The organism is Acidovorax sp. AC410, assembly GCF_979253235.1.
This window is the reverse complement of sequence record NZ_CEEDCG010000001.1, coordinates 1,604,236-1,831,277: the sequence shown is the minus strand read 5'-3', so window position 1 is coordinate 1,831,277 and position 227,042 is coordinate 1,604,236. Positions and strand designations below refer to the sequence as shown.

Here is a 227,042-nt window from a genome sequence, read left to right as displayed (position 1 = left end):
TGGAACTCGTCGTCCGTCATTTCTGAGCTCCAATCACGCCCGTCACCTCGCTTGCCGATACAGCGAAGGGCCCCATATCTGCGAGGCAGATCGAGTAGGCGACGTCCTTGACGCCGGCAGGAACATGTTCTGTGGTCATCCGAGGAAACCCATCGCGGACCTCATAGTCGCCAACTGACGTCGCCGCATAAGACATCGCGCGATACTCCGGCAGGTCAACGTATCTCATAGTCAACAGCCTGTCCTCGAAGGACTCTGCCGCTGCGTGGCTTGAGGCGAGGAGTCGCCGCAGTTCATCCACAAGGTCTGGCAGGTTCAGGCTATTGTCTTGGCGGACAAGGCAGACCAAGTGCAGGAAGAGGGGCACTCCGCCAGACGTCAGCTGCTCAGCAGACGTGATGCGAACGGAAGGGTCGGAACCCGCAGCGAACGTCTTCACCTCGACCAGTCTCCCGTCGAACACAAAGTCCTGCGGGAGGCCCAGCGGTCCCTGCCAGCACTCGACGGCCGCGGTGCCGACCATCGACACCAAGTAGTCTCGAAGGAACAGCAGTTCGCCGATGAGGCCGCGGACCTCGCGCTCATCGAGCAGCTTCCCGGTTCCCTTGCTCAGGAACTTTTGCCAGCGCAACAGCCTCGACACTAAAAGCTGCAATCCAGTGGCTTCATCACTGCCCCCATCGGCTGCGGACAGCAGGTCCAGACACAGGGCATGGAACATCTCCCAGTCGCCGGTGGGCTCAAGCACAAGCTGAAGCCGACGGTCAGCAGCAACGACCAAGAGTTCGATGCCCCTCACGGTAGGCAGTTCCAGCGGGACATCCTCGACTTGGTGAAGCGCTATGAGCAGCGCCAGCCGGCCGTCCGGCTTCCGTCCCCAGAACGCTTCAATCCTCGCCAAGCCTGGAACCCGAAGCACCGAAAGGGTTCCAGGCGTGCCGGGAGGCAGGCCTTTCCAAGGGCTCTCACGCATCGGCCTGCTCCGACTCTTCCGCCGCCTCCTCCAAGTCCTCCTGGAAGTTGCTCTTCCACCACGTCGTGTTAACCACGTATTCGACCTGCTGTTCGGGGCGGTCTGTTGCCTTGAAGCTAATGCCCCAGGCAAGCGCACCCCGCTCTTCCCGGGCCTGCTGGTCCTTCGGTGGGCTGCTCTCCCGCAAGAGGAGCAGATGAAGCATCAGTAGGGGCCGTGTCCGCGCCAACCGATAGGCTTTGTCTGAGATGCTCTTGCCTTCGTTGCCGGAGATTTCAAAAAAGTCGTCACGGGCTGTCTTCGCCTCGTCGTCGGTAAGACCTACCCGCTCCTGCCCACGAGAAGCGACGCGTGATGACTTGCCATTGATGCGGAAGTACCCGATGCCGTCATCGGCCGTGTCCCAGCTTGAGCTTCGCTCCTGCAATTGCACTAGTCTGTCCCCGAGCGGAAAGGAGCCAGCGTCGGCCTTTGCGGGGCTGAAAAGGCAGACATCCCATTCGGGCATCTCGTCGCCCTCGCGTGCCTGGATGTAGGCATTCACAGGCTCCGCCTGAGTCTTTATGCAGAGGTCGTCGTAGTTGCGGAAACGGCCGACAAAATCGCGCACCTCGGCGGCGGTCACGCCGGACCACAGCCAACCGGCGTCCGAAGCCACGAGCCGGGAACCATGCTGTCGGTCCAGCGAGGCGACGAACTCCTCCGCCAGCTTGAGGTTCTGTTCGAGCGCATTCTTCCTAAGGGAAGTGGTTTCGATCAGCGTGCCGCCGAGCGAAATGCTGTGTCGAACAGGCTTGCCCGTCCGCATCTTGTTGCGGGCAGTGATAATGAGCGACTCGGGGTCGGATCGCACCCGCAGGCCGAACTGCAACGGCGTTCGGTTGGCGCGCTCCATGCGCTTGAATTCATCGCGCAATTCGTCGATGGCCTCGGAGATGTGCGAGTACCAGCCAATTGCATCGTCGGTCATGTAGACGCGGCAGACATCCGCGTATCCATCCCGATACCCGAACCACCGCCCCATCTGCAGCAGCGTGTCGTACATCATCGAGCTGCGTAGGAAGTAGCTCACGGTGAGCCCCTCCAACGTGAACCCCCTGGACAGCACGAAACCCCCAACAGCGATGACGTGAAGCCCAGTTTCTTCGTTGCGCTTGTAGTCCAGCGTGTCGGGTGACTTGCCGTTGATCTTCCGCACGTCTACCGGGCCAACGGCCTCGCGAAGTCGTCGCTGAACGTCTGACCAAGTCTCCGTCATCTTCCCCGCGAACTGGGCGTCCCATACGCGGCGCAGCTCGGCGAGCGCCGGGTCACGCAGTGCCTGAGCCTCGGGGAGGGCCGCATGCCCCTGGCATGCTTCGAGGTACCTGACCAACTCGTTCTTCACCAAACCCGTGACTTGCGTCTGGACGTCATTGAAGCGCGAGACGTTGATGAGCATCGATGAGTGGTTGGTGCCGTTTCCACGGCAGCAACGGATAGCTCTGGCCAGCAGGAAGGTGGCGACTGCCTCCTTGAGCGAATGAGGGAGTGCGGAAACCTTCCAGCTGATCTTGTGCTTCTCCGGCAGGCTGGCCTCGTGATCCTCGACTTCGATGAGAGAGCCGCCGAGGTCCCCGTCGACCCCGAACAGGCGCGCCGCGCTGACATAGTTCGTTGGAGCATCCAGCGACACGATGAAGTCGCGGGGGAACAGGTCCTCCCGCGCCATCGCGTCTACCGACTCCGGGTCGATGAAGATGTTGGCGAACGGGGTCGCGGTATATCCCAGATAGACGTTCTTGTCGAACAGTGACAAGAGCTCGCGTATGCGCCCGTTGATGCTGGTGGGGCTGTCGGCGTTTGCCGAGGTGTTGACCGATGCATTGTCAGCTTCGTCGTCGATAAGTAGCATCGGGGTGCCAGAAATACGGCCCGAAGGGTCCTTGTTCTTCGTCTTCAGCCACTCGACCAAGTTGCCGAGCACCCTCGCGTTCTTCTTCATCACGAGGATCAGCGGCTCCTTCAGCGACTGGATCGGCATAGTCAGCCTCGCGTGCATGACTTTGAAATCATCCGCCCGACTGGTCAGCGTAGAGGGCCTCCGGTCTAGCCCGAGCCGACCGACACCAACGATAGGGTCCTTAGCCTCCTTGTCGGAGTTGCTACCGATAAAGCTCTCTTCGACCCGCTCCTGCGTTTGCGCGCGCAGGTCTTCTTGGATGCCGGCGAGGACGACGATGAACTTGTAGCCGTAGTCGGCGGCCTTGCTGATGACGCCGGAATAGTTCGCGGTCTTGCCGGACTGGACGTGTCCGACGACCAGACCTCGGCGTGCCCAGGGCTTGGCCAAGAGGGGGTCACCCAGCAACCCCACAATCTTATCGGTGTCCTTGTCCAGGACACCCAGAACCGGCGAGACGAATCCCTTTTGGCTCAGCCAGCGACGGTAGCGTGGGTAGTAGAAATGTCCGTCGACCTCCGCCCGGCGCTGCGGCAGCCAGGGCTTGAATTCGCCGTCGAACTTGATGGAGGACGAATCGTTCACGCGCACAAACAACTTGGTCTCGATGCGCTGCGCGCAGAGTTCGAGCTGCTCTGCGGATGTCTGCGCCTTGAGGTCCGGGCTGAGCATCAGCAGCGTCGTCAGCGCCATCCGGACAGACTCGGGCGTACGCTCCTGCATGGTGGCGAGGACACCTATGGCATTGTTTTCGAGGTCATTCAAGGTCACGTTGTTCTCCCTTCATGTTCTGCCCTACAGCGCGTCACGCGCCACCTTGTCGAGTTCCTTGGGCCAAGCGGCGAACGGCTCGATGTCGCGGAGGAGATCCGTCAACCCCTTCTGGTCTATTCCAGGATTTGCCACAGCGATAAGGCGCGCAAGGGTCACCAAGGCATCCATATTGCAGGTAGCAGGCTCTAGTGCGCGCGGATTCGTCGCGTAGTCGCTGAAGAATATCGCTGCGGGAAATGCCTCGCCCACCATACGCAGCACAGCGTCGAGCCGGGTTCGGATATCGTTGTCCAAGTCCGCACGAAGGTCTGCGACTAGAGGGTGCTCGGGGTTGACTTCATATCTGACGACGTCGTTAAACGCGCGCCTCTGCCAAACGGCGGCAGTCGGCCCGGACGACACCGGCGTGCCCCGGTGCGTGTACGGCCGCTTGGCCGAGGAACGGATGCGCTCGACAATCTGCTTCATCCGTGCACGGACAGCGGCTGGGGGCCGTGCACGCGACTTCCTGACGTCGATGGCCCAGCTCGCATCTTGGGTGTTCGGGATGTCGACCTTGACTCGCGCGAGCTTGGTCAGCTCCTCCTGCGGCGCCAAGCGGAACCAAGTTCCCCAGACGATGAGCCTGCGGTTCCGGTAGACATAGAACCCCTGATTCCGGAGATAGCCCTCGGTGCCGGCCAAGCGCTGGTATTCGGCTTGGGTCACCTTGGAATGATGCGGCAGCACGTAGGCTTGCATTCGCACGTCACCCGCCTTGATAACTACGCGCTCTTCCTGGAGCACCTGCGTCGCTGTGCTCTTTTCATTGAAGGGATCGAACGGCGGGATCTCCGCCATGTTCAGCCGCATGACCAGTTTGGCGTATCCTCGCTCCCCGCCAATGAAGCGATGAAAGATTCGGGCGACGTGCTCCCTGACTACGGCCATCTGTTCGTTGAACTGCTGGTGGCCCTGCTCCTCGCGACCATCCAACTCGAGCCGGTCGATGTTTTCCCACATCACCAAAGTGCCCTGCGGACCCAGTTCGCTGAAGCACGGCATCAGTGCCAGTTCATCGGCAGCCGGGCGCTGCAGGGTCCACTTGTCGGTCTCAGCGACGTAGTCGAGGTCCCACCTCGCCGCTGACTCAATGCTGTTGTGGCGGGTTAGGACGGTGAGGCGGCGGCACTGGGAGAACGAGGCAGTCTTCAAGCCGAGACCGAAGCGCCCGAGGTCATCCTTGCTTCGCGACTCGAGCGGATTCCGCGTGCCAGGCCTCATGGCCTCCCTAAGAACAGAAGGCGGCATGCCTTCGCCGTCGTCGATGATGCCGATCCAAGCTCTGCCCTCGTGCCAGCCAAAGCGCATATCCACGGCGCTCGCGCGGGCGGTGATGCTGTTGTCGATGATATCCGCGACCGCCGACTCCAGCGAGTAGCCGATGTCACGCATCGCCTCGATCATGGCTGAGGCCCTGGGCGGGAGCTCCTCTACTCCTTGCATGTCGGCTGCCTCCGGTGCATCGAGTTGGTCCCTTTCGGTACTCATTCTGTTCCCAGATACATGGCAGGGAGCTCTATGCATGCCTCTTATGGATACGTCACTAGAAATAGTTTTCGCGTCCTGGACCTCGCCCTACCGCATCACACGTCGATATTGCCCGCGCGCAGCGCATTCGTCTCGATGAAATCGCGGCGCGGCTCCACCTCGTCGCCCATCAGCATGGTGAACACGCGGTCGGCCTCGATGGCGTCGTCGATCTGCACGCGCAGCAGGCGGCGCACGTTGGGGTCCATCGTTGTTTCCCACAGCTGCTCGGGGTTCATCTCGCCCAGGCCCTTGTAGCGCTGGCGGCTGGTGCTGCGCTCGGCTTCGCTGATCAGCCACTTCATGGCCTGGCGGAAGTCGCCCACTTTTTCTTCCTTGCGCTTTTCGCCTTCGCCGCGCAGGGCCTTGGCGCCCTCGCCCAGCAGGCCGCGGAAGGTCTCTGCGGCTTCGGCCAGGGCCTGGTAGTCGGCTCCGTGCACAAAGTCCTGCGTGATCACGCTGCTCTTGATGTTGCCGTGGTGGCGGCGGCTGATGCGCAAGATGGGTTTGTCGGTGCGGGCGTCGAATTCGCCGGCAACTTCAGCGGGCGCGCCGGTGGTGTTCAGCTCGCGCAGCTTGGCCTGCAGGGCCACGGCGCTGGCTTCGGCTTCGGCCACGCTGTCCAGGTTCAGGGTCACGCTGTCGGCAATGGCGCGCAGGGCTTCGGTGTCCATGAAGTTGCCCAGGCGGCCAATCACACTCTCGGCCACCTGGTGCTTGCGCGCCAGTTCGCCCAGGGTCTCGCCGGTCAGCACCTGCGGGTTGGCACCGCCGGTGCTCACACTGGCGTGGTTCAGCGCAATGCGCAGCAAGAAGCCGTCGAGCGCGGGCGCGTCCTTCAGGTACAGCTCTTCCTTGCCGGCCTTCACCTTGTACAGCGGTGGCTGGGCAATGTAGATGTGGCCGCGCTCCACCAGTTCGGGCATCTGGCGGTAGAAGAAGGTCAGCAGCAGGGTGCGGATGTGGGCGCCGTCAACGTCAGCATCGGTCATGATGATGATGCGGTGGTAGCGCAGCTTGGCCACGTCAAAATCATCGCCACCCGTGGTGCCGCCGGCCTTGCCGATGCCGGTGCCCAGGGCGGTGATCAGCGTCAAGATTTCGTTGCTGGTCAGCAGCTTTTCGTAGCGGGCTTTTTCCACGTTCAAGATCTTGCCGCGCAGCGGCAAGATCGCCTGGAACTTGCGGTCGCGCCCCTGCTTGGCAGACCCACCGGCGGAGTCACCCTCCACAATGTAGATCTCGCACAGCGAGGGGTCTTTTTCCTGGCAGTCGGCCAGCTTGCCGGGCAGGCCCATGCCGTCGAGCACGCCCTTGCGGCGGGTCATTTCGCGGGCCTTGCGGGCGGCTTCGCGGGCACGGGCTGCCTCCACGATCTTGCCGCAGATGATTTTGGCGTCGGCCGGGCGCTCCTGCAGGTAGTCGGTGAGCAGCTTGCCCACAATGTCTTCCACGGGCGCGCGCACTTCGCTCGACACCAGCTTGTCCTTGGTCTGGCTGCTGAACTTGGGCTCGGGCACCTTCACGCTCAGCACGCAGCACAGGCCTTCGCGCATGTCGTCGCCGGTCACCTCGACCTTGGCCTTCTTGGCAAACTCGTGCTCTTCGATGTACTTGTTGATGACGCGGGTCATCGCGGCGCGCAGGCCGGTCAGGTGGGTGCCGCCGTCCCGCTGGGGGATGTTGTTGGTAAAGCACAGCACCTGCTCGCTGTAGGCGCTGTTCCACTGCATGGCCACTTCCACGCCGATGTGCGTGCCGGGGATGCCGCCGTAGGTTTCGGCCGGGCGCTCGCCTGCGGCGTAGAACGAGTTGGGGTGCAGTACCGTCTTGCCCTTGTTGATGAACTCGACAAAACCGCGCACGCCGCCGGCGCCCGAGAAGTCGTCTTCCTTGCCGCTGCGCTCGTCCTTGAGGCGAATGCGCACGCCGTTGTTCAGGAACGAGAGTTCGCGCAGGCGCTTGGCCAGAATCTCGTAGTGGTAGTCGCTGTTCTCTTTGAAGATCTCGGTGTCGGGCAGAAAGTGCACCTCGGTGCCGCGCTTTTCGGTCTCGCCGGTCACCTTCATGGGGCTCACTTCGAAGCCGTCCACGGTGTCGAGCAAACGGTCTTGCACAAAGCCGCGCGCAAACTCGATCTGGTGCACCTTGCCTTCGCGGCGCACGGTCAGGCGCAGCCACTTGGAGAGCGCGTTCACGCAGCTCACGCCCACGCCGTGCAGGCCGCCCGACACCTTGTAGCTGTTCTGGTTGAACTTGCCGCCGGCGTGCAGCTCGGTCAGCGCAATCTCGGCGGCACTGCGCTTGGGCTCGTGCTTGTCGTCCATCTTCACGCCGGTGGGGATGCCGCGGCCGTTGTCCGTCACGCTGATGGAGTTGTCGGAGTGGATGGTGACGACGATGTCGTCGCAGTGGCCGGCCAGGGCCTCGTCGATGGAGTTGTCCACCACCTCGAACACCAGGTGGTGCAAGCCGGTACCGTCGGACGTATCGCCGATGTACATGCCGGGGCGCTTGCGCACGGCCTCCAGGCCTTCCAGGATGGTGATGGAGCCTTCGCCATAGCTTTCGCTGGCGCCGGCCTGGTTGGTGTCGATCTTGTGCGGAACGGGCTCACCAGTGCCGGTAGGTTCTTCTTGCTCGGGCAGGTTGTTGTCAGCGGTCATGGTGGGCCTTGGGATCCGGGGAAGCCGGGGTGGGCTTCCAATGTGTCTGTCGAAAAAGGTTCAAATAGGGCTCTGATCCCCATCATATGAGGGCGAGCAGCTATCAAATCAATAGCTCATGCGGTGTGCCCGGCGCGCAAGGCGGGGGCACGGCGCACGGCTAGATGCGCATGGGCATCACCACGTACTTGAAGCTTTCGTTGTCGGGGATGGTCAGCAGCGCGGAGCTGTTGCCGTCCGAGAGCTCCACCTTCACCATGTCCTGGCCCATGTTGGCCAGGGCGTCGATCAGGTAGGTCACGTTGAAGCCGATCTCGATGGTGTCGCCACCGTAGTCGATGTCGAGCTCGTCCACGGCCTCTTCCTGCTCGGCGTTGTTGGACGCCACGCGCAGGGTGCCGGGCTCCAGGTTCAGGCGCACGCCCTTGAACTTGTCGCTGGTCATGATGGCCGTGCGCTGCAGGCTGGCCAGCAGCGGGGCACGGCCCAGGGTGATGCTGTTCTTGTGGTTCTTGGGGATGACGCGGTTGTAGTCGGGGAACTTGCCCTCGACCAGCTTGGTCACGAACTCCATGCCGCCAAAGGTGAACTTGGCCTGGTTGTTCGCAAACTGCATCTCGATGTGGGGCTGGTTCTCGCCGCCCGCGTCGGACAGCAGGCGCTGCAGCTCGATCACGGTCTTGCGCGGCAAGATCACTTCCTGCTTGGGCACCTCCACGTCCAGCGTGGCGCTGGCAAAGGCCAGGCGGTGGCCGTCGGTGGCCACCAGGGAGAGCTGCTTGCCCTCGGCCACGAACAAAATGCCGTTGAGGTAGTAGCGGATGTCCTGCACCGCCATGGCAAACGACACCTGGCCCAGCAGGTCCTTCAACGTCTTTTGCGGCACGGCGAACACGGGGCCGAAGGCGGCCGATTCCTGCACCAGCGGGAAGTCCTCGGCCGGCAGGCTTTGCAGGGTGAAGCGGCTCTTGCCGCCCTTCAAGATCAGCTTGGACTGGGCGGATTCGAGGCTCACCGTCTGGTCGCTGGGCATGGTGCGCAGGATGTCGATGAGCTTGCGCGCACCCACGGTGGTGGTGAAGTCGCCCGTGTCGCCACCGAGTTCGGCCGTGGTGCGGATCTGGATCTCGAGGTCGCTGGTCGTCAGCTGCAGCGCGTTGCCGGTCTTGCGGATCAACACGTTGGCCAGGATGGGCAAGGTGTGGCGGCGCTCCACGATGCCAGCCACCGATTGCAGAACCGCGAGTACCTTGTCTTGTGTTGCCTTCAGGACGATCATGTCATCAACCCCTTGCTTGTGGATCTTTTTTGGAACGGTGCGGGCAGCGGCACGGGTTGTGCCCCCCTGCTGCCCATAAACCCCCCATTTTGCCTTGTGTGAACCTGTTTACGCCCTATCCGTGGCCGCGTTGTGACGCAATCGGGATGAGTGGATGCTTCGGGTGCGCCGCATGGGCTCATGCCCATGCAAGCAGCCGGGGTGTCCAATCGCCCGATTTCGTCCCAACCCTTCGGGCAAGTGCCTTGCCGGGCGGTCTGCGGCGTTGCGGCGCTTGTTGATAGCTGGGCTATCAACTGCGCACCGCGCCTAGCATCCCATCCCGGCAATGCACTTGCGCGGCCTCGGATAGGGCGTAAACAGGTTCCAACCTGTTTTCTGCGACGGTGTAGCGCCGAACAGGTTCTTACAAAAACGGCCTGGGAATAACGCACGGTGGCTCAGCCCTTCAACGTCTGTTCCAGCACGTGCAGCTGCTGGTTCAGTTCGGTCAGCTGTTGGCGCTCGCCCGAAATCTTGCGCACCGCGTGCAGCACCGTGGTGTGGTCGCGGCCGCCGAAGAGTTCGCCGATCTCGGGCAGGCTCTTTTGCGTCAGTTCCTTGGCCAGGTACATGGCAATCTGGCGCGGGCGGGCAATGCTGGCCGGGCGCTTCTTGCTGTACATGTCCGCCACCTTGATCTTGTAGTAGTCGGCAACGGTCTTCTGGATGTTCTCGACCGAGATCTGGCGGTTCTGGATGGACAGCAGGTCGCGCAGCGCCTCGCGGGCCAGCTGGATGGAAATCTCTTTCTGGTTGAAGCGCGAGTAGGCCAGGATCTTGCGCAGGGCGCCTTCGAGCTCGCGCACGTTGGAGCGCACGTTCTTGGCCACGAAGAAGGCGACTTCCTCGGGCATTTCGGTGCCTTCCACGCGCGCCTTGTTGATCAAGATGGCCACGCGCATCTCGAGCTCGGGCGGCTCGATGGCGACCGTGAGGCCCGAGTCAAAGCGCGAAACCAGCCGCTCGTGGATGTTGGCCAGGCCCTTGGGGTAGGTGTCGCTGGTCATCACGATGTGGCTCTTCTTGGCCAGCAGGGCTTCGAAGGCGTTGAAGAATTCTTCCTGCGTGCGGTCCTTGTTGGCAAAGAACTGCACGTCGTCGATGAGCAGCAGGTCCAGCGAGTGGTAGCGCTCCTTGAATTCGTCAAAGGTGCGGCGCTGGTAGGCCTTAACCACATCCGACACGAATTGCTCGGCATGGATGTAGAGAACTTTGGCGTCGGTCTTGTCGGCCAGCAGGCGGTTGCCCACAGCGTGTACCAGGTGGGTCTTGCCCAGGCCCACGCCGCCGTAGATGAACAGCGGGTTGTACAGGTGGCCGGGCATGCCCGCGACGTGCATGGCGGCCGAGCGCGCCATGCGGTTGGCCGTGCCCTCGACCAGGGTTTCGAAGGTGAGACCGGCGTTCAGGCGGTTGCGGAAGGCGCCGGCCGATTCGTCGGGGGTGCTGCTGCCGCTGTTGCCGTTGCCGGAGTGGTTGTTGTGGCTGTTGCCCTGCCCCTGACCCTGCTGGTCATTGTGGGACACCGGGGTTTGTGTGCCGGCCGCATTGGGGCGCACGTAAGTACGGGTAACCGCTTCGCGCTGAGCGAGCGCTAACTCCAACGTGACGGGCTGGCCATACAGGTCTTCGAGCAGCAGCGAGATGCGCTTGGCGTACTGGGCCCGGATCCAGTCGAGCTTGAAGCGGTTGGCGACGAACAGCGTCACCTTGGAGAAGTCTTCGGTCACCTGCGCCACCAGGGGCTTGATCCAGGTGTTGAACTGCTGCTCTGGCAAGTCTTGCGCCAGTTGTTCTAGGCAGGCCTGCCACAGGCCCTGGCCTGCGTCGGCCCCGGGGTTGGATGCGGAGCTGCTGGAGGGTTCCTCGGTCATTTATCGGGTGATTCTTTTTGTGGATAGGAGGAACGGTGCTGGGCCGGGCATTGTAGCTTGTCAAGGAGTTATCCACAATTTGAAAGGCCGGTTTCTCCAATGGGCTCGGACCCCTGGCGGTGGGGTCGGAAATGGCATTTTGAACCCCTGATTCCAGCGCGCCACAGGGTCTTCCCTGCCGCGGGCATTGCCAGCGGGCCACAAGCCTGCGATAATTTTGGGTTTCCCTGAATGTGTTCAGGGCGATTTGACCGGGCGTGCCGTTATTTCTGCGCAGCAGTCCGGAACTGAACCTCAAGGAATAGAGCACCATGAAACGTACTTACCAGCCCTCCAAGACCCGCCGCGCCCGCACCCACGGTTTCCTCGTCCGCATGAAGACCCGCGGTGGCCGTGCCGTCATCAACGCACGCCGCGCCAAGGGCCGCAAGCGCCTGGCCGTCTAAGGCCGGCTCGGTCCTGGGCCTGCACCCCGGTTTGCACCGTCAGGTACCAAACGGGGGCGCTTGCATGCAACGGCTGAAAACCCGTCCGCAGTTCCAGGCCACCATGGCGGGGGGCACCGTGTCCCGTACCGCCCATTTTGCGCTGCACCGCCTGGTGTTGGGCGCTGATGGCACTGCCACGACTGGCGGTGCCGTTGTTGCGTCTGGCGCCAGCGCCACGGCAGAGCCAGCCGCATCGGCATCCCCCGCAGGGCCCGGCGTTTCGCCGCAGGCCCTGTTTGCCGTTTCCGACGAGGTCTGGCTGGGTGCCATGGTGCCCAAGCGCTGGGCGCGCCGTGCGGTCACGCGCAACACCATCAAGCGGCAGATCTACACGGTGGGCGCCACATTCGAGGCGCGCCTGCCCCAGGCCGCCCACGTGGTGCGCCTGCGCAGCACCTTCGATCGCAAGCAGTTCATCAGCGCCACGTCCGAGCAGCTCAAAGAGGCGGTGCGGGCCGAGCTGCAGCAGCTGTTCGGCTACGCCGCCAAGCGTTCGGGCCCTGGCCAGGGCACCGGTGGCGGGGCTGGCAAAGGCCTGGGCGGTAGCAGAAGCGACAAAAGCCCCAGCGCGCCGCGGGTGTCGGCGGTTGCGCCATGATGCGTGCGCTGCTCATCGGGGTGGTCAAGGGCTACCGCCTGTTCCTGAGCCCCTGGCTGGGCTCGGCCTGCCGCTTCGAGCCGACCTGCTCCGTCTATTCGCTGCAGGCGCTGGAGCAGCATGGCGCGGCGGCCGGCAGTTATCTCACGGTGCGCAGGCTGGTACGCTGCCACCCCTGGTGTGACGGGGGCCATGACCCGGTCCCGCAGGAGCTGCCGCGCAGCATGCGGCTTTTTTCGCGCTTCACTGCGTCGTCGTCCACCACTCCAACATCCTCACCAAAGAAGTCTTCATGAACGACATTCGCCGCACCATACTGTGGGTGATTTTTGGCTTTTCCATGGTTCTGCTGTGGGACAAGTGGCAGTTGCACAATGGCAACAAGGCCACCTTCTTCCCCACCGCAGCCCCCGTGGCCGCGCCTGCGCCTGCGGGCACCGCCTCGGCTTCGGCCGGCGCGGCGAGCGTGCCTTCCGCGACTGGCGCCCCTGTGGCCGCCGCCGCGAGCCAGGGCGCAGCGGCCGTGCCTGGCCAGCCGGCTCCCACGGCAGCGCCTGCCACGCGTGAGCGCGTGCAGGTGACGACCGACGTCTACCGCCTCACCTTCGACAGCGAAGGCGGCTCGCTGACGCATGCCGAACTGCTCAAGCACGCCGACATCGGCGACAAGAGCGGCAAGAACTTCCTGCTGCTGGACGAGAGCGCCAACCGCGTGTACGTGGCACAGACCGGCCTGATCGGCGGCGCCTTCCCCACGCACAAGACGCTGATGACGGCCGTGGCCGGCCCGCGCGAGCTCAAGGACGGGCAGGACGAGCTGTCCATCCGCTTCGAGTCGCCCGAGCAGGGCGGCGTGAAGCTGGTCAAGACCTGGACCGTCAAGCGCGGCACCTACGACATCGCCGTGAAGCATGAAGTGGTGAACACCGGCACCGCCCCCGTGTCGCCCGAGCTGTACCTGCAGCTGGTGCGCGACGGCAACAAGCCGCCGGGCGAGTCGTCGTTCTACTCCACCTTCACCGGCCCGGCGGTCTACACCGAGGCCAAGAAGTACCAGAAGGTCGAGTTTAAGGACATCGAGGCCGGCAAGATCGACATCCAGAAGGATGCGACCAACGGCTACGTGGCCATGGTGCAGCACTACTTCGCCACGGCCTGGCTGCTGGCCGATGGCGTGCCGCGCAACCTGTTCATGCGCAAGGTGGACACCAACCTGTACTCGGTGGGCATGATCACCCAGCTGGGCGCCATCGCCCCCGGCGCCAGCAAGACGCTGGACGCGCGCCTGTTCGCCGGCCCCCAGGTCGAGAAGACCCTGGAAACCCTGAGCCCCGGCCTGGAACTGGTCAAGGACTACGGTTGGCTGACCATCCTGTCCAAGCCGCTGTACTGGCTGCTGGACCAGCTGCACAAGATCCTCGGCAACTGGGGCTGGGCTATCGTGGCGCTGGTGCTGCTGCTCAAGATCGCCTTCTACTGGCTCAACGCCAAGGCCTATTCGAGCATGGCCAAGATGAAGGCCATCAACCCCAAGATCATGGAGATGCGCGAGCGCCTGAAGGACAAGCCGCAGCAGATGCAGCAGGAGATGATGCGCATCTACCGCGAGGAGAAGGTCAACCCCATGGGGGGCTGCTTCCCCATCATGATCCAGATCCCGGTGTTCATCGCCCTGTACTGGGTGCTGCTGTCCAGCGTGGAAATGCGCAACGCGCCCTGGGTCTTGTGGATCCACGACCTGTCGGCACCGGACCCGTTCTTCATCCTGCCCCTGTTGATGACGGTCAGCTCGCTGCTGCAGACGGCCCTGAACCCCGCGCCACCGGACCCGCTGCAGGCCAAGATGATGTGGTTCATGCCGCTGATCTTCAGCGTGATGTTCTTCTTCTTCCCGGCCGGCCTGGTGCTGTACTGGCTGACGAACAACATTCTGTCCATCGCGCAGCAGTGGATCATCAACACCCGCATGGGCGTGCCGCCGCAGTTCAACCTGCCCAAGTTCAAGTGATCACCGCCTGATCGCTGACTGACCCCGAAAGGCCGCGCAAGCGGCCTTTTTCATTGAACGCCCTACCCTGTAAAGTCACGCCCACCATGCTTGCCCGCCACGCCGATCCCATCGTTGCCATTGCCACTGCCCCGGGGCGCGGCGCCGTGGGCATCGTGCGTGTGTCGGGCAAGGGCATTGCGCCGCTGGTGCAGGCCCTGTGTGGGCGCGACCTGCGCCCGCGCGAGGCGCACTACCTGCCGTTTCGCGATGCGGACGGCCAGGCCATCGACCAGGGGCTGGCGCTGTACTTTCCGGCGCCGCATTCGTACACCGGCGAAGACGTGCTGGAGCTGCAGGCCCACGGCGGCCCGGTGGTGCTGCAGCTCCTGGTGGCGCGCTGCCTGGAGGCGGCGGCGGGCATGCAGGCCGAGGGCGGCCCTGCCGTGCTGGCCGGCCTGCGCGTGGCCGAGCCCGGGGAGTTCACCGAGCGCGCCTTCCTCAACGACAAGATCGACCTGGCGCAGGCCGAGGCGATTGCCGACTTGATCGACGCCTCCACCGCGGCGGCGGCGCGCAGTGCGAGCCGCTCGCTCACGGGGGCGTTCTCGAACGAGATCCACGCGCTGCGCGATGCGCTGGTCCACCTGCGCATGCTGGTGGAGGCGACGCTGGACTTTCCCGAGGAGGACATCGACTTCTTGAAGCAGGCCGACGCCCAGGGCCAGCTCGACCGGCTGCAGCAGACCCTGGCGCGCGTGCGCCAGCGCGCGCAGCAGGGCGCACTGCTGCGCGAGGGCATCAAGGTGGTGATCGCCGGCCAGCCCAACGCGGGCAAGAGCTCGCTGCTCAACGCGCTGGCGGGGGCGGAGCTGGCCATCGTGACCCCGATTGCCGGCACCACGCGCGACAAGGTGCAGCAGACCATCCAGATCGAGGGCGTGCCGCTGCACGTGATCGACACCGCGGGCCTGCGCGACAGCGAGGACGAGGTGGAGCGCATTGGCATCGCGCGCGCCTGGGACGAAATCGCCGGGGCCGATGCGGTGCTGTTTTTGCACGACCTGTCGCGTGCCCACACGGCCGCCTATGCCGAGAGCGATGCCGCCATCGATGCCGACATGGCGCTGCGCCTGCCGGCCTCGGTGCCGGTGATCGACGTCTGGAACAAGATCGACTGCGTGGACGAGGGCGCGGCCGCTCTGGCGCAGGGCGCCGGGCGCTCCGTGCAGCTGTCGGCCCGCACGGGCGCGGGGCTGGACGTGCTGCGCCGCACGCTCTTGGAGGTGGCCGGCTGGCAGTCGGCGCCCGAGGGCGTGTACATCGCCCGCGCGCGCCATGTGCAGGCGCTGCAGGCCGTGGCCGCGCACCTCGATGAAGCGCACATGCAGTTACAGGCGCGGGCCCCGGCCCTTGACATCCTGGCCGAAGAATTGCGCTTGGCGCAGAACGCGCTGGGGGCGATTACGGGTGAGTTCACTTCCGATGACCTGCTGGGCGTGATTTTTTCGAGCTTTTGCATCGGCAAGTAGTTTGAAGCGGGTTCCTGCGCGCGTTCTTTTGTTGTAAACGGACGTAAACAGCGCTTGTGCGCAACCTGTAACAGGGTTACTTTAAGAACAACCATGAACGTCCTATCCCCCGCTGCCACCAAAGCCGATCTGCAGGGCCTGATCGATGCCATCGCCCAGGCCAGTGCCGACGACAGCATGACCAACCCGCTCACGCCCGCGCAGTGGGATACCGTCGCTTCTTACCTTCTGCCCTGCATCCTGCCCACGGGGCATGTGCTGTTCACCCAGGGCACGAGCGACCGCACCTTGTACTTCGTGGAAAGCGGCAGCCTGAGCGTGCATTTCCAGGACGAGAAGGAGCGCTTGCGCCTGGCCATCGTGGGCCCGGGCTCGGTGCTCGGCGAGGGGGCGTTCTTTTCGCACCGGGCGCGCAGCGCCACGGTGCAGGCCACCGGGCCTTGCAAGCTGTGGAGCCTGACGGCCATCCGTTTTACCGAGTTGACCAACCGGCAGCCCGCGATTGCCCTGGGTCTGGCCATGGCGGCTGGTTCGGTACTGGCCAAGCGCCTGGGCAATCGCCGTCGGCGCGTTGCGGCGACCTGACACCCCTGTCAGCCGGCAGCCCTTTCGGGACCGGTGGCTTCGTTGGCGGTGCAGGGCTCGCGGTACACTTGAATCGGACAACCCACTGCAGGCGCACCCCGAGGAAAGCAAGCCATGTCACTGTTCAGCTGGTTCAGCCGCAAACCGGCACCGCCCAAGCCCCGGCCCAATGCGGCGTCGGAGCCTTCGGGCCTGCTCAACGCCGATGCCACGGTGCCCCTGGCTGCGGGCCGCCAGGGCAAGCCCCTGCTCGATACCCTGCCGCCCGAGCACGCCGCCAACCGCAAGAACGAGCGCATGGAGCGCCGCGAGCTGCTGTACACCGTGGTGCGCGACGCCATGGTGCGTGCCGGCGTGCTCTCGGCCAGCTACAAGTTCAAGGTGCTCTCGCTGGACCAGCGGGGCCGCCAGTTCCTGGTGATGATGGACCTGGCGCGCGAATACGGCGGCGAGACCGTGCGCCTGTCCGAGATTGAGGCCTTGATCGCCCAGACCGCCAAGACGCGTTACGACATCCTGGTGACCGCCGTGTACTGGCGCATCAATGACCATGTGGCGGTGGGCATTCCGCAAAAGGGCATCGCCCCCTTGGGTGCGGCCCTGCCTGTGGGCACGCAGGCCCCCGCGGCGGCGGCCGCTGTGCGCCGCCCGCTGCCACCGGTGTCGGCCCCTGCGCCGCTGACGGCCACGCCATCTGCCCCCATCTCGCGCCCGGCACCGCTGCGCGCCGCAGCGCCCGTGGCCACAGCCCCGGCCCCGCTGACGGGCACGGCACCGCGCTCCCCTGCGCCGGTGGACTACGAAGCCACCCGCCCGGTGCCGCGCTTCGAGCCCATCGAGGCCGACGAAGTGGCTGCCTTCAAGCGCGCCCTGGCCGATGCTGCAGGCACCAACCCCGTGCCGGTCACCCCGGCACGCCCCGGCGGCGCCCCGGTGCGCTCGGGCCCCATCCGCCCCCGGCCGCCCAATGCAACGGGCTTCGAGGACACGGAAATGCCCGGCGCCGAAGAGCGCGGCCCGGACCTGAGCAGCACGCAGTACGGCGAGTTGCGCTAGAGCGCACGGCGCCAAAAAACAAAGGCGGCCCGAGGGCCGCCTTTTTCATTTCTGCTATCCGGGACGCCGCGCATGAAACTGGCGCGGCCCAAGCCAGTGCCCCCGCGCAAGGGCCGCCGAGCTGCGCATGCGGCGCTTCGCTGGCGTGCGCTGGGGGCGTCCCCCTCCCGACTCGCGCAGCGGGTCGAGAGAGGGGTGAAGGCGCGAAGCGACTCAGGGAGTGATTAAGCCTTCACGTCGAGCAGCGAGCCCATCATCTGGTCCTGGGTCTTTACCACCTGCAGATTGGCCTTGAAGGCGTAGGTGGCCGAGATCTGCTCGACGGCCTCCTTCTCCAGCGCCACGCCTTCTTCCTGGCTTCGGCGCACGGAGCCGGTGACGCCGGCACCGCCGGGCGTGGCTTCCTGCTCCACCACCTGGCGCTGGTAGCGCGGCGTGTTCATGTTGGCCACGTTGTTGGCCGAGGCATCCAGGCGCAACTGGGCGGCCTGCATGCCGGAAGCGCCGATCGAGGAAATGGAGGCCATGGTGGAGTGCTCGCGGTGGCGGGGGATGGCCGGATTATCCCGTGCCCCCGGATTTCGCGCGATACCACCCATCCTGCCGGAATGGTCACTGGCCCCAGAAGCGGTCTTCCTGCGCCGGGTCGCTGGAGAAGAGAAACACCTCGGCGACCTGGCCGTCCGCGATGCGCAGCAGGTCCACGCCCGCTTGCTCCAGGCGGGCGCCCTCGCGTTCGCCGCCAAAGCGGATGCTGACGGCGACCCAGTCGCCGTTCTCCATGTAGTGGCTGGCCTCGGTGATGGCAAAGCTCCCCTGGGACACTTCCATCATGCCCCCGATCATCGCCCCCACGGCGGCCAGTCCCCGGTGCGTGCCCGAGAAGCGGTTGGCGCCGGGCTGGTGCCAGACGACGGAGGGCGACACGGTGCTGGCCAGCAGGGCCTGGTCGCCGGTCTGGGCGGCGCGGATGTAGTTTTTGGCGATATCGATGGCGGACATGGGGCTCTTTGCAGGTGTTGAAGATGGGCAATTATTGGACTGGGGGTGCGGGAAAGCACGGTATCCCCAAGCCAAAGAAAGACACTTATCGGACAAAATGCGAGCAGCACTGCAACCCAGGGAAAGTGATGGCCGCGAAGAAAACATGGAGCGCCGCCGACATCGAACGCTTCGACTACCGCCCGCCCGGGGCCTACGGGCTGGACCTGGAAGTCTTCCCGATGTCCGACCTGCGCCAACGCGGCCCCGAGGGCGAGGTTCTGCGCACCCACCGCTACGCCTTCCACATGCTGGTGCTGGTCACCCAAGGAAGCTGCACGCAAGTGATCGACTTCGAGCCCATGCCCTGCGCGCCCGGATCGTTGCTGGCCATCCGGCCCGGGCAGGCCCACCACTTCGGGCCGGCGCAGGATTGGGACGGGTGGGTCATGCTGCTGCGCCCGGAATTCCTGCTCGCGGCCGGTGCTGCGCCGGCCAGTGACCTGCGCCTGGTGGTCGGGCTGGAGCGGTTTCCCGTGCACCTGGCGCTGGGCGACGGCGAGGCCCGCACGGTGGCGGATGCGATCGTGCAGATGCGCGTGGACGCGGCGGCCGATGCGCCGGCGCAGGACCTGCACGCGCTGCTGCGCTACCAGCTGTATGCCCTGCTCGCGCGGCTGGCCATCGCCCACGGCCAGCGCAGCCAGCGCGCCCAGCGCGAGCCCGCGAACCACCGTGCGCTGCAGCGCTTCGAGCGCTTTCGGCAATTGCTGGAGCAGCGCTTTGCCCAGTGGCACCAGGTCGCGGACTACGCCGGCCCGCTGGGCTGCACGGAAAAAAGCCTGGCGCGTGCCGCCAGCGCCGCGGCCGGCACCAGCGCCAAGGCCTTCATCGCCGCGCGCATCTGCCTGGAGGCCAAGCGCCTGCTGCTGCATACCGGAGTGCCGGTAACGCACATCGCCGAGCGCCTGGGCTTCGACGAGGCGACCCATTTCAGCAAGTTCTTCCGGCGGGAGGCGGGCTGCACCCCGGCCGAGTTCCGCCGCCAGCAATTGCCTGCGCTCGGCGGTTGAACTGTCAGCCCACCCCGTGGGCCTGCGCCAGGCACTGCTGGAAGGCCTGGGCCGCGCGCGAGGGCTCGGGCGAGCGCCGCAGCAGGCCGACGAACTGGCAGCTGTAGCGCAGCAGCGCGGGCTGCACGGCCTGCATCAGGCCGCGCCGCTCGTAGACCTCGGCATAGTGGTCGGGCAGAAAACCGAGGTAGCGGCCCGAAAGGATGAGCGTGGCGATCGACTCCTGGTCGAAGCCCGTGGCGGTGCGCGACAGGCGTGCCTGGTGGCTCAGCTCCATGTTGGGCGAGTGGTAGCCCAGGCCGGCGAAGGGCTGGTGGCGCAGCGCCTCCCAGTCGAGCGAGGGATCGTGGACCCCGAACAGCGGGTGGCCCGCACCGCAGTACAGCAGCATGGTCTCGGTGAACAGGTCGGTGTACAGCAGGCTCTGCGAGGCGCGGTGCGCCGGGATGATGCCGACCTGGAAGGTGCCGTCGATCACCCCGCGCTCGATGGCGTTGATGGTGCCCACGTGCATCTGCAGATGCACATCGGGCGCCTGCTCGGCAAAGGCGGCGATGGCCTGGCCGATGCGCGCGGCGGGGTTGGTGGCGGTCTTGTCGAACACGGCCACCGCCAGCTGCCCGCCCATGCGCGCATGGATGTCGTCCACCGCATTGCGAAAGCCCTGCACCGAGGCCAGCAGGCGCAGGGTTTCGTCGTAGACGCGCTGGCCCTCGGGCGTGAGGGCGAAGCCCGCCCGGCCGCGCCGGCACAGGGTCAGGCCCAGGCGGGTCTCCAGGTCCTTGACGTGGCGGCTCACGGTGCTGGTGCCGATATTCAGCTCCAGCTCGGCGGCCGACATGCCCCCGCACTCGGCCACGGCCTTGAACACCTGCAACAGGCGCAGGTCCATGTCGCTGAGCTGGCCGAGCACGGCACGGTTCTTGGTGTTCATGGCGGTCTGGGTGTTGCTTGCATAAACGCGCAAGTAAACATTGATATTGCACTATTTGAGAGATTAACACCGGGGACAACAATCCGCCTGAAACCTGCTTTTCGCCCGGCCCTGCGCGGCTGCCTTGCACTGGAGATTCCCATGAGCTTCGTCAACATCGAAAAACCCGCTTCCGACGCTGGCGGCGACCGCCTGGGCGCCGCCTGGCTCGACGCCCACTGGATGCCCTACACCGCCAACCGCCAGTTCAAGGCGGCTCCGCGCATGATCGTGGAGGGCAGCGGCGCCTATTACACCGATTCGGACGGCCGCAAGATCTTCGACGGCCTGTCGGGCCTGTGGTGCACCGGCCTGGGCCACGGCCGCCGCGAGATCGCCGAGGCCATTGGCAAGCAGGCAATGAAGCTCGACTACGCGCCGGCCTTCCAGTTCGGCCACCCGCTCTCGTTCGAGCTGGCCAACCGCATCAAGGCCATCACGCCCGACGGCCTCGATTACGTGTTCTTCACGGGCTCGGGCTCGGAAGCGGCCGACACCTCGCTCAAGATGGCGCGCGCCTACTGGCGCGCCAAGGGCCAGGCCAGCAAGACGCGCCTGATCGGCCGCGAAAAGGGCTACCATGGCGTGAACTTCGGCGGCATCTCGGTGGGCGGCATCGCGGCCAACCGCAAGCTCTTCGGCCAGGGCGTCGAAGCCGACCACCTGCCCCACACCCAGCCGGCCGCCGGCTCCTTCCACAAGGGCATGCCGCCCACCGGCAAGGAACTGGCCGACCGCCTGCTGGACGTGATCGCGCTGCACGATGCCTCGAACATCGCGGCCGTGATCGTCGAGCCCTTCTCGGGCTCGGCCGGCGTGGTGATCCCGCCCGTGGGCTACCTGCAGCGCCTGCGCGAGATCTGCACGCAGAACAACATCCTGCTGATCTTCGACGAGGTGATCACCGCCTTCGGCCGCTCGGGCGCCTGGACCGGTGCCGAGGCCTTCGGCGTGACGCCGGACATCCTGAACTTCGCCAAGCAGGTCACCAATGGCGCGCAGCCCCTGGGCGGCGTGGTGGCCAGCAAGGACATCTACGACACCTTCATGGCCGCGGGCGGCCCCGAGTACATGCTCGAGTTCCCGCACGGCTACACCTACTCGGCCCACCCCGTGGCCTGTGCCGCCGGCATCGCCGCGCTGGACCTGCTGCAGAGCGAAGACGCCATCGGCCGTGTGAACGCGCTGACCCCGCACTTCGAGCAGGCCGTACACAGCCTCAAGGGCAGCAAGCATGTGCTCGACATCCGCAACTACGGCCTGGCCGCGGGCATCACCATCGCCGCGCTGCCCGGCGAGCCGGCACGCCGCCCCTACGAGATCGCGATGAACTGCTGGAAGAAGGGCTTTTACGTGCGCTACGGTGGCGACACCATCCAGCTGGCGCCCCCCTTCATCAGCGAGAAGGCCGAGATCGACCGCCTCGTGAACGCCCTGGGCGACGCCCTGGCGGAAACCGCCTGAGTTCCATTTTTTAGCCATTCCTTTGCCATGAACCACGACAAGAGCGTCACCACCACCGTCGGCCACCTGATCGACGGCCAGATCATTGCCGATACCGAGCGCACGCAGCCGGTCTTCAACCCGGCCACGGGCCAGTCCACCACCAACGTCGCCCTGGCCAGCAAGGCCACGGTGGAGCGCGCCATCGCCTCGGCCGAGGCCGCCTTCCCGGCCTGGCGCAACACGCCGCCGCTCAAGCGTGCCCGCGTCATGGGCAAGCTCAAGGTGCTGCTCGAAGAGAACGCCGACAAGATCGCCGCCATGATCACGGCCGAGCACGGCAAGGTGCTCAGCGATGCGCACGGCGAGCTGCAGCGCGGCATCGAGAACGTGGAGTACGCGAGCTATGCGCCCGAGCTGCTCAAGGGCGAGCACAGCCGCAATGTCGGCCCCGGCATCGACTCGTGGAGCGAGTTCCAGGCGCTGGGTGTGGCGGCGGGCATCACGCCCTTCAACTTCCCGGCCATGGTGCCGCTGTGGATGTGGCCCATGGCCGTCGCCTGCGGCAACACCTTCGTGCTCAAGCCCTCCGAGCGCGATCCGAGCAGCACGCTGTTCATCGCCCAGCTGGCGCTGGAAGCCGGCCTGCCACCGGGCGTGCTCAACGTCGTCAATGGTGACAAGCTGGCCGTGGACACGCTGCTGCAGGACGCGCGCGTCAAGGCCGTGAGCTTCGTCGGCTCCACCCCCATCGCCGAGTACATCTACGCCGAAGGCTGCAAGAACGGCAAGCGCGTGCAGGCCCTGGGCGGCGCCAAGAACCACGCCATCGTGATGCCCGACGCCGACATCGGCAATGCCGTGAGCGCGCTCATGGGCGCGGCCTATGGCAGCTGCGGCGAGCGCTGCATGGCCATCCCGCTGGTGGTGGCCGTGGGTGACGAGGCCGGTGATGCCGTTGTGGCAGGCCTCAAGGTCGAGATCGCCAAGATGAAGGTCGGCCCCGGCACCGACAACGGCAACGACATGGGTCCGCTGGTGACCAAACCCCACTTCGAGAAGGTCAAGTCCTATGTGGACAGCGGCGTGGCCGAGGGTGCCACGCTGGTGGTCGACGGCCGCGGCGTGACGGTGCCCGGCCATGAGGACGGCTACTTCCTGGGTGCCTGCCTGTTCGACAACGTCAAGCCCGGCATGAAGATCTACCAGGAGGAAATCTTCGGCCCCGTGCTCGGCGTGGTGCGCGTGAAGACGCTGCAGGAAGCCATGAAGCTGATCGACGAGCACGAGTACGGCAACGGCACCTGCATCTTCACGCGCGACGGCGAGGCCGCGCGCTACTTCACCGACCACATCCAGGTTGGCATGGTGGGCGTGAACGTGCCCCTGCCCGTGCCGGTGGCCTACCACTCCTTCGGCGGCTGGAAGCGCAGCCTGTTCGGCGACCTGCACGCCTACGGCCCCGATGCCGTGCGCTTCTACACCAAGCGCAAGACCATCACCCAGCGCTGGCCCTCGGCCGGCGTGCGCGAAGGCGCGGTGTTCAGCTTCCCGAGCAGCCGCTGATTCGACGGCGTCCCACAAGACAAACGGCCCCGCGGGGCCGTTTTTTCATGGCCGGGCCCGTGTCAGCAGGCGGCGCGGCAGCGGCGGCCGTCAGTCCAGGTCGCGCCTTCGAGCTGTGCGGCGTCCAGGTCCACATTGACCATCTTCGCGCCCGAGAGGTTGGCGCCGCGCAGGTCGGCCTGCTCCAGGCTCACGTTGACGAACTCGGCGCCGCGCAGGTCGGCGCCCGAGAGGTTGGCGCGCGACAGGTCCACATTGGTGAACTTGCGGCCGGCCAGCTGGGCCCCCGCGAAATTGCGGCCCGAAAGGTCGCTGTTCACGTAGTCACCGCTTTTGCCACCCTTGCCAGCCGGGGCGGGCTTGGTGTTGCCGGAGTTGGTCACCGTGACCGACGAGCCCTGCACCACCACGCGGTTGGCGCCGCCGCCCACCGTGGTCTCCACGCGGGCATTGCCGTCGGTGGCGGTGATCACCTGCTGGCCGTTGACGACCACCGAGGCGTTGTTGTCCCCGGCGATCACCGTGCCGGAGCCGTTGGAGGCGAGGTTGCGCTGGGCATGGGCCAGCGGCATGCAGGCTGCGACGGCCGTGAGGGCGATCAGGGTGGTGGCAAGGGGGTGCTTCTTCATCTCTGGATTTCCTTGGTCATTCGTCAATCGGCAGGCCCTCGGCCGGAGCGCGGGCTGGACTGTAAGGGGAGACAGCGGGTTCGGCGGTAACAGGCGGTGTCCAACGTAAGCTGGTGAGATTCCACAGCGCGTCCTCGCTGCGCCGCGGGCGGTCGGAGAGCATGTCCCGGCCCTCCTTGCCGGCGTCGGTGCGGGCATTGATGCGCGTGGCCAGTTCCTCCATCCAGGCGGCATCCACGCCGCGCGCCGGGTTGTCGCGCGCGGAGCGGCTGAAGACCAGCGCCAGGAATTCGCGCGCGCTGCGCGAACCGCTGTCGGCCGCGCGCCGGTACAGCTGGATGGCCTGGGCGAAGTCACGCTGCACGCCGCCCTTGCCCTGGTGGTAGAGCTGGGCCAATTGCAGGGTGGCGTCGGCGTTGCCGTCGTCCGACAGGGTGCGCAGCCGGGCCAGCGTGGCCGATTCGCTGGAGCGGTTCTGGCGCTCCAGCCGCAGGTAGTTGGCGCGGGCAATGCCGTAGCCCTGGGCCGCGGCCAGCACGTACATCTCGCGTGCCCGCTCCAGGCTGCCATCGAGCTCCCAGGCCACGGCCAGGTCGTTCATGGCCAGGGGGTCGCCGTCCTGGGCGGCCTGCTCCAGCAGGCGGCGGGCGTCGCGCAGCTTGCGCGGGCCGGTGATCTGGCCTTCGAGCAGTGACTCGATGTAGGTGGCGCGCACCAGGCCGGCGGCACGGGCTTTCTGCAGCCATTCACGGGCAGCGGACAGGTCGCGCATGCCGCCGGCATTGTCCACGCCCAACAGGTAGCCGAAGCCGGCCATGCCGCGCACGTCGCCGGCATCGGCGGCGCGACCCCACCAGCGGCGGGCCGTGGCCGCGGCCTGGGGCAGGCCGGGGTTGGCGTGGTAGTACATGCCCACTTGCACCATGGCGTCGGCATCACCGGCGTTGGCCGCCTCGATCAGGCCGTCGAGCACCTGCCCGGTATTGGCCGAGGGCAGGCGCAGCGAACTGCCCGGTGCCTGGGGGGCGCGGGCCGCACCGCCTTGCGGGGCCGATGCCGGTTGCGCCGAGGGCAGCTGGATCACCGCCTGGGCGGCGCCCGCGGCGGCCACGCAGCAGGCGGCCAGGGACCAGCGCAGGGCCGCCCTGCGTGCCCGGTCGGCGGGCGTGCCCGGGGGGGCAGGCGGGCCGTGCTCATTTGGCAGGCCGGTTGGGGTTGCTGCGGACGCGGCCGGCGGCCGGTGCGGGCTCGGGGGCCTGCACGTTCCAGTCGAGCGAGGTGCTCATCACGCCGACGCCGGCCTGCTCGAAGGCGCCCTGCACCTGGGCCAGGCTGGTCACGCTCTTGATCGGCTCCAGGTTGGCACTGGTCAGGGCGGCAGGGACCTGGCCCTTGAGCGGCTGGGCCGTCATGGCGCAGAACATGTTCTCGGTACCGCCGCGCGCCGTCTCGATCAGGAAGGAGTTGGGCTTGCTGATGTCGGGGATCAGCACGCTGGTGCGGCCCTGCACCGTGGCCGAGGGCTGCATCGGGTTCGGGTAGACCTGGCTGATGGAGCCGCCCGCGTCCTGGTAGTAGCAGTACAGGTAGCCGGTGCGCGGCGGCACCACGCGCACCACGATGGATTCGCCGACCTTGAGGTCGCGGTCCTTGCGGCCGACCATGCTCAGGGCAATGCTGCGCGGATCGGGCTCGTTGGCCGGCAGGCCGCTGGGGCGCGCCACCAGCTTGTCGTCGGCGTATTCGGGCTTGCGCAGCTTGCCCTCGGCCGACATGCCCACGAAGCTGCGCATCAGCCGGGTGTAGGTCTCGAAGTTGACCACGCCCACGGGCGTCAGGTCCTGCGAGGCCTGGTACTGGGTGACGGCCTTGCGGAAGGCAGGCGAATCCGTGCCCTCGACCGTGCCGCTCCAGATGCCGTGCGTCTGCAGCACGCGCTGTGCCAGGGTCCAGCGCTCGGCAACGCTGGCCTCGTCGAACCAGGCGCGCATCTGGCGCATGAACTCGGGGTGGTTCTGTTCGTAGTCGATGCAGTCCCAGTACGGCACCTTGGCCCACTTGCCCACCAGCTCGATGGCGGCCAGGTCCACCAGCAGGCGGATGGCGGCACCGGCGCCCTGGTTGTTGTCGGCCGCCACCTCGTACTGCACGCCCACGCGGTAGATGTGCTTGGGCAGGCCAGTGGCCTTGGCACCGATCTCCACCGCCTTGCCGCCGGTGGCGACGATGAGCTCGTTGGCCGATTCGATGCCCGAGTACAGCGTGCGCGTGTTCATGTCCCCCAGGTGCAGGTCCAGCCCCACGGCGCTGCCCAGCACGTCCCAGCTGTAGCCGGTGTCGGTGGCGGCGGTGGAGATGCCCAGGCTCTGGCGCTTGGAGACCACGGTCTTGTCGCCGAAGCTGATGGCGCCCGAGATGTACATCTGCGGCTTGCGCAGCTCCATCTGGTTGTTGTTGAGCAGCAGGCTGGTGAGGGTCTGCACCGTGTCCTGGCGCAGCGCGTCCACCTCGTAGTCCACCACGCGGAAGGCCTGGCTGGTGCGCGACATGCGCGACAGCGCGGTGATCAGCATCTCCTTGGTGCCGGTGCTGAACAGGCCCGAGGGGTCGGGGATGGATTTGACGGCGATCAGCGTGGTGGGCGTGTTCTCGGCGGCCAGCATGCGGTCCATGCAGGCCAGGCCTTCGCGCAGCACGGAGCCGGACTTGCTCGGCGTGACCAGGGGCGCCTGCTCCACGGTGCCCTGTTCGATGATGTTCACGCGGTCGCTCACGCTGGGCTGGATCGCGCAGCCGGACATCAGGAGCGCCAGGGAGGACAGGGCCAGGAGGTGGCGCGGGCGGCGCGGGTGTTGGGTGCTGTTGTTGTTCTTCATGCTCGGAACCGGTGGTGGTGAGGTTGTTATTTGCAGAGATTGATCACGGGGCCCTGCACCACGATGACCTGGTCGTTGTTGGCGGTGCCGAAGCGGTTGCCGATGCCGCTGTCGCCCTCGGGCACCTTGGGCGCGCCGATGTTGGTGGCGCAGCTGCTGCCGCTGGGGCCGGTGACGAGCTTGCGGTCCACCGTGGCCAGCGTGTCCTCGGCATCGATGCGGGTGCGCGAGAGCACGTTGGTGACCTTGGTGCGCGAGGCGGGGTCGAGCCCGCTGCGCCCGGCCGGGGGCTTCTGAACGGGCGTCTGGGCCAGAACGGACGAAGACGCGGCGGCGGCGCAGACGCCGGCCAGGCACAGCGCGGCGAGACGGTGGGGTTTCATGGGTGCTTCTCCTCTTTAGAACCTGTTCAAAGCCTTCTGCCGGATGGATCCACAAAAGGTTTTGGACAGGTACGCCAGGGCGCGCAGCAGCGCTACTGCACGCCTTGTTCTTCTGCCTTGAAGGGTCAGGGCGCAGAACGCGCCGCTGAATTACTTGCCGTCGTTGGAGGCAAGGTTCTGCTCGGCCTTGGAAGCACCGAAGGCCATGTTGGCGACGGCGCCGTTCTTCACGGAAACTTCCTGGTTGTTGTTGCCGCCGATCTTGACGTTGCCCTTGTTGGACGCCAGGTTCTGCTTGGCAGTGGAGGCACCGAAGGCCATGTTGGCCACGGCGCCGTTTTGCACGGTCACCTTCTGGTTGTTATTGCCGCCGATTTTCACTTCTGCGTGGGCAGCGCCAGCGACGAGGACCAGAGCGGAAATAGCCAGTGCGAAAGTCTTTTGCATAATGAACTCCATTGATAACGATAGAAGAAAGGCGCCAAATAGATAATGGCTGCCACGGGGGAATCCGGTTGATTTTCAATAACCGACCGGAGATTTTGGCGAAATTATCTTCCGCCAATATTCACGACACTTTTCACGCCTTTGCCAGTGGCCTGGTTGACGACCGGGCCCTGGACCGATATGACCTGACTGCCCGAGCCGGCACCGGGCCCCGTGCGGGAGGCGATATTCAATTCGCTGTGGGCGCCAAAGGTCGCGGCATTCAGCACGGTGCCGCGCACCACCACCTGCTGCGAATTGCCGCTGATGACCTGAGCGCCCTGGGTGGACGAGATATTCATCACCGCGGTGCCGCCCGTGGCGGCCACATTGACGGCGCCGCCGGACAGCTCGACCGTCTGCTGGTTGCCCGCGCCGTGGGCCCACGCCGGAGCCAGCGCCACCAGGGCCACCCAGGGAAATGGGGAGTTCTTCATTTCAAATTCCAGTCCATGTTCGTCATACCCAATGGGTGGCTTGTCCTGCTGCATCCATGCAATGGATGGATATTCTTGACCCATTACTGCCGTGTCTTTGAACCCCTTGAACCAAGGCTGCCGAGGATCCTTCGAAATATTTCAGACCCAACGGCAGTTTCAATCCGCTTCATGACAGATTCATTAAATTGAAGCGGCTGGAACGTAAGTCGCCCCAATTGCGTAAAACTTCTCAAAATGCCGAATTTCGGTCACTCATATTGAAATATACGCAACCGGAAGCAACAAACCAGGGGGTAAGTTAATGGCCCATGTACTTATGGAAACACCAATGCCAAATGAATACACATGTGACAGGGGCGCTGACGACCCGCGGTAGCGCCTTGCGCGGGGATGTTGTATGCAGATACGGGAGTTGGGCCGGGGTGGCGTCGGCGCTGGCGGTGGCCCTGCTGCCCGTCGCAAGGGTCCGAGGGCCTTCGTCGCTTGCCTGCCGCAGTCCGCCGGCGCAAGAGCTTGCCGGACCGGGCCGGCATGGGTTCAGACGGGGCTTCGCGCGCGCCGCAACTGCTCCAGCCGCTGGTAGAGCCGATGGGCCTCGCCCAGGTGTTCGGGCGTGGGGGGCAGGGGCTTGGCGTGCGTTGGCACCGGGTCGCCTTCGAAGCGGTCGTGCGAGTGCTTGGAGTGAAAACCCGCGCGTGCCTGCAGCGCGGCCAGTTCGGTGGGGCTGCACTCCATGCCCAGGGTGTCCTGCAGCCCCTGCCAGATCACCGTGGGAAGCTGCCCATAGTCCATCAGCACCAGGTCCGATGTGGTCGCCGCCTCGAGCCCGCAGCGGTACAGGCTTTCGAGCACCCGGATGGCATGGCCGTCCAGGTCTCCGGGGGCCAGTTCCGGGGCACCGGGCCGGCGCAGCATGTCCGCCAGCCGCGACAGGTCGATCAAACCCGGCACCATCTGCCGGCCGCGCTGGCGGCGGTGGGAGGCCAGCACTTCGCGGGGTTCGCGGTACAGGAACACGATGGGGGTGCCCGGAAACGCGGCCTGCACGAACGGAATCCAGGGCAGGTGCCAGCAGTCGAACTTGATCACCAGGTGCCGTTCCGCAGGGCTGCGCCGCTGCCCCAGGGCGGCCACCAGCCGCTGCAAGGTCCGGGCGCCGCCGCTGTGCTCCGGGTGCCGATGGTGCAGCCGGAAGAAGGCGTTGAGCGCCGGGGGCTCCGACATCACGATGCACTGCGGCGAGGTGGCCAGCGCCTGCGTGAGCAGCGTGGAGCCGCAGCGCGAGACATGGAAGATGAAGGCCGCGGGGGGCACGCTGTCGGGCAGGTCCTCCAGTGCGGACAGGGGGGTGCTGCAGACCCGGCGGTCCGGCGCTGCCTGCCAGGCCAGGCTGTCATCGAAGAAGGGGGCGGTGAAGCGCTGCTCGCCCATGAAGCGCCACCAGACCGTGGCCGGGTCGTGCTGCAGGCTCACCGGGAACCAGCCGTGCAGCGATTGCCGCTCGGCCGGGCCCACCTCACGGCCGCGCAGCAGTGCCTGTTCTTCGAGCATGGGTTTCCTGCAATCGGGTGGCCAGCTGCGCTGCGCTGGCATGGCCGCCGGCGCGCAGTGCGGCAATGACCTGCAGCACGTTGCCGTCGTGGATGGAGGCATCGCCATAGGGCGGGCCTTCGCGCAGCACCCCGCCGGCGGACAGGAACAGCTGTTCCAGCCACGGGTTGGTGACGCAGTCGATCATCAGGTGGATGCGGGCCCGCGGGCTGCGGTTGTGGGCGCCGTGCAGGCAACTGGCATTGAGGTACCAGGCATCGCCGGCCGAGAAATGGACCTCTTCGCCCTCGATGCGGTAGGTGGCCAGCGGCGAGGTCTGCACGGGAATGTGCAGGCGGGTCAGGCCGTCTTCCAGTGCGCCGCCCTGGTCCCGGTGCTCGTGGATCACCCCTGCGGCCTCCAGCCCCATCAGGCGGATGGAGGTTTTCTCGCATTGGAACTGGTCGATGGCATGCTGGAAGTAGGGGCAGCGCGCGAGGATGGGGGTGTCCTCGAAGCGGCCGCCATGCACCGGCATGATGTGGTCCGCACGGCCATCGACCGAGCGCAAGGGCACGCATCCCCAGCCTTTTTCGTAGGCAGCGGTGTTGAAGTGGCCGATCCATTCCGAAGGGGCCACGCGCTGCAGGTCTTCCTGCAGGCGGGCCAGGTCGAAGGCCATGGGCAGCCTCAGGTAGGGGGTGGGTGCGATGCTGGGGTTCATGCGCGCTCCCCCCGCCAGACCATCTGCGCGTGGGTTCCGTCCTCGGACGTGGTGGCGAATCCCAGCTTGCGGTACAGGCTGTGCGCTGCGTGGTTGCCATGGGCCACGGCCAGGCACAGCGGCAGCCCGTGCGCCAGGGCATGGGCCTGCAGCGCCTCCAGCACGGCGGTGGCGGCGCCCCTGCGGCGGGACTCGGGGACGATGGCGACGTCCACCACACGCAGGTCTTGCGCTGCGGCGTCCACCACCACACGGCCAATGGGCAGGCCTGAGCGCAGCAGGAGCCACTGGCGGGCCTTTGGGAACTGGTGGCGGAACCCGGCTTCCTGCGCGTTCTGCTGCATGGCCAGCAGGGGCAGCAACTGCGCGGGATCCGGCAGGGCCTGCCGCAGGTCCTCACGGGTGGAGCCATACAGCGCCCGCACAAAGGCCTGGTCGGCATCGGTCCGGTCCCGCAGGGCAAAGGGTTCTGGCAATGGGTACACAGTGGTTAACCGGCGGTAAGTTGTGTGGTCAGATCGTGGAAACCTGCCCATTCTGGCAAAGGGAACGGCCTTCCTCCAACGATTGGATCACTCTCCTGCGGATGCAAGCGGTGGGTATCCCGTTCGAAACGCTCAAGGCCGTACTCGGCAGTCGCTGCGTCGCACGCTCCCGGCATGGCCCCGTTCCGCGCCATGGGGCGCTGTTTGGCGAGACGGTGCCGCCCTGCGGGGGAGGGTGCGTCCTGCCTTGTCCCAACGGTGCGCAGGGATTTGGCGCAGCCGCTAGCCTGCCGCTTTCCAACCCGGACAGCAAAACTGTCCCACCCAACTAAGCAGATTCGCTTACTAGGGTTTTTACCGAACGCGGCCTACAATCCCTTCCCCCGGAACGTGTAAGCATGTTCCTACAAGAGCTGACTGACGCCTTGCGCACACCCCAAGCTGGAGACAATTGAATGCCCGAGAACACCACGGCCGAGAACAACAACAACCATCCTGACAAGCGCGCCCAGTTGCGCCGCGCCGCTCTCGAGTACCACGAGTTTCCCAAGCCCGGCAAGATCGCCATCGCGGCGACCAAGCAGATGATCAACCAGCACGACCTCGCGCTGGCTTATTCGCCCGGCGTGGCTGCGCCTTGTGAAGAGATCGTCAAGGACCCCAACGCCGCCTTCAAGTACACCGCGCGCGGCAACCTGGTCGGTGTGGTGACCAACGGCACGGCCGTGCTGGGCCTGGGTGACATCGGCCCGCTGGCGGGCAAGCCCGTCATGGAAGGCAAGGGCGTGCTGTTCAAGAAGTTCTCGGGCATCGACGTGTTCGACATCGAGATCAACGAGAAGGACCCCGAGAAGCTGGTCGAGATCATCGCCAGCCTGGAGCCCACCTTCGGCGGCATCAACCTCGAGGACATCAAGGCGCCCGACTGCTTCTACATCGAGCGCAAGCTGCGCGAGCGCATGAAGATCCCGGTCTTCCACGACGACCAGCATGGCACGGCCATCGTGGTTGGCGCCGCCATCCTCAACGGCCTGAAGGTGGCGGGCAAGAATCCAGAGGACGTCAAGCTCGTGACCTCGGGTGCCGGCGCGGCCGCCCTGGCCTGCCTGGGCCTGCTGGTCAAGCTGGGCATCCGGCGCGAAAACATCTGGGTGACCGACCTGGCCGGCGTGGTCTACGAAGGCCGCACCGAACTCATGGACGAGGACAAGATCCAGTTCGTGCAGAAGACTTCGGCGCGCACGCTCAGCGAAGTGATCGAGGGTGCCGACGTGTTCCTGGGCCTGTCCGCCGGTGGCGTGCTCAAGCAGGACATGGTGCGCAAGATGGCGCCACGTCCGCTGATCTTCGCGCTGGCCAACCCCAACCCCGAGATCCAGCCCGAAGACGTGAAGGCCGTGCGCGACGACGCCATCATGGCCACCGGCCGCACGGACTACCCCAACCAGGTCAACAACGTCCTGTGCTTCCCCTACATCTTCCGCGGGGCGCTGGACAGTGGTGCGACCACCATCACGCTGGAGATGGAGATCGCTGCGGTGCATGCCATCGCCCAACTGGCCCAGGCCGAGCAGAGCGAGGTGGTGGCCGCTGCCTACGTGGGTGAGCAACTGGCCTTCGGCCCCGAGTACCTGATCCCCAAGCCCTTCGATCCGCGGCTGATGATGATGATCGCCCCGGCCGTGGCCCAGGCCGCCGCCGACAGCGGCGTGGCCCTGCGCCCCATCACCGACATGGATGCCTACCGTGACCAGCTGCAAAGCTTCGTCTACGCCTCGGGCACCATGATGAAGCCCATCTTCGCCGCCGCCAAGGCCGCCAGCAAGAAGCGCGTGGCCTATGCCGAAGGCGAGGAAGAGCGCGTGCTGCGCGCCGCCCAGATCGTGGTCGATGAGCGCATCGCACGCCCCACGCTGATCGGCCGCCCCGCCGTGATCGCCGAGCGCATCCAGAAGTTCGGCCTGCGCCTGCGCGAGGGTGTGGACTACGACATCGTCAACGTCGAGCAGGACCACCGCTACCGCGATTTCTGGCAGACCTACCACCGCATGACCGAGCGCAAGGGCGTGACGGTGCAGATCGCCAAGATCGAGATGCGCCGCCGCCTGGCCCTGATCGGCTCCATGCTGCTGCACAAGGGCGAGGTCGATGGCCTGATCGTGGGTACCTGGGGCCACACCGCCCTGCACCTGAACTACATCGACCAGGTGATCGGCAAGCGCGCGGGCGTGTGTACCTATGCCTGCATGAACGGCCTGTTGCTGCCCGACCGCCAGGTGTTCCTGGTGGACACGCACGTCAACTACGATCCCACGGCCGAGCAACTGGCCGAGATCACCGTGATGGCGGCCGAGGAGATGATGCGCTTTGGCATCAAGCCGCGCGCCGCCCTGCTCTCGCACTCCAACTTCGGCAGCAGCAACCAGCCCAGCGCGGTGAAGATGCGCCAGACCCTGGAACTGCTGCGCGTGCAGGCCCCCTGGCTGGAGGTGGATGGCGAGATGCACGGCGACGTGGCCCTGGACGGCAAGGCGCGCGCGGCCATCATGCCGCACAGCGATCTCATCGGCGACGCCAACCTGCTGGTGCTGCCCAATATTGACGCCGCCAATATTTCCTACAACCTGCTCAAGACGGCGGCCGGCGGCAATATCGCGATCGGCCCCGTGCTGCTGGGTGCTGCGCAGCCGGTGCATATCCTGACGGCGAGTGCCACGGTGCGCCGCATCGTCAACATGACAGCCCTCACCGTGGCCGATGCGAACGCATCGCGATAAGCTACCGAACGATAGCAAGCACTAACTTATATTGCTTGCAACACCCCCCAGCGCCTGCCCAATCTTTGTGCAGGCGCTTGCTTTTTGGGGACCATTGAGTCACACTACGGGCTCGAAATTTCGGGTTAACCCGTAGTTTCTGAAAGGTGTTGTTGATGCTGAAGGCTGTAGCCACCCGGGCGCGCAAAGCAGGGTTTTTGTGTGTGGTGGGTGTTGCGTTTGCTCTTTCCCCGATGGTGGGGCAGGCCCGCCAATCCCCCTCCACCCACGGTTCCACCACCCCTATCGCACTGGCCGAGTTGCCGCCCCAGGGGCGTGCAACGTATGCGCTGATCCGTGAAGGAGGCCCGTTTCCGTACGACAAGGACGGATCGGTTTTCGGCAATCGAGAGCGGCTGTTGCCCGCCTACAAGCGCGGCTACTACCGTGAATACACCGTCAGAACACCAGGTTCGCGCGACCGGGGAGCCCGGCGTATCGTGTGTGGCGGCAAGCCCCGGGTACCGGACGCCTGCTACTACACCAGCGACCACTACGCCAGTTTTCGCGAAATCATCGAAAAATGACGCCCGATGCACCACGCAACGGCCGGTTTTCCGGCCGTGAATGGTGCGCGCTCTTGAATCCCCCAACCGGCAGTCGGCCCCCGTGGACTGGCGGATACCCGAAGTTTTTGGACTTTATAAAGAAAGAGTAGCGGAGATGCAGACGCCACTTCGTAAAGACCTGGAAACGCCACTTCGTGGCGTGCGCACCAACATCGTGCAGTCCATCCGCGCCTTCCGCGTGCAGGACCTGCAGGATGCTGCCACTTCCCTGGGCCAACATTTCCTGTACGCCAATCTGGCCCACGCGCAGTCCAAGCAGGACGTGCTGGACCTGATCGCCGGGCAGTTCACCTTTCCGTCGCACTTCGGCAAGAATTTCGACGCGCTGTACGACTGCATGACGGATCCCTTGCACAAATCGGGCCCGCAGCCCGGTTTCATCGTGGTGCTCGAACAGATCCCGGCCACGGGCAAGTTCGACAAGGAAGCGCGTGAGCAACTGCTCGATATCTTCCGCGATGCGGCCGACTACTGGAGCGACCGCAAGATCCCGTTCCGCTGTTTCTATTCTTTTCTGTAGCCCGTTCTGCATCCACCAGCCAAGCAGAACGGGCGAACGAGGCTAACGAAGCACAGACCAAGGTCCAGGGCATCGAGATCCCCGCCGACCCCGCCGAAAAGATGCCCACTGACAAGTTGGTGGACGTGTCCCCCCTGGCGTTGCGCATGAGCAGCCCTTTCAACGCCGGCTACTGGCTCAGCGCGGCATAACTCGGTACATCCCCCTGAGGCGCGTACGCGCCTTCACCCCTTCTCTCGAATTGCTAGCGCAATTCGGGAAGGGGGACGCAGCCAGTGCGGCGGGGCGGCCCTTGCACGGCTGCCCTGGCTTGGGCTGCGCGCGTTCAACCACCGCACGCTTGGTGGAAACTCAGGATTTCTGACTTAGCGTGGCCGCCAGGGCCACGTATTCGTCCACGGGCACTTCCTCGGCGCGGCGCTGGGTATCGAAGGTGCCGGGGTAGGCCTTGGCTTCGAGCCAGCGGCCCAGGGTGTGGCGCAGCAGCTTGCGGCGCTGGCTGAAGGCCACCTGCACCAGTTCTTCCAGCAAGCGCTCGTTCAGGGCGACCGGTGCCTCCCGGGGCACCATGCGCACCACGGCGCTGTCCACGCGTGGGGGCGGGTCGAAGCTCTCGGGCGGCACGAACAGCACGTTCTCCATCGCATAGCGCCATTGCAGCATCACCGACAGGCGGCCATAGTCCGAGGTGGAGGGGTTGGCGACCATGCGGTCGATGACTTCCTTTTGCAGCATGAAATGCTGGTCTTCGATCACCGCCACATGCGCGAGCAGGTGGAACAGGATGGGCGTGGAGATGTTGTAGGGCAGGTTGCCCACCACCCTGAGCTTCAGTGCCGGCTGCTCCACGCGCGCACGCCAGTCCTGGGCGAGCTGCGTGAAATCCACCTTGAGCACGTCCGACTCGATGACTTCGAGCTGTCCATGCAGGCGCAGCCGCAGCGCCAGGTCGCGGTCCAGCTCGATCACCGTCAGACGCCCCAGCCGCTCCACCAGCGGCTGCGTCAGCGCCGCCAGCCCCGGCCCGATCTCCACCATGGGCTGGCCCGCCTGCGGCGCGATGGCATCCACGATGCCATCGATGATGCCCTTGTCGGACAGAAAATGCTGGCCGAAGCGCTTGCGGGGAATGTGTTTCATGTCAATTGCATGTGCGTATGGCCTGCCGGCCCGCGTGGGGAAAGAAGCAAAGTGCCCGGATGCCGGGCCCGTTCGGCGAATGATGCACCATCGGCTGGCGCAGGGCTACTGAGCTGGCGACCCCGAAACCCCACCCTTTGCGGAGCTCACCTGATCGATCACCCGCAGTGCGTGGTGCGAGGGCGGGCCGGCCGCAGCGCCGGGCCGCCCCAAGCAAGGCCAGCCCCCTCGGGGGGCAGCGAACCACACGCAGTGGGGAGCGTGGGGGCCCTCACCTTGCGCCGGGCCGCCCCAAGCAAGGTGCGGCCCCCTCGGGGGGCAGGGAGCGACACGCAGTGCGCGACCGTGGGGGCCATATTTATTGCGGTGGTTCCCGGTACTCGACATAGGCGCGGCCGCGCAACTCCTGCGCCCAGGTGGCGTAGGCTTCCTCGACCTTCTTCTCGCGCACGGCGTCTCGCACCATGTCACGCTGCTCGCGCTGCGTGAGCTTGGCCTCGCGGCGTTCCATGAGCTGGATCAGGTGCACGCCAAAGCGCGAGACCAGGGGTTCGCTGATGTCGCCGGGCTTGAGCGTGCTGAGCGCCTGCTCGAACTCGGGCACATAGCGGCCGGGGCTGGCCCAGCCCAGGTCGCCGCCCTGCTTGGCACTGCCATCCACCGAATGTTCGCGCGCCAGGGCCGCGAAATCGGCCTGCCCGGCCAGGATGCGGCGGCGGTAGTCGGCCAGCCGCGCGGCGGCTGCGGCTTCGGTCAGTTGCGCGCTGGTGCGCAGCAGGATGTGCCGCGTGTGGTTCTGTACCACGGTGGACGGCAGGCCGGCCACATTGCGCTCCACCACCTTCAGGACGTGAAAGCCTGCGGGCGAGCGCACAGGACCGACGATGCCGCCCACGGGTTGGCCCTGCACGGAGTTGACGAACAGGTCGGGATAGCGGTCGGCCGGGCGCAGGCCCAGCAGGCCCCCGGCGCGCTTGCCTTCGGGCGCATCGGAGAACTCGGCCGCCACGGCGGCAAAGTCACTGCCTGCGGCACGTGCCTTGTCGGCCGCGCTTTGCGCGCGGGCCTGCAGCTGCGCTACCTGGGTGGGCGTGGCGTTCTCGGGCACCAGCACCAGCACGTGGCCGAGGTTGATCTCCATGGACGAGGCGTCAGCGCCCGACTGCTGCTCGCGCAGGAACTGGTCGATGTCCTGGTCATTGACCCGGACCTTGGCGTCCACATCGCGCTCGCGCAGGCGCTGTATCAGCAACTGGCTGCGCAGCTCCTCGCGAAAGCGCTCCTTGCTGGTGCCATCGCGGGCCAGGCGCCGGTGCATGTCGTCCAGCGTCATCCCGTTCTGCTGGGCAATGCCTTGCTCGGCCTGGTTGAGGGCGAATTCCTCGACCTTCACGCCGCTTTCTTTGGCCAGCTGCATCTGGGCCTTTTCCAGAATCAGGCGTTCGAGCACCTCGCGCGCCAGCAGGTCGCGCGGGGGGCGGTTGGCGCCCTGCTGCTGCGCCAGCTGCTGCTCGGCCCGGGCCAGGCGCGCGCGCACTTCGTTGTTGGTGACGGGCTCGGAGTTGACCACCGCCACGATGAAGTCGGCCGATTGCGGGCCCTGGTTCGCAGCCGGCACGGGCAGGCTCAGTGCCGGGGCAGCAGCGGCCGGGCGGCCGGTATTGCCCTGGATGCGCAGGCCTTGCGCGAATGCGCCCCCGGAGGCGAGGGCGGCCAGGCAGGCAAGTGCCAGTGCGGAAACACGGTGGTTCATGGCGGTGTCAGTCAGTCGTAGTTGCTGAAGCGGCTGGGCGAGCCAACCTGGTCGCGCAGGTTCTGGTAGCGCGGCACATTCTGCTTGAAGGTGTCGAGGGGGCTGGAGCCCAGGCTGAGGCGGGAGAACCCGACGAACTCGATCTGGAACAACAGGCGGGTGTTGGAGGTGGAGACGCTGTTCTGCAGGCGCTCCAGCACCACGCGGCCGATCCAGCAGCAGCCGTCGTATTCGAGGCCGACCACGCTGTCCACCAGCTTGCGGTCCTGCATGCTGAAGTTCAGGCGGCCGATGGTGTACCAGCGGCCGGGGCCCTGGCCACGGCCGGGTCCCAGGTCCTGGCCCTTGTCACCCCACAGGTCGTTGAGTGGCCACTGCCAGCCGATGTCGATCTGCTCGCTGGTGCCGCGCTGGAAGCGGTAGGCGGCACTCACCGTGCGGTAGTTGCCCGGGCTGTAGCGCGCACCGACGGTCGAACGGATGGAGCGCCGCGTCTTGGGGTTGTACTGCACCGTGGAGTCGTAGGCCCAGTTCTTCGTCCAGTTGATGCCTGCGCCCACCAGGATGTCCGACAGCCGCTCGCTCACCGGGGCGGCACCCGGCAGCGTCACCTGCTGGTCCGAGAAGCGTACGCGCTGCGCCACGCCGAAGCGCGCCGCCTCGGCGCCCGAGTCGGGGTCGATCAGGCGCGTGGTCACGCCCATGGTCAGCAGGTTGTTGTCCGCCAGCCGGTCGTTGCCGCCGAACGAGTTCTCGGTGTAGATCGTGGCGAAGTTGAAGTCGTTGAGCGCCGTGTCGTACAGCGGCAGCTTGCTCTGGTCGCGGTAGGGCGTATAGGTATAGAACGCCCGGGGCTCCAGGGTCTGCAGGAAGGAGCGGCCGAAGAAGCTGGCATCGCGCTCGAACACCAGGCCGCTGTCCAGGCTGAAGGTCGGCAGCGAGCGGTTGGCCGAGCGCGAGCCATCGCTGAGCGGGCCATCGAACTGGTACTGCGTGGTGTGCAGCTGCAGGCGCGGCGTGATGAAGCCGGCTGGCGCAAGGAACGGCCGGCTGATCTGCGCCACCGCAAACGAGCGGTTGGCATCGGGTTGCTTGGTCAGGAAGCGGTCGGCCTGGAAGCGCGTGGTGTCCAGCTCGACGCTGGCGTCGAAGCCGCCGGGCAGCATCGTCGGCTCGTAGCGCCAGACCAGCTGTGGCATGCGGTCATACGGCGGCACGATGGGCGCCGACACGTCCTGTAGCGTTTGCCACTTGAGGGCGCGTGCCCGCACCGACATGTCGCCGGCGCCCCAGGTCAGCGTGGCATCGCCGGGCAAGAGGCGCTGGCGCAGCGGCTCGGAGACCCGGCCGAAGTCGCGCCAGTAGTTGTCGTCGCTCACCCGGTTGAGGTTCAGGCTCAGGTTCAGCCCGCCCACGGGCGAGGCGATCAGGGCGTCGTGCTTGCCCGTGAAGCCCCAGCGGTCGCGGTCGCGCAGGCGGTCCGAGGGCATGTAGTCGCCGCTGATCTCGCCCTTGTAGGTGGGCTCCAGGTAGCGGAACTCGCCACCCAGGTTGGCGCCGCGCTTGGACAGCAGGGCCGCGCGCAGCGTGGCATCGCGGTTCGGGGCGATGTTCCAGTAGTAGGGCTGCGAGTAGGCCACGCCGTCGCGGCTGTCCAGCCCGAAGGAGGGGGGCAGCAGGCCCGACTTGCGCTTGTCGGACAGCGGGAAGGTGATGCGCGGGATTGGTAGCAGCGGGATGCCCTTGAACTCCAGCACCGCGTTCTCGGCCGTGCCCACTTCTTCCTCGCGGTCGATGCGGATGGTCTTGGCGCGCAGCACCCAGTCGGGCTGCCAGGAGGCCTCGTCGCCCTTCTGGCAGGTGGTGTAGGTGGCGTCGTGGACGATGGAGCGCTGGCGGTCGATGAAGTCCACGCGCGTGGCGTCCCCATGGGCCTGGGTGGCCAGGAAGCGGTAGCGCGCGTCGTTGAAGAAGCCCTCGAAGGCCTCCACCCGGAGGTCGAGCGCCGTGCCCTCGTAGACATTGCCGGCGCGGTTGATGCGCACCGAGCCGCGCGCCTTGGCCAGGTCCTCGGGTACGTCGTAGTCCAGGCGGTCGGCGCGGATCACCGTGTCACCCCGGCGCAGCTCGGCGTTGCCCTCGATCGTGGCGTTCAGGTCGGTCTGGCCGCTGATGTGGTCGCCGGTGACGAAGATCGGCAGCTTGGGGCGCACCGCCTCGGGAATGTTTTCCTGCAGCAGCGGCGAGCTGCGCAGGGCGGGCGGCGCGTCCCAGGCACTGGGCGCAGCGGGGCTGCTGTCCTGCGCCAGGGCTGCCAGCGGCAGGCCGCACCAGGCCAGCGCCACGCCATAGGCCAGTGCGCGCGGCACCGGCGGGCGCAGCCGCGCTCCGGGTGCCGTGGCGGGCCGGGTCCGGGAGGAAGGGGTCTGCACGGTGGGGGGCTTGCGGCGTGGCACGTGGGACGGTAGGGGCTGGATCAGAAGAAGGGAACCCGCTCCAGGGAACGGGTTTGTAAAATCGGATTATCCATGAGCCACCCTTTCCCCCACCTTCCTCCCCCCACCCACCGGTGCAGGGCTGGCAACGCCCTCTTCCTCCACCGTCACCTGGCCCGATGCGGCACGCCACGGCGCCTTCGACGCTTGGCTGGCGCCCCTGGTGGGCGGCCACCAGTTGAAGCCCGAAACGCTGCGCCCGGCGTCGGCCGACGCGAGCTTTCGGCGCTACCTGCGCATCGACACCACGCTGGGCACCAGCTGCATCGTGATGGACGCCCCGCCTGACAAGGAGAACTGCCGCCCCTTCGTGCAGGTGCAGCGGCTGCTGGCCGATGCCGGCCTGAACGTGCCGCAGATCCTGGCCTGGGACGAGGTCGGCGGTTTCATGCTGCTGTCCGACCTGGGGCACCAGACCCTGATCGAGCGGCTCGACCCCGAAAAGCCCCGCGATGCCTATGCCTGGTACCAGCAGGCCACCGACGTGCTGCTGCAGTGGCAACTGGCCTCGAAGCCCGGCGTGCTGCCCGCCTACGACGAAGCGCTGCTGCGCCGCGAGCTGGCGCTGTTCCCCGACTGGTACCTGGCAAAGCACCGCGGCGTCACCCTGGACGCCGGGCAGCAGGCCACGCTCTCGGGCGCGTTCGACGCCATCGTGGCGCACAACCTCGCGGCCCCGCAGGTCTATGTGCACCGCGACTTCATGACGCGCAACCTCATGGTGCCGGTGCAGGAGGGGGCGCCGCTCGGCGTGCTCGATTTTCAGGACGCGGTCTACGGACCCATCACCTACGACATCGCCAGCCTGATGCGCGACGCCTTCATCAGCTGGGAAGAGGAATTTGTCATCGACATTACCGTGCGTTACTGGGAGAAGGCGCGCAAGGCCGGCCTGCTGGGCGCCAACAGCGCCAGCGGTTTTGGCGACGACTTCGGCGAGTTCTACCGCAGCGTGGAATGGATGGGCCTGCAGCGGCACTTCAAGGTGGCCGGCATCTTCGCCCGCCTGACCCTGCGCGACGGCAAGCCCAGGTACCTGGCCGATGCGCCACGCTTCCTGCACTACATCCGCGCCACGACCAACCGCTACCGCCAGCTGGGCCCGCTGCTCAAGATGCTCGACGAGATCGAAGGCACCGAGGCGCCCATGGGCTATGCCTTCGGTCGCGTCTGAGTTGCTACTAAAAAGATAGCGCACATGCCCCGCTTCCATTGCCCCGTGGATCTCGCGCCCGGCGCCGAGATCGAACTGCCCCCGGGCGCCGCCCGCCATGTGCAGGTGCTGCGCCTGCAGCCCGGCGACACCATCACCCTGTTCCACGGCAGCCAGGACGGCCCCGGCGGCGAATTCGACGCCACCGTGCTGCGCATGGGCCGCAGCGAGGTGCGCGTGCAGGTCGGCGCGCACCACGCCATCGAGCGCGAGGCGCCGCGCGCCGTGCACCTGCTCGCCGGCATCACCGCCAACGAGCGCATGGACTGGCTCGTGGAGAAGGCCGCCGAACTCGGCGTGGCCAGCATCACCCCGCTGGTGGCCGAGCGCAGCGTGCTCAAGCTCAAGGGCGAGCGCGCCGACAAGAAGCTGGCCCACTGGCAGGCCGTGGCCGTGGCCGCCTGCGAGCAGTGCGGGCGCAACCGCGTGCCCGTGGTGCATGGCGCCGTGGACCTGGCCGCCTGGGTGCGCGCGCAGGCCCAGCCGCCGGGCACCCCCGGTGCGGTGCAGCGCCTGCTGCTGTCGCTGCGGGCGGGCACCGCGCCGCTGCACTCGGCGGCGGCAGGCGATGGGCCCTTGGTGTTTCTCTCGGGTCCGGAAGGTGGCCTGAGCGCGGCCGAGGAGGACCTGGCGCTGCAGCACGGCTTTGCGCCTGTCACCCTGGGCGCACGCGTGCTGCGGGCCGAAACCGCACCCCTGGCGGCCCTGGCCGCACTCACGGTCGCTTGACCCAGGCACGGACGCGACACAAAAACCCCCCACGCAGGAAGGCCCGCCCGTAAAATCCCGGCCAGCGCCGCTGGCCCAGTGCGCCCAACCCGGGCGACGTGCCCCTGGCAGGAGAGGCAGGCCACCTTGCACAAACCCACCCACTGGCGGCGGCTGGTGGGCTCCATCCTTCCCACTGACCGTCGGCAGCGCACGATAGGCAGCATGGCCTTGCTCGCGCTGCTGCTCATGATCGGCAGCTCGGGTGTGATGCTGATGCTCGCGCATGCCGGCATGACCGCCCACGAGGAGGCGGTCCAGTGGTGGGCCGCCATTTCGGTGGGCGGCCTCATGGTGATGACGGTCATGGTCTTCAGCGGCTGGTCGGCTCGGCTGCCCGATCCCTCGCTCACCATGGCCCAGATGGCCTGGACCATCACCAGTGGCGCCGTGGCCTACGTGCTCGCGGGCGACGCGCGCGGGGTGGTGCCCGCCGTGCTGGCCATGATCCTGTTCTTCGGTACCTTCGGCCTGACGCTGGCGCAGGTCGTGGGCATCGGCGCCTATGCCCTGCTGACCTTTCTCGTGGCCGTGGCGGCCGCGGCGCGGTTCAATGCCGGCACCTACGGCGTGGTGGATACTGCCTATGCACTCATGGTGCTGCTCGTGCTGGGGGGCTCGATCGCGCTGAACCTGCGCATCCAGAGCATCCGCCAGAGGCTGCGCCTGCAGCGCGAGGCCCTGGCCCAGGCGCTGGCCGAGAACCGCGAGCTGGCCATGCGCGACGAACTCACGGGCCTGCTCAACCGCCGCGCCATGGTGGACCTCATGCTGCTGGAGCAGCGGCGCAGCCTGCGCAGCGGCCGCCCCCTGCTGCTGGCGCTGCTGGACATCGACCATTTCAAGCCCATCAACGACCTGCATGGCCACTCCACGGGCGACCGGGCCCTGCAGGCCTTCACCGCCGTCGTGCGCGCCAGCGTGCGCGATACCGACGTGCTGGCCCGCTGGGGCGGCGAGGAGTTTGTGCTCATGCTCTGCGATACCCGGCTGGACGATGGGCACGAGTTGCTGGAGCGCGTGCGCGCCGCGGTGGCGGGGCTGCAGGTGCTGCATGTGCCCGAGGCGGTGCATTTCACCGTGTCGGCCGGGCTGGCCCAGCACCTGCCCGACGAGACCATCGAGCACACGCTGGAGCGCGCCGACCAGGCGCTCTACACCGCCAAGGCCCTGGGCCGCAACCGGGTGGCGGTGGCGCCAGGCCCCCGGCAGGCGACAGCTTCGACAGGGCACGCGCGCTCGTGAGCCCCGGCGCTGGGCAGCCTTGGGGTCGCTGGGGATGCACGCACGGGTACCATCGCCGCATGAGTACCTACTACGAAACCTTGCAGAACGCCAGCGCCTACCCCGAATCCTTCGGCGTGGAGTCACCCGCCGTGCTGGGCGAGCGGCATCTGTGGCCGCGCAAGAACGGCTTTTTCATCCGCGCTGCTGCAGAGGCGGTCGACGAGGTTGCTCCGGTGGTCGCAGACGACGGACTGGCTGAAGCCCCCGCGAGCCGCGCCGCGCGGCGCCGCGAACTGGTGCCCGCGCAGTGGGGCCTGGTGCCGCATTGGGTCAAGTCGGCGTCCGACGGCAAGCTGCGTGCGCCCAAGCTGGCCCATGCCAAGTCCGACACGGCTTCCACCGGCACGGCCTTTCGCGACGCCTGGCTCAATGGCCAGCGCTGCATCGTGCCCATGGCCGCCTTCTACGAGGACGACTTTCGCCCCGGCAAGGCCGTTCCCACCCGCATCACGCGGGTGGATGGCAGGCCCATGGGCGTGGCGGGCCTGTGGGCGCGCTGGCAGGGGCCGGATGGCGAAGTGCTGCTGAGCTATGCGTTGCTCACGGTGAATGCCAACAACCATGCCCTCATGCACCGCTACCAGCAGCCGGGCAGCGAAAAGAGCATGCCCGCCATCCTCAACGAAGGCGCCTACGACGCCTGGCTCGGCGCGCGGCAGGAAAAGGCCAAGGAATTCATGCGCCAGTACCCGGCCCAGTGGCTCACAGCCAACCCGCTGGAAAAGAAGGCCGACAAGGTGCCCAAGGGCTGGCTGGAGTGATCGGCCCACGGGCCTGTGCTGCATGAACAAGAACCTCTGGCTGCTGGCCCTGTGCCAGGGCCTTTTCCTCACCAACAACGTCGTCTTCATCGCCATCAACGGCCTCGTCGGCCTGCAACTGGCGCCCTATGGCTGGATGGCCACGCTGCCGGTGATGGGCTACGTGGTGGGCGGCGCACTGTCCACCGCGCTGGTGGCGGCCACGCAGGCACGCTGGGGGCGCAAGGTGTCGTTCCAGATCGGCCTGGCCGTGGCCGTGCTGTCGGCGGCGCTGTGCGCCTGGGCCGCATTCAGCGCGCAGTTCTGGCTGCTGTGCGCGGCCACCGTGGTGGCCGGCTACTACAGCGCCAACGGCCAGCTCTACCGCTTTGCCGCCGCCGAACTGGCCGTGCCGGCCTACCGCGAGAAGGCCGTGTCCCTGGTGCTGGCGGGTGGCCTGCTGGGCGCCGTGGCCGGCCCCAACCTGGCCAGTGCCACGCGCACGCTGTTCGCCGTGCCGTTTGCCGGCGCCTACCTTGCGCTCATGGGCGTGGCACTGCTGGCCATGGCCGCCATGTCGGCCATCCGCTTCGAGCAGCTGCCCGTGGTGCTGAATGCAGCAGGCCAGCCCCAGACCGGCCGGCCGCTGGCCGAGCTGATGCGCCAGCCAGCCTTCGTGGTGGCCATCCTGGGCGCCGCGCTGGGCTATGGGGTGATGAACCTGCTGATGGCGGCCACGCCGCTGGCCATGCAGGTCTGCGGCTTCGCCTTCGACCAGGCGGCGCTGGTGCTGGAGTGGCATGTGATCGGCATGTTCGCGCCGGGCTTCTTCACCGGCCACCTGATCAAGCGCCTGGGCGTGCTGCCCGTGATGGGCACCGGCGTGCTGCTCAATTTCGCCTGTGTGGCCGTGGCGCTTTCGGGGGTGGAGCTGCACCACTTCGGCATTGCGCTGTTCATGCTGGGTGTGGGCTGGAACTTTCTGTTCACGGGCGCCACCACGCTGGCCATGACCGCCTACCGCCCGGAAGAGAAGGACCGTGCCCAGGCGGCGATCAACTTCTGTGTGTTCGCCACGCTGGCGGTGAGCGCGTTTTCGTCGGGCGTGCTGGTCACCACCCAGGGCTGGACGCTGCTCAACGCGGGGTCGCTGGTGCCCATCGTGGTCACGGGTGCGGGCCTGGCGTGGCTGGCGGTGCAGCGCCGCAGAACCTGAGCCTCAGGGTGCCGTGACGGGCACCTGCGCAGCCACGGCCTGCGTGAGCCAGCGCACGAAGGCGGCGATGGCGCGTTCCTGCCCCCGTTCGCGCGCAACGAACAGGCTGTAGCCGCGCAGACCGCTGTCGACGAAGGGATGGGCCAGCACCAGTTCGCCCGACTGCAGCTCGCGCTGCACGAAGTACTGCGGCACCAGGCCCACCCCCAGGTCCGCGCGCACGGCTTCCACGAGCATCGAGAACAGGTCGAACCGGTGCCCGCCCAGGCTGTGCGCTGGCATGTGGGCGATGCCCGCATGGACGAACCAGTCGTCCCAGGCCCCCAGGCGCGAACTGAGCTGCAGCAGCGGCACGGCGCTGAAGTCGCCACGCGCCATGGCGCGCCGGTGGCGCGAGCCGGGCGCGCAGACGGCGACACAGGTCTCGCGCAGCAGCGGTTGCTGCAGGGCACCGGGCCAGGCTGCATCGTCGTACTGCACGGCCACATCGAACGGAATCTCGGCCATGTAGGTCTGCGTGGGGTAGACCTGCAGGTGTACGCTGCAGGCCGGCTCCTCGGCCAGGAACGCGGGCAGGCGCGGCAGCAGCCAGCGCTCGGCGAACACCGGCACGCAGCCCACCTGCAGGCTGGTGCCGTCGGCGCGCTGGGCCATGGCCTCGCGCGTGTGGTTCTGCAGGCGCAGCAGGTCGCCCGTGATCTGCGCGTGGTAGCGCCGGCCCACCTCGGTCAGCTCGGTGCCGCGCGCGCTGCGCTGCACCAGCTGCAGGCCGAGCTGGCCTTCGAGCTGGCGCAACTGCTGGCTCACGGCGCTATGGGTCAGGAACAACTCCTGGGCGGCCTTGCCCACACCATGGTGGCGTGCCACGGCGTCGAAGATCAGCAGGGCGCGGGTGCTGGGGATGTGGCGGTGCATGTAAGAAAAACTGACGGGTGGCCAGATTAAAGCAGAGCGGAAATCCCCCTTGCGGTCCAACAATTGCTCCGTCACCAGGGTGGCACGGCTTTGGTGCCATGCACCCGCTCTGCATTCCGATTGTCAATTTTCCTTTCACCATGACCCCATTCTCTGCCCCCCGTTTCGCCTTCGCCACCAGCGCCGTGTCGCTGTCCGTCGCCGCCCTGTTCGCCGGCGCGGCCCATGCCCAGGCCGTCGCCCCCACGCAACTGCGCCCTGCCGTGCACCAGGCCTACACCCAGCTCATGGCGGCGCCGCAGATCCAGAAGCTGCTCGATGCCGTCAAGGCCGACCATGAGCGCTCGATCGGCGACCTGAAGATGCTCACCGAGATCGAGGCGCCGCCGTTCAAGGAGCAAAAGCGTGCCGAAGCCTTCCTGGCGCGCATGAAGGCGCTGGGCCTGTCCAGTGCCGCCATCGACGCCGAAGGCAACGTGGTCGGCGTGCGCAAGGGCACGGGCCAGGGGCCCAAGCTGGTGATTTCGGCCCACATGGACACCGTGTTCCCGGCCGGTACCGACGTGAAGGTCAAGGAGCGCGACGGCCGCCTGTACGCGCCCGGCATCTCCGACAACACGCGCGGCCTGGCCGTGCTGCTGTCCTGGCTCAAGGTGCTCAACGACCACCGCATCGCCACCGTGGGCGACCTGGTGTTCGTGGGCAACGTGGGCGAGGAGGAACTCGGTAACCTGCGCGGCATGAAGCACCTGTTCGCTGAGCACCTGGACATCGACGGCATGGTGGCCCTGGAACCTGCGCCCGATGGCACCGTGCTGATGCAGGGCACGGGCAGCCACCGCCACGAGGTCACCTTCAAGGGGCCGGGCGGCCACAGCTTTGCGGCCTTCGGCCAGGTGCCGAGCGCCATCCATGGCATGGGCCGGGCCATCGCCAAGATCTCCGAGATCCGCACGCCGACCACGCCCAAGACCACCTTCACCGTGGGCACGGTGGGCGGCGGCACCTCGGTGAACACCATCGCGCCCGACGCGCGCATGGCCGTGGACATCCGCTCCGACGCGATGGAGCCGCTGCTGGCCACCGAAAAGCAGGTGCTGGCCGCCGTGGACGAAGCCGTGGCCGAGGAAAACAAGCGCTGGGGTGTGGACACGCTGAGCGCATCCAGCAAGCTCATCGGCGACCGCCCGGGTGGTCGCACGGCGGTGGACACGGTCCTGGTCGAGGCCGCGGTGCGCTCCAACACCGCGTTCGGCCACAAGACGGTGCTCAGCGGCGCCAGCACCGACGCCAATGTGCCCATGTCCCTGGGCATCCCGGCCATCGTGATCGGCGGCGGCGGCAAGACCGGCGGCTTCCATGCCCTGTCGGAATGGATCGACCTGACCGACGCCTGGAAGGGTGCGCAGAACTCGCTGGTCACCGTGCTCGGCCTGGTCGGCGTGCAGGGCATCAGCCAGCCCTTGCTCGAAAAGCGCCCCGCGCGCAGCAAATGAGGCCGCAGGGGTACCGGTCTCCTATCGACCGGTCACCCGCGGTAGAACAATTCACCATTGTTGACGCCAGGGCCTGTCCTGGCCTGCGTACCATCGCCGGGTGGCGGGCCGCTTCGGCCCTGCCCTGACCTTTTTCAGGAGATCACCATGGGTTTGCTCGATTCAGTGCTGGGCGCTGTCATTCAGAACGCGTCGCAGGGCCATGGCGGTGCTTCGGCCGCGCAAGGCGGGGGTGGCCTGGGTGGACTGGTGGCGCTGGCCGCGCAGAACCCGCAGCTCATCCAGGCGGTGCTGTCCCTGGTGAGCAATGACGGTCCGGTGGGCGGCCTGCCGGGCCTGATGGCCAAATTCCAGCAGGCCGGGCTGGGCGACATGATCGCCTCGTGGCTGGGCAGCGGGGCCAACCAGGCCATTTCGGGCGACCAGCTCTCGCGCGTGCTCGGTTCCGGCCCGCTGTCGCAGGTGGCATCGCAATTGGGCGTGGGCCAGTCGGACGCGGCGAACCAGCTGGCGCAGGTGCTGCCCGGCCTGCTCGACCAGCTCACGCCCCAGGGCCATGCGCCGCAGGGCGGCCTGGGCCAGAGCAGTGACCTGTTCGGCATGCTGGGCGGCTTGCTCAGCAAGTAGGGGCCCTGCGGGATCCGCCAGGGCCTGGCGGATCGGAATCAGGCGACGGATGCGATCCGGTCGCGTGCCGGTGGGCGTTCGGCGCGTGCCGGGCAGCGCATGTCCAGCCACTGGCGCAAGGCCTCGAACACGGGCGCTGCCAGGTCGGAGCGCTCGTTGAACAGCTCGTGGTACAGCGGCTCGAAGCAGCGCGACTGCACCTGGGCGCTGGGCGCTGCGGCCGCGAACGCGCGGCTGCCGGCGGGGTTCACCAGTTTGTCGCTGCCGGCCCACATCAGCAGGGTCGGTACCTTCCATTGCCCGGCTACCGCCACGGTGGCCGGGCCGCCGTCGGCAATGAAGCGTGCCAGGCGCGCGCTGATGCGGTCATGGCACAGCGGGTCTGCCAGGTAGGCGGTGGGCACGGCGCTGTCGTGCGAGAGGTACTGCGCATCCAGGCCGTTGCCCACGCGCAGGTTGGGGGCCAGGCGCGGCAGGGTGGCCAGGAGCAGCTTCTGCACCGCCCCCAGGCCGGGGTCCAGCGCAGGCGAGGAGAGCACCAGCGCATCCACAGGCCGCAATCCGAGCGCAACGAAGCGCGAGGCCACCAGCCCGCCCATGCTGTGGCCCAGCAGGACCAGCGGCAGCCCCTGGGGGGCGCGCGCGCGCACGGCGTCCACCATGTCGGCCAGGTCGTCGAGCAGCCGGCTGTCGGAGGTGAGGCCGCCGCGCGGCCCGCTCGATTCGCCATGGCCGTACTGGTCGTAGCCGCGCACGGCAAAGCCCCAGACGCCGAGTTGCCGCGCCAGCGCGTCGTAGCGGCCCACATGCTCCCCCAGGCCATGCACCAGCAGCACGGTACCGCGCTGGGCCTGGCCCGGCGCCAGCGGCCAGTCCTGGACGGCCAGGTTTTCACCGTCGCTGGCGGTGAAGGTGGTCAAGGTGGAGGCAACGGGTTCGGTCATCGGACAAGGCGGCAGAAGTGGGCGGCGTAGCGCTGGGGCGGACAGGAAGGGTTCACGGCGGCGGCCATCTGCCGCATGCAGGCATCGTGACGGGGCCGTGCAGCGCCGTCAATGGATTTCATGCAGGGCCAGGCCCTGGCAGGTCCGGACCATGGCGAGTACCCAACGGTCCAGGGTCTGTTAACTTAACAGGCCTAGTTCAGCGAGATCCAGAGGTCGTCCCAGTCGGTGGGCTGGAAACTGCCCTCGCGCCGCAGCACCTGCTGGTGCTGGCGGTTGAGCACGTAGTGCGTGGGCCTGCGCGTGATGGCGCCGAAGCTGTCCTGGTGGCCCGGGGCGTTGCGCCAGGCGATGGGAAAACGCTGCTCTGCCGGCACAGACACCTTGAGCAGGTCGATGTACTGCATGAAATCCGCGCTCTTGTCGTCCAGGTTCACGCCCAGCAGCACGAAGTCGCGCTGGCGGTTGTTGGTGTAGAACTCGCGCATCAGGCGCAGCTCGTTCACGCACAGGGCGCAGCCCGCGGTGAAAAAGCTCACCAGGCAGACCTTGCCCTTGAAGTCGGACAGCATGACCGGGTTGCCATCGCTGCCGGTGCCGGACAACTGGTGCTGCGTACCCTTTGCCGGCACGGGAGCGGGTGCGGGCTGGGCCCAGGCACCGACCTGGGTGGATGCCAGGGCCGATGCGGCGAAGGTCTGCAAAAAAGCGCGTTTGTCCATCTTCGGGGCCCGCAACAGGAAATGGCAGACCGGCGCCGTGAACGGCATGGCGCCGGACGAAAGGTCAGACCGCTGGGGCCGGTGCCGCCTGCTCGGCCGCCATGGCCGCGATCACGTGCGCCACCGAGGCCGTGAGGCGCTTGGCGTAGGGCACATGCAGGAACTCGTTGGGGCCGTGGGCATTGCTCTTGGGGCCGAGCACGCCGCAGACCATCATCTGCGCCTTGGGGAAGCCCTCGCTGAGCATGTTCATGAGCGGGATGGTACCGCCCTGGCCGATGTAGCCACAGGGCGCGCCGAAGTGCGCCTGCGATGCCTCGTTGAGCGCCTGCTCGAACCAGGGCGTGGTGGCCGGGGCGTTCCAGCCCGTGGCGCCGCCGCCGTGGTCGAAGGTGACCTTGGCCTGGTAGGGCGCGTTGTCCTCCAGCAGCGCCTTGAGCTCCTGCACGGCCTGGGCCGCGTCCACCAGCGGGGGCAGGCGCAGGCTGAGCTTGAAGGCGGTGTAGGGGCGCAGCACGTTGCCCGCATCCTGCAGCGCCGGGAAGCCCTCGGCACCGGTCACGCTGAGCGTGGGCGTCCAGGTGCGGTTGAGCAGGGCCTGCAGCGGGTCGGTGGTGGTGGGCAGCGCGAAGGCCGTGGATCCGCCGCAGTCGTAGTGCGCCCAGGGGAAGCGCTTGTACACCTCCTCGCCCAGGATGGCGGCGGTGGCGCGGGCCTGGGCCAGGCGGTCGGCCGGCACCTCGCAGTGGAAGCTGGCGGGCAGCAGGCGGCCGGTGGCGCTGTCTTCCAGGCGGTCGAGCACCTGGCGCATGATGCGGAACGACGAGGGCACCAGGCCCGAGGCGTCGCCCGAGTGGATGCCTTCGGTGAGGACTTCGACCTTGAGCGTGCCGCTGGCCATGCCGCGCAGGCTGGTGGTCAGCCACAGCTGGTCGTAGTTGCCGGCGCCCGAGTCCATGCAGACCACCAGCGCCACGTCGCCCATGCGGCTCTTCAAGGCGTTGATGTAGGGCAGCAGGTCGCCCGAGCCGCTTTCCTCGCAGGTCTCGATCAGGCCCACGATGCGCGGATGCGGCACGTTCTGGCGCTTGAGCTCCTGCACTGCGGCAACGCTGGCGTACACCGCGTAGCCGTCGTCGGCACCGCCGCGGCCATAGAGCTTGCCGTCCTCGTACTTGGGCGTCCAGGGGCCCAGGTCGTTGCGCCAGCCCGAGAACTCGGGTTGCTTGTCCAGGTGGCCGTACATCAGCACGGTCTGCGTCGAGGTGGGCGCGGTGGCGTCGATCTCGAAGAACAGCACGGGGGTGCGGCCTGCCAGGCGCACGATCTCCAGGCGCAGGCCGGGCACCTTCTGGGCTTCGACCCAGGTGGCGGCGTTGCGCACCACGGTGTCGAGCAGGCCCAGCTCGGCCCAGTCGGGGGCGAAACCGGGCGACTTGGCGGGGATGGCAATGTAGTCGGTGAGCTGGCGCAGGATGTCGGTGTCCCACGCCTGGCTCACCCGCTCGAGCGCCTGTGCGGGTTGCAGGGCGTGGGAGGGGACGCGGGCGTTCATGGTGGTGTTCCTCTGGCGGGATGAAACCAGCATTCCAACACAACGCGCGCGGTCGCGCCACCGCCTGCAAACTGCCCTTGTCCCGCAATGGGATGGGGCTCAATACCCGGAGGCTGGCAGGGTCTCGGGGTTGCTGTCCAGCGACGAGGGTGACGAGGGTGGGTGCAGCGCCAGTGCCGCCTCCACCCGGTTGCGCCCCAGCTCCTTGGCGCGGTACAGGGCCCGGTCGGCGGCGGAGATCAGCATGTCCCAGCTGTCGCCCGGCTCCAGCCGTCCGCCAAAGACGCCGATGCTCACCGTCACGGTGATCTCCTTGCCTTCGTGCCGGTAGCGCGCGCCGGACACGGATTCGCACAGCTGGCGCGCCAGCTGGTGGGCGCCGATCAGGTCGGTGTCGGGCAGCACCACGAGGAATTCCTCGCCCCCGTAGCGGCTCACCAGGTCCTGGGAGCGTATGCGGTCGCGCAGCACGTTCACCACGTGGCACAGCACTTGGTCGCCCACGGGGTGGCCGTACTGGTCGTTGACGCGCTTGAAGTGGTCGATGTCCACCATCATCACGGCGATGGATTCGCGCGTGCGCACCGCGCGCGCCACGTCGCGGTCCAGCGCTGCGATGGCTGCGCGGCGGTTGGCCACGCCGGTCAGGGGGTCGAGCGCCGCCAGGCGGCGGTTGTTCTCGTCGGCCCGGTCCCGGGCCATGAAGATGAAGCCCATGGTGGCCACCATCAGCTCGATGAAGGTGGTGCTGAAGGTCAGCGTCTGCACGCCGCTGGACTGCATGATGCCGGTGGCCGGCTGGTCGCTGCCACCGATCACGAGCACGCGCACCAGGAACACCAGCGCCTGCAGGGCCAGCACCGCCATGACCAGCCAGGCGCCCCGGCCGGGTGTGGACCCACGGCGCGAGAACAGGATCCACAGGGCCCACAGGTTCAGCGCCCCCAGCAGCAGCCCGGCCACCACCACGCGCGCGGCGTAGTCGTCGATGAACCAGGCCATGCCCGCAGCCATGAGCACCGGCGCGACCGCCATGGCGGGCCAGGGCAGCGGCCGGCCCTGGAACTGCAGCAGGGCCGCGCCCATGCAGGTGAACATGCAGCACAGCAGCACATTGCCCAGCACGATGGACAGCAGGCCATGGATGTGGCCGCGCGAGGCGAACAGGGCATAGGCCATGGCATTGAGCAGCAGGCCCAGGGCCCACAGCTCCACCCCTTCGCGGCGCTTGCCCCAGGTCACGACCGCCATGGCCAAGGCCGCGGCCAGCGATGACAGGATGATCATCACCAGCATGGTGGGCACATCGGCAGTGAAGGGAACCATGGCGCGTAGTCGGGACGGGCGGCAAAGGCCGCAGGGAGTCCAGGATAAACGATGGCGCCGGGCACTCCCGTCAGAAAAAGTGCCAGCTCAGAGCGCAGGCACCTCCGCTGCCGACAGGCCCAGCGCCGGCGTGCCCGAGAGCTTGAACACCTGCACGGCGCTGGCCAGGCGGGTGGCCTGCTCGCGCAGGCTGTGGGCGGCGGCGGCCGATTCCTCGACCAGGGCGGCGTTCTGTTGCGTCATCTGGTCGAGCTGGTTCACAGCGGTGTTGACCTGGCCGATGCCGTCCGACTGCTCGCCCGAGGCCGCCGTGATCTCGCCGATGATGTGGCCCACGCGCTGTACCGAGCCGACGATCTCGTCCATGGTGGTGCCGGCGTTGTGTACCAGGCGTGCGCCGGATTCGACGCGCTCCACCGAGGCGTTGATCAGCTGCTTGATCTCCTTGGCCGCATCCGCGCTGCGCCCGGCCAGGCTGCGCACCTCGCTGGCCACCACGGCAAAGCCCCGGCCCTGCTCGCCGGCCCGGGCGGCTTCCACCGCCGCGTTGAGCGCCAGGATGTTGGTCTGGAAGGCAATCGAGTCGATCACACCGATGATGTCGGCGATCTTGCGCGAACTCTGGTTGATTTCGCCCATGGTGGTCACCACCTCGCCCACCACCTGCCCGCCGCGCGCGGCCACCTCGGCGGCGCTGCTGGCCAGCTGGTTGGCCTGGCGTGCCGCGTCTGCCGACTGGCGCACGGTGGCGGTGAGCTGGTCCATGCTCTGGGCCGTCTGCGCCAGGCTGCTGGCCGTGGCCTCGGTGCGCGCCGACAGGTCCTGGTTGCCGCTGGCGATCTCGGCGCTGGCGGTGCCGATGCTGTCCACGGCGGTGCGCACCTGCTGCAGCATCTGCGTGTAGCGCTGGCGCATGCCCTCGACCTCCTGCACCAGCGCACCGATCTCGTCGCGCCGCGTGGTGCGGAAGGCCTGCGTCAGGTCGCCCTGGGCCACCAGGGTGATGGCCTGGGTCAGGTCGCGCAGCGGGCGGCTCACGCCGCGGCGCAGCATCAAAAACAGGCCCACGGCCAGCAACGCCACGGCCACCGCCATCAGCGCCCACACGGCCAGGGTCACGCGGCGCTGGCCGGCCATGGCCTCGCCGTAGGGCACCTCGGCCACCACCCACCAGCCGCCAGCGGTCTTGCGCACCAGGGCGAAGGGGTCTTCGGCGCCCTGCCCCAGCAGCGGCGCGGCCTCGCGCACGAAGCCGTCCTGCGAGGCGGCCAGCGCCGCCAGAAACGGGCCGGCCTGGGGATAGGCTTCCAGCACGCGCTTGCCGCCGGCGCTCGGGTGGTAGACGAAATTCGCCTTGTCGAGCCCGGCGCCAGGGTTCACCACGTAGGTGCCGCCATGCTCGAAGAAGCGCGTCTGCGCAACCTGCTTTTGCAGCATGGTGTGGAACACGCTGATGTCGTTGCCGATGAACAGCACCGCCGTGGTCTTGCCCGCGCCGTCCTTGGTGGGCAGGTAGTGGCCCATGTAGGGTTTGCCATTGACCACCGTGACGCCGGTGTAGGGCTCGCCCTTGCTCACCGCGGCAAAGGCCGGGTCGGTGCGCGCCAGCGGCGTGCCCTGCTGGCGCTCGCCCTTGTCGTTCTTGACCGAGGTGGTGATGCGCATGAAATCCTCACCCTTGCGCGCGAACACGGTGGCGATGCCGCCGGTTTCGTTGGCGAACTTGTCCACCGAGCCATAGTCCTCGTTGACCAGCGCGCCGTAGCTGCGCAGTTCGCCCGTGGCCTCGTCCAGGTGCATGGCCGCGTCGAAGTAGCGCTGAAAGCCCTTCATCGTGAGCTGCACCAGTTCGCGGTTGGTGTTGTCGGCCGCGTCCAGCGACTGGGCCACGCTCTGCACGGTGTCGCCCACGCTGGAGATCAGCTGCGAACGGGTGTTGCGCTCGGTCAGCACGGCGATGGCCAGGCCGACGAGCACCATGACCAGCGCCACCAGGGCAATGGCCATGAGCGTGACCTGGCGCGCGACGGAACGGTTGTTGGCAAGGGGGGCTGACACGGGGCTTGTCTCCTGGAAGTGAATGCGCACTGCTGCCGGCTGTGCCGGTCTGCGTTCACTCTAAGCCCGAGTGGCTGTTACATTTATTCACGCATTCCCTTACGCAGAGCTGCGTACCGCGCTGGTGGCCGGGACGTCAGTGACCCGACTGCGTGCGCTCCAGCCACCCCAGGCCCTCGGAGGTGCCGGCGGCCGGGCGGTACTCGCAGCCCACCCAGCCGGCGTAGCCCAGGCTGTCGATCAGGTCGAACAGATAGGGGTAGTGCAGCTCCCCCCGGTCGGGCTCCTGGCGCTCGGGCACACCCGCTACCTGCAGGTGCGACACGCGGCCCGTGGGCAGGTAGCGGCGCAGCTTGCTGGCCACATCGCCCTCCACGATCTGGCAGTGGTACAGGTCCATCTGCACCTTGAGGTTGTCCATCTGCGCGGCGTCGAGCAGCTCGTGGGCGTGGTCCTGGCGGTTCAGGAAGTAGCGCGGCATGTCGCGCAGGTTGATCGGCTCGATCAGGATCTCGCGCCTGCTCTTCGCAGCCTCGGCCGCGGCCCAGCGCAGGTTGTCCACGCACAGGCCCTTGAGCGACTCGCGCTCCACCCCGGCCGGTACCATGCCTGAAAGCACGTGGATGCGCGTGCAATCGAGGGCGTCTGCATATTCCAGCGCTTCCTGCACGCCGCGGCGGAACTCCGCTTCACGGCCGGGCAGCGCGGCCGTGCCACGCGCCTGCTGCTCCCAGGCCGTGGCCATGCTGGCGCGGTCGGTGCCGCTGGGCGGTGCGTTGAACAACACCATGGCCAGGCCGTTGTCGGCCAGCCGCGCCGCCAGCTCGGCCGGGGCGAAGGCATAGGGGAACTGGCATTCCACCGCGGCAAAGCCGTCGCGCGCGGCGGCGGCAAAGCGTTCCAGGAAGGGCAGCTCGGTGTACATCAGGCTCAGGTTGGCGGCGAACTGGGGCATGGTGGTAGGCAATAAGGTGGAAGGCCAGGACCTGCGTAGGCTACTATTTTGCGGATGGAGCCCTCCCCTCCACTGCCCACCCCCTTCAGGAACCGCCCCCATGCGCATCGGAGAACTTGCCCAACGCACCGGCACCACGCCCAAGGCCATCCGCCTGTACGAGGCCCGCGGACTGCTGGGCACGGTGGCGCGCGACGGCAGCTACCGCCACTATGGCGAGGGGGACGTGGCGCGCGTGCAGCTGATCCGCCAGGCCCAGGGCCTGGGGTTCAGCCTGGCGCAGCTCGATGGGCTGCCTGATCTGCACAGCAGCGCTGGTTGGGCGCGCATGGCCGGTCTGCTGGCACAGCGGCGCGTGGCGCTGGCGCAGGAGCAAGCGCGTCTGGCGGTGCTCGACGGACAACTGGCCGCACTGGAGGCCGAACTGTACGCCTGCGATGCCATGGCGGCCCCCGCCACGCCGCAGGCCTGCGCTGCACCGGATGCGCCCATGGGCCCATTGCGCCAGTTGGTCCCCGTGGGCCACGCCACTGCCTGACGCCGTTTCTTGTCCCGGAAAGCCTGATCCCGCTGCTTGACTCTGCCCCGTGGGGCAAGGTGAGCATGGGGAACTCAATACTTTTCGGGAGTTCTCGTGGCGCAACGCATCCTGGTCATCCTTGGCCACCCTGCCCCCAACAGCCTGTGCGCAGGCATGGCGACCGCCTATGCCGAGGGCGCGCAGGCCGCCGGCGCCGAGGTGCGGCGCCTGGACCTGTCTACCCTGCACTTCGATCCCCTGCTGCATGCCGGCCACTATGGCGAACAGCCGCTGGAACCCGACTTGCTGGCCGCGCAGGCCGACATTCGCTGGGCCGAGCACCTGGTCTGGGTCTACCCCATCTGGTGGGGCGCCATGCCAGCGCTGTTGAAGGGCTTCATCGACCGGGTGCTGCTGCCTGGCTATGCCTTCAAGTACCGCCCGGGCTCCTCGCTGTGGGACCGGCTGCTGGCCGGCCGCTCGGCCGAGCTGCTGGTGACTATGGATTCGCCGCCCTGGTACTTCCGCTGGGTCACGCGCATGCCGGGCCACCAGCAGATGAAGAAGGCCATCCTGGAGTTCTGCGGCATCCGGCCCGTGAAAGTGCGCAGTTTCGGGCCGGTGCGCACGGCCGATGCGAAGCGCCTGGGCGCATGGGTGGCGCAGGCGCGTGCGCTGGGCGCGCGGCACGGCGGTCGTGCCCCGGCGGCTGCGACGGCCTCCTGACTACTTCTTGCCGAATGCCTGCACGGCGGCGCGGCCCACGGCCGAGTCGTCGGTGAAGAAGCCGTCCACCCCTGCGCGCAGGTAGGCCGTGATCTCGGCGATGCTGTCGCCGCGCGCCGTGGCATCGCTGGCCGGGGCCTTGCGCAGGCTGGCGGGCAAAAAGCTGTTCTCGGGCCGCAGCGTCCAGATGTGTACCGACAGGCCGGCCGCGCGGGCGTTGGCCACGAGCGCGGTGGGCTCGCCGAGGACCCCGTCCTTCACCGGGACCACCAGGGTCTTGAAGGGGCCGACGGCGTTGGCGTAGGTCGCTACCTGCTTGAGCCCTTCGGCCGTGACCAGGTCGGCATAGCTGCGCGTGTTGGCTGCGCCCTGGGCCACGAAGTCGTAGGGCCGACCCGAGGGCGCGACCAGCTGCACCAGGCGCACCGTGCTCAGCTTGCGGATGGCCTGCAGGTTGGCCACCTCGAAGGACTGCACGAACACCGGCGCGCCCTGGTGGTTCCAGCCGTTCTTCTCGAGCACGGCGAGCAGCGGTGCCTCCAGCGGCATGCCGATGGACTGGAAGTAGGTCGGGTGCTTGGTCTCGGGGTAGATGCCGATGGTGCGGCCGAGCTTGGCGCTCTGGGCCCGGGCCAGGTCGATCACCTCCTGCAGCGTCGGGATCTCGAACTGGCCGTTGTAGGCCACATTGGCCGGGCGCTGCGCCGGGATGCGCTCGCGCGCGCGCAGGGTCTTGAGCTCGGCCAGGGTGAAGTCTTCGGTGAACCAGCCGGTGATGGCCTGGCCGTCGATGCTGCGCGTGGCCTTGCGCGCGGCGAACTCGGGGCGGTCCACCACGTCGGTGGTGGCCTCTTTCACCGAGCCGTCGGGGTTGAGGATGGCGATGGCGTTCTCGTGCCGGGCCACCAGCACCCCGTCCTTGGTGATCACCAGGTCCGGCTCGATGATGTCGGCACCGTCGTCGATGGCCTTCTGGTAGGCCGCCAGCGTGTGCTCGGGGCGCAGCGCCGAGGCGCCGCGGTGCGCGATCACCGTGGGGGTGGGCGGCCAGGCCTGCTGGGCGGTGGCGCCCAGGGCAAGGGTGCAAAGGATGGCGGCGGCAAGAGCGGATTTCAGGGGCAGAAGGCGCATGGTGTTCTCCGGGACGGTTATCTCCAGCCTTCCACCATAAACCGGTTGCGTGACGCGCGCATGGCGCACGCCTGCGAACGCTCAGGCGTGCTCGAAGTGGAACACCGCCGTGCCGGCCATCACGTTGGGCAGAAAGCGCACTTCCCTGCCGTCCTGCAGGCCGAAGGACTCGAGCACGCGCAGCTCGTTCTTGTGCGCCAGCACCTCGAAATCCTTGTAGGTGCCCACGCGGATGTTGGGCGTGTCGTACCACTGGTAGGGCAGGCGCCGGGTCACCGGCATGCGCCCGCGCAGGATGGACAGGCGGTTGGGCCAGTGCGCGAAGTTGGGGAAGGCGACGATGCCGGTGCGGCCCACGCGGGCCGTCTCGCGCAGCATCACCTCGGCGTTGCGCAGGTGCTGCAGTGTGTCGATCTGCAGCACCACGTCGAAGCTGTTGTCGCCGAACATGGCCAGGCCCTCGTCGAGGTTGAGCTGGATCACGTCCACCCCGCGGCGCACGCAGGCCAGCACGTTGGCGTCAGCGATCTCGATGCCGTAGCCGCTGCAGCCGCGCTCGCGCTGCAGGTAGGACAGCATGGCGCCATCGCCGCACCCCAGGTCGAGCACGCGCGAGCCCTGGGGGACCAGACGCGCCAGCGCCTCCATCGTGGCTTTTTCGGTCATGCGTGGTGCTCCTGGGCGATGCTGTCGAAATAAGAGCGCATGGTGTCCATGTAGCGCGGGTCGTCGAGCAGGAAGGCGTCGTGCCCGTGCGGCGCATCGATCTCGGCGTAGCTCACGCGGCGGCGGTTGTCGAGCAGGGCCTTGACGATCTCGCGGCTGCGCTGGGGCGAAAAGCGCCAGTCGGTGGTGAAGCTGATGAGCAAAAACTTCGCCGTGGCCCGGGCCAGCGCCTGGGTCAGGCTGCCGCCGTGCTGCAGAGCCGGGTCGAAGTAGTCGAGCGCGCGCGTGATCAAGAGGTAGGTGTTGGCGTCGAAGTACTCGCTGAACTTGTCGCCCTGGTAGCGCAGGTAGCTCTCGATCTGGAACTCGATGTCCTGGGTACTGTATTTGGGCGTGAGGCCCTCGCGCAGCTGGCGCCCGAACTTCTCGTTCATCACGTCGTCGCTGAGGTAGGTGATGTGGCCGATCATGCGCGCGATGCGCAGGCCGCGCTGGGGGATCACGCCATGGCGGTAGAAGTGGCCGCCGTGGAAGTCCGGGTCGGTGACGATGGCGCGGCGCGCCACCTCGTTGAAGGCGATGTTCTCTGCCGTGAGGTTGGGGGCGCTGGCCACGACCACGGCATGGCGCATGCGCTCGGGGTACTGCAGCGTCCAACCCAGGGCCTGCATGCCGCCCAGGCTGCCGCCCAGCACGGCGGCCAACTGGGTGATGCCCAGCCGGTCGAGCAGGCGGGCCTGGGCGTTCACCCAGTCTTCCACCGTCACCACCGGGAAGTCGGCACCATAGACCTCGCCCGTGTCGGGGTGGGTGTGCATGGGGCCGGTGGAGCCGAAGCACGAACCCAGGTTGTTCACGCCGATCACGAAGAAGCGGTTGGTGTCCACCGGCTTGCCCGGGCCGATCATGTTGTCCCACCAGCCCTCGCTGCGCGGCTGGCCTTCGTAGACGCCGGCCACATGGTGCGAGGCATTGAGGGCATGGCAGACCAGCACGGCGTTGGAGCGCTCGGCATTGAGCGTGCCGTAGGTCTCGTAGGCCAGCACGTAGTCGCGGATGGAGGCACCACTCTGCAGTGGCAGCGCTTCCTCGAAATGCATGGACTGGGGTGTGGCAATGAACGACATAAAAAAACCCGGCATCGCTAAAAACGAGGCCGGGGTTTGGGTGTCGGTCGGGTCTTTAGCAGAATTTATAAAGCGCCCGCAAGCTATGGCAAATCGGCGCAGGCACGACTATACCAAAGCCGGGCGCTGGCCGCACCCCGGTGACCAACGGGCCTGCGCGCCGCACGCAGGCCGTGGGCACTGGCATGCCTCATGCCAGTTCCACCGTGGAACTGGCTTTGCCAGGCCACGGGTGGCGTCCCCCTATGGGCGAAGGCGCGAAGCGACTCAAGGAGGAGTCAGTTCACCGGCGCGAACAGCGCGATGCCGCCGAGCACCAGGAAGATCCCGGCAGACACCAGATGCACCGCGCGAATGGGCACGCGCCGCGTGATGCGCTCGCCCAGCCACACCACGGGCGCGTTGGCCAGCATCATCCCGAGCGTGGTGCCTGCCACCACCCACAGGTAGGCGTTGTACTGGGCTGCGAGCATGACCGTGGCAATCTGGGTCTTGTCACCCATCTCGGCCAGGAAGAAGGCGATCAGCGTGGTGCCGAAGACGCCCCAGCGCGGGGCTCCCCCGGTCTCTTCTTCGTCGAGCTTGTCGGGGATCAGCATCCAGATGGCCATGGCGATGAACGAGGCGCCCAGGATCCAGCGCAACAGCTGCGGGCCCAGCACCGTCGTGACCCAGGCGCCCACGGCGCCGGCCAGGCCGTGGTTGGCCAGCGTGGCGACCAGGATGCCGAGGACGATGGGCCAGGGTTTGCGGAAACGGGCGGCGAGTACCAGCGCCAGCAGTTGGGTCTTGTCGCCCATCTCGGCAAGGGCGACGAGGGCGGTCGAAACGAAGAAGGCTTCCATGGGGGTGGGGTCAATCCGGCCGGATTGTTATGAGACGCACATTGACTGCACCCCGACTCCGGCCATTGGATCGGCATGCAGTCAATGGTCTCGCCCAGCTAAAAAGCCGCATGCGCCATAGGTTTCAAGGAACCCAAGTGTGTTGACGCATGCCCCCGGCGCATGCGCGACGGACGGGCTACTCCCCAAAGACGCCGCAATTGTATGCGAATGTTGGGAAATCTAGGGAGAAACCCGATGCTGCGCTCGGTTGATCACAGGCAGTTCGGGTTTGCCCTTGCTGAAATAAAAACCCACAAGCCACACAAAGTGATTGATAATAACTTCGCCTTTCTGCCCAGCAGCAAGGCAGATGGTTAGCGGTGAATGGTCAGTTTCGCGTCTTTGAAGTCGTCACAGGTTTGTTGATTGCGTCGGGCTCCATCGCGTTTTCATGTTTTTTCAGGAGTCCTTTCATGGGCAACAAACTTTACGTGGGCAACCTGCCCTACAGCTTCCGCGACGAAGACCTGCAGCAAACCTTCAGCCAGTACGGCTCGGTTGGCAGCGCCAAGGTCATGATGGAGCGTGACACCGGCCGTTCCAAGGGTTTCGGCTTTGTCGAAATGGGCAGCGATGCCGAAGCACAAGCCGCCATCCAAGGCGTGCATGGCCAGAATTTTGGCGGCCGTGACCTCGTGGTCAACGAAGCCCGTCCCATGGAGCCCCGCGCTCCCCGTAGCGGTGGCTTCGGTGGCGGCGGCGGTGGTGGCGGCGGCTACGGTGGTGGTGGCGGCGGCGGTTACGGCGGCGGTGGCGGCCGTAGCGGCGGCGGCGGTGGTGGTTACGGCGGTGGCCGTAGCAGCTACTAAGCAGCGCATACCCGTCCCGGCAGGCCTGGCCTGCTGACGACAAAAACAAGGAGCCTTCGGGCTCCTTTTTTCATGCCCATGCGGCGCGCGTATGCACCCATTTCTTGCGTCGCCGTGGCATTTGTCACCATGCCACCACACCGTAACCCGCCAGACCATGAGGCTTGCTTTTTTGGGAAATTTGTGGCGCATAATGGCTTGGCGGGCCTTGCCCGTCTCAAGTTTGCGGTGATCCGTCAGTTTCGCGCTGAGAGCGTCATTGAGATTAGCTGGCTGCGGTATCGGGACTCCATCGCTTTATCCATGTGTTTTTGAGGAGTCCCTCGATGGGCAACAAACTGTACGTTGGCAATTTGCCGTACTCGGTGCGCGACAGCGATCTGGAGCAGGCCTTTGGCCAATTTGGCGCAGTGACCAGTGCCAAGGTGATGATGGAGCGCGACACCGGCCGCTCCAAGGGTTTCGGCTTCGTCGAGATGGGCAGCGATCCGGAAGCGCAGGCCGCCATCAATGGCATGAACGGCCAGCCTCTGGGTGGCCGCAGCATCGTCGTGAATGAAGCACGCCCCATGGAACCCCGCCCACCGCGCAGCGGCGGCTTTGGCGGCGGCGGTGGTGGCGGTTATGGCGGCGGTGGTGGTGGTGGCCGCAGCGGCGGCGGTGGCGGCTATGGTGGTGGCGGCGGCCGTGAAGGCGGTGGCGGCGGCTACGGTGGTGGTGGCGGCCGTGACGGCGGTGGTGGCGGTTACGGCGGCGGAGGCCGTGGTGACGGCGGCGGCGGTGGCTACGGTGGTGGCGGCCGCAGCGAAGGCGGTTTTCGCAGCCCCTACGGCTCCGGTTCGCGCAACGGCGGTGGTGGCGGTGGCCGCAGTGGTGGTGGCGGCGGTTACGGCGGTGGCGGCAACGGCGGCTACTAAGCCCCACGCTCCCCAGCAACAAAGCCCCTTCGGGGGCTTTTTTCACGTCTGAAGCATGCGAAGGGCCTGCCTTTCATGCTCCATGGCGCAAATCGCTACCAGCAGAAAATCAAAACGCGCTGGGCCTGAAGGCAGTGCCCCGCGCAAGGGCCGCCCCGCCGCGCTGGGGGACGGCGCAAAGCGACTCAGGGGGCTACTCGTCCATTCTGCGCTTGCGCGGCCGCCCCGCCAGCGCCTTGTCGAACACCGCATTGGGCAGCAGGCGCATGAGCTTGGCGACCACCCCCATCTGCCAGGGGATCACACGGTAGGTGGCGCCTGCGCTGATGGCCCGGAATGCCCGCTCTGCAAAATCCTCGGCCTTCATGAGGAAGGGCATGCCGTAGCGGTTGTGCTGGGTCAGCGGGGTGTCGATGTAGCCGGGCGAGATGGTCACCACGCGCACGCCATGCGGCCGCATCTCGCCGCGCAGGCTCTCGCAGTAGCTGATGACGGCCGCCTTGCTGCCGCAGTAGGCCCCGTGCCCGGGCAGCCCGCGGATGCCGGCCACGCTGCCGATGCCCACGAACGTGCCGCTTTGGCGCTGCACCATGGCCTCGACGAAGGGGTGGAAGGTGGCGGCCATGCCGATGTTGTTGGTGGCGAAGGTGCGGGCCATCACGTCGATGTCGCCGCGCACCGCCGTGTCCATGCCCACGCTGATGCCGGCGTTGGCGATCACCACGTCGGGCGTGCCCTGGCGTACCAGGCAGTCGCGCCCGGCGGCAACGATGCTGTCCACCACCGAGACGTCGGCGCCGTAGATCTCGTAGTCCGCGGGGTCGAAGCCTTGTGCGATCGCCCAGGCCTTGACCTCCTCGGTGCGGCGCGCCACCAGCGCCAGGCGGTAGCCCGCCTGGTGAAAGCGCAGGGCCAGGGCCTGGCCGATGCCGCTGGAGGCGCCGGTGATGAAGGCCAGTGAGGGTCGCTGCTGCAGGGTCATGGGGGCCTTGGTGGTGGAGTGGAATGCGCCGGCCGGCGCTGGGTGCTTCTTCTTTTACCTAGCGGCGCCGGGCACGAGCACGCCCTTGACCCGGCCGCGCAGTTGCAGCACCTGGTCGAGGTGGTCGTAGTCCATGCCGTCGGCCGTGAAGCGGTCGTTGCCCCGGGTCAGGACCACCGGCTTGTCCGAACGCACGCGCTCGGTCTGGGTGTAGGCATGCAGGAATTCGCTGCGGAACTCCATGCGCGGCTGGGCGGCCACGCCGGGGCGGGCGGGCAGTGGCTCGCGCGTGACGATGGCATTGCCGAACAGCTGCACTTCGCTGCCGTCGGCATTGCTCAGGGCCCGGTTGGCCGTGGCCAGGGTCAGGCGCCCGTCCAGTGCCACCGAGCGCATGCGCGCGTGGTCGATCTCCAGCGTGTCCGTGTCCGGAAAATGGCGCGCCAGGTCGCCCTGCACCTCGCTTTGCAGCCGGCCTTTGACATCGAAGCTCTTGACCGAAAACGCCTTCATCGCATAGTCGGGCTGGTTGCTGCGGGCCTTTTCGGTGGCGGGGGCCAGCGGCATGGGCGCATTGCGCACCAGCCACCAGGTGCCCAGGGCCAGCAGGCCCATGATCAGCACCGGCAGGTACAGGGTGATGCGCTCCCAGCTCTGGCGCAGCATCTGGCGCCGGCTCATGGGCGGTCTCCGGCGCGCAGGTCGGTGGCGGCAGCGGGCAAGAAGAAAAGCGGGGCGGTGGTCGTCATGCGGTGTAGTCTGCCAGCAGGCGCGCATAGTGGCCGGTGGCCACCAGCAGCAGGTCGCACAGTTCGCGGGCAGCGCCGTCGCCGCCCCGGGCGGCGGTCACGTAGTGCGCGTTCTGGCGCACCTCGATCTGCGCATTCGCTGGTGCGCAGGCGAAGGCGCTGCGGCGCATCACCGGCAGGTCGGGCCAGTCGTCGCCCATGGCGGCGGCCTGCGTCCAGGACAGGCCCAGGCCGGCCAGGATGCCCTCGGCCGCGGGGCGCTTGTCCTCGGTGCCGAAGACCGCATGCTCCACGCCCAGGGCTTTCAGGCGCACGCGCAGCGGGGCCGAGTCGCGCCCGGTGATCACGGCCGGGGTGATGCCGGCCTTCTGCAGCAGCTTGAGGCCGTGGCCGTCCAGGGTGTTGAAGCGCTTGATGGTTTCACCGGCGTCGGTGAACAGCAGGCTGCCGTCGGTGAGCACGCCGTCCACGTCGAAGAACGCCACGCGCACGCCCTGGGCGCGCAGCAGCAGCTCGGGTGCGAAGTTCAGGGCCGGCTGTTGCACGGAAAGGGGGCTGGCCATGGCTCAGATCACCTTGGCGCGCATCAGGTCGCCGATATGCACCACGCCGACCAGCGCACCGGCGGCGTCCACCACCAGCACGCTGGTGATGCTGTGGGCCTCCATGAGCTCGGCGGCATCCACGGCCAGGGCGTCGGGGGCAATGCGCCGGGGCGAGGGGTGCATGACCTCGGCGGCACTGGCGGAGCGCAGGTCGGCACCGGCCTCGATGCGCCGGCGCAAGTCGCCGTCGGTGAAGATGCCCAGGATCTGGCCGGCCGGGTCCACGATGGCCGATGCGCCCAGGCCCTTGGCGCTCATCTCGCGCATCAGCTCGCTGAACGAGGCCCCGGGCGCCACGCGCGGCACGTCGCTGCCCGAGCGCATCACGTCGCTCACGTGCGTGAGCAGCTTGCGCCCCAGCGCCCCACCGGGGTGCGAGCGCGCGAAGTCCTCGGGCCGGAAACCCCGGGCATCGAGCAGGGCCACGGCCAGCGCGTCGCCCATGGCCAGCTGGGCCGTGGTGCTGGCGGTGGGAGCCAGGTTCAGCGGGCAGGCCTCGCGGTCCACGCTGCAGTCGAGCACCAGGTCGGCATGGCGCGCCAGGGTGGAGTCCAGGCCGCCGGTCAGTGCCAGCAGCGGAACCCCGAGGCGCTTGAGCACCGGCAGGATGGCCGTGAGCTCGCCGCTCTCGCCGCTGTTGGAGATGGCCAGCACCATGTCGTGCTCGGTCACCATGCCCAGGTCGCCATGGCTGGCCTCGCCCGGGTGCACGAAAAACGCCGGGGTGCCGGTGGAGGCCAGGGTGGCCGCGATCTTGCGGCCCACATGGCCGCTCTTGCCCATGCCCATCACCACCACGCGGCCGCGGATGGACAGCGCCATCTGCACCGCCTGCGCAAAGCGTGCATCCACGCGGGCGGCCAGGGCGTTCAGGGCGGCGGCCTCAATGTCGAAGGTCTCGCGGGCCAGGCGGAGGGCCTGTTCGGCATCGAAGGGGGGGAGCACGGGGGCAGCGGGGGTCATCCCACGATTCTATCGACCGGCCTGCCCTGGCTCGGATAGCATCAGCCTATGTCCTCACTCGCCCTCACCCTGCTTTACCTGCTGGCCGCAGTGCTGGGCGTGGTGGTCTGCCGCAGCCTGAAACTGCCGCCCATGCTGGGCTACCTGGCCGCCGGCGTGCTGATCGGCCCGCATGCGCTGGCGCTGGCCCAGAACTCCGAGGGGGTGCGGCACCTGGGTGAATTCGGCGTGGTGTTCCTGATGTTCGCCATCGGGCTGGAGTTCAGCCTGCCCAAGCTGCGCGCCATGCGCCGCCAGGTGTTCGGCCTGGGGTTGATGCAGGTGGCGGTGACCATGACCCTGGCGGCCGGTGGCTCGCTGGCCCTTTCGCTCCTGGTGGGCGGGATCTGGGAGATGGGCTGGCAGACGGCGCTGGCCCTGTCGGGCGTGATGGCCATGAGCAGCACGGCCATCGTGGTCAAGCTCATGGCCGAGCGCGCCGAGCTCGAAAGCGAGCATGGCCGCAACGTCATGGGCATCCTGCTGTTCCAGGACCTGGCCGTGGTGCCGCTGCTGGTGCTGATCCCGGCGCTGGGCTCCTCGCCCGACAAGCTGCTGGTGGCGCTGGGCTGGGCCTTGCTCAAGGCCACGGTGCTGGTGGGCCTGCTGCTCACCGGCGGCCAGCGCGTGATGCGCTGGTGGCTGACCCTGGTGGCACGGCGCAAGAGTGAAGAGCTGTTCATGCTCAACCTGCTGCTCATCACCCTGGGCCTGTCCTGGCTGACCGAGGTGGCCGGCCTGAGCCTGGCGCTCGGCGCCTTCATCGCCGGCGTGCTGGTGTCGGAGACCGAATACAGCCACCAGGTGGGCACCGACATCCGCCCCTTCCACGACGTGCTGCTTGGGTTGTTCTTCATCACCATTGGCATGATGCTGGACTGGCACATCCTGGTCGACCGCTGGGGCCTGGTGCTGGTGCTGCTGGTGGTGCCGATCACGCTCAAGCTGGTGGTCATCCTGGTGCTGGCGCGCGGCATGGGGGCCACCACGGGGGTTTCGCTGCGCACCGGGCTGTACCTGGCGCAGGCCGGCGAGTTCGGCTTCGTGCTGCTGTCGCTGGCCCAGAACAACAACCTGGTGCAGCCCGCGCTCATGAACCCGATCCTCGCGGCCATGGTGCTGTCGATGCTGGCCACGCCCTTCCTGATCATGTACGCCAACCGCATCGTGATGAAGCTGGTGGCCAGTGACTGGCTGCAGCAATCGCTGCAGATGACGACCATCGCGCGCAAGTCCATCAATTCGAGCAAGCACGTGATCATCTGCGGCTACGGCCGTTCGGGCCAGAACCTGGCACGCATGCTGGAGCACGAGGGCATCCCGTACATGGCGCTCGACCTGGATCCGGACCGCGTGCGCCAGGCCGCCGCTGCCGGCGACTCCGTGGTCTATGGGGACGCCACGCGCCTGCAGGCGCTCATGGCCGCCGGCCTGGTGCGTGCCAGCGCCGTGGCCGTGACCTACATCGACGTGCCGGCCGCGCTCAAGGTGCTGGCCAATACCCGCTCCCATGCACCGCAGGTGCCGGTGGTGGTGCGCACCCAGGACGACCTGCATCTGGACAAGCTGCGGGAGGCCGGAGCCACCGAGGTCGTGCCCGAGGCCATCGAGGGTTCGCTGATGCTCGCCAGCCATGCCCTGGCCCTGGTCGGCGTGCCCATGCGCCGCGTGCTGCGCCTGGTGCAGGACCAGCGCGACGCGCGCTACAACCTGCTGCGCGGCTACTTCCACGGAGCCGACGACGACACCGTCAACGAGCGCGACCAGGAGCGCCTGGCCACCGTTACCCTGCCCTCGGGCGCCAAGACCCTGGGCCAGGCGCTGGGCGACCTGGCCCTGCCGGCCATGGGCGTGCGTGTGGTCAACCTGCGCCGCGCCAATGGCCATGTGAGTGCGGCGGTGGACGATGCGGCGCTGGCCGAGGGCGACACGCTGGTGCTCTCGGGGCATCCGACCTCGCTGAGCCTGGCCGAAGCCAGGCTGCTGAAAGGCTGATAGACCGGATCAGCCGGGCTGCAGCGCCTCTGCGGGGCCGGGCCGTCCGAACAGATAGCCCTGGAACTGCTGGCAGCCGTTGCGCAGCAGGAAGTCGTGCTGGCCCTCGGTCTCCACGCCTTCGGCCACCACGTCCAGGCCCAGGCTGTGCGCCAGCGCGACGATGGTGCAGGCAATGGCCGCATCGTTGGGGTCGGTGAGCACGTCGCGCACGAAGCTCTGGTCGATCTTGAGCTGGTCCAGCGGCAGGCGCTTGAGGTAGGCGAGCGATGAATAGCCGGTGCCGAAATCGTCCAGCGAGAAGCCCACCCCCAGGTTGCGCAGCACCTGCATCTTGACGATGCTCTCTTCCACGTCCGAGAGCAGCAGGCTTTCGGTCAGCTCCAGCTTGAGCCGCCCGGGGTTGGCGCCCGTGGTGTACAGCGCCTGCAGCACCTGGGGCACGAATTCGGTGTGGCGGAACTCCTGCGCGCTCACATTCACGGCCACCGTCCAGGCCTGCGTGGCGGGTTCCCGGTTCCAGCGCGCCAGCTGCTCGCAGGCCAGGTGCAGCACGCGCTGGCCCAGGGGCAGGATCAGCCCGGTCTGCTCGGCCAGCGGAATGAACTGCCCGGGCGGCACCATGCCGCGCTGCGGATGCTGCCAGCGCACCAGGGCCTCGGCGCCCAGGGTCTGGCCCGTGGCGTTGACCACGGGCTGGTAGTGCAGCAGAAACTCGTTGCGCTGGATGCCCTGGCGGATGTCGCCCTCCAGCGCCGAGCGCGCCGTGGCTGCCGCCTGCATGGCGGGGTCGAAGAAGCACAGCGTGTTGCGCCCCTGGGCCTTGGCCTGGTACATCGCCAGGTCGGCCCGCTTGAGCAGTTCGTTGACGGGCTGCTCGCGGTCGTGGAACAGCGCAATGCCGATGCTGGGCGTGCTGTGCAGCTCGCTGCCATCCATCTCATAGGGCTCGTTCAGGGCCTGCAGCACCTTCTGGGCCACGGCTTCGGCTTCCACGGCAGCGCCGGTCTCCTCACTGCTCAGGCCCTGCAGTACCACGACGAATTCATCGCCGCCCAGGCGGGCCACGGTGTCGGTGGCGCGCACGCTGGCGCGCAGGCGCTCGCCCACCTGCACCAGCAGGCGGTCGCCCCATTCGTGGCCCATGGTGTCGTTGATGCCCTTGAAGTTGTCCAGGTCCAGGAACAGCAGGGCGCCATGCTGGCCGTCGCGCTCGCAGGCCGTCGCCACGCGCTCCAGGCGGTCGAGCAGCAGGCGCCGGTTGGGCAGCCGGGTCAGTTCGTCGTAGAAGGCAAGGCGCTGGATCTCGGCCTCGGCACGCTTGCGCTCCGTGATGTCGCGGGCCAGCCCGCGGTAGCCGGTGAACTCGCCTTCGGCGTTGAAGATCGGCTCGCCGCTGATGGAAACCCACAGCGGCTCCCCTTGCGCCGACATGCGCTGGATCTCGAAATTGCGGAACACCTGGCGCTGCGCGAGCTGCTCGCGGTGTGCACGCCATTGGCCGTCGTCCGCAAAGGTGTTCGGCAGCTCCCAGCGCGTGAGGCCGAACAGTTGCTCGTCGGGCAGGTCCATCTTGTTCTGCGGGCTGCCCTCGATGCGCACGAAGCGGAATTCGGCATCCTGCTCCCAATACCAGTCGGAGGACAGCTGCGTGAGGCTGCGCCAGCGCGCCTCGCTCTCGCGCAGGGCCTCCAGCGCACCCAGGTAGTCGGTCACGTCGGTGAAGGTGCGCACGCGGCCGCCGCCTTCCAGCGGGCGTGTGCGCACCTCGATGAAGCGGCCGGCCACCGTGCGGCGGATGTAGCTGTCCGGCATGGTCAGCTTGCCGCCGTGCGCCGCATACTCGCTGCCCACATAGTCCCTGGCCTTGGACTCGATCAGCTGGAAACCGGTGCCGAAGTCCCCGCGCTCGGTCTGGAAGCGCACCACCTCCTCCACCCGGGGCTCGCCCGCGAGCAGTTCCTCGGGCAGGTCCAGGAGTTCCAGGTAGCGCTGGTTGTAGACGCGGATGCGGCCCTCGCCATCGACCTTGGTGATGCCCTGCGACACGCTGGCCAGCGTGCTCTGCAGTGCGCGGGTCTTTTCGGCCAACAGGTCGCTGGTGCGCGCCAGCTCCTCCTCCACCTGCCGGCGTGCCAGTTCGGCGCGGCGCGCCAGCTCCAGCTGGCCCACGGTGCTCAAGAGCGGCTGCAGGAACTGCACGTCGGCTGCGGAGTAGCCCTCGGGCCGGTTGGCCAGCCCCACCACGGCGACCAGTTCGCCCGAGGCCAGGATCGGCAGGCCCAGGTAGGACACCACCGGTGCGTGGCCGGGCGGCATGCCGGCGCTGCGGGGGTCGCCTTCTGCGTTGTGGATGATCACCGGCTTTTCGGTCTGCATCGCCTGGCCGGGAAGGGAGTCGAGGTCATCGAAGACCCGGCCCTCCTCCGCGTCCCGGGTGTAGCGCGCGCGCGTGGCCTCGTCCCATTCCACGTCGGTCATGGAGTGCATGCGCAGAAAGGGCTGGCCTTCGGCCGTGCGCTGCACCTGCCCGACCAGCCCGAACCGGCTGCCGGTCAGCTCCATGAGCTCGTGCAGCAGCGCATCGAACGCGGCGCGCGGCGCCGAGCTGGCAATGAACACGGCCTGTGCGCGCGAGATCGCCTGCAGCAGCCGGTGCTGGCGCGCCAGCATGGCCTCGGCGGCGCGCCGGGCGCGCACGCTGCTGCTGCGCTCGAGCACGGCCTCGATCTGCGCGGGCAGGGCCAGCAGGTAGTTGCAGCCGGGGTCGCGGATGGTGAAGTCGGCAAAGCCGTGGCGCATGGCGTGCGCTGCCTGGGCATCGGCCCCGGCGTCCACGATGATCAAGGCCGGGATGCGGCCCATGCGCTCAAGCACGTCGTAGGCCGAGCCGTCTTCGAAATGCTGGCAGACCAGCAGGATGTCAGGGCTGTGGTTCTCCAGCCACGCCTGCGCCTGCGCCAGCGAGGGCGCCACCTCCACCCGCCAGCCCAGCCAGGGGTCCACCAATGCCTCGACGAGCGCCCGTGCGTGCTCCCGGTCGTCTTCGATCAACAGGACGGAGATGGGCATGGCCGATCTGGTTTTTCAAGGCAATGGGAAGCAGCCTGCAACACCGCAGGTGTAACGATGGCCCATTATGGGTCAGCATTTGGCGCTTGCGACCCGCCAGGGCCCTGGGCTGCGTGTTTACACTCGCACCCTTTGTGCCATCCACCCCACACCCCATGCAGCCCCTCAGCGTCAACCAGTACCTGCGCCAGCACATCCGCACCGTGCCCGACTGGCCGGCACCCGGCGTGCAGTTCCGCGACATCACGCCGCTGCTGCAGGACCCCAAGGTCTTTCGCGTGCTGATCGATGCCTTCGTGCACCGCTACATGGACAAGGCCCTGCGCCCCGACGTGGTGGCCGGGCTCGATGCGCGCGGCTTCATCCTGGGGGCTGTCGTGGCCTATGAGCTCAACGTGGGGTTCGTGCCGATCCGCAAGAAGGGCAAGCTGCCCTTCACCACGGTGGAGGAGACCTACGAGCTCGAATACGGCAGCGCCACGGTGGAGCTGCACACTGATGCCGTCAAACCCGGCGACCGCGTGCTGCTGATCGACGACCTGATCGCCACCGGCGGCACCATGATGGCCGGCCGGCGCTTGCTGGAAAAGCTCGGCGCCACGGTGACCGAGGGCGCGGCCATCGTCGACCTGCCCGAGCTGGGTGGCTCGCAACGCCTCAAGGAATCAGGCCTGCCGCTCTACACCCTGGTCGATTTCGAAGGGCACTGAACGCCACAGCCGGCGTTCACCGGGACTGCGCATAGGCCGCCAGCGTGGGCAGCAGCCAGGCCACAAAGCGCTGGTGCATGGCTTCAAGCACCTGCGGGGAGGGCATCGCCGGCCTCGGCCGCGCGGCGGCGTGCCGCACGGTCCCAGGCCTTTTCATGGAAGAAGAAGGCCACGGCCTGCACCGTGGGTTCGAGCAGGCTCAGCGTGAGCGAAGCCCAGAGGTTGCCCGTGACGGCATAGGCCACCATGGCCGCCACGCTGATGTGGATCAGGTAGTAGCTGCCGGTCTTCATGAGCATGGTCTGGTTCTGGCGGGCGAGTTGGCGAATGCGGGCCATCGTGGATTCCTTTTCGTTCAGCGCCTGCGCAAGGGAGGGACAGGCATGGAGAAATGGTAGGCATTCTCAATAGCAATTGCCAATTGAACGCAGCTAAATGCGTCATTGAAACTATCAAGCGCGCGGCGGCGAAAGTCTGCGGCCTCCCGCGTTAATTCCGTCACGCAGTGGGGACACAAAATGCCCTTGGCGGCGCCAACCCCGTTGCTATGATGGACATCTTTTCAACTGCGGCAACGCACTAGGGAGCAGACATGGCCCTCATGGACTTCATCAAGAAACAGTTCATCGACGTCCTCCAGTGGACCGAGGACGGCGACGGCACGCTCGCCTGGCGCTTCCCGATGAGCGGCATGGAAATCCAGAACGGCGGCACGCTGGTGGTGCGCGAGTCGCAGATGGCGGTGTTCGTCAATGAAGGCAAGGTGGCCGACGTCTTCGGCCCCGGCACCTACAAGCTCACCACGCAGACGCTGCCGGTGCTGACCTATCTCAAGAACTGGGACAAGCTCTTCGAGTCGCCCTTCAAGAGCGATGTCTACTTCTTCAGCACGCGCCAGCAGATCGACCAGAAGTGGGGCACGCCCCAGCCCATCACCATCCGCGACAAGGACTTCGGTGCGGTGCGCCTGCGCGCCTTCGGCAACTACGCCTTCCGCATTGCTGACCCCAAGCTGTTCCACACTGAAATCTCGGGCACGCGCGAGTCCTACCCTGTGGGCGACCTCGAAGGCCAACTGCGCGGCCTGGTGCTGCAGAACATCAGCAACGCCATTGCCGGCAGCGGTTTGCCGTTCCTGGACTTGGCGGCCAATCAGGTGATGTTCGCCGATGCGCTGACCAAGGAGCTGGCACCGATCTTCGCCAAGCTCGGCCTCCTGATCGAGAACCTCACGGTGCAGAACGTCTCGCTGCCCGAAGAGCTGCAGAAGATCCTCGACCAGAAGATCGGCATGGGCATGGTCGGCAACGACATGGCCAAGTTCATGCAGTACCAGACGGCCCAGGCCATCCCCAAGTTCGCCGAGAACAGTGGTGGCGGCAGCGGCATCGCGGGCGATGCCATGGGCCTGGGGGCCGGCGTGGCACTGGGCCAGGTGATGGCGCAGAACCTGCAGCAGGGCCTGCAGGGTGGCGGCAATGCGGCCCCAGCGGCTGCGGCCGTGGCAGCAGCCGCCTCCGGTGTGAAGCCCGAGGACGTGATGGCCACGCTGGAGAAGTTGGGCGAGCTCAAGTCCAAGGGCATCCTCACGCAGGAGGAGTTCGACGCCAAGAAGTCCGAACTGCTCAAGAAGCTGATCTGAGGCCGGCGCAACCTACCTTCGCTACCGGCGCCTGGCGTGCGGGCAGCAGCGGGCTGATGGGCCCCTGCATGGCCGCACCCGGCTGCCGAGTGCAACGCCCGAATGGCCACTGACCCCACACAGCGTTCCTACCGCGCGCCCTGCCCGGGCTGCGGCGCGCCGGTTGAATTCCGCAGCGCGCAGTCCACCCACGCCGTCTGCGGCTACTGCCAGAGCACCGTGGTGCGCAGCGGCGACGTGCTGCAGCGCGTGGGCAAGATGGCTGAGCTGTTCGACGACCACAGCCCGCTGCAGCTCATGGCCAGCGGGCGCATCGAGCTCGATGGCAAGGACACCCCGTTCACGCTCATCGGCCGGCTGCAGTACAAGACCGAGGCTGGCGTCTGGACCGAATGGGCCGCCTTCCTGCAGGACGGCACCCTGGCCAGCCTGGGCGAGGACAACGGTGCCTACGTCTTCACGCAGCCCATGGAGGCCGGGCGCGAGCTACCCGAAGCCAGCCGCTTTCGCATCGGCGCCACCACGGCCATCGGCGGCAAGTCGTATTCCGTCGCCTTCAGCGGCAGCGCTTCACTGATCTCGGCCCAGGGCGAACTGCCCAAGCTGCCGCCGCTGGGCCAGCCCTTCGACATGGTCGAACTGCGCAGCGCCGATGGCGAGGTGCTCAGCATCGACTACGGCCACACGCCGCCGCACCTGGAGCGCGGCCGCGCCGTACTGCTCGAGGACCTCAAGCTCACCGGCCTCAAGGACGAATCGGCCAAGGACGAGAAAGGCCGCCAGTTCAGCTGCCCGCACTGCGGTGCGCCGGTGCAGGTGCAGCTGTCCACCACCAAGAGCGTCACCTGCGGGTCGTGCGCGAGCATCATCTCGCTGGACAGCGGCGTGGGCGGCGAGCTGCAATCGACCGAGCAGGACGAGCCCGTGCGCCCCATCATCCCGCTGGGCAGCAAGGGCCAGCTGCAAGGGGTGCATTGGCAGGTGGTGGGCTTCCAGCACCGCATGGGCGTGGAGCCCGGTGACGACGAGCACTTTGGCTGGAGCGAGTACCTGCTGTACAACCAGAAGCGCGGCTTCGCCTTCCTGGTGGACGCCGAAGACGGCTGGAGCATGGTGCGCCCCACCACCGGTGCGCCGCAGATGGCCGCCAGCGGCCGCAGCGCCACCTACCTGGGCACCACCTACCAGCTGAAATACAGCTACGAGGCCGAGACCACCTACGTGCTGGGGGAGTTCTACTGGCAGGTCACGCGCGGCCAGAAGACATCGAACCGCGACTTCGCCAGCGCCAAGGGTCTGCTGTCGATGGAGCAGACGCAGAGCGAGCTGACCTGGTCCTCGGGCGACAAGCTGGCCAGCGACACCGTGGTCAAGGCCTTCAAGCTCGAAGACAAGAAGGATGTGCTGCAGCGCGACGACCCGGGTCCCTTCGTGGCCAAATCGGGCCTGGGTTGCGGCACCATCATCATCATCGCGATCGTCATCATCATCCTGCTGATCCTGCTGAGCAACTGTTCCGGGTCGTCCGGCAGCGGCTACCGCAGCTCGGGCGGCTCGTTCGGCGGCTATTCCAGCGGCGGCGGGCACAAGTAATTTATCAAGGAGCTTCCACCATGATGGGAATCGAATGGCTCAAGCCCGCGGCGTTCCTCGGGTCCATCCTGTACGCGCTGATCGGCGTCCTGATCTTCTGGCTGTGCTTTGTCATCGTCGACAAGATCACCCCCTACGACCTGTGGGGCGAGATCGTCGAGAAGCAGAACGTGGCGTTGGGCGTCGTGGTGGCTGCCATGTGCCTGGGCATCAGCATCATCGTCGCCGCCGCCATCCATTGAGGCAGGGGTGGCGGATTCCAACGGGCTTTCACGGGCCCTGCGCGCGTTTGTCCCTTGGCGTGCAAAGAATTGAATAAGAATAATTATCGTTTGTATTAAAATGTGTACTTCGTGTGAGCGGTAGCAGCCGGAGGGGGCTGCACGTTCGAATATCTGGAGTACCCATGGCACACAAGCACCCTGCGGGCAGCAACAAGGCTGCCCGTTTTCATTGGACCCCCACCACCGCAGCAGCCAGCCTGTTGGCCGTACTGGGCACGGCGCAGCAGGCCTGGGCCCAGGCCGATGCCGAACTGCCCGCCGTGCAGGTCACGGGCTCGCAGTACGACGCCGACGACGTGCGCCCCGAGGGCGTGACCACGGCCACCAAGACCTATATGGCGCCGCGCGACATCCCGCAGACCATCGACACGCTCGAAGTCAACAAGTACAAGAGCTACGGCATCAACGACCTGGCGGTGATGCTCGACGGCGTGCCCGGCGTGAACACCAAGTACGACATGCGCGGCGAGGGCGTGATGATCCGCGGCTTCAACGCCGACTCGGGCGACATCTACCGCGACGGCGTGCGCGAATCTGGCCAGGTGCGCCGCAGCACCGCCAACGTGGAGCGCATCGAAATCTTGAAGGGCCCGGCCTCGGTGCTGTACGGCCGCAGCAGCGGCGGCGGCATCGTCAACCTGGTGAGCAAGCAGGCCCGCTTCGATGCCAAGAGCAGCGTCACCCTGCGCGGCGGTTCGTGGGACAACTACGGCGGCACGCTCGATATCAACAAGGTCATCAACCACCACGTGGCCGTGCGCCTGACGGCCGACCGCGAGCAGGCCGACAGCTTTCGCAGCGGTATCCGCAACAGGAACGAGATGGTCTCGCCCAGCATTCTGGTGGACACCCGCACCGGCTTGCGCTGGACGGGCCAGTACACCTACGACAACATCTGGCGCGTGCCGGACCGGGGGCCGGTGTACGACCAGCTACCTGCCGGTGTCTCCATCCGCAAGGGCTTTGCCCACCCGGGCGACCATGTGGAAGACCGCCTGCGCGTGCTGCGCTCGGACCTGTCGTACGATTTCAACAGCGCCTGGAGCGTGCGCTGGGTGGCCAGCAAGCGCGAGGCCAGCCAGGACTTTGACCACTACTTCGCCGGCACCTACTGCAACACGGCGGGCCAGACCTCCGCAGGGGCGGCCTGCACCTGGCGCGGCCAGGTGCGGCCGAACTACGCCTGGCAGCAGACGGCCAACGAGACCCTGTCCAACACCGTCGACCTGACGGGCAAGTTCAGCACTGGCGGCATCCAGCACGAGGTGCTGGTCGGCGTCGAAGCCAGCGAGGAAAAGCGCCACCCGCGCATCGGCCAGCCGGCATCCACCTTCAGCTACGACCCGCTGCAGCCCATCGCCTGGGGCGCCAAGCCGGCGCAGGGCAGCCCGACCCAGCACAACCTGCACAAGGCCGAGGGCCAGGCCCTGTACGTGCAGGACCTGGTCAGCCTCACGCCCGAATGGAAGTTGCTGGCCGGCCTGCGCTATGACCGCTTCGACTTCAACAGCACCAACCTGCTGACCAATGTGGGCCGTGGCTACGACGGAGATTCGGTGAGCCCGCGCCTGGGCGTGGTCTGGCAGCCGGTGCGCGAGCACAGCCTGTACGCCTCGTGGAACAAGAGCTACTCGCCCTACGGCGGGCGCGGCATGATCAGCGTGGACGTTGCGCCCACCGCCGTCTACGACGACGAGCCCCAGCACTCGCGCCAGGTCGAGGTGGGCGTCAAGAGCGACTGGCTGAACGGCGCGCTCTCGACCCAGCTGTCGGTGTACCAGCTCGAGCACGCCAACATCCGCTACCGCCCCGACGCGGTCAACGATCCCTTCACCTGGGCCGTGCGCGGCAAGGAGCGCTCGCGCGGCATCGAGTTCAGCGCGGCGGGCCGCGTGGCGTCGTCGTGGTACGTGCGCGGCGGCGTGGGCGTGACCAGCGCCAAGGTCACCGAGGACAAGCTGCAGCCGGCGCTCGTGGGCAAGTACCTGGTGGACACCGCCCTGCGCAACGGCAACTTCTTCGTGCGCTACGCGCCGCAAGGGCCGTGGTACGCGGAGATCGGCGCCACGCACACCAGCGCGCGCTGGCTCAATGCCGCCAACACCTCGCGCGTGCCTGGCTATACCCGCTGGGATGCGCTGGTGGGCTGGCGCCAGGGCGTATGGACGGCCACGGCCGCCATCTCCAACCTGCTGGACAAGGAATACTGGCGCGCCGACGCCATGCCGGGCGCCCCGCGCAGCCTGCTGGTCAGCGTGAACTACCAGTTTTGATGGCCATTGCGGCGGGCAACATGCCAGGGATTCACTGGGGCCAATGCCCCCTGGCGCAGACTGGCCGGATGATGGATCGGACTGCACGCGCTCGCTGCCCTGGCCCTCGCTGGCGAGGCCCGGTGGCGGGAGCCCTTGCAGTGGCTGTGGTCGCACTGACCCTCGCGTGGCATGGGTGGAGGCCGCAGGCGCCCGTGGCGGGTCGTGTGGCCCCCGCCATGCCGCCAGCGGGCGTTGCCGACGCCCGGAACGCCGATTTCCCCTGGCACCTGGGCGTGGCCCCGGCAGCGGAGCCGGTCAGGGCCGGCACCACCGCGGCGGGATCCGATGCCCCGAGCGACAGGCGTTTCAGCACGGCCCTATCGGCCGGATTTCTCACACCCCCGGCGCGCCCGGTGTGGGAAATGCTGCGCGGCTATCCCGGCCCCTCGGTGGCAGGCATTGCGCCCGACATGGAATTGCTGGCCGCGCTGACTTTCTGCGAAGGCAGCCTTGCATTGCCGCGCACGCTGTGGGAAGGCCGTTCGCAGGGCACGATGCCACCCGAGCAGCTGCAGCAGCTGGACGCCCGGCACACCCAAGCGGCCTCCTTGTGCGCCCGCCTTTCACACCAGGACTACACACGGCGCCTGGACATCCTGAGACTGCACGCCGAGGCGGGCAACAGCGATGCACAAATCAACTTCCAGTATGTGGGCCCCACGGGCCGCCTGGGCTTTGGCGAGTCTGGAGAGCCTCCTTTGAGCGAGGCCCAACTGGCCGCCTGGGGCCAGGAGGTGCTGGCCCACGCCCGGGGGGCGCTGCTGACCGAAACGCTCAGGGCGGTGAGCACACTGGCTTGGCTGCATGACGCGGGCCCGCCCGTCCCGCCCAATCCCGCGTTCGAGGCATTTCGCGATCCCGTCGAGGGCCATGCCTACCGCATCCTGCTGACCCGGATGGCGCGCAACCCACATAGCCTGGGTGATTTTATGCAGCGCGAGGTCGCGCGCCTGCCGCCCGCGCAGGTGGCCCAGGGACAGGCCCGGGCCGAAGCCATCGCGCAGGGCCTGGCGGCACAGCTCGCAGCCCAGGGCAAGGACCTTCCCAGGGGACTGCTGGGCCCGGCGATGGCCCCAACCACCGCAGCGCCCCGCCAGCCGCCGGTGCCCTCGCCGTTCGCAGCACAATAGCGGCTTGTCCTCGAACCCTACCTCCCTTCCTTCGGCCTCCGCCGTCCCGGGCGCTCGCCCCATCGACGTGGCGCTGCTGGCCAGCGTGTTCGTCGTCGCCGCCTGTGGCCTGCTCTACGAGCTGGCGGCCGGCGCGCTCGCGTCCTATGTGCTGGGCGACTCGGTGCTGCAGTTCTCCACCATCATCGGCACTTACCTGTTCGCCATGGGCGTGGGCTCGTGGCTGTCGCGCTACTTCGAGCGCCAACTGCCGGCGCATTTCCTGCGCATCGAACTGCTGGTGGCGCTGATCGGCGGCGCCCTGCCTGCCACGCTGTTCCTGGCCAATGCCTACGCGCCGGGGGCCTTCCGGCTGCTGCTGTACGGCATGGTGTTCATGGTCGGCACGCTGGTGGGGCTGGAGATTCCGCTGGTCATGCGTATCTTGAAGCGCAACGTGGCGCTCAAGGACCTGGTCTCGCAGGTGCTGACCTTCGACTACCTGGGCGCGCTGGCCGTGTCCATGGCCTTTCCGCTGCTGCTGGTGCCGCACCTGGGGCTGATCCGCACAGGCCTGCTGTTCGGGCTCATGAACGCTGCGGTGGCACTGTGGGCGGTGTGGCTGTTCCGCGATGAGCTGCGCCGCCTGCGCGCGCATGCGCTGGCCTGCATCGCCGTGCTGGGGCTGTTGTTCGCGGGCCTGCTCGGTGCGGACCACATCACCAGCTTTGCCGAGGACAAGTTCTACCAGGACCGCATCGTCTTCAGCACCGCATCGCCCTACCAGCGCATCGTCGTCACCAACGGCAAGCTGGGCCACCGGCTGTACCTCAACGGCAACCTGCAGTTCGCCGAGCGCGACGAGTACCGCTACCACGAGGCGCTGGTCCACCCCGCGATGGCGGCGCACGGCGCGCCCCGGCGCGTGGCCGTGCTCGGCGGCGGCGACGGCATGGCCGTGCGCGAGGTCCTCAAGTACCCCTCGGTCGAGTCCGTCACCCTGGTGGAGCTGGACCCGGCCATGACGCACCTGTTCACCGACAACCCGACGCTCGCCCGGCTCAATGGCGAGGCACTGCGCTCGCCCAAGGTGCAGGTGGTCAACACCGATGCCTTCCGGTGGCTGCAGCAATGCAAGGCCCCTGGATGCGACGCGGCGGAAGATGTCTTCGACGTGATCGTGGTGGATTTCCCCGACCCGACCAATTTTTCCATCGGCAAGCTCTACACCAACAGCTTCTACGCGCTGCTGGACAAGCGCCTGGCGGCGAGCGGCTACGCCGTGGTGCAGACCACGTCGCCCCTGGTGGCGCGCCAGAGCTACTGGACGGTGGTGCAGACCATGGAGTCGGTGGGCCTGCAGACGGCGCCCTACCACGCGCATGTGCCGAGCTTCGGCGAATGGGGCTTCGTGGTGGCCAGCCGCAGGCCCTGGCGCATGCCCGAGGCGCTGCCGCCGAACCTGCGCTTCCTGAGCGCGGGCACGCTGCCCCTGCTGTTCGACTTTCCGCTCGACATGGCGCGCCTGCCGGCCGAGGTGAACCGCCTGTCCAACCAGGCCCTGGTGCATACCTACGAGCGCGAGTGGGGCAAGGTGGTCGGGCACTGAATTCGGAACAACCCCCTGAGGCGCTGCGCGCCTGGGCACCGCCGCCACAGGCGTCGGTTCTTCGGGCACGTCCAAGCCTGCGCAGGCAGGCTTGGAGCCGCGGCTCTCAGCCCCTTCTCTCGAATTGCTGCGCAATTCGGGAAGGGGGACGCAGCCAGTGCGGCGGGGCGGCCCTTGCATGGCTGCTCTGGCATGGGTCGTGCCAGTTTCGCAGACCGGAGGTCCGCACCACATCGGCATTTTTGCCGGGGCGCTGAAGGCCCATGCTGTTGCATCCATGCCGCGCGGATGTAACAAATCCGGGAGTTGCGGGGGTTACCGGCCACGTGGGTAAATCGCTCACGGGGTTGCCGGCAGAATGGAAACCAACGCTTACATTTGTCTGCTCCGATGCTCGAGAGATTCTTCGTTGTCGGCGCACAGCGGGATCCCCAGAATCTTCTGGGGACATGACCCCTGGCTCGTGGCCCTGTCGGTCGCGCTGGCGATCGCCTCCTCCCTCATGGCGCTGCACCTGGCCGCGCTGGCGCAGCGCGCGCCGGACCGGCTGCGCCGCAACCTGACCGTCGCGTCCGGCTCGCTGGCGCTGGGCGGCGGGGTCTGGTCCATGCACTTCGTGGGCATGCTGGCCTTCGACCTGTGCGCGCACGGCCACTTCGAGCCCTCGGTCACGGCGCTGTCCTTCCTGCCCAGCCTGGTGGCGTCGTGGATCGCGCTGCACGTGCTGACGCAAAGGCAGCCCACGGGCCTGTCCATCGCCTGGGGTGGTGCCCTGGTGGGCGCGGGCATCGGCGTCATGCACTATGCCGGCATGTCGGCCTCCGACATGGCGCCGATGATCCGCTATGACGTGGGCGGGTTTGCGGCCTCTCTCGTGTTCGCGGTGGGCATGGCCATCCTGGCGCTGTGGCTGCGCTTCGGCATGCAGCGCGCCTGGACGCGCCGACCCTGGGTGAGCACGCTGCTGGGAGGGCTGGTGCTGGGCCTGGCGATCGCCGGCATGCACTACATCAGCATCGCCGCCGTGCGCGTGTCCGGCAATGTGCCGGACCTGGGGCCGGTGCCAGAACAGGCCCGGTACATGGCACTGGCCATCGCCCTGATGGCCGTGCTGGTGGGCTTGGTGGTCACCACCGTGAACATCGGCCTCAGGGTGCGCTGGCTGCTGCGCAGGTCCGAGCAGAGCGAATCGCGCCTGCGTTCCGTGGTGGAGACGGCCATGGACGCCATCATCATGGCCGATGCGGATGGCACCATCCGCTCCTTCAATGGCGCTGCACAGCGCATGCTCGGTTGGACCGCGGAGGAAGCCGTGGGCCAGCCCGTGCGCATGCTCGTGGACCCCGCCTATGCCAACACGCCGCACAGCTACCTGCCGCGCGACCTGTCCCGCGGCGAGGCGCGCCAGGTGGGCAAGGACAAGGACATCCACGTGGTGCGCAAGGATGGCAGCCTGGTGCCCGTGCGCCTGGTGGTCGGCCGTGTGGACCTGCCGGGCCCGCCGGTCCTGGTCGGCTTCCTGACCGATCTGACCGAGCGCCGGACCATGGAACAGGAGCGCCGGCGCGGCGAGGAGCAGCTGCGCTCGCTGGTGCGCAACATCCCGGGCGTGGCGTTTCGCTGCCGCTACGACGCCGACTGGTCCATGCTGTTCATCAGCGATGCGGTCGAAGCCCTGACCGGCTGGCCGGCCGAGGATTTCCTGCGCGGCAGTATTTCCTTTGGCCGCATCATCCACGAGGACGATGCCGCGCGCATCGGGGACCAGGTGGCGCGCGCCCTGGAAGCGGGTGCGTCGTATGTGCTGGAGTACCGGCTGCACACGCGCGATGGGGGCATCCGCTGGGTGTCCGAAACGGGCCGCGGTGTCGCGGGGCCGCAGGGTGCCGTGCGCTGGATCGACGGCGTGATCACCGACATGACGGCTTCCAAGGCGCAGAACGCCGAGTTCGTGGGCACGGTCACAGCCATCGGCCGCTCCCAGGCGGTGATCGAGTTCGATCTCAAGGGCCGGGTGCTCACCGCCAACCGCAATTTCCTGGACCTCATGGGCTACACGCTCGCCGAGATCGAGGGCCAGCACCACCGCATCTTCTGCACGCCGGAGTACGCCGGCAGCCAGGCCTACCAGGCCTTCTGGGCGCGCCTGGGCCAGGGCGAGTTCAATGCGGGGGAGTACCTGCGCCTGGGCCGGGGTGGGCGCGAGGTCTGGATCCAGGCCACCTACAACCCCATCTTCGACGCGCAGGGGCGGGCCTTCAAGATCGTCAAGTTCGCCACCGACCTGACCGTGCGCCGGCGCATGGAGACGGACCTGCGCGCGGCCAAGGAGCAGGCCGAGCACGCGGCAGCGGCGCGCAGCACCTTCCTGGCGAACATGAGCCACGAGATCCGCACGCCCATGAACGCCATCATCGGCTTCACCGAGGCGCTGCTCGATACGCCGCTCGAAAGCACCCAGCGCCGCCACCTGGGCACGGTGCACCATGCGGCGCGCTCCATGCTGCGCCTGCTCAACGACATCCTGGACACCGCCAAGCTCGAAAAGGGCGCGGTGGAACTCGAAGTGGCCGACTTCAGCCTGCGCGAGCTGTGCGACCAGATCCTGGCCTCGCTGCGCATCAACGCTGCCAAGAAGGGGCTGGACGTCGTGCTCGACTATCCCGAAGGCGTGCCGGTCCACTGGCAGGGCGATGCGTTCCGCATCCAGCAGGTGCTGCTCAACCTGATGGGCAACGCCATCAAGTTCACGCACGAAGGCCGCGTCACGCTGCGCGTGGCCGGCGCCGATGCGCAGCTCGTGCTGCAGGTGGAGGACACCGGCATCGGCATCGACGCCGCCGGCGTGGAGCGCATCTTCGACCCCTTCGCGCAGGCCGATGCCTCGACCACGCGCCGCTACGGCGGCACGGGCCTGGGCACGACCATCGCCCGCCAGCTGGCCGAATTGATGGGTGGTTCCATCGCGGTGGCCAGCCAGGTGGGCCAGGGCAGCACCTTCACCGTGCGCCTGCCGCTGCGCACCGGTCAGGCGCCAGTGGACGCCGGCCCCTCGACGACCCGCGACTGGCTGCGCGCCCCCCTGCCCACGCTGCGCGTGTTGGCCGTGGATGATGTGCCCGCCAACCTGGAGCTGCTGCAGATCACGCTGCAGCGCGGCGGCCACAAGCTCACGGCCGTGGGCAGCGGTGCCCTGGCGCTCGAGGCCTTCGCGCAGGAGCGCTTCGACGTGGTGCTGATGGACCTGCAGATGCCCGACATGGACGGTCTGGAGGCCACGCGCCACCTGCGCAGCTTCGAGCAGGCGCGCCGGCGCAAGCCGACCCCCATCGTGGCCCTGTCGGCCAGCGTGCTCGAACAGGACCGCCGCAACGCCCGTGCTGCCGGCATGGATGGCTTTGCCAGCAAGCCGGTGGAGCCCGTGCGGCTCATGGCCGAGATCGCGCGCGTGATCGGCGTGCGCGAAGACGGCGGTGATCCGGTGTTTGCCGTGGCCAGCATCTTTGGCGCGCTGCCTCCCGGCGAGACGCTGCGGGTGCCGCCCGACCGGGCACCGGCAACGGCCCCCGCGGCGCCGGCCATCGAATGGGAACGGGGCGTGCAGCTGTGGACGCAGGCGCGCTACCTGCGCGAGGCCATTGAGCGCTTCATGCAGGAGAGCGGCGTGGCGCTGGCCGGCCTGCTGTCCGCGCACCAGGCCGATGAATGGGACAGCCTGGTGGCGCGCGCCCACCGCCTGCGCGGTGCGGCCGGCAACCTGGCGCTGCCTGCAGTACAACAAGCCTCCGGCCAGATCGAGCAGGCCGCCCGCGAGCGCGATGCCGGCGCGGTGCAGGTGGCCCTGCTGGCCCTGGCCACGGCACTCGATGCCGTGGGCGGTGCCCTGCTCAGCCCGCAGGCGCCCGATGCGCAGCGCCAAGGTTCGGCGCCGGCACCGGCGCCGCTGCAGCAGGCCCAGCGCGAGCGCGTGCTGGCCGCCATTGCGGCCCTTGCCGCCGCCCTGGCGCAGGGAGAGCTGGCCGATGCGCCGCTGGCGGTGCTCGAGGGCGAGTTGCCCGCGGTCACGCTCAACAGCCTGCACGAGGCGCTCGACCGTTTCGACTTCGACGAGGCACGCGCCTGCCTGCAGGCCCTGCAGCGCCATCTGCAGGCGCCGCTGCATCCGGGGGAAGCACATGCCTGAGAATCGCACACCTTGCCCCCGGCACCCGAAGGAAGCCCCATGACGGCCGTCCATGAAGACCACCGCCCGCGTCTGCTGCTGGTGGACGATGAACCCACCAACCTGCAGGTGCTGCGCCACATCCTGCAGGAGGACTTCCGCCTGCTGTTCGCCACCGACGGCGCGCGCGCACTGCAGATCGCCGCGCAGCAGCGGCCCGACCTGGTGCTGCTCGACGTGATGATGCCGCAGATGGATGGTTACGGCGTGTGCCAGGCCCTCAAGGCCGAGCGCGCCACCGCGAACATCCCGGTGATCTTCGTCACCGCGCTCACCGAGGTGCAGGACGAGGCGCGCGGTTTCGACGTGGGTGGTGTGGACTACATCACCAAGCCCGTGAGCGCCCCCGTGGTGCGCGCCCGCGTGCGCACCCACCTGTCGCTGGTGCGCACCGAGGAGCTGCGCGAGACGCGGCTGCAGATCGTGCAGCGCCTGGGCCGCGCGGCCGAGTACAAGGACAACGAGACCGGCATGCACGTCATCCGCATGAGCCACTTCGCCCATGTGCTGGCGCTGGCGCTGGGCCACTCGCCGGCCTGGGCCGAAGACCTGCTCAATGCTGCGCCCATGCACGACGTGGGCAAGATCGGCATCCCCGACGCCGTGCTGCGCAAGCCCGGCCCGCTCGATGCCGGCGAGTGGGAGACCATGCGCCGCCACCCGCAGATCGGCGCCGAGATCATTGGCGAGCACCCCGGCGGCGTGCTGCGCCTGGCCCATGCCATCGCGCTCACACACCACGAGAAGTGGGACGGCAGTGGCTACCCGCAGGGACTGGCGGGCGAGGCGATCCCGGTGGAGTCGCGCATCGTCGCCCTGGCGGACGTGTTCGACGCGCTCACCGCGCGCAGGCCCTACAAGGAGCCCTGGAGCACCGAGGACACGGTGGCCCACCTGCGCGCGCAATCGGGCAAGCACTTCGACCCGGGCATGGTCGAAATCTTCATCGCCCAGTTGCCCCAACTGCTGGAAATCCAGGCACGCTGGGCCGACTGACCCTCTTTTGCCGGGGGTGGGTTGCGGGTGACGTAGAGTACGGCCCCATGTCCCTCGCGCCCCCATCTCTCCCGCCAACCCCGCGCCGCCGGCAGCTGCTGCAGGCCGGCGCCCTGCTGGCCGCGGGGGCCGTGCTGCCCGGCTGTGAGAAGTCGCCGCGCACGCTCGAAGGCGGCTTTGCCGGTATCGACATGCAGCGTGGCCATGCACTGCGCGAGATGCTGCAAAAGGGCCGCCTCCCCGAGCCCGCCGTGGTGCGGCGCGCGCAGGTCATCATCGCCGGCGGCGGCGTGGCGGGCCTGGCGGCGGCGCGCGCGCTGCGCCTGGCCGGGGTGGAGGACTTCGCGCTGCTGGAGCTCGAAGACCAGGCCGGCGGCAACAGCCGCGGCGGCATGGTCGGCGGCATCGCCTGCCCCATGGGCGCGCACTACCTGCCCGTGCCCGGCGACGATGCCAGCGAGGTGCAGGACCTGCTCGAGGAACTGGGCCTGCGCCAGCGCGTGGCCGGCCGCTGGCGCTACGACGAGCGCCACCTGTGCCACAGCCCGCAGGAGCGGCTGTACTTCGAGGGCGAATGGCAGGAAGGTCTGCTGCCGGTGCAGGGCGTGGGCGAGGCCACGCTGGCCCAGTACCGCCGTTTTTCCGAGCGGGTGGATGCCCTGTCCAAGGCGGCGCGCTTCACCATGCCCATGCTCAAGGCCTTCGATGGCAAGCGGCCCCTGCCGCCCACGCTCCAGGCGCTCGATGCCCTCTCCTTCGACGCCTGGCTCACGCAGGAGGGCCTGGACGATGCGCACCTGCGCTGGTACCTGGGCTACTGCTGCCGCGACGACTACGGCGCGGGCACGGCGCGCGTGTCGGCCTGGGCCGGCATCCACTACTTTGCCAGCCGCCATGGCTTCCATGCGCCGGGCGATGCGGGCAGCGACGACCGCGAGGGCGTGCTCACCTGGCCCGAGGGCAATGGCTGGCTCACGCAGCGCCTGGCGCTGCCGCTGCGGGGCGGCGGGCAACTGGCCACGGGCACCAGCGTGCTGCGCATCACCGAGGGGCGCCATGGCGTGGAGGTGGATGCGCTCAACCATGCCTCGGGCAATGTCGAGCGCTGGCAGGCACCGCGCTGCGTGGTGGCGCTGCCCGTGTTCCTGGCCGCGCGCGTGGTGCGCAATCCGCCGGCCTTCCTCACCGAGACGGCGCAGCGCCTGTCCTGGGCGCCCTGGCTGGTGGCCAACATCCACATCGATGCGCCGCTGACCGACCGTGCAGGCGCCGCACCCGCGTGGGACAACGTGCTGTATGCCGATGCCAACCCCGGCGGCCTGGGCTACGTGGACGCCGGCCACCAGCGCCTGGACCCGCGCCCCGGGGCCACGGTGCTCACCTACTACCAGGCCCTGGGCGACCTGCCCGATGGCCGCCAGCAACTGGCCACCCAGCCCTGGGCCCACTGGGCGCAGGCGGCCATGCAGTCACTGGCCGGCCCGCACCCCGACCTGGCCGAGCGCGCCACGCGCATGGACATCACACGCTACGGCCATGCCATGTCCATCCCCACGCCGGGGCTGCTGGGCTGGCTGCACCAGCCGGGCCGCTACCGCGCACCGGACAAGCGCGTGCGCCTGGTGGGCGGCGAGCGCGTGGCCGTGCTGCCTACGCCGGCCACGGCGCGCCTGGCGTTCGCGCACAGCGACTGGTCGGGCTATTCGGTGTTCGAGGAAGCCTTCACGCGCGGCCATGCGGCCGGGCTGACAGCCGCCGCTTGAGGGCGCTGACCGCGCTGTCCACCGTGGTCAGCACCGGCAGGCCGGTGGCCGCCTCGCACAGCCTGCGCGCGCGGGCCATGCTGAACTGCGCCAGCGCGATCACCTCGCAGCCCTCGCGCTGCAGGCGCTGGGCCTGCGCGGCGACCAGGCTGTCGTGCAGGTCGCCGTTGCCCGCGTTCAGGGCCGCCATCGCGCCCTCGGCCAGGGCCAGCTGCAGCGGCGTGCCAGGCGGGAACTCCGGCGGCATGGACTGCAGGGTGGGCGCAAAGCTGGCGATCAGGCCGATGCGCCGGCCCGTGGCCACGGCCTCTTCGACCATGCCCTGGTTGGGCTTGAGCACCGGGATCTGCGCGTGCCGCTCCACCACGCGCTCGATGCAGGGCCCGAAGGCCGAGCAGGTGAACAGGATGCCATCGGCCCCCGTGCCCACGGCATAGTCCGCCAGGGCCTCGAAGCGTGCCTGCATGGCCGCGTCCAGCCCCTGGCCTTCGCGCGCCAGGTCGGCCGAGAGGCTGTCGTCCAGCAGGTTCATGCGCACGGCCCCGGGCCAGTCGTGTGCCAAGGCGTCGTTGATGGGCGCCACCGAATGGGCCAGTGCGTGGATGAGGGCGATGCGGGTCATGGTGTGGAAGGCGGCGGGGCTCAGATGCCCTTGGAGCTGGGGTTGGCGAAGGCGTCGCGGGTCTCGGCGTTGAGGGGGTAGTTGATCACCACGTTCTTGGGCGGTATGGGCTGCATGAACCACCTGTTGTACAGCTTTTCCATCTCGCCGGACTTCATCATGCCCGTGACCACGCGGTCCACCAGCGCCTTGAACTCCGGGTCGTCCTTGCGGAACATCAGCGACTGGTTCTCGGTGCGCAGGCCCTCGCCGACGATGGCAAAGTCCTTGGGGCTGCGGTGGGTGGCGATGAGCCCCGCGAGCAGGATGTCGTCGAGCACGAAGGCGGCGGCGCGCCCCGTCTCGACCATGAGGAAGGAGTCGGTGTGGTCCTTGCCCGCCAGCTGCGTGATCTCCAGGTTCTTGCCCTTGTCGGCCTCGCGCAGCAGGCGCAGCGAGGTCGTGCCGCTGGTGGCCACCACCGACTTGCCCTGCAGGTCGGCCACGCTCTTGATGCCCGAGTCCGCGCGCACGGCCATGCGCACGTTGTAGCGGAAGATGTCGGGCGAGAAGGCCACCATCTGCTGGCGTTCGACCAGGTTGGTGGTGGAGCCGCACTCGATGTCCACCGTGCCGTTGGTGACCAGGGGAATGCGGTTCTGCGAGGTCACGTTCTGGTACTTCACGGCGATCTGCGGCAGCTGGAGCTCGGCCTTGATCGCCTCCAGGATGCGGTTGCAGATGTCGATGCTGTAGCCCACCGGCTTGCCGCCCCCGTCCAGGTACGAGAAGCCGAACGAGGCCTCGCGGTGGCCGTAGGTGATGGAGCCGCTGTCGCGGATCTTCTTGAGCGTGCCGCCCGCCGGGCTCTGGGCCTGGGCGGTTCCACAGGCCAGCAGCATGGCCAGCGCCAGGGTGGCGGGGAGCAGCGTCTTCGTCAGGGTCTTCATCGGCATGGGAGCACCTTTCAGGTCAGGTCAGGGGAGGAGCAGGGAGGGTTCGGGGGATGGAGTTCAGCAGGGGCTGGGCTGGCGCGGCAGCGCGGCGCTCAGGGTCACGGCGTCGATGGCCTGGGCCAGCAGCGCGGCGATGGACGCGAGGTGCTCGCGCGAGGCGATGTAGGGCGGGGCCAGCAGCACGTGGTCGCCCACGTTGCCGTCCACCGTGCCGCCGAAGGGGTAGCACAGCAGGCCCAGGTCCATGGCCTTCTTCTTGATGCGCGAGTGCACCTTCTGCGCGGGGTCGAACGGAGCCTTGCTCGCCCGGTCGGCTACCAGTTCCACGCCCCAGAAGAAGCCGCGCCCACGGATGTCGCCCACGTGCGGGTGCTGGCCCAGCGCATCGCGCAGTGCCTGGCACAGGAAAATGCCGTCCTCGCGCACCTTGGCCAGCAGGCCGTCGCGCTCTATCACCTGCTGCACCGCCAGCGCCGCCGCGCAGGCCACGGGGTGACCCAGGTAGGTGTGGCCGTGCTGGAAGAAGCCGCTGCCCTGCGACATGGCGTCCACGATGCGCTGTTGCGCCAGCACCGCGCCGATGGGCTGGTAGCCGCCGCCCAGGCCCTTGGCCACAGTGATGAGATCGGGCACCACGCCCTCCTGCTCGCAGGCATGCAGGGTGCCGGTGCGCCCCATGCCGCACATCACCTCGTCCAGGATCAGCAGCACGCCATGGCGGTCGCAGACCTCGCGCACGGCCTTGAAGTATCCGGGCACGGGGGTCAGCACCCCGGCCGTGGCGCCACCCACCGTCTCGGCGACGAAGGCCAGCACCGTGCGCGGGCCGTGCGCGAGGATGGCCTCCTCCAGCTCGCGCGCCAGGCGCAGGCCATAGGCCTCGGGTGTCTCGCCGGCATGCTGCTCGCGGTAGGGGTAGCAGGGTGCCACGTGTGTGGCCTCCACCAGCAGGGGCGCGAATGGCGCGCGCCGCCAGGCATTGCCGCCCACGGCCAGCGCGCCCAGGGTGTTGCCGTGGTAGCTCTGGCGCCGGGCGATGAAGTGCGTGCGCTCGGGCTGGCCGATCTCCACGAAGTATTGGCGCGCCATCTTGAGCGCGGCCTCCACCGCCTCGGACCCACCGCTCACGAAGTAGGCGTGGCTGGTGCCCGCCGGCGCGGTGCGCACCAGCTGTTCGGCCAGCTGCTCGGCCACCTCGGTGGTGAAGAAGCTGGTGTGTGCGTAGGCCAGGCGGTCGATCTGCGCGTGCATGGCGGCCAGCACCTCGGGGTGGGCATGGCCCAGTGACGAGACGGCCGCGCCGCCCGAGGCGTCGAGGTATTCGCGCCCCGCGGCATCGCGCAGGAACATGCCCTGCCCGCCCACCGCGACGGGCGGGGCGTGCTGCAGATGGCGGTGAAAAACGTGGGTCATGCCGAGGTCTCCGGAACAGGTGCGAACAGTGATGGAACAAATGTACCGTAAAAACAAATTGAATGGAACATATGTTTTGAAATTGGGGCAAGGCGGAACACTTGCACCACGGAGCGATCCGCTACAGTGCTGCGACCACCACTCCTGCACATGCACCCCCACCCGCCATGGGCCTGAAAGACACCCTCCGTGCCCGGTTCGACGGCATGACCGCCACGCAGCAGAAGGCCGCGCGCTTCGTGCTGGAGCACCCCAACGACGTGGTGACGGCCTCCATGCGCACCGTGAGCGCGCGCGTGGAGATACCGCCCGCCACCCTGGTGCGCTTTGCGCAGCTGCTGGGCTTCGACGGCTGGCCCGAGCTCAAGGCGGCGCTGGTGCAGGACATGGGCCTCGGGTCCGAGCCCTATGCGCACAAGGCGCGCAGCCTGGTCGATCGCGCGCGCGATGGCAGCGGGCTGGCCGGCGAGATCTTCGCGGTGCACCACCAGAACCTGGACGCCACCGAGCACGCCAACGGCGACGCCCTGCCGCGCGCCGCCGCGCTGCTGGAGAAGGCGCGCGCCGTGCACGTGGCCGGCTTTCGCGCCTGCCACCCGGTGGCCTATTCGCTGATGTACGTGTACCGCCTGTTCCGCGACAGCGTGCACCTGCTCGACGGGCTGGGCGGCTCGCTGGAGATGCAGCTGCGCGCCCTGCACAAGGGCGATGCGGTGGTGGTCATCAGCTTCAGCCCCTATTCGCGCGAGGCCATCGCGGTGGCGCGCCAGGCGCGCGAGGCCGGCTGCCAGGTGCTGGCGCTGACCGATTCGCCCGCCTCCCCGCTGGCCCTGCTGGCGCACGAGGTGCTGCTGTTCTCCACGCAGAGCCCGTCGTTCTTTCCCTCCATCGCAGGCGCGCAGGCCCTGTCGGAGGCGCTGCTGGGCCTGCTGGTCAGCAGCGCCGGCAAGCCCGGCATCGCCCGCCTCGAGAGCGCCGAGACCCAGCTCTTCGCCACCGGGGCCTACCTGCCACCTGCTCCATCGCCATGACGCAGGCAGGGTCCGGCGGCATGCACCTGCACATCAGCGTGCCGCGCCAGCAGCTGGATCTGTACGCGGGCGATGCCCTGGTGCGCAGCTATGCCGTGTCCACGGCGCTGCAGGGCGTCGGCGAGATGAACGGCAGCGGCTGCACGCCGCGCGGCCTGCACCGCGTGCGCGCCAAGGTGGGCGCGGGCTGCGATGCCGCCACCGTGTTCGTGGGGCGCCGGCCCACGGGCGAGCAGTATTCGCCGGGGCTCGCTGCCGAGCACCCGGGGCGCGACTGGATCCTGTGCCGCCTCCTGTGGCTCGCGGGTTGCGAGCCAGGCTTCAACCGGGGTGGCGCGGTGGATACGCTGCGCCGCTTCATCTACATCCACGGCTGTCCCGATGGCACGCCCCTGGGCGTGCCGGCATCGCACGGCTGCGTGCGCATGGCCAACGCCGACGTGATGGACCTGTTCGAGCGGGTGGTGGTGGGAACGCCGGTGCGCATCGAGGCATAGCGCTGCCCCGCTCCCGGGCTGGGTGTCACGCGCCCGTCATGCGCGGCGGGCATCGTCGCCGTCTTATCTCCATTTGCCCCGAGCGACCATGTCCCGACTTTCCACCATTGCCGCCTGCGCCCTGCTGGCGTGCGCCGCTGCTGTTTCCCTCACCGCCCAGGCCCAGCAAGCCTACCCCGCCACGCTCGCAGGCCATGCCGTGATGCCCGCCATGAGCCTGGTGCCCGCACCCAAGGACGCACCGCAGGACCTGCAGGTCAGCGGCAAGTTCACCACCGGCAAGCGCGTGGAGGCCCTGGGCTCGGTCGAAGGCCTGTCGGGCGGCCGCCCCACCGGCATCTCGCTGCCCTTCGCCGGCCAGCCGCTGCAGGGCCACTCGGGCATCAAGCGCATGGCCGACGGTTCGTTCTGGATCCTCACCGACAACGGCGCCGGTGCCAAGGCCAACTCGCCCGACTTCATGCTGCACCTGAGCCACTACCAGGTGGACTTCAAGGCCGGCCAGTTCAAGCGCCAGGCCACGGTGTTCCTGCACGACCCGGACAAGAAGGTGCCGTTCCGCATCGTCCATGAAGGCACGGACAAGCGCTACCTCACGGGCGCCGACTTCGACCCCGAGAGCTTCCAGTTCGCCGGCGGCGCGCTGTGGATCGGCGAGGAATTCGGGCCCTACCTGATCAAGGCCGACCTGTCGGGCCGCGTGCTCGCGGTGTTCGAGACCCTGGTGGACGGCAAGCCCGTGCGCTCGCCCGACCACCCGGCCATCACCACGGCCGGCGCGCCCGACGCCAAGGCCCCGGCCTTCGAGGTCAAGCGCTCCAAGGGCTATGAAGGCATGGCCTCGTCCAAGGACGGCAGCAAGCTCTACGCCCTGCTCGAAGGCCCGCTGTGGAACGAGGCTGGCAAGGCCTACGAGGCCGTGGACGGCAAGCAGTACCTGCGCGTGCTGGAGTTCGACGTGAAGGCCGAGCAATGGACCGGCCGCCACTGGAAGTACGTGCTCGAAGCCAACCACCACGCCATCGGCGACTTCAACATGATCGACGGCACCACCGGCCTGATCATCGAGCGCGACAACGGCGAAGGCACGGCCGACAAGGCCTGCCCCGAAGGGCAAAAGCGGACCGACTGCTTCCACGACCCGGCCAAATTCAAACGCGTCTACAAGATCGAACTGACCGACGCCAACGTCGGCGGCCCGCTGCGCAAGGTGGGCTACATCGACCTGATGTCCATCCAGGACCCCAAGGGCCTGGCCCGAAAGCCGCTGAACAAGGGCGTGCTGACCTTCCCGTTCTTCACCATCGAGAACGTGGACGTGGTGGACGGCACGCACATCGTGGTTGGCAACGACAACAACCTGCCCTTCAGCTCCAGCCGCGAGCCCAACAAGGCCGACGACAACGAGTTGGTGCTGCTCGAAGTGGGCGAGCTTCTGCGCGCGAAGTAAGCGCTGCGGTCCCTGTGCAAAAGGGCTGCCCCGAAGGCAGCCCTTTTGCATGGCGGGCAGCGCGTTGCGGGGCCGGGTGGCAAAATCGGCGGCCACACCCTGAAAGCCGCGCCACCATGTTCACAGGCATCGTTCAAGCCACGGCAGGCATTGCCGCCATCCATGACCGCGCAGGCCTGCGCACCTTCACGCTCGATTTTCCCGAAGGCTTCTGCCAGGACCTGGCCATTGGTGCCAGTGTGTCCACCGATGGCGTGTGCCTCACGGTGACCGAGATCCTCTCGCCGACACAGGCCAACTTCGACGTGATGCAGCAGAGCCTGAACATCACCACGCTGGGCAGCTACGGCCAGGGCGACCGCGTGAACGTGGAGCGCGCAGCCAAGGACGGTGCCGAGATCGGCGGGCACCCGCTGTCGGGCCACATCGATTTTTCGGGCACGCTGGCCAGCGTGCGCGAGTTCGACAACAACCTGGTGTGGCGCGTGGCCGTGCCGCCCGAGTTCCGCAAGTACGTCTTCGCCAAGGGCTACATCGCCATCCATGGCGCCAGCCTCACGGTGGCCGAGGTGAACCGCGCCGAGGGCTGGTTCGAGGTCTGGCTGATCCCCGAGACGCGCCGCGCCACGGTGTTCGGGGACAAGAAGGCCGGCGACCAGCTCAACATCGAGATCGAGCGCAGCACCCAGGTGGTGGTCGACACCGTGCGCGAGGCCGTGCAGGAAAGCCTGGGCCGGCTGCAGCCCGTGCTCGAAGCCCTGCTCAAGGAAAAAGGCCTGTCGCTGGAGGATTTCGTCCAGCCCCCAGTGCTTCCCCGCTGAGGCTCATTCGGCGACGTAGTCGAGGAAGCCCGTGACCCGGCGCAGGCGCCCGTCGGCGTCCACCTCGGCCACGTCAGTGCCACGCGCCACGGGTGCGGCCCCCGGGGCCGCGAGCGCCCAGGAAAAGCGCACCACGCTGTGGTGGCCCTCGGGTGTGCCCAGCAGCGCAAAGCGGTAGCCGGCAAAGCGCTGCTGTGCGCCCGCGATCAGCGCGGCCAGGCCGTCATGGCCGTGGCCTTCCATCATCGGGTCGAGGTAGTGAACGTCGGCACTGAAGGTGCCGCGCACCAGGCGCTCGCGTTCGCCCGTGTCGGTGGCATTCCACGCGGCAATGTAGCGCGCGGCGATATCGGGTGCGGCGCTGGCGGCGGTCGGTGCAGTGGATTCAACGGTGTTCATGGCAACTCCTGAAGGCAAGGGGTGAAGCAAGGGTTGTCGGATGCACGGGCATCCCACGCAGGCCATTCTTCGCGGCAGTCCCGCCCGCGTCGATGACCCGGCGGGTCATGCGCCGTGGGCCGCAGCGGGATAATCCGGGCCCTGCATGCCGAATTCTTCGCTTCCCCCTTCCCCCGTACCCGGTGCACCGCGCGCGCTGCAGCTGCACGATCTGCCCGGCCTGTTGCAGGTGCAGTTGGCCTGCTATGGCGAAGGCTTCGTCGAAAGCGGCGAGGTGTTTGCGCGCCGGCTCGCCAGCCCGGTGAACTGCTCGCTGGTGCTCGAGCGCGCCGGCCAGGTCTGCGCCTACCTCGCGGCCTACCGCTCGGTGCAGGGCAAGGTCACGCCACTGCATGGCGACTTCGAGGGCCCGCCCGGCGCGCCCGACACGCTGTACCTGCACGACATGGCGGTGCTGCCGGCCTGCGCGGGCCAGGGCCTCGCGCAGGCGCTGCTGGCACCGCTGTGGGCCCAAGGCGCCGCCTGGGGCCTGCGCCATACGGCCCTGGTCTCGGTGCAGGGCTCGCAGGGCTACTGGGAGCGCCACGGCTACGCCGTGCAGCCGCTGGCCGACGCGCTGCAGCGTGAGCGGCTGGCGAGCTACGGCGAGGGGGCCGTGTACATGGTGCGAACGCTGGCGCCCTAGCCAGTGCCTTGCGTACGCCATTGGGCCTGTTTGAACGGCGCCACGGGCCGGGCATCCGTCGCAGGCCGTGGTCATAATGGCTGGCATGCCGAACCGCTGGAAACCCAATGTCACCGTGGCTGCCGTGATCGAACGCGATGGCCGCTTCCTGCTGGTGGAGGAAGAAACCACCGATGGCCTCAAGCTGAACAACCCGGCCGGCCACCTCGACCCCGGTGAGTCGCCCGCCAGTGCCTGCGCACGCGAGGTGCTTGAGGAAACGGCGTTCGACTTCGAGCCCACGCACCTGATCGGGGTCTACCTCAACCGTTTCACCAAGACGCGCACGGGCGACGACCTCACCTACCTGCGCTTCGCCTTTGCCGGCACGCTGGGCACGCACCACGCCTGGCGCACGCTCGACGAAGGCATCGTGCGCACGGTGTGGATGACGGCCGACGAAATCCGCGCCTGCCCCGAGCGCCACCGCAGCCCCTTGCTGCTGCAGTGCCTGGCCGACTACCTGGCGGGCCAGCGCTACCCGGTGTCGCTGGTACACACCGACATCTCGGTGACCCAGACTTCGGGCTGACGGGGAATGCGCCGCAAATATTTGTGGCGCCGCATGTAACCCGCGCAGTGGGCGGAGCGAAGTAACAGGCAGAGAGCGTGGCGCCGCGCGATCTGAACACCCTGTTTCGACCCCTCCCTCACCTTACGGAGTCTTCCACCATGCTGTCCACATCGAATCCCTCCGCTGCTTCCCTCGCCCTGGCCGCCGCGCTGCTGGCCTTGTCCTCCGGTGCCTTTGCCGCCGACGCCCCCAAGGGTTCCAAGGGCGGAGCGGTTGCCGCCAACGACAAGGTGCACTGCTACAACGTGCACGACTGCAAGGGCAACAGCGACTGCTCCACCGCCGAGCACAGCTGCAAGGGCCAGAACGCCTGCAAGGGCCATGGCTTCAAGGCCAAGACCGCTGCCCAGTGCCTGAGTGAAAAAGGCGTCATTGGTGACATCAAGGGGTGATGCCCCTGGCGGTTGCGCCACGGCGCAGCCGCCTGCGCACCATGGCACACGACCCCATCGCCGTGCGCGGCACCGGCTTCGGCCTGGGCCTGCGCACCGCCCACTACGCGGATTTTCTGGCCGACCCGCAGCCGCTGGATTGGCTGGAGATCATCACCGACAACTACCTCATCGACGGCGGTAAGCCGCTGGCGGTGCTCGACACGCTGCGCCGCGACTACCCCATGGCCATGCACGGCGTGGCCATGTCCATCGGTGCGGCGCAGGGCGTGGACCTGGCCTACCTGCGCCAGGTCAAGGCGCTGGCCGAGCGCATCGAGCCGCTGTGGGTGTCCGACCACCTGTGCTGGATCGGCCCCAGTCCTGACAAGCAACTGCACGACCTGTACCCGCTGCCCTACACCGATGCCTCGGCACGCCATGTGATCGCGCAGGTCCGCCGCGCGCAGGACGTGCTGGGCCGCCGGCTGGTGTTGGAGAACGTCTCCAGCTACATCCGCTATGCCGGCGACAGCGCAAGCGAATGGCAGTTCCTGGCGCACATCGCGCAGGAGGCCGACTGCCTGCTGCTGGTCGATGTGAACAACATCTACGTGAGCAGCGTGAACCACGGCTTCGACCCGATCACCTACCTTGATGCGCTGCCCGCGCACCGCGTACAGCAGATCCACCTGGCCGGCCATTCGGACCAGGGCGACCACATCATCGACACCCACGACCACCCCGTGGCCCCGCCCGTGTGGGACCTGTATGCGCAGGCCTGCGAACGCTTCGGCGCCGTGGCCACCATGGTCGAGCGCGACGACCGCATTCCGCCGCTGGCCGAGCTGCTGGACGAGATGGCCGTGGCGCGGCGCATTGCTGCCCTGCATCTGCCGCAAGCCAGCGCAAAGAGCCATGCGCCACTGTCCTGGCCAGGCGCCACGCCCATGCCTGCCCGGCAGCTGGAGGTGCAGCAGCAGGACCTGGCGGACCGCATCCTGGCCGAGCCGCTGCAGGCCCTGGACGCCGATGCCCCGGTCACGGGCCGCCTGGGCATCTACCACCATGCCTACCGCGCGCGGCTGGCCGAGGTGCTGGCCGACACCTATGCCAAGACCTGTATGTACATGGGGTCGGACACCTTTGAGGCCCATGCACGCACCTATGCGGTGGCGCACCCGCCCACGGCGCGCAGCCTCAACCGCTATGGCGAAGGCTTCACGGATACCCTGCGCATGCTCTACCCCGACAACCCCGAGCTGCACGAACTGGCCCAACTGGACTGGGACCTGCGCACGCGCTTCGACGGGGCGGACGTGCCGGCGCTGGACGCGGCCACGGCTGCTTGCGCCGACCCCTGGCTGGCACGCGCCGGGGTGCTGCACCCCAGTGCATTGCTGCGCACGCTGGCCACCAACGCCGTCGCGCTGTGGAATGCCATTCACGCCGACGAAGACGTGCCCGAGGCGGTGGCGTTGCCAGCGCCTGTCACCTTGCTGGTGTGGCGCAAGGGCCACCAGCCGCACTTTCGCTCGCTGGGCGCCCAGGAGGCGGTCTTCATCCACCTGCTGCAGGCGGGGGCCTCGGTGGAGCAGGCCTGCGCCCGCCTGCAGGCGCTCGGAGCGATGCCGGGCACGGAACTGCTCGCACAGTGGCTGGCAGGCCTGCTGCAGGAGGGCCTGGTGGGGCTGGGCGCAGCACGCGGCAGCCAATGCGCCGGGCAGGCGCCCGCTGTGCAGCGCGCGAACGCGGGCTGATGCACCCGGGGCGGTGTAGGGTCACACCCCTTTGGGCAGCAGCGCGGCCAGGGCCTCGCGCATCCAGCGGGCAATCAGCTGCTGGCGCTCGCGCGGCATGCGGTCCAGCGTCGATGCGACGCTGATGGCGGCCACCGGTGCGCCATCGGCATTGCGCACGGCCATGCCGGCGGCCAGCACGCCCTGGGTGGCGTGGTTGCCCACCACCGACCAACCGCGCTCGCGCGTGGCGCGCACCAGGATGGCCAGGCGCTCGGGCGTCATGCCGCCATAGTGCGGCAAGGCCTGTGCATTGGCCTCTATGCAGGTGGCCACCTCCTCGTCGGGCAGCGCCGCCAGTAGCGCCAGGCCGGCCGCACCCACGCCCAGGGGCTGGCGCGTGCCCACCTGGATCACCAGGATCTGCACCGGGTGCGTGCCCACATGGCGTGCGATGCAGTGCGATGCGGCGCCCTCGCGCACGATGGCGAAGGCCGCATCGCCGCAGGCCCGGCTCACGCGCTCCAGTACGGGTGCCAAACGCATGGCCATGTTGGGCAGGGCGGCGGGCGCGGCCATGGCGGCCATGCGGGGCCCGGCCACGTAGCGAAAACGCCCGCGCTGGGCCACATGGCCGCCCTCCAGCAGCGTGGCCAGCAGGCGGTAGACGGTGGCGCGCTCCAGCCCCACCGTGCGGCACAGGTCGACCACGCGCAGGCCCTCGCGGCCGCTGGCGAGCACGGCGTCCAGCACCTGCAGGCCGCGGCGCAGCGTGCGGCTGCCGGGGTCCTCGGTGGCGTCTGCCGTGGGCGGGGCGAAGGGTAAATCGTCCGGCAGGCGGACGTTTCGATTCGCGGGTCGGGAAGGCATGGGAAAGAATTTGTCCGTCGATGCAACCAGCATGCAGTGTGCCGCAGAGCCACACCGCCGGGGCGCCAAGACGGGATTTTCAGACACACCAGGAGACAAGACATGACCTCGCACACCCCTGCCACCACCGCGCCGCGCCGGCGCCTTCTGGCTTTGGCCGCCGCTGCCATCGCCTGCACCGCCGCACTGCCCCTGCAGGCACAGACCACCCACTGGCCTACCAAGCCCGTGAAGTTCGTCGTGGGCTATGCGGCCGGCGGCGCCACCGACGTCATCGCGCGCCTGGTCGCCGTCAAGCTCGGCGACCAGCTCGGCCAGCCCGTGGTGGTGGACAACCGCGCGGGCGCCAACAGCAACGTGGGTGCCGAGAACGTGGCGCGCGCCCCGGCCGACGGCTACACGCTCTACGTCTACACCATCGCCAACACCATCAACGCCACGCTGTACCCCAAGCTCGGCTACGACCCGGTCAAGGACTTCGAGCCCATCGGCATGATCGCCAAGATCCCGAACATCCTCGTGGTCAACCCCAAGCTGCCGGTGAAGAGCCTGGCCGAGTACGTGCGCTACGCCAAGGAGTCCAAGGACGGCATCACCTTCGCATCCTCGGGCAGCGGCTCGTCCATCCACCTCTCGGGCGAGATGTTCAAGATGCAAAGCCAGCTCAAGATGCTGCACGTGCCCTACCGCGGCAGCGCCCCCGCCGTCACCGACCTGCTCGGCGGCCAGGTGGATTCGATGTTCGACAACACGCCCTCGGCCCTGCCGCACGTGCAGGCCGGCAAGCTGCGCGCCATTGCCATCACCAGCGCCCAGCGCTCGCCGCTGCTGCCGGACGTGCCCACGCTGGCCGAGTCGGGCTACGCCGGCTTCGACGTGCAGTCGTGGTTCGCGCTGGCCGCGCCTGCGGGCACCCCGCGCCCTGTGGTCGAGCAGCTCAACACCGCCCTCAACAAGGTGCTGGCCCTGCCCGAGGTGCGCAACCGCCTGCAGGAGCTGGCCGCCACGCCCGACTCCGGCACGCCCGACAAGATGCGCAGCTTTGCCGCGGCCGAGATCAAGCGCTGGCGAGAAGTCGTCAAGGCCTCCGGCGCCACCGCGGAGTAGGCGACGGGAAAAGCCCTCCCGGCGTCGTTGTTCCGTCTTGTCGTACTGACCGTACTGCCTGCGACGAAACGCCTAGCCAGGACCGCTTCGCTGGGCTTTGCCCGCCGCTTGTGACGCCTTTCATCGAATCGCAACCCTGGAATACCTGCCCTCCATGTTCCCCATCGATTTCTTCTGGCGCGCCGCCCAGCGCTGGCCCGACCGCATCGCCATCGACGCGCCCGAGGGCGCCATCCGCTACGACGCGCTGGCCGTCCGCGTGGCCGCCCTGGCGGCAGGCCTCACGGCGCTCGACCCGGCACCGCAAAGCCGCGTCGGCATCTGCGCGGGCAACAGCGCCGACCACATCGCCGCGCTGCTGGCGGTGCTGGCCTGCGGCAAGGTCTGGGTGCCGCTCAACCCCAAGAGCACCCGGCACGAAATCCGCCGCATCATCGACGCGACCGAGCCCTCCATCCTGGTGCTCGACACGGCCTGCGCCGACCTGCTCGAAGGCGCACCGGGTGCCCGGGTGCCGACCGCAGGGCTTGCGGATCTGGCCGCCGTGCATGCGGGCGCGCAGCGCCCGGTGATCGACCTGCCGGACGACGCCACCCAGGCGATCAAGTTCACGGGCGGCACCACGGGCGCGCCCAAGGGCGTGATGCAGCCCTACCGCGCATGGATGGCCAACATTACCAACCAGATCCACGCCTGGGGTTTCGACGAGCATGAGCGCTACATCGTCGCCGCACCCATCACGCACGGCACTTCCACCTACCTGCTGCCCATCCTGGCGCAGGGCGGCTGCCACGTGGTGCTGGGCGGCGCGGGCGCCGAGGCGGTGCGCGCGGCCTTCCGTGAGCGCGGCGGCACGGTGTGTTTCATGCCGCCCACGCTGGTCTACATGCTGATGGCGCTGCCCGGCGCCTCGCGTGCCGATTTCCCGCGCCTGCGCCGGCTGATCTACGGCGGCGCCCCCATGCCGCCCGAGAAGATCCGCCAGGTGCGCGACTTCTTCGGCCCGGTGCTGGGTACCACCTACGGCCAGACCGAGGCGCCGCAGATCCTCACGGTGATGCAGCCCGCGGACTTCGAGGACCCGGCCAACTGGGCCGCCGTGGGCCGCACCACCTGGTTCAGCGACGTGGCCATCATGGCGCCCGACGGTCGACTGCTGCCCACGGGCGAGGTGGGCGAGGTGGTGGCGCGCGGTGACCTGCTCATGACTGGCTACTGGCGCCTGCCCGAGAAGACCGCCGAGACCCTGGTGGACGGCTGGCTGCACACCGGCGACCGGGGCCTGATTGACGAGCGTGGCTACCTCTACCTCAAGGACCGGCTCAAGGACATGGTGATCACCGGCGGCTTCAACGTCTACCCCGTGGACGTGGAGAACGCGCTGGGCCAGCACCCGGCCGTGCACGAATGCGCCGTGTTCGGCCTGCCCGACGACAAGTGGGGCGAGACCGTGCAGGCCGCCGTGCAGCTGCGCCCCGGCGAGCGGGCCAGCGAGGCCGAGCTGATCGCCTTCGTGCGCGAACGCCTGGGGCCGGTGCAGACGCCCAAGCACATCCATTTCCACGAGAGCCTGCCGCGTTCGCCCGTGGGCAAGGTGCTCAAGTCCGCCGTGCGCGATGCCGCGTTGGCCGCAACCGCCTGAAGGAACCCACTCCATGACCGCCCCATCCGCCAAGACCCCCGTCACCAGCCTGTGTACCCACACCCTCACCAGCCTGCATTACCGCGATGCGAACCTGGTGGAGGACCTGATGGGGAAGAAGACTTTCACCGAGGTGATGCTCATGCAGATCCTGGGCCGCGCGCCGCGCGGCGTGGACCTGCGCATCACCGACGTGGTGCTCATCGTGCTCATGGAGCACGGCCTCACGCCCAGCGCCATCGCCACACGGCTGATCTACATGAGCGCGCCCGAGAACCTGCAGGGCGCCGTCTCGGCCGGCCTGCTGGCCGTGGGCAGCTCCTTCGTGGGCACCATGGAGAACTGCGCCGGCCTGCTCGACCGCATCGCCGCCGCAGCCGACCCCGCTGCCGAGGCGCTGGCCATCGCGCGCCACTACAAGGGGCTCAAGTCGCCTGTACCCGGCTTCGGCCACCACCTGCACAAGCCGGTGGACCCGCGTGCCTACAAGCTGCTGGAGATGGGCCGTGCCGAGGCCGAACTCAAGGGCGACAAGATCCGCGCGCTGGAGACCCTGTCCCAGGCCGTCGACGAAGTGGCCGGCCGTGCCATCACCATCAATGCCACGGGCGCGGTGGCCGCGCTGCTCGGCGAGATCGGCGTGCCCACGGCAGTGATGCGCGGCTTTGCCGTGATCTCGCGCGCGGCTGGCCTGGTGGCGCACATCGTCGAGGAGCAGAACAGCCCCTCGGGCCGCTTCATCTGGGACACCATCGAGCACGCGATTCCCTTCGTCGGCGGCAAGGACGGCCAGGCATGAGCAGCGGCCAGGAAGGCACGGTGCTCGTCACCGGCGCCAGCCGCGGCATCGGCCGCGCCGTGGCCACGCGGTTGATGGCCGACGGCCTGCATGTCGTGAACTTCGACATCGCCGCGCCCGAGGCCCTTGCGCAGCGCGAGACCTTCGTGCAGGTAGACCTGGCCGACGAGGCCGCCCTGCGCGACGCGCTGGCACGCACCGTGGCCGCGCGACCCATCACCCGCCTGGTGAACAACGCGGGCATCGTGCGCCCGGCCGGCATCGACACCGCCACCAGCGCCGACCTGCAGGCCGTGATGGCCGTCAACCTGGCGGCGGCCATCGCGTGCGTGCAGGCGCTGCTGCCCGCCATGCGCGCGGCGCGCTTTGGCCGCATCGTCAACATCTCCAGCCGCGCTGCGCTGGGAAAGGGCGAGCGCATTGCCTATGCGGCGAGCAAGGCAGCAGTGCACGGCTTCACGCGCACCCTGGCGCTGGAGTTGGGCGCCGACGGCATCACCGCCAATGCCATCGGCCCCGGGCCGATTGCCACCGAACTCTTCGAGCGCGTGAACCCGCCCGGCGCGCCGGCCACGCAGCGCATCCTGGACACCATCCCCGTGCGCCGCATGGGCCAGCCCGAGGAGGTGGCACACCTCGTGGCATCGCTGCTCGATGCGCGCGCGGGCTTCACCACGGGCCAGGTGGTCTACGTGTGCGGAGGCATGACCGTGGGGCTGGCACCATGAACGCGCCGAAGACCATTCCACCCGCCCTGCCGCTGGACCTGTCGGGCCGCGTGGTGTTCGTGGCCGGCGGCGGATCGGCCGGACCGGGCTGGAGCATCGGCCGCGCGGCCTGCGTGACCTATGCGCGCCTGGGCGCCAGCGTCTGCGTGGCCGACCGCGACGCGGCCTCGGCCGAGGAGACCACGGCACTGATCGAGGCCGAGGGCGGCACGGCCGCCACCTTCGTGGGCGACGTGGCCGAGGCAGCGGACGTGAAGCGCCTCTTCGCCGAGTCGCGCGAGCGCTTCGGCGGCGCCATCGACGTGCTGCACCACAACGTGGGCATCGGCAAGACCGGTGGCCCGCTGGAGACCAGTGCCGAAGATTTCGACCGCATCCACGGCGTGAACGTGGGCAGCCTGCTGCTGGCCTGCCAGGAGGTGCTGCCCGGCATGGTGGGGCGTGGGCGCGGCTCCATCATCACCATCTCGTCCATTGCGGGCATGCGCTACCTGGGCTACCCGCACCTGGCCTACGGCGTCACCAAGGCCGCGGTCACGCACTTCACGCGCATGGTGGCGCAGCAGTACGCGGGCCAGGGTGTGCGCGCCAACACCGTGGTGCCGGGCCTGATCGACACGCCGCGCATCGCGACCACGGTGGCGAAGATGTTCTCGGACACCAGCCTCGACGAGGCGCGCGCCGCGCGCGCCCGCCAGGTGCCCATGGGCCGCATGGGCACGGCCTGGGACGTGGCCCATGCCTGCGCTTTCCTGGCCAGCGATGCATCGGCCTACGTGACTGGTACGGAGCTGGTGGTGGATGGCGGCATCACGGGCAAGTTCGTTTAGCGGCTTCAAAAGCTGTGCATGACCCCCGCAGAGGCGCCGGTGGCCACGCGCTTGTTGGCTGCACCCTGGAAGCCATTGCGCCAGCGCGTGTGGTCCAGCTCGGCGTAGATCCGCGTGCGGCGCGACAGTTTGTATTCGGCAAAGGCCACCAGGCGGCCATAGCCGTCGTCGGCTGCGGCGGTGCGCGTGCGGTCCACCTTGTAATAGGCGGCGGTCAGGTCCAGCAGCGGCAAGGCCGCCCAGGTGGCCCCGCCCGAGAGCACGCGCTGTTCCGTGTGCGTGGCCGCGCCGGTCTGCGCCTTGCTGCGCCCGGCATTGGCCGCCACGCGCAGGCTGCCCCACTGGTACGCAGCGCCCAGCGTGGCTGCATCCAGCGGGCGCAGGTTGACGTCCTTGAAGGTCTGCCATGCACCGGACACGGTGAATCCGCCATCCGCATACGCCAGGCCCAGGCCGTGCGAGGACAGGGCCGAGGTCTGCAATGCCACCTCGCCCACCCCCAGCATGGCCCGCGCCGTGAGGCCGCCAAAGCGGCCGCTGAGCTTGATGGAGTTGTCCAGCCGGTAGGAGCCGGTGTTGGCGCCCGCGCTGCCGTACTCAATGCCCAGGCCGTGCTGGCTCAGCGCCGTGACGCCGATGTTGGGGTTGAAGCTGGCGAAGCGCATGGAGAGCGGGTCCACGGGCGAGATCGCATCGGCCAGCAGCGTGGTCTGGCGGCCGAGCGCCACGGTGGCCCAGCCCGCCTGCAGGCCCACCCACGAGGCGCGGTCGAAGTATTTGGCGCTGTTGGCGGGCGCACCGGTATCGGCGTTGAGGCCGCTTTCCAGGTTGAACAGCGCACGCGCGCCGCCGCCCAGGTCTTCGCTGCCGCGCACGCCCCAGCGGCTGGTGGTGTGGATGCCGCTGCCCAGGCTGTGGTGCGAACCGGGCGCGGGCGCGTTGGCGGCCGTGAGCCCGCTGGCGTGGCGCAAGCCCAGGTCCACCACGCCGTAGAGCGTGAGGGCGGAGGACGGGGTGGATGCGGCGGTCTGGGCGAAAGCCGGCGCGCAGGCCAGCAGGGCGCAGATGGCGCCGCTTGTCTTCTTCATGCTGTCTCCTCGGATGGAATGTTCTTGTGGGCGGGATCAATCCGCCGTCAACTGGGCCTTCTGCACCACGCCGCGCCACTTGGCCAGTTCCTGGCGCACGGTCTGGGCCAGGGCCTCGGGCGTGCTGCTGTCCACCACGGCGCCCTGCTCTTCGATACGGCGCGCCACGTCCTTGTCGGCCAGCGCGCTGTTGAGCACCTTGTTGAGCTGGTCCACCACGGCCTTCGGCGTCTTGCCGGGGGCGAACAGCGCGTACCACTGGGTGATCTCCACGCCCTTGATGCCGGCCTCTTCGAGCGTGGGCACGTCGGGCATCAGCGAGGAGCGCTTGGGCCCGGCCAGCGCCAGGGCGCGCAGCTTGCCATTCTTCACATGCGACGAGGCCGAGAACAGGCTGGGGAACATCACCTGCGTCTGGTTGGCCATGGTGTCGTTCATTGCCGGAGCCGAGCCGCGGTAGGGCACATGCGCCATCTGCGCGCCGCTCTCGAGCTTGAACATCTCGGCCGAGAAATGCGGCGCCGTGCCGTTGCCGGCCGAGGCGTAGTTGTAGGACGTGGGCTGGGCCTTGGTCAACGCCACGAACTCGGCCACGGTCTTCGCGGGCACCTTGGGGTTGATGACCATCAGCGTGGGCGAGTAGCAGACCATGCCGATGGGCTCGAACTGGGTGATGGGGTCGTAGCGCAGCTTCTGCAGCGCCGGGCTCATGCCGTGCGTGCCGATGTAGCCGAACAGGATGGTGTGGCCGTCGGGCGTGGCGCGCGCCACGTACTCGGCGGCAATGGCGCCGTTGGCGCCGGCCTTGTTTTCGACGATCACCGATTGGCCCAGCAGCTGCGACATCTTTTGCGCCACCACGCGCGCCATGCCGTCGTTGCCGCCACCGGCGGCCGTGGGTACCACCAGGGTGATGGAGCGCTCGGGAAAGGCGGCGTGCGCCACCAGAGGTGCGCCGGCCAGCGTGGCGAGGGCCAGTGCGGCGGCCAGGGTGCGGCGGCGCGATGGGAAAGAGTGGGTCATCATGGTCTTGTCTCCTGTCATGTCGTTGTGGGTGGATGAGAAAAGGAAGTCAGACCTGTTGTGCCGCGGCCTCGGCGACGAACAAGGTGCCTTCCAGGATCTTTCGGGCCGTGCGCACCAGCGCGGCCTGCACCAGCGTGCATTGGCCGTCCACCAGGGCGAGTTCGACATCCACATGGATGCGGCCGGCCGGGTGCAGTACCTCCACGCGGCGCGTGCCAGCGCCGGGCGCGGTGCGCGCGTCGCTGGCCACGGTGCCGGGCAGCACCAGGGCAGCCGCCACGCCGATGGCGCCGGTCACGGCATGCGAGCGGTGGCAGCGCCGGGGCGTGAAGTAGCGCGAGACGATGCTGCCGGGCGCGGGACCGTCGGAGACGATCACCGGCTTGGGCAGCACGCTGCCCGAGACGTCGCCCATGCCCATGCGCAGCCCGGCCTCGCAGCGCAAGGCTTCGAGCCGGGCCAGCAAGGCCGTGTCGGCATCGAGCTCGGCAGGGCTCTCGTCGCCGCGCAGGCCCAGGTCGGCGGCGCGCACCAGCACCATCACCTGGGCGGCGTCGATGCAGGTGACTTGCAGGCCGTGAATGGTGTCGATGCGCTGGCCGGTTGGAAAGATCTGGCCGGTGACGGCGCCCCAGGCGTCAAGGAAGTTCATCAGCACCGGGGCGGCCGTGCCCTGCACGCCGTCGATGTGCACGTCGCCCTCGTAGTGCACGCGGCCGCCTCGGGTCTGCACCTGCACGTCGATGCGCGAGCGGGTGTTCACGTTGTAGACCCGCACCCGCGTCACGTCGCCGGTGCGGCTGGCCGGCACCAGGCCCTGCTCGATCGCAAAGGGCCCCACGCCGGCCAGCATGTTGCCGCAGTTGGGCCGCGTGTCCACGCGGGCCTCGTCCACGCTGACCTGGGCGAAGAGGTAGTCCACGTCGCAGCCGGCATGGGCCGAGCGCGAGACGATGGCGACTTTGCTGGTCAGCGAGTTGCCGCCGCCCAGGCCGTCGATCTGCAGCTCGTGCGGCGAGCCCAGGGCAGCGATCAGCGTGCGGTCACGCTCTGCCGTGTCTTGCGGCAGCCAGTCGGCCAGGAAGAAGGGGCCCCGGGAGGTGCCGCCGCGCATCAGGACGCAAGGTAGGTGGTAGCTCATGGGACCGCATGGTGCGGCGCCGCCGATTGTTTGTGAATTGCATTGTTGGCAACGATTGATGCATGCGGCGCAATAGATGCCAAGCGCTTGTACGTGATGAAATGGCGCCTGTGAATTGCAATGTTGCGAAGCATTGATGCACCGCACGCAATGCACGCCACCCACTCCCCTTGGTCCCTTTCACCGGGCTTGCGCCATGCACACCAAATTCGATCTGGCCGACATCCAGGCCTTCGCCGCCGTGGCCGAGCTGCAGAGCTTTCGCGCCGCGGCCGAATCCATCCACCTGTCGCAGCCGGCCTTCAGCCGCCGCATCGACAAGCTCGAGGAGGCGCTGGGCGTGCGCCTGCTCGACCGCACCACGCGCCGCGTGACGCTCACGGCCGTGGGTCGCGACTTTGCGCGCAAGACGCGGTTGTGGCTCGACGACCTGGACGGCATGCTCATGGGCCTGGGCGACGTGGCGGCGCGGCGCATGGGCGAGGTGACGATTGCCTGCGTGCCCTCGGCCGTGTATTACTTTTTGCCGCAGGTGGTCAAGCGCTACCACGAGCGGTTTCCGAAGATCCGCGTCAAGGTGCATGACGCCAGCGCCAACGAGGTGCTGGTGGCCGTGGCGCAGGGCGATGCGGACTTTGGCCTGAATTTCATCGGCAGCCAGGAGGCCGAGATCGAGTTCAAGCCGGTGCTGGCCGAGCGCTTTGTGGCCGCCTGCCGGCGCGACCATGTGCTGGCGCGGCGCAAGAAGGTCACCTGGGCGGAGCTGGGCCAGCACGACTTCATGTCGGTGGGCAAGACCTCGGGCAACCGCTTGCTGATGGACCTGGCGCTGGCCAATGTGCCCGACCGCCCGCAGTGCCTGTACGAGGCCAAGCACGTGACCACCCTGCTCGGCCTGGTGGAGGCCGGACTGGGCGTGGCCGCCGTGCCGCGCCTGGCCATGCCGGGCAAGGACCACCCCACGCTGGTCAGCATTCCCCTGGTGGACCCGGTGGTCACGCGGCAGATGGGGCTCATCAAGCGCCGCGGGCGCTCCCTGTCGCCCGCGGCCCAGCAGCTGTATGACCTGCTGGTGGCTACGCGTTCTTCGCGGCCGCGCAGCGTGCCCGCAGCATAAAAAATACAATCTGGGCAATGACAGCACCAACCAAGCACCGCGTCGTCGTCGGCCTATCGGGCGGCGTGGACTCGGCCGTCACTGCCCACCTGCTCAAAGAGCAGGGCCACGAGGTGGTCGGCATCTTCATGAAGAACTGGGAAGACGATGACGACAGCGAGTTCTGCTCGTCCAACATCGACTTCGTGGACGCGGCCGCCGTGGCCGACGTGATCGGCATCGAGATCGAGCATGTGAACTTTGCGGCCGACTACAAGGACCGCGTGTTCGCAGAGTTCCTGCGCGAGTACCAGGCCGGCCGCACGCCCAACCCCGACGTGCTGTGCAATGCCGAGATCAAGTTCAAGGCCTTCCTCGACCATGCCATGCGCCTGGGCGCCGAGAAGATCGCCACGGGGCACTACGCACGGGTTCGCCAGAACCCGGCTTCGGGCCTGTTCGAATTGCTCAAGGGGCTGGACCCGTCCAAGGACCAGAGCTACTTTTTGCACCGCCTGAACCAGGCGCAGCTGTCCAAGACCCTGTTCCCCGTGGGCGAGCTGCACAAGACCGAGGTGCGCCGCATCGCCGAGGAGATCGGCCTGCCCAACGCCAAGAAGAAGGATTCCACCGGCATCTGCTTCATTGGCGAACGGCCGTTCCGCGAGTTCCTGAACCGCTACATCAGCCATGCGCCCGGCCCCATCCAGGACGACCGCGGCCGCACCCTGGGCAAGCACGTGGGCCTGAGTTTCTACACCCTGGGCCAGCGCCAGGGCCTGGGCATCGGCGGCATCAAGGAAAAGGGCGCGCAGCGCGGTGGTGGCGAACACGAGCCCTGGTTCGTGGCACGCAAGGACCTGGCAAAGAACACGCTGCGCGTGGTGCAGGGGCATGACCACCCCTGGTTGCTGTCGCACGCTCTGACCGCGCAGGACGTGAGCTGGACGGCCGGCCATGCGCCCGCACCGGGCGCCTACGGTTCCAAGACGCGATATCGCCAGCCGGATGCGCCCTGCACGGTCGTGTCGGCCGATGGCGCAAGCCTGAGCCTGCAGTTCCCGGACGCCCAGTGGGCCGTCACGCCCGGCCAGTCGGCCGTGCTGTATGACGGCGACGTCTGCCTGGGCGGCGGCGTGATCTTCAGCGCGTCGGAGTAACAGGTCCGGGCTCAGCGGATCCAGTGCTGCAGACCGTCGCGCTGCAGGCTGGCTTCGAGCAAGGCCTGCAGGCGCAGGCCGGCGTGCAGGTCCTCCTCGGTGGTTTCGTAGTGCATGCCGGCGAGCGACGCGGCGGTGGCCTCGTCCGTGCCGTGCAGCTGCGCCACCTGGGCGGCCAGGTCCGCCGTTTCCTGCGGGCGCAGACCGGTGAAGGCCTGGCGCAGGTCCGGCAGATGGGCCACAAAGGCCGCGTCGTCCCACTGGCGCACCAGCGTGTCCAGCCCCTGCAGCAGGGCCGGCAGGCGCAGCAGCAGCTCGGGCGCGGCGGTCATCATGCCGCTCAGGAACTGCACCGCCTCCTGCGGCTGGGCGCCGGGGCCGAAGCGCTGGCGCACCACTGCGTCCAGCGCCGCATCGTCCCAGTGGCCGTCGAGGTAGAGCAGCGCGGTGGCGGCGCCGGCCACGCCCGGTGCAACGCCGGCGCCGGTGGCAAAGCGCTCCAGGTGCTCCGTGAGCAGGCTGGCATCGATGGCATTGGCGTCTTCTTCTTCTCCCTCCAGGCTGGCGAGCAGGCGCCCCAGCTCGCGCAGCGAGAGCAGCAGGCGCACGGCCTGCTCCTGCCCATCCGCGGGCGTTTGCGCCAGCGGCGGCAGCAGGTACAGGGCGGCGGGCCACACGCGCTGCAGCAGGCCGGCGAGCTGCGGGTTCTGCTGCACGCCCAGCGGCTCGCGCGCACGCCACAGCGTGACCAGGCGGTGTCCGCATTCCACGACAGAGCCGAGCGAGGCATCCTCGTCGAGGTGGGCCGAGAGCATGGCCAGCAGCTGCGGCAGCCGCGCGTGCAAGCCCACCAGGCAGGCGCGCTGCAGCAGGGCCACGGCGGCACTGGCGCTGCGCCCGCGGCCCTGGTCGGACAGGGCCGCTTCTTCGCGCATGAGGCGCGCCAGGCACACGGCCTCCACACTGGCGCCGTCGCTGGCCAACGCGATCAGGCGCGCCTCGACCAGGGGCGACCAGGCGGCGCGCCATTCCTCGAACAGCATGTTCAGCCGGCTGCCGGCGATGAAATCGGGCCCGGCCACCCACTGTGCCAGGCCCGCATCGAGGTAGGCCATGGCGTGAAAGAAGCGGCTGCGCTCGCAGTGCGAGGGCTTGCGGTACAGGTCCAGCCGCACCGTGCGCGAGGCGCTGTCGTCCAGGCGCACGCCGGCGGCGCGGGCCAGGCGGCGCGCATCCTCGATCAGCGGCGGCGAGCCGGCCGAGGGCGGCACGTCTCCGATGCGCGTGCCGCCCAGGAAGGCGCGCAGGTCGGCCGTGAAGCCGCGCGTGCCCTCGTCCATCGCTCCCTTGACGAAGCACGAGCGGATCGCATCCAGCAGGTCCTGGCGGCCCGGCCCGGCGTTGCCGCGCAGTTCGGCCAGGCGCACGGCCTGCAGCGCGGCGGCCTGCACCAGCGCGGTGGAGACGGCATCCGTCTGGTCCTGCGCGCGGGTCTGCTGGGCGAAGCAGGCCAGCAGGTCCAGCGCCACCACCGTGAGGGGGTGGACCGCCGTGGCCGCGGGGGTGGAGGCGCGCAGGTCCTGGGCCTCCAGGGCTTCCCAGGTGCGCTGGTAGTAGCCCGGTGAGGGCATGCCCGCGCCATAGCCGTTGAGCGCATCGAGCTGCTCGAAGCTGTAGCGGATCAGCCAGGCATCGGGTTCGGTCGCCTTGGGGTTCTTTTTGGCGCTGGCGTTCAGGGGCTTGGCGGCTTTCCAGCTGCGCAGCAGCTCGGCAGTGTGAAAGCCCCCCGTCACCACCACGATGGGGCCCTTCACCTCGCTGCGCCAGCGGCGGATGTGCGCGGCCATGTGGCGCTCGCGCGGCAGGCTCAGCTCGGCCTCCAGCACCTCGGGCTCGTAGTCCTGCCGGGCCATGGCGCACCAGCTGAACACGTCGGCGAACAGCGTGCGCCAGTCGGCCAGGGCCTCGGGCGTGCGCAGCTCGAACAGCCGGTCCCACAGGTCGTGGTGGTCCACGCAGCCGAGCTGGCGCGCCATGGCGTTCAGGTAGCGGCTGTGGGCAAAGTGGCGTTCCTCCATCTGGCTGCGCGCGGTGTCGGGCGCCTCCGTGCCCTCCTCGCCGTCGCCGCCGCCGTAGCGGCGCTCCCAGGCCTTGTGGCGCCAGGGCAGGTCGATCAGCGCGATCTGCGCACCCAGGGCGGCACCCTCGCGCACGGCGACCCATTCTGGGCTGTAGTCGCACAGGGGGTAGAAGGAGCTGCTGGTCACGGTGCGCGGCCCGGTGGGCTCGGGCTCGGCCTCGGCCTCGATGCCTTCCTCGCCGGGCGCAGGCGGCTCGGCCTGGGCCTCTCGCGTGGCCTGGCACAGCCAGGCCACGGGGGTGCGGGTCAGCGGGTCCCGCAGCAGGGGCAGCAGGGCGTCGAGGTCGTCCGGGCCCTCGATCAGCACGGCCGCCGGGCGCACCTCGCGCAGCAAGTGGCGCAGTGCCCAGGCGCAGGCGGGGCTGTGGTGGCGCACAGGCACGAAGAAGATGCCCTCGTCACCGAGCAGCTGCGGCAGCAGGGTCGCGATCTCCGGCGGCAGGCCCGCGGGCTGCGGTGCTACGCTCACCGCTATTGCCACAGCGAGCGGGCCGCGTCGTGAAAGGTCTTCCACTGCGCATCGCGGCGCGCTCGCTCGCGCACCACGGTGTCGAAGTAGTGGCGCACGCGCTTGGCGTCGTCGGCACTGTCCTTGAGCACCACGCCCTGCAACTGGCCGGCGATCTCGCGCGGGGTGAGTTCACCGTTGTTGAAATGGCGCGCCTGCAATGCGGCCGCATAGGCCACGTTCACCGCCTCGGCGGTGGACATCACGGCATCGAGCCCCTTGATGGCCGTGCCCTCCTGCGTCTGGCCGGCGCGCAGCTCCTGGAAGGTGGTGACCAAGAGAGACACCACGTCGCGCGGCACGTTCACGGGCGCCTCGCTGCCGGCCAGTTCGCGCGCGAGCTGGGCCATCACCAGGTCCACCTCGAACCGGTGGTCGCGGATCGGGCGCACGGTCTCGAAGTTGAAGCGCCGCTTCAGGGCCGAGGACATCTCGTGCACGCCCCGGTCGCGCAGGTTGGCCGTGGCGATGATGTTGAAACCGCGCTGGGCGAAGAGGCGCGCGTCATCGCCCAGCTCGGGGATCATCAGCTGCTTGTCACTCATCAGCGAGATCAGCACGTCCTGGATCTCGGGCGGGCAGCGCGTGATTTCCTCGAAGCGCACCAGCTTGCCCGCGCGCATGGCCTGGTACAGGGGCGAGGGCACCAGCGCGCGCTGGCTCGGGCCCTCGGCCAGCAAGAGGGCGTAGTTCCAGCTGTACTTGATGTGGTCCTCGGTGGTGCCGGCCGTGCCCTGCACCGTGAGGCCCGAGTCGCCGCTGATCGCCGCCGACAGCAGCTCCGACAGCAGCGACTTGGCCGTGCCCGGCTCGCCCACCAGCATCAGGCCCTGGTGGCCCATGAGCGTGACGATGGCGCGGTCCACCAGCGGGTCGTCGCCAAAGAACTTCTGCGTCACCTGCAGCTTCGTGTCGCCCAGGATGAACTGGCGCACCGCGCGCGGCGAGAGCTTCCAGCCCGGCGGCCGGGCATGGCTGTCGGCCGCGGCCAGGCGGGCCAGTTCGTCGGCCCAGCGTTGCTCGGGCGCCAGGCGCACGGATTGGTTCGCGGAAGGTGGGGTGGTGCTCATGGTGTCGGTGGTGTGGGCGGCGGTGAGCGCGCACAGGGAGACGGGCTGCGCGCCCTTCGCAGCTATTTTGAACCAGCTTCAGGCATGCTCCGTAACGATCGTTCCATCGGGTGATGAATGCGCGTCGATCGCATGCTTACAATTTGCCCCTAGCCAGATGTTTCCTTGGGTTCACAAGGGGTCCAGCCATCAACCCCTTTGAAAGGCAACGACCATGGCGACCCACCCCACGACCTTCCTTGCAGCGCTAGCCGCTGCCGCATTGCTCTCGGCCTGTGCCGGCAGCCCCACCAGTGCCCCGGCAGCCCAGGGCCAGCCGGCGCGCCCCGCAGGCGGCCACGGCCTGCAGGCCTTCCTGGGCAGCTACGACACGAACCGCGACGGCCAGGTCACGCGCGCCGAGTTCGACGCGGTGCGCCTGCAGCGCTTTCGTGCTGCCGACGCCAACGGCGACGGCGTGCTGACCGAGGCCGAGTACGTGGCCGAGTTCGAAGGCCGCCTCAAGCGCCAGTACTTCGATGACGGCAAGCAGCCCGACAAGGCTTATGAGAATGGCATCCAGCAGGCGCACGTGCGCTTTTCCATCGTCAACCGTGCGCGCGACGGCCGCTTCACACCGGCGGAAGACGCCGCCATTGCAGACAGGACCTTCAAGGGGCTGGACACCGACGGCGACGGCACCGTCTCCCGCAACGATCCACCGCGCGCGGCACCGGCACCCGCCAATGGCGATTGAGGTGGCAGCGATTTCCGCGGCTGCAAACGCAAACACCGGGGCACGCCCCGGTGTTTTTTTGAGGGGGCCCATCCCGAGAGATGAAGCACCCCCTGGCTCGTATCAATCGTCGTTCGTCGCCAGGCTGATCAGGATGCGCAGCACGTACCAGAGCATCAGCGCGATCGACGCGAACAGGTGCAGCGCGGCACCTGCGGGGCGATCCGTGGGGTAGTCGTGGATGATGCGCGAGGTGTCGTACAGCACACAGGCGCCAGCGAACAGCACCATGATGCCGGAGAACCAGATACCCAGCTTGAAGCCGAAGATCGCGCCGGCCACGATGGTGCCCAGGGCCACCAGGCCACCCACCTTGAGGATGCCGCCCAGGAACGAGAAGTCGGACTTGCTGGTGAATGCCGTCCAGGTCAGCGCTGCCACCATCAGCAGCGTGATGAAGCCTGCTGCGCCGATGGCGCCGGGCGCCACGATCTGGGCGATGCCGAACAGCGGCGCGAAGATCAGGCCTTCGGCCAGCACGTAGATCCCGAGGCCCATGAGCTGGGTCTGGGGCTTCTCGGCGTTGTCGGCCAGGTACGAGGCCAGCCAGCCCACGAGCATGAAGGCGCCCATCACGCCCAGCCAGATGAACTTGTTGCCGCTGGCCATCAGCATCTTGGCCGTGGTGGTGGAAAAGCCGCTCAGCATCAGCACGGTGGACAGCACGACAAAGGCCAGGATGGCCGCGCCCAGGTGCTTGTAGGTGGAGACGATGAACTCGCGGCGCTCCATGGGGGAGCCGGACGGGTCCTCAGGGGTCAGTACATTGGTATTCACAAGGATGCTCCTCGGTTGGGGTTGCTACTTCTCACACAGGAAGCGGCCTTGTGGACCGCTTCCTGCCTCTCTCTCTTGGTAGGGGAATCAGGCCGCTGCCAGCTCGTCGGCGCGGCGCAGCTTGCGGTTGGACCACACGCCGGCGGCGCCCAGCAGCGTCAGCACGACGGCCAGCACCCAGATGCCGGCGCCGCTGAAGGACTGGGCCGTGGACGCGGCCTCGGCCTGCATGCGTGTGCGCGTGGCCTCATAGCTGATCACGGGCTTGCCGGCCATCACCACCTCGTAGACGATGTCGCTGTCGCTGCTGTCGTACAGCGCGGTGACCTTCTCGTCGATGATGTCGCTCACAACGGCCTTGGGCTCGCTGTGCGCGATGCGCAGCTTGCGCTCCTCGCCACCGGCATCAGGCTTGACGGTGATTTCGTAGTACTGCTTGGTGGAGCGGCGCTTGCGCTTGACCGTGACCTCGCTGGCGCCGGTGACCGTGCCGGCCACCGTCTGCAACTGCTCGCGCGCCGTGTAGGCGTGGTCGCCATCGGCCTTCCAACTGCTCCAGATGGCCAGGCCGGCCAGGCCCGGGCCCGCCAGCAGGATGAGCCATGCATAGCCCGTGATGAAAATCAGTATTTTTCGGACAAAACCCGGCATGAAAATTCCTCCCTCAATCATTCACATTCAATGAAATCCCGCACAGCTCATGGGCTGTTGTGCGGTGCAAGGGCTGGATCATCGCGGGAGTCTTCGCGCCAAGATGTCGCAAATTGTGAGAACCGAGAGACCTCACCGGAAAAACGTGAATTCCTTCCGGTTTTCGTCGCGCGATTCAAACAGTTACGGCTTGAAATCCTGCTGCGGGCCCTCTCCAGGGGCCCGCAGACAGGCTACCAGGGCATCTTCTTTTCCCAGTCCGCATCGAAGCCGGTGCAGGCCTGGGCGATGGCCAGGTAGTCGGCATAGGCCTCGGCCAGCAGCACGGGCGGCACGCTTGCCAGGGACAGCGTGCTCTCGCTCCAGCTGCGCGAACGGCTGTCCTCGAACGTGAGGGCCTTGAGCGCGGCGGCCACGTTCTCCTCGGGCAGGGTGTTGCCCGAGAACTCGATCGACACGCGCACGCCCACGCTGGAGAAGTCCTTGGTGTACTCGTAGAAGAAGCCGCCGTCCTCGGCCTGGGCGCGCTGGTACCCCAGCTTGGTGAAGGCGCCGCGCAGGGTGAAGCTGTCGCTGACCCAGCCCTGGCGGTCCTTGATCTCGGTGACTGCCAGGCCCTTGTCGTCGGTGAAGGCCAGGGTGGGCGACTGGCGCGACATCTGCGGGAACAGGGGCGCTGTCTTGTAGTCCTTGAAGTGCTTCGTCCACGCGGCGGCCGTGGCAGCATCGACCAGCGAGGCATGGGCCAGCCGCACCTGCGCGCCATCGCCGAGCTCCACCTCGTCGTCCTCGGTGTTGATCAGGCTGCCGTCCTCGGTCGGGCGAAAGCTCTGCAGCACCGCGCCCTCGGCGTCCACCTCCAGCCACACCAGGCGCTGCACCAGGCGGCCCGCCACGGGGTGGCGCTGCAGGTACTCGCGCCACTCGGCCACGGGCCACTGGCGGCCGGTACACATGGCCTCGAACAGGCGCGCGGTCTGCAGGTCGATCACCTGCTTGAGCTCCTTCTTGCTGGTGGAGAGCAGCGCCTTGGTCTCCTTGGTCTGCGCCGGGTCGTCGTTCTGGCGCGGCTCGGGCAGGGTCTTGATGGCCTTGCCCTCGGGGTTGCGCAGCTCGGGCTTCATGGCGGCGTCGAGCACCATGGTGAAGACGCGCTCGCCATAGGGCAGCGCCAGCGTGCCGGTGTCGTCCAGGCCGGCCGTGGGGATGGTGCGGTCAGCCAACTGGTCCTGCGTCCAGCCGTTGCGGTCGGCGATCTCCTGCACCAGGGCCCGGGCCTTGGTCTGCACCGAGGCCGTGCGGTAGCGCCGCGACAGGCCCAGCATCAGCTGGATCACCACCGGATCGTTGCCCGGGGCCACGCCTTCGAGCATGGCCTCGATCTGCGAGCGGCGCTGGTAGTGGTCGCGCATGTACTGCTGCAGCAGGGTCACGATCTCGTGGCCCGGCGCAAAGGCCGCCAGCGCCAGGATGCCCTTCTCGCCGATGGCGCTGCCCAGGTACTCGGACATCTTCTGGCGCTTGCATTCCTCGAACACCTGGTCCTCTGACTTGGCGTAGTCGGCCTCGTAGTACTGGCGGTACTCGGGTTTGGCGTTCTGGTAGCCCTTCTGGTAGGACTGGTAGCGCTGCGGCGCATGGGCCTGGGCGTAGGCGATGCCCTCCTCCAGCGGCGGGTGGCGCGTGTCCTGGGCGATGAACTGGCGCAGCACGCTGCTGCCCAGCGCCTGGCGGCTGGCGGCATCGAGCAGGCCCATGTAGCGCGTGAGCAGGGCGTTGCCACCGGGCTCCTTGAGCTTGCAGGCCAGCACCACCCACCAGCGCAGGATCTCGGGCTCCACGGCCGTGCCGTCGGCCCAGCGCGCGGCCGGCAGTGCATCCAGCGCGAACCAGGCCAGGCCAGCGGGGGGCTTCGCCTTGAGGCCCTTCTTCGCCTCGGCCAGCAGGATGGCGGGAGCCAGGCGCGGCGAGATGTCTTCGCCCAGGCCTTCCAGTGCCGTGAGGAAGGCAGCGCGCACCGTCTCGCGGCTCTCCTTTTCGAGCGCCTTGGTGAGGGCGGGAATGGCGTCGGCGTATTTCAGCTCGGCCAGCCAGTTGGCGGCCTCGATGCGCACCTCGCTCTTGGTGTGGGTGAGCGACTCCACCACCTGGCGGCCGATCTGGGGCAGCGTGGACAAGGCCTTCTGCGCCATGGGGCGGTGGGTCTTGCCCTCGCCCAGGGCCAGTTCCATCACGCGCGGCAGCCAGCGCGCGGGAATGCTCGGAAAGGTGGCCAGCGTGCGCAAGGCCGGCCCGAGCTCCAGCGTGCTCGCATACCGGTCCCCGTTGTTCTGCTGCGCCGCCAGGCCCAGGGCCTGGTCGATGAACTCGGGGTGCTCGGCGAAGAAGGGCCACACGCGCTCGGGTGGCAGCAGGTCGGTGGCACTGGGCGTGTTCCAGTAGTCGAACAGGGCCGTGCGGGCCACTTCGATCAGCGGGGTTCCCGAGCGCTGCAGCAGGTCGGCCAGGGCGCGCAGGTCCACGCTGCCTTGCGGCTGGCCGCCCAGCCATTTGTGGAAGCCGTCGTCGAACCAGAAGCTGCGGTTGTAGCGCGACACGCCCAGCCAGCGGATCAGGTGCGAGGGCCCGAAGGACGGCAGCGCAAACAGGCGGTTGCCATGCGTCACGGCCTGCGCCACCTCGCTGTTGCGCAGCTTCTCCATCTGCTTCTTGTCGAGCTGGCCGTTGAGCAGCGCCAGCGCCTGGCGCATGTCGTCCTCGGTCAGCTTGGCCAGGTTGGCATAGCTCTTCTGGCGCCAGTTGTACTTGTGCTTCTGGGTCTTGTTTTCCTCGGCCTCTTCTTCGGCGGCCCGGCGCGCACGTTCGATCACCTCGGTGCGGTTGGCCAGCAGCAGGGCCAGTGCATCCTCGCCCAGCGGGCTGTCGGCAAACGGGGTCCAGGGCGGGGCTCGGGCAGGTCCTGCTCCTGGGCGCCACCGGCGGCATCGATGCGGTTGAGCGCCGCCCGGATGGCCTGTTGCACGGGCTTGCTGGCCTCGCTGGCCAGCGCGGCTTCGAGCAGGCCGCGCGTGGATTCGGCGGGCAGGCGCGCGAGCAGCTCGGCCGCCTGGGTGCGCTGGCTGGTATCACCGCCGTTCAGCAGTGCGGCCAGCAGGCGCAGGCGTTCGGCTTCGGCGATGCCCTCGATGTGCGGCACGGCCTCGGCGCGCACGGTCTTGCTGCCATCAGCGGCCAGGGCCACCAGCAGCGGGGCGAAGGCAGTGCGCAGCGCCTTGTCGGGCCCGATGCACGCAGCCAGCACCACGCGGCCCGAGGCTGAAAGCTGTTGCAGCAAGGCCTTCACCGCATCGGCATGCGCCTGCATGTACACGGCCAGGGCGGGCGACTTCACCAGGCCGCCCAGCCGGTCGTGGTAGTAGCTGTCCAGGCCCTTGCGCTCGAACGCCAGCTGCAGCACCAGGGTCTCGTCCAGCCCTTCTTCGGCCAGCAGGCGGGCGACGAGATCGACCGTCCAGGCCGCGCGCTCCTTGCCCAGCTCGTGCTTGCTGCTGTTGCCTTCCTTGAAGCTGGCATGCAGCGCATCATTGACCAGGTACTGCAGCCAGTCGGGCACGGGCGCGCCGGGATGCTCCAGCGACTTGCCCGCATCGGCCGCCGCCAGCAGCTTGCCCAGGCGCACCAGCAGGGCCAGAGGCGGCTTGTCGGCAGGCACAGCGGCGTAGAACCCGGAGCGCCCGGCCAGGCTCTTCTTGCCCGCTGCCTCCAGGGGCTTGTCGTTCCAGAGGTTGAAGCCCCAGCGCAACCGGCCAGGCGAGCCGAGCAATTGGCCGGGCTCAAGGGCATGGGGGGCCTGCAGCTCCAGCAGCACGGCTTCGTGGGTGCCTTCGCTCACGAAGGCCAGGGCCTTGTCCGCCAGACCCGGCGCCGCCTTGTCCAGCGGCTCCATGGCCTGGCGCAGCAGGTTGTTCTGCGCGGTGCTCAGTCCATTGCCATCACTGCCCGAGCGGCCCGTCACCGCCCCCACGATCTTGTCCAGCAATCCCATGCGCGATCCCCTGTGGTCTGAATAGAGCCTCGCATTTTGTCAGCGCGCCATGGCGCCACCGTGGCGCCAGGCTGCGCCAGCGTGCAATTTGCCCGCTTTCAAGGTAATGGCTTGTAACGCCAGGCCAGTGCGCCGCGATGCAGCTATGCGTCGATGGACGGCAGTCCGTCGAGCTCCACCGTGCGCTGGCACAGCTGTTGCAGGCGCAGCGCGCCCGCCGGCTGCGGTGCGTTCAGGTGCTGCTGCAGGGCCGACGCCACGGTGTGCAGCCCTACCGAGGCGATGCCCGGCAACGCAGCGCCAAGGCGCTCCGATTGCGCCCCGGTGAGCGGCATGCGCCCGGTGGCGGCCTGGGTTTCGAGCACGTCGAGCACGGGGCCCAGCAGGCGCTGCGCGCGCGTGGGCTGGGTGGCCGCGGGCGTGGCCTGGTCCTTGCGCCATTGCACCAGGCGCAGGATGCGCTGGGCCAGCGGCGTGGGCCGCGCCGCCTCGGTCGCATAGTCCAGCGAAATGGCATGCACCTGGCCTTTGGCGTCGCTGCTCAGCAGCGACAGCGGCACCAGCAAGGTGGTGGCAGAGGTGCGCTCCACCCGCACCAGCACGGCGTGCACCGGGGCGCCGCGTGCGGCCAGCCGATCCAGGTTGTCCACGCGCTGCATGCTGGCGTCGCCCACGGGCACGGTCAGGTGCAGCCACAGGCCGTCGGCGTCCTGCACGGGCAACAGCAGCTGCTGGTGTGCCTCGTCGAGGATGGGGGTGCGCGTGGCGGCCGGGCGCAACAGGATCAGTTCGGCGCCATCGCCCGAGAGACCCGTGGCCGCGCTCAGCTGCGCCGTGAGTTCGGCCCAGCGGCCGCAGCCCAGCGTGGCCAGACGCGCATCGCCCGCTTGCCAGGGTGCCAAGGCCTGCGCCCGGGCCGTGCCGGCCAGGGCCAGCCGGTCGTCGTCGGCCAGGCGCGGCTGCTCCAGCCGCAGCGGGGCCTGGCACAGGGACTGCGCGGCGCCCACACCGGGCCACACGGCATGGATGTGCCAGGCGCTGTGGCGCGTGAAGCCCGTGTCGCTGCCGTCGGGGCGGGCCAGCACGGCCTGCAGCAGCCGCTGGCCGGCCAGGTCCCAGAAGGCCAGGGTCAGGCCACGCGCGCCGCCCAGGGTCTGCCACCAGTGGGCGCCCAGGGGCAGCAGTTCAAGGGCCGTGGTTTCGTCGAATGCGCGGCGCAGCCGGCCGCGCAGCGCGGCGGTGCGTTCCACCGCCTCCTGGCCTTCAGCGGGGGCACGCAGGGCATCGCACAGCGCCTGGATGCTGGACATCAGCGCCAGCGCATCGCGCTCCTGCATGCGGTGGTCGCGCCGCACCAGACCGTCGACCATGCCGCCCAGGTTGCGCAGCAGCGCGGCCAGGCGCGGCAGGCCTTCGCCGCGTGCCGACATGTTGAGCGCCAGCAAGCGTGCCGAGGCCTGCTCGCTCACGTGAGACAGACCGCCGGTCAGCAGCTCGTGCAGCATGGCCTCCACCTGGGCGAGGAAGGCGCGCTCGCGTTCGCCCAGCGCGGCGGTGGGCTGCTCTGCCGCTGCGGCAGGGGCCATTCCCTCGGGCCAGGGCAGCGGCTCGCCCAGCACCTCGCGCAGGGCCGCCAGCGCGATCAGGTGCACGGCCTTGCGCTCGCGTGTGGGCACTTCGGACACCATGCCCTCGTAGCCGGCACCGGCCACATAGCGGCAGGTGGCGCCCAGCGCGGGCAGGTCCATCACCAGTGTGCCGCCCTGCACGCGCCACTCGATGCCGCAGGGCAGCGCTTGCACCGCGCGGCGCACGGCGGCCACGCCGGCCTGCTTGAAGAGGGCCGGGGCCTGCAGGGCACGCACTTCGGCCAGCGGGTCGGCGGTGGTGGCGGGGATGGGCTCTGCCGAGCTGTCTGGCGCGACCGGTGCTTCTGCGGTGGCCGTGCCGGGCTCCAGTGCCCGCAGCCACAGAGCCGCGCCCAGGATGTGCTTGCAGATGCCCGGCGCCGGGCAGTCGCACTGCGCCTTCTGCGGGCCCCGGGCGTCGAGCTGCACGCGCTGGCCATCGGCCTCGACCACGCCGCCGTCGGCGCCCTGCTCGGCCCAGAGCACCTTGCCTGCCTCCACGTCCTTGGCCGCGCGGCGCAGCAGGCCCGCGTTGGCCAGGGCCGTGAGGGTGTCGTCGTCGTAGGCGCGGAAGCTCTCGAACCAGGCGGCCATCGTCACTCCATCACTTCCGCAAGCCACTGCGCGAAATGGGTGGGTGTGAGCGCTGCCACGTGCATGCCTTTGTTCGCCAGGCGCTGCGCCATCTGGCGGTCGTAGACCGGGTTGGCGCCTTCGTCGAGCGCGGCCAGCCCGAGCAGCTTCACGCGCGCCTCGGCCATGCGCGCCACGGCCGACAGCAGCGGGCCGGGGGCGGCGCCTTCCTCGAAGTCGCTGATCAGCGTGAACACCGTGCGCTGCGGGTTACCGATCAGCGACTCGCAGTAATGCACCGCGCGCCCGATGTCGGTGCCACCGCCCAGTTGCACCGTGAGCAGCACCTCCACCGGGTCGTGCGCCAGGTGCGTGAGGTCGACCACGGCGGTGTCGAACACCACCAACTTCACGCGCACGGCGGGCAGCGAACTCATGATGCCGGCGATCACGGCACTGTAGATCACCGAGTCCATCATCGATCCGCTCTGGTCCACGCACAGCACCACGTCCCAGGGCAGGCTGCGCTTCACACGGGCGTTGAACAGCGGGCGCTGGATGACCAGCTGGCGCCGCTCGGCGCTGTAGTTCTTGAGGTTGGCCGCAATAGTGGCGCGCGCGTCGAAGTTCTGCGCGTTCTTGACGAGCGAGCGCCGCTGGCGGTTGCGCCGGCCCACCAGGGCATTGACGAAGTCGTTCTTCAGGCGCCGGGTGATCTCGCCCACCGTCTTCTGAATCACCTCGCGCACCGCGTCGCGCATGGCACCCGACAGGCGCCCGCGCATGCCCAGCAGCGCCTTGGCCAGGCCCGGCGTGGGGTCCATGGAGCGCAGCACGGCCGGGTCCTTGAGCAGGTCGGTGAGCTGGTAGCGGTCGATGGCCTGCGTCTGCATGCGCTCGAAGACTTCCTGCGGAAACAGTTCGCGCGAGCGGTTGAGCCAGTCGATGGCGCGCAGCTGGCTCGGGTCGAGCGAGCCGGCTGCGCCGCCCGCAGGGCGCGCCAGGCCCCGGCCGTCGTACTCGCGGCCGTAGAGGTATTCGAGGGCCTGGTCGAGCTTCCAGTCGCCCGCATCGAACTGCGCATGCGACAGCGGCTGCGCGGCATAGCGGCCCAGGATCAGGCGCCAGCGGCGCAGGGCCTCGTCGGGGCGGGTGTGGTCGGACTCAGGGCTTTCCATGGCCATTGGTGCCCATGCGGGCGAAAAAAAGGCCCGCAACATGGGCGGGCCTGGACAGGAGCCATGGGGCTGCGAAGGGCTGCCGGGTTCCAGCGGTCATGCGCAACACGCCCTTGTGCGACCGATCAGAACGGGATGTCGTCGTCCATGTCGTCGAAGCCCGAGGCCGCGCGGGGTGCAGGCGCAGGGGCCGGGCGCGCGGCCGGCGCAGCGGGGCGCTGCTGTGCAGGAGGGGCGGGGCGGCGCTGTTGCTGGGGTGGCGCGTCGTAGCCACCACCACCCTGGTCGCCGCCGTAGCCGCCGCCGTCGTCATAGCCGCCGCCCTGCTGGCCACCACCGCCCTGGCCGCCGCCCATGCCCTGGCGGCTGCCCAGCATCTGCATCTGGTCGGCGCGGATTTCGGTGCTGTACTTTTCCACGCCCGCCTGGTCGGTCCACTTGCGCGTGCGCAGGCTGCCTTCCACGTAGACCTGCGAGCCCTTGCGCAGGTACTGGCCGGCGATCTCGGCCAGGCGGCCGTTGAAGACCACGCGGTGCCACTCCGTGGCTTCCTTCATTTCGCCGCTTTGCTTGTCTTTCCACTTGTCGGTGGTGGCAATCGTCACGTTGGCCACCTGGTCGCCACTGGGGAAGGTGCGCATTTCAGGGTCGCGGCCGAGGTTGCCGACGATGATGACTTTGTTCACGGATGCCATGGTGCTGCTCTACCTACTTGATGTTGGGGGGCGTTGGTGTGCTCTCCGGTCCGTGGAGAGACTGCGCGCCGAACGCGCCATTGTGCCGCAAGCCGGGGTGGCCGGGGCGGGCGGGAATCTGTTACAGGAACGCTCAGTGCCCCTGGCCCCGCCCTGTGGGGCGCAGCGGCCAGGTCAGCACCAGCCACAAGGCGGTGAGCACGGCCGTGGTGGCAAAGAGGCCCGGTGCGCCCGCCCATTTGACCAGGGCACCGCCCAGGGCGCCGCCGGCAAACAGCCCCAGGGACTGCAGGGTGTTGTAGCTGCCCAGGGCCGCGCCGCGCAGCGCGGCGGGTGCCATGCGCGAGACCAGGCTGGGCTGGCTGGCCTCCAGCGCGTTGAAGCCGCAGAAGAACACGAACAGCAGCGGCCCCAGCACCCACAGCGTGGGCGTGGCGCCGCTGGCGGCCAGGCCGCCAAGGCCCAGCTGCACCACCAGCACCAGGGCGATGGAGCCCAGCAGGGCGGCGCGCAGGTGCCCGGCGCGCTCCAGCGCGAACAGACCCCCCATGGCGGCGAACGACAGCACCACCGCCGGCAGGTAGGCCTGCCAGTGGTGGTCCTTGGGCAGGCCGGCCTGCACCAGCATGGCCGGCACGGCGACCCACATGGACAGCTGCACGGTGTGCAGCACGAAGACGCCCAGGTTCAGGCGCAGCAGGTCGGGGTGGGCCCAGACGTCGGCCAGGCGGCCCCGGGGGGCATTGCGGTGCTCCGTGGGCTCGGGGGGAACCAGCCACAGCACCACGGCCACGCCGGCCAGCGCCAGCGCGCAGGTCAGGCCGAACAGGCCCGACAGGCCGATGTGGGCGGTGAGCAGCGGTGCGGCCACCAGGGCCACGGCGAACATCAGGCCGATGCTGCCACCCACCAGGGCCATGGCCTTGGTGCGCACCGCATCGCGGGTCTGGTCGGCCAGCAGGGCCGTGACGGCGGCCGACACGGCGCCCGCGCCCTGCAGCGCCCGGCCCAGCAGCAGCCCGGTGAGCGAATCGGCCAGTGCCGCCAGCAGGCTGCCGCCGGCAAACACCAAGAGGCCGAGCACGATCACGCGCTTGCGCCCGAAACGGTCCGATGCCATGCCCAGCGGCAGTTGCAGCAGCGCCTGCGTGAGCCCGTAGATGCCCATGGCCAGGCCCACCAGGGCCGGGTCATCGCCCCCGGGGTACTTGCGCGCCTCCAGCGCGAACACCGGCAGCACCAGGAACAGGCCGAGCATGCGCAGCGCGAAGATCAGCGCCAGGCTCACGCTGGAGCGCCGCTCCAGCGGCGTCATGGCGTGCGCGGCCGTCGGCGGCAGGGGGGTCGAAGAGGAAGGGGCGGCACTCGGGGCCGGGGAAGGCATGAACAAGGAAGGGGGCTCGGTGGACGGCTGGCGCAAACCCCGATTCTCGCCCATCCCCCTGTCCGTTGACTTTGATCAAGAACAAACGGCCATCCGCTTGCGCTCAATAGACGTCGCGCCGGTAGCGTCCGTCCGCGATCAGCGCGTCAAGCGCATCGGCGCCGAGCACCTCGGCCAGCACCGCGTCCACGCCCGAACCCATGCCCTGCGCACTGCCGCAGACATAGAGGATCGCGCCCTGGGCCACCCAGGCGCGCAACTCACCCGCCGCGGCGCGCAGGCGGTCCTGCACGTAGCGGTGCTCGCCGCCATCGCGCGAGAACACGCGGTCCAGCCGCGCCAGGAAGCCAGCGGCCTGCCAGCCCTCGATCTCGGCGGCGCACAGGGTGTCGTGCGCGCTGTGGCGCTCGCCGAACAGCAGCCAGTTGCGCCGGTGGCCGGTGCGCACGCGCTCGCGCAGGTGCGCGCGCAGGCCCGCCAGGCCAGATCCATTGCCAATGAACAGGCAGGGCACGTCGCCCATGGCCGCATCGAAGCGCGGGTTGGCCACCAGGCGCACCGGCACCAGGGTGCCGAGCGGCGCATGCACGGTGAGCCAGCCCGAGGCCAGGCCCAGCCCGCTCGCATGCCGCTCCTGGCGCACCAGCAGCTGCAGCGCGCCGTCCTGCGGCAGCGAGGCCACGGAGTAGGTGCGCGGCGCCAGCGCCACCAGGGTGTCGGCACAGGCCTGGGCATCGGCGAAAGGCAGTGGCGGCACCGGCAGCACGCTTTGCGCCAGGGCCTCGGCCAGGGTGCAGGGCTGGCCGGCCAGGTGCACCGCCTGCGTGCCCGCCAAGCCGGCTGCCTGCAGCCAGGCCTGCACCGCTTCGGCCGCGTGCCGGGCTTGTACCTCGACCAGGGCGCCGGGGTGCCAGGTGGCCGGTGTACCGCAGGCCAGCGCCAGCTCGAACAGCGGCCCGCCCTCGCTGCCGGGGTTCAGGTGCTCACGGCTGGCCAGGCGCCAGGGGGTGTAGGGCAGCTCGGGGCCGGCGTCGGCCAGGGCACCGTCCAGCACCAGGTGCTCGGCCCCCTCCAGGGTGGCCAGGGTCTGCATCCAGCGGGCCAGGGCGGCCGCATCGCCGCTGTCCACTTCGATCAGTGGGAACAGGGGCTCGGCACTGCCTTGGCGCAGGGCTTCGTCGAGTGCATGGCCGTAGCCGCAAAAGCGTGCGTAGTTGCGGTCGCCCAGCGCCAGCAGGCCGTAGCGCATGCCGGCCAGGGCGCCCGTGCCCTGCTGCTCCAGCAGGCGCGTGAAGCGCCGGGCGCTGTCGGGCGGCTCGCCCTCGCCAAAGCTGCTGGCCACCAGCAGAACGCGGCGGTGGGCGCGCAGCGCCTCGGGGGTGAGCTGCGCCAGCGACTGCACGGCCACGCGCAGCCCGGCGCGCTGCAGGGCCGTGGCACTTTGCAGCGCGATGCGCTCGGCCTGCCCGGCCTGGCTGGCATAGGCCACCAGCAGGGTGTCTGCGGCGCTGCCGGCCACCGTGGCGGGCACGCCCTGGCCGTGCGCGGCGCGCGCGGCTTCGGTGGCGCGGCGCTGGCGCCGGCGGTCCAGGTAGAGCATCCAGCCGGTGATGGCGAAGAGCGGCAGGCCCAGGCTGGCCAGCAGCATGGCCACGCGCCCCGGCAGGCCGAAATAGGTGCCCATGTGTACCGGGTAGATGGTGCTCAGCGCGCGTGCGCCCATGCTGCGGTCGGCATAGCGGTCCTCTGCGCTGACCTTGCCGGTCACGGGCTCGATGGACATGCGGCTGCGCGCGCGCTCGTGCGGGGCATTGGCCGCGAGCCAGGTGACCTGCACCGGCTGCCCGGCCTTGGCGGGCATGCGCAGGATGGCCTCGGTCCAGTCGCCGGCCTGCTGCTGGAACACGGCCCAGGTGCGGGCCAGGTCCGGCGGTGCGGGCTCGGCGGCCTTGGGTTCCGCGCTGGCGGATGCCGGTGGCTTGGCGGGGGCGGTCACGCGCGGCGGGCGCTTCTGGCCGGCCCAGCCGTCCACCGTGTCGCGCACCGCATCGAAGCACCAGTAGATGCCGGTGGCCGTGAGCGCCACGTACATCACCAGCGCCCAGGTGCCGACGACCGAGTGCAGGCCCCACAGGAACGAGCGGCCCTTGAGCGCCGGGTCGAAGGTCAGCCAGCTGCGCCAGCGCAGCGCGTTGCGCGGCCAGCGCAGGTACAGGCCCGAGAGCGACAGGCCCAGCAGGCAGATCGCCAGCACGCCGGCCACCACGCGACCGGGTTCGCGCGGCAGCAGCAGCCAGCGGTGCAGCGACTCGGTCCATTCGAAGAAGCCGTGCCCCTGCAGCTCGCCCAGCACGCTGCCGGTGTAGGGGTGCACGTAGACCACGTCGCCACGCCGCTCGCCGGGGCGCGGCACGAAGGTCACGCGCGCCGAGCTGCCCGGCTCCGCCTGCACGGCCACGCTGCTGATGCGCTCGCTGCGGCCCGCGCGCAGCACCGACTCGGCGGCCTGCTGCGGCGTGAGCATGGGCCCGGCCGAGGGCGCCACATGGCGCACGCCGGGGTTGATCAGGTCCAGGATCTCTTCGTGGAAGGCCAGCAGCGCCCCGGTGAGCCCGATCACCACCAGCACCGTGCCGGCCGTGATGCCGATGAACCAGTGCACCTGGAACCAGGCCTGGCGCAGCGTGGGCAGGGCCGGCAGGCGCCAGCGGCGGCCGCGGGTCGGCGCACCGGGACTGGACACGGGCGCGGCGCTGTCGGGCGTGGTGGATGCGGAGGAGAGGGTGCGTTCGCTGGCCATGTTGCGCGGCGGGGGAGAGCGGTCCACCGCCGAGGCATGGCGCATGCCCTGGCGACAAAGTGCTTAAATGAGAATGATTGCTATTTTATGGCCATCCGCATGCCCGTGGTGCCGGGTCGGCCTTGGCCGTCATTTCCGGTTGCATCGGCAACGGCCTGTGCTTTGTCAGCAGCATGGCGGCTGCGCGGGGGATTGCGGTGGCCTATCATGGTGGGTTGTCCTGCATTGAGCCCGCCCCCGTGAAAAACGACCCTGTTGCCGACGACGGCCGATCTTCCGACGGCGCCTACCTGGCCCGCGTGCTGCGGGAGCAGCGCATCAGCATCCGCGGGGCGCGCACGCACAACCTCAAGAACATCGACCTCGATATTCCGCGCAACCAGCTGGTGGTGATCACCGGGCTGTCGGGCTCGGGCAAATCGAGCCTTGCCTTCGACACGCTGTATGCCGAAGGCCAGCGCCGCTACGTGGAAAGCCTGTCGGCCTATGCACGGCAGTTCCTGGGCCGCCTGGACAAGCCCGACGTCGACCTGATCGAGGGCCTGTCGCCCGCCATCAGCATCGAGCAGAAGGCCACCAGCCACAACCCGCGCTCCACCGTGGGCACGGTGACCGAGATCCACGACTACCTGCGCCTGCTGTACGCACGTGCCGGCACACCGTTCTGCCCCGACCACGGCCTGCCGCTGGCGGCCCAGACCGTGAGCCAGATGGTGGACGCCGTGCTGGCCCTGCCCGAGGACACGCGCCTGATGCTGCTGGCGCCCATGGCCCGCGAGAAGAAGGGCGAGTTCACCGAGCTCTTCGCGCAGATGCAGGCGCTGGGCTACATCCGCTTCAGGGTGGACGGCGCCATCTACGAGTACGAGAGCCTGCCGGCCCTCAAGAAGACCGAGAAGCACAGCATCGACGTGGTGATCGACCGCCTCAAGGTGCGCCCCGAGATGCAGCAGCGCCTGGCCGAGAGCATCGAGGCGGTGCTGCGCGTGGGCGGCAACGAGGGCAATGGCCGCGTGCTGGTGCTGGAGATGGATTCGGGCCAGGAGCACCTGTTCAGCTCCAAGTTCTCCTGCCCGGTGTGCAGCTACTCGCTGGCCGAGCTGGAGCCGCGCCTGTTCTCCTTCAACTCGCCCATGGGCGCCTGCCCGGCCTGCGACGGCATCGGCCAGCGCGAGGTGTTCGACCCCCTGCGCGTGGTGGCTTTCCCCACGCTGAGCCTGGCCAGCGGCGCCATCAAGGGCTGGGACCGGCGCAACGGCTACTACTTCGCCATGCTCGAGAGCCTGGGCCGGCACTATGGCTTCGATGTCGAGGCACCTTTCGAGTCGCTGCCCGCCAAGGTGCAGAACGCGGTGCTGCACGGCTCGGGCGAGGAGGAGATCGCCTTCAGCTACATCATGGACAGCGGCCCCTCCAAGGGCAAGGTGCTGAGCCGCAAGCACAGCTTCGAAGGCATCCTGCCCAACATGGCGCGGCGCTACCGCGAGACCGATTCGGTGGTGGTGCGCGAGGACCTGGCGCGCTACCGCAGCACCCAGCCCTGCCCCGAATGCCATGGCACGCGCCTGCGCCGCGAAGCACGCCACGTGAAGGTGGGCGAGGGCGAGCAGGCGCGCGCCATCTTCGAGGTGAGCCATGCCACGCTCAATGACGCGCATGGCTGGTTCCGCTCCCTGTCGCTCACGGGATCGAAGGCCGAGATCGCCGACAAGGTGGTGCGCGAGATCACCACGCGGCTGCAGTTCCTCAACGACGTGGGCCTGAACTACCTGAGCCTGGACCGCAGCGCCGAGACGCTGTCGGGCGGCGAGGCGCAGCGCATCCGCCTGGCCAGCCAGATCGGCTCGGGTCTCACGGGTGTGATGTACGTGCTCGACGAGCCCAGCATCGGCCTGCACCAGCGCGACAACGACCGCCTCATCGCCACCTTGCAGCACCTGCGCGACATCGGCAACAGCGTGATCGTGGTCGAGCACGACGAGGACATGATGCGCGCCGCCGACCATGTGATCGACATGGGCCCGGGCGCCGGCGTGCATGGCGGCCGTGTGATGGCCCAGGGCAGCTACGACACGGTGCGCAACCACCCCGAATCGCTGACCGGCAAGTACCTGTCGGGCACCTTGGCCATCGCCGTGCCCCGGCGCCGCACGCCCTGGCTGCCGGTGGTGGAGGCGGCAGCGCCGGCCCCTGCGCCGGCCAAGGGCAAGTCGCGCTTTCCCGAAACCGAGGCCAGCAAGCGCCGCGCCGAGCGCATGGCGGCCCACCATGCGCGCCAGGGCGCCGTGCAGGCGCTGCGCGTGGCCGGCGCCACGGGCAACAACCTCCAAAACGTGACGGTGGACTTTCCCGTGGGCCTGCTGACCTGCGTGACCGGTGTCTCGGGTTCGGGCAAGAGCACGCTGGTCAACGACACGCTGTACGCCGCCGTGGCGCGCCAGATCTACCGCGCGCACGAAGAGCCCGCCGCGCACGACGAGATCGTGGGCATCGAGTACTTCGACAAGGTCATCAATGTGGACCAGTCGCCCATCGGCCGCACGCCGCGCAGCAACCCGGCTACCTACACGGGCCTGTTCACGCCCATCCGCGAGCTCATGGCGGAAGTCAACACCGCCAAGGAACGGGGTTACGGCCCGGGGCGCTTCTCCTTCAACGTGGCCGGCGGCCGCTGCGAGGCCTGCCAGGGCGACGGCGTGGTGAAGGTGGAGATGCACTTTTTGCCCGACGTCTACGTGCCCTGCGATGTCTGCCACGGCCAGCGCTACAACCGCGAGACGCTGGAGGTGCTCTGGAAGGGCCGCAACATCGCGCAGATCCTGGAGCTCACGGTGGAGGATGCCTTCGCCTTCTTCAAGGACGTGCCGGCCCTGGCGCGCAAGCTGCAGACCCTGCTCGACGTGGGCCTGTCCTACATCCGCCTGGGCCAGGCGGCGACCACGCTCTCGGGCGGCGAGGCGCAGCGCGTGAAGCTGGCGCAGGAACTGTCCAAGCGCGACACGGGCCGCACGCTCTACATCCTGGACGAGCCGACCACCGGCCTGCACTTCGCCGACATCGACCTCTTGCTCAAGGTGCTGCACCAACTGCGCGACGCGGGCAACACCATCGTCATCATCGAGCACAACCTGGACGTGATCAAGACGGCCGACTGGCTCATCGACATGGGGCCTGAAGGCGGTGCCGGCGGTGGCATGGTGGTGGGCGTAGGCACGCCCGAGGACTTGGCGGCCAACCCCGCCAGCCACACGGGCAAGTACCTCGCGCGCTACCTGGCCTAGCGCAGGCGCTGGGCCACGCTGAGATCCAGCGATCCCATGAAGGCTTCGACAGCCCGCGTGTAGCCGCTCTCCAGGCCCAGGTCGGCGTTGATTTCGCCGTGCGTGAGGTCCTGCGGCAGCACTTCGGCGCGGCCGCCCAGGGCCTGCACATGGGCCGCCATGCCCTGCGCCTGCAGGCAGGGGCGGTCGGGCCGGCTGGTGGAGCACACGAACTGGTAAGGCGGTTGAGCCCCGGTCACGGCATGGTAGGGCGAGATTGCAAACCAGAAGGCCGGGTCGCTGCCCAGCACCTCGTCGTACAGCGGATAGTGCGGCAGCGACATCACGACCGGCGCGTTCAGCAGCGCGCTGTCCAGCGACACCGTGCCCAGCCAGGGCGTGACGCCCAACTGCTGCAAGAGCGGCGCATGCGCGTTGACGAACGACACCAGGTGCGCCCCGGCCGAGTGGCCCATGAGGATGAACTTCGTGGGGTCGGCCCCCCACTGCGCGGCCTGCTTCTGTGCCGTGTCGAGCGCCACGGCCACGTCGATGGCCTCCTGCAGCACGTTGACCGCCGGGTGCAGCCGGTAATTGACCGAGATGAAGACGAAGCCGCGCGGCACCCAGCGCGCCGCCTTTTCCTGCACCACGCGGGACATGGCCTTGTCGCCTGTGCGCCAGCCGCCACCGTGCACCATGAAGATGACCGGTGCGGGGCCGCCCACGCTGCTGCGCGGTGTGCTGGGCAGGTACACGTCCATGCGCTGCAGCGGGTCGGGGCCGTAGGGTATGTCGGCGATGCGTTGCACGCCGGCCGGCAGCGCGGTCACGGTGCCGCCACCCGCATCGTCGAAGAAGCCGGCGGGGTCGGCAGGCTGCGCCTGGGCTGGCGCCATGGCAGCCAGCGAAGCCAGGGCCAGGCCCAGCGGCAGTGCGGCCCGGCAGGCCCAGGCGCAAAGGCGGGGAGCGAGGGTGGTGGTCATGGTGGTGTTCTCCTGCGATGGTAGTGAAGAAAAGGCGACGAGGGGGCGTGGCTGGGGCTACTGCGGCGTGCCCTTGCGGCTGGCCAGGCGCGCGGCGATGGCCGCCGTGATCTCGGCTTCGGTCACGAAGCCCTTGCGCTGGGTGTCGATCTGGTCGAACGCGCTGTAGACGCGCGGCATGCCGGCCTGGGCCTCGGCACGGGTGAGCTGGCCGTTGCCGTCCTTGTCGGCGGCCACGAAGCGCTGGTGCAACTGCTCGCGCGCCTCCCGCATCTGCTGGGTGCGTTGGCCGGGCGGCGCGGCCTGGGCGCTGGCACCAGCCACCATGCCCGCGGCGAGCAGGCCGGCCACGGCCAGCGTGCGGGTGGAGAAAGAGGTCATGGGTCGGCTCCTGGGGCGATGGGTTGCGGATGCCCCGACTGTGGCGCCCAGGTGTGAGCCATTTGTGGCGTGGATGGGCCGATGTATGACAAAGCATGACGAAGTGGCCTGCGGCAGGGCCTTGCGCCCTACCATTGCCCCATCCTGAGTTGCACGCCCTCCCCTATGACCGACGCCCTGGCCCGTATCCTGGTGGCCGATGACGAGCCCGACCTGCGCGCCCTGCTGCAGCGCTATCTCAGCGACCAGGGCTATGCCGTGCGCACGGTCGATGGCGCCGGCCCGCTCGATGCACTGCTGGCGCGCGAGCGTTTCGACGTGCTGGTGCTCGATGTGATGATGCCGGGCGAGGACGGCCTGTCCATCTGCAGGCGCCTGCGCGCGCAGGGCGAGACCATTCCCATCCTCATGCTCACGGCGCGCGGCGACCCGGTGGACCGCATCATCGGCCTGGAGATGGGTGCCGACGACTACCTGCCCAAGCCCTTCAACCCGCGCGAGCTGCTGGCCCGCGTGCAGGCCATGGTGCGGCGCCAGCGCATGCTGGGGGCGCACACCGGCCCGCTGCAGGCCGGCGGCAGCATCCGGTTTGGCGATTTCACGCTGTGGGTGGATGAGCGCCGGTTGACCCGCGACGGCCAGGACGTGCCCCTGACCAGCGGTGAGTTCGCCCTGCTGCAGACCCTGGCCCAGCAGCCGCGCCGCCCGCTCGGGCGCGACCGGCTGATGGCCCTGGCCTACGGGCCCGACCACGAGGCCACCGACCGCAGCATCGACGTGCAGGTGATGCGCCTGCGCAAGCTCATCGAGGCCGACCCGGCGCAGCCGCGCCACATCCGCACCGTCTGGGGCGTGGGCTATGTCTTCATGCCGGACGGCTTGGCACCCACCGGGGGCAATGCATGACCGCCACGGCGCCTGCGCGCAGCTGGTGGCCGCGCAGCCTGCTGGGGCGCAACCTGCTGCTCATCACGGCACTGGTGGTGGCAAGCCAGCTGTGCGCCGTGGTGCTGGTGCGCCAGATGATTTTGCAGCCGCGCGTGGCCCAGGTGGCCGACGGAGTGGCGCGCAATGTGGCCGCTCTGCGCGCCGGGCTGGACGTGCTGCCGCCTGCGCAACGTGCGGCCTTCGTGGAGGCCTTCAACCGCCAGGCGGCCCAGGCTGTACTGGAATCCGACGAGCCGCCGTCCCCGCGCCGGCGCGCCCTGCTGTCGCCGCTGGAGCAGCGCTTCGTGCAAGCGGTGGCGCGGCGCTTGGACCAGGCCGAGGCCAGCGCGGCCGGTGGGCCGCGCTGGCGCCGCGATGGAGCGGGCATGCTGGCGCTGCGCGTGGCGCATGGCGGCACCGACTACTGGCTCAGTCTGCCCAGCGTGTTCCCCACGCGCGAGTTCACCGGTGCCTGGCTCATGGCCACGGTTGCCGGCGTGCTGCTCGCCCTGCTCGGGGCCTGGTGGCTGCAGCGCCACCTGAATCGGCCGCTGGCCCGGGTGGTCACTGCGGCGCAGCACCTGGCACACGGCCAGGCTCCCGCCCCTCTGCCGGAGGATGGGCCCGAGGAGATCGCCACGGTGGCGCGCAGCTTCAACCAGATGGCGCGCAGCCTGGCGGAGGCCGACCGCGAGCGTGCGCTGATGCTGGCCGGCGTGTCGCACGACCTGCGCACGCCGTTGACCAAGCTGCGCCTGGGGGTGGAGATCGCGCAGGCGCACCTGGACGCGCCGCTGGCCGCCAGCATGGCGCGCAGCATCGAGGAGATGGATGCCATCGTCGGCCAGTTCCTGGACTTTGCCCGCCTGGGCGACGGCGAGGCCGCGGTGATGGCGTCGCTCGACGAGCTGGCCCGGGCCGTGGCCGAGGCGCAGGCCGACCATGGCCGCGCGGTGCGGCTGGAGCTGGGATCAACGCCAGCGGTGCTTGTGCATGCACAAGCGCTGCGGCGTGCCGTGGACAACCTGGTGGAGAACGCGTGGCGCCATGGCGCTGCGCCCGTGGTGCTGAGAACGGGCGCCGGTGCGGCAGGCGTGTGGATCGAGGTGGCGGACCACGGCCCGGGCATCCCTCCCGCCGAGCTGGAGCGCATGCGCCAGCCTTTCGTGCGCGGCGGTGGCGGCGCACGTGCAGGCGCCCCAGGGGCCGGGCTGGGCCTGGCCATTGCCGAGCGCGTCGCGCGAGCACATGGCGGCACCCTGGAATTGCACAGCGCGCCGGGCGCCGGCTTGCGCGCGCGGCTGGTGCTATCGCGCCCGGAGTAGGTTGGCGGGGGATCAGCGCAGCCGCGGCGCGGATGCCGGGGCCGTGTCCCCAATGCGGAACACCGAGACCACCTGCACCAGCTCTTCGGCCTGGCCTTGCAGGCTGCTGGCCGCCGCTGCCATCTCTTCGACCAGGGCCGCGTTCTGCTGGGTGGCCTGGTCCATCTGCGTCACGGCTTCGCCCACCTGGGCCACGCCCAGCGACTGCTCGTGGCTGGCGGCACTGATCTCGCCCATGATGTCGTTCACCCGGCCGATGGCGGCCACCACCTCGTGCATGGTGTTGCCGGCGCGCTCCACCAACTGGTTGCCCTGCTCCACACGCTCGACGCTGGCGTGGATCAGCGTGCGGATCTCGCGCGCCGCCTCGGCGCTGCGACCGGCCAGGCTGCGCACCTCGCTGGCCACCACGGCAAAGCCCCGGCCCTGCTCACCCGCGCGTGCGGCTTCCACGGCGGCGTTGAGGGCCAGGATGTTGGTCTGGAAGGCAATGCCGTCGATCACACCGATGATGTCGGCGATCTTCTGCGATGAGGCGCTGATGCCCTGCATGGTCTGCACCACCTGGGCGACCACATCGCCACTTTGCACCGCAATGGTGCGCGCACTGCCGGCCAATGCACTGGCCTGGCGCGCGCTGTCCGCATTCTGGCGCACCGTGGAACTGAGTTCCTCCATCGAGGCCGCGGTTTCCTCCAGCGCGCTGGCCTGGCTTTCGGTACGCGCCGAGAGGTCGTTGTTGCCTTGCGCGATCTGGGCGCTGGCCGTGGCCACGCCTTCCGAGCCGCCGCGCACCTGGCTCACCACGTCGGTCAGCTGGTGGCGCATCTGCACCAGGGCCGCCATGAGCTGGCCGACCTCGTCCGTGCCGTGGGCCGCGGCGGTGCCGCGCAGGTCGCCCTGGGCCACGGCATTGGACAGCTGCACCGCCTGTGCCAGCGGCACCGTGACGGAGCGCATAAAGGTGCGCGCCAGTGCCACCGCCACCGCCAGGGCCACGGCCAGCAAGCCGAGCTGCCATAGCAACTGGCGCTGCAGACCCACGACGCGCTCCTGCAGTGCGCCATTGAGCAGGTCCATGGCCTGGGCATTGAGCGCATACAGTGCGTCGATGGTGCGGGTGAATTCGTCGAAGTAGTCCGAAGCCGGGGCCGAGAGCTCGGCCGCGCCGATCACTTCCCTGTCGGCGCGCTGCAGTGCCTGCTGGACCTGGGTGTTCACCGCCTGCGCGGGGCCGCCGAGCGCCTGGCGGAAGACCGGGTTGTGGAGCATGGCGCGCTCCAGGCTGCGCAGCGCATCGCCCTGCAATTCCACCACGCGCTGCTGCAATGCCATCAGGCCGCCCTTGCCTTCGGGAGCCAGGGCCTTGCCGCTCAGCGCGGCAGAACCCTGGGCGCGCATCACGCCGAGCTTTTCACCGAGCATGGGCACATGCACCAGTGAGGCCTGGACGAGGGCGTTCGTGTCCTGGCCGGGGTCGAGCGCCAGGCCGTAGTGGTGGAGCAAGGTCTCGTTCAGGCGCATCACCCCGGCGATGAGCTGGGTGTGCTGCGCCGTGCTCTGGGCCGACTGAAGGCTGCGCGCGGCGACTGCCTGCTCCAGGGCCTGCCAGGTCTGGCGCAGCTGCTTCCAGTTGGCTTCGTCGGCCGCTGGCACGCCCGCCTCGGCGAAGCGGGTGGCCACGTCGGCCATGGCTTTTTCCACCGCCTCGCGCGCTGCAGGCCGGCGCGCCGCCAAGGCCTCGTTGCCGCCGAGCATGCTGGCCGAAAGGCCCCGGTGTACCTGCATGCCCTGCACGACCTTGTTGAGCGCCAGCAAAGGCGGCGCACCCCGCGCCTCCTGGCGCGCCGTGGCCATGTCCTGCAGGGCATCGCGCACGTGCATGAAGGTGGGCAGGGCCGTCATCGCCAGCGCGATCAGCCCGAGGATCAGGAACTTCTGGAGCAAGTTCAGACGGTTCAGGGAGGTCATGGCGAAAGCGGCAGCCGGTGCATGCGCGAGGTTGCGGGCCCGGCGCGGGGCCGGGTCAGGGAACAGGGGAGTAACGCCTGCCTTTCAGCAAGCGACATGCCAGATGCGCCGCGCTGCACCGCAGGTCGCCCCAAAGCGGCCGTTTGGTGGGTGGCGGTGCGCTCCTACAGGGCGCTTGAGGGCAAATGGGATATACCGGTGCACCTTCCGAGGAGAGCTCCGCATGCATTCCATCACCCTGCGTTTTCTGGCGTCGCACACCGCCCCTTCGGCGTCCGGCCGCATCCACGGCGGTACCGTGCTGCGCTGGATGGACGAGGCAGGCTTCGCCTGCGCCTGTTCCTGGGCCGGTGGGACTTGCGTGACGGCATTCATGGGCAGTGCCAGCTTCGACCGGCCCATCCACCCGGGCGACCTGGTGGAGGTGCAGGCCAGCCTGGCCCACACGGGCGAGACCAGCATGAACATGCTGATCGAGGTGCGCAGCGGTGGCATCCAGGAAAAGGAGCTGCGCCAGGTCACGCATTGCGTGGCTGTCTATGCGGCGCTGGATGAGGACAGCGCACCCCGCGCCGTGGACAAGTTCTCGCCCGAGACCCCGGGCGACATGGCCCTGGCCGAACGCGTGAACGCGCAGGTGGAGGCTGCCCGCCCCCCTGCAGGCTCAGCCCATTGAGGACGGCGCGTTGACGACCTGCAGGAACTCCGGGTCCTGCAGGTAGCGCTCGAAATCCGTGTCCTGCAGGAACTGCGAGGGTGGTTTGCCCAGGCTGCGCGCCCTGGCCGCCGCCGGCAGCAGGCGTGCCTTGTCGCTGGTCAGCGCGTAGTAGCAGGCCAGGTTGTACATCAGCGTGCCATTGGTCTGCACCGCCGGGTCGAAGCCCGGTCCGACCAGGGTCGCCATCACGGCCTCGGCCAGGTCGCGTTCCTTGGTGCGCATGGCAAAGGCCAGGGTCTGGCTGGCGATCACACCGACGTTGTAGACCTGCTTGTCGTCGCGCTGGTACTTGCCCATGGACGGATAGACCTGGGCCAGGTAGTGGCGCACCAGCCGCGAGGACGAGGCGAAATCCTGCCGGCCATTGAAGTGGTTGACCAGCTGCGCATACGCGTGGGTGATGTCCGAGGCATCGCCCTGCACCCGCTGCAGGTCCTGCGCCAGGTCCTGCGCGATCTGCAGGAACGCGGGCAGTGCGCCGGGCGAGCGCTGGGCGGCGGCGTTCGCATCCCTGAGCGCCTGCACCGATGCCTTGCGCGCGGATGCGGGCCGCGCCGGATTGCCCACGTAGGCCATGCGGGCGCCAGGCAGCGCCTGCTGCAGGCTGCCGCTGCGCAGCAGCACCGACATGCCCGACGTGGGGCCTTCCAGGTCGGGCACCTGCACCACCAGCTCCAGCGGGCCCTTGCCGCCTTGCAGCCGCTCGAAGGCCGCGCGGGTTTCGCTGGCAGACAGCTCGATGCGCAACTGCATGTCTTCCTCCTCGGAGGAAGTGCGCCAATGCAGCGTCAGCGCCGAAGGCAGTGCCTGCAAGACGGGCCACAGGGCCTGCACGGGGATCTGCGGACCCATGCCATCGTGGCGCTTGCGCGCGTCGGGGCTGCGCAGCCAGGTGTGTGCGGGGGGCGCGGCAGCAAATTCCACCAGGCCGTTCACGGCATACGAATGCGTCGATGGCCCGGTGAACACCGGGCGCCATGCGCCGGCCTCGTGGCCCGTGGCCTGGCCTGGCACCGAGCCGCGCGGGCGCACCACGTACAGGCCGATATCCTTCTCGTAGTGCCGCAGCAGCGCCTCTTCTCCGGGGTGGTGCAGGTAGCTGCGCGGGTGCACGGTGAACCAGGGGTTTGCGTCTGGCAGCACCGGCGACGGGTCCCACCACGCCATGTGGGGAAAGCGGAACTGCCCATTCTCCTTGGGAATGAAGGCCTTGAACTTGAGCACCTCCCTGCCCACGCGCAGCTGGGTATGGGCATCGCCGAACCAGTAGCGGCTGGGCAGGTCGCCGCGCACACCCAGGGCCTTGAGGGCCACGCCCACGGTGGCCCCGAGCAACTGCCCGCTCAGGCCCTCTTCCAGGTGCAGGCGGCGGCGTTCGAAGTCCACCACTTTCACGCGCGGGATGTCTTGCCCGGTGCTGTCGAAGTCCCCGGGTTCGATCTCCGTCCAGCCCTTGCGGGCAGGGTGGTAGCCGCCAAGGCAGGTGGCGTCCCAGCCCAGCGTCTCGGCCGAATGGGTGCGCTGGCGGCAATAGGTGTCCACCTTGTCGCGCTGGCGCGTGATGTCCAGCACCCATGCCTTGCCGCCGGACAGCAGGTAGGCCCAGGCGCTGGTCTCGTTGCGGCCGAACTCCACCTGCTCGGCGCGGTCCAGTTCGGCGAACAGCTCGGCCTCTGACAGGCGGTTGCCGTCCACGGCCGGCGCGTACGGCTTGCGCTGCCGGTCACCGCTGTACACCCAGTCCATGTAGTAGTGCGGCGTGAACACGATGCCCGAGGTGTACAAGCCGCTGGGCACGCGCAAGCTGTCCAGCAGCTCCCCTTGCGGGCTGAACTTCCACAGGTAGCCCCCGGCCACGGCCACCAGCTGGCGCGTGCGCGGCAGCGCGAACAAACCCTCCACCGGGCCGTGCAGCACCTTGCGCACCTCCAGGTGCTGCGAGGCCGCGGTGTTCTCGGACAGGCGGGGGTAGTCGGGGGGCGGTGCCGGTGGCCTGGCACCCGCAGCCAGGGGCAGCATGGCGGACACGGTCAGGAGCGCAAAGGTGCGGAGCAGGAAGCGGTTCATGCAAAGGGGCTGCGAAGGAGCCGCCATTCTGGCCCAGCCGCTGGGTCAGCCACCCCCCATCCGCGCCGCCGAAGTTGTGCCAAATTGTGCAAAATCGGGACCATGCAGCGCTTTGTTCCTCCCCCTTGCGATCTGCAGCCCTGGCTGGAGGGGGCTGTGGTCGTGGACAGCCCGGCCGAACTGCAGGGCTCGCAATTCCCGGCCATGGTGGGCAGCATGCTGGTCGTCCGATTCGAAGGCGAGGTGCTGCGTGGCGGCGCGGCGCTGCCTGCGGCGGCCTGGATCAGCGCCAGCACGGTGGCCACGGCCTATGCGCACCAGGGCCGTGTGCGCGCCGTGGGGCTGATGCTGCGGCCCGAGGCGGTGCCGTCGCTCCTGCCCACCGGGCGGGGCATCGTGAACGGGGTGCGACCGATGTCGGCCATGGCCGTACCGTCCTGGACCCTTGCCGAGCAGGCCATCCGTGCGGCGCCCGATGACGATGCGCGCATCGGGGCGCTGTGGCAGTTCGTGCGCCAGGAACGGGCCTCACAAGTGCAATGCGAAGAGCGCCTGGTGCGGGCCAGGGCCCTGCTGAACCACGCAGGCGCAAGCGCGCAGGGCACTGCGCCCCGCTCCGGCGTGGGGTCGCGCCAGTTCGAGCGGCGTTTTGTCGCCGAGTGGGGCATGACGCCCAAACAGTTCCAGGTCATCGCCCGGTTCAGCATCACGCTGCAGCAAGCGATGGCCGTGCCGGCGGAGCCCGGCGCGCACCTCGCGGCCGACCAGGGTTACTACGACCAGTCGCACATGGCGCGCGACATGCGCAGGCTGGCAGGCCAGCCCCTTCAGGAACTGGTGAAGGAAGCGGCCCAGCGTGCGCCCAGCGCGCACTGGCCCTTGCAGGTCGGTGCGCAGGCGCATCAGGGTGTGGATTCGCCGCGCAGGCGCTGAGCCAGGTACAGGGGCAAGGCGAACGCCAGGCCGATGCCGAAGCAGGCCAGCACATAGGCCCAGCGCCACGCTCCCAGGCGGCGATCACTGACCACCCAGGCCGAGAACGCCACGGCCGCAAGGTACACGTCCACGGTGATGCTGGTGGTCAGCGCGTTGGCGGCGGCATCGCGCCAGTACACCCCGGGCGCGACGCTGCCCCCGCCCTGGAAATACACCAGGTTGAAGTACCAGGGGACTGCCATGCCGGCGATGGCCAGGAGGAAAAGAAAACCGCGCAGGTGTTTTTGCTGCATATGTCAGGGGCCCGCACCGTGGCAGGCGTTGGGTGGATGAAGAACCCCTGAGACTAGGCTTGCAAGCCCTCTGGCGATAGGAAAAATGCGACACGGCCGACACGCAGCGTGCCGGCCAGCCGCTCACGGAGCGCGTGGCAGCGAGGTGACTGCGCCACCGTCCACCTTTTGCTCCTGGCTGTCCGGCGGACAGGCTTCGTCGGTGTAGACCGTGCGCCCGCCCTGGATGCACTTGCGCAGTGGGGGCGCAGGGGCCGACGCCGCTCCACGTGCGCCCGCGGCGGCGCGCTGCGCGGTCTTCTTCTCGGGAGGCAGGGAATCCTCACCGGGGCGGTTCATCTTGCTCCAGGCCTTGTCGACCCAAGGCCGGACCTGGGGCAGCCACTGGTCGGCCGTCCACCATGCTGCGCCAGCGGCCGCCAGCAGGGCCAGTGTCCAGAGCGTGGGTTTCCAGGGGTTGCGCATGGCCGTGGCCCCTCCCATCAGCCCAGGTGCTGGCCCAGGATGCCGGCCAACTCGAACATGCCCGCACTGTCCTTGCCGAACACCGCACGCAGCTTGTCGTCGGCGACGATGGTGCGCTTGTCCTTGGGGTCCTGCAGGTTGTTCGCCTTGATGTACTCCCAGAGCTTCTTCACGGCCTCGGGGCGGGCCACCGGCTCGGTGCCGATGACGGCTGCCAGCGCGGCGCTGGGGGCGGCGCCGGCCGCGGCCTTGCGCGGTGCCTTGGCGGCGGCGGTCTTGGTGGCCGCCGCCTTCTTGGCGGGTGCCTTCTTCGCGGCGGCCGCCTTGGCCGGGGCCTTGGCAGCAGCCGTCTTGCCGGCAAAGGCACCGGCGGCTGGCTTGCGCGGCGGGAACTTGCTCGGCGCGAACTCGAAGTTCACCTTGCCGGCTTCCTTGTCCCAGGCCAGGAAGGCCTTGAACGCGCGGCGCGTGCGCATCGAGACGAATTTGTCGAGCAGGTCGGTCTTGCCCGTTTCCAGCAGCTTGTGCATCTGCTCGCGCTCCACCGGCTGCTGCAGGATGATCTTGCCGCTCTTGAAGGTGCAGCTCGGCGTGGGCTGGGCGGCGGTGGGCACGGCCTTGCTGCACACATAGTTGGCGCCGTGCTCGTGCACACCGGCGCCGCAGATCGGGCAGGGGCCCAGGGACGCATCGGCAAACTCCACCAGCTCGCCCGATTCCTCGGCGTTCTTGTCGTCGCCGAAATCGAACTCGAGCTTGTAGTTGTGTGCCTCGTCGTCGTACTTGATGACGATCTCGGAGGTGAAGGGCCAGCCCGCCTTGGAGCGGAATCCTTCGAGCGGCCCGATCTTCTTGTCGCGCAGCAGGGCTTCGGCCTCGGCGGTCTCGAAGGTGCGGCCCGCAGGCGACTTGCCGAAGCTGAAGCCGCAGGGCTCGGCACCGGGCTTGCCCACGCAGGCGAAGCGGCGGTAGTTTTCCTTCACCACGCCGCCGCAGTTGGGGCAGGGCGTGGTCAGCGTGGCGTAGTCGCCCGGAATGGTGTCGCGGTCGTATTCCTTGGCCTTCTTGACCATGCGCTCGGTCATGGCGGCGATGTCGGCCATGAAGGATTCGCGGCTCAGTTGCCCCTTTTCCATCTGCGAGAGCTTGAACTCCCACTCGCCCGTGAGGTCGGCGCGGCACAGCTCCTCGACTTCCAGCCCGCGCAGCAGCGTCATGAGCTGGAAGGCCTTGGCCGTGGGGATCATTTCACGCCCCTCGCGCAGCATGTACTTCTCGGTCAGCAGGCCTTCAATGATGGCCGCGCGCGTGGCGGGCGTGCCCAGGCCCTTCTCCTGCATGGCCTCGCGCAGCTCCTCGTCATCGATCTGCTTGCCAGCGCTTTCCATCGCGCCCAGCAGCGTGGCTTCGGAGTAACGGGCCGGGGGCTTGGTCTTGAGGCCCTTGGGGTCCACCTGCTCGGTCTGCACGGTCTCGCCAGGCTTCACGGGCACCAGGTTCTGGCCCTTGTCGCCGTCCTTGCCGCCCTCGACCTCGTCGGCCGCTTCCTTGCCGTAGATGGCCAGCCAGCCGGGGCGCACCAGCACCTTGCCCTCGGTCTTGAAGCTGTGGCCCACGGCCGTGCTGATGCGGGTCGTCACCGTGTACTCGGCACTCGGGAAGAACACCGCCATGAAGCGGCGCACCACCAGGTCGTACAGCTTCTGTTCGGCTTCCGACAGGCCGCTCGGCGCCTGCAGCGTGGGGATGATGGCAAAGTGATCGCTCACCTTGCTGTTGTCGAAGATGCGCTTGGAAGGGCGCACGTAGTTGTTGGTCAGCGCCGTGCGCGCATGCGGCGCCAGGTGGCGCATGCTGCTGTCGGCCAGCATCTCGAAGGTCTGGCGCGCCACGGGCAGGTAGTCCTCGGGCAGCGCGCGCGAGTCGGTACGTGGGTAGGTCAGGGCCTTGTGGCGCTCGTACAGGCTTTGGGCCAGCGCCAGCGTGGTCTTGGCCGAGTAGCCGAACTTGCCGTTGGCCTCGCGCTGCAGGCTGGTCAGGTCGAACAGCAGGGGCGATGCCTGGGTCGTGGGCTTGCTCTCTTCGGTCACCGTGGCCGGCTTGCCGCGCACGGCGTCGGCAATGGCCTGGGCCTCGCGCTGCGACCAGACGCGGTCGGCGCGCAGTTCCACGTCCTCGCTTTTCTTCCACTTCGGGTCGAACCACTTGGCCGGGTACTCGCCCGCCTCGGCCGCGAAGCTGGCATGCACCTCCCAGTAGTCGCGGCTTACGAACTTGCGGATCTTCTCCTCGCGCTCCACCACCAGCGACAGCGTGGGCGTCTGCACCCGGCCCACGGTGGTCAAAAAGAAGCCGCCGTCGCGCGAGTTGAAGGCCGTCATGGCACGCGTGCCGTTGATGCCCACCAGCCAGTCGGCCTCGCTGCGGCTGCGCGCCGCATGCGCCAGGCCCGCCATCTGCTGCTCGCTGCGCAGGGCGTCGAAGCCGTCGCGGATCGCCTGGGGCGTCATGGACTGCAGCCACAGGCGCTTGACGGGCTTGCCCAGGGGCTTGGCGCCACCGGCGTACTGCTCGATCAGGCGAAAGATCAGTTCCCCCTCGCGGCCCGCGTCACAGGCGTTGATGAGTTGCGTCACGTCCTTGCGCTTGGCCTGCTTGACCACCGCGTTCAGGCGCGTCTTGGTCTTGTCCACGGGCTTGAGGTCGAAGTACGGCGGGATCACGGGCAGGTGGGCAAAGCTCCACTTGCCGCGTTTCACGTCGAATTCCTCGGGCGCCTGGATCTCCACCAGGTGGCCCACGGCGCTGGTGACTACATAGCGGTCGTTCTCGAAGTGGTCGTCGTGCTTTTCGAACTTGCCCGCCACGGGCGTCAGTGCGCGCACGATGTCCTGCGCCACCGAAGGTTTTTCTGCAATTACCAGGGTCTTGGTCATTTTTTGGTTTCTCGCCAGTCTGGCTGTCCGGCATCCGGCCGGTCGCTTCTACAATTCGTTGCCTCACGCGTACACGCGCACGCGCATGTGTGCATATTCAAGTTAACAGAGTTTTTGCCATGCCCCGCACCGCATCGCCCGCCGCCCCTTCCCATCCATCGGGCCGCCGCATCCAGACCAGGCGCTCGGGCGTGCATGGCAATGGCGTGTTCGCCGTGCAGGATATTGCAGAGGGCGAAGTCCTTGTCGAGTACACGGGCGAGGTGATCGGCTGGGAGGAAGCGCAGGATCGCCACCCCCACGATCCCCTGCAGCCCAACCATACCTTCTACTTCCATGTGGATGAAGACCACGTGATCGACGCGAAGTTCGGCGGCAACTCCTCGCGCTGGATCAACCACAGCTGCAACCCCAACTGCTATGCCGACGAGCGCGATGGCCGCATCTTCATCACCGCGCTGTGCAACATCGCCGCCGGTGAAGAGCTCAACTACGACTACGGCCTGATCATCGACGAACCCTACACGAAAAAGCTCAAGGCCGAGTATCCCTGCTGGTGCGGCAGCGACAACTGCCGGGGCACCCTGCTGGCGCCCAAGCGCGGCTGGCGCCCCCCGATGCCGCCCGAGCCGGCAGCGCCACCGCGTAAAAAAGGTAACAAAAAGAGCGAGGGCGCCGCGAAGGCCGCCCGGGATCCCCGGCCATGACCGCGCTCGCCTTGCACTGGCCCGCCGAAGCCCTCTGGGAAGCCGTGGTGCCCCAGTTGCCCGGCTTTTCCGTCGAGGTGCTGCCCAGCATCGACTCCACCAACACCGAACTCATGCGCCGTGCGCGCGCCGGCCTGTGCGACCCCACCCTGCTCGTGGCCGAGCAGCAGACCGCAGGGCGCGGGCGTCTGGGCCGGGCCTGGCAGAGCGACGTGGGCGCCTCGCTCATGATGAGCCTGGGGCTGCCCCTGGCACCGGCCGACTGGTCGGGCCTGTCCCTGGCCGTGGGCGTGAGCGTGGCCGAGAGCCTGCAGCCGGTGCTGCCGCCCGAGGGCGCAGGCCAGCCCCCCCGTGTCGGACTGAAGTGGCCCAATGACCTGTGGATCACCGGCGACCGCAAGCTCGGCGGCATCCTGGTCGAGACCGCCAGCTTTGTCGCGCCGCAGAGCGCCAGCCCGGATGCGCCGCGCGCCGGCGCTGCCACCCGCTATGTGGTGGTGGGCATCGGCATCAACGTGCTGCCGCGCAGTGGCGAGGGCATGAGCATGCCCCCGGCCAGTCTGCAGGAGCTGGAACCCGGCCTCACGGCCCCCGAGGCCCTGCTGCGCATCGTGCCGCCCCTGGTGGCCATGCTGCAGGCCTTCGAGGGCTACGGCTTTTCGCCCATGCAGGCCCGCTTCGCGCAGCGCGACATCCTGCAAGGCCGGGCCGTCACCCTGAGCGACGGGCAGGCGGGCACGGCCCATGGTGTGGGGGAGGACGGCGCCCTGCTGGTGCAGACCGCCCTTGGCATGCAGGCCATCACGAGTTCGGAAATCAGCGTGCGGCCCAGCCCCGCACTGCCGTCATGAAAGAAGGAGCTGCATGCTGCGCCTGCTCATCCTGATCCTGCTGCTGGCCAATGGCGGCTACTACGCCTGGTCACAAGGGCATCTGCGCGAATGGGGCTTTGCGCCCGTGCAGGAGGGCGAGCCCCAGCGCCTGGGCCAGCAGCTGCGTCCCGAGACCTTGCAGATCCTGCGGGCCCGGCCGACCAACCCGGCACCGCCGTCCCCCGTGGCCGAAGCCGCACCGGCCTCCACGGCCACCGAGTGCCTGCAGGCCGGTGTGTTCGATGAACGCCAGGCCGAAGCCCTGCGCACGTTCGCTGGCGGCCTGCCACAGGGCAGCTGGGCGCTGGAGCCCACGCCCCTGCCAGGCCGCTGGATGGTCTACATGGGCCGTTTCGAAGACCAGGAAGCCCTGGACAAGAAGCGCGCCGAGCTGCGTGCCCGCAAGGTGGATTTCGACCGGCCTGGTGGCACGCTGGAGATCGGCCTGTCCCTGGGCCGCTTTGCGACCGAGGACGCTGCCAAGCGCGAGCTGGTGGCCCTGGGCGAGAAGGGCGTGCGCACCGCCCGCGTGATCCAGGAGCGTCCCGAAGCCACGGGCTTCACCCTGCGCCTGCCCGCCGTGACCGATGCGCTGCGCCCGCAACTCGACACGCTGCGCAGCGCGCTGGCCGGCAAGGCGCTGCGCAGCTGCAGCTGAGCTGCCGGCGCCTGCGGGCCATGCACGCGGTGGCGTCCGATGCCGTTCCCATTTTCCTTGCGAACCTGATTCCATGACCGAAGAAGCCTCTTCCATCCAGTGTGGTGCGCACGGCGAAGCCACGCCCACCTATGTCTGCGGGCACCTGCACCGCAACCCCGTGCAGCGCTGGTTCTGTGACGCCCCCGAGGCCGACTACCCCTACCCGGACGCCTGGTGCGCCGCTTGCGATGCCGAGCTGCAAAAGGAAGGCGGCGAGTGGAATGAGCGCAACGAGGGCTGCCTGGATCTCCAGATCCTCTGCCACCACTGCTACCAGGGCTCCATGGCCCAGAGCGTCGGCGCCATGGCCGAGCCCCAGCAGCACGCCTGGGAAGATGCCGTGGTCGATGCCCACCATGCGCTGGTCCACAAGCAGCAGGCGCTCGAATCGGGCCACGGCATCTCGCGCTTCGAGCGCTGGGACTACGACCAGGCACAGGGCACGCTGACCTTCTCGCAAGAGGGGGCTCCACGGGTCGTGGCGGACATTGAGTTCATCGGCTCGGTCTCCAAGGCCAGCGGTACCTGGCTATGGGCCTGGGCGAACTTCAGCAACCATGCCAAGGTGGCGACCCGCATCCCGGCCGTGCGCGAGTGGGGCGAGGTCCACGGCTTTCTACCGCTGACCGTGCCGCGCTGGGATGCGGATGTGACGGATGGCTGGGAGCTTTCGGGCGTGGCCGCGCAGGTGCTCGGTGCGCGCGGGGTGTACCGGGCGCCCACGGACAATGGCTACCTCTTCATGGCGTTGATGTCGGTGCGGGCGGTGGGGTAGCCTTGGGATGGCGCTCTGCGCCATCCTGGGGCCCTCAGTCCAGCACGATGCGCGCGAAGCGGCTCACGCGCCGCATCTTGTCGACTTCCTTGCGGATCTGCGCTTCGAACTCCCCGGGCAGGCTGCCGGAACCGAACAGCCCCTGGTCCGCCAGTTGGGCCCTGACGGCCGGCTCCTGCAGCACGGCGGCCACGGCATCGCGCCACTGCCGCGCCATGGCGGCAGGCATGCCTGCCGGAGCGACCAGGCCGAACCAGGACGGGTCGTTGCTGGAGAACAGGCTCAGCTCGGCATAGGTGGGAACCCCCGGCAGCACGGCCAGCCGCTCCTTCCACGACACGGCCAGGGCCCTCAGCCGACCGGCCTGGATGTGCGGTAGAGACGAGGCCACCTGGTCGAAATACACCGGCACCTTGCCCGCGACCACGTCGGCCAGCGCCGGTGCCGCACCCCGGTAAGGTACGTGGGTCATGAAGGTGTTGGTCGTGCTCTTGAGCAGTTCGCCCCACATGTGGCCGATGGTGCCGTTGCCGGGCGAGGCGTAGGCCACCTTGCCGGGCTGCGCCTTCGCGTAGCGGATGAATTGCGCAAAGTCCCGCGCCGGCAGGTCGGGGTGGACCACCAGCACGCCGGGCGCCTTGACGATTTCGGTGATGGGCGTGAAGGCGTCGATGTTGTAGGGCAGGTGGCGGTAGACCGCAGGGTTGACGCCGTGCGTGGACAGCGTGGCGATGCCCAGGGTCAGCCCATCGGGCGCGGCGGCAGCCACCTCGGCCATGCAGGTGGCGCCGCCCGCGCCGGGGCGGTTTTCCACGGTGATGCTCCGCTGCAGCCGCTGCGACAGCGGACCCGCGATGGCGCGTGCCGTGATGTCGGTGGCGCCGCCGGCTGCAAACGGAACCAGCAGCCGCACCGGGCGCGTATCGGCCGTGGATTGGGCCCATGCGTGGCCTGCAGCCCATGCAATGGGGACGGCCCCGGTCAACAGAGTGCGTCGTTTCATCGGGGGCCTTGTAGATGGTGAAAGGCCCATTCTGGAGAGTTCGTGCCGCCGTGGATAACGACGTTTGGCACTCAGCATAGTCCTGGCAGGAATGTCCCGGTCGTGCCACGCCTGCGATGGCTACTCCAACGGGATCGCCCGCGTCTCCCCGTGCCGCATGAGCCAGACGCGCTCGGCCGGCACACCACGCTCGGCCAGCGCTGCTGCCAGGTCGCGCGGCGGGTGGTCGAAGGCCTCCTGGGTGAGTGCAAAGGTGCCCCAGTGCACGCCCATGGCCTGGCGCGCCTCCACGTCCAGCATCAGTTGCACGGCGTCGGCCGGGTTCACGTGCATGGGCTTCATGAAGTCGCGCGGCAGGTAGGCGCCGATCGGCAGGGCCAGGAAGTCCACGGCGCCCAGGCGCTGGCGGATGGCCTTGAAATCGCCGCTGTAGCCTGTGTCGCCCGGGAACAGGAAGCGCCAGGGCTCTGCCGCACCGGGACGGCTCCATTCGAGCAGGTAGCCGCCCCACAGCGAGGCATTGGTGTCGTTCAGGCTGCGGCGGCTCCAGTGCTGGGCGGGGGTGAAGTACACGCGCACACCCGGTGCCAGTTCCACGGCGTTCCACCAGTCGAGCTCGACGGTGTTGTCCATCCCGCGGCGCACGAACCAGTCCCTGAGCCCCATCGGCACGATGAAGCGCGGGTTCTGCTCTGCTGCGCGCAGGCGCTTCAAGGTGGCGCTGCACAGGTGGTCGTAGTGGTTGTGCGAGACCAGCACCGCATCGATGCGCGGTAGTTGCTCCGGCGTGAGCGGCGGCGGCACGCGCCGCGGCGCGCCGAAACGCCCCAGCGGGCCCGCATGGCTGGCCAGCGTGGGGTCGATCAGCACGTTCAGCCCCGCCACTTGCAGCAGCATGGAGACATGGCCGAGCCAGGTGACCACCGGCGCCTCGTGCGGTTGTGCCAGCAGCGCATGGTCCACGGGCTGGGTCCAGTCGCGCACGAAGCGCGCGTAGCCCCCGGTGGGCTCGCTGCGCGGCTTGAAATCCCCGCGCAGTGAGCGCCATGCCATCTCGTACCAGGGGAAATTGCCAATCACGACCTGGTCATCGGTGTTGCGAAAGCGGCGCGGCGGCGAAGCGGGAGAAGCAGGCATGGGGCATCCGGCAGAACGGGATTTTCATGATGCCTCAAACCGGTGTTCCCGGTCGGCCCCGTGGGCCAAGGCCCCAGTTCAGGCGGGCATGTGCTCGCTGGCCGCAAAGCGCACGCTGAAGCGCGCCCCCGGCGGCTGCATGCCGGGGTGGGCGTCTTCGAGCTGCACCTCGGCCCCGTGCTTGCGTGCGATCTCCAGCACGATGGGCAGGCCCAGGCCCGATCCGTCCGCATCGCTGCCCAGCGCGCGGTAGAACGGCTGAAAGACCAGGTCGCGCTCGGACTCGGGCACGCCCGGTCCCGAGTCCTCCACTTGCAGCAGCAACACCCGGCCGAAGGTGTCGGCCAGCACGCGCGCGGTGACCACGCCAGGCCGGTCGGGTGCCGACGGGGTGTAGTTGAGCGCGTTGTCCACCAGGTTGCGCACCAGCTCCTTGAGCAGCGTGGGGTTGCCGTCCACCCATACGCCGGGCGAGCCGGGCTCGGCGCCGTCGTAGCCCAGGTCGATGTGCTTTTCGAGCGCGCGCGGCACCGAGTCGCGCACTACTTCGATGGCCAGGCGCGCCAGGTCGCAGGGCTGGCGCGCAAAACCCACGCCGCTGCCTTCGGCGCGTGCCAGGGCCAGCAGCTGGTTGACGGTGTGCGTGGCGCGGATGCTGGAGCGGCCGATCTGCTGCAGCGAGCGCTTGAGTTCTTCGGTGCTGGTGCCCTCGCGCTGCGCCAGGTCGGCCTGCATGCGCAGGCCCGCCAGAGGCGTCTTGAGCTGGTGGGCGGCATCTGCCAAAAAGCGTTTTTGTGTGGCCAGAGAGTCGTGCAGGCGCGTCAGCAGGTCGTTCACCGAGGCGACCAGCGGCGCCACCTCCAGCGGCACGGTGCGGTCGTCCAGCGGCGAGAGGTCGTCGGGGTTGCGCGCGCGGATGCGCTGCTCCAGCTGGTTCAGCGGCTGGATGCCGCGCGCCAGCGCCAGCCACACCAGCAGCACCGCCAGCGGCAGGATCACGAACTGCGGCAGCATCACGCCCTTGATGATTTCGGTGGCCAGCACGCTGCGCTTCTCGCGTGTCTCGGCCACCTGCACCAAGGCCAGCGGGCTGTCCTTGAGGGCCAGGCGCACCCAGATGTAGGCCACGCGGATGTCGATGCCGCGCAGTTCGGCGTCGCGCAGCCGAACCTCGCCGGGCATGGGCACTTCGTCGGAAGGGGGCGCTGGCAGTTCGCGCTCGCCCGAGAGGAACTCGCCGCCCACGCCTTTGACCTGGTAGTACACCACGTCGGAATCGTCGGCACGCAGGATTTCGCTGGCGGGCTGGGGCAGGTTGAACTGCACCGTGCCCTTCTGTACCCCCACGAGCTGGGCCAGGGCATGGGCGTTGTACTCCAGCGCCCGGTCGAAGGGCTTGTTGGCCAGGCCCTGGGCCACCAGCCAGGTCAGCGCCAGGCTCACGGGCCACAGCAGCAGCAGCGGCGTGAGCATCCAGTCCAGGATCTCGCCGAACAGGGAGCGCTGCTCGCGCTGAAAGATTTTCAAGGCAATGCCGGGCTGGGGGGCAAAAGGGGCTAGCTCTGGATTTTTTCCAGACAGTAGCCCAGGCCGCGCACGGTGGCGATGCGGATCGGGCCGCGCTCGATCTTCTTGCGCAGGCGATGGATGTACACCTCGATGGCGTTGTTGCTGACCTCCTCGCCCCATTCGCACAGGCGCTCGACCAACTGCTCCTTGCTCACCAGGCGGCCCGCGCGCTGCAGCAGCACTTCGAGCAGGCCGAGCTCGCGCGCCGACAGCTCGACCATCTTGCCGTCGATGGTGGCCACCCGGCCGGCCTGGTCGTAGACCAGGGGGCCGTGCTTGATGGCGCTGCTGGTGCCGCCCATGCCGCGGCGCGTGAGCGCGCGCACGCGGGCTTCGAGCTCTTGCAGGCTGAAAGGCTTGGCCATGTAGTCGTCGGCGCCGAAGTCCAGGCCCTTGACGCGTTCTTCCACGCTGTCGGCGGCGGTGAGGATCAGCACCGGCAGGGCCGAGCCGCGGCTGCGCAGCTTCTTGAGCACCTCCAGGCCGTGCATGCGCGGCAGACCCAGGTCCAGAATCAGCAGGTCGAACTCGTTGTTGGTCATCAGCGCGGCATCGGCCTCGCTGCCGCTGGCCACGTGGTCGACCACGGCACCGGAGCTGCGCAAGGTGCGCAGCAGGCCATCGGCCAGCACCTGGTCGTCTTCGGCAATGAGGATGCGCATGCGGGTTGTCTCCTGGTGGGCGGCTTCGGTCTGCTGCCGGGCCTTTCCCTGGATTCTAGGCGCGCACCGCCGCCCGGGCGCAGCGGCCCGCGGGTGCCCGGTCAGGCCCGCGGGTCGTGGGCCAGCAGCGTGTCCACCAGCGCGCGCAGGTCGGCACGCAACCGGTCCATGCCTTCGGGGTGCTGGGCCAGCGTGGTCTCGTCCATGTACAGCTTGCGGTTGATCTCCAGCTGGATGCTGTGGCGCTGGCCGGCCGGGTTGCTGTAGCGGCGCACGAGTTCCACGCCCTTGTAGGGGTGGTTGTACTCCACGCTGTAGCCGCGCTCGCGCAGGTGCTCGCAGACCAGGGCCGAGAGAGCGGGGTTCGCGGTGCTGCCGTCGCGGTCGCCGACCACGAAGTCGGCATGCACCAGGCCCGGGAAGTCGGTGGCGTGGCTGGCGGCCACGGCAGGCATGGAGTGGCAGTTGATGTGGATGCTGTAGCCGTGGCGAGCGTGCGCGGCGGCGATGGCCTGCTGCACGGCGCCGTGGTAGGGCCGCCAGCAGCGGTCGATGCGTGCGCGCACTTCGTCGACTGACAGCTGCCGGTTGTAGATGGGCTCGCCTTCGTCGGTGAACTTCCAGATCAGGCCCTTGCCCAGGCGCACCTTGGAAAGCACGCGGGGATCGGTGGAGATGGGATCGGTCCACTCACCGTCGAGCAGCGTGGTGTCGAGTTCGGTGGTGTCGCGGTTGGCATCGAGGTAGATGCGCGGGAAATGGGCTTCCACCCAGGCCACGCCCAGCGCGGGAGCGAAGTCGTAGATCTTCTCGACATGGGTGTCCTCGGCGCGGCGCAGCGTGGGCAGGTCGCAGGCGGATCCGAAGTCGTCGGGGTAACGGGTGCCGCTGTGCGGCGAGTCGAGCACCAGTGCGGTGGTGCCGGGCAGGTAGGTGAAGGTTGCCGCAGGCGCCAGCGGAGTGCCGGGGGAACCGGTGGCACCGGGCTGGGCCTGCTGGAATCGTCGGTTGATCAGTTTCAAAGCGGCATGCATAGGCAGAGTGTGCGCAATAAGGGGCGGCTGGCCTAGCCGCCCGGACCGGTTGGAGACTATGGTTATCCCTGAAAGGATTCCGCAGTCCCGCCGGCTGTGGCCTTTGCCGGCCCTTTGCTTCAGGGGCCGGCGGGGTGTTGTCAGTCGAGCGCGATCTTGGCGTAGGCGGCCACGCGCTTCATCTTCTCGATCTCGCGCACCAGCTGGGCCGAGAACTCCTTGGGCGTGGTGCCCGAGGGGTACAGGCCCTGGCCGGCCAGGCGCTCACGCACCGCAGGTTCCTGCAATGTCTGGGCCACGGCCTGCTGGATGCGGTCCACGGCTGCGGCGGGGGTGCCCGCAGGGGCCACCAGGCCGAACCACGAGGGGTCGTTGTTGTTGGCAAAACCCAGTTGTGCATAGGTGGGGACGTCCGGCAGCACGTCAAGCCGCGTGGGCCACGAGACCGCCAATGCCTTGAGCTTGCCCGACTTGATGTGCGGCAGCGAGGAGGCCACCTGGTCGAAGTACACCGCCACCTGGCCGGCCAGCACGTCGTTGATGGCCGGGCCTGCACCACGGTAGGGGATATGCACCATGGAGGTGCCCGTGCTGCTCTTGAACAGCTCGCCCCACATGTGGCCGATGGTGCCGTTGCCGGGCGTCGCGAAGGACACCTTGCCGGGGTTGGCCTTGAGGTACTTCACCAGGTCGGCGAAGTCCTTGACTGGGAGGGCGGCGGGGTTCACCACGACCACGCCGGGGGCCTTGACGATCTCGGTCACGCCCACGAAGTCCTTGATCGGGTTGTAGGGCAGCTTGCTGTAGACGGCGGGGTTCACGCCGTGGGTGGACAGGGTGGCCACGCCCAGCGTGAGGCCGTCCGCCGGGGCGCGCGCCACCTCGGCCATGCCGATCGAGCCGCCTGCGCCGGCGCGGTTGTCCAGCACCACGGGCTGCTTGAGGATGCGGGTGAGCGACTCCTGCAGTGCGCGCACGGTGATGTCGGTGGCGCCGCCGGGCGGGAAGGGCACGACGATGCGCAGGGGCTTGGCATCTTGCGCCAAAGATATTCCAGGAATGAAAGATGCAGCAGCCAGGGTGGTGAGCAGGTGACGGCGTTTCATGGGTGGTTTTCCTATGGAGGGGGTTTGAGATTAAATGATCCAGTGCCACCTACCAAGCAATGGATGTGCCTGATAACATTCCGATATGGAATGATTTGAGAACTTACTATGTCTTCCCTCAGACGCCTTTCGCCACCCCTGCATCTGCTGCGGGCCTTTTCCACCGTGACCCGGTTCGGCGGCGTTTCGCGCGCGGCCGAGGCCCTGCACCTGACGCAGAGCGCGGTGAGCAAGCAGGTCAAGGAGCTGGAGGGCTGGGTGGGTGTGCCGCTGTTCGAGCGCAGCCGCAAGCGCCTGGCGCTCACGCCTGCGGGCGAGCGCTATGAGAAGGCGGTGCGGGCCGTGCTGGCGCAACTGGAGGCGGCCACGCTGGAACTGATCACCAGCGACGACGGTGGTGGCGCGCTGCACCTGTCGAGCCTGCCGACCTTTGCGGCCAAGTGGCTCATTCCGCGCTTGCCGCAGTTCCAGCAGCAGCACCCGCAGGTCACGCTGCACTTCGTGCCCTACGTGCACAGCTACAACTTCGAGCGGCCCGAACTCGACTGCGCCATCCTCTTCGGTGACGGCCATTGGCCCGGTGCGCATGCCCACTACCTCACGGGCCAGGACGTGGCGCTGATCGCACCGCGCACCCGCGTGGCGGACTGGGCCATCGACCACCCGCGCGACGTGGCGCGCCACACCCTGCTGCGCCATGTGACGGTGCCCGAGGCCTGGCTGCGCTGGAGCGAAACGCATGGCGTGCAGGGGCTCAACCCGCTGGCGGGCCCGCAGTTCGACCAGTTCCAGTCGATGATCCGCGCGGTGATGGCCGGCATGGGCCTGGCGCTGGTGCCGCGCTGCCTGGTGCAGGACGAGATCACCAGCGGCCTTGTGCGCGAGCCCCTGCCCGGCTGCGGCTACCAAAGCGAGGTCGGCTACTGGTTCTGCTACCCCGAGGGGCGCAACCAGCTGCAGACCCTGCAGCAGTTCCGCCAGTGGCTGCTGGCCTGTGCCGAACCTGCTTCCGCTGCCCCGCTGCCGTCTGCATAGGCACCCTGGCCTGTCGGCTCGTCAACGATGGTTGACGAACTCTGGGTTGTCAACTAAAGTTGACGACATGCAGGCACCCTCTCCCCTTCCCTCGCCCGAAGACCCCGAGGCTGCGCTGGCCGCCGTGGTGGCCTTGCGGCTAGTGGCCGACCGGCTGGAAGCCGGCGCCGTGGCGGCCGCGCTGGCGCAGGGCTGGTCCTGGGCGCAGATCGCTCAGGCCCTGGGTGTCAGCAAGCAGGCTGCGCACAAGCGGCTGTCCGCCCATGTTTCCCGATCCTGAGACAAAGGAGTTTCACCATGTTCCGCCAACTGCAGCACCGTTTCCAGAGCATGCGCACCCTGAGCCGGCTGTGCACGGGCGCCGAGGCACATGCCCGGTCGCGTGGCCAGGCCGCGCCGGGCGCAGAGCATTTCCTGCTCGCCGCCATCGACCTGCCCGACGGCTCGGCGCGGCGGGCGTTCGAGAGTGTTGGCGCCGACCCGGCGGCGGTGGGCGAGGCCATTGAGCGGCAGTACCGCGACGCCTTGCAATCCGTGGGGGTGCAAGCCCCGTTGCCGCCAGCGGCCGCACTGCAGGCTCCTGCAGCGGCCGGGCTGTACCGCGCCCAGCCTTCGGGCCAGGAACTGGTGCAGGCACTCGCCCGCTCAAGCAAGGAGCAGGCAGGCCCCTTGCTGGGGGCGCACGTGGTGGCCGTTGTCGCCACCATGCCGCAGGGCGTGGCGGCGCGCACGCTGCGCGCCCTGGGGATCGATGCCGCCAGGCTGGTGTTGGCCGCCCGGGCCCAGGTGCCATCGGCCAGCTAAGCGGGGTTCACGGCGCCTGCGTGCCAGCGGCATCACCGCCCGCATAGGCCTCCAGCCCGATGGCCACCACCGTGGCCACGTCCTTGCCCACTTCGCTGCGGAACTCCGCCTCGGCCTGGGCCACTGCATCGCGAAAGGCCTGCAGCCACGCCAGCCCCGTGGGGGTGAAGCACACACGCCGAGCGCGTGCATCGAGCGGGTCCGCCGCGCGCGTGATCAGGCCCCAGGCCTCGCACTGGTCCACCAGGGTGGCCATGGCCTGCTTGCTCATGCCGGCGCGCTGGGCCAGGTCGGTCAGGCGGTCGCCCTGCAGCGCCAGGTGGCGCGTGATGTGGACGTGCGCCGCGCTCACCTGGTCGCGTGCGGCCAGGTTGGACAGGGCCAGCGGCACCTCCACGTTGTGCGCCATGAGCTGCAGCACCCGGGCGTCGAAGCGGCGCATGGCGTGGCCGAGCAGGCGGCCCAGGTGGGTCTGGCGCCAGCCATCCTCGGCGGGGCTGGGCGGCGGTGCCGCGGGCAGGAAATCAGGCATGCGGCATTGTCAGGCAAACTGACTAAATAGTGCATTGATGCAATCCAACGGCTCGCATAAACTACTGTTCAAGCATCCAGCCTGTAGTTAATTGCAGACGAGGTGCAAACATCCAACCCGTTGTTTTTCAAGGAGTTTTTCATGGACGTCGCAGTCAAAGGCACCAACCCCCCCCTTCCCGTCAACACCGAAAAGGCCAAGGCGCTGGCGGCTGCACTGGCCCAGATCGAGAAGCAATTCGGCAAGGGCACCATCATGCGCCTGGGCGAAGGCGAGGTGATCGAGGACATCCAGGTGGTCTCCACCGGCTCGCTGGGCCTGGACATCGCCCTGGGCGTGGGCGGACTGCCGCGCGGCCGCGTGATCGAGATCTACGGCCCGGAATCCTCGGGCAAGACCACGCTCACCCTGCAGGTGATTGCCGAGATGCAGAAGCTGGGCGGCACCTGTGCCTTCGTCGACGCCGAGCACGCACTGGACGTGCAGTACGCCCAGAAGCTGGGCGTGCAGCTGTCCGACATGCTGATCAGCCAGCCCGACACGGGTGAACAGGCCCTGGAAATCGTGGACAGCCTGGTGCGCTCGGGCGCCGTGGACCTGATCGTCATCGACTCGGTCGCCGCGCTCACGCCCAAGGCCGAAATTGAAGGCGAGATGGGCGATGCCCTGCCCGGCCTGCAGGCCCGCCTGATGAGCCAGGCGCTGCGCAAGCTGACGGCCACGATCAAGAAGACCAACTGCACGGTCATCTTCATCAACCAGATCCGCATGAAGATCGGCGTGATGTTCGGCAGCCCCGAAACCACCACCGGCGGCAATGCGCTCAAGTTCTACGCCTCGGTGCGCCTGGACATCCGCCGCACCGGCACCATCAAGAAGGGCGACGAAGCCATCGGCAACGAGACCAAGGTCAAGGTGGTCAAGAACAAGGTGAGCCCGCCCTTCAAGACGGCCGAGTTCGACATCCTGTTCGGCGAGGGCATCAGCCGCGAGGGCGAGATCATCGACATGGGCGTGACCGCCAAGATCGTCGAGAAGTCGGGCGCCTGGTATGCCTACAACGGCGAGAAGATCGGCCAGGGCCGTGACAACGCGCGCGAGTTCCTGCGCGAGAACCCCGACCTCGCCCGTGAGATCGAGAACAAGGTGCGCGAAGGGCTGGGCATTGCGCTGCTGCCCGACGGGCTGCAAGCGGCTGCCCCGGCAGGCGATTCGGACGAGTGATGCGGCGGCGCATTGGGCGCCACTGCAACACACCTGGGCGGCCATTGCGCAGTGTTGCGGCAATGGCCGCTGTGCATTGGACCATTGCCTGGCTGCCTGCCAACCAAACCCATGGGCTTTGACACCGTTTCCCTGAAGGGCCGCGCGCTGCGGTTGCTGGGCCAGCGCGAGCACTCGCGCGCCGAGCTGCTGCGCAAACTGCGCCCGCATGTGCAGGAGGGCGAAGACCTCGAGGCCGTGCTGAGCGAGCTGGAGGCCCGGGACTTCATCAGCGAGGAGCGCGTGGTGGCCTCGGTGCTACACCAGCGTGCGGGCCGCATGGGGGCGGCACGCATCCGCCAGGAGCTGCAGTCCAAGGGCATCGGCGGCGAGGCCGTGCAGCAGGCCGTGGCACAGCTGCAGGACACGGAGCTGGCCCGCGCCCGCGAGGTGTGGCGCCGCCGCTTCGGCGAGCCCGCCGCCGACCCGCAGGGGCGCGCCAAGCAGGTGCGCTTTCTGATGTCGCGGGGCTTCTCGGCCGACGTCGTGCGCCGCGTGGTGCGCGGCGTGGGGGATGATGACGTTTAGATGCCCAGCATCAGCTTGAGGTTCTGCACCGCCGCCCCGCTGGCACCCTTGCCCAGGTTGTCCAGGCGTGCCACCAGCACCGCGTGGCGGTAGGTCTCGTTGGCGAACACGCGCAACTCGAGCTTGTTGGTGTTGTTGAGCGCCAGGGCATCGAGCTTGCCGTCGGCGGTGGCCGGCAGCACGCTGACCCATTGCTCGGGGGTGTTGCTCTTGGCATAGTGCGCCGCCAGGGCGTCGTGCAGGTCGCTGGCCTTGGGGGCGCCGGGCAGGGTGTCGAGGTGCAGGGGCAGTTGCACCAGCATGCCCTGCTCGAAATTGCCCACCGAGGGCACGAAGATGGGCCGGCGCGTGATGCCGGTGTAGCGCATGATCTCGGGCAGGTGCTTGTGTGCCAGGCCCAGGGCATACAGCTCGAACAGCGGGGCCTCGCCCTTCTGGTAGGCCTCGATCATGGTGCGCCCGCCGCCCGAGTAGCCACTGACCGAGGGCAGGGCCAGCGGGAAGTCGGCCGGCACCAGGCCGGCGTCGACCAGGGGGCGCAGCAGTGCGATGGCGCCCGTGGCATAGCAGCCGGGGTTGGCCACGCGCGTGGCGGCGGCCACGGCCTCGGGCTGGCCGGCGGTCAGCTCGGGAAAGCCGAACACCCAGCCGGGCGCGATGCGGTGGGCCGTGCTGGCGTCGATGATCTTGATCTTGCGGCCACCGGCCTGTTCGATGCCGTCCACCATGGCCACGGTCTCGCGCGCGGCGTCGTCGTGCAGGCACAGCACGACCAGGTCCACCCCGGCGATCAGCTCGCGCTTGGCGGCGGGGTCCTTGCGCAGCTCGGGCGCGATGCTGACCAGCTCGACCTCGGGCATGGCCTGCAGGCGCTCGCGGATCTGCAGGCCCGTGGTGCCGGCTTCGCCATCAATAAAGACTCTGGACATGGGGTGCTCCTGCTGGTCTGGCAGCGTGGACTGCCGGGTAAGAATGGATGGACGTCAACGCTGTACGTGTTAGGCACAAGGGATGGTGCGTCGCAGCATGATACAGTCGAAGGTTGCCATGCCCCAAGCCCGCGGCCAGACACCTGTTCATGGTAAACGGGTAAATACCACCCTTCCCTGAGAGAGACCTCATGAAGATTCACGAATACCAAGGCAAGGAAATCTTGCGCAATTTTGGTGTGCCCGTTCCGCGTGGCATTCCCGCGTTCACGGTGCAAGAAGCCGTCGAAGCAGCCCAGAAACTCGGCGGCCCCGTGTGGGTCGTCAAGGCCCAGATCCACGCCGGTGGCCGTGGCAAGGGCGGCGGCGTCAAGGTCGCCAAGACCATTGACGACGTCAAGCGCATTTCTGGCGAAATCCTGGGCATGCAGCTCAAGACGCACCAGACCGGCCCCGAAGGCCAGAAGGTCCGCCGCCTGTACATCGAAGACGGCGCCGACATCAAGAACGAACTGTACGTCTCGCTGGTCACCGACCGCGGCACGCAGAAGGTCGCGCTGATCGCTTCGAGCGAAGGCGGCATGGACATCGAGGAAGTGGCCCACTCCACGCCCGAGAAGATCATCACCGAGATGATCGATCCCCTGACCGGCATCACCGTCGAACAAAGCAAGAAGGTGGCCGCAGCCATTGGCCTGACCGGCGCTTCCATCGACCAGGCCGTAGACATCTTCGCCAAGATCTACAAGTGCTACATGGAAACCGACGCGTCGCTGGTGGAAATCAACCCGCTGAACTGCGACTCCAAGGGCAACCTGATGGCTCTGGACGCGAAGTTCAACTTCGATGCCAACGCCCTGTTCCGCCACCCCGAGATCGTGGCCTTCCGTGATCTGGACGAAGAAGACCCGGCCGAAGTGGAAGCCTCCAAGTTCGACCTGGCCTACATCAGCCTGGACGGCAACATCGGTTGCCTGGTCAACGGCGCCGGCCTGGCCATGGCCACCATGGACACCATCAAGCTGTTCGGCGGCGAGCCGGCCAACTTCCTGGACGTGGGCGGCGGTGCCACCCCCGAGAAGGTGACCGAAGCCTTCAAGATCATGCTCAAGAACCCCAAGGTCGAAGGCATCCTGGTCAACATCTTCGGCGGCATCATGAAGTGCGACACCATCGCCACCGGCGTGATCACCGCCTGCAAGGCCGTGAACCTGAACGTGCCGCTGGTCGTGCGCATGAAGGGCACCAACGAAGAACTGGGCAAGAAGATGCTGGCCGAGTCCGGCCTGCCCATCATCGCCGCAGACACCATGGCCGAAGCTGCGACCAAGATCGTTGCTGCCGTCAAGTAAGCCCGGAGAACACACATGTCGATCTACATCAACAAAGACACCAAGGTCATCACCCAGGGCATCACGGGCAAGACGGGCCAGTTCCACACCGAAAAGTGCCAGGAATACGCGAACGGCAAGAACGCCTTCGTGGCAGGCGTGAACCCCAAGAAGGCCGGCGAGTCGATCTTCAACATCCCGATCTACGCCTCCGTCAAGGAAGCCGCGACGCAGACCGGCGCCACCGTGTCGGTGATCTACGTGCCGCCCGCAGGCGCTGCTGCCGCCATCTGGGAAGCCGTTGAAGCCGACCTGGACCTGGCCATCTGCATCACCGAAGGCATCCCGGTGCGCGACATGCTCGAAGTGCGCAACAAGATGAAGGCCAAGGAAGCCGCCGGCGGCAAGAAGACCTTGCTGCTGGGCCCCAACTGCCCTGGCCTGATCACGCCCGACGAGATCAAGATCGGCATCATGCCCGGTCACATCCACCGCAAGGGCCGCATCGGCGTGGTCAGCCGCTCTGGCACGCTGACGTACGAAGCCGTGGCCATGCTGACCGAAGTGGGCCTGGGCCAGTCGAGCGCCGTGGGCATTGGTGGTGACCCCATCAATGGCTTGAAGCACATCGACGTGATGAAGGCTTTCAACGACGATCCGGACACCGATGCGGTGATCATGATCGGCGAAATCGGCGGACCCGATGAAGCCGAAGCCGCCCAGTGGTGCAAGGCCAACATGAAGAAGCCCATCGTCGGCTTCATCGCTGGCGTGACGGCGCCTCCCGGCAAGCGCATGGGCCATGCCGGCGCGCTGATCTCCGGTGGTGCCGACACGGCCGATGCCAAGCTGGCCATCATGGAAGAGTCCGGCTTCATCATCACACGCAACCCTTCGGAACTGGGCAAGCTGCTCAAGGCCCAACTCAAGTAAGCACACCCGTCCGTAAGCACAATTACGGACGCATCGGGCGCAGGCGCTCGATACACTGGCCGCTCCAAAAAGAGAAGCGCCCGGAACCCCGGTTCCGGGCGCTTCTTGCATTCATAACAGTGGAGTCATTGACCATGGAATTTCTGCAAGCGGCCGATTTCTGGATCGGCCTGATCAAGATCGTCTGGATCAACATCATCCTCTCGGGTGATAACGCGGTGGTGATCGCCCTGGCGGCCCGCTCGCTGCCACCGGAGCAGCAGCGCAAGGCGGTGTTCTGGGGCTCGGGCGCGGCGGTGGTGCTGCGCGTGTTGCTCACGGTGGTGGCGGCCAAGCTGCTGGCGCTGTCTTTCCTGCAGGTCGTGGGCGGTTGCCTGCTGCTGTGGATCGGCTTCCAGCTGCTGAGCGATAGCGGTGAGGACGAAGGCGAATCCAAGACCTATGGCAGCCTGATGGCCGCCGTGCGCACCATCCTGATGGCCGACCTGGTCATGAGCCTGGACAACGTGATCGCCGTGGCCGCCGCGGCCCAAGGCAGCACCACGCTGCTGATCCTGGGCCTGGCCATCAGCATCCCGCTGGTGGTGTTCGGCAGCACGATGATGATCAAGCTGATGGAGCGCTTCCCCGTGATCGTGGTGCTGGGCGCAGCCCTCATCGGCTGGGTGGCGGGCGAGACCATCGCCGGCGATACGGCGCTGCAAGGCCTGGTGGCTGCCCATCCGTCGCTGCACTACGTGGCTGCGGCATTGGGTGCCATCCTGGTGGTGGGCGGTGGCAAGCTCTGGCAGCGCCGTGCCAGCCGCGCCGCGGCATCGGCCTGACAAAAATGGCATCTGCAGCGCCAGGCGTTGCAGGCCCGCGACAAGAACGGCAGGCAAAGGCCGTGGCCGCGGGGTTTTGGGTGCCGCAAGGGGCTGATCGCAGCCGGTGACAGCCGGGCTTGGAAATTGCTTCTAAAGGTATCTCATCACCTCCCTGGATCGATTGCAAGTGGGCAGAACAACATCGGCACAGCAGCTTGTTTGGTGGCGTACCGATGGCTTTGTCTGCGCACTGGTGGCCTCCATCGTGGTGGCCGTTGCCAGCGCGATGGGCTGGGTGCATCGGCTGGACATGGCCATGTACGACGCGGCCGTTGGCAGTGCGTCGACCGAGCCCGCGGCTGATGTGGCGGTGGTCGGCATTGACGACCGCAGCCTCAAGACCCTGGGGCCCTGGCCCTGGCAGCCAGAAGTGCATGCGCGCTTTGTGGACCAGCTCACGGCGGCCGGTGCCCGGGCCATCGTTTACACCATGCCGCTGCCGGAAACGCCGGCACGCCCCCTGCCCACCCCCACCCCCGCAGTGCCGGGCGAGCCACTGGCGGCTGGCGTGCCTGGTGCGGAAATCGCCGCGCCGACGAGTGATGCCCGGCTGGCCTTGAGCCTGCAGCGCGCGGGCAATGTGGTGCTGGTGTCGCAGTATGCGTCCACCGGCCCTGCTGCACCGCTGCCGTCCTATGTGCGCCGCAGCGTGCTGCCCGATCCGGGCGAGCATGCCGTGCCTGCCGCTGCCGGGCAGCACCCCTCCGCCACCCTGGGGGCAGCGGCATCCGCGATTGGCCACCTGCAACTGACCCCCGACCCGGATGGCGTGCTGCGGCACATGCCCCTGCTGCTGGCCCATGACAAGGCTGCCGTGCCATCGGTCGCGCTGCTGACGGCGCTGCGCAGCCTGCAATTGGGGCAGGCCGACCTGCGCCTGCAGGCCAGTGCTCCCTGGTTGCGCCTGGGCAGCCTGGGCATTGCCACGGACAGCACCTCGGTGCTGCGGCCCCAGTTCCATGCGCCGGACGGCGCGCAGCCGGCGTTTGCCCGGACGGCCTTCGCGCAGGTGCTCTCTGCGGCACCGGGCGCCCCCGGCTTCCAGGGCAAGACGGTGCTGGTGGGTTTCACTTCGGCCGCGCAGGCGGCGCCCATGGCAACACCGGGGGGCCAGTCGCTGTACCCGGTGGAGGTGCTGGCACAGATGGTGTCCGCCATCCGCCAGGGCCATGCCGTGACCGCCCCGGACTGGGCGACGCCGGTGGCGTGGCTGGCCATTGCAGCGGCCGTGCTCTACCTGGCGCTGGCACTGCCGCAGGTGAGCGCACTGGCCGGCCTGGCCGTGAGCGTGGCCTTGCTGCTGGCGCTGGCCGGTGCCCAGTGGCTGGCGCTGGAGCACGCGCTGCTGTCGTTCTCGCTACTGGGCGCCGCGCTGGCGGTGGCCGTGGGGCAGTCCACCATGCTGGCTCTGAAGCTGCGCGGTAGCGGCGGCACGTCCCGCACAAAGTCGGCCGAGGCGGCCGAGTCCAAGCGCATGCTGGGCCTGGCGCTGCATGGCCAGGGCAAGCTGGAGCAGGCCTTCGAGCACTTTCGCCGCCTGCCCGTGACCGAGGCACTCAAGGACAACCTGTACCACCTGGCACAGGATTTCGAGCGCAAGCGCAACTACGCCATGGCCAAGCTGGTGTACGAGCGCATCCTGCGCCACGACCGCCAGTACAAGGATGCCAAGCTGCGCTACCGCAAGATGCGGGCCCGGGCCAAGTCCGCCTCAGGCCAGCCCGACACGGCGCCGCCCAGTTCGGCACCGATGCCCATGCCCAGCGTGCCGGCCACGCCGCGCCTGCCGGGCGATGCGACCATCGGTCTGCCCATGCTGGGCCGCTACGAGATCACCAAGGAGATCGGCAAGGGCTCCATGGGCGTGGTGTACCTGGGGCGCGATCCCAAGATCGGCCGCATGGTGGCGATCAAGACGCTGGCACTGGGCCAGGAGTTCGAGGGCGATGGCTTGATCGATGCGCGCTCGCGCTTCTTTCGCGAGGCCGAGACGGCGGGGCGGTTGCAGCACCCCTACATCGTGACCATTTTCGATGCGGGCGAGGAGCACGACCTGGCCTATATTTCCATGGAGTTTCTCAAGGGCACCGACCTGTCGCCCTTTTGCAAGGAGGGCAACCTGCTGCCCGTGCCGCTGGCGCTGTCGGTGGCGGCCCGCGTGGCCGAGGCGCTGGACTATGCCCATGCCAACCAGGTGGTGCACCGTGATATCAAGCCGGCCAACGTCATGTTCGATGCGGCAACCGATGCGGTCAAGGTGACCGACTTCGGCATTGCGCGCCTCACCGACTCGAACAAGACCCGTACGGGCCTGGTGCTGGGCACGCCGAGTTTCATGTCACCCGAACAGCTGGCCGGCAAGAAGGTGGACGGGCGCTCGGACCTGTATTCGCTCGGGGTGACCCTGTTCCAGATGCTCACCGGCTCGCTGCCCTTGCGCGGGGCCTCCATGCCCGAGCTGATGCACAAGATTGCCAGCGTGCCCGCGCCCGACGTGCGCACGCTGCGGCCCGAGCTGCCGGCCGAGGTGGCCGAGGTGGTGGCGTTGTCGATGATGAAGCGCCCCGAAGCCCGTTACCAGACAGGGCGCCAGTTTGCGGCCGAGATACGGCGTGCGCTGGCGGCGCTGGCGGGCACGGAATCCGGCCCAAACCAGCGGACAGTCGTCTATGATGCGGCTCGCAAGGCAACAGGGCACAACATGGCGGATTTTCAGGAAACGGTGATGGAATATCCTGCAGAAAAGGACTCTTCGCTGCCGCCATCCAGCGCCCGATGAGGCCTGTGCCGCTCAATCCATGAATTACGATTTTTTTGCGCGCACCGATCGGGGGCGGGTGCGCAGCAACAATGAAGACGCCGTCGCGATCGACCGGGATGCCCAGCTGGCCATCCTGGCCGATGGCATGGGAGGCTACAACGCAGGCGAAGTGGCCAGCGGCATGGCCACGACCTTCATCCGCACGGAAATGGCCCGCTGGCTGGCCCAGGCAGGAAGCACGCCACAGTCGACGGACGTGCGCCGCGCGCTGGAAATCTGCGTGGAAAACGCCAATCACGCCATTCTGGGGGCATCGCTGTCGAACCCCCAGTATGCCGGCATGGGCACCACCCTGGTGGCAGGCATCTTCCAGGGCTCGCGGCTGATCCTGGGGCACATCGGCGATTCACGCTGCTACCGTCTGCGCGGCGGGGTGCTACAGCAGATCACGCGCGACCACTCCTGGCTGCAGGAGCAGGTGGATGCCGGCATCCTCACGCCGCACCAGGCGGCGATCTCCTCCAACCGCAACCTGGTCACCCGGGCCCTGGGCGTGGAGCCGAACGTGCTCATGGAAGTCAATGAGTTCCAGGTGGCGCCGCATGACCTGTTCCTGATGTGCTCGGACGGGCTCACGGACATGGTGTCCGATGCCGATCTGGCGGAGATGGTGCGTGCAGCCCTCCCGCTGGAGGAAAAAACCACATTGCTTATTGATACCGCCAATGCACACGGCGGTCGTGATAACGTTAGCGTACTGCTGGTACAGGCCGGCGCGGGGGGCAAGAAGCGCAGCCTGATGTCCCGCCTGCTGGGCGCTGCCTGACGGTGCCGGCCCATAACAAATCTCAAATCAGGAGTGGATCATGCCCAGAATGATCGTTTCGATCGACGGCGTCGTCATCAAGGAAGTTCAGTTGACCAAGGACCGCACCTCCCTTGGACGCAGGCCATACAACGATATCGTGATCGACAACCTGGCGGTGAGTGGCGAGCACGCGATCTTCCACATGGTCGGGAATGACGTGGAGATCGAGGACCTGGGCAGCACCAACGGCACCTATGTGAATGCCAAGGCCGTCAAGCGCCAGGAGCTGCGCAATGGCGATACGGTGGAAGTGGGCAAGTACAAGATCCGCTTCCTGCACGAGGCCGAGGGCGAGAACTTCGAGAAAACCATGATCTTCAAGCCGGGCATGGTGCCGCCGCTGGGCGCCGTATCGCGTCCGGCCGGACTGCCGGGTGCCCCGCCACCCGCACCGATCACGGCGGTGATCAAGGTCATGTCTGGCGCCGCCGCCGGGCGCGAGGTCTCGCTGCTCAAGGTGGTGACCACCATCGGCAAGCCGGGCGTGGCCGTGGCGTCGATCACCAAGCGCCACCACGGTTTCGTGCTGGCGCACGTGGAAGGCCCGGACATGCCGCTGCTCAACGGCTCGGCCATCGGGCTGTCGCCGGTACCGCTCAAGCACGGCGACAAGCTGGAACTGGCCGGCACAGAGATGCAGTTCGAGCAGACCTGACGGGTTCTCGCCGTTTTATCGCGCTCAGCGGCCCGTGGCGTGTAGCCTGCAGTGACCTACCCGGTACCACCGGCCTGAGCGAACCATGCGCCGACGGATCGCTCCCTGGTTGGTGCGCCGCTGGCGCCGCATGGCGGTCACGCTGCTTCCCCTGGTTTTTGCGTTGCTGCATGTGGTGGGCATTCTGCACCTGCAGGTGCTGGACCGGCTAGAGAGCATTGTTTACGATGCCCGCCTGCTTGCAACCATGCCGCGCACGATGGACGAGCGCATCGTCATCGTCGACATCGATGAGCACAGTCTGGAGCGGGTGGGCCAATGGCCCTGGGGCCGCGACAAGATGGCCCGGTTGGCTAACGAACTGCTCGAGCGCCAGCAGGTTGCGGTGCTCGGTTTCGACGTGGTCTTTGCGGAGCCTGACACCAGCTCGGGCTTGGCAAACCTGCGGCGCCTGGCTGATGGGCCCTTGCGAGGACAACCCGGCTTCTCCGAGCAACTCGCCCGCTTGGCGCCGTCGCTGGACTACGACACACTTTTTGCACAGGCGCTGCGGGGCCGGCCGGTGGTGCTGGGGTACTACTTCACCAGCGATCGCGACGGCCGCGGCCGGGGAGCCCTTCCTGAACCGGCACTGCCGGTAGAGCGCCTTCAGGGGCGTCCGCTGGCGTCCACGTCCTGGGTCGGGTATGGGGGCAACATGGAGATCTTCTCCCGGGCCGCCGCTTCTGCGGGATTTTTCAATTCCGCCACCGATCCAGACGGCATCGTGCGCGCCCTGCCCATGCTGGCCGAGTACCAAGGACGTTACTACGAATCGCTGGCCCTGGCCATGCTGCGCACCGCCCTGGGCATGCCGGACCTGTATCCGCGCTTTGCCCGCTCAGAGGGCGACCACGACGTGTTGGAAGCTCTTGTCCTGAGCTCGGGCGGGAGCTCGCTCAAGCTGCCGGTCGATGACCGGTTGACTGCCTTGGTGCCCTACCGCGGGTTGGGTGATGTGACGGGAGGGTCGTTTCGCTACATCTCGGCCAGCGACGTGCTGGAAGGACGGCTGACTGCAGACAGCTTGAAGGGCCGCATGGTGCTCGTTGGATCCACGGCACCGGGGCTGGTGGATCTGCGCGCGACACCGGTGGGAAGAAATTATCCCGGTGTGGAGACACACGCCAATCTGCTGTCGGCGTTTCTGGACGGCACGAACATCGTCCAGCCGGAATATGCGCGGGGCTTTGATGTGCTTCAGTTGCTGTTTGCCGGCCTGCTCCTGGCCCTGCTGCTTCCGTCGCTGACCGCAGGTTGGGCGGTTCTGCTCAGCGCCGGGGTATTCGCCGGGCTGGTGGGGCTGAATCTCTGGCTGTACCAGTCGCATGGCCTGGTGATGCCTCTGGCGACGGCCCTGGTGCTGGCACTGTCCGCTTTCACGCTGAACATGGTCTACGGGTACTTTGTGGAGAGCCGCTCCAAGCGGGAGCTTGCCGCCCTGTTCGGCACCTACGTGCCCCCGGAACTGGTGGACGAGATGCTCAAGGAGCCTGAGCGCTACACCATGGATGCCGCCAACCAGGAGCTGACGGTGATGTTCTGCGACATGCGCGGTTTTACGGCGCTGTCCGAACGCATGGAACCCCTTCAACTGCAGGCCCTGCTCAATGGCGTGTTCAGCCGCCTGACCCAGATCATCCGTGGCCGCCGCCAGGGCACCATTGACAAGTACATGGGCGATTGTGTGATGGCCTTCTGGGGCGCACCCGTGGCCACGCCCGGGCACGCCGAGTCGGCCGTGGCAGCGGCGCTGGACATGACCCGGGCGATCGCCCAGCTCAACGAAGAGCACCGCAGCAAGGGCCTGCCGGAGATCGGGGTGGGCATCGGCCTGAACACCGGCACCATGTGCGTGGGTGACATGGGTTCGGACATCCGGCGCAGCTACACGGTGATCGGCGATGCGGTGAATCTGGGCTCCCGGCTGGAGGGCCTGTCCAAGACCTACGGCGTGACCATGGTGGTCAGCGACACGACGCGGGCCATGGCCCCGGGCTTCCTCTGGCAGGAACTGGACCGCGTGCGGGTCAAGGGCAAGGCCCAGGCCGTCACCATCTACACGCCCGTGGGCACGGTGGCCGAGCCGCTGTCGCCCGAGCGGGAGCAGCAACTGGCCCTGTGGCACCAGTTCCTCGCCACCTACCGGGCCCAGGAATGGGATGCTTGTGCCCTGCTTTTGCGGAATTTGCACGCATCGGAACCTGGAAACATCCTGTATTCGCTGTACGCGGGCCGCATTCAGGCCCTGCGGGTGTTACCCTTTCAGCCGGATTGGGACGGTGCCACCCAATTCGACACCAAGTAGGACAATGGCTGCAACCTCCACCGACAACCCAAGAGACGACAGCAAACAGGACTGCATGACATGAAGGTTCGCGTACTGGGGTGCTCCGGGGCCATTGCCAAAGACTGCCGGACCACCTCGTTCCTGGTCAACGACAACATCCTCATCGATGCCGGGACGGGGGTGGGCGATCTGGCGCTGGACGAAATGCGCCGCATCGACCATGTGTTCCTCACGCATTCCCACCTGGACCATGTCGCGGCACTGCCCCTGATGCTCGATGCCGTGTCGTCCATGCGCAGCAGCCCCGTGCAGGTCCATGCGCTGCCCGGCACCATCGCCGCATTGCAGGCCCATGTGTTCAACAACGTCATCTGGCCGGATTTCAGCAGCATCCCCACGTCCGACCAGCCCTTTCTGCAGTACCAGACCATCTCGGTGGGTGAGCGCCTGAATGTCGAGGGGGTTCACCTGGAGGTTCTGCCCGCCGTGCACACGGTGCCCGCCGTGGGCTACGCGGTGGCTGGAACCAGCGGCTGGTGGGTCTTCAGCGGCGACACCGGCCGCAACCCGGATTTCTGGGCGCGGGTCAACGCCCTGCCCGTCGCCATGCTGGTCATCGAAACCGCCTTCAGCAACCGCGAAACCTCCCTGGCCCAGCGCAGCCTGCACCTGTCGCCCCACACCCTGGCCCAGGAATTGGCGCAACTGACCCCCGGCAAGCGCTGCCCCATCTACATCACCCACACCAAGCCCTCGGAGACCGAGCTCATCATGGAGGAGATCCGCCGCTTCGACCAAAGCGCAGGGCCGCTGGGCGCAGCTCCGCATGACATTTATTGGCTCAAGGCGGGGGATGAGTTCGTGTTCTGACCACTGTGTTGCAGGTGGTGACGTTTGTGGTGTGACAAGAATGTCGCGCCCAAGCTCCAAGGGGTGGTCGGGAAACACTTCGAGGACAATTGACCCATTTGGGGGAGGGGTTCAGGCAGTGGGCCGCAGGATTCGCGGGGTGGCACGGAACCTGCTGTTGCTGAGTCAGCCTGGAGAATTCTTCTGCAGGTTTTGAATTGCAATTGACCTCCGAGGAGTGATTTATGAAGCGTTTTGCACAAAAGGGTTTCACCCTGATCGAATTGATGATCGTTGTGGCGATCATCGGTATTCTGGCTGCCGTGGCTTTGCCTGCGTACCAAGACTACACCGTGCGTGCACGCGTGACGGAAGGTATCGCCTTGGCTGCCGGTGGCAAGAAACTGGTGGAAACGGACGCCAATACGGCTCTGGAACTGAAGGCCGTGGCTGACACCTTCAACGCGCAAGTGGGTAACAATGGTGCTGTCAGTAAGTACGTGACGAAGACCCAGATCAACAACCTCAATGGCGAAGTGACGGTGACCTTCAACAAGGCCAATATCGGTCCTATTCCCGCACTCGCTACCCTGGTGTACACCCCGTACATGCAACTGACCGCTGGTCCTTCGCAACTGGTTGCGGCCCTTGCCGGCACGGAAACCGGTACGGTTGACTGGGGTTGCGCTTCGGCCAGCAACGTTGTATCTGGTGGTCGCGGCTTGCCTGCAGTGACGGCCGGTACTCTGCCCGCAAAGTTCGCTCCTAGCGAATGCCGTTAATCACGTAATATCAAATTACGTTTAATAAAATGCCCGCTTGCGGGCATTTTTTATTGCTATTCCTCCTCCGTGGACCCGGCCCGGCGGAGCGGATTCCATGCACTGGAATTGGATATGAATTCTCAAGTGAAAAAAAGATTGTTGGTGCCGTTGCACCATTTTTCACTTTCGCTTTTGGTCGCCTTGGTAGTGGCTGGACTGGTGTTTTTGGTCTGGTTTCCTGGGCAAGTCAAAGATTTGGCGGGCGGGCAAAAGCTGTTCTGGACGCTGGTGGGGGTCGACGTGGTGTGTGGGCCCTTGCTGACCCTCATTTTGTATCGCCCAGAAAAAACCCGCCTGGCGCTAGGTATCGATCTTGGCTTGATAGCGGTCGTGCAACTGGCTGCCCTGGGTTACGGCCTGCACACACTGGGGCAAGCTCGCCCACTGGCCTTTGTCTTCGAAGTTGACAGATTCCGAGCAGTCAGCTATGTTGACATTCAGGAAAATGATCTTCAATATATTCCCCCTTGGTTCAGGCCCTGGAGCTTGAACCAAGCCCGTGTACTTGGATTGAGGCCAGTGACATCTTCTGCTGAGCGCCTTGAAAACATCAATGACTCAATGCAGGGAGTAGAGGCCGGTCAGCGACCGAAACGCTGGCAGGACTACGGATCCAGCATCTCTCAAGTATTAGCGCGCGCACAGCCTATAGCTGAGCTGTACAAAAAATACCCTGAACGGCAACAGATGATAGATGATGCCGTGAATGCTGCACTGAAAAACTCCAAAACAGACGAAGTGAACGACGGCAATTCCCTGGTATGGCTTCCTCTGGTTTCCCGCCACAGCTTGGAGTGGATTGTTTTGCTGGATCCCAAATCTGCTCGAATCCGTGCGTACATACCCCTCGACGGGTTTTAATTGAAACTGCACAAATTATTTTTGTCGGAGGGTTGAGCGACTTTTGAGATTGATCTGGCCTTCTTCGATCAATTGGTTAAAGCTGTGGTGACTGAGTGTGCCTGTGACGAGCCCGCTGCAATACTGATTGCATTGAAATAAAGCGGATCAGTGGAATACAACGTACTCCATGTGAGATCCGCTTCAGGTTTTTCAGAACTGTAGTGATCTATTTCAATTTTATTGAAATCTGAAAGATCGCGAGAAACTTCACTGATCATTCAATAAAAAACCGCGAACCCAGTCGCGGCTTTTGGGTAAAGAGCTCTCAGTTGCTCTTTGCTGAGGGATTGTTATCGCCCATGCTGCTGACTATGCGAGCAAGGAAAGAATAATCATTGACAATGGCGGTATCCTTGTCCAAGAGGTCGATCGCTTCTGGCAATTCACTCCACCGCTGTGAGTGAACGCGAGAAAGAACAATTCCGGACCATGCAAGGCCATCAAACTCCACTCGTGAATACTGATTACGCGGCCGATTGTTGATCCAATCGATTCCCAAAGCTTCCATCTGCGTATAGTCTCTCTGAGAATGGGCCTCCAGGATTTTCAGCGCCCGAATCAGGTCTTTTGAAAGTCTTTTGCACGTCTGCCATGTGGGATTGATCCATACTCCTTGCAAGGCCGATGCTGGCAAATTCGCTATGGTGCGAGTGGCGATAGTACTGATAAAGCCTGAAGCGGCCTGTATTTGATCAGCTGTCAAGTCTGTCGCACATTGTCCCAAAGTGGCCCGCAAAAATGCTGGTCCTGGAGACAGGGCTGCAATATCACCCCGAAGTTCACTCGCAAGCTGGCGTGCTTCGGCAGTCAAAATGTCACCCGCAAAGTATTTCAAAGATGAAACGGCCACATTATCAGGCAATGCGGGGGAAATGCCCATCGCCTCAAGTAGAGGGCGATTGACTTTCGGCAAATTCATTGTGGTGATGGCAGAGGCTCCTTTGAATCGCGACTTGGGTGCATGCAGACCTAGAATTGGAAAATAGTCGGAGTTTGGTCCGGGTTCCGGAGTTATTTTACTTAATGCGCGCAGCATGCGTGCATCGGCAATTTTTCGAAAATCAAGCTGTTGAGCATTGGCAATACCTACCCGCTCCAAGTCCGCCTTCACCTTTGGGTTGGCAGCGAGTTTTGCAAAATCCATCTTTGGGAGAGGGCCCTTGGGGCTCGCCACGATAAGCAGGTCGGATCCATTGCTCAGCCATGCGCCGTAGTCATCAAAGGCGGGGGTGAGTGCCTTGAGAACCGATCCGAGGAGCGCATCGTCTATTTCGTAAATCTGTACCCACTGCATGAACAGGCCGCCCTCGTTCAAGTGCCTTGGAACAAACTTATAAAACTCTTCGCTAAAAAGAGCGCCCACACCACTAATCCAAGGATTGGATGGCTCTGAAATAATAATGTCGTACTTCTGATTTTGTCCTGAAAAATAGCTCTTCGCATCGTCAATAATGACATGGGAGCGAGGGTCTTTGTACGCACGTTCTGATCGGACTCCGAACGCCTTGGCACCTTCCACCATGGCTTCCTCAATGTCAATGGTGTCGACCCGTTCGAGCCTATCGTCTCCTAGGAAGGCATGGGTAGTCAAACCCGATCCAAATCCAATCACGCCCACCCGCTTTGGATTTTCCACCATACCAAGTGGAAGCGCCGCAGCGAGCACCATCGTTGGCTCGTCTGGTGTAGCGGGAAGATGGTCTTGCATCTGTATGGACGCATCGGTCTTTCCGTTGGTCGAAATATGGATGCTTCCGTTTGTGGAGGCCGCTGCGGCCACGGTGGCTGTCTTCCCGTCCTTATAGTAAACAATTTGATCATCAACCTTCAGGCTTGCACGTCCATGTCTATAAACCCCAGAAGTTGCGACCATCATGTCGAATGGAATTCGCACAGCCACGATCAATGCAACGGCAGACAATCCGACAGCGATTCCGAATTGCATCAGGTTTCGCTTGCTGTCAACTTGCTGGCGAAGAAGAAACAGGCCAATGCCGATATCTACCAATGCAGCGATGCACAACGCAAGTTTGAGGCCGAGGTGAGGTATCAACAAGTGGATAGCCGCGAAAACCCCAGCAATGGCCCCCAAGGTGTTCCACGCATAAACTCGACCAATAGCGCGCTCCCCTTGACCCGAACGCAACAAGGCTACAGTAAAAAGGGGCAGAGTAGTGCCTGCAAAAAATGCTGCGGGCAGCATGATGGCGATTGCCGTCGCTGCAGTACCCAGATTGAACAGGGAATATCCCCCGTCGGTCTTGGCAAGTGCAGACATCAGCCAGCCAACCCAGGAAAACGCGTTGGCATAAACACCCAACGAGGCCAAGGCCGCGACGCCCATGAATACCTGCATCCACCCCACAAGACGAAGCGGGGATTGCGTGCCGTCTGCATGCTTGCGCACCCACAGTCCGCCTAGGGCGATGCCGGCAATGAACGATGCCAGCATGAGTTCGAAAGCATGCATGGTGCTCCCTACAGCCATGCTCAGCATTCGGATCCAGATAATTTCGTAGGCGAATGACGCAGCCCCGGATAAGGCCGTGCCCAACAGGACCGTGCGCAATAGTGGATTGTGGCGCAGACGCTGCTCAGGCGCAGCCTGAACCGATGCAGGGGCAGGAGCAATTGGCTCGGGATCTCGAGCCAGCCACCAAGCCAGTGCTGCCACCAGAAAATTCAAAACACCAGCCACTACCATCGCTCCCGGCAGTCCTACCCATGGAAGCAGGACAAATACGGCCATCAAGGCCCCGAATGCTGCTCCAATGCTGTTGGTGAAATATAGCCCCCCGAGCAAATTACCGTCACTGCCCGGAAAGCGGCGAATAAGCCCGCCACTCATAAGAGGAAACGTCATTCCCAGCAAAATTGTTTGCGGCAGAATAAGCAATGCAGCGATGAGCCAGCGGGAAATATTGATTGCCCAAGGCGTGCCCAACGAAGGAATCAGCCAGTCGTAGCTGAATGCTGCAACATTCGTAAAAATCCAATGGAAAAGCAGGCCTAGCACACCGATAACCGCCTCGATCAATGCGTAGCCCCGGATCAAATTGCGCCACCGCTGGCCAGCGCGAGCAATCCAGGCCGCGCCTGCCGCCATGCCGCCCATGAAGATGGCGAGCACCAGGGCTTGGGCATAGGCTGCGTGCCCGAGAAAGAGCCCCAGGTAGTGTGACCATATGGACTGATATATCAGCCCAGCAAAGCCCGACAAGATAAAGATGGCCAGCAGCCAACGTCGGGGGCTGCGATGCGAGGGGGTCATCAATCAATGCTCCAGTTTTAAAACCAAGTTCCAAGCGCCTTACGCAGCAAGAAGGGTGCCGTGCTCGCAGGCTGCGAGTCGTGGGCAAAACGCATGATTCTACTGATAGACCAGCAAGGTCTACGGAAGCGTAAGGAGCAACAACAAAAATGTCATTTCGGCAGAATTCGTCGGGAACAAAGTTTGCGTATCGTGAGCATCGACTTGCATCTGGACGAATGCTTATATGCGCAGTAAATCGGCTGGCGGTTTTACTTTGATTGAATTGATGATTGTGGTAGCCATCATCGGTGTGCTTGCGGCGGTGGCATTGCCCGCTTATCAAGACTTCGTGATACGCACACGCGTATCCGAGGCGGTGATGGCCGCGGCCCCGGCCAAAGAGCGGCTTGTGGAGGGCTTTCAGACGGGTGGGATCTCCGGGATGGATGCAGCGGCTGTTTTATACAACGCGATCCCCGCCGGAAACAAATCCAGCAAATATGTCGGTGGGGTTGTCATTGCGGCCAGTGCCACCCCTTGGCCTGTGGTGGTGAGCTTGTCGGCGTCGCCAGGTAACGGTTTTCCGACGGGTCTGCACGGACGAACCATAGTCTTTTCCCCCAATATCGAAGGGGCGGTGCCCGTAGCGACATCTACAGGAACTTTGGACTGGGCCTGCGCAAGTGCGTCGGCGATGGTAGCGACTGCCCGTGGTATGGCCAATAGGACGTTGGGCACTTTGCCCGCGAAGTATGCACCGTCCGAGTGTCGGTGAGGCGCTGTTTCTTAGATTGCCCGCTAGTGGCCATCCGACTTCCCTCCCATTTTTTTAACCACCCGGACCTCTTCCACGGACATTTCCCGATCAACCGCTTTGCACATGTCATAGATGGTCAGCAAGGCAATCTGAACCGCAGTCAGCGCCTCCATCTCCACCCCCGTCTGGCCGACGGTCTCCACCGTGGCAGTGCATGCGATCCCGATCGCGCCAGGGTGCTCACGCCCAGCCACCTCAAACTCCACCGCCACCCGCGTCAGCGCCAGTGGATGGCACAGCGGAATCAGGTCGCTGGTCTTCTTCGCCGCCTGGATGCCGGCAATCCGCGCGATGCCCAGCACATCGCCCTTCTTCGCGGTACCCGCTTCGATGATCGCCAGCGTGGCGGGCTGCATCTCGATGCGGCCGGTGGCGATGGCGACGCGGTGGGTGGCGGGTTTGGCGCCCACGTCCACCATGTGGGCCTGGCCCTGGGCGTCGAAGTGGGTGAGGGTTGGCGTGACGATGGTCTTGTCGGGGTGGGACATGGGATCGGGTCGCTGGGAGCTGCTAGGGATGGGTGGCTGGCAATTTCTTGGTAACCAGTTGAATCGCCGGGGAAACACTGGAGTGTCAGGGCATCATACGGTCCATGCGGAAAATCCCAAGCAGGGCAGCCCTCCCTGACGTAGTTGAGCGTGCGCGCGTGCGCGCGGCGCTGGCACCCGTGGTGCTCGCGCTGGCCAGTGCGGCCTTTCTTTTTCTTCTTCCCGGGCGCTCCGCCCATGCGCAGCTCCCCACCCTGGGCGACGGCAGCGAACTCACCACAAGCGGCGAGCGGCGCCTGGGCGACCGCATCATCCGCGAGTTGTACCGCGACCCGGACTATATCGACGATGCCGTGCTGTCCGAGTATGTCCAGAGCCTGTGGCTGCCCCTGATGGATGCTGCGCGCAAGCGCGGTGAACTCTCGCCGGAGCTGGACGAGCGCTTTGCGTGGGAGATTCTGCTCGGGCGCGACCGCTCGGTGAACGCCTTTGCGCTGCCGGGGGGCTACCTGGGTGTGCACCTGGGTCTGATCGGCGTGGTGACCTCGCGCGATGAACTGGCCTCGGTGCTGGCGCATGAGCTCAGCCACGTCACGCAGCGCCACATCTCGCGGCTGATTGCGCAGCAGAGCAAGCAGACGCCTCTGCTCCTGGGCGCCATGATCCTCGGGGCCCTGGCGGCCAGCAAGAACCCGGGTGCCGCGCAGGCCATGGTGGTGGGAGGGCAAGCGTTGGCCATGCAGACGCAGCTCAATTTCTCGCGCGACATGGAGCGCGAAGCCGACCGTGTCGGCTACGGGCTGATGGAGCCCGCAGGGTTCGCTCCACAGGGCTTCGTGAGCATGTTCGACAAGCTGCAGCAGGCCAACCGCATCAACGACAACGGCTCCTGGCCCTACCTGCGCAGCCACCCGCTGACCACGCAGCGCATGGCCGACATGCAGTCGCGCCTGCCGCCGGGCAAGGCACAGCAGCCCGTGCCCGCCTCCACGCAGGAGCACGCCATGGCCTCCGCGCGGGCGCGGGTGCTCTCCAATCCCGGGGTGGACACCCAGCGCCAGTGGATCGCCGAACCGGGCAGCACCGGCTTTGCCAGCCAGAGCGCGCCGCGCAAGGCCGCCGTCCTCTACGCAGCGGCCCTGGGCAGCAGCCAGTTGCGCGATGCCAAGGCGGCACGCACGACCTGGGCGTTGCTGGAGGCGCAGGTCCGTGGCGACATTGCAGCCCAGCGGCTGGCGCAACTGCTCAAGGCAGAAATCGAACTGTCCGCCGGCGATGCCGACGCGGCCCTGGCCGCGCTGCCCGCCGGGGCCAACGAGCACCGGCCGGAGTTGCTGCTGCGCACCCGCGCACTGCTCAAGGCCGGGCGCTCGGGCGAGGTGGCCGGTGCGCTGCAGACCTGGATCGCCAACCACCCGCGGGATGCCACCGTATGGCAATTGCTGGCCACGGTGTGGCAGGCCAACGGCCAGCCGCTGCGCGCCGTCCGCGCCGAGGCCGAAGCGCACGCCACGCGCTACGACTATGCCGCGGCGGTGGACCGTTTCAAGGCCGGGCAGGACCTGGCCCGGCGCAGTGGCACGTCGGCAGACCACTTCGAGGCGTCCATCATCGACACCCGGCTCAAGGCCGTGGAATCACTGCTTCGTGAACAGACCGCCGAGCGCTGATTCGATCACCACGCCCAAGAGCGAATAGATCAGCGAGCCGATCAGCGCGGCAGCAAAGCCCGTGACCTGGAAGCCGTCGAGCACGCTGGCCGCGGCCCAGAACATGAGCGCGTTGATGACGAAAAGGAACAGCCCGATCGTCACGATGGTCACGGGCAGGGTCAGCACCACGAGGATGGGGCGCAGAACCACATTGAACAGGCCGATCACGAAGGCTGCGATCAGCGCCGACGGAAAGCTCTGCACCACCACACCGCTGTAGACATAGGCCACGAACAGCAGCGATGCAGCGCTGAGCAGCCATTTCAGAAGAAGTCGGATCATGGCCACAGGATAGCACTGGCCTGTGGCAAGAGGAGGGGCACCGGCGGGCCGGCCCCCGTGCCTGCAAGCGGCTTACTCGGTGCCCAGCACCATCAGCAAGCCCACGCTGGCAAACAGGCTGCTCAGCGTGCCTGGCAGCGACCAGCGCCCGCCGGCCGGCACCGTGGCGCCGGTATCGGGGGCCGCCACATCCAGCTTGGGGCGGCGTGCGTCCACCACCTGGGCCTTGGTGCTGCCCATGTCGGCCTGCAGCTTGTCCGTCAACTCCGGCAGCGGGCCTTTGGCCAGCACCGTGGTGACGCGATCGGGGTGGGCCCTGAGGCTGGGCACCACCTGTGCGAACAGCTTGTCGGCCCACTTGGCGCGCCAGTTCTCGCGTGCGCTGTGGCTCACCCACTTGCTGATGCGATGGGTCATGCGTGGCGCGCACGCCACCAGCACCCAGTGCGTATTGGCAGCCGAACCGCGCGCAAACAGGGGCGCGAGAATCTGCTGCGCATGGGCTGCGTCGTCCACGTACACGATGACTTTGTCCATATGCGTAAGCTCCCTGTTCGGGGGCCGCCATCCGAGGCGCTCGGCGAGCGCTCCGCGGTCAGCCCATGGGTCATTGAAGGCCGCTCAACCGTGTCCAACCGGGGGGCGGCAGCAGCACGGCGTGCCAGGATCATCTTGCCAAGCGCCAGTACCAGCAGGGCACCTGCCACGCTCGCACCATAGCGGATCACGTCGGTCTGCGGAATCTTGAGCATCCACTGCCACTTGTCAGGATTGGAGAAGACCGGGTCGGTCACCAGCATGCCACCGGCGATCCAGCCCAGCAGCATGCCACCCAGCGTGATGATGAACGGGAAGCGTTCCATCAGCTTGATGACCAGTTGGCTGCCCCAGACGATGATCGGGATCGAAATCAGAAGGCCCAGCACCACCAGCAGGAACTGGTGCTCGCCCGCGTTCTGCGCGGCGCCGGCGATGGCGATCACGTTGTCCACGCTCATCACCAGGTCGGCCACGATGATGGTCTTGATGGCGGCCAGCAACTTGTCGCTGCCTTGCACGTCGCCGTGTCCGTCCTCATCGGGTGCCAGCAGCTTGACGCCGATCCACACGAGCAGGACGGCGCCCACGAACTTGAGGAATGGCAGCGCCAGCAAGGTCATTGCGAAGGCGATCAGGATCACGCGCAGGATGATGGCGCCTGCCGTACCCCAGATGATGCCCTTGGTACGCTGGGCCGGGGGCAACTTGCGGCAGGCCAGGGCAATGACCACCGCATTGTCGCCACCCAGCAGGATGTCGATGATGATGATCTGTCCCAGCGCGAGCCAGAATTCGGGCGAAGCCAAAAAGTCCATAAATTCCTCAATATCAGTAGGCAAAAAGAGGGCCTGGCGCCAATGTAGCGCCAAGTCCATCCTGGGGATAGAGGGCCTGCGGTCGGAGGATCAAGGGCTTGCCCGCGTTGCGCGGGGCGTCGAATCGGGAGGGCGGCCTTGATCAGCCCACAGAGGGCCCATCAAAGGTCTTGCTCGGCCCAGCGCCCTTCATGCGCGCTGAACCCGGCCTGCCGGAAGCGGTGTTTCGCTTCGTATTGACGACAGGTCCGATGCCACGCGATGGCTGTGCCCGGTGGGCGCAGTGCGGGTGCGTGACGGGAGCTACTCCCCTTCGAAGCCGCAATTGGACCATCGCCCGGCCGTGAACGCAAGCCCCGCAGAGCGCGGCCGGCTTGCACCCAAGGGATAACGAGCACATGCCGCCACGCATTTCGATTGGCCTTTTTTTGCCTTTACGGTGTGACAAAACCGTGACTATCATGTGTTTCGCCATGCATCTGCACCACCCCGCAGGCTGCATCCCCCGCCTTTCCCACTGGATCGAGGACCGAGACCCATGACCATCTCCACCACCGGGCGCCGCTGGCAGCTCGCCCTGCTCAGCGCAGCCGCCGTGGCCGCCCTGGCTGCCTGCGGAGGCAGCAACGACAGCCCCATCGCCGAGCCCGTGGAGCAGTACGTGCCACCCGAGCCGCCCTCGGGCTACACGCCCAAGACCATTGCCTACGCCAACAAGGACATGGTCGCCGCAGCCAACCCGCTGGCCGTGCAGACCGGCACCGCCATCCTGGCCAAGGGTGGCAGCGCCATCGATGCGGCCATCGCTGTGCAGATGGTGCTCAACCTGGTGGAGCCGCAATCGTCGGGCATTGGCGGTGGTGCCTTCATGCTGCACTTCGACAAGGGCACCAACCGGCTGCTGGCCTATGACGGCCGCGAGACCGCGCCCCTGGCTGCCACGCCCAACCTGTTCATCGGGGCCGACGGCAACCCGCTGGCCTTCCTGACCGCTGTGGACGGTGGCCTGTCGGTCGGCACACCCGGTGTTTTGCGCATGCTCGAAGCCGCGCACAAGGCGCACGGCAAGCTGCCCTGGAAGGACCTGTTCGATCCCGCCATCAAGCTCAGCGAAGACGGCTTTGCAATCTCCGAGCGCATGAGCGTCTCCATCGCCGGCTCGGCCGCGCGCATCAAGGCCCAGGGCGAACCGGGTGCCAGCTACTTCCTCCGGGCCGACGGCACGGCCAAACCCACCGGCACCCTGCTCAAGAACCCCGAACTGGCTGCCACCCTGCGCACCATCGCGGCGGGCGGTGCCGATGCCTTCTACAAGGGCGCCATCGCCGCCGACATCGTGGCCAAGGTCACGGGCCATCCGACCAATCCCGGCAAGCTGGCGCTGGCCGACCTGAACAACTACACCGCCAAGGTGCGTGAACCCGTGTGTGGCGTCTACCGCACCAAATACCGTGTCTGCGGCATGCCCGCACCGAGCTCGGGCGGCATCGCCGTGCTGCAGACCCTGGGCATGCTCGAAAGCTTCGACCTGGCCGCGATGAAGCCCAACACGCTCGACTCGGTGCATGTGGTCTCCGAGGCCTACCGCCTGGCCTATGCCGACCGCGCCCTGTACGTGGCCGATCCCGATTTCGTGGCCGTACCCCAGGCCGGCATGATCAATGCCGACTACCTCAAGGGCCGTGCGCGCCTGATCGACATGCAGCGCAGCATCGGCACGCCCGTCGCCGGCACGCCGCCCGGCGTGGTCGCCGCACGCGGGGCCGACAGTTCGCTGAACCTGCCCTCGACCACCCACCTGTCCATCGTCGATGCCTCGGGCAATGCCGTGTCGATGACCACCACCATCGAGAACGGCTTCGGCAGCCTGCAGATGGTGCGTGGCTTCCTGCTGAACAACCAGCTCACCGACTTCTCGTTCACCGCCACCGACTCGGCCGGCAAGGCCATCGCCAACAGCGTGCAGCCCGGCAAGCGGCCACGCAGCTCCATGGCGCCGACCATCATCTTCAATGCCGCCACCGGCGACTTCGAAGGGGCCATTGGCTCGCCCGGCGGCAGCGCCATCATCCAGTACACCGCCAAGAGCATCCTGGGCATGACCGACTGGGGACTGAACGTGCAGCAGGCCATCAACCTGCCCAACTTCGGCGCGCAGACCAATGCCACCACCTCGATCGAGAAGGGCTCGGTCATCGACACGGCTGCCATCCGCGACGGCCTCCGGGCGCGCGGCCACACCGTGGCGCAGACGGACACCTTTGCCAGCGGCCTGCACGGCGTGGTGTTCAACGGCGTGCGCGCCAACGGCAGCACCGGCCTGCTCTCGCGCAACCCCGCAGCGGGTACTTACGCCGGCGGTGCTGATCCGCGGCGCGAGGGCATTGCCCTGGGCAACAACTGAGTAACCCCCTTGCCCGCATGCCGGGCAATGCCGGTTATCCTCCGGGCCCCCGCCGGGCAGAAAGCTGGCGGGGGCCTTTTTTTTCGACATGCCCTCTTCCCGCATCCACATCACCGACATCGAAGCCGCCATCAACCACTGGCGCGAACGCTCGCCCTCGCCCGACGGCTTCACCCTGGCGCCTGCCACCCGTGCCCTGGCCAAGGTGTACGCGCTGATGGTCTACCGGCACGCGGACGAGATCGATGCAACGGACTTCCCCCAGGATGCGCTGGCGGCCTGGCAGGGCTGGTACGAAACCACGCCCGACACCCCCTGCATCGCCATCTGCTCCACCAGCCAGGGCGACGACCAGTGCAAGGGCTGTGGCCGCAGCTTCGACGAGGTGCAGCACTGGCTCGCCTACACGCCTGCCGAAAAGCGCAGCGTGTGGCGCCGCATCACGCTCGAGCACTCTGCCTGGCGCTTCAACCGCTATTCCGAGCGGGCCGCAGAAGGGCCGTCGGCTGGACCACGGCAGGTGTCGGTGGCACAAGCCTGAGCGCCAGGTCGCTGGTACCACTGTACGTCGCGCGGCCAAACCGGTATGGTGGGGCCATGCTGCGACTGACCCAGGCCCCCAACATCGCGATTGCCACGCTCTGGGCCGACATTCTGTGCGAGGCCGGCATGACCGCATCGGTGCAGCGCCAGTACCTGGGCGCTGCCGCCGGCCACCTGCCGCCCGACCAGTGCCTGCCCGAGATCTGGCTCGAATACGACGAGCACGCCAGCCGCGCGCGCACCCTGCTCGACGATTTGCAGAACATTCCGCAGCGCCATTGGGTGTGCCGTTGCGGTGAAACGGTGGAGGGGGGCTTCGAGCAGTGCTGGCACTGCGGGGCCCTCATGCCGCTGGATTGACCGGACCCCGCACGAGCGCCATGTGTGGCAACGGGGCCTGCGGTTCCTGAGCTGCGCCGGCGGCCTACTTCCAGCGCACCGGTTCCACGACCACGCTGCCCAGGTTGCTGCTCAGGGTCAGTGCGTTTTCCTGGACCGTGGCCTGCAACTGCATGCTGCGCTCGGCCAGGGCCGCCAGGGCCTGCGAGGCCTCGGTCGGGATGCGCCAGACCTGCAGTTTCTCCAGGCGCGAGAGCTTGGTCTCGATGCCCTTCCACCAGATCTCGGCGGCGTGGTTGAAGCAGTACACCACGACGCTGTCGGCCTTGCTGCAGGCCTTGGTCAGCGGTTTGTCTTCGGGCTGGCCGACCTCGATCCAGACGCGCTTCCTGCCCGTGAAATCGGTCAGCGACGCGTCCGGATCGTCCGGGTCCGACAGCCCGGCGCCAAAGGCCAAGGTTCCGTCGCCATTGCAGATGTCGTTGAGGTCGTGCGCGTGGATGGCCAGCGCCGCCAGGCGCACCATCATGCGCTCGTCGGTCTCGCTCGGGTGCCGCGCCAGCGTCAGCGCGTGGTCCGCGTAATAGCTGTGGTCGATGTCGGCGATCTGCAGATTCGCCTTGAAGATGGTGGATTTGATGGCCATGCGGTCTCACTGAACAACAATTGACCGCTGCCCATGCCCGTGTGCAGGCAACAGAGGCCGTGAAAAAAGGAAATCACCATGCGCCACAGAGCGCAGGTGATTTTCGTCGCGAGCGTGCCGGGCCCGGGTCGATGCGCGCAGCCCCGGGTTCACGGGGCTTGCGGCAGAAACCGCTCAGGCCCGACGGGCGAGGGCGGCGGCCTTGCCGGTGTAGCTGCCCGGCGTCATCGCCAGCAACCGGTCCTTCTCGGCCTGCGGGATTTCCAGCGACTCGATCAGACCGTGCAGCGCCTCGGCCGTCACCGTCTTGCCGCGCGTGACTTCCTTGAGCTTTTCGTACGCGCCCTGCACGCCAAATCGGCGCATCACCGTCTGGATGGGCTCGGCCAGCACTTCCCAGGAGGCGTCCAGGTCCTCGGCCAGTGCTTCCTGGTTGAGTTCGAGCTTGTTCAGACCCGTCAGCAGCGAGGCGTAGGCCAGCGCGGCATAGCCCAGCGCCACGCCCATGTTGCGCAGCACCGTGCTGTCGGTCAGGTCACGCTGCCAGCGGCTGACGGGCAGCTTCTCTGACAGGTGGCGCAGCAGCGCGTTGGCCAGGCCCAGGTTGCCTTCGGCGTTCTCGAAGTCGATGGGGTTGACCTTGTGCGGCATGGTGCTGGAGCCGATCTCACCGGCCTTCAGGCGCTGCTTGAAGTAGCCCAGGCTCACATAGCCCCAGATGTCGCGCGACAGGTCCACGAGGATGGTGTTGGCACGTGCCACGGCATCGAACAGCTCGGCCATGTAGTCGTGCGGCTCGATCTGGATGCTGTAGGGCTGGAAGGTCAGACCCAGGCCCAGCGGTTCGGGTGTTTCGATGACCTTCTTGCTGAAGGCCTCCCAGTCGAAATCGGGCCAGGCGGACATGTGGGCGTTGTAGTTGCCTACGGCGCCATTCATCTTGCCCAGGATCTTCACGCCCGCAATGCGGTCGCAGGCCGTCTGCAGGCGCACCACCACGTTGGCCATTTCCTTGCCCACCGTGGTGGGGCTCGCGGTCTGGCCATGTGTGCGGCTGAGCATGGGTACGTCGGCATAGGCGTGCGCCATCTCGCGCAGCTTGAGCACCACCCGGTCCAGCCCCGGCAGCACGACCTGGTCGCGGCCTGAGCGCAACTGCAGCGCATGGCTGGTGTTGTTGATGTCTTCGCTGGTGCAGGCAAAGTGAACGAACTCGGCGGCTTTCTCCAGTTCGGGGCGCGCCTCGAACTTGCTCTTGATCCAGTATTCCACGGCCTTCACGTCGTGGTTGGTGGTCTTCTCGATGTCCTTGATGGCGGCCGAATCGGCTTCCGAGAAATTCTTCACCAGGCCCAGCAGGTAGGCGCGCGCGCCGGTGGTCAGCGGCTTGAACTCGGCAAAGCCCGCGTCCGACAGCGCGATGAACCACGCCACTTCCACCTGCACACGCCGGTGCATGTAGCCGTGCTCGCTCATGATCGGGCGCAGCGCGGCGAGTTTGTTGGAATAGCGGCCGTCGAGCGGCGACAGGGCGGTGATGGTGGACAGGCTCATGGACCCGGATTGTAGGCGCCACGCGCGGGAAAACCCCGATCCGGGCCATTGGAGGGCCGTCCGGCTGGTGACATGGGCCCGTGGATGCAAGTGTTGCAAATCCGCACCAAATGCGCCCGCCCACCGGCCGTTGGCCTGTGTGCGGGCGCCGCCGGGGCCTTTGTCACCCATTTGCGGGGGCATGCCGGCCCGGTGCCTGGGGCGCCAGCCGATAGAATCGGTCGCGTACCCGTACCGTTGTCACGCACCCCGCGCACTGGAAGAAATCTCGCCATGAAATTGATCGGAGCCTCCGCCAGCCCTTATGTACGCAAGGTGCGCGTTGTCATGGCCGAGAAGAAGCTCGACTACCAGTTCGTGCAGGAAAACGTCTGGGCCGACGACACGACCATTGCCGCCTCCAACCCGCTGGGCAAGGTGCCCTGCCTGGTGATGGAAGGTGGCGAGGCTGTCTTCGACTCGCGCGTGATCGTCGAGTACCTGGACACGCTGTCCCCCGTGGGCAAGCTCATCCCCAGCCAGGGCCGTGAGCGTGCCGAGGTCAAGACCTGGGAAGCATTGGCCGACGGTGTGGTGGACGCCGCCATCCTCGCCCGCCTCGAAGCCACCTGGGCCCACCGCAAGGACAGCGAGCGCAGCCAGGCCTGGATCGACCGCCAGATGCGCAAGGTCAACGACAGCCTCAAGTCCATGAGCCAGGGCCTGGGCGACAAGCCCTACTGCAGCGGCATCCACCTGAGCCTGTCGGACATCGCCGTGGGCTGCGCCCTGGGCTGGCTCGAATTCCGCTTTCCCGACATCGCCTGGCGCAGCGAGTACCCCAACCTGGGCAAGCTGCTGGACAAGCTCATGCTGCGCCCGAGCTTCGCGGACACCAAGCCCTCCTGATCGCGCCGGAGGTGCCGGCGAGGCCGGCCCTTGCCGTATGCTTGGTGCATATGGACGAAACGGTTCAAAATCCTTCGCCTTCTGCCGGCGACAGCCGGCCGGCACGGCAGCGCGCTGCGCGCGAGGCTGCGGCCACGCCCGGGGCCGAGCGCGTGCGCGTGAACGACCCCGACCGCACGATGGCCAACATCCTGCAGGTGGCCACGGCAGAGTTCGCGGACAAGGGCCTGGCCGGTGCCCGCATCGATGAGATCGCGGCGCTCACCAGCACCAGCAAGCGCATGATCTACTACTATTTCGGTAGCAAGGAAGGCTTGTATGTGCGGGTGCTCGAAGAAGCCTACCGCCGCATCCGGCAGATCGAATCGGACCTGCACCTGGAAGACCTGGCGCCCGAGCAGGCCCTGCGCACCCTGGTCGGCTTCACCTTCGACTACCAGTTGGCCAATCCCGACTTCATCCGCCTGGTGATGAACGAGAACATGCACCGGGGCGAGTACATCAGCCGCTCCACGACCATCCAGGAACTCAACATCCCGGTCATCCATGCGGTACACAAGGTCTACCAGCGCGGCGTGGCCGCCGGGGTCTTTCGCCCCGACGTGGACCCGGTCGATTTGCACATGTCGATCTCGGCACTGTGCTTCTTCAACGTGTCCAACCGGCACACCTTTGGCGCCATCTTCAAGCGCACGCTCGATGCGCCCGCCGCCATGGCCGAGCGGCGCGACTCCATCGTCGAGATGATCGTGCGCTTCCTGCGCCCCTGAGCTTTCGCGGCAAGCACACCCCGGCGGCGGCGATCAGGGTTTGTACTCAGATTAAATACTAACCAGTTCGTACAAAATCTCCATCACAACGACCGGAGACTAGCGATGCTGGAATGGACCGACCGCCTGCTGGGGCGATACACCCGGCTGCTCGACATGCTGGGAGGCCTGTGCCTGGCCCTGATGGTGGTGCTGGTCTTCGGCAACGTGGTGGCGCGCTATGCGCTCAACTCGGGCATCACCGTCTCCGAAGAGCTCTCGCGTTGGCTGTTCGTGTGGCTCACCTTCATGGGCTCCATCGTGGCGCTGCGCGAGCACGGCCACCTGGGCACCGACATGCTGGTTTCGCGCCTGCCGCCCGCCGGCAAGCGCGCCTGCCTGGCGCTGGCGCAGGTGGCGATGATTTTCGTTTCCTGGCTGCTGCTGTCGGGCAGCTGGGCGCAGATGCTGATCAACTGGGAGACCGAGGCCCCCGTCACCGGCGCATCGGTGGCCATCTTCTATGCCAGCGGCGTGCTCATGGGCGCCTCGGGCATCGCCATTCTGCTGCGCGACCTGCTGCGCACGCTGTTGACACCGCTGTCCGAACAGAACCTGGTCATGGTGCAGGAGAGCGAGGAACTGTCCGCGCTGGCCCAGCGCAACGCGGGCGATGCGCCTGCAGCTGCCAAGCATCCCTGATCCACCGCGCCGCCCTCAGGACACCCGCCCATGACCGTCGCCATCTTCCTCGGCTCCCTGCTGCTCGCCATGGCGATCGGCATTCCCATCGCCTATGCGCTGCTGCTCAGCGGCGCTGCGCTGATGTGGCACCTGGACCTGTTCGACGCGCAGATCCTGGCGCAGAACGTCATCAATGGTGCCGACAGCTTTCCCCTGCTGGCGGTGCCCTTCTTCATGCTGGCTGGCGAGATCATGAATGTCGGCGGCCTGTCGCGGCGCATCGTCAAGCTGGCGCTGGCCCTGGTGGGCCACATGCCCGGCGGCCTGGGCTACGTGACCATCATGGCCGCCGTGCTGCTGGCCGCTGTCTCGGGCTCTGCCGTCGCCGATGCCGCGGCCCTCGCCTCGCTGCTGCTGCCGATGATGGTCGCTGCCGGGCACGACAAGGCCCGCTCGGCCGGTCTGATCGCATCGGCCGGCATCATCGCCCCGGTCATCCCGCCTTCCATCGGCTTCGTGATCTTCGGCGTGGCCGCCAACGTGTCCATCAGCAAGCTGTTCCTCGCGGGCATCGTGCCTGGCCTGCTGCTGGGCCTGTCGCTCGCGGTCACCTGGTGGTGGCTGGTGCGCAACGAGAAGGTGCAGCCACCGCCCAAGGCTTCTCGCACCGAACTGCTCAAGGCGCTGCGCGAAGCCGTCTGGGCCCTGGGCCTGCCGCTCATCATCCTGGTGGGTTTGCGCATGGGCGTGTTCACCCCGACCGAGGCGGCCGTGGTCGCGGCCGTGTATGCCCTGCTGGTGGCGATGTTCGTCTACCGCGAGATCGGCGTGCGCCAGCTGGCAGGGATCTTCCAGGCCTCGGCCCGCACCAGCGCCATCGTGATGTTCCTGGTGGCTGCCGCCATGGTCTCGGCCTGGCTGATCACTGTGGCCGACCTGCCCACCAAGGTCATCGGCATGCTGGAGCCCTTCATGGGCAACCAGACGCTGCTGCTGGTGGCCATCATGGTGCTGGTGATGGTGGTGGGCACGGCGATGGACATGACGCCCACCATCCTGATCCTGACCCCGGTGCTGATGCCGGTGGTCAAGGCCGCCGGCATCGACCCCGTGTACTTCGGCGTGCTGTTCATCATCAACAACGCCATCGGGCTGATCACGCCGCCGGTGGGCACGGTGCTCAACGTCGTGGCCGGGGTGGGGCGCATCTCCATGGACCAGGTCACGCGGGGCGTGCTGCCTTTCATGCTGGCCCAGTTCTTCGTGATGTTCCTGCTGGTGGTGTTCCCCTCCATCGTCATGGTGCCGCTGCGCTGGCTCACCGGCTGAAACATTCACCGTCGTCGTTCCGTTCTGCTACCCACTACACCAAGGAGACTTTCATCATGAACCTCGTGAAGACCCTGCTGGCCACGGCCCTGGTCGCTGCGTCGCTGCTGTCCGGCGCCCACGCCCAGGAGCGCACCATCAAGTTCGCCTTCCAGAACCAGAAGGAGCACCCGCAGGCCCAGGGTGCGCAGAAGTTTGCCGACCTCGTGGCCGCCAAGACCAATGGCCGCATCGCGGTCAAGCTCTTCCCCGGTGGCACGCTGGGCGGTGACCTGCAGACCGTCTCGGCGCTGCAGGGTGGCACGGTGGAGATGACCGTGCTCAACGCCGGCATCCTCTCGGCCCAGTCCAAGGAATTCGGCATCTACGACTTCCCCTTCCTGTTCGCCTCGCCGCAGGAGGCCGACGCCGTGACCGACGGCCCCTTCGGCAAGAAGCTGCTCGACAAGCTGCAGGCCAAGAACCTGGTGGGCCTGGGCTACTGGGAACTCGGTTTTCGCAACCTGACCAACAGCAAGAAGCCCATCACCAAGGCCGAGGACATCGCCGGCCTCAAGATCCGCGTGATCCAGTCGCCGATCTACATCGACATGTTCAATGCCCTGGGCGCCAATGCCGTGCCCATGCCTTTCCCCGAGCTCTACACCGCCATGGAGCAAAAGGCGGTGGACGGCCAGGAGAACCCGTTCTCGACCATCCTCTCGTCCAAGTTCGCCGAGGTGCAAAAGCACCTCACGATCACGCGCCACATGTACAACCCCCAGGCCGTCATCGTCTCCAAGAAGTTCTGGGACAGCCTGAACCCCGCGGACCAGAAGGCCGTGACCGAAGCCATGGCCGAGGCCACCACCTTCCAGCGCAGCGTCTCGCGCTCGCAGGCCGACGTGGCGCTGGAGGAGCTCAAGAAGGCCGGCATGCAGGTCACCGAGTTCTCGCCGGCCGAGGTCGACAAGCTGCGCGCCAAGGTCAAGCCCGTGGTCGAGAAGCACAGCGACAAGGTCGGCGCCGAGACGGTGCAGGAGGTCTATGCGACCCTGGCCAAGCTGCGTGGCACCAAGTAAGTGAACCCGCATTGCCGTGGCGATACCCGCCGCGGCAATGCACCCAGGCACGCATTCCATGAGCCTTCAGCTCCTTGATCCCCCGGTCACACTTTCTCCGCCCACCATGTCTTCCACGAGCCCCCGCAAGGTACTGATCGGGCTGATCGGTGCAGGCATCCAACAGTCGCTGTCGCCCGCGCTGCACGAAGAAGAAGCGCGCCACCACGGCATGCGCCTGCACTACCAGTTGATCGATCTGGACCGCTCTGCCTCCTCGCCCGAACAACTGCCGACTCTGCTGTCGGCAGCACGCATCATGGGCTATGCCGGCTGCAACGTGACCTATCCCTGCAAGCAGGCCGTGATCCCGCATCTCGACGACTTGTCCGAGGAAGCCCGGGCCATGGGCGCCGTGAACACCGTGGTGGTGCAGGACGGCCGGCTGGTGGGGCACAACACCGATGGGTCGGGCTGGGCCTGGGGTTTTCAGCGCGCCTTGCCGCAGGCCGACCTGGCGCAGGTGGTGCTGCTGGGCGCCGGCGGTGCCGGCGCTGCGATCGCGCATGCCGTGCTGCGGCTGGGCGCGCAGCGCCTGTCCATCGTGGATGCCCAGCCCGAGCGCGCTGCGCAGCTGGCGGCCGATGTCAGTGCGCTCTACGGCGCGCGGGCCCAGGCCAGTGACATCGCCACTGCCATGGCGCAGGCGACAGGGCTGATCCACGCCACGCCCACCGGCATGGACAAGCTGCCGGGCCTGCCGCTGGATGTGGGCCTGTTGCGCCCTGCCATGTGGGTGTCCGAGGTGGTGTACTTCCCGCTGGAGACCGCCCTGGTCCAGGCCGCTCGCGCCCTGGGTTGCCGCGTCTCGGACGGCGGTGGCATGGCGGTGGGCCAGGCGGTCGGAGCTTTCGAACTGTTCACCGGCGTGGCTCCCGATCCTGCGCGCATGGACGCGCATTTCCGCCAACTGGTCACCAGGCGCTGACCTGGTGCGTCCACCCTTTCTCAAGGAGCCCCGCCCATGAGCACACCGATGACGGCCGACCGTGAATCCCTGGGCACCCTGCCCAACCCCCTGGGCCTGCAGGGCGTGGAGTTCATCGAGTACGCCACGGCCCGTCCCCAGGCCCTGGGCCAGGCGCTGGAGCGCATGGGCTTCAAGCCCGTGGCGCGCCACCGCTCGCGCGAGGTGCTGCTGTACCGCCAGGGCGGCATGAACATCATCGTCAACGCCCACCTGGGCGAGGGCGCAGGCGCCCACCTTCCCGCACCGGGCGACGCGCCGGTGCTGTCCGCCATTGCTTTCCGCGTTGGCAATGCCGCGGCCGCCTACCGGCGCGTGCTGGAGCTCGGCGCCTGGGCCGTGCACACCGAGGTCGAGGTCATGGAGCTCAACATCCCGGCCATCCACGGCGTGGGCACGAGCCGCATCTACTTCGTCGACCGGCACCGCGAGTTCTCGATCTACGACGTCGACTTCGTTCCCATCCCCACAGTCAACCCGCGCCCTCCCGCACAGCACGGCCTGCACCTGTTCGGCCTGGTGCAGTACATCGGCCTCGATCGGCTGGCCGACTGGACCGCCTTCTATGGCGAGCTGTTCGGCTTTGCCGAGCTGCCGCCCGAGCAGAACTTCGGCGTGCTGACGCAAGGGCGCATCCTCGCCAGCCCCTGCGGCACGCTGTACTGGCAGCTCATCGAGCCGCTGATCGACGCGCTTGACGCCGACCCCGGCGAGCTGCTGCAACGCGTGGCCTTCGGCACCGGCGACGTGCTGGCCACGGTCGCGGCCCTGCGCGCGCAGGGGGTGGACTTCGTGGAGTCGCCCACGGGGGTACACAGCGAGGCCCGGGGGGCGCTCACGCGCGCTGATGCCGGCGGTGCCAGCTTCGAGCTGGTGCTCGATCCGCGATGAAACCGGGTCTTCCCATGCGCGCCCAGGCCATGCAACGCAACGTCGCCGATTTCGGCATGGACACCATCAGCCTCGCCGGTCCGCTGGAGGCCAAGCTGGCTGCCGTGAAGGCCGCCGGCTTCGGCCAGATCATGCTGGCCGCGCGCGACCTCGTTGGCCATCCGCAGGGCATCGATGCCGCCGTGCAGGCGGTGCGCAGCAGCGGCCTGCGCGTCACGGGCTTCCAGGTGCTGCGCGATTTCGAGGGGCTCTCGGGCCACCTGCACAGCTACAAGGTGGGCATCGCCCAGCAGATGATCCTCATGGCACGCGCCCTGGGCACCCGTGTGCTGCTGGCCTGCAGCTCCACCTCGCTGCACGCCACGGACGACCCCGATGCCATTGCACGCGACCTGCGCAAGCTGGCCATGCTGGCGCTGCCGCACGGCATCCGCATCGCGTTCGAGGGCCTGTCCTGGGGCCGGCACATCAACGAGGTGCACCAGGCCTGGGCCGCAGTGCAATTGGCCGACTGTCCCAACCTCGGGCTGGCCATCGACTCGTACCACCAGTTCGCCACCAGCACGCCGCTCGAAGCCCTGGAGGGCGTGGACCCGGAGCGCATCTACCTGGTGCAGCTGTCGGATTTCATGTGGCAGGAAACGCGCACCGTGCAGGAGCGCATCGACACCGCGCGGCACTTCCGCGTGTTCCCGGGCGAGGGCGTACACAGCCAGGCGCTGGTCGAGCTGGTGCGCATGCTGGACGGCATGGGCTACCGGGGCGACTACAGCTTTGAGGTCTTCAACGACGACTACCAGCAGTTGCCCCTGCCCTACGTGGCCGAGCGGGCCTGGAACAGTGCGGTGTGGTTGGCCGAAGGGGTGCTGCAGCGTGCCGTGCCGCTGCCTGGACACTTGCGCCTGCGGGATCGCACGTGACCCACCTCAACTGTTGGCGCGCTTCTTGAGCCAGCGCATCAACCCGCCCACCACGGGCAGCTTCTCGTACAGCTCCTCCGCTGCATCCCAGTAGTCGCGGTGCAGCGTGACCAGGCCCTGGCCGTCGAACACCAGGTGCGAGGCGCCGCGCACGGTCTGTGGGGTGCCCTTGTGGAAGTTGCGGAAGGCGAACAGGAACTCCCAGATCAGGAAGCATTGCTGCCCCTGCACCACGCGACTGGTGACCACAAAGCGCGGCTGCTCCAGCGCCACGAACATGTGATCGAAGATGTGCCGGATGGCGGGCAGGCCCTGCACCTCGTTGAACGGGTCCTTGAAGCGCGCCTCCGCCGCATACAGGCGGCCCAGCGCCGCCACGTCGGCCGGAGCCAGGGTCTCGAAGAAGGCGATCACGCGGGTGACGGCTTCTTCAGTGGATGCAGGGGTGTCCGGTGGTGGCATGGGGAACTCAGAGTCCGGTGAACTTGCGGATGGCCGGAAAGTACCACCCATAAGGCAGTACGCGCAGCATTTTCATCACGCGCGTGAAGCGCTTGGGGAAGTGGATGTCGAACGCCCCCTGCCCCCAGCCTTTCAGGATCGCCGTGGCGGCCTCCTCGGGTGTGATCAGCGCGGGCATGTCGAAATCGTTGCCCTCGGTCAGCGGCGTGGCCACGAAGCCGGGGTTGATCACGCTCACGCCCATGCCCAGGGCGTGCAGGTCCAGGTACAGCGCCTCGGCCAGGTTGATCAGCGCCGCCTTGGTGGGGCCGTAGGCCAGGCTCCGGGGCAGGCCACGGAAGCCGGCCACGCTGCTGACCAGGCTCACATGCCCAGGGCGGCCCGATTTCGCGGCGGCCAGCATGTCCGGCAGCACGGCGGCCAGCAGGTGCAGCACGCCGGTGTAGTTCACCTGTTCGTGGCGCAGCATCACGGGCAGGTCGAATTCCGTGGCACGCATGTGGTGGTAGGTGCCTGCGCAATAGCACACGAGGTCCAGTGGACCGCCCGCGAGCACCTGGGCGGCTGCGGCCTCGACGGCCTCGGGCACGGATGTGTCCAGCGGCAGGGCCACGCTGCCGGCGTGCTGTAGGGCGAACGCACGGAGTGCCGCCTCGCTGCGGGCCGAGACGATGACCTGTGCGCCGCGCGCGTGCAGGGCCGATGCCGTCGCCCGGCCGATGCCGCTGGAGGCGCCCACCAGCCAGGCCCGGCGGCCGTGCCAGTCGCGCAGGCGCGGGTTGAGGCTCATGGCAGGCGCTTGGTGAAGGACAGCGTGATCTCGCCCAGCCGCACGCCGAACTTGCGCATGGTGGCGCGGTTGAGCATCACGCGCTCGTCCATGAGGTACATCCAGTCGTCCAGGTCCACGTGGTAGACCGTGCCATCCACCGGCAAGGCCAGCGTGTAGTTCCAGCGGAAGGCGTTGCCGCGCACCTGGCCCACGGCCTGACCGATCACATCGCCGGCCGTGCCGGTGTAGCGGCCATCGGCTTCGCGCGTGAGGCGCCAGATGCGCCGTTCCGTGCTGCCGTCCGAGTAGGTGAAGGCCTCGTCCAGCACGCCCTGGTTGCCCGTCCACTGGCAGTGCATGACCACGGTGAAGCGCTTGACGACCTTGCCGCTGCGGTCCTGGAACATGCCGTGCGCGTCGATCACGCCACTGAAATACTGCGCCAGGTCGAGCACCGGCTTCTCGGCCGCATAGTCGGCCAGGTTCTGGCCCGCGCAACCGGACAGCGCCACGGGGGCGGCCGCGGCTGCGGCCGAAAGGAGGAGCAAGCGTCGCTGCATCATGGTTCGCCTTGGAGGGATGGAAGGGCTGCGGCGACGGGTCGCCGCAGGATCAGCAGGTACAGCGCTGCGGCGGCCACCAGCTTCAAGGCGCAGGGCAGCACGGCGTAGGCCAGGGTGAGGGTGTGCAGGCCCTCGGCACTGCGCGTGCCGGGCGCGTAGCCCAGCCCGCTGAGCAGGGGCAAGACCAGGCCCGCAGCCAGCGCCAAATTGAGTTTGGTGGCAAAGTTCCACCAGCCGAAGTAGGCGCCTTCGTGCTGGCCGCTGTCGCCTTCGGCCGCTACCACGCCGGCCAGCAGGGCGCTGGGCAGGGCGAGGTCGGTGCCCAGGGCCACGCCCGAGAGGGCGCACACCACGAGGAAGGGCAGGCTGTCGCCTGCGCCGAGCGCCGCCGTCCAGGCAAACGCCGCCACGGCCAGCAGCATGCCCGCCAGCCAGGTGCGGGCCAGGCCCCAGCGCGCCACCGCCCGCAGCCACAGCGGGATCGAGAGCGCCGCAGAGAGGAAATACGCGGCCAGGAACATCGGCTCCTGGCCCGGCGGCGCCTGCAGCCGGTCCTGGATGAAGAACAGCACCAGCGTGGCCGGAATGGCGCTGGCGATGCCATTGAGCACGAACACCGCGAGCAGGCGGCGGAAGGCGGGCCGCGCCCAGGGCCGCCACAGGTCCGCGCGGTTTGTGGGATGTGGTGCGACCGGAGCGGGCCGGGGCGCACGCAGCCACGCCAGCCAGCCCAGCACCAGGGCGGCCGCAAACACGCCCAGCATCACCGGCAGGCCCAGCAACGCCGGCAGTACCGAGGCCAGCACCACGCCCACCAGGGCCGCGCCCTCGCGCCAGGCCACGATGCGGCTGCGCTGCAGCTCGTCACCGCCCAGGCGAGCGCCCCAGGATTGGTGCGCAATGCCGAGCTGGCTGTAGGCCAGGTAGCTGACCAGCAGGCAGGCCAAGGCCCAGGCGGCGAGCGCGCCCTGGCCCTGCACCCTGGGGAAGAACAGCGCCGTGAGCCCGACGGCCAGCACCACCGCCGATACCGCCCCGGTGGACAGAACCGCCAGGGGGGAGCGCTCGAACAACCGGTCGGCCCAGCGGCCGAGCAGCGGGTCCGAGACGGCGTCGAACAGGCGCGCGGCCAGCAACACGCCGCCCAGCGTGGCCAGCGGCATGCCGAACTCGCGTGCATAGTGGTTCGGCAGCAGCACGTACAGCGGCAGCGCCACGAAGGCCAGCGGCAGCCCGAGCAGGCCGTAAGACAGACCTTGCCGCCAGGGCAGCGCCGTGCCGCTGGTCATGGCGTTCCCGTGGCAGGAGGCGTCGCGATCAGCGCCTGGCGCAGTGCCGGCTCGGAGGTGCGCGGCGACAGCCAGATGCCGAAGAACAGGCGCGAGAACTCGGGGTCCCGGACCTCGCCCACCACCTGCCCGCCCATCTGGAACACGGCGCCCGCCCCGGGCTGGTAGATGCCGGTGAGCTGGTCGCCGGCCTTCACGTCGGGCAGGGCGGCCTGCAGGGCCTGTTGCCAGCGTGTGGCCTGGGCGGGCGTGAAGCGGCCCACGCGGCGCATTTCCTGGATGGAGCGCCCGGCAATCGCTTCGGCCGTGAAATCACGCTGGTACGCGAGCTGCAGCACCAGGGGCTGGGCGGTGTAGTCGCTGGCGTCAAAGCCGGGGCTCACCCACAGCTGGGCACTGTAGATTTCAAAGCCCAGGAAGCGCAGCGTGCCCTGGCCGGCCTGGCGCAGGCCGGCCAGCGGCGCTGCGGCCGGCGCCTGGGCCAGGGCGAGGCCCGGGCAGAGCAATGCCAGGGCCAGCGTGAACGCGGTGGCGTGCTTCATGGCCATGGGCTCAGTCGCGCACCAGGGTGTACTGCACGAGGTTGATGTTGGCCATGGCAAAGGCTGCTTCGCAATAGGCCAGGTAGAACTCCCAGATGTGCAGGAAACGCTGGTCGAACCCGAGCTGCAGGATCTGCGCGCGCTGGGCCAGGAAGCGCTCGCGCCAGCGCCTGAGGGTCTCGGCATAGTCCTGGCCGAAGGCGAATTCGTCCACCACGCGCAGGCCCGCGGCCTCGGCCTCGCGGCGGAACTCGCGCGGGCACGGCAGGCAGCCACCCGGAAAGATGTACTGCTGGATGAAATCAGTGGAGCTGATGTAGCGCTCGAACAGGCCGTCGTCGATCACGATGCTCTGGATGCAGGCCTTGCCGCCGGGCTTGAGCAGGCGCCGCACGGCCTGGAAGTAGGTCGGCCAGTATTCGCGGCCCACGGCCTCGATCATCTCGATGGAGCAGACCGCGTCGTACGGCCCGTCAGTGATGTCGCGGTAGTCCTGCAGGCGCAGATCGGCCTGGGTACCCACGCCGATCGCGTCCATGCGCTGGCGCGCGAAATCCAGTTGTTCGGTGGACAGCGTCACGCCGGTCAGCGAGGCGCCGAACTCGGTGGTGGCCATCTCGGCAAGCGCGCCCCAGCCGCAGCCGATCTCCAGCACCCGGTCGCCCGCTTGCACGCCCGCCATGCGCAGGGCGCGGCGCACCTTGGCGTGCTGGGCCGTGCGCATGTCGCCGCCTGCGTCGCCCTCGAACCAGGCGGACGAGTAGTTCATCGTGTCGTCCAGCCACAGCGTGTAAAAGGCATTGCCCAGGTCGTAGTGGGCGTGGATGTTCTTCTGGCTGTTGGCGCGCGTGTTGCGGTTGAGCAGGTGCTTGATGCGGTACAGCAGCCGCCCGGCCCAGCTGCCATAGATCACACCCTCCACCTGTTGGCGGTTGGCGATGAACACACGCAGGAGGTCCGTGAGGTTGGGCGTGGTCCAGTCGCCCGCGATGTAGCTCTCGGCAACGCCGATGTCGCCGGACTTGAGGGCTGCCTTGCAGACGTTCCAGTTCCTGAGCGTGATGGCTGCTGCCGGCCCGTCGCCATGGTGGTTGCCGAAGTGCTGCAGCGTGCCGTCGGGCAGTTGCACCGTGAGGCTGCCGTGCTGCAGGCGCTGCATCAGGCGCAGGGCCGTGCGGGCGGCGGCAGGGGTGCCCCGTGGCAGGGTGGGTGCGAGGGTGGTGCTGTTCATGGCGGGCCGGATGGAAGAGGGGTTGCGGTGTGGTGCGTGCCGGGGCTCAACGGGTCACGATGGAGGCGGGCGCTTCGGGCTTGCGGTGAAAGCGCACCCGCTTGGCCCACAGCCGCAGGGCCTGCCAGTGGATGCGGCCGATCACGGCCAGCGTCATGGCCGGGTAGCCCCACAGCGCGTGGCGCAGCGATTCGCGCGTGATGGGCGCCAGCGTGCCGCTCACGCTGGTCTGCAGCAGCGGGCCCTGGGCGTCGTCGTGGTCGATGCGCACCACGGTGCGCTCCTGGCCGCCCTGCCCGGTGCGCAGGAAGCGAAAGCGGTAGCCGCCGCTGATGTCGCAGAACGGCGAGACGTGGAACACCTTGCGCGCATGCTGCTCCACGCCATACCGGGGCCGGTCCAGCAGATAGCAGTGGCGCTCGCCGAAGGTGTTGTTGACCTCGACCACGATGGCGCGCAGGCTGCCGTCCGGGCAGTGGCAGTACCAGAAGCTCACGGGCTTGAAGGTGTAGCCCAGCACGCGCGGGTAGCAATGCAGCCAGACCTCGCCCGTGGCGTCCGCGATGCCCTCGGCGCGCAGCAATTCGTCGATCCAGGCGAGTGCGCCGCCCTGGGCGTCGCTGCGGCCGTCGCCATGGTCGGTATCGTGAAAGCTGATGGCGCCCCTGCGGTTCACGGCCAGCAGGCCCGGTGCCTGCGTGCGCATCGCGCGCAGGGGCAGCATCAGGAAGAAGGTGGGGTAGGCAAACGCATGCCGCGCTGGGCGCAGCCGCGTGTGGCGCACCTGGCCGAAGCCCAGCAGCGGCTCGGCGGCACGCGGGGCCGCCGTCATGCGGCCTCCGCCAGGGGCACCGGCATGCGGGCCAGCAGGTGCTCGGCCACGGCCAGACCGGACTTCAGCCCGTCTTCATGGAAGCCATAGCCCGTCCAGGCGCCACAGAACCAGGTGCGCTCGCGGCCCTGGAGCTGTGCGACGCCCTTTTGCGCACGGATGGCCGCCAGGTCGAAGACGGGGTGGGCGTAGTCGTAGCTGCCGATCACCTGGCCGGGGGCGATCTCGCCCACCGGGTTGAGCGAGACCATGACCGGCTGCGTGAACGGCACCGGCTGCAGCTGGTTGATGAGGTAGTGCAGGCACACACGGGCCGATTCACGGCTGCGATCCGGGGCGCGCTCGTAGTTCCACGCGGCCCAGGCGGCGCGGCGTTCGGGCAGCACCGCCGTGTCGGTGTGCAGCACGGCGCGGTTGGCCTGGTAGCGGATGGCGCCGAGCACGGCGCGCTCCTGCAGCGTGGGCTGGGCCAGCAGGGCCAGCGATTGGTCGGAGTGGGTGGCCAGCACCACCTGGTCGAAATGCCCTGTGTGGCCGTCGGTCACGACGCGCACGCCGGCCGCGTCGCGCTCGATGCGGCGCACGGGGGTACTGAGGCGCTTGTCGGCGATGCCCGCGACGATCTTGTCCACATAGTGCCGTGCGCCGCCGGCCACCGTCCACCACTGGGGGCGGTTGCTCACCTGGATCAGTCCATGGTTGTGGCAAAAGCGGACCATCGTCGCCACCGGGAACTGCAGCATCTGGTCGGTCGGGCAGCTCCAGATGCAGCCCAGCATGGGCAGGAAGTACCAGTCGCGAAAGGCATCGCCGAAGCGGTGTTCCTTGAGGAAGTCACCCAGGGGCTGCATCAGCGCGGCATCGGCCTGGGCCTCGGCCAGGCGTGTACACAGCCGGTTGAAGCGCAGCAGGTCGTAGAGCATGCCCAGGAAGCGCGGGTTCACGAGGTTGCTGCGCTGCGCGAATACGGTGGACAGGTCCGTGCCGCTCCACTCCAGCGTGCGCCCGCCGGAGAGGGCGCGCGGCACCTGCACGGAAAACGACATGTCGGATTGGGCAGTTTCCACGCCCAGTTCGGCCAGCAGGCCGATGAGCTGTGGGTAGGTGCGCTCGTTGAAGACCAGGAAGCCCGTGTCCACCCCGCAGCGCACATCGCCTTGCGGGCCGGGCAGCGTCACGTCCACCGTGTGGGTGTGGCCGCCGAAATAGCTGCCGGCTTCGTAGAGGGTGATGTCGGCCTGGCCGCGCAGCCGGTGGGCCACTGCCAGGCCGGAGATGCCGGAGCCGACGATGGCGATCTTCATGGCCGGCTCCCTCTGGCCGGCTGGCTGAATAAAAAAGTTGCGAAGCGTCCCGAAACGAATAAGAGAGGGAGGGAGGAGAAGCGCTCCAGGAGAACAGTCGGAACCCGTGGGACCGAAAGGCTTCGCAACGTTAAAACGGGGGGACGCTCAACACGTCCTTGCGTTCGATAGAGTAAGGGCGTTCCGCAGAAGTTCCAGGGCTTGTGCGGCATTTTTTTGAAGAAATGTAAAGAAAACATGCGTTTTCACCGAGTTGGTGCGATGGCCAACTGTTGTTCGATGGCCCGGACCAGGCCCTTGCTGTCCGGCGCCGTGAGGCTGGTGTAGCTGTCCACCAGCTTGCCGTCGCGGCCCAGCAGGTACTTGTGGAAGTTCCAGCGCGGCGGGCCGGACATCTGGGCCAGCTGGCGGAACAGGGGCGAGGCCTCGGCGCCGGTGACCACGCTCTTGGCGAACATCGGGAACTTCACCCCGAAGGTGTTTTCGCAGAAGTCCGCGATCTGCTGGTTGCTGCCGCTTTCCTGCGAGAAGTCGTTGCTGGGAAAGCCCAGCACCACCAGCCCCTTGTCCTTGTAGCGGGCATAGAGGTCTTCCAGGCCCTTGTACTGCCCCGTGAAACCACAGAAGCTGGCGGTGTTGACCACCAATACGACCTTGCCGCTGTACTGGCACAGCGATTGCGGCTTCTCGTCCTGCAGCCGCGGGTAGGTGTGCTGCAGGGTGGCCGGGCAGGATTCGGGCGGGGCCGCGAAGGCGGACGGCACCGCGCCGAGCCACAGCAGGGCCGCCACCGGGGCCAGGGCCAAAAGGCGCGAAAACTGGGTCATGAGAGCACCTCCCGTGTTGTTGAGGGCCAATTTAACCAATGAATCATATTTTGTCCACATAAGTTTTTATTTGTACTGATTGGTTGCGGTTGGCTGCGATGCGTCGGATCACCCTCAAACGGGGCGAATGCTCAGGTACAGAGGAGTACGCAGCCGAAGGCGTGGCGGATGCGCGAGAGGGCCGCAGGCTGTCGAAAACCCGGGAGAGTCGAAGAAAGGGGAGGCGTCCACGGATCCGTGGATGCCGGGTTCTCAAACCAGCGGCAGCAGCCGGTTGAGCGAGAGCTTGACGCGCACGTCCTTGTGCGCGACCACGCCGACGATCTTCCACTGGGGCTGGGAGGTGTCGCGGGGGATCAGCTCACCGGTGGGCATGCCCAGCCGGTTGGTGACCACGGCCACGCGCGGCGTGGTGCCGCTGGCGCCACGGCGCAGCACTACCGCCACCTCCTGGCTGGCGAGCTTCACGAAGGCGCCCGGCGGGTAGATGCCCAGGGCCTTGACCAGGGCGGCGCCGGCCTCGTCGACCTTCTGTTCCTCGTCGTAGTAGCTGGCCTGCATGGCGGCGGTCACCGGCATGGGCGAGCGCGCGGCGCGCGGCGCCAGCCGGGCACCGAAGACGTCGGCCCGCTGGATCAGCCGGGCCATCTGCAGGCCGGGGCTCTTCTGGCTGAACGCGCCCGGGGTGCGGTGGTGGTGGTGGCGCACGGCCTCCAGCCACAGCTCGCTGTGTACGCCCAGTTCGCGCAGCAGGGCTTCGGAGCGGGCCGCGTGGTCCTCGACGGCGGTGATCTGGGCCGAGGTCAGGGCCTGGGTCTGCTGGGCCAACTGGTCCTGCAGCTCGGTCATGGCAATGTTCATGGACAGGGCTGCCTGCCCCACCACCTGCACCTGGGCCGGGGGCCAGCGCAGCATTTCCCTGGCCACCACCATGCAGACGCAGGCCACCAGCATGGCGTGGGTGCCGCTGTACATGCGCGTCTCCTGCGCCGACAGGTAGATCAGCGCCAGCAGCGTGGCGTCGGGCGACTGTTCGCAGTTGCGGGCCAGCTCGGCGTGCAGGGGTTGGAAGCGGTCTGGAAAATCGAGCGCATGCGGGCTGCGCAGCAACTGGGTCGCACGGTCCTGCAGGGCGGGCCAGTCCACCACGTAGGGCGGGGCATCGCGCTCGCGCGCAGGGGCCTGGGCGCCGGCGGTCATCTTGATGGACGCCAACTGCCCGAGGTTGGTGTCCTGGCGCAGCATGCGCTGCAGCTGGGCGACGTAGGCGCGGTAGCTCTCACCGGACTCTTCCACGTCCACGCACAACTGCCGGCCACGTTTCACCATGGTGCCCAGTTCGTCCTGCGTATGCACCACGAAGCCCTTCTGGGCCAGCAGCGCGCCATCGGCACCCCGCAATGCGAATGGCAGGGGGTGGCCGAGCGGAATGGAGTCGACGTTGATGCTGACGAGGTTCATAGCGGTACGCCATTATCCCGCCGTGCCGGCACCGTTAAAGGGCGCAAACCCGGGTGGTTGGCGCCCTTTTTGCACGGTTGCGGGGGGCGGCCCCCCGCCCCGCCCGCCATCAGGGAATCGCCGGCGCCTCCTGCGGCCTGGATGCCGGCGCCTTGGGCGGCAGGCCGCGCAGGCGCCGCAGCATGCGGCCAAACCACTGGCCCACGTCATCCACGCCGGTGAACACGGCCGGGATCACCAGCAGGCTCAGGAAGGTCGAGGTGATCAGCCCGCCGATCACCGCCACGGCCATCGGCGAGCGGAAGCTCGCGTCGGCCGCGCCGAAGCCCACGGCAATCGGCAGCATGCCCGCGCCCATGGCCAGCGTGGTCATGATGATGGGCCGCGCGCGCTTGTGGCAGGCGTCGATCAGCGCCTCGAAGCGTGTCATGCCGTGCTCGCGCCGCGCCAGGATGGCGTATTCCACCAGCAGGATGGAGTTCTTGGTGGCAATGCCCATGAGCATGATGAGCCCGATGAGCGAGGGCATCGAGAAGCTCTTCTGCGCGATCAAGAGGCCCACGAAGGCTCCGCCGAGCGACAGCGGCAGCGCCGCCAGGATGGTCACGGGGTGCAGAAAGTCCTTGAACAGCAGCACCAGCACGATGTAGATGCACAGCACGCCGGTGAGCATGGCCAGACCGAAGCTGGCGAACAGCTCGCCCATCACCTCGGCGTCGCCGATGGTGATCTGGCGCACGCCGGGCGGCAGGTTCTTGATGGACGGCAGCGCATCCACGGCCTTGGTCACGTCGCCCAGGGGCAGGCCCGAGAGCTCGATCTCGAAGTTCACGTTGCGCGCGCGGTCGTAGCGGTCGACCACGGCCGGGCCGCCACTGAATTCCAGCGTGGCCACCTGGCCGAGCATCACCGGGCCTTTGGCGCCGGGCACGGCCAGGCGTTCGAGCAGCGACAGGTCCTTGCGCGCGTCGTCCTGCAGCTTGACGACGATGGGCACCTGGCGCGAGGCCAGGTTGAGCTTGGGCAGCGACACGTCGTAGTCGCCCACGGTGGCAATGCGCAGGGTCTCGGCGATCGCGCTGCTGGTCACGCCCAGGTCGGCGGCGCGCGCAAAGTCGGGGCGCACCGCGATCTCCGAGCGGATCAGGCTGGCAGTGGAGGACACGCTGCCCAGGCCGGGGATGGTGCGCAGGTCCTTCTCGACGGCGAGGGCCGCCGTCTGCAGCGCCTGCGGGTCGTCCCCCGTGAGCACCAGCACGTATTTTTCACCCGAGCCGCCCAGGCCCACCTTGCTGCGCACGCCGGGCAGGCTTTCCAGCGCGGCGCGGATCTGGTTCTCGATGCCCTGCTTGCGCGGCCGGTCACCCCGGTCGGCCAGCAGGATGGTGAGCGTGGCCTTGCGCGTCTCGGCGTTGGCGCTGCCCATGAAGGGATCGGAGCCCGCCGAGCCGCCGCCAATGGTGGTGTAGACGCTCTTGACGTGGTTCACCGCCGCCACACGCTGGCGTGCATCCTCGGCCACCACGCGGGTCTGGGCCAGCGTGGCACCGGGCGGTAGCTCCAGATAGACCTGGGTCTGGGAGTTGTCGTCCGGCGGGATGAAACCCGTGGGCAGGAGTGGGATCAGCGCCAGCGAGCCGATGAAGAAGGCCCCCGTGGCGACGAAGGTGATCCAGCGGTGCCGGATGCACCAGGCCGCCCAGCGCAGGTACCAGCCCATCCAGCGTGGGTCCTTGTGATCGCCCACGATGGGCTTCAGGATGTAGGCCGCCATCATCGGGGTCAGCACGCGCGCCACCACCAGGCTGGCGAACACCGCCAGGGCCGCGGTCCAGCCGAACTGCTTGAAGAACTTGCCGGCGATGCCACTCATGAAGGCGGTGGGCAGGAACACGGCGATCAGCGTGAAGGTCGTGGCCACCACGGCCAGGCCGATTTCGTCGGCCGCCTCCATGGCTGCCTGGTAGGGCGTCTTGCCCATGCGCAGGTGGCGCACGATGTTCTCCACTTCCACGATGGCGTCGTCCACCAGGATCCCCACCACCAGCGACAGCGCGAGCAGGGTGATCACGTTGATCGAAAAGCCCAGCAGGTACATGCCGATGAAGGCAGGTATCACCGACAGCGGCAGCGCCACGGCCGAGACGAAGGTCGCGCGCCAGTCGCGCAGGAACAGCCAGACCACCAGCACCGCCAGCAGTGCGCCTTCGTACAGCAGGTGCATGGAGCCGTCGTACTCCTCCTGCACGGGGGTCACGAAGTTGAAGGCCTCTGTGATCTCCAGGTCCGGGTGCTGGGTGCGCATCTCGGCGAGGGCCGCCTGCACGGCACCGCCCACTTCGACCTCGCTTGCGCCCTTGCTGCGGGCGACCTCGAAGCCCACCACGGGCTGGCCGTTGAGCAGGGCCATGGCGCGCGGATCGGCAAAGGTGTCGGACACCGTGGCCACCTGGTCCAGGCGCACGTGGCGGCCGTCGGACAGCGACAGCGTGAGCCCCGCGAGCTCCTGGGCCGACTGCACGGTGGCCAGGGTGCGCACGGGCTGCTCGCTGCCGCCCAGGTCGGTGCGGCCACCCGCGCTTTCGGTCTGCACCAGGCGCAGTTGGCGCGAGACGTCGGCCGCCGTGGCGCCCAGCGCCTGCAGCTTGATGGGATCGAGCGCCACGTGGACCTGGCGGTCGACACCGCCCACACGGTTCACGGCACCCACGCCGCGCACGGCCAGCAGCTTCTTGGCGATGTCGTTGTCGACGAACCAGGACAGGGCTTCGTCGTCCATGCGGCGCGAGGCGATGGTGAAGGCCAGCACCGGCTGGGCGGCCAGGTCCATCTTGGTCACGATGGGGTCGCGCACGTCGCCGGGCAGGTCACCGCGCACACGTGCCACGGCCGAGCGCACATCGTCGAGCGCCTCCTGCGTGGGTTTTTCCAGGCGGAACTCGGCGGTGATGGTGGCGCCGCCGTCCTGCACCTTGGTGTAGATGTGCTTCAGGCCCTGCAGCGTGGCGATCGAGCTCTCGACCTTGCGCGCCACGTCGTTCTCGAGTTGCGCGGGCGAGGCGCCGGGCAGCGATACGGTCACCGAGATGGTGGGCAGGTCGATGTCGGGGAAATTCTGCACCTTCATGCCGTTGAACGACAGCAGGCCGCCGAAGGTCAGCAGCACGAACAGCATCAGCGCCGGTATGGGGTTCTTGATCGACCAGGTAGACACATTCATGGTGAATGCTCCTTGCTCTGCTTACTTGGCGGCCGAGGCCGCGGCGGCCTTGGGCGCAGTGGACGCGGTGGGCACCGCGGAGGTGCCCTGCACCCCGACCGGCGCGGTGTTGGACACGCGCACCAGATCGCCGTCGTTGAGGAAGCCGGCGCCGCGCACGGCGATGGCCGTGGTCGGCTCCAGGCCCGAGAGCACTTCCACCCGGTCGGCCACGCGCCGGCCGGTCTGGATCTTGCGCTGCTGCACGCGCTGGTCGGCGCCGAGCGCGAACACGTACGAGAAGCCATCGCGCACCACCAGGGCTTCCTGCGGCACGGTCAGGGCCTCGCTGCTGCCCAGGGCAAACTCGCCGCGCGCGAACATGCCGGGCAGGATGGCCGAGAGCGAGGTCTTGGCGTCGCTCGGCGTGTCCATCGCCGTGGCGGGCAGGTCCACGTAGACCAGGGCGTTGCGCGTCTGCGGGTCCACCGTCGGGCCGACCATGCGCACGGTGCCCTGCACGGTGGTGCCGCTGGCGGCCGTCACGCTGACCTTGGAGCCGGGCTGGATGCGCGCCAACTCGGTCGAGGTGACTTCGGCGCGCCATTCGAGCCGGCCCTTGCGCACCATGCGGAACAGCTCGGTGCCGGCGCCCACGACCGCGCCCACGGTGGCGCTGCGGGCCGAGATGATGCCACTGTCAGGCGCCACCACCTGCGTGTATTTGAGGCGCAGCTGCTGGGCGTTGAGCAGGGCCTGGGCCGCTTCCACGCGTGCCTGGGCGGTCTTCTCGGCGGTGGTGTACTGCTGGATCTGTTGCTGGCTCAGGGCGCCCGAGGCCTGCAGCGAGCGCGCACGCTCGGCATTGGCGGCGGCCTCGGCCGCCGTGGCCTGGGCTTCGAGCACGCTGGCGCGGCCCTGGGCCACCTCGGCCTGGGTGGTCTCGGCCGAGAAGGTGGCCAGCACCTGGCCGCGCTTGACCACGTCACCCACGTTCACGCGCACGTCGGTCAGGCGCAGGCCATTGCTTTCGGCGCCGATGATGGCCTCCTGCCAGGCGGCGACGTTGCCGTTGGCGGCCAGGCGCAGGGGCACGGCAATGCGCTGGGGCTGGGCCGTGGTCACCGTCAATGCCGGACGGGGCTGGTTGGCCTTGGGCTCGTCGGCTGCACGCGAGGCGCCCGAGAACAGGAGGACGCCGGTGGCGGCCAGGACGCAGGCGGCCACCGCGGCCAGCGTGGAAGGAGAGAGCTTGAACTGGTTCATGAAAATGGGTCCGTTCATCCGGAAGGTGTCAGGAAAATGGGGGGGCCGGGGGTCAGCGGGTGCCGGCCTGGGCGGTCTCGGCCAGCCCGGGGGCTGTGCTGTCCCAGCCGCCTCCGGCCGCGCGGTACAGCGCGATCCAGGCGGACTGGCGCTCGTGCTGCAGGGCCAGCAGCGCGTTCTGTGCGGCCAGCGCCGTGCGGCGTGCGTCCTCCAGCTCCACCAGGCTGGCCAGGCCGCCACGCCAGCGCGCGTCGGTGGCATCGAACGAGATGCGGTAGCCATCGGCTGCGGCGCGGGCGCTGGTATTGCGCTCGGTCGTGCTCTGCAGCCGCACCAGGGCCTGCTCCACCTCGCTCACGGCCTGGCGGATGCGGGCGCGGTACAGCGCCACCGATTCGTCGTAGCGCGCGCGGGCCGCATCGACCTGCGCGGCGCGGCGCCCGCCATCGAAGAGGGGCAGGCTCAGCGCCAGCGGGCCCAGGGTCCAGGCGTCCACATCGGTCGTGCTGCCGCCCGTGCGGACCCAGGCCTTGCCGATATTGCCGCTGAGCGACAGGCGCGGGTAGCGCTGGGCCTGGGCGTTGCCCACCTCGGCACTGGCGGCGGCGACCTCGCGCTCGGCGTTGTAGACGTCGGGGCGCTGGGAGATCACCTGCGCTGGCAGGGCGGCAATGGCGAACAGGCTGTCGGGCGCGGGGACCACGGGCGTGGCAGTGATCAGTTGGCGCAGCGCCGCCTCGTCCTGGCCCGTGAGGGCCACCAGGGTCTTGAACTCCACATCGCACTGCATGCGCTGCTGCGAGGCGCGGGCCGTGGCCTCGGCGGCGCTGGCGCGCGCCAGCGCGGCGGTGGCCGGGGCGGTGAAACCGGCGCGCTCGCTCAGGTCCGACAGGCGCGAGGTTTCCCCGCGCGAGCGCGCGTCGCGCTCGGCCACGTCCAACTGCTGCAGGCAGGTGCGCAGGCTGCTGGTCTGCAGCGCCACCTCGGCCGCCACGCTCACGCGCGCCTCATGCCACAGGGCCTGGGCGCCGGCCAGGCGCTCGCTGGCCGCGTCGCGCGTGGCGGCATTGGCACCGAACAGGTCCACTTCCCAGGCGGCCTGCAGGCCGGCCTGGCTGGTGGTGGCCAGGCCACCGATCTGCGCATTGGCGCCGCGGCTGCTTGTCGCCTGGGCATCGAGCGTGGGCAGCAGCGCCGCGCGCGCCGAGGTCTGCGCCGCGCGCGCCTGCAGCAGGCGCGAGCGGGCCTGGGCCACGCTCGGGCTGATGCCCTGCGCGGCCTCGATCAGCGGCACCAGCGCGGGGTCGTTCCACTGGCGCCACCACTGCGCCAGGTCGGCCATCTGGCCGCCGTGCGGCAGCGGCGCGATCCAGCCTGCAGGTGCCTGCGCCGGGACCGCCTGGGGCGGCCGCGCGGTGCTGCAGGCGCCCAGCAGCAGCACGCTGCACACGCCCAGGGTTCGAACAAACCGTGTCATTCCTCTTCCTCCTTGTTGTTGTGTCAGCGCTGTTCGCGCAGTGCCTTGCGGCGTGCCATTTCGCCCTGGATCATGGACATGGCATAGCCGGTCAGGCGCTCGGCCCAGGCATCCGCGGTGGCGGGGCCTGCGAGTTGGGGGGCAATGGCGGCGATGGCGTCGCGCTGGGTCCACAGCAGCATGACCAGTCCGCCGATCGAGAACGCCAGGCGGTGCATGTCGTCGTCGATCTCGGGCACGCCCATGTGCTGGCACAGCAGGCGCGCCAGCGCCATGTGCGGGGCCTTGCATTCGCGCTCGATCAGCTCGGGCCAGACGTGGGTGGGTTCGAGCAGTTCGCGCACATGCAGGCGTGTGGCCTGCCGGACCAGGTCGTCGTGCTTGAGCGGCTCCAGCAGCCCCGTGAAGTAGTGCTGCAGGGCCTGTCGCAGGCTGAGCCCGGGCGCGGCAAACACCTCGATGAGGTCGCTGCCGCTGCCAAAGGGCTCATAGAAGGTGGCCGTGTACAGCTGCGCCTTGTCGCCGAAATGGTAGCCGATGGCGGCCACGTTGGTGCCTGCCGCGACGGCGATGGCACGCACCGAGGTGCGGGCGAAGCCATTCTCGGAAAACAAGCGCAGTGCGGCCTGCAGCAGGCGTGCGCGCGTGTCGTCGCCATCGCTGCGCGCGGCACGCGCGGGGCGCGCGGCGCGCTTGGCAGCGGGCTCGGAAATGGGCGGGGCAGGATGCATGGCGGTGGATTAAACCACCATAATTCAAACAAGTGTTTAAATTAGCGTGACATTCGGCAACAGGCCGCCGCCCGCCCTGATCTGAGGTCCTCAGCGGTCGCTGCCGAACACCGCGCGCCACAGCGCCAGCACCGCATCGCGCTCGGCCTGCAGGGCCGGGGGCGCGACCTGGGTCGGGGTTTCATCCAGCCGCGCCCGGTGCTGCACGCGGCGCAGCTCGCGGTAGGCGTCGGCTGCCGCGTGGCCCACGCCGGCTGGCAGCAGGCCGACCTGCTCGGCGCGTTGCAGCAGCGCGATGTTGCCCACGTTGGCCACCAGCTCGGGGTGCGCCGCCGACTGCGAGAGCACCAGGTACTGCACGGCGAATTCCGCGTCCACCATGCCGCCTGGGCTGTGCTTGACGTCGAACTGCCCGTCGCGCGTGGGGTGGGCCTGGCCCACCTTCTCGCGCATGGCCACGATTTCGCCCTGCAGCGCAATCGGGTCGCGGGCCGAGGTGATCACGGCCGTGCGCACGGCGTCAAAGCGGGCTTGCAGTGCGGGGCTGCCCATCACGAAGCGCGCGCGCGTCATGGCCTGGTGCTCCCAGGTCCAGGCGGTGTTGCTGCCGCGACGCTCCTGGTAGTTGGCGTAGGCCTCGAAGCGCGTGACCAGCAGGCCCGAGCTGCCGTTGGGCCGCAGCGCGGTGTCGATCTCGTAGAGGTCGCCCTCGCCGGTCTTCACCGTGAGCCAGTTGATCAGCTTGCGCACGAACGCGGCATATACCTCGGGGGCGCGCTCGTCGTCGTCGTCGAAGACGAAGACGATGTCCAGGTCGCTGCCGTAGCCCAGCTCCTTGCCGCCGAGCTTGCCGTAGCCGATCACCGCGAACTGCGGCACATCGCGGTGGCGCGTCTTGAGGCGGCTCCAGCACCACTGGGCGGTCACGCGCAGCACGCTGTCGGCCAGGGCGCTCAGGTCGTCGGCCACCTGCTCGACCGTGATGCGGTGCTCCACGTCGCGCGCCAGGGTGCGGAAGGTCTCGGCATGCTGCGCGCGGCGCAGCAGGTTCAACAGGGTCTCGTCGTCGTCTTCGCCGGTGGAGGTGATCGAGGCCAGGCGCATGGCCAGCTCGCGCTCGAAATCGGCCACCGAGAAGCGTTCGGCCAGCAGCGCGTCGCCCACCAGCTCGTCGATCACGCCGGGGTGCTGCAACAGGTAGCGCGCAGGCCAGCGGGCGGCGCCCAGCAGGTGCAGCATCTGCTCATGCACCGAGGGGCGCTCCAGCAGCAGGGCCAGGTAGCTGTCGCGGCGCAGCAGGGGCTCGAGCCAGTTGGCCATGCGCACGGCGGCCTCTTCGGTCACCCGGCCCTCGGTGAGCCACTGGGCGGTGCGCTGCACCAGCCGGAACAGGCGCGCGCGGGTCTCGTCGCGCAGGCCCTGCACGCGCGGGTGGTTGCGCCATTCGGCGACGCGTTCGCGAAAGCCCGGGGGCAGTTGTTCCAGCAGCCCCTCCAGCTCGGGTGGCGGGGGCGCGGCCGCGCGCGGGCCACCGCAGCCGCCCTTGCTGCACTGCTTCTTGCCATTGCCGCCCAGCAAGGTGTCGAACTCCTGCGCCACCAGCTCGCGGTGGGCATCAAGCTCGTGCAGAAAGGCACAGCAGTCGGGGTAGCCCATGGTGCGTGCGATCCAGGCCAGGTCGTCGTCGCGCGTGGGCAGCACATGGGTCTGCTGGTCATCGAGGTACTGGATGCGGTGCTCGACCCGGCGCAGGAACACGTAGGCCCGTGCCAGGGCGTCGGCGGTCTGCTGCGGCATCAGGCCCGCATGGGCCAGGCGTTGCAGGGCATCGAGCGTGGGACGGCGGCGCAGCTCGGGGAACTGGCCGCCGCGCACCACCTGCAAGAGCTGCACCGTGAATTCGATCTCGCGGATGCCGCCGCGCGAGAGCTTGACGTCGTTGGCACGCTCGGGGTGGCCTGCGCTGCGCTTGGCCGCATGGTCGCGGATCTGGCTGTGCAGCAGGCGCAGCGCATCGAACACGCTGTAGTCCAGGTAGCGGCGGAACACGAAGGGCAGGACCACACCGCGCAGCGCCTGCACTTCGGTGCTGGCAATGCAGTCGCGCGGCGCCACCACCCGGCTCTTGAGCCAGGCAAAGCGCTCCCATTCGCGGCCCTGTACCTGCAGGTATTCCTCGAGCGCCGCCAGGGAGACGGCCGCAGGGCCCGAGTTGCCGTTGGGGCGGAGGGCCAGGTCCACGCGGAACACGAAGCCATGTTCCGTGGTGTCGCCCACCAGGCTGTAGATGGCCTTGACCGCACGCGCAAAGTATTCGTGGTTGGAGATCTTGCCCCGGCCGTCCGGCGTGCCGGCGGTGTCGCCGTCGTGCTCGTAGACGTAGATCAGGTCGATGTCGCTCGATACATTGAGCTCGCGCGCGCCGAGCTTGCCCATGCCGATGATCCACAGCTGCACGGCCTGGCCTTCTGGGCCCTGGGGAGCGCCGTGGCGGGCATCGAGCTCCTGGCGCGCCTGCCGGCAGGCCCGGTCCAGGGCCAGCTCGGCCAGTTCGGTGACGGCGCAGGTGATGTCGGACAGCGGCGCCTGGCCGTCGCAGTCGAGCTGGATCAGGCGCTCCATGACCAACTGGCGCAGCACGCGCAGGGCGGTGCCGGTGTCGTTGCCGCGCGCCAGCAGGGCGTCGCAGACCGCATCCATCGCGGCGCGCCGGGGTGTCCCGGCAGGCAGCAGGGTCAATTCGCTGCCATAGCGCCGGTGCAGGCGCTGCAGGAAGCGGGAGTGCCCGGCCAGCGGTTCGCCATCCTTGAAGGGGTCGTTACAGGACATGGGCATGGTTTCAGGCGTGGGAGTGGTGGGCGCCGCAGCCGGCTGCCAGCGCGGGGCCGTGGGCTGCTGCATGCACAAGGACACTGGTTCTCATTGAACCCACAAGGAAACCGCGGGTCATAATTCCTGCCACATTCAATCCCACCATGATCGATCCCACCCCGCACCCCTCACGCCTGCTCAAGACAGTGGCAGGCTTTGCGCGGTGGTCACTGGGGTTGCTGCTCGCCTTCTGGCTGCTGCTGACCATCGCCTGGGGGGCCCTTCATGGCTGGATTGTGCCGCGAATCGGCGAGTTCCGCCCGCAACTGGAAGCCCATGCCGCACGGGCGCTAGGGGTTCCCGTGCGCATCGGCGCCCTGAGCGCCCGCTCCGAGGGGCTGGTCCCCTCCGTGGAGCTGGTGGATGTGGCGCTGCTGGACAGCGCCGGCCGCGAAGCGCTGCGCCTGCCGCGCGTGGTCGTGGCCCTGTCGCCGCGCTCGCTGCTGAACTTCGGTTTCGAGCAGCTCTATATAGAGAAGCCCGACCTGGACATCCGCCGCGCCAGTGATGGCCGCATCACCGTTGCCGGCCTGGCCATGAAGGACAGCGGCAGCGACAGCAGCAGTGCGGCGGACTGGTTCTTCTCGCAGGGCGAGGTGCTGATCAAGGGCGGCACGCTGCGCTGGACCGACGAAATGCGCCATGCGCCCGAGCTGGCGCTGACCGATGTGGACCTGCTGGTGCGCAACGGCAACTGGAGCCACCGCATGCGCGTGGACGCCACGCCGCCGCCCGACTGGGGCGACCGCTTCACGCTGGTTGGTCTGTTCCGCGCGCCACTGCTGCGCGCGCGCGACGGCAACTGGCAGCACTGGAACGGCCAGGTGTATGCCGACTTCGCGCGGGTGGACGTGTCCCGGCTGCGCCACCATGCCGACGTGGGGGTGGACGTGGCCCAGGGCCGCGGCGCCCTGCGGGCCTGGGCGGACGTAAAGAGTGGCCAGATCGTCGGCGGCACGGCCGACCTGGCACTGGCCGACGTGAACGCCACCCTGGGCCCGGGACTGGAGCCCCTGGTGCTGCCCTCCATCGCCGGGCGCCTGGGCGGGCGGCAGCTCAAGGGGGGCTTCGAATTCTCCACGCAGGGCCTGCAGTTCACCACCGACGACGGCCTGCGCTGGCCCGGGGGCAACGTGAAACTGGTGTACACCGATGCCACTGCCAAGGCGCCCGCACAGGGCGATTTCCGCGCCGACCGGTTGGAGCTGGCGGCCCTGGCGCAGATCGCCAGCCGTCTGCCCCTGGGCGCCACGGCCCACGATGCCGTGCGCCAGTACGCCCCCAAGGGGCTGGTGGACGAGATCCAGGCCACCTGGAAGGGGCCGCTCGATGCGCTGCAGCAGTACCAGGTGCGCGGCCGCATCCAGGGCCTGGCGCTGGCGGGCGAACTGAACCAGGGGGCGGCCCAGAGCCTGGGCTTGCGCGGTGCCACGGTGGACCTGGACATGACGCAGGGTGGCGGCAAGGCCCTGCTCGCCATCGACTCTGGCGCCCTGCTGTTGCCCGGGGTCTTCGAAGACCCTTTGCTGCCGCTGGACCGCCTGAGCGCAGAGGTGCGCTGGCAACTGGAGGGGGGACGCATCGCGGTGCAGGCCAACGACGTGAAGTTCGCCAATGCCGATGCGCAGGGCGAGGCCCGGGCGACCTGGCACACCTCCGATCCGGCGAAAGGGCCGAGCCGTTCGCGCTTTCCCGGCGTATTGGACCTGTCGGGAAAGCTCACGCGGGCCGATGGCACGCGCGTGTACCGCTACCTGCCGCTGTCCGTTGGCGAAGACGCCCGCCACTACGTGCGCGACGCGGTGGTCGCCGGCACGGCCAGCGTGGTCGATTTCAAGGTCCGGGGCGATCTGCACGACATGCCGTTCAACGACCCACGCCAGGGCGAGTTTCGCATTGCCGCGCGCGTCAAGGACGTGACCTATGCCTTCGTGCCGCCCCAGTTGCACCCGAACGATCCCCTGCGCTGGCCGGCGCTCACGCAACTGCAGGGCGAGCTGATCTTCGAGCGCTCGTCCATGCAGGTGCGCGGTGCCAGCGGCAGCTTTGCGGGCACGCCCGGCGTGCGCGTCTCGCGGGTCGATGCCTCCATCCCGGACCTGTCGCACACCGTGGTGGGCGTGAATGCCGATGCGCGCGGGCCGCTGTCCGAACTGCTCAGCGTGGTGAACAACTCGCCGCTCTCGCGCATGACGGGCGGTGCCCTGGCGCAGGCCAGCGGAACGGGCAATGCCGACTTCCAGCTCAAGCTGACCCTGCCCATCAGCCACATCGACAAGTCCCGGGTGCAGGGCAGCGTCACCCTGGCCGGCAACGACGTGCGCATCACCCCCGACACGCCGATGCTCGGCCGTGCGCGCGGCGCAGTGCAGTTCAGCGAAGCCGGTTTTTCGCTGGTCGGCGTGCAGGCCCGGGCCCTGGGTGGCGATGTGCGCCTGGAAGGGGGCATGCGCGCGCTGGCCGCCAATGCCCCGGCCACGGAGGCGGCGATCCAGCTGCGCGCGCAAGGTACGGCCACGGCCGAGGGGCTGCAGCAGGCGCCGCAGATGGGGCTGCTGTCGCAACTGGCCGGCCGGGCCACGGGCAGCGCACCCTACACGCTGGCCCTGGCCTTTCGCCGCGGCGTGCCCGAGGTGCAGGTGACGACCAGCCTGCAAGGCATGGCGCTGGCCTTGCCGGCGCCGCTGGGCAAGACGGCCGAGGCCAGCCTGCCACTGCGCTACGACAACTCGCTGGCGCGCGAATCGCTGACCGGCACCGTGACCGCCGGGGGCACGCCGCCGCCGCTGCGCGACCAGATCACGGTGGACCTGGGGGCCCTGGGCTCGGCCACCTACCACCGCGACGTGAGCGGCGCCCAGCCGCGCGTGCTGCGCGGCGCCATCGGCGTGGGGTTGGCGCCGGGGGAGTCGGCGCCCATGCCGGCCGAGGGGGTGGCGGCCAACATCCAGCTGGCCAAGCTGGACATCGATGCCTGGGAGGACCTGCTGAGCCCGCCGCGCCCAGCCGGCAGCTCGGCCGCGCCGGCGACACCGGCGGCGTCGGCCCGCCCGCCGGGCGGCGCGCTGGCCAGCACCACGCAGGACTACCTGCCCACTACCGTGGCACTGCGTGCCCGGGAGCTGTCGGCCCAGGGGCGCACCCTGCACAACGTGGTGGCGGGCGGGCAGCGCGACGGCCCGGTCTGGAAGGGCAACATCGACGCGAGCGAACTCAGCGGCTTCGTGGAGTTCCGCGAAGGCGGGGGCGGTGACTCGGGCAACGGGCGGCTGTATGCCCGCCTGTCGCGCCTGAACATGCCGCAGAGCGACGCCAACCAGGTCGAGGCGTTGCTGGAGGAGCAGCCGGGCTCGCTGCCCGCGCTGGACATCGTGGTCGATGATTTCGAGCTGCGTGGCCGCAAGCTCGGCCGGGTGGAGATCGAGGCCCAGAACCGTGGCAGCGACACCACGCCGCGCGAGTGGCGCCTTTCCCGGTTCAACATCACGTCCCCCGAAGGCAGCCTGACGGCCACCGGCAACTGGGCCCTGCTCAACCAGGCGCGGATGGCGGGGAGCGGCGCCGGCGAGCGGCGCACGGTGCTCAATTTCCGGCTCGACATCCGCGACTCGGGCGACCTGCTGGCGCGCTTTTCCATGCCGGGCGTGCTGCGGCGCGGCAAGGGCCGCATGGAAGGCCAGGTGGCCTGGGTGGGCGCGCCCTTCAGTCCCGACTACCGCTCGATGGCAGGCCAGGTCAGCGTGAACATCGAGGCCGGCCAGTTCCTCAAGGCCGACCCGGGTCTGGCCAAGCTGCTCAGCGTGCTCAGCCTGCAGTCGCTGCCGCGGCGGCTGACGCTGGATTTTCGCGATGTGTTCAGCGAAGGCTTCGCCTTCGACTTCGTGCGCGGCGACCTGCGCATCGAGCAGGGCGTGGCCACCACCAACAACCTGCAGATGAAGGGTGTGAATGCCGCCGTGCTCATGGAGGGCAGCGCCGACATCGACCGCGAAACGCAGGACCTGCGCGTGGTGGTCGTGCCCGAGATCAATGCCATGACGGCCTCGCTGGTGGCCACCGCCATCAACCCGGTGATCGGCCTGGGCAGCTTTCTGGCCCAGGTGTTCCTGCGCGGGCCGCTCATCGAGGCGGCGACGCAGGAGTTCCGCATCGATGGCTCCTGGTCCGATCCGCGCGTGGTGCGCGTACCCCGGCGCACACGCCTGTCGGGCAGTGCGGCGGACACCGGCCCGCCATCCCCTGCCCCCCGAACCGGAGAGTCCTCATGAAAGTCGCTGCCCTGCAGATGGTTTCCGGCACCCACCTGGACGACAACCTCGCCGCCGCCCGGACCCTGCTGGAGCAGGCGGCGCGGGGCGGCGCCGAGCTGGCCGTGCTGCCCGAATACTTCTGCATCATGGGCCGGCAGGACACCGACAAGCTGGCGCTCAAGGAGTCGCATGGCGAGGGCCCCATCCAGGACTTTCTGGCACGGGCGGCGCGCGAGCTCGGCCTGTGGGTGGTGGGCGGAACCCTGCCGCTGCGTGGCAACGATGCCGTGCGCGTGCGCAACACCACGCTGGCCTTCAACCCCGAGGGCGCCTGCGTCGCGCGCTACGACAAGATCCACCTGTTCCACTTCGACAACGGCCAGGACCAGTTCCACGAGAGCCGGGTGATCGAGCCCGGGGACGAGGTCGTGCAGTTCGACCTGCGCTCGCGCGAGGGCGAGCTGTGGCGCGTGGGCCTGAGTGTGTGCTACGACCTGCGCTTTCCCGAGCTGTACCGCGCCCATGCCCAGGCGGGTGCCGACCTGCTGCTGGTGCCCAGTGCCTTCACCCACACCACCGGCCAGGCGCACTGGGAGGTGCTGCTGCGTGCCCGCGCCATCGAGAACCTGGCCTACGTGCTGGCCCCGGCCCAGGGCGGCGTGCATGAGAACGGCCGGCGCACCTGGGGCCACAGCATGCTGGTGGATCCCTGGGGCAGCATTGCCGCGGTGCGTGAAGAAGGTGTCGGCGTCGCCGTGGGCACGCTGGCCAAGGCACGCCTGCGCGAGGTGCGCAGCCAGCTGCCTGCCCTGGGCCACCGCGTGCTGTGAGCAAGCCGCGCCGAACCCTCTGGCAGCGCTGGCGTGGTGCCTGGCGGCGCTGGTCGCTGTGGACGCTGCTCGTGGCGCTGGTGGTGGCCATGCTGGTCACCGTGGTCTGGCTGGCCGGGCGTTACGAGGCCAGCCAGGTGCAGAGCCGGCTCGAGCGCGACACGGCCGACGCCGTCTCGGACGTGCGCGTGGCCCTCACGCGCAACCTGCAGAGCCTGCAGGCCCTGCATGCCGATGACCCGGGCGTGCTGGCCTGGGAGGTGAATGCCTCCGAGCTGCTGCGTGGCCACCGCGAGCTGGTGCGCCTGGAGTGGCGCGACACCGGCATGCGGCTGCGCTCGCAGGTGCAGACGCCTTATCGCCCCGTGTACTGGGACCGGGGCACGCGCGAGAGCGCGCACTCCGACGCCTCGCTGGCCTGTGCCAACGCGCGCCGGCTGAGCGGGCCGGCGTACTCCAGCAGCTACTTCCAGCCGCACGGCGACGGGTTGGGCTCGGAGATGATGGAGCTGTGCCTGCCCATCACCTCGGGCGGGCGCAGCACCGGCTTCCTGGTGGCCACCTATGCGCTCAACGCCATGCTCGAGGACCTGGTGGGGCACAGCCTCACGCGCAGCCAGGAGGCCTCCTTCACCGAAGCCGACGGCACGCGCCTGGCGGTGCTGGGCGCGGCGCGGCGTGGCTCGCGCATGTTCACCGCCACGCACCTGCTGGACCTGCCCGGCGCCACGCTGGTGCTGCGCATGGACACCTGGCACAGTGCCCCGAGCCTGTTCCCCAACGTGCTCACGGCGCTGGTCACGGCCATGTCCATAGCGCTGGTCACGGTGATGGTGGTTCTGGTGCGCGACAACCGCCGGCGCCTGCGCGCCGAGCGCGACCTGGGGGATGCGCTGGCGTTTCGCAAGGCGATGGAGGATTCGCTGGTCACGGGACTGCGCGCGCGCGACCTGGAGGGCCGCATCACCTACGTCAATCCGGCGTTCTGCGACATGGTGGGTTTCACACCGCAGGAGCTGCTCGGCCTGAGCGCATCGGCCCCTTACTGGCCGCCCGAGCGCGTGGAGGAGTACCAGCAGCGCCAGGCGATCCGCTTTGCCGGCTACATGCCCCCGCGCGAGGGCTTCGAGTCGGAGTTCATGCGCAAGGACGGCACGCGCTTTCCCGTGCTGATCATCGAGGCACCGCTGATCAATGCCCAGGGTCTGCACACCGGATGGATGAGCGCCTTTCTGGACATGAGCGAGCAGCGCCGCATCGAGGAACTCTCGCGCGCCTCGCAGGAGCGCCTGCAGGCCACCGCGCGCCTGGCCACCGTGGGCGAGATGGCCTCGCTGCTCAGCCACGAACTCAACCAGCCACTGGCCGCGATCTCGAGCTACGCCACGGGCTCGATGAACCTGCTGGAGGCGCCCGCGGGCGCGGGCGACCTGCCGCCGCCGCCCGAGAGCCTGCAGGACGTGCGCATGGCCATGCAGCAGATCGGGCGGCAGGCCGAGCGTGCGGGCAAGGTGATCAAGAGCGTGCATGACTTCGTGCGCCGCCGCGATCAGGCGCGCGAGGCCGTCACGGCGCAGCAATTGCTCGACGCCATCATGCCGCTGGTGAGCCTGCAGGCGCGCAAGATCGGTGTGCGCGTACATACCCTGGTGGAGCCGGACCTGCCGGCTGCGCTGTGCGACCGCACCATGGTCGAGCAGGTGCTGCTCAACCTGGCGCGCAATGCCATGCAGGCCATGGACGTGCCGGGCATCTCCAAGCGGGTGCTGGAGATCCGTGCGCGCCGCGCCGCGTCGAACGCGCACCAGGCCTGGATCGAAATTGCCGTGGCCGACCTGGGCGCCGGCATCGAGCCCGAGGTGGCCGAGCGCCTGTTCACCCCCTTCTTCACCACGCGGGCCGAGGGCATGGGGCTGGGCCTGAGCCTGTGCCGCACCGTCATCGAGCAGCATGGCGGCTTCCTCGGTTTTGCGGCCAACGAACCGCGTGGTACGGTATTCACCTTCACGCTGCCTGTCCACCAACCTCCCGCTTCTTCTCCTGCCCTCTGATGGAACCCGTCTCCAATGCCACCGTGTACATCGTCGATGACGATGCGGGCGTGCGCGAAGCGCTGGCCTGGCTGCTGCGATCGCGCCGCCTGCCCAGCGAGTCCTTCGACAGCGCCGAAGCCTTCGATGCCGCGCTGCAGTCGCGCCCGGCGCAGCGCCAGCCGTGCTGCCTGCTGCTGGACGTGCGCATGCCCGGCATGAGCGGCCTGGCGCTGTTCGACCTGCTCGTCGTGCGCGGCGACCTGGCGACCATGCCGGTGATCTTTCTCACCGGCCATGCCGACGTGCCCACGGCTGTGGATGCGGTCAAGCGCGGTGCCTTTGACTTCTGCGAGAAGCCGTTTTCCGACAACGCGCTGGTGGACCGCATCGAGCAGGCGCTGGCGCAGTCGGCCGCGCACCTGGCCGCCCTGCGCGAGCGCAGCGACCTGCAGGTGCGCCTGGCGGACCTGACCGAGCGCGAGCGCGACGTGATGGACCTGGTGGTGGCAGGCCTGCCCAACAAGCTCATTGCCGACCAGCTCGACATCAGCGTGCGCACGGTGGAGGTGCACCGCGCGCGGGTGTTCGACAAGATGCAGGTGAAATCCGCGGTGGAGCTGGCCAACCTGCTGCGCCTGGGGCATTGAGCCCCGCGCTCAGTTCAGTCCTTGCGGGCCGGGGTGCCGGCCTCCCTGCCTTCTTCTTCTTCCTCCGGTTCCGGGGCCTGGAGCTCGCCGCTGCGGCGCCCCGAAAACATGGTCCACCAGACAATGGCCACCAGCACCACCAGCGCGAGCAGCGCTTCAAGCAAAATCAGCCCCATGAAATTGACACTCCTGCGCCTTGTGATGACGGCGCTGATTGTAGGAATGCTGGCCGCATGTGCCTCCAGGCCGGCGCCCACAAGCCCCTCTTCACCTGGGGCCATCTTTCCCGCACCGGTGCCTGGTGCGGTGTTCGTCCCGGGGGACAACGGTCCGCTGCCGCAGGCCATGGCGCAGCCCAAGAGCCGCTGGATTCCCGTGCGCTGGGCCGAGCTGCCCGGCTTTGCCAACGACGCGCTGCACGAGGCCTGGAACGCCTGGATCAAGAGCTGCGAGCGCCCCGCCCCGCAGTTCACGCTGCTGTGCGGCGAGGTGCGCCAGCTGAGCATCGCCACGCCTGAGGAGCAGCGCGCCTGGATGGTGGCGCGCCTGCAGCCCTACCGCGTGGAGTCGCCCGAGGGCAACCCCGAGGGCCTGCTCACCGCCTACTACGAACCCATGATCGATGCCGCACGCCAGCCCGGCAACGGCTTCAACGTGCCGGTGTACCGGTTGCCCGCAGGGCATGGTGCGCGCAAGCCCTGGTACACGCGCCAGCAGATCGAGACCCTGCCCGAGGCGCAGGCCGCACTGCAGGGCCGTGCCATCGCCTGGCTGCGCGACCCCGTGGAGTCGATGGTGCTGCACATCCAGGGCTCGGGCCGCCTGCGCGTGGCCGAGCCCGATGGATCGGTGACCCTGGTGCGCGTGGCCTACGCCGGTACCAACGACCAGCCCTACCAGAGTGTCGGCCGCTGGCTGCTGGACCAGGGCGCCACGCGCGATGCCACCTGGCCGGGCATCCGCGCCTGGCTGGCGCAGAACCCGCAGCGCACCAACGAGCTGCTGTGGGCCAATCCGCGCTACGTGTTCTTCCGCGAAGAGACGCTCGACGGCATGGAGGCCGGCTTCGGCCCCAAGGGTGCGCAGGGCGTGGCGCTCACGCCGGGCCGCTCCATCGCGGTGGACCGCCAGAGCATTCCCTACGGCACGCCGGTGTGGCTGGCCTCGACCGGACCGCAGGTGCAGCTCAGCCGCCTGGTGCTGGCGCAGGACACCGGCAGTGCCATCCTGGGTGCCGTGCGGGCCGACTACTTCACGGGCTGGGGGCAGGAGGCGGGCGACATCGCCGGCCGGCTCAAGCAGGGGCTGCGGCTGTGGGTGCTCTGGCCCAAATAGGCATCTCCATGCCTTGCCCCGGTCCAACCAAGGGGGATAAAGCGGCATGCGCGTGACCGAGCAGCAACTGCGCACTGTGGTGCTGGCCCAGGCGATTGAGCATGTCGACACCGAGCGCACGCTCATCGGTCAGGCCGAGATCGACGATGCCACACGCAGCGCCGTCGCTGCGGCCCGCGAGCGTGGCGTGCAGCGCGTGGATGTGGGCGACATTGTGCTCGACCGGACTGCCGCCATCGTCGCGCGTGCCAGCGGCAGGGACACCGCCATTGCGGCGCTGGAGCGGCCCAGTGTGCGCCTGCAGTGGTTGGCCCGCGCCCTGCCCCTGGCCGCCCTGCTGCTGGGGCTGGCCATTGACCGCATCGCCAACGCTCACCGCGTGGACCTGCTCTCGGCGCCGCTGCTGCTGGTGCTTGCCTGGAACCTGGCCCTGTATTGCTTGCTCGCCTACCGTGCCGCGCGTCCACCGGTCGATGGCGAGCGGGCGATGCCGGCGTTGTGCCACTGGGTACGCGCGCCCAGCGCACGCGCGGGGCGGCGGAGCCTGACGGCCCGCATCGCGGCGCAATTCCATCAGCGATGGTTCGCTCACACCGCAGGACTCTTCGAGCAGCGCACTTCGGGCGTGTTGCACCTGTGTGCGGCGGCCTGGGCAGCGGGCATCGCGTCCTCGCTGCTGCTGCGGGGTCTGGTCGTTCGCTACCAGTTCGGCTGGGAAAGCACCTTCCTCGATGCCGGGCATGTGCACGCCATCGTCACGGTGCTTTTCTGGCCGCTCACCGCTTTGGTCGGCCTGGCCCCGTTCTCGCTGCAGGACATCGCCGCCACCCAGGACTTTGCGGGCGAAGGCGTCGCAGGCAGCCGCTGGGTGTGGATGTACGTGGGCTTGCTGGCCCTCGTCGTGGTGCTGCCTCGGCTGGCCCTGGTGGCCTGGGCGCGCTGGCAGCAGGCCCGGCTGACGCGCTCATTGCGCATCGACCCGCAGGACAGTGCCTTCGACACGGTGCGCCAGGGGATGCCGAGCGACATCCTTGTCGGGCTGCAGTCCTCGGACGCCGCGCAAGCCACCGCCCTGCATGGCATTGTGGCCTGGCATGCGCAGCAGGGAGTGGTACACAGTGCGCAGGGTGATCGCCTTCGCTTCGTTGACGCCGCCGGCACCGCCGACAGCCAGCCGGTCGATGCGGTACTGGCCTGGGGCAGCGTGCCGGGTGGCGCACCTATTCCCCCTGCCTGGCAGGCAGCGCCCGTGCTGGTACTGCGCTGGCAGGAGTTCGCCGAGAGTTGGGTGCTGGAGCCCGCGCTGTTCGAACGCCTGGGCGCCTTGCTGCCCCGGCACCAACCGGCGTTGGGGAGGCTTCGCCAAGCCTGGGTGGCGCGCAATGAAGAGCGCTTTGAAACATCGCTGCAGGCCCTGGCGCAGCACCTGCGCGCTGGTGCCAGCCTCAGCGCGGGTGGGGGCGCGAATGACCACGCCGCGCGCTATGCGCAGCAGGTGCAGGCGCTTGATGCCGTGCTGTGGTCGCTCCATGGGCATGGTGCCGTGCCACAAGGGCCGGCGCCTTCTGGCCCCCACGGGGTGCCAGCGCGCAAAGCGGATGGAACGGCGATGGTCCTTGGAACATCCGCCGGCGCCGCCGCAGGCGCTGCGGCGGGTGCCAAGGTTGGAGCGCTGATCGACATAGGCTCTGGCGGCATGACGCTGGGGGCCGGCACGGCCCTGGGGGCGCTGCTCGGCGGCACCACCGCCTGGGTGTTGCGCAGTTTCCAGAAGAAGGGCGCGGCCGAGGAGGTGTTGCTGCATGTGGCAGAAGCGGCCTGCACCCGCTACCTGGTCATCGCGCACCAGGCCCGCGTGCCGGTGCAGGAGTCTGCGCAGCTCGCAGAACGCTGGCGTGCCGAGGTGACGGCGACCGTGGCCGTGCACGGGGCCGCCCTGGATGGGGCGCTCAAAGCCGGGCCTGCCCCGGCCGACCCCTTGCTGCCGCTGCTGCGCTCCATGCTGCTGGGGGTTCTGCGGCGCAGTTTCGGGCCGGCTGCGCAGGGCGGGGCATAGCGCCGCAAGCAGACCGAGAGATCAGCGCTCCACCACGAAGCGCGAGACCACGGGTGGGGCGTCGCCGAGGTGGAAGGCCAGCTTGCGTTCGCGCAGGGCGACGTCTGAGGCGGTGACGCGGTCGAAGCGGCGCAGGTGCTCGGTCCAGGATTCGTCCTCGATCTGCTCCACGTAGCGCGCCGGGTCGGCGATGTCGTGCTGCAGCTGCCACGAGAGCGCGCCCTGGCGCAGGCGGCTGCGGCGGCTTTCCTGCATCAGCGCGCGAAAGTCGGTGGCGCGCGCGGGGTCGATGACGTACTCGATGGTGACCACCACATGCCCGCGTTCGGGCGGGGTGGGCGCCACAGGGGCCTTGAAGGCCTGGGATGGGCTCAGGTCCTCCTCGATGCTGCGGTCGGCCACCAGGCGCTGCACGACCACCATGGCGATAGTGCCCGTGACGGCGGCCAGCGCGAGGCTGGTGTGTACGCTGGTGACCGTGGCCACCTGGCCCCACACGGCCGCGCCCAGGGCGGTCGAGCCCATGATGGCCATCTGGTAGATGGACATGCCGCGCGCCCGCACCCAGTTGGGCAGCGCCAGCTGGGCCGACACGCTGAGCGAGTTGGCCGTGGTGATCCAGGCCATGCCGCCCACGAGCATCGCGGGCACGGCCACGTAGACATTGGGGGCCACGGCCATCACGGCGGTGGCCGCCGCCTGCAGCAGGGTGCCGCGCAGCACCAGCACGTCGCGCGGCATGGCCTGGCGCAGGCGCGGCAGGAACATCGCGGCCACGATGGCGCCGGCGCCCATGGACGCCAGCAGCAGCGTGAAGGTGCCCGCCCCGCCGCCCTCCAGGCCCTTGGCCAGCAAAGGCAGCATGGCCAGCAGCGCGGTGGCGTGCAGGAAGAATATGGAGATGCGCCAGAGCACGGCACGCATGCGCGGCGACTGGCGCACGAACTGCAGGCCTACACGCATGGCGCTGGGCAGCCGCTCGCGGCCCAGCGGGCTGGGCACGTGGTCGCGCTTCCAGCGCATGATCACCAGGCCCGAGCCCACCGACAGCACGGCGTTGAGCACGAAGACCCAGGCGCTTCCGGCGCTGGCGATGATGGCGCCGGCCACCAGCGGGCCGATGATGCGCGAGGCATTCATGGCGATGCCATTGAGGGCCAGGGCCGCAGGCAGGTGGGCGCGGCTGACCAGTTCGGGCACGATGGCGGAGAACACGGGCCAGCGCATCGCCAGCCCGATGCCGTTGGCAAACGTCAGCGCCAGCAGCAGTGGTGCCGTCATGCCACCGGCCAGCACGGTCGCGCACAGCACCAGCGCCACGGCGGCCACCCAGAACTGCGTGGCCATGAAGTAGCGCCGCCGGTCCAGAATGTCGGCCAGCGCGCCACTGGGCAGGCCCAGCAGAAACACCGGCAGGGTGGAGGCGGATTGCACCAGCGCCACCAGGATCGGCGAGGTGGTGAGCGAGGTCATGAGCCAGGCGGCCGCCACGTCGTTCATCCACATGCAGGTATTGGCCGCCACCCAGGTCAGCCAGAGCATGCGGAACACGGGCACCGAAAGTGGCGCCAGGGTGGACAGCGAGGCCCGCTGCTCGGCCGTCGGACCGGGCTGGGCGGCTGTGGCTTCTTCTGTCGTTCCCTGCGCAGTGCCGGCCCTCACGTTGGTGGGGGCGGGTTCGGGTGCGACGCTGCGCGTGCTTTCGTGGGACGGCAATGGTGGCATGCCCCCCTATTGTGCGACGGTTGGAGTGGCCGTGCTGGGTCAGCGCCAAATAGCCGACTGCAGGCCTGTCTCCTCCCCCAGCACACCTTCACACCGCATCGGTGGGCTCAGCCAGTGCGTGGTTGCCCGCCCGCCTGGTCTGCCGCAGCAGCAGCCAGGCCATGAGCGCTAGCGCCCCCACGCCTGCCAGCAGCACGCCCCACAGCACGGCACTGCGCGTGGAGATGCCGCTGCTGGCGGCTGCAGCAGGCACCAGCGCGCCGTCTTTGGGCTTGCCACCGGTGATGTCGGCCCGCGCTACATCGGCCAGCGCCATGGGCAACTGGTTCTCCTGAGCGGGCTGGTAGCCCGGCACCAGGCTGGCCAGGGGCAGGAAGGCACTGGCCGCCGCGCTGGCGCCGGGCAGCCCAGCCGCCAGTGTGAAGGGCCCTTGCCCGCTGGCCAGGAACACCAGCTGCGCGGGCTCGAACTGCAGCGCCAACTCGGGCGCGGCGGCAAAGCCGGGGGTCTTGGGGTCGGCTTCGATCTTGATCTCGCGCACCGAGGCGCCGCCCAGCTCGATGGGGCCGCTGGCCTGCTCCTTGCCTCCCATGGTCATCTTGTAGACCACCGCGCTCGCCAGCGGCGACCAGGGCTGCTCGCGGTGGTTGCGGCCCAGCACGCGCACGGGGATCAGCACATTGTTGCCGGGCGGCTTGATCTGGAGCGCGGCGACGGGCGTAGCAAACGGCAGCGCAAACACCAGCTCACGCGGGTTGTTGCCCAGTGGCGGCACCGCCATGCTGGCGCTGACGCGCTCGCGCGGGCCCGCTTTGGTCGAGGTAGCCAGCTTGACGCCGCGCAAGGTCACGGCAGCGTCGCCCCAGGTCACGCGCAGGTAGTGGTCCTTGAGGTCGGCGCGCTGCAGGTCGATCTGCTCGCTGCCCAGGCGGCCTGGTGCCGTGGGTGCCATCGCAGCGTCGGCGCGGTACAGCACGGTCTCGGCCAATGGGTGCCAGTGCTTGAGGTCCTTGCTGGCCTGCACCTGGAACGTCACGGGTTGGCCTGCTGGCAGATCCGCGTCCAGGGCCATGCGGGCCACGGGCAGTTGCACATCGCGCGCGTCGAGCAACGCGCCCCGCACGGTTTGTGTGGCTGCAGGACCTGCTGTGCCGGCCCTGTCGATCTGCACCACGCGCTGGCCCTGGCGCTCTTCGATGCGCAGCGACAGGCCTTCCAGCCCTGCCGTCCCCGCGCTGGCAGCGCCCAGGATGGGATAAGCGGGCAAGGTCACCGACTCCTCGGGGGCGCTGGCCGCCGCCACACCGGCCAGTGCCATGGGCACGGGCTGGCCCGGGCCGTTGAAAAGGCGCAGGTCGGCGTAGCCCGGGCTTTGCAGTCGCACCAGCACCTCGGCGGGCAGCAGCATGCGCTGCAGCGGCGCATCGGCCGCGAGCGTCACGGGAATGCGGATGGCGTAGGCCGCAGGCTTGCTGGCATCGGTCACCGCGTGGGCCGCACCGGCACACAAGGACAGGGCGGCAGCGGCCAGCGCCAGGGGCAGGTTCAGAGCGACAGGCTTCATGGGAGTGTTTCTTGTTGCGATGGCACCAGCGGCGGCGCAGCAGGCTCCGCGCGGGCAGCCGCCTTGGGCGGCAACGGCGCGAAGTAGCCCACCACCAGCATGAGCACGCCCACGGCGATGAAGGCAATGATGCGTTCGGCACCGCCGGCATTGGACAAATCGATCAGCAGCAGCTTGACCACCACCCCGCCCAGCAGGCCCGCGCCCAGCAGCCACAAGGGCCGCTGCAGGCGCCGGTGCGCCAACACCATCATGCTGAGCGCCAGCAGCGTCCACAGGATGGCGTAACCGGTCTGCACCACGAAGCTGTCGAACAGCGCCGACGCACCCCAGGGCACGCCGAAGAAGTGGTGGGCCACACGCAACCACACGGTGTTGATCACGATGAAAGCCAGCAGCGCCAACGCCAGCAGCGCATGGCGCCCGGTGACCCAGCCCGAGCGGGCCGGGAGCGGTAGCGCCGAAAGCAGTACCCGCCGCCAGAACACCAGGCCGCCCAACGCGAGCGCGAGCGTCAGGTCGGTGGGGTTGAGCAGTGGAATGTAGGGCAGCGGCGCGGTGTGGCCCGACGAATGCACTGCCGCTGACAGCGCGCCCCAGAACACCATCACCGCCAGGGGCAGGGCCGCAAGCCAGTAGTAGGCCTCGGCATGCGGGTTGAGCGGCCAAGGCAGTGCTGCACGCGCTGCCAGCCGGTTGCCACGACCCGCCCACAGCGCCAGCAGCATCAACACCGCAATGGCGCTGACCAGCAGGACCACACCGGCCCAAGAGGTACGCCACAGCTCAGCCTTGCCGATGCCGGACCACAGGCAGTCGGCCAGCAGCAAAGTCACGAGCCACGCTGTGGCGGCATGGAACCAGGCAACGAGCGAGGTGGGAGCACCCGGCTTGCCATCCACATCGGCCGCCACCTGCAGGCGGTCCGTCTGCCGCAGCATCCACACATGCAGCGCCAGCACGATGGGCCACACGGCCCAGGCGGGGGTGGCGAGCACGCGGTAGCCGTCGGCCACCTGCACGACCAACCCCAGCGCCAGCACGGCAATGGTGCCGCGCGCCGGCCAGGTAGCCACTGCCCAGTGCATGCGAAGGCCCAGCACCATCGACAGCGCGGCGCTGAGCACGACGGCCAGCATGGCCAGCAGTCCGGTCACCTGTTCGGAGAACACCGACATGGGCCACTGGCCCGCTTCCAGGCCGGGCACACGCCGCGTGATTTCCATGAGCCAGGCCAGGCACCAGAACACAAAGCCGTAGAGATAGGCCGGGTTGGACAGCCGCGCCTCAAGACCCGCATAACCCCGGGCCCAGGCCGAGCCGCTGTGCGGCAGCGGCTGGCGCAGCCAACAGGCCAGCAGCAGCGAGGGCAGCGCGATCAGCAACGCGCCCAGGAAGGCGGGGTTGAGCAGCGGCAGCGGCGAGATGCTGGAGGTGCTGCCCAGGAAAGCCAGCATGGCCACGACCTGCAGCACAAGCCCGAAGGCGCGCGGCATCCAGCGGGCCTGGCGCATGCCCACCCAGAAAGCGCCTGCGCCTTCGAGCGCCCAGACCGCAGACGTCCATTGAGCGTCCAGCGCCAGCGGCACGGCCAGTGTGGCAAAGCCCACGCCAACGGCAATGAAACATTCGACGAGCAGGCGCCAGCTGTCCAGCGCGCGACGCGCCAATACTGTCGCTGTCACCAGGTACAGCGCGGCAAAGGCCATTGCGGAGAAGGCGGCGCCCAGCTCGAAAGGCTGTACCAGCCCGGCCTGCAGACCAAAACCCACCAGCGGCGTACCGAATACCAGCATGGTGTCGACGGCATTGCCCAGCTTGGTGGGG

192 protein-coding genes, 1 pseudogene and 1 riboswitch (2 of these 194 only partly in view) are annotated in these 227,042 nt (G+C 68.0%); of the genes and pseudogenes, 94 read left to right on the top strand and 99 right to left on the bottom strand.

Annotated elements, in window-relative coordinates:
- The 7 genes from AC0IZS_RS08445 to dnaA form a co-directional block, all read right to left on the bottom strand.
- Positions 1–20, bottom strand: partial view of an AIPR family protein gene (locus tag AC0IZS_RS08445; RefSeq protein ID WP_471635218.1) — the 5' end (the start) only. The gene continues 2,041 nt to the left of window position 1, outside the view; 20 of the gene's 2,061 nt are visible here — the first part of the coding sequence; it begins with the start codon at positions 18–20; the stop codon falls past the left edge of the window.
- Complete coding sequence (locus AC0IZS_RS08440) at positions 17–973, bottom strand: PD-(D/E)XK motif protein (RefSeq protein ID WP_471635217.1); 957 nt, start codon at positions 971–973, stop codon at positions 17–19. Before AC0IZS_RS08440 ends, AC0IZS_RS08445 begins: the two co-directional genes overlap by 4 nt.
- The gene (locus AC0IZS_RS08435; protein WP_471635216.1) at positions 966–3,686 is read right to left on the bottom strand and encodes a Z1 domain-containing protein; all 2,721 of its coding nucleotides are present in this window, start codon (positions 3,684–3,686) and stop codon (positions 966–968) included. Before AC0IZS_RS08435 ends, AC0IZS_RS08440 begins: the two co-directional genes overlap by 8 nt.
- A gap of 24 nt (positions 3,687–3,710) precedes the next feature.
- Positions 3,711–5,135: an ATP-binding protein gene (locus AC0IZS_RS08430; RefSeq protein ID WP_471635215.1), complete on the bottom strand. Its 1,425-nt coding sequence runs from the start codon at positions 5,133–5,135 to the stop codon at positions 3,711–3,713.
- Positions 5,136–5,314: 179 nt separating this feature from the next.
- A complete protein-coding gene (gene gyrB / locus AC0IZS_RS08425) occupies positions 5,315–7,924 on the bottom strand; it encodes a DNA topoisomerase (ATP-hydrolyzing) subunit B (RefSeq protein ID WP_471635214.1) in 2,610 nt (869 codons plus the stop codon).
- Between the two features lie 160 nt (positions 7,925–8,084).
- Entirely contained in the window at positions 8,085–9,203 is a 1,119-nt protein-coding gene (gene dnaN, locus AC0IZS_RS08420) for a DNA polymerase III subunit beta (protein WP_007854794.1), read from the bottom strand.
- 440 nt (positions 9,204–9,643) lie between these two features.
- Entirely contained in the window at positions 9,644–11,119 is a 1,476-nt protein-coding gene (gene dnaA, locus AC0IZS_RS08415; RefSeq protein ID WP_471635213.1) for a chromosomal replication initiator protein DnaA, read from the bottom strand.
- Positions 11,120–11,430: 311 nt separating this feature from the next.
- Between dnaA and rpmH the strand changes: the two genes are divergently transcribed.
- From rpmH to AC0IZS_RS08380, 7 genes are all read left to right on the top strand, one after another.
- Positions 11,431–11,565: a 50S ribosomal protein L34 gene (gene rpmH, locus AC0IZS_RS08410; RefSeq protein ID WP_005798102.1), complete on the top strand. Its 135-nt coding sequence runs from the start codon at positions 11,431–11,433 to the stop codon at positions 11,563–11,565.
- 64 nt (positions 11,566–11,629) lie between these two features.
- A complete protein-coding gene (locus AC0IZS_RS08405) occupies positions 11,630–12,205 on the top strand; it encodes a ribonuclease P protein component (protein WP_471635212.1) in 576 nt (191 codons plus the stop codon).
- Positions 12,202–12,501 carry a membrane protein insertion efficiency factor YidD gene (yidD, locus tag AC0IZS_RS08400; RefSeq protein ID WP_471635211.1) on the top strand — a complete coding sequence of 100 codons (300 nt, stop codon included), beginning with the start codon at positions 12,202–12,204 and terminating at the stop codon, positions 12,499–12,501. Before AC0IZS_RS08405 ends, yidD begins: the two co-directional genes overlap by 4 nt.
- Positions 12,498–14,213 carry a membrane protein insertase YidC gene (gene yidC / locus AC0IZS_RS08395; RefSeq protein WP_471635210.1) on the top strand — a complete coding sequence of 572 codons (1,716 nt, stop codon included), beginning with the start codon at positions 12,498–12,500 and terminating at the stop codon, positions 14,211–14,213. The genes yidD and yidC overlap by 4 nt, the downstream gene beginning before the upstream one ends.
- A gap of 86 nt (positions 14,214–14,299) precedes the next feature.
- Positions 14,300–15,724 carry a tRNA uridine-5-carboxymethylaminomethyl(34) synthesis GTPase MnmE gene (gene mnmE, locus AC0IZS_RS08390; RefSeq protein WP_471635209.1) on the top strand — a complete coding sequence of 475 codons (1,425 nt, stop codon included), beginning with the start codon at positions 14,300–14,302 and terminating at the stop codon, positions 15,722–15,724.
- Between the two features lie 93 nt (positions 15,725–15,817).
- Positions 15,818–16,309, top strand: a complete 492-nt coding sequence (locus AC0IZS_RS08385; protein WP_471635208.1) for a Crp/Fnr family transcriptional regulator — start codon at positions 15,818–15,820, stop codon at positions 16,307–16,309.
- Positions 16,310–16,423: 114 nt separating this feature from the next.
- Positions 16,424–17,365, top strand: coding sequence for a hypothetical protein (locus AC0IZS_RS08380; RefSeq protein WP_471635207.1), 942 nt, complete (start codon positions 16,424–16,426; stop codon positions 17,363–17,365).
- A gap of 224 nt (positions 17,366–17,589) precedes the next feature.
- On the opposite strand, the gene AC0IZS_RS08375 is transcribed toward AC0IZS_RS08380, so the two are convergent.
- Positions 17,590–17,892 carry a flagellar basal body rod protein FlgC gene (locus tag AC0IZS_RS08375; RefSeq protein WP_322590871.1) on the bottom strand — a complete coding sequence of 101 codons (303 nt, stop codon included), beginning with the start codon at positions 17,890–17,892 and terminating at the stop codon, positions 17,590–17,592.
- A gap of 85 nt (positions 17,893–17,977) precedes the next feature.
- Positions 17,978–18,367 (bottom strand): nuclear transport factor 2 family protein, encoded by a 390-nt coding sequence (locus AC0IZS_RS08370; protein WP_471635206.1) that lies wholly within the window; start codon positions 18,365–18,367, stop codon positions 17,978–17,980.
- A gap of 128 nt (positions 18,368–18,495) precedes the next feature.
- On the opposite strand from AC0IZS_RS08370, the gene AC0IZS_RS08365 reads away from it, so the two are divergent.
- Positions 18,496–19,419, top strand: a complete 924-nt coding sequence (locus tag AC0IZS_RS08365) for an AraC family transcriptional regulator (RefSeq protein ID WP_471635205.1) — start codon at positions 18,496–18,498, stop codon at positions 19,417–19,419.
- A gap of 4 nt (positions 19,420–19,423) precedes the next feature.
- Here AC0IZS_RS08365 and AC0IZS_RS08360 read toward each other — a convergent pair whose 3' ends face one another.
- Entirely contained in the window at positions 19,424–20,353 is a 930-nt protein-coding gene (locus AC0IZS_RS08360; protein ID WP_471635204.1) for a LysR family transcriptional regulator, read from the bottom strand.
- Between the two features lie 141 nt (positions 20,354–20,494).
- Between AC0IZS_RS08360 and aptA the strand changes: the two genes are divergently transcribed.
- Positions 20,495–21,856, top strand: coding sequence for an omega-aminotransferase AptA (gene aptA / locus AC0IZS_RS08355; RefSeq protein WP_471635203.1), 1,362 nt, complete (start codon positions 20,495–20,497; stop codon positions 21,854–21,856).
- A gap of 27 nt (positions 21,857–21,883) precedes the next feature.
- Positions 21,884–23,401: a CoA-acylating methylmalonate-semialdehyde dehydrogenase gene (locus tag AC0IZS_RS08350; protein ID WP_471635202.1), complete on the top strand. Its 1,518-nt coding sequence runs from the start codon at positions 21,884–21,886 to the stop codon at positions 23,399–23,401.
- Between the two features lie 62 nt (positions 23,402–23,463).
- Here AC0IZS_RS08350 and AC0IZS_RS08345 read toward each other — a convergent pair whose 3' ends face one another.
- The 9 genes from AC0IZS_RS08345 to AC0IZS_RS08305 all read right to left on the bottom strand — a co-directional run bounded on the left by AC0IZS_RS08345 (position 23,464) and on the right by AC0IZS_RS08305 (position 30,945).
- A complete protein-coding gene (locus tag AC0IZS_RS08345) occupies positions 23,464–24,030 on the bottom strand; it encodes a pentapeptide repeat-containing protein (protein ID WP_471635201.1) in 567 nt (188 codons plus the stop codon).
- A 16-nt stretch (positions 24,031–24,046) separates the two neighbouring features.
- Complete coding sequence (locus AC0IZS_RS08340) at positions 24,047–25,141, bottom strand: tetratricopeptide repeat protein (RefSeq protein ID WP_471635200.1); 1,095 nt, start codon at positions 25,139–25,141, stop codon at positions 24,047–24,049.
- Positions 25,142–25,223: 82 nt separating this feature from the next.
- Positions 25,224–26,906, bottom strand: a complete 1,683-nt coding sequence (locus tag AC0IZS_RS08335; RefSeq protein ID WP_471635199.1) for a DUF4384 domain-containing protein — start codon at positions 26,904–26,906, stop codon at positions 25,224–25,226.
- A 26-nt stretch (positions 26,907–26,932) separates the two neighbouring features.
- Positions 26,933–27,289 (bottom strand): hypothetical protein, encoded by a 357-nt coding sequence (locus tag AC0IZS_RS08330; protein ID WP_471635198.1) that lies wholly within the window; start codon positions 27,287–27,289, stop codon positions 26,933–26,935.
- Positions 27,290–27,439: 150 nt separating this feature from the next.
- Positions 27,440–27,736, bottom strand: coding sequence for a hypothetical protein (locus AC0IZS_RS08325; RefSeq protein WP_200961075.1), 297 nt, complete (start codon positions 27,734–27,736; stop codon positions 27,440–27,442).
- A 104-nt stretch (positions 27,737–27,840) separates the two neighbouring features.
- Positions 27,841–28,296, bottom strand: coding sequence for a hypothetical protein (locus AC0IZS_RS08320; protein WP_471635197.1), 456 nt, complete (start codon positions 28,294–28,296; stop codon positions 27,841–27,843).
- A 456-nt stretch (positions 28,297–28,752) separates the two neighbouring features.
- Positions 28,753–29,766: a hypothetical protein gene (locus AC0IZS_RS08315; RefSeq protein ID WP_471635196.1), complete on the bottom strand. Its 1,014-nt coding sequence runs from the start codon at positions 29,764–29,766 to the stop codon at positions 28,753–28,755.
- Positions 29,732–30,469, bottom strand: a complete 738-nt coding sequence (locus AC0IZS_RS08310) for an aspartyl/asparaginyl beta-hydroxylase domain-containing protein (protein WP_471635195.1) — start codon at positions 30,467–30,469, stop codon at positions 29,732–29,734. Before AC0IZS_RS08310 ends, AC0IZS_RS08315 begins: the two co-directional genes overlap by 35 nt.
- Positions 30,466–30,945, bottom strand: coding sequence for a GNAT family N-acetyltransferase (locus AC0IZS_RS08305; protein WP_471635194.1), 480 nt, complete (start codon positions 30,943–30,945; stop codon positions 30,466–30,468). Before AC0IZS_RS08305 ends, AC0IZS_RS08310 begins: the two co-directional genes overlap by 4 nt.
- 464 nt (positions 30,946–31,409) lie before the next feature.
- Between AC0IZS_RS08305 and AC0IZS_RS08300 the strand changes: the two genes are divergently transcribed.
- The 3 genes from AC0IZS_RS08300 to AC0IZS_RS08290 all read left to right on the top strand — a co-directional run bounded on the left by AC0IZS_RS08300 (position 31,410) and on the right by AC0IZS_RS08290 (position 34,859).
- The gene (locus AC0IZS_RS08300; RefSeq protein ID WP_007854748.1) at positions 31,410–33,731 is read left to right on the top strand and encodes an NADP-dependent malic enzyme; all 2,322 of its coding nucleotides are present in this window, start codon (positions 31,410–31,412) and stop codon (positions 33,729–33,731) included.
- A 155-nt stretch (positions 33,732–33,886) separates the two neighbouring features.
- Complete coding sequence (locus AC0IZS_RS08295) at positions 33,887–34,297, top strand: guanyl-specific ribonuclease (protein ID WP_007854746.1); 411 nt, start codon at positions 33,887–33,889, stop codon at positions 34,295–34,297.
- A gap of 136 nt (positions 34,298–34,433) precedes the next feature.
- Entirely contained in the window at positions 34,434–34,859 is a 426-nt protein-coding gene (locus tag AC0IZS_RS08290) for a barstar family protein (RefSeq protein ID WP_007854744.1), read from the top strand.
- Between the two features lie 351 nt (positions 34,860–35,210).
- Here the strand turns inward: AC0IZS_RS08290 and rsmA are convergent, their stop codons facing one another.
- The 3 genes from rsmA to AC0IZS_RS08275 form a co-directional block, all read right to left on the bottom strand.
- A complete protein-coding gene (rsmA, locus tag AC0IZS_RS08285; RefSeq protein ID WP_471635193.1) occupies positions 35,211–35,999 on the bottom strand; it encodes a 16S rRNA (adenine(1518)-N(6)/adenine(1519)-N(6))-dimethyltransferase RsmA in 789 nt (262 codons plus the stop codon).
- Between the two features lie 358 nt (positions 36,000–36,357).
- On the bottom strand, positions 36,358–37,752 hold the full coding sequence (locus tag AC0IZS_RS08280; RefSeq protein ID WP_471635192.1) for a peptidylprolyl isomerase: 1,395 nt from the start codon (positions 37,750–37,752) through the stop codon (positions 36,358–36,360).
- 11 nt (positions 37,753–37,763) lie between these two features.
- Positions 37,764–40,184 (bottom strand): LPS-assembly protein LptD, encoded by a 2,421-nt coding sequence (locus tag AC0IZS_RS08275; protein WP_471635191.1) that lies wholly within the window; start codon positions 40,182–40,184, stop codon positions 37,764–37,766.
- Between the two features lie 145 nt (positions 40,185–40,329).
- Between AC0IZS_RS08275 and AC0IZS_RS08270 the strand changes: the two genes are divergently transcribed.
- The 5 genes from AC0IZS_RS08270 to AC0IZS_RS08250 all read left to right on the top strand — a co-directional run bounded on the left by AC0IZS_RS08270 (position 40,330) and on the right by AC0IZS_RS08250 (position 45,471).
- Positions 40,330–41,421, top strand: coding sequence for an aminoglycoside phosphotransferase family protein (locus AC0IZS_RS08270; RefSeq protein WP_471639487.1), 1,092 nt, complete (start codon positions 40,330–40,332; stop codon positions 41,419–41,421).
- A 24-nt stretch (positions 41,422–41,445) separates the two neighbouring features.
- Positions 41,446–42,189 carry a 16S rRNA (uracil(1498)-N(3))-methyltransferase gene (locus AC0IZS_RS08265; RefSeq protein WP_471635190.1) on the top strand — a complete coding sequence of 248 codons (744 nt, stop codon included), beginning with the start codon at positions 41,446–41,448 and terminating at the stop codon, positions 42,187–42,189.
- A 126-nt stretch (positions 42,190–42,315) separates the two neighbouring features.
- A complete protein-coding gene (locus AC0IZS_RS08260) occupies positions 42,316–43,473 on the top strand; it encodes a GGDEF domain-containing protein (protein ID WP_471635189.1) in 1,158 nt (385 codons plus the stop codon).
- A 59-nt stretch (positions 43,474–43,532) separates the two neighbouring features.
- Positions 43,533–44,276, top strand: a complete 744-nt coding sequence (locus tag AC0IZS_RS08255; protein WP_471635188.1) for an SOS response-associated peptidase — start codon at positions 43,533–43,535, stop codon at positions 44,274–44,276.
- A 22-nt stretch (positions 44,277–44,298) separates the two neighbouring features.
- Positions 44,299–45,471: an MFS transporter gene (locus AC0IZS_RS08250; RefSeq protein WP_471635187.1), complete on the top strand. Its 1,173-nt coding sequence runs from the start codon at positions 44,299–44,301 to the stop codon at positions 45,469–45,471.
- 3 nt (positions 45,472–45,474) lie between these two features.
- Here AC0IZS_RS08250 and AC0IZS_RS08245 read toward each other — a convergent pair whose 3' ends face one another.
- Entirely contained in the window at positions 45,475–46,386 is a 912-nt protein-coding gene (locus tag AC0IZS_RS08245) for a LysR substrate-binding domain-containing protein (RefSeq protein ID WP_471635186.1), read from the bottom strand.
- Between the two features lie 140 nt (positions 46,387–46,526).
- Between AC0IZS_RS08245 and AC0IZS_RS08240 the strand changes: the two genes are divergently transcribed.
- Together AC0IZS_RS08240 and AC0IZS_RS08235 are read left to right on the top strand one after the other, a co-directional pair.
- Positions 46,527–47,882, top strand: coding sequence for a M20/M25/M40 family metallo-hydrolase (locus AC0IZS_RS08240; protein WP_471635185.1), 1,356 nt, complete (start codon positions 46,527–46,529; stop codon positions 47,880–47,882).
- Positions 47,883–48,029: 147 nt separating this feature from the next.
- Complete coding sequence (locus tag AC0IZS_RS08235; RefSeq protein ID WP_471635184.1) at positions 48,030–48,509, top strand: YidB family protein; 480 nt, start codon at positions 48,030–48,032, stop codon at positions 48,507–48,509.
- A gap of 38 nt (positions 48,510–48,547) precedes the next feature.
- Here the strand turns inward: AC0IZS_RS08235 and AC0IZS_RS08230 are convergent, their stop codons facing one another.
- The 6 genes from AC0IZS_RS08230 to otnI form a co-directional block, all read right to left on the bottom strand.
- Complete coding sequence (locus AC0IZS_RS08230; RefSeq protein ID WP_471635183.1) at positions 48,548–49,453, bottom strand: alpha/beta hydrolase; 906 nt, start codon at positions 49,451–49,453, stop codon at positions 48,548–48,550.
- A gap of 194 nt (positions 49,454–49,647) precedes the next feature.
- Positions 49,648–50,175 (bottom strand): TlpA family protein disulfide reductase, encoded by a 528-nt coding sequence (locus tag AC0IZS_RS08225; protein ID WP_471635182.1) that lies wholly within the window; start codon positions 50,173–50,175, stop codon positions 49,648–49,650.
- Between the two features lie 64 nt (positions 50,176–50,239).
- Positions 50,240–51,730 carry a M20 family metallopeptidase gene (locus AC0IZS_RS08220; RefSeq protein WP_471635181.1) on the bottom strand — a complete coding sequence of 497 codons (1,491 nt, stop codon included), beginning with the start codon at positions 51,728–51,730 and terminating at the stop codon, positions 50,240–50,242.
- 99 nt (positions 51,731–51,829) lie between these two features.
- A complete protein-coding gene (locus tag AC0IZS_RS08215; protein ID WP_471635180.1) occupies positions 51,830–53,056 on the bottom strand; it encodes a GGDEF domain-containing protein in 1,227 nt (408 codons plus the stop codon).
- An 87-nt stretch (positions 53,057–53,143) separates the two neighbouring features.
- Positions 53,144–55,114: a methyl-accepting chemotaxis protein gene (locus AC0IZS_RS08210; RefSeq protein WP_471635179.1), complete on the bottom strand. Its 1,971-nt coding sequence runs from the start codon at positions 55,112–55,114 to the stop codon at positions 53,144–53,146.
- Between the two features lie 136 nt (positions 55,115–55,250).
- Positions 55,251–56,069 (bottom strand): 2-oxo-tetronate isomerase, encoded by an 819-nt coding sequence (gene otnI, locus AC0IZS_RS08205; protein ID WP_471635178.1) that lies wholly within the window; start codon positions 56,067–56,069, stop codon positions 55,251–55,253.
- A gap of 100 nt (positions 56,070–56,169) precedes the next feature.
- On the opposite strand from otnI, the gene AC0IZS_RS08200 reads away from it, so the two are divergent.
- Both AC0IZS_RS08200 and AC0IZS_RS08195 read left to right on the top strand, forming a co-directional pair.
- Positions 56,170–56,607, top strand: a complete 438-nt coding sequence (locus tag AC0IZS_RS08200) for a MerR family transcriptional regulator (RefSeq protein ID WP_471635177.1) — start codon at positions 56,170–56,172, stop codon at positions 56,605–56,607.
- Between the two features lie 96 nt (positions 56,608–56,703).
- Positions 56,704–57,315 (top strand): NAD(P)H-dependent oxidoreductase, encoded by a 612-nt coding sequence (locus tag AC0IZS_RS08195; RefSeq protein ID WP_471635176.1) that lies wholly within the window; start codon positions 56,704–56,706, stop codon positions 57,313–57,315.
- Here AC0IZS_RS08195 and AC0IZS_RS08190 read toward each other — a convergent pair whose 3' ends face one another.
- From AC0IZS_RS08190 to AC0IZS_RS08175, 4 genes are all read right to left on the bottom strand, one after another.
- The gene (locus AC0IZS_RS08190) at positions 57,316–58,446 is read right to left on the bottom strand and encodes a glycerophosphodiester phosphodiesterase (protein ID WP_471635175.1); all 1,131 of its coding nucleotides are present in this window, start codon (positions 58,444–58,446) and stop codon (positions 57,316–57,318) included.
- 81 nt (positions 58,447–58,527) lie between these two features.
- Positions 58,528–59,112 carry a methionine biosynthesis protein MetW gene (metW, locus tag AC0IZS_RS08185; protein WP_471635174.1) on the bottom strand — a complete coding sequence of 195 codons (585 nt, stop codon included), beginning with the start codon at positions 59,110–59,112 and terminating at the stop codon, positions 58,528–58,530.
- Positions 59,109–60,239, bottom strand: coding sequence for a homoserine O-succinyltransferase MetX (gene metX, locus AC0IZS_RS08180; protein WP_471635173.1), 1,131 nt, complete (start codon positions 60,237–60,239; stop codon positions 59,109–59,111). The genes metW and metX overlap by 4 nt, the downstream gene beginning before the upstream one ends.
- Before the next feature lie 278 nt (positions 60,240–60,517).
- A complete protein-coding gene (locus tag AC0IZS_RS08175; protein WP_471635172.1) occupies positions 60,518–61,084 on the bottom strand; it encodes a TMEM165/GDT1 family protein in 567 nt (188 codons plus the stop codon).
- A gap of 17 nt (positions 61,085–61,101) precedes the next feature.
- Positions 61,102–61,288, bottom strand: a riboswitch (yybP-ykoY riboswitch).
- A gap of 251 nt (positions 61,289–61,539) precedes the next feature.
- Between AC0IZS_RS08175 and AC0IZS_RS08170 the strand changes: the two genes are divergently transcribed.
- On the top strand, positions 61,540–61,935 hold the full coding sequence (locus AC0IZS_RS08170; RefSeq protein ID WP_471635171.1) for an RNA recognition motif domain-containing protein: 396 nt from the start codon (positions 61,540–61,542) through the stop codon (positions 61,933–61,935).
- A gap of 326 nt (positions 61,936–62,261) precedes the next feature.
- Entirely contained in the window at positions 62,262–62,852 is a 591-nt protein-coding gene (locus AC0IZS_RS08165) for an RNA recognition motif domain-containing protein (protein WP_471635170.1), read from the top strand.
- A gap of 193 nt (positions 62,853–63,045) precedes the next feature.
- Here the strand turns inward: AC0IZS_RS08165 and AC0IZS_RS08160 are convergent, their stop codons facing one another.
- From AC0IZS_RS08160 to AC0IZS_RS08145, 4 genes are all read right to left on the bottom strand, one after another.
- Entirely contained in the window at positions 63,046–63,834 is a 789-nt protein-coding gene (locus tag AC0IZS_RS08160; RefSeq protein ID WP_471635169.1) for an SDR family oxidoreductase, read from the bottom strand.
- Between the two features lie 54 nt (positions 63,835–63,888).
- Complete coding sequence (lptC, locus tag AC0IZS_RS08155) at positions 63,889–64,515, bottom strand: LPS export ABC transporter periplasmic protein LptC (protein ID WP_471635168.1); 627 nt, start codon at positions 64,513–64,515, stop codon at positions 63,889–63,891.
- A gap of 64 nt (positions 64,516–64,579) precedes the next feature.
- Complete coding sequence (locus AC0IZS_RS08150; RefSeq protein ID WP_471635167.1) at positions 64,580–65,146, bottom strand: KdsC family phosphatase; 567 nt, start codon at positions 65,144–65,146, stop codon at positions 64,580–64,582.
- Between the two features lie 3 nt (positions 65,147–65,149).
- On the bottom strand, positions 65,150–66,151 hold the full coding sequence (locus tag AC0IZS_RS08145) for a KpsF/GutQ family sugar-phosphate isomerase (protein ID WP_471635166.1): 1,002 nt from the start codon (positions 66,149–66,151) through the stop codon (positions 65,150–65,152).
- Positions 66,152–66,199: 48 nt separating this feature from the next.
- On the opposite strand from AC0IZS_RS08145, the gene AC0IZS_RS08140 reads away from it, so the two are divergent.
- Positions 66,200–68,185, top strand: coding sequence for a monovalent cation:proton antiporter family protein (locus tag AC0IZS_RS08140; protein ID WP_471635165.1), 1,986 nt, complete (start codon positions 66,200–66,202; stop codon positions 68,183–68,185).
- 9 nt (positions 68,186–68,194) lie between these two features.
- On the opposite strand, the gene AC0IZS_RS08135 is transcribed toward AC0IZS_RS08140, so the two are convergent.
- Positions 68,195–71,257 (bottom strand): EAL domain-containing protein, encoded by a 3,063-nt coding sequence (locus AC0IZS_RS08135; protein ID WP_471635164.1) that lies wholly within the window; start codon positions 71,255–71,257, stop codon positions 68,195–68,197.
- 155 nt (positions 71,258–71,412) lie between these two features.
- Between AC0IZS_RS08135 and AC0IZS_RS08130 the strand changes: the two genes are divergently transcribed.
- Positions 71,413–71,967, top strand: a complete 555-nt coding sequence (locus AC0IZS_RS08130) for an adenine phosphoribosyltransferase (RefSeq protein ID WP_436176169.1) — start codon at positions 71,413–71,415, stop codon at positions 71,965–71,967.
- Between the two features lie 83 nt (positions 71,968–72,050).
- On the opposite strand, the gene AC0IZS_RS08125 is transcribed toward AC0IZS_RS08130, so the two are convergent.
- Positions 72,051–72,305, bottom strand: a complete 255-nt coding sequence (locus AC0IZS_RS08125; protein WP_471635163.1) for a DUF2061 domain-containing protein — start codon at positions 72,303–72,305, stop codon at positions 72,051–72,053.
- Positions 72,306–72,559: 254 nt separating this feature from the next.
- Here AC0IZS_RS08125 and AC0IZS_RS08120 point away from each other — a divergent pair, with 254 nt between their 5' ends.
- From AC0IZS_RS08120 to AC0IZS_RS08080, 9 genes are all read left to right on the top strand, one after another.
- Complete coding sequence (locus tag AC0IZS_RS08120; protein ID WP_471635162.1) at positions 72,560–73,609, top strand: SPFH domain-containing protein; 1,050 nt, start codon at positions 72,560–72,562, stop codon at positions 73,607–73,609.
- Between the two features lie 102 nt (positions 73,610–73,711).
- The gene (locus tag AC0IZS_RS08115; RefSeq protein ID WP_471635161.1) at positions 73,712–75,202 is read left to right on the top strand and encodes a DUF4178 domain-containing protein; all 1,491 of its coding nucleotides are present in this window, start codon (positions 73,712–73,714) and stop codon (positions 75,200–75,202) included.
- A gap of 23 nt (positions 75,203–75,225) precedes the next feature.
- On the top strand, positions 75,226–75,444 hold the full coding sequence (locus tag AC0IZS_RS08110; RefSeq protein ID WP_471639486.1) for a DUF350 domain-containing protein: 219 nt from the start codon (positions 75,226–75,228) through the stop codon (positions 75,442–75,444).
- Positions 75,445–75,608: 164 nt separating this feature from the next.
- Positions 75,609–77,759, top strand: a complete 2,151-nt coding sequence (locus tag AC0IZS_RS08105) for a TonB-dependent receptor (RefSeq protein ID WP_471635160.1) — start codon at positions 75,609–75,611, stop codon at positions 77,757–77,759.
- Between the two features lie 194 nt (positions 77,760–77,953).
- A complete protein-coding gene (locus AC0IZS_RS08100; protein ID WP_471635159.1) occupies positions 77,954–78,931 on the top strand; it encodes a hypothetical protein in 978 nt (325 codons plus the stop codon).
- Between the two features lie 4 nt (positions 78,932–78,935).
- On the top strand, positions 78,936–80,519 hold the full coding sequence (locus tag AC0IZS_RS08095) for a polyamine aminopropyltransferase (protein ID WP_471635158.1): 1,584 nt from the start codon (positions 78,936–78,938) through the stop codon (positions 80,517–80,519).
- Between the two features lie 463 nt (positions 80,520–80,982).
- Entirely contained in the window at positions 80,983–84,702 is a 3,720-nt protein-coding gene (locus AC0IZS_RS08090; protein WP_471635157.1) for a PAS domain S-box protein, read from the top strand.
- Positions 84,703–84,741: 39 nt separating this feature from the next.
- Positions 84,742–85,737, top strand: coding sequence for a response regulator (locus tag AC0IZS_RS08085; RefSeq protein ID WP_471635156.1), 996 nt, complete (start codon positions 84,742–84,744; stop codon positions 85,735–85,737).
- Positions 85,738–85,784: 47 nt separating this feature from the next.
- The gene (locus AC0IZS_RS08080) at positions 85,785–87,500 is read left to right on the top strand and encodes an FAD-dependent oxidoreductase (RefSeq protein WP_471635155.1); all 1,716 of its coding nucleotides are present in this window, start codon (positions 85,785–85,787) and stop codon (positions 87,498–87,500) included.
- Here AC0IZS_RS08080 and AC0IZS_RS08075 read toward each other — a convergent pair.
- From AC0IZS_RS08075 to AC0IZS_RS08065, 3 genes are all read right to left on the bottom strand, one after another.
- Positions 87,460–88,122, bottom strand: coding sequence for an aspartate/glutamate racemase family protein (locus tag AC0IZS_RS08075; RefSeq protein WP_471635154.1), 663 nt, complete (start codon positions 88,120–88,122; stop codon positions 87,460–87,462). The genes AC0IZS_RS08080 and AC0IZS_RS08075 overlap by 41 nt on opposite strands.
- A gap of 20 nt (positions 88,123–88,142) precedes the next feature.
- Positions 88,143–89,003, bottom strand: a complete 861-nt coding sequence (locus AC0IZS_RS08070; protein ID WP_471639485.1) for a transporter substrate-binding domain-containing protein — start codon at positions 89,001–89,003, stop codon at positions 88,143–88,145.
- A gap of 111 nt (positions 89,004–89,114) precedes the next feature.
- Positions 89,115–90,470, bottom strand: a complete 1,356-nt coding sequence (locus AC0IZS_RS08065) for an aspartate aminotransferase family protein (protein ID WP_471635153.1) — start codon at positions 90,468–90,470, stop codon at positions 89,115–89,117.
- A gap of 167 nt (positions 90,471–90,637) precedes the next feature.
- Between AC0IZS_RS08065 and AC0IZS_RS08060 the strand changes: the two genes are divergently transcribed.
- The 4 genes from AC0IZS_RS08060 (at position 90,638) to AC0IZS_RS08045 (ending at position 94,269) form a co-directional block, all read left to right on the top strand.
- Positions 90,638–91,501, top strand: coding sequence for a MurR/RpiR family transcriptional regulator (locus AC0IZS_RS08060; RefSeq protein WP_471635152.1), 864 nt, complete (start codon positions 90,638–90,640; stop codon positions 91,499–91,501).
- Positions 91,498–91,998 carry a L,D-transpeptidase family protein gene (locus AC0IZS_RS08055; protein WP_471635151.1) on the top strand — a complete coding sequence of 167 codons (501 nt, stop codon included), beginning with the start codon at positions 91,498–91,500 and terminating at the stop codon, positions 91,996–91,998. The genes AC0IZS_RS08060 and AC0IZS_RS08055 overlap by 4 nt, the downstream gene beginning before the upstream one ends.
- Before the next feature lie 88 nt (positions 91,999–92,086).
- The gene (locus AC0IZS_RS08050) at positions 92,087–93,448 is read left to right on the top strand and encodes an esterase-like activity of phytase family protein (protein ID WP_471635150.1); all 1,362 of its coding nucleotides are present in this window, start codon (positions 92,087–92,089) and stop codon (positions 93,446–93,448) included.
- Positions 93,449–93,564: 116 nt separating this feature from the next.
- Complete coding sequence (locus AC0IZS_RS08045; RefSeq protein ID WP_471635149.1) at positions 93,565–94,269, top strand: riboflavin synthase subunit alpha; 705 nt, start codon at positions 93,565–93,567, stop codon at positions 94,267–94,269.
- A gap of 3 nt (positions 94,270–94,272) precedes the next feature.
- Here the strand turns inward: AC0IZS_RS08045 and AC0IZS_RS08040 are convergent, their stop codons facing one another.
- Entirely contained in the window at positions 94,273–94,668 is a 396-nt protein-coding gene (locus AC0IZS_RS08040; protein ID WP_471635148.1) for a nuclear transport factor 2 family protein, read from the bottom strand.
- A 145-nt stretch (positions 94,669–94,813) separates the two neighbouring features.
- Between AC0IZS_RS08040 and AC0IZS_RS08035 the strand changes: the two genes are divergently transcribed.
- From AC0IZS_RS08035 to bufB, 4 genes are all read left to right on the top strand, one after another.
- The gene (locus AC0IZS_RS08035; protein ID WP_471635147.1) at positions 94,814–95,353 is read left to right on the top strand and encodes a GNAT family N-acetyltransferase; all 540 of its coding nucleotides are present in this window, start codon (positions 94,814–94,816) and stop codon (positions 95,351–95,353) included.
- A gap of 85 nt (positions 95,354–95,438) precedes the next feature.
- Positions 95,439–95,924, top strand: coding sequence for an NUDIX hydrolase (locus tag AC0IZS_RS08030; protein ID WP_471635146.1), 486 nt, complete (start codon positions 95,439–95,441; stop codon positions 95,922–95,924).
- A 140-nt stretch (positions 95,925–96,064) separates the two neighbouring features.
- Positions 96,065–96,358: a BufA2 family periplasmic bufferin-type metallophore gene (gene bufA2, locus AC0IZS_RS08025; protein ID WP_145694026.1), complete on the top strand. Its 294-nt coding sequence runs from the start codon at positions 96,065–96,067 to the stop codon at positions 96,356–96,358.
- A gap of 41 nt (positions 96,359–96,399) precedes the next feature.
- Positions 96,400–98,097, top strand: coding sequence for an MNIO family bufferin maturase (gene bufB / locus AC0IZS_RS08020; protein WP_471635145.1), 1,698 nt, complete (start codon positions 96,400–96,402; stop codon positions 98,095–98,097).
- 21 nt (positions 98,098–98,118) lie between these two features.
- Here the strand turns inward: bufB and AC0IZS_RS08015 are convergent, their stop codons facing one another.
- Positions 98,119–98,946 (bottom strand): IclR family transcriptional regulator, encoded by an 828-nt coding sequence (locus tag AC0IZS_RS08015; protein ID WP_471635144.1) that lies wholly within the window; start codon positions 98,944–98,946, stop codon positions 98,119–98,121.
- 102 nt (positions 98,947–99,048) lie between these two features.
- Here AC0IZS_RS08015 and AC0IZS_RS08010 point away from each other — a divergent pair, with 102 nt between their 5' ends.
- The 5 genes from AC0IZS_RS08010 to AC0IZS_RS07990 all read left to right on the top strand — a co-directional run bounded on the left by AC0IZS_RS08010 (position 99,049) and on the right by AC0IZS_RS07990 (position 104,052).
- Positions 99,049–100,053, top strand: coding sequence for a tripartite tricarboxylate transporter substrate binding protein (locus tag AC0IZS_RS08010; protein WP_471635143.1), 1,005 nt, complete (start codon positions 99,049–99,051; stop codon positions 100,051–100,053).
- A 154-nt stretch (positions 100,054–100,207) separates the two neighbouring features.
- The gene (locus tag AC0IZS_RS08005) at positions 100,208–101,695 is read left to right on the top strand and encodes a class I adenylate-forming enzyme family protein (RefSeq protein ID WP_471635142.1); all 1,488 of its coding nucleotides are present in this window, start codon (positions 100,208–100,210) and stop codon (positions 101,693–101,695) included.
- A gap of 13 nt (positions 101,696–101,708) precedes the next feature.
- A complete protein-coding gene (locus tag AC0IZS_RS08000) occupies positions 101,709–102,494 on the top strand; it encodes a citryl-CoA lyase (protein ID WP_471635141.1) in 786 nt (261 codons plus the stop codon).
- Positions 102,491–103,222 (top strand): SDR family oxidoreductase, encoded by a 732-nt coding sequence (locus tag AC0IZS_RS07995; RefSeq protein ID WP_471635140.1) that lies wholly within the window; start codon positions 102,491–102,493, stop codon positions 103,220–103,222. The genes AC0IZS_RS08000 and AC0IZS_RS07995 overlap by 4 nt, the downstream gene beginning before the upstream one ends.
- On the top strand, positions 103,219–104,052 hold the full coding sequence (locus AC0IZS_RS07990; protein ID WP_471635139.1) for an SDR family NAD(P)-dependent oxidoreductase: 834 nt from the start codon (positions 103,219–103,221) through the stop codon (positions 104,050–104,052). The genes AC0IZS_RS07995 and AC0IZS_RS07990 overlap by 4 nt, the downstream gene beginning before the upstream one ends.
- Positions 104,053–104,057: 5 nt before the next feature.
- Here AC0IZS_RS07990 and AC0IZS_RS07985 read toward each other — a convergent pair whose 3' ends face one another.
- The 3 genes from AC0IZS_RS07985 to AC0IZS_RS07975 are packed head-to-tail and all read right to left on the bottom strand — an operon-like array spanning position 104,058 to position 107,307.
- A complete protein-coding gene (locus AC0IZS_RS07985; protein WP_471635138.1) occupies positions 104,058–105,140 on the bottom strand; it encodes a porin in 1,083 nt (360 codons plus the stop codon).
- A gap of 36 nt (positions 105,141–105,176) precedes the next feature.
- Positions 105,177–106,163, bottom strand: coding sequence for a Bug family tripartite tricarboxylate transporter substrate binding protein (locus AC0IZS_RS07980; protein ID WP_471639484.1), 987 nt, complete (start codon positions 106,161–106,163; stop codon positions 105,177–105,179).
- Between the two features lie 49 nt (positions 106,164–106,212).
- A complete protein-coding gene (locus tag AC0IZS_RS07975; protein WP_471635137.1) occupies positions 106,213–107,307 on the bottom strand; it encodes a 4-oxalomesaconate tautomerase in 1,095 nt (364 codons plus the stop codon).
- A gap of 196 nt (positions 107,308–107,503) precedes the next feature.
- On the opposite strand from AC0IZS_RS07975, the gene AC0IZS_RS07970 reads away from it, so the two are divergent.
- Positions 107,504–108,424 (top strand): LysR family transcriptional regulator, encoded by a 921-nt coding sequence (locus AC0IZS_RS07970; protein WP_322590944.1) that lies wholly within the window; start codon positions 107,504–107,506, stop codon positions 108,422–108,424.
- 17 nt (positions 108,425–108,441) lie between these two features.
- Complete coding sequence (gene mnmA / locus AC0IZS_RS07965; RefSeq protein ID WP_471635136.1) at positions 108,442–109,563, top strand: tRNA 2-thiouridine(34) synthase MnmA; 1,122 nt, start codon at positions 108,442–108,444, stop codon at positions 109,561–109,563.
- Positions 109,564–109,574: 11 nt separating this feature from the next.
- On the opposite strand, the gene AC0IZS_RS07960 is transcribed toward mnmA, so the two are convergent.
- On the bottom strand, positions 109,575–112,172 hold the full coding sequence (locus tag AC0IZS_RS07960) for a DUF5682 family protein (protein ID WP_471635135.1): 2,598 nt from the start codon (positions 112,170–112,172) through the stop codon (positions 109,575–109,577).
- 2 nt (positions 112,173–112,174) lie between these two features.
- Complete coding sequence (locus tag AC0IZS_RS07955) at positions 112,175–113,281, bottom strand: ATP-binding protein (protein ID WP_471635134.1); 1,107 nt, start codon at positions 113,279–113,281, stop codon at positions 112,175–112,177.
- A gap of 214 nt (positions 113,282–113,495) precedes the next feature.
- Here AC0IZS_RS07955 and AC0IZS_RS07950 point away from each other — a divergent pair, with 214 nt between their 5' ends.
- The gene (locus AC0IZS_RS07950; protein ID WP_471635133.1) at positions 113,496–114,017 is read left to right on the top strand and encodes an EF-hand domain-containing protein; all 522 of its coding nucleotides are present in this window, start codon (positions 113,496–113,498) and stop codon (positions 114,015–114,017) included.
- Between the two features lie 102 nt (positions 114,018–114,119).
- On the opposite strand, the gene AC0IZS_RS07945 is transcribed toward AC0IZS_RS07950, so the two are convergent.
- From AC0IZS_RS07945 to AC0IZS_RS07905, 9 genes are all read right to left on the bottom strand, one after another.
- The gene (locus AC0IZS_RS07945; protein WP_471635132.1) at positions 114,120–114,833 is read right to left on the bottom strand and encodes a Bax inhibitor-1/YccA family protein; all 714 of its coding nucleotides are present in this window, start codon (positions 114,831–114,833) and stop codon (positions 114,120–114,122) included.
- Between the two features lie 87 nt (positions 114,834–114,920).
- The gene (locus AC0IZS_RS07940) at positions 114,921–115,484 is read right to left on the bottom strand and encodes a hypothetical protein (protein WP_471635131.1); all 564 of its coding nucleotides are present in this window, start codon (positions 115,482–115,484) and stop codon (positions 114,921–114,923) included.
- Between the two features lie 233 nt (positions 115,485–115,717).
- Positions 115,718–118,354: a DUF4132 domain-containing protein gene (locus tag AC0IZS_RS07935; RefSeq protein ID WP_471635130.1), complete on the bottom strand. Its 2,637-nt coding sequence runs from the start codon at positions 118,352–118,354 to the stop codon at positions 115,718–115,720.
- Positions 118,351–119,529, bottom strand: coding sequence for a hypothetical protein (locus AC0IZS_RS07930; protein ID WP_471635129.1), 1,179 nt, complete (start codon positions 119,527–119,529; stop codon positions 118,351–118,353). Before AC0IZS_RS07930 ends, AC0IZS_RS07935 begins: the two co-directional genes overlap by 4 nt.
- Positions 119,530–119,672: 143 nt before the next feature.
- A complete protein-coding gene (locus AC0IZS_RS07925) occupies positions 119,673–121,751 on the bottom strand; it encodes an SWIM zinc finger family protein (protein WP_471635128.1) in 2,079 nt (692 codons plus the stop codon).
- A 2-nt stretch (positions 121,752–121,753) separates the two neighbouring features.
- A complete protein-coding gene (locus AC0IZS_RS07920) occupies positions 121,754–122,908 on the bottom strand; it encodes a VWA domain-containing protein (protein WP_471635127.1) in 1,155 nt (384 codons plus the stop codon).
- A 125-nt stretch (positions 122,909–123,033) separates the two neighbouring features.
- Positions 123,034–123,603, bottom strand: a complete 570-nt coding sequence (ssb, locus tag AC0IZS_RS07915) for a single-stranded DNA-binding protein (protein ID WP_471635126.1) — start codon at positions 123,601–123,603, stop codon at positions 123,034–123,036.
- A 133-nt stretch (positions 123,604–123,736) separates the two neighbouring features.
- Entirely contained in the window at positions 123,737–124,918 is a 1,182-nt protein-coding gene (locus tag AC0IZS_RS07910; RefSeq protein ID WP_471639483.1) for an MFS transporter, read from the bottom strand.
- A gap of 172 nt (positions 124,919–125,090) precedes the next feature.
- Positions 125,091–127,832, bottom strand: coding sequence for a PepSY domain-containing protein (locus tag AC0IZS_RS07905; protein WP_471635125.1), 2,742 nt, complete (start codon positions 127,830–127,832; stop codon positions 125,091–125,093).
- Between the two features lie 254 nt (positions 127,833–128,086).
- Between AC0IZS_RS07905 and uvrA the strand changes: the two genes are divergently transcribed.
- The gene (gene uvrA, locus AC0IZS_RS07900; protein WP_471639482.1) at positions 128,087–131,068 is read left to right on the top strand and encodes an excinuclease ABC subunit UvrA; all 2,982 of its coding nucleotides are present in this window, start codon (positions 128,087–128,089) and stop codon (positions 131,066–131,068) included.
- Here uvrA and AC0IZS_RS07895 read toward each other — a convergent pair.
- Positions 131,065–132,033, bottom strand: a complete 969-nt coding sequence (locus AC0IZS_RS07895; protein WP_471635124.1) for an alpha/beta hydrolase — start codon at positions 132,031–132,033, stop codon at positions 131,065–131,067. The genes uvrA and AC0IZS_RS07895 overlap by 4 nt on opposite strands.
- A 57-nt stretch (positions 132,034–132,090) precedes the next feature.
- Positions 132,091–132,414: an EF-hand domain-containing protein gene (locus tag AC0IZS_RS07890; RefSeq protein WP_471635123.1), complete on the bottom strand. Its 324-nt coding sequence runs from the start codon at positions 132,412–132,414 to the stop codon at positions 132,091–132,093.
- A 165-nt stretch (positions 132,415–132,579) separates the two neighbouring features.
- Between AC0IZS_RS07890 and ompR the strand changes: the two genes are divergently transcribed.
- Together ompR and AC0IZS_RS07880 are read left to right on the top strand one after the other, a co-directional pair.
- The gene (ompR, locus tag AC0IZS_RS07885) at positions 132,580–133,320 is read left to right on the top strand and encodes an osmolarity response regulator transcription factor OmpR (RefSeq protein ID WP_471635122.1); all 741 of its coding nucleotides are present in this window, start codon (positions 132,580–132,582) and stop codon (positions 133,318–133,320) included.
- Complete coding sequence (locus tag AC0IZS_RS07880) at positions 133,317–134,666, top strand: ATP-binding protein (RefSeq protein WP_471635121.1); 1,350 nt, start codon at positions 133,317–133,319, stop codon at positions 134,664–134,666. The genes ompR and AC0IZS_RS07880 overlap by 4 nt, the downstream gene beginning before the upstream one ends.
- 12 nt (positions 134,667–134,678) lie before the next feature.
- Here AC0IZS_RS07880 and AC0IZS_RS07875 read toward each other — a convergent pair whose 3' ends face one another.
- Complete coding sequence (locus AC0IZS_RS07875; protein WP_471635120.1) at positions 134,679–136,637, bottom strand: methyl-accepting chemotaxis protein; 1,959 nt, start codon at positions 136,635–136,637, stop codon at positions 134,679–134,681.
- Positions 136,638–136,860: 223 nt separating this feature from the next.
- On the opposite strand from AC0IZS_RS07875, the gene AC0IZS_RS07870 reads away from it, so the two are divergent.
- A complete protein-coding gene (locus tag AC0IZS_RS07870; protein ID WP_471635119.1) occupies positions 136,861–137,313 on the top strand; it encodes an acyl-CoA thioesterase in 453 nt (150 codons plus the stop codon).
- On the opposite strand, the gene AC0IZS_RS07865 is transcribed toward AC0IZS_RS07870, so the two are convergent.
- Entirely contained in the window at positions 137,302–139,422 is a 2,121-nt protein-coding gene (locus tag AC0IZS_RS07865) for a TPR end-of-group domain-containing protein (protein WP_471635118.1), read from the bottom strand. The two genes, AC0IZS_RS07870 and AC0IZS_RS07865, sit on opposite strands and share 12 nt — an antisense overlap.
- 102 nt (positions 139,423–139,524) lie before the next feature.
- On the opposite strand from AC0IZS_RS07865, the gene AC0IZS_RS07860 reads away from it, so the two are divergent.
- On the top strand, positions 139,525–140,355 hold the full coding sequence (locus AC0IZS_RS07860) for a helix-turn-helix domain-containing protein (RefSeq protein ID WP_471635117.1): 831 nt from the start codon (positions 139,525–139,527) through the stop codon (positions 140,353–140,355).
- Here the strand turns inward: AC0IZS_RS07860 and AC0IZS_RS07855 are convergent.
- The 3 genes from AC0IZS_RS07855 to AC0IZS_RS07845 form a co-directional block, all read right to left on the bottom strand.
- Entirely contained in the window at positions 140,325–140,651 is a 327-nt protein-coding gene (locus AC0IZS_RS07855) for a DUF2834 domain-containing protein (protein ID WP_471635116.1), read from the bottom strand. The two genes, AC0IZS_RS07860 and AC0IZS_RS07855, sit on opposite strands and share 31 nt — an antisense overlap.
- A 123-nt stretch (positions 140,652–140,774) precedes the next feature.
- On the bottom strand, positions 140,775–141,116 hold the full coding sequence (locus tag AC0IZS_RS07850) for a DUF4124 domain-containing protein (RefSeq protein WP_471635115.1): 342 nt from the start codon (positions 141,114–141,116) through the stop codon (positions 140,775–140,777).
- A gap of 17 nt (positions 141,117–141,133) precedes the next feature.
- Positions 141,134–144,052 carry a DNA topoisomerase III gene (locus tag AC0IZS_RS07845; protein WP_471635114.1) on the bottom strand — a complete coding sequence of 973 codons (2,919 nt, stop codon included), beginning with the start codon at positions 144,050–144,052 and terminating at the stop codon, positions 141,134–141,136.
- Positions 144,053–144,171: 119 nt separating this feature from the next.
- On the opposite strand from AC0IZS_RS07845, the gene AC0IZS_RS07840 reads away from it, so the two are divergent.
- From AC0IZS_RS07840 to AC0IZS_RS07825, 4 genes are all read left to right on the top strand, one after another.
- Positions 144,172–144,759: an SET domain-containing protein gene (locus AC0IZS_RS07840; protein WP_471635113.1), complete on the top strand. Its 588-nt coding sequence runs from the start codon at positions 144,172–144,174 to the stop codon at positions 144,757–144,759.
- Positions 144,756–145,610, top strand: coding sequence for a biotin--[acetyl-CoA-carboxylase] ligase (locus AC0IZS_RS07835; RefSeq protein ID WP_471635112.1), 855 nt, complete (start codon positions 144,756–144,758; stop codon positions 145,608–145,610). Before AC0IZS_RS07840 ends, AC0IZS_RS07835 begins: the two co-directional genes overlap by 4 nt.
- Positions 145,611–145,623: 13 nt before the next feature.
- Positions 145,624–146,289, top strand: coding sequence for an SPOR domain-containing protein (locus AC0IZS_RS07830; RefSeq protein ID WP_471635111.1), 666 nt, complete (start codon positions 145,624–145,626; stop codon positions 146,287–146,289).
- A 73-nt stretch (positions 146,290–146,362) separates the two neighbouring features.
- On the top strand, positions 146,363–147,106 hold the full coding sequence (locus AC0IZS_RS07825) for a DUF6882 domain-containing protein (RefSeq protein ID WP_471635110.1): 744 nt from the start codon (positions 146,363–146,365) through the stop codon (positions 147,104–147,106).
- Positions 147,107–147,140: 34 nt separating this feature from the next.
- Here the strand turns inward: AC0IZS_RS07825 and AC0IZS_RS07820 are convergent, their stop codons facing one another.
- The 6 genes from AC0IZS_RS07820 to AC0IZS_RS07795 all read right to left on the bottom strand — a co-directional run bounded on the left by AC0IZS_RS07820 (position 147,141) and on the right by AC0IZS_RS07795 (position 153,617).
- On the bottom strand, positions 147,141–148,109 hold the full coding sequence (locus AC0IZS_RS07820; RefSeq protein WP_471635109.1) for a tripartite tricarboxylate transporter substrate-binding protein: 969 nt from the start codon (positions 148,107–148,109) through the stop codon (positions 147,141–147,143).
- Between the two features lie 120 nt (positions 148,110–148,229).
- The gene (locus tag AC0IZS_RS07815; RefSeq protein WP_471635108.1) at positions 148,230–149,246 is read right to left on the bottom strand and encodes an MBL fold metallo-hydrolase; all 1,017 of its coding nucleotides are present in this window, start codon (positions 149,244–149,246) and stop codon (positions 148,230–148,232) included.
- Positions 149,247–149,324: 78 nt separating this feature from the next.
- On the bottom strand, positions 149,325–150,773 hold the full coding sequence (locus AC0IZS_RS07810; protein ID WP_471635107.1) for a sensor histidine kinase N-terminal domain-containing protein: 1,449 nt from the start codon (positions 150,771–150,773) through the stop codon (positions 149,325–149,327).
- 29 nt (positions 150,774–150,802) lie between these two features.
- A complete protein-coding gene (locus tag AC0IZS_RS07805; RefSeq protein ID WP_471635106.1) occupies positions 150,803–151,477 on the bottom strand; it encodes a response regulator in 675 nt (224 codons plus the stop codon).
- 101 nt (positions 151,478–151,578) lie between these two features.
- Positions 151,579–152,511, bottom strand: a complete 933-nt coding sequence (locus AC0IZS_RS07800; protein ID WP_471635105.1) for an N-formylglutamate amidohydrolase — start codon at positions 152,509–152,511, stop codon at positions 151,579–151,581.
- Between the two features lie 140 nt (positions 152,512–152,651).
- A complete protein-coding gene (locus AC0IZS_RS07795) occupies positions 152,652–153,617 on the bottom strand; it encodes a tripartite tricarboxylate transporter substrate binding protein BugE (protein WP_471635104.1) in 966 nt (321 codons plus the stop codon).
- A 108-nt stretch (positions 153,618–153,725) separates the two neighbouring features.
- Between AC0IZS_RS07795 and AC0IZS_RS07790 the strand changes: the two genes are divergently transcribed.
- The 3 genes from AC0IZS_RS07790 (at position 153,726) to AC0IZS_RS07780 (ending at position 155,456) form a co-directional block, all read left to right on the top strand.
- Entirely contained in the window at positions 153,726–154,652 is a 927-nt protein-coding gene (locus AC0IZS_RS07790) for a LysR substrate-binding domain-containing protein (RefSeq protein WP_471635103.1), read from the top strand.
- A 67-nt stretch (positions 154,653–154,719) separates the two neighbouring features.
- On the top strand, positions 154,720–154,932 hold the full coding sequence (locus AC0IZS_RS07785) for a helix-turn-helix domain-containing protein (RefSeq protein ID WP_471635102.1): 213 nt from the start codon (positions 154,720–154,722) through the stop codon (positions 154,930–154,932).
- 17 nt (positions 154,933–154,949) lie between these two features.
- On the top strand, positions 154,950–155,456 hold the full coding sequence (locus AC0IZS_RS07780; RefSeq protein ID WP_471635101.1) for a Clp protease N-terminal domain-containing protein: 507 nt from the start codon (positions 154,950–154,952) through the stop codon (positions 155,454–155,456).
- A gap of 7 nt (positions 155,457–155,463) precedes the next feature.
- On the opposite strand, the gene AC0IZS_RS07775 is transcribed toward AC0IZS_RS07780, so the two are convergent.
- Complete coding sequence (locus AC0IZS_RS07775; RefSeq protein ID WP_471635100.1) at positions 155,464–155,988, bottom strand: MarR family winged helix-turn-helix transcriptional regulator; 525 nt, start codon at positions 155,986–155,988, stop codon at positions 155,464–155,466.
- Between the two features lie 141 nt (positions 155,989–156,129).
- Here AC0IZS_RS07775 and recA point away from each other — a divergent pair, with 141 nt between their 5' ends.
- Together recA and recX are read left to right on the top strand one after the other, a co-directional pair.
- Positions 156,130–157,212, top strand: a complete 1,083-nt coding sequence (recA, locus tag AC0IZS_RS07770; RefSeq protein ID WP_471635099.1) for a recombinase RecA — start codon at positions 156,130–156,132, stop codon at positions 157,210–157,212.
- Positions 157,213–157,323: 111 nt separating this feature from the next.
- Positions 157,324–157,779: a recombination regulator RecX gene (gene recX, locus AC0IZS_RS07765; RefSeq protein WP_471635098.1), complete on the top strand. Its 456-nt coding sequence runs from the start codon at positions 157,324–157,326 to the stop codon at positions 157,777–157,779.
- On the opposite strand, the gene argC is transcribed toward recX, so the two are convergent.
- Positions 157,776–158,708, bottom strand: coding sequence for an N-acetyl-gamma-glutamyl-phosphate reductase (argC, locus tag AC0IZS_RS07760; RefSeq protein ID WP_471635097.1), 933 nt, complete (start codon positions 158,706–158,708; stop codon positions 157,776–157,778). The genes recX and argC overlap by 4 nt on opposite strands.
- Before the next feature lie 191 nt (positions 158,709–158,899).
- Between argC and sucC the strand changes: the two genes are divergently transcribed.
- From sucC to AC0IZS_RS07710, 10 genes are all read left to right on the top strand, one after another.
- On the top strand, positions 158,900–160,060 hold the full coding sequence (sucC, locus tag AC0IZS_RS07755) for an ADP-forming succinate--CoA ligase subunit beta (RefSeq protein WP_471635096.1): 1,161 nt from the start codon (positions 158,900–158,902) through the stop codon (positions 160,058–160,060).
- 15 nt (positions 160,061–160,075) lie between these two features.
- Positions 160,076–160,972, top strand: a complete 897-nt coding sequence (sucD, locus tag AC0IZS_RS07750) for a succinate--CoA ligase subunit alpha (RefSeq protein ID WP_007860711.1) — start codon at positions 160,076–160,078, stop codon at positions 160,970–160,972.
- Between the two features lie 134 nt (positions 160,973–161,106).
- Positions 161,107–161,796, top strand: a complete 690-nt coding sequence (locus AC0IZS_RS07745; protein ID WP_471635095.1) for a TerC family protein — start codon at positions 161,107–161,109, stop codon at positions 161,794–161,796.
- Positions 161,797–161,965: 169 nt separating this feature from the next.
- Positions 161,966–164,617 carry a CHASE2 domain-containing serine/threonine-protein kinase gene (locus AC0IZS_RS07740; protein ID WP_471635094.1) on the top strand — a complete coding sequence of 884 codons (2,652 nt, stop codon included), beginning with the start codon at positions 161,966–161,968 and terminating at the stop codon, positions 164,615–164,617.
- Between the two features lie 19 nt (positions 164,618–164,636).
- Positions 164,637–165,425 carry a Stp1/IreP family PP2C-type Ser/Thr phosphatase gene (locus AC0IZS_RS07735; RefSeq protein WP_007860723.1) on the top strand — a complete coding sequence of 263 codons (789 nt, stop codon included), beginning with the start codon at positions 164,637–164,639 and terminating at the stop codon, positions 165,423–165,425.
- A 40-nt stretch (positions 165,426–165,465) separates the two neighbouring features.
- The gene (locus tag AC0IZS_RS07730; RefSeq protein WP_322590997.1) at positions 165,466–166,122 is read left to right on the top strand and encodes an FHA domain-containing protein; all 657 of its coding nucleotides are present in this window, start codon (positions 165,466–165,468) and stop codon (positions 166,120–166,122) included.
- Positions 166,123–166,252: 130 nt separating this feature from the next.
- Positions 166,253–168,469, top strand: a complete 2,217-nt coding sequence (locus AC0IZS_RS07725; protein ID WP_471635093.1) for a CHASE2 domain-containing protein — start codon at positions 166,253–166,255, stop codon at positions 168,467–168,469.
- Positions 168,470–168,529: 60 nt separating this feature from the next.
- A complete protein-coding gene (locus tag AC0IZS_RS07720; protein WP_471635092.1) occupies positions 168,530–169,321 on the top strand; it encodes an MBL fold metallo-hydrolase in 792 nt (263 codons plus the stop codon).
- A gap of 224 nt (positions 169,322–169,545) precedes the next feature.
- Positions 169,546–170,082: a pilin gene (locus AC0IZS_RS07715; protein ID WP_471635091.1), complete on the top strand. Its 537-nt coding sequence runs from the start codon at positions 169,546–169,548 to the stop codon at positions 170,080–170,082.
- A gap of 114 nt (positions 170,083–170,196) precedes the next feature.
- A complete protein-coding gene (locus AC0IZS_RS07710; protein WP_471635090.1) occupies positions 170,197–170,985 on the top strand; it encodes a TfpX/TfpZ family type IV pilin accessory protein in 789 nt (262 codons plus the stop codon).
- Positions 170,986–171,292: 307 nt separating this feature from the next.
- Here AC0IZS_RS07710 and AC0IZS_RS07705 read toward each other — a convergent pair whose 3' ends face one another.
- Entirely contained in the window at positions 171,293–174,298 is a 3,006-nt protein-coding gene (locus tag AC0IZS_RS07705; protein WP_471635089.1) for a fused MFS/spermidine synthase, read from the bottom strand.
- Between the two features lie 226 nt (positions 174,299–174,524).
- Between AC0IZS_RS07705 and AC0IZS_RS07700 the strand changes: the two genes are divergently transcribed.
- Entirely contained in the window at positions 174,525–175,055 is a 531-nt protein-coding gene (locus tag AC0IZS_RS07700) for a pilin (protein ID WP_471635088.1), read from the top strand.
- A 23-nt stretch (positions 175,056–175,078) separates the two neighbouring features.
- Here the strand turns inward: AC0IZS_RS07700 and moaC are convergent, their stop codons facing one another.
- Positions 175,079–175,585 carry a cyclic pyranopterin monophosphate synthase MoaC gene (gene moaC, locus AC0IZS_RS07695; RefSeq protein ID WP_471635087.1) on the bottom strand — a complete coding sequence of 169 codons (507 nt, stop codon included), beginning with the start codon at positions 175,583–175,585 and terminating at the stop codon, positions 175,079–175,081.
- Between the two features lie 104 nt (positions 175,586–175,689).
- On the opposite strand from moaC, the gene AC0IZS_RS07690 reads away from it, so the two are divergent.
- Complete coding sequence (locus AC0IZS_RS07690) at positions 175,690–177,255, top strand: M48 family metalloprotease (RefSeq protein ID WP_471635086.1); 1,566 nt, start codon at positions 175,690–175,692, stop codon at positions 177,253–177,255.
- Here the strand turns inward: AC0IZS_RS07690 and AC0IZS_RS07685 are convergent.
- From AC0IZS_RS07685 to AC0IZS_RS07675, 3 genes and pseudogenes are all read right to left on the bottom strand, one after another.
- A complete protein-coding gene (locus AC0IZS_RS07685) occupies positions 177,223–177,576 on the bottom strand; it encodes a phage holin family protein (RefSeq protein ID WP_471639481.1) in 354 nt (117 codons plus the stop codon). The genes AC0IZS_RS07690 and AC0IZS_RS07685 overlap by 33 nt on opposite strands.
- A gap of 75 nt (positions 177,577–177,651) precedes the next feature.
- The gene (locus AC0IZS_RS07680) at positions 177,652–178,116 is read right to left on the bottom strand and encodes a hypothetical protein (protein ID WP_471635085.1); all 465 of its coding nucleotides are present in this window, start codon (positions 178,114–178,116) and stop codon (positions 177,652–177,654) included.
- A 107-nt stretch (positions 178,117–178,223) separates the two neighbouring features.
- Positions 178,224–178,934 (bottom strand): annotated as a pseudogene (locus AC0IZS_RS07675) (TerC family protein); the annotation flags it as partial.
- A 538-nt stretch (positions 178,935–179,472) separates the two neighbouring features.
- Here AC0IZS_RS07675 and ggt point away from each other — a divergent pair.
- From ggt to AC0IZS_RS07660, 3 genes are all read left to right on the top strand, one after another.
- Positions 179,473–181,338, top strand: a complete 1,866-nt coding sequence (ggt, locus tag AC0IZS_RS07670; RefSeq protein WP_471635084.1) for a gamma-glutamyltransferase — start codon at positions 179,473–179,475, stop codon at positions 181,336–181,338.
- Positions 181,339–181,426: 88 nt separating this feature from the next.
- On the top strand, positions 181,427–181,879 hold the full coding sequence (locus AC0IZS_RS07665; RefSeq protein WP_471635083.1) for a DUF3717 domain-containing protein: 453 nt from the start codon (positions 181,427–181,429) through the stop codon (positions 181,877–181,879).
- 56 nt (positions 181,880–181,935) lie between these two features.
- Positions 181,936–182,241 carry a hypothetical protein gene (locus tag AC0IZS_RS07660; protein ID WP_007860757.1) on the top strand — a complete coding sequence of 102 codons (306 nt, stop codon included), beginning with the start codon at positions 181,936–181,938 and terminating at the stop codon, positions 182,239–182,241.
- Between the two features lie 64 nt (positions 182,242–182,305).
- Here AC0IZS_RS07660 and AC0IZS_RS07655 read toward each other — a convergent pair whose 3' ends face one another.
- Positions 182,306–182,866, bottom strand: a complete 561-nt coding sequence (locus AC0IZS_RS07655) for a YaeQ family protein (RefSeq protein ID WP_471635082.1) — start codon at positions 182,864–182,866, stop codon at positions 182,306–182,308.
- A gap of 174 nt (positions 182,867–183,040) precedes the next feature.
- On the bottom strand, positions 183,041–184,420 hold the full coding sequence (purB, locus tag AC0IZS_RS07650; protein WP_471635081.1) for an adenylosuccinate lyase: 1,380 nt from the start codon (positions 184,418–184,420) through the stop codon (positions 183,041–183,043).
- Positions 184,421–184,693: 273 nt separating this feature from the next.
- Here purB and AC0IZS_RS07645 point away from each other — a divergent pair, with 273 nt between their 5' ends.
- The 8 genes from AC0IZS_RS07645 to AC0IZS_RS07610 all read left to right on the top strand — a co-directional run bounded on the left by AC0IZS_RS07645 (position 184,694) and on the right by AC0IZS_RS07610 (position 191,948).
- Positions 184,694–185,308: a glutathione S-transferase N-terminal domain-containing protein gene (locus tag AC0IZS_RS07645; protein ID WP_471635080.1), complete on the top strand. Its 615-nt coding sequence runs from the start codon at positions 184,694–184,696 to the stop codon at positions 185,306–185,308.
- A gap of 50 nt (positions 185,309–185,358) precedes the next feature.
- On the top strand, positions 185,359–186,078 hold the full coding sequence (locus AC0IZS_RS07640; protein WP_471635079.1) for a TetR/AcrR family transcriptional regulator: 720 nt from the start codon (positions 185,359–185,361) through the stop codon (positions 186,076–186,078).
- Between the two features lie 105 nt (positions 186,079–186,183).
- Positions 186,184–186,759 carry a TRAP transporter small permease gene (locus tag AC0IZS_RS07635; RefSeq protein WP_471635078.1) on the top strand — a complete coding sequence of 192 codons (576 nt, stop codon included), beginning with the start codon at positions 186,184–186,186 and terminating at the stop codon, positions 186,757–186,759.
- Between the two features lie 30 nt (positions 186,760–186,789).
- The gene (locus tag AC0IZS_RS07630; RefSeq protein ID WP_471635077.1) at positions 186,790–188,070 is read left to right on the top strand and encodes a TRAP transporter large permease; all 1,281 of its coding nucleotides are present in this window, start codon (positions 186,790–186,792) and stop codon (positions 188,068–188,070) included.
- 56 nt (positions 188,071–188,126) lie between these two features.
- A complete protein-coding gene (locus tag AC0IZS_RS07625; protein ID WP_471635076.1) occupies positions 188,127–189,131 on the top strand; it encodes a TRAP transporter substrate-binding protein in 1,005 nt (334 codons plus the stop codon).
- 106 nt (positions 189,132–189,237) lie between these two features.
- A complete protein-coding gene (locus tag AC0IZS_RS07620; protein WP_471635075.1) occupies positions 189,238–190,098 on the top strand; it encodes a shikimate dehydrogenase in 861 nt (286 codons plus the stop codon).
- Positions 190,099–190,134: 36 nt separating this feature from the next.
- Positions 190,135–191,028 (top strand): 4-hydroxyphenylpyruvate dioxygenase, encoded by an 894-nt coding sequence (locus AC0IZS_RS07615; protein WP_471635074.1) that lies wholly within the window; start codon positions 190,135–190,137, stop codon positions 191,026–191,028.
- A 14-nt stretch (positions 191,029–191,042) separates the two neighbouring features.
- Positions 191,043–191,948 (top strand): sugar phosphate isomerase/epimerase family protein, encoded by a 906-nt coding sequence (locus AC0IZS_RS07610; protein ID WP_471639480.1) that lies wholly within the window; start codon positions 191,043–191,045, stop codon positions 191,946–191,948.
- A gap of 6 nt (positions 191,949–191,954) precedes the next feature.
- Here AC0IZS_RS07610 and AC0IZS_RS07605 read toward each other — a convergent pair whose 3' ends face one another.
- The 15 genes from AC0IZS_RS07605 to glnE all read right to left on the bottom strand — a co-directional run bounded on the left by AC0IZS_RS07605 (position 191,955) and on the right by glnE (position 210,739).
- The gene (locus tag AC0IZS_RS07605; RefSeq protein WP_471635073.1) at positions 191,955–192,410 is read right to left on the bottom strand and encodes a nuclear transport factor 2 family protein; all 456 of its coding nucleotides are present in this window, start codon (positions 192,408–192,410) and stop codon (positions 191,955–191,957) included.
- A 7-nt stretch (positions 192,411–192,417) separates the two neighbouring features.
- The gene (locus AC0IZS_RS07600) at positions 192,418–193,200 is read right to left on the bottom strand and encodes an SDR family NAD(P)-dependent oxidoreductase (RefSeq protein WP_471635072.1); all 783 of its coding nucleotides are present in this window, start codon (positions 193,198–193,200) and stop codon (positions 192,418–192,420) included.
- Positions 193,197–193,745, bottom strand: a complete 549-nt coding sequence (locus AC0IZS_RS07595; protein ID WP_471635071.1) for a DUF3833 domain-containing protein — start codon at positions 193,743–193,745, stop codon at positions 193,197–193,199. Before AC0IZS_RS07595 ends, AC0IZS_RS07600 begins: the two co-directional genes overlap by 4 nt.
- Positions 193,742–195,034 carry an MFS transporter gene (locus AC0IZS_RS07590; protein ID WP_471635070.1) on the bottom strand — a complete coding sequence of 431 codons (1,293 nt, stop codon included), beginning with the start codon at positions 195,032–195,034 and terminating at the stop codon, positions 193,742–193,744. Before AC0IZS_RS07590 ends, AC0IZS_RS07595 begins: the two co-directional genes overlap by 4 nt.
- Entirely contained in the window at positions 195,031–195,576 is a 546-nt protein-coding gene (locus tag AC0IZS_RS07585; RefSeq protein ID WP_471635069.1) for a chalcone isomerase family protein, read from the bottom strand. The genes AC0IZS_RS07590 and AC0IZS_RS07585 overlap by 4 nt, the downstream gene beginning before the upstream one ends.
- Before the next feature lie 10 nt (positions 195,577–195,586).
- Positions 195,587–196,807 (bottom strand): class I SAM-dependent methyltransferase, encoded by a 1,221-nt coding sequence (locus AC0IZS_RS07580; protein WP_471635068.1) that lies wholly within the window; start codon positions 196,805–196,807, stop codon positions 195,587–195,589.
- Between the two features lie 46 nt (positions 196,808–196,853).
- Entirely contained in the window at positions 196,854–197,639 is a 786-nt protein-coding gene (locus tag AC0IZS_RS07575; protein WP_471635067.1) for a DUF1365 domain-containing protein, read from the bottom strand.
- On the bottom strand, positions 197,636–198,943 hold the full coding sequence (locus tag AC0IZS_RS07570; RefSeq protein WP_471635066.1) for an NAD(P)/FAD-dependent oxidoreductase: 1,308 nt from the start codon (positions 198,941–198,943) through the stop codon (positions 197,636–197,638). Before AC0IZS_RS07570 ends, AC0IZS_RS07575 begins: the two co-directional genes overlap by 4 nt.
- Before the next feature lie 245 nt (positions 198,944–199,188).
- Positions 199,189–199,770 (bottom strand): glutathione peroxidase, encoded by a 582-nt coding sequence (locus tag AC0IZS_RS07565; RefSeq protein WP_471635065.1) that lies wholly within the window; start codon positions 199,768–199,770, stop codon positions 199,189–199,191.
- A gap of 252 nt (positions 199,771–200,022) precedes the next feature.
- Complete coding sequence (locus AC0IZS_RS07560; protein ID WP_471635064.1) at positions 200,023–201,231, bottom strand: HD-GYP domain-containing protein; 1,209 nt, start codon at positions 201,229–201,231, stop codon at positions 200,023–200,025.
- 109 nt (positions 201,232–201,340) lie between these two features.
- Entirely contained in the window at positions 201,341–204,451 is a 3,111-nt protein-coding gene (locus AC0IZS_RS07555; protein ID WP_471635063.1) for an efflux RND transporter permease subunit, read from the bottom strand.
- Positions 204,452–204,472: 21 nt separating this feature from the next.
- Positions 204,473–205,696 (bottom strand): efflux RND transporter periplasmic adaptor subunit, encoded by a 1,224-nt coding sequence (locus AC0IZS_RS07550; protein ID WP_471639479.1) that lies wholly within the window; start codon positions 205,694–205,696, stop codon positions 204,473–204,475.
- 52 nt (positions 205,697–205,748) lie between these two features.
- On the bottom strand, positions 205,749–207,173 hold the full coding sequence (locus AC0IZS_RS07545; RefSeq protein WP_471635062.1) for an efflux transporter outer membrane subunit: 1,425 nt from the start codon (positions 207,171–207,173) through the stop codon (positions 205,749–205,751).
- A gap of 23 nt (positions 207,174–207,196) precedes the next feature.
- Positions 207,197–207,904 (bottom strand): TetR/AcrR family transcriptional regulator, encoded by a 708-nt coding sequence (locus AC0IZS_RS07540; protein ID WP_471635061.1) that lies wholly within the window; start codon positions 207,902–207,904, stop codon positions 207,197–207,199.
- Between the two features lie 90 nt (positions 207,905–207,994).
- A complete protein-coding gene (gene glnE / locus AC0IZS_RS07535) occupies positions 207,995–210,739 on the bottom strand; it encodes a bifunctional [glutamate--ammonia ligase]-adenylyl-L-tyrosine phosphorylase/[glutamate--ammonia-ligase] adenylyltransferase (protein WP_471635060.1) in 2,745 nt (914 codons plus the stop codon).
- Between the two features lie 140 nt (positions 210,740–210,879).
- Here glnE and AC0IZS_RS07530 point away from each other — a divergent pair, with 140 nt between their 5' ends.
- Genes AC0IZS_RS07530 through AC0IZS_RS07515 form a run of 4 tightly spaced genes read left to right on the top strand, consistent with a single transcriptional unit; the run spans position 210,880 to position 218,535 of the window.
- The gene (locus AC0IZS_RS07530) at positions 210,880–215,043 is read left to right on the top strand and encodes a YhdP family protein (protein ID WP_471635059.1); all 4,164 of its coding nucleotides are present in this window, start codon (positions 210,880–210,882) and stop codon (positions 215,041–215,043) included.
- The gene (locus AC0IZS_RS07525; RefSeq protein WP_322591036.1) at positions 215,040–215,855 is read left to right on the top strand and encodes a carbon-nitrogen hydrolase family protein; all 816 of its coding nucleotides are present in this window, start codon (positions 215,040–215,042) and stop codon (positions 215,853–215,855) included. The genes AC0IZS_RS07530 and AC0IZS_RS07525 overlap by 4 nt, the downstream gene beginning before the upstream one ends.
- A complete protein-coding gene (locus AC0IZS_RS07520; protein ID WP_471635058.1) occupies positions 215,852–217,906 on the top strand; it encodes a two-component system sensor histidine kinase NtrB in 2,055 nt (684 codons plus the stop codon). Before AC0IZS_RS07525 ends, AC0IZS_RS07520 begins: the two co-directional genes overlap by 4 nt.
- Positions 217,906–218,535: a response regulator transcription factor gene (locus AC0IZS_RS07515; protein ID WP_471635057.1), complete on the top strand. Its 630-nt coding sequence runs from the start codon at positions 217,906–217,908 to the stop codon at positions 218,533–218,535. The genes AC0IZS_RS07520 and AC0IZS_RS07515 overlap by 1 nt, the downstream gene beginning before the upstream one ends.
- Before the next feature lie 14 nt (positions 218,536–218,549).
- On the opposite strand, the gene AC0IZS_RS07510 is transcribed toward AC0IZS_RS07515, so the two are convergent.
- Positions 218,550–218,711 carry a hypothetical protein gene (locus tag AC0IZS_RS07510; RefSeq protein WP_471635056.1) on the bottom strand — a complete coding sequence of 54 codons (162 nt, stop codon included), beginning with the start codon at positions 218,709–218,711 and terminating at the stop codon, positions 218,550–218,552.
- Here AC0IZS_RS07510 and mltA point away from each other — a divergent pair.
- Together mltA and AC0IZS_RS07500 are read left to right on the top strand one after the other, a co-directional pair.
- The gene (gene mltA / locus AC0IZS_RS07505; RefSeq protein ID WP_471635055.1) at positions 218,644–219,870 is read left to right on the top strand and encodes a murein transglycosylase A; all 1,227 of its coding nucleotides are present in this window, start codon (positions 218,644–218,646) and stop codon (positions 219,868–219,870) included. The two genes, AC0IZS_RS07510 and mltA, sit on opposite strands and share 68 nt — an antisense overlap.
- Before the next feature lie 46 nt (positions 219,871–219,916).
- On the top strand, positions 219,917–221,926 hold the full coding sequence (locus AC0IZS_RS07500; protein ID WP_471635054.1) for a DUF3482 domain-containing protein: 2,010 nt from the start codon (positions 219,917–219,919) through the stop codon (positions 221,924–221,926).
- A 21-nt stretch (positions 221,927–221,947) separates the two neighbouring features.
- Here AC0IZS_RS07500 and AC0IZS_RS07495 read toward each other — a convergent pair whose 3' ends face one another.
- The 3 genes from AC0IZS_RS07495 to AC0IZS_RS07485 form a co-directional block, all read right to left on the bottom strand.
- Positions 221,948–223,651, bottom strand: a complete 1,704-nt coding sequence (locus AC0IZS_RS07495; RefSeq protein ID WP_471635053.1) for an MFS transporter — start codon at positions 223,649–223,651, stop codon at positions 221,948–221,950.
- Between the two features lie 88 nt (positions 223,652–223,739).
- Entirely contained in the window at positions 223,740–225,215 is a 1,476-nt protein-coding gene (locus tag AC0IZS_RS07490; protein ID WP_471635052.1) for a DUF3999 domain-containing protein, read from the bottom strand.
- Positions 225,212–227,042, bottom strand: the 3' portion of a protein-coding gene (locus AC0IZS_RS07485) for a DUF2339 domain-containing protein (protein WP_471635051.1). 1,085 nt of this gene lie beyond the right edge of the window; 1,831 of the gene's 2,916 nt are visible here — the last part of the coding sequence; the start codon falls outside the window, past its right edge — the gene reads right to left on this strand; its stop codon occupies positions 225,212–225,214. Before AC0IZS_RS07485 ends, AC0IZS_RS07490 begins: the two co-directional genes overlap by 4 nt.

What these genes read in the sequence shown, in the direction of transcription:
- AC0IZS_RS08440 (WP_471635217.1), bottom strand. Translation starts at nt 973, where the DNA reads ATGCGTGAGAGCCCTTGGAAAGGCCTGCCTCCCGGCACGCCTGGAACC.
- AC0IZS_RS08430 (WP_471635215.1), bottom strand. Translation starts at nt 5,135, where the DNA reads ATGATCGAGGCGATGCGTGACATCGGCTACTCGCTGGAGTCGGCGGTC.
- gyrB (WP_471635214.1), bottom strand. Translation starts at nt 7,924, where the DNA reads ATGACCGCTGACAACAACCTGCCCGAGCAAGAAGAACCTACCGGCACT.
- dnaN (WP_007854794.1), bottom strand. Translation starts at nt 9,203, where the DNA reads ATGATCGTCCTGAAGGCAACACAAGACAAGGTACTCGCGGTTCTGCAA.
- dnaA (WP_471635213.1), bottom strand. Translation starts at nt 11,119, where the DNA reads ATGACCGAGGAACCCTCCAGCAGCTCCGCATCCAACCCCGGGGCCGAC.
- rpmH (WP_005798102.1), top strand. Translation starts at nt 11,431, where the DNA reads ATGAAACGTACTTACCAGCCCTCCAAGACCCGCCGCGCCCGCACCCAC.
- AC0IZS_RS08405 (WP_471635212.1), top strand. Translation starts at nt 11,630, where the DNA reads ATGCAACGGCTGAAAACCCGTCCGCAGTTCCAGGCCACCATGGCGGGG.
- yidD (WP_471635211.1), top strand. Translation starts at nt 12,202, where the DNA reads ATGATGCGTGCGCTGCTCATCGGGGTGGTCAAGGGCTACCGCCTGTTC.
- yidC (WP_471635210.1), top strand. Translation starts at nt 12,498, where the DNA reads ATGAACGACATTCGCCGCACCATACTGTGGGTGATTTTTGGCTTTTCC.
- mnmE (WP_471635209.1), top strand. Translation starts at nt 14,300, where the DNA reads ATGCTTGCCCGCCACGCCGATCCCATCGTTGCCATTGCCACTGCCCCG.
- AC0IZS_RS08385 (WP_471635208.1), top strand. Translation starts at nt 15,818, where the DNA reads ATGAACGTCCTATCCCCCGCTGCCACCAAAGCCGATCTGCAGGGCCTG.
- AC0IZS_RS08380 (WP_471635207.1), top strand. Translation starts at nt 16,424, where the DNA reads ATGTCACTGTTCAGCTGGTTCAGCCGCAAACCGGCACCGCCCAAGCCC.
- AC0IZS_RS08375 (WP_322590871.1), bottom strand. Translation starts at nt 17,892, where the DNA reads ATGGCCTCCATTTCCTCGATCGGCGCTTCCGGCATGCAGGCCGCCCAG.
- AC0IZS_RS08370 (WP_471635206.1), bottom strand. Translation starts at nt 18,367, where the DNA reads ATGTCCGCCATCGATATCGCCAAAAACTACATCCGCGCCGCCCAGACC.
- AC0IZS_RS08365 (WP_471635205.1), top strand. Translation starts at nt 18,496, where the DNA reads ATGGCCGCGAAGAAAACATGGAGCGCCGCCGACATCGAACGCTTCGAC.
- AC0IZS_RS08360 (WP_471635204.1), bottom strand. Translation starts at nt 20,353, where the DNA reads ATGAACACCAAGAACCGTGCCGTGCTCGGCCAGCTCAGCGACATGGAC.
- aptA (WP_471635203.1), top strand. Translation starts at nt 20,495, where the DNA reads ATGAGCTTCGTCAACATCGAAAAACCCGCTTCCGACGCTGGCGGCGAC.
- AC0IZS_RS08350 (WP_471635202.1), top strand. Translation starts at nt 21,884, where the DNA reads ATGAACCACGACAAGAGCGTCACCACCACCGTCGGCCACCTGATCGAC.
- AC0IZS_RS08345 (WP_471635201.1), bottom strand. Translation starts at nt 24,030, where the DNA reads ATGAAGAAGCACCCCCTTGCCACCACCCTGATCGCCCTCACGGCCGTC.
- AC0IZS_RS08335 (WP_471635199.1), bottom strand. Translation starts at nt 26,906, where the DNA reads ATGAAGAACAACAACAGCACCCAACACCCGCGCCGCCCGCGCCACCTC.
- AC0IZS_RS08330 (WP_471635198.1), bottom strand. Translation starts at nt 27,289, where the DNA reads ATGAAACCCCACCGTCTCGCCGCGCTGTGCCTGGCCGGCGTCTGCGCC.
- AC0IZS_RS08325 (WP_200961075.1), bottom strand. Translation starts at nt 27,736, where the DNA reads ATGCAAAAGACTTTCGCACTGGCTATTTCCGCTCTGGTCCTCGTCGCT.
- AC0IZS_RS08320 (WP_471635197.1), bottom strand. Translation starts at nt 28,296, where the DNA reads ATGGGTCAAGAATATCCATCCATTGCATGGATGCAGCAGGACAAGCCA.
- AC0IZS_RS08315 (WP_471635196.1), bottom strand. Translation starts at nt 29,766, where the DNA reads ATGCTCGAAGAACAGGCACTGCTGCGCGGCCGTGAGGTGGGCCCGGCC.
- AC0IZS_RS08310 (WP_471635195.1), bottom strand. Translation starts at nt 30,469, where the DNA reads ATGAACCCCAGCATCGCACCCACCCCCTACCTGAGGCTGCCCATGGCC.
- AC0IZS_RS08300 (WP_007854748.1), top strand. Translation starts at nt 31,410, where the DNA reads ATGCCCGAGAACACCACGGCCGAGAACAACAACAACCATCCTGACAAG.
- AC0IZS_RS08295 (WP_007854746.1), top strand. Translation starts at nt 33,887, where the DNA reads ATGCTGAAGGCTGTAGCCACCCGGGCGCGCAAAGCAGGGTTTTTGTGT.
- AC0IZS_RS08290 (WP_007854744.1), top strand. Translation starts at nt 34,434, where the DNA reads ATGCAGACGCCACTTCGTAAAGACCTGGAAACGCCACTTCGTGGCGTG.
- rsmA (WP_471635193.1), bottom strand. Translation starts at nt 35,999, where the DNA reads ATGAAACACATTCCCCGCAAGCGCTTCGGCCAGCATTTTCTGTCCGAC.
- AC0IZS_RS08280 (WP_471635192.1), bottom strand. Translation starts at nt 37,752, where the DNA reads ATGAACCACCGTGTTTCCGCACTGGCACTTGCCTGCCTGGCCGCCCTC.
- AC0IZS_RS08265 (WP_471635190.1), top strand. Translation starts at nt 41,446, where the DNA reads ATGCCCCGCTTCCATTGCCCCGTGGATCTCGCGCCCGGCGCCGAGATC.
- AC0IZS_RS08255 (WP_471635188.1), top strand. Translation starts at nt 43,533, where the DNA reads ATGAGTACCTACTACGAAACCTTGCAGAACGCCAGCGCCTACCCCGAA.
- AC0IZS_RS08250 (WP_471635187.1), top strand. Translation starts at nt 44,299, where the DNA reads ATGAACAAGAACCTCTGGCTGCTGGCCCTGTGCCAGGGCCTTTTCCTC.
- AC0IZS_RS08245 (WP_471635186.1), bottom strand. Translation starts at nt 46,386, where the DNA reads ATGCACCGCCACATCCCCAGCACCCGCGCCCTGCTGATCTTCGACGCC.
- AC0IZS_RS08240 (WP_471635185.1), top strand. Translation starts at nt 46,527, where the DNA reads ATGACCCCATTCTCTGCCCCCCGTTTCGCCTTCGCCACCAGCGCCGTG.
- AC0IZS_RS08235 (WP_471635184.1), top strand. Translation starts at nt 48,030, where the DNA reads ATGGGTTTGCTCGATTCAGTGCTGGGCGCTGTCATTCAGAACGCGTCG.
- AC0IZS_RS08230 (WP_471635183.1), bottom strand. Translation starts at nt 49,453, where the DNA reads ATGACCGAACCCGTTGCCTCCACCTTGACCACCTTCACCGCCAGCGAC.
- AC0IZS_RS08225 (WP_471635182.1), bottom strand. Translation starts at nt 50,175, where the DNA reads ATGGACAAACGCGCTTTTTTGCAGACCTTCGCCGCATCGGCCCTGGCA.
- AC0IZS_RS08220 (WP_471635181.1), bottom strand. Translation starts at nt 51,730, where the DNA reads ATGAACGCCCGCGTCCCCTCCCACGCCCTGCAACCCGCACAGGCGCTC.
- AC0IZS_RS08215 (WP_471635180.1), bottom strand. Translation starts at nt 53,056, where the DNA reads ATGGTTCCCTTCACTGCCGATGTGCCCACCATGCTGGTGATGATCATC.
- otnI (WP_471635178.1), bottom strand. Translation starts at nt 56,069, where the DNA reads ATGCCCCAGTTCGCCGCCAACCTGAGCCTGATGTACACCGAGCTGCCC.
- AC0IZS_RS08200 (WP_471635177.1), top strand. Translation starts at nt 56,170, where the DNA reads ATGCGCATCGGAGAACTTGCCCAACGCACCGGCACCACGCCCAAGGCC.
- AC0IZS_RS08190 (WP_471635175.1), bottom strand. Translation starts at nt 58,446, where the DNA reads ATGCGCCTTCTGCCCCTGAAATCCGCTCTTGCCGCCGCCATCCTTTGC.
- metW (WP_471635174.1), bottom strand. Translation starts at nt 59,112, where the DNA reads ATGACCGAAAAAGCCACGATGGAGGCGCTGGCGCGTCTGGTCCCCCAG.
- metX (WP_471635173.1), bottom strand. Translation starts at nt 60,239, where the DNA reads ATGTCGTTCATTGCCACACCCCAGTCCATGCATTTCGAGGAAGCGCTG.
- AC0IZS_RS08175 (WP_471635172.1), bottom strand. Translation starts at nt 61,084, where the DNA reads ATGGAAGCCTTCTTCGTTTCGACCGCCCTCGTCGCCCTTGCCGAGATG.
- AC0IZS_RS08170 (WP_471635171.1), top strand. Translation starts at nt 61,540, where the DNA reads ATGGGCAACAAACTTTACGTGGGCAACCTGCCCTACAGCTTCCGCGAC.
- AC0IZS_RS08165 (WP_471635170.1), top strand. Translation starts at nt 62,262, where the DNA reads ATGGGCAACAAACTGTACGTTGGCAATTTGCCGTACTCGGTGCGCGAC.
- AC0IZS_RS08160 (WP_471635169.1), bottom strand. Translation starts at nt 63,834, where the DNA reads ATGACCCTGCAGCAGCGACCCTCACTGGCCTTCATCACCGGCGCCTCC.
- lptC (WP_471635168.1), bottom strand. Translation starts at nt 64,515, where the DNA reads ATGAGCCGGCGCCAGATGCTGCGCCAGAGCTGGGAGCGCATCACCCTG.
- AC0IZS_RS08150 (WP_471635167.1), bottom strand. Translation starts at nt 65,146, where the DNA reads ATGGCCAGCCCCCTTTCCGTGCAACAGCCGGCCCTGAACTTCGCACCC.
- AC0IZS_RS08145 (WP_471635166.1), bottom strand. Translation starts at nt 66,151, where the DNA reads ATGACCCCCGCTGCCCCCGTGCTCCCCCCCTTCGATGCCGAACAGGCC.
- AC0IZS_RS08140 (WP_471635165.1), top strand. Translation starts at nt 66,200, where the DNA reads ATGTCCTCACTCGCCCTCACCCTGCTTTACCTGCTGGCCGCAGTGCTG.
- AC0IZS_RS08135 (WP_471635164.1), bottom strand. Translation starts at nt 71,257, where the DNA reads ATGCCCATCTCCGTCCTGTTGATCGAAGACGACCGGGAGCACGCACGG.
- AC0IZS_RS08130 (WP_436176169.1), top strand. Translation starts at nt 71,413, where the DNA reads ATGCAGCCCCTCAGCGTCAACCAGTACCTGCGCCAGCACATCCGCACC.
- AC0IZS_RS08125 (WP_471635163.1), bottom strand. Translation starts at nt 72,305, where the DNA reads ATGGCCCGCATTCGCCAACTCGCCCGCCAGAACCAGACCATGCTCATG.
- AC0IZS_RS08120 (WP_471635162.1), top strand. Translation starts at nt 72,560, where the DNA reads ATGGCCCTCATGGACTTCATCAAGAAACAGTTCATCGACGTCCTCCAG.
- AC0IZS_RS08115 (WP_471635161.1), top strand. Translation starts at nt 73,712, where the DNA reads ATGGCCACTGACCCCACACAGCGTTCCTACCGCGCGCCCTGCCCGGGC.
- AC0IZS_RS08110 (WP_471639486.1), top strand. Translation starts at nt 75,226, where the DNA reads ATGGGAATCGAATGGCTCAAGCCCGCGGCGTTCCTCGGGTCCATCCTG.
- AC0IZS_RS08105 (WP_471635160.1), top strand. Translation starts at nt 75,609, where the DNA reads ATGGCACACAAGCACCCTGCGGGCAGCAACAAGGCTGCCCGTTTTCAT.
- AC0IZS_RS08085 (WP_471635156.1), top strand. Translation starts at nt 84,742, where the DNA reads ATGACGGCCGTCCATGAAGACCACCGCCCGCGTCTGCTGCTGGTGGAC.
- AC0IZS_RS08080 (WP_471635155.1), top strand. Translation starts at nt 85,785, where the DNA reads ATGTCCCTCGCGCCCCCATCTCTCCCGCCAACCCCGCGCCGCCGGCAG.
- AC0IZS_RS08075 (WP_471635154.1), bottom strand. Translation starts at nt 88,122, where the DNA reads ATGACCCGCATCGCCCTCATCCACGCACTGGCCCATTCGGTGGCGCCC.
- AC0IZS_RS08070 (WP_471639485.1), bottom strand. Translation starts at nt 89,003, where the DNA reads ATGCTGCTGGCCTGTGGAACCGCCCAGGCCCAGAGCCCGGCGGGCGGC.
- AC0IZS_RS08065 (WP_471635153.1), bottom strand. Translation starts at nt 90,470, where the DNA reads ATGACCCACGTTTTTCACCGCCATCTGCAGCACGCCCCGCCCGTCGCG.
- AC0IZS_RS08060 (WP_471635152.1), top strand. Translation starts at nt 90,638, where the DNA reads ATGGGCCTGAAAGACACCCTCCGTGCCCGGTTCGACGGCATGACCGCC.
- AC0IZS_RS08055 (WP_471635151.1), top strand. Translation starts at nt 91,498, where the DNA reads ATGACGCAGGCAGGGTCCGGCGGCATGCACCTGCACATCAGCGTGCCG.
- AC0IZS_RS08050 (WP_471635150.1), top strand. Translation starts at nt 92,087, where the DNA reads ATGTCCCGACTTTCCACCATTGCCGCCTGCGCCCTGCTGGCGTGCGCC.
- AC0IZS_RS08045 (WP_471635149.1), top strand. Translation starts at nt 93,565, where the DNA reads ATGTTCACAGGCATCGTTCAAGCCACGGCAGGCATTGCCGCCATCCAT.
- AC0IZS_RS08040 (WP_471635148.1), bottom strand. Translation starts at nt 94,668, where the DNA reads ATGAACACCGTTGAATCCACTGCACCGACCGCCGCCAGCGCCGCACCC.
- AC0IZS_RS08035 (WP_471635147.1), top strand. Translation starts at nt 94,814, where the DNA reads ATGCCGAATTCTTCGCTTCCCCCTTCCCCCGTACCCGGTGCACCGCGC.
- AC0IZS_RS08030 (WP_471635146.1), top strand. Translation starts at nt 95,439, where the DNA reads ATGCCGAACCGCTGGAAACCCAATGTCACCGTGGCTGCCGTGATCGAA.
- bufA2 (WP_145694026.1), top strand. Translation starts at nt 96,065, where the DNA reads ATGCTGTCCACATCGAATCCCTCCGCTGCTTCCCTCGCCCTGGCCGCC.
- bufB (WP_471635145.1), top strand. Translation starts at nt 96,400, where the DNA reads ATGGCACACGACCCCATCGCCGTGCGCGGCACCGGCTTCGGCCTGGGC.
- AC0IZS_RS08015 (WP_471635144.1), bottom strand. Translation starts at nt 98,946, where the DNA reads ATGCCTTCCCGACCCGCGAATCGAAACGTCCGCCTGCCGGACGATTTA.
- AC0IZS_RS08010 (WP_471635143.1), top strand. Translation starts at nt 99,049, where the DNA reads ATGACCTCGCACACCCCTGCCACCACCGCGCCGCGCCGGCGCCTTCTG.
- AC0IZS_RS08005 (WP_471635142.1), top strand. Translation starts at nt 100,208, where the DNA reads ATGTTCCCCATCGATTTCTTCTGGCGCGCCGCCCAGCGCTGGCCCGAC.
- AC0IZS_RS08000 (WP_471635141.1), top strand. Translation starts at nt 101,709, where the DNA reads ATGACCGCCCCATCCGCCAAGACCCCCGTCACCAGCCTGTGTACCCAC.
- AC0IZS_RS07995 (WP_471635140.1), top strand. Translation starts at nt 102,491, where the DNA reads ATGAGCAGCGGCCAGGAAGGCACGGTGCTCGTCACCGGCGCCAGCCGC.
- AC0IZS_RS07990 (WP_471635139.1), top strand. Translation starts at nt 103,219, where the DNA reads ATGAACGCGCCGAAGACCATTCCACCCGCCCTGCCGCTGGACCTGTCG.
- AC0IZS_RS07985 (WP_471635138.1), bottom strand. Translation starts at nt 105,140, where the DNA reads ATGAAGAAGACAAGCGGCGCCATCTGCGCCCTGCTGGCCTGCGCGCCG.
- AC0IZS_RS07980 (WP_471639484.1), bottom strand. Translation starts at nt 106,163, where the DNA reads ATGACCCACTCTTTCCCATCGCGCCGCCGCACCCTGGCCGCCGCACTG.
- AC0IZS_RS07975 (WP_471635137.1), bottom strand. Translation starts at nt 107,307, where the DNA reads ATGAGCTACCACCTACCTTGCGTCCTGATGCGCGGCGGCACCTCCCGG.
- AC0IZS_RS07970 (WP_322590944.1), top strand. Translation starts at nt 107,504, where the DNA reads ATGCACACCAAATTCGATCTGGCCGACATCCAGGCCTTCGCCGCCGTG.
- mnmA (WP_471635136.1), top strand. Translation starts at nt 108,442, where the DNA reads ATGACAGCACCAACCAAGCACCGCGTCGTCGTCGGCCTATCGGGCGGC.
- AC0IZS_RS07955 (WP_471635134.1), bottom strand. Translation starts at nt 113,281, where the DNA reads ATGAGCACCACCCCACCTTCCGCGAACCAATCCGTGCGCCTGGCGCCC.
- AC0IZS_RS07950 (WP_471635133.1), top strand. Translation starts at nt 113,496, where the DNA reads ATGGCGACCCACCCCACGACCTTCCTTGCAGCGCTAGCCGCTGCCGCA.
- AC0IZS_RS07940 (WP_471635131.1), bottom strand. Translation starts at nt 115,484, where the DNA reads ATGCCGGGTTTTGTCCGAAAAATACTGATTTTCATCACGGGCTATGCA.
- AC0IZS_RS07930 (WP_471635129.1), bottom strand. Translation starts at nt 119,529, where the DNA reads ATGGGATTGCTGGACAAGATCGTGGGGGCGGTGACGGGCCGCTCGGGC.
- AC0IZS_RS07925 (WP_471635128.1), bottom strand. Translation starts at nt 121,751, where the DNA reads ATGGCCGCCTGGTTCGAGAGCTTCCGCGCCTACGACGACGACACCCTC.
- AC0IZS_RS07920 (WP_471635127.1), bottom strand. Translation starts at nt 122,908, where the DNA reads ATGGAAAGCCCTGAGTCCGACCACACCCGCCCCGACGAGGCCCTGCGC.
- ssb (WP_471635126.1), bottom strand. Translation starts at nt 123,603, where the DNA reads ATGGCATCCGTGAACAAAGTCATCATCGTCGGCAACCTCGGCCGCGAC.
- AC0IZS_RS07910 (WP_471639483.1), bottom strand. Translation starts at nt 124,918, where the DNA reads ATGACGCCGCTGGAGCGGCGCTCCAGCGTGAGCCTGGCGCTGATCTTC.
- AC0IZS_RS07905 (WP_471635125.1), bottom strand. Translation starts at nt 127,832, where the DNA reads ATGCGCCATGCCTCGGCGGTGGACCGCTCTCCCCCGCCGCGCAACATG.
- AC0IZS_RS07895 (WP_471635124.1), bottom strand. Translation starts at nt 132,033, where the DNA reads ATGACCACCACCCTCGCTCCCCGCCTTTGCGCCTGGGCCTGCCGGGCC.
- AC0IZS_RS07890 (WP_471635123.1), bottom strand. Translation starts at nt 132,414, where the DNA reads ATGACCTCTTTCTCCACCCGCACGCTGGCCGTGGCCGGCCTGCTCGCC.
- ompR (WP_471635122.1), top strand. Translation starts at nt 132,580, where the DNA reads ATGACCGACGCCCTGGCCCGTATCCTGGTGGCCGATGACGAGCCCGAC.
- AC0IZS_RS07880 (WP_471635121.1), top strand. Translation starts at nt 133,317, where the DNA reads ATGACCGCCACGGCGCCTGCGCGCAGCTGGTGGCCGCGCAGCCTGCTG.
- AC0IZS_RS07875 (WP_471635120.1), bottom strand. Translation starts at nt 136,637, where the DNA reads ATGACCTCCCTGAACCGTCTGAACTTGCTCCAGAAGTTCCTGATCCTC.
- AC0IZS_RS07870 (WP_471635119.1), top strand. Translation starts at nt 136,861, where the DNA reads ATGCATTCCATCACCCTGCGTTTTCTGGCGTCGCACACCGCCCCTTCG.
- AC0IZS_RS07865 (WP_471635118.1), bottom strand. Translation starts at nt 139,422, where the DNA reads ATGAACCGCTTCCTGCTCCGCACCTTTGCGCTCCTGACCGTGTCCGCC.
- AC0IZS_RS07860 (WP_471635117.1), top strand. Translation starts at nt 139,525, where the DNA reads ATGCAGCGCTTTGTTCCTCCCCCTTGCGATCTGCAGCCCTGGCTGGAG.
- AC0IZS_RS07855 (WP_471635116.1), bottom strand. Translation starts at nt 140,651, where the DNA reads ATGCAGCAAAAACACCTGCGCGGTTTTCTTTTCCTCCTGGCCATCGCC.
- AC0IZS_RS07850 (WP_471635115.1), bottom strand. Translation starts at nt 141,116, where the DNA reads ATGCGCAACCCCTGGAAACCCACGCTCTGGACACTGGCCCTGCTGGCG.
- AC0IZS_RS07845 (WP_471635114.1), bottom strand. Translation starts at nt 144,052, where the DNA reads ATGACCAAGACCCTGGTAATTGCAGAAAAACCTTCGGTGGCGCAGGAC.
- AC0IZS_RS07840 (WP_471635113.1), top strand. Translation starts at nt 144,172, where the DNA reads ATGCCCCGCACCGCATCGCCCGCCGCCCCTTCCCATCCATCGGGCCGC.
- AC0IZS_RS07835 (WP_471635112.1), top strand. Translation starts at nt 144,756, where the DNA reads ATGACCGCGCTCGCCTTGCACTGGCCCGCCGAAGCCCTCTGGGAAGCC.
- AC0IZS_RS07830 (WP_471635111.1), top strand. Translation starts at nt 145,624, where the DNA reads ATGCTGCGCCTGCTCATCCTGATCCTGCTGCTGGCCAATGGCGGCTAC.
- AC0IZS_RS07825 (WP_471635110.1), top strand. Translation starts at nt 146,363, where the DNA reads ATGACCGAAGAAGCCTCTTCCATCCAGTGTGGTGCGCACGGCGAAGCC.
- AC0IZS_RS07820 (WP_471635109.1), bottom strand. Translation starts at nt 148,109, where the DNA reads ATGAAACGACGCACTCTGTTGACCGGGGCCGTCCCCATTGCATGGGCT.
- AC0IZS_RS07815 (WP_471635108.1), bottom strand. Translation starts at nt 149,246, where the DNA reads ATGCCTGCTTCTCCCGCTTCGCCGCCGCGCCGCTTTCGCAACACCGAT.
- AC0IZS_RS07805 (WP_471635106.1), bottom strand. Translation starts at nt 151,477, where the DNA reads ATGCGCATCCTCATTGCCGAAGACGACCAGGTGCTGGCCGATGGCCTG.
- AC0IZS_RS07800 (WP_471635105.1), bottom strand. Translation starts at nt 152,511, where the DNA reads ATGCATGCCGCTTTGAAACTGATCAACCGACGATTCCAGCAGGCCCAG.
- AC0IZS_RS07795 (WP_471635104.1), bottom strand. Translation starts at nt 153,617, where the DNA reads ATGAAACGCCGTCACCTGCTCACCACCCTGGCTGCTGCATCTTTCATT.
- AC0IZS_RS07790 (WP_471635103.1), top strand. Translation starts at nt 153,726, where the DNA reads ATGTCTTCCCTCAGACGCCTTTCGCCACCCCTGCATCTGCTGCGGGCC.
- AC0IZS_RS07785 (WP_471635102.1), top strand. Translation starts at nt 154,720, where the DNA reads ATGCAGGCACCCTCTCCCCTTCCCTCGCCCGAAGACCCCGAGGCTGCG.
- AC0IZS_RS07780 (WP_471635101.1), top strand. Translation starts at nt 154,950, where the DNA reads ATGTTCCGCCAACTGCAGCACCGTTTCCAGAGCATGCGCACCCTGAGC.
- AC0IZS_RS07775 (WP_471635100.1), bottom strand. Translation starts at nt 155,988, where the DNA reads ATGCCTGATTTCCTGCCCGCGGCACCGCCGCCCAGCCCCGCCGAGGAT.
- recA (WP_471635099.1), top strand. Translation starts at nt 156,130, where the DNA reads ATGGACGTCGCAGTCAAAGGCACCAACCCCCCCCTTCCCGTCAACACC.
- recX (WP_471635098.1), top strand. Translation starts at nt 157,324, where the DNA reads ATGGGCTTTGACACCGTTTCCCTGAAGGGCCGCGCGCTGCGGTTGCTG.
- argC (WP_471635097.1), bottom strand. Translation starts at nt 158,708, where the DNA reads ATGTCCAGAGTCTTTATTGATGGCGAAGCCGGCACCACGGGCCTGCAG.
- sucC (WP_471635096.1), top strand. Translation starts at nt 158,900, where the DNA reads ATGAAGATTCACGAATACCAAGGCAAGGAAATCTTGCGCAATTTTGGT.
- sucD (WP_007860711.1), top strand. Translation starts at nt 160,076, where the DNA reads ATGTCGATCTACATCAACAAAGACACCAAGGTCATCACCCAGGGCATC.
- AC0IZS_RS07745 (WP_471635095.1), top strand. Translation starts at nt 161,107, where the DNA reads ATGGAATTTCTGCAAGCGGCCGATTTCTGGATCGGCCTGATCAAGATC.
- AC0IZS_RS07735 (WP_007860723.1), top strand. Translation starts at nt 164,637, where the DNA reads ATGAATTACGATTTTTTTGCGCGCACCGATCGGGGGCGGGTGCGCAGC.
- AC0IZS_RS07730 (WP_322590997.1), top strand. Translation starts at nt 165,466, where the DNA reads ATGCCCAGAATGATCGTTTCGATCGACGGCGTCGTCATCAAGGAAGTT.
- AC0IZS_RS07725 (WP_471635093.1), top strand. Translation starts at nt 166,253, where the DNA reads ATGGCGGTCACGCTGCTTCCCCTGGTTTTTGCGTTGCTGCATGTGGTG.
- AC0IZS_RS07720 (WP_471635092.1), top strand. Translation starts at nt 168,530, where the DNA reads ATGAAGGTTCGCGTACTGGGGTGCTCCGGGGCCATTGCCAAAGACTGC.
- AC0IZS_RS07715 (WP_471635091.1), top strand. Translation starts at nt 169,546, where the DNA reads ATGAAGCGTTTTGCACAAAAGGGTTTCACCCTGATCGAATTGATGATC.
- AC0IZS_RS07710 (WP_471635090.1), top strand. Translation starts at nt 170,197, where the DNA reads ATGAATTCTCAAGTGAAAAAAAGATTGTTGGTGCCGTTGCACCATTTT.
- AC0IZS_RS07705 (WP_471635089.1), bottom strand. Translation starts at nt 174,298, where the DNA reads ATGACCCCCTCGCATCGCAGCCCCCGACGTTGGCTGCTGGCCATCTTT.
- AC0IZS_RS07700 (WP_471635088.1), top strand. Translation starts at nt 174,525, where the DNA reads ATGCGCAGTAAATCGGCTGGCGGTTTTACTTTGATTGAATTGATGATT.
- moaC (WP_471635087.1), bottom strand. Translation starts at nt 175,585, where the DNA reads ATGTCCCACCCCGACAAGACCATCGTCACGCCAACCCTCACCCACTTC.
- AC0IZS_RS07690 (WP_471635086.1), top strand. Translation starts at nt 175,690, where the DNA reads ATGCGGAAAATCCCAAGCAGGGCAGCCCTCCCTGACGTAGTTGAGCGT.
- AC0IZS_RS07680 (WP_471635085.1), bottom strand. Translation starts at nt 178,116, where the DNA reads ATGGACAAAGTCATCGTGTACGTGGACGACGCAGCCCATGCGCAGCAG.
- ggt (WP_471635084.1), top strand. Translation starts at nt 179,473, where the DNA reads ATGACCATCTCCACCACCGGGCGCCGCTGGCAGCTCGCCCTGCTCAGC.
- AC0IZS_RS07665 (WP_471635083.1), top strand. Translation starts at nt 181,427, where the DNA reads ATGCCCTCTTCCCGCATCCACATCACCGACATCGAAGCCGCCATCAAC.
- AC0IZS_RS07660 (WP_007860757.1), top strand. Translation starts at nt 181,936, where the DNA reads ATGCTGCGACTGACCCAGGCCCCCAACATCGCGATTGCCACGCTCTGG.
- AC0IZS_RS07655 (WP_471635082.1), bottom strand. Translation starts at nt 182,866, where the DNA reads ATGGCCATCAAATCCACCATCTTCAAGGCGAATCTGCAGATCGCCGAC.
- purB (WP_471635081.1), bottom strand. Translation starts at nt 184,420, where the DNA reads ATGAGCCTGTCCACCATCACCGCCCTGTCGCCGCTCGACGGCCGCTAT.
- AC0IZS_RS07645 (WP_471635080.1), top strand. Translation starts at nt 184,694, where the DNA reads ATGAAATTGATCGGAGCCTCCGCCAGCCCTTATGTACGCAAGGTGCGC.
- AC0IZS_RS07640 (WP_471635079.1), top strand. Translation starts at nt 185,359, where the DNA reads ATGGACGAAACGGTTCAAAATCCTTCGCCTTCTGCCGGCGACAGCCGG.
- AC0IZS_RS07635 (WP_471635078.1), top strand. Translation starts at nt 186,184, where the DNA reads ATGCTGGAATGGACCGACCGCCTGCTGGGGCGATACACCCGGCTGCTC.
- AC0IZS_RS07630 (WP_471635077.1), top strand. Translation starts at nt 186,790, where the DNA reads ATGACCGTCGCCATCTTCCTCGGCTCCCTGCTGCTCGCCATGGCGATC.
- AC0IZS_RS07625 (WP_471635076.1), top strand. Translation starts at nt 188,127, where the DNA reads ATGAACCTCGTGAAGACCCTGCTGGCCACGGCCCTGGTCGCTGCGTCG.
- AC0IZS_RS07620 (WP_471635075.1), top strand. Translation starts at nt 189,238, where the DNA reads ATGTCTTCCACGAGCCCCCGCAAGGTACTGATCGGGCTGATCGGTGCA.
- AC0IZS_RS07615 (WP_471635074.1), top strand. Translation starts at nt 190,135, where the DNA reads ATGAGCACACCGATGACGGCCGACCGTGAATCCCTGGGCACCCTGCCC.
- AC0IZS_RS07610 (WP_471639480.1), top strand. Translation starts at nt 191,043, where the DNA reads ATGCGCGCCCAGGCCATGCAACGCAACGTCGCCGATTTCGGCATGGAC.
- AC0IZS_RS07605 (WP_471635073.1), bottom strand. Translation starts at nt 192,410, where the DNA reads ATGCCACCACCGGACACCCCTGCATCCACTGAAGAAGCCGTCACCCGC.
- AC0IZS_RS07600 (WP_471635072.1), bottom strand. Translation starts at nt 193,200, where the DNA reads ATGAGCCTCAACCCGCGCCTGCGCGACTGGCACGGCCGCCGGGCCTGG.
- AC0IZS_RS07595 (WP_471635071.1), bottom strand. Translation starts at nt 193,745, where the DNA reads ATGATGCAGCGACGCTTGCTCCTCCTTTCGGCCGCAGCCGCGGCCGCC.
- AC0IZS_RS07590 (WP_471635070.1), bottom strand. Translation starts at nt 195,034, where the DNA reads ATGACCAGCGGCACGGCGCTGCCCTGGCGGCAAGGTCTGTCTTACGGC.
- AC0IZS_RS07585 (WP_471635069.1), bottom strand. Translation starts at nt 195,576, where the DNA reads ATGAAGCACGCCACCGCGTTCACGCTGGCCCTGGCATTGCTCTGCCCG.
- AC0IZS_RS07580 (WP_471635068.1), bottom strand. Translation starts at nt 196,807, where the DNA reads ATGAACAGCACCACCCTCGCACCCACCCTGCCACGGGGCACCCCTGCC.
- AC0IZS_RS07575 (WP_471635067.1), bottom strand. Translation starts at nt 197,639, where the DNA reads ATGACGGCGGCCCCGCGTGCCGCCGAGCCGCTGCTGGGCTTCGGCCAG.
- AC0IZS_RS07570 (WP_471635066.1), bottom strand. Translation starts at nt 198,943, where the DNA reads ATGAAGATCGCCATCGTCGGCTCCGGCATCTCCGGCCTGGCAGTGGCC.
- AC0IZS_RS07565 (WP_471635065.1), bottom strand. Translation starts at nt 199,770, where the DNA reads ATGACCCAGTTTTCGCGCCTTTTGGCCCTGGCCCCGGTGGCGGCCCTG.
- AC0IZS_RS07560 (WP_471635064.1), bottom strand. Translation starts at nt 201,231, where the DNA reads ATGAACCTCGTCAGCATCAACGTCGACTCCATTCCGCTCGGCCACCCC.
- AC0IZS_RS07555 (WP_471635063.1), bottom strand. Translation starts at nt 204,451, where the DNA reads ATGAATGTGTCTACCTGGTCGATCAAGAACCCCATACCGGCGCTGATG.
- AC0IZS_RS07550 (WP_471639479.1), bottom strand. Translation starts at nt 205,696, where the DNA reads ATGAACCAGTTCAAGCTCTCTCCTTCCACGCTGGCCGCGGTGGCCGCC.
- AC0IZS_RS07545 (WP_471635062.1), bottom strand. Translation starts at nt 207,173, where the DNA reads ATGACACGGTTTGTTCGAACCCTGGGCGTGTGCAGCGTGCTGCTGCTG.
- AC0IZS_RS07540 (WP_471635061.1), bottom strand. Translation starts at nt 207,904, where the DNA reads ATGCATCCTGCCCCGCCCATTTCCGAGCCCGCTGCCAAGCGCGCCGCG.
- glnE (WP_471635060.1), bottom strand. Translation starts at nt 210,739, where the DNA reads ATGCCCATGTCCTGTAACGACCCCTTCAAGGATGGCGAACCGCTGGCC.
- AC0IZS_RS07530 (WP_471635059.1), top strand. Translation starts at nt 210,880, where the DNA reads ATGATCGATCCCACCCCGCACCCCTCACGCCTGCTCAAGACAGTGGCA.
- AC0IZS_RS07525 (WP_322591036.1), top strand. Translation starts at nt 215,040, where the DNA reads ATGAAAGTCGCTGCCCTGCAGATGGTTTCCGGCACCCACCTGGACGAC.
- AC0IZS_RS07515 (WP_471635057.1), top strand. Translation starts at nt 217,906, where the DNA reads ATGGAACCCGTCTCCAATGCCACCGTGTACATCGTCGATGACGATGCG.
- mltA (WP_471635055.1), top strand. Translation starts at nt 218,644, where the DNA reads ATGGTCCACCAGACAATGGCCACCAGCACCACCAGCGCGAGCAGCGCT.
- AC0IZS_RS07510 (WP_471635056.1), bottom strand. Translation starts at nt 218,711, where the DNA reads ATGGGGCTGATTTTGCTTGAAGCGCTGCTCGCGCTGGTGGTGCTGGTG.
- AC0IZS_RS07500 (WP_471635054.1), top strand. Translation starts at nt 219,917, where the DNA reads ATGCGCGTGACCGAGCAGCAACTGCGCACTGTGGTGCTGGCCCAGGCG.
- AC0IZS_RS07495 (WP_471635053.1), bottom strand. Translation starts at nt 223,651, where the DNA reads ATGCCACCATTGCCGTCCCACGAAAGCACGCGCAGCGTCGCACCCGAA.
- AC0IZS_RS07490 (WP_471635052.1), bottom strand. Translation starts at nt 225,215, where the DNA reads ATGAAGCCTGTCGCTCTGAACCTGCCCCTGGCGCTGGCCGCTGCCGCC.